The sequence below is a fragment of the Ferrimonas sp. genome (genome assembly GCF_048263965.1).
Classification (GTDB): domain Bacteria; phylum Pseudomonadota; class Gammaproteobacteria; order Enterobacterales; family Shewanellaceae; genus Ferrimonas.
The window spans coordinates 115344-280880 of record NZ_JBLXDO010000003.1; the positions used below are offsets into that span (position 1 = coordinate 115344).

Here is a 165537-nt window from a genome sequence, read left to right on the forward strand (position 1 = left end):
AGCGAATCCGCTTGCGGGCCCAGGCGGCAAAAGCCCGGGTCGCGCCGGAGACGGAGATCAGGGCAGTCATGATCCCCAGTAGCACCAGGAACCCAAGGGTATAGAGGTTCCAGGCGGCGGGCGCCCCATCGTCCCACACCAGGGTCAGGGCGCGGCCAGAAAGCTCGGACAGCGCCGCCATGGGCGAGAACTCTACCAGCATCAGGGTACCCAGCAGGATGCCCAGCCCGAGAGAGAGCAAAACCTTGCGGGTCATAATCGCCATCCCAATAGCAACCAGGGGAGGCAGAAGAGAGAGTGCCGAATCGGCGTAACTAATTAAGGCCATCGTTATCTTATCGTTGTGGATTAGCGATGGAGGCAACTGACACGACTGTGCGTCGAGGGAGGGATATGCAGAGAATTGAAACCCACCTTCCTTTCAGTAGCGCTCCATAGTAAAAAAGCATCCGAGTTCCTCTCGGAATTTACTATGGCAGTGCTGCTCCTGTTAAAAGCAGCCCCAGCGACCAGGGATGATGCCCTGCCCACTTCGGCATCGACTCCTTTCCACCGGCGTCGTCGGGTATCAACCTCGACCGGCGTACTGATAGGCGATGCGCCTCTACCTAAATCGGTACTCGCAAAAAGCGAAGGCGGCATTCTAACCGCAAGTGTCCCTCACTTGTCCGGCAGATGCCGCCATAATGTGAGTCAAGTCACATTTATAACAGTTCCGTGAGCTTAGGAACAGCCTCAAACAGGTCTGCTTCCAGGCCGTAATCGGCAATCTGGAATATAGGCGCGTCCGGGTCCTTGTTGATCGCTACGATCACCTTGGACTCCTTCATGCCCGCCAGATGCTGAATGGCGCCGGAGATCCCCACGGCAATGTAGAGATCCGGAGCAACGATCTTACCTGTCTGGCCCACCTGCAGGTCATTGGCCACAAAGCCTGCGTCCACAGCCGCCCTGGATGCACCGATGGCGGCGCCCAGTTTGTCCGCCAGCTGTTCGATCAGGGCAAAGTTCTCGCCGCTGCCCAGTCCACGGCCACCGGAGATCACCACCCGTGCCGCACCCAGTTCTGGGCGCTCGGACTCAACCAGCTCCTCACCGACAAACTGAGTCAGCTCGTTCGCCTTGACGCTGTCCAGAGCATGAATCTCGGCCGGAGCCTGCTCAGCCACCGCATCAAAGGCACTGGTGCGAATGGTCAGCAGCTTTTTCTCATCCAGGCTCTGCACCGTTGCCAGGGCATTGCCCGCATAGATAGGACGAACGAAGGTATCGTCAGATTCGATGGCAATGACATCGGAGTGCTGAGCAACATCCAGCAGGGCCGCAGCCCGAGGCAGCATATCTTTGCCCTTGGCACTGGCGGCGGCCAGAATGTGGCTGTACTCGCCAGCCAGTTCCACCACCAGGGCGGCCACAGGCTCCGCCATCTGATGGGCGTAAGCCGGGTTGTCCGCCACCAGCACCTTGGTGATGCCGGCAAGCTTGGCGCCCTGCTCCGCGGCGGCCGTTGCCTTATCGTCGGCCACCAGCAGATGAAGGTCCTGACCCAGAGCCGAGGCGGCACCCACCACCTTGGCGCAATCGGCACTCAGGCCCTGCTTGTCTACTTCTGCAATAATGAGGATCGCCATTACACCACCTTCGCTTCATTCTTCAGCTTATCCACCAGCTCTTCCACTGAGCCCACCATGATGCCACCGCTGCGCTCAGCGGGCGCAGCCACCTTCAGCGTCTTCTGATGAGACCCCAGCTGCAGCTCAAAGTCCGCCACAGTCACTGTCTCCAGAGGCTTACGCTTGGCCTTCATGATGTTGGGCAGGGAGGCATACCTGGGTTCATTGAGACGCAGGTCCGCTGATACCACCGCCGGCAGCTTCACGTTCAGGATCTGAATCCCACCATCTATCTCTCGGGCCACCTTAATCTGGTCACCCTCCACTTCCACACTGGAGGCAAAGGTCGCCTGACCCATACCGGCCAGTGCCGCGGTCATCTGAGCGGTCTGGTTGTTGTCGCCGTCAATAGACTGCTTGCCAAAGAGCACCAGAGAGGGCTGCTCCTTATCAATCACCGCCTTGAGCACCTTGGCAACAGAAAGAGGCTCCAGAGCATCATCATGCTCCACCAGAATCCCTCTGTCGGCGCCCAGCGCCATGGCGGTCCGCAGCTGCTCCTGAGCCACCTTGGGCCCAATTGACACTGCAATAATCTCATCAGCGTGGCCTTTCTCCTTCAGCCTTACCGCTTCCTCTACTGCGATCTCGCAGAAGGGGTTGATCGCCATCTTCAGATTGGCCAACTCGACATCGGTCTCGTCTGCCTTAACCCTTACTTTTACATAGGGGTCGACCACCCGCTTAATGGGAACCAGAATCTTCATAGTACGTCCTTTGTTGAGCGCCGGAATCGACTTTGCCTAACACTGCCCACCACTCTAATTACTGTTGACGTTAACGTCAACCTGAACCAAGGTCGCAGGGCACCGATGAAGCGGCGAATCCGCCTCAGGTGAGATTCCAATGACTTTTAAAAAGGAAGATGAACTTTAACAAAAGTAAAATGTCATCATTTGGGAATGCAAAACTCTATTTAAACCCTAAATTATTCGGAATATTTTGCAGACAAGTAATATTTTGCATGCTAGTCTAAACACTGATCTATTTGCACACTCATATTTAGGTTGATTCAACGATGGCTGATTTCCTCGAAATTTTGACTCACGGTCGCCGCTTGAAGGCTCAAGTTAAAGAGCTGGAGCTGGATGAACTGAAAGACGTAATTGCTAAACTTCAAAAGATTGCCGATGAGCGCGAAACTGAAGCTGAAGCTGAAGAAGCTGCTCAAGCCGAGCGTCTGGCGAAAATTGAAGCAATTCGTAAGCAACTGGCCGAAGATGGTATTAGCGTAGATGAGCTGAATGCTCTGGAAGGCGCTTCTCCTCGTCGCAAACGTGCTCCTCGCCCTGCCAAATACCAAATTGAAGTAGATGGCGAGATGATTACCTGGACCGGTCAAGGCCGTACCCCTAAGGCAATCAAGGAAAAGCTGGACCAAGGTCACTCTCTGGAAGAGTTCCTGATCGAGCAATAAACTCGAGTTTCCTGAAAAAGCGGTCGCCATAGGCGGCCGTTTTTTTATGCCTGTTGGAAATAGAGGCTACTGTATCACTTACTGATATAAACTATTCCTCCAGGGCATAAGGGATCTCACACCGCCCCGCCAGCAATATGATAAAAGCTTTTACAATCATGCACTAACACTATGTCCGCAGGCCCTTGTCCAACTATTGCCCTAGCCATATCCCTAACCCAAGTGTATAACCGCCGGTCCACTACCCCCTTGAGACATTCTCCTCACCTGCAGAAGATATGACATTTCAATTGCGCAGATTGAGGCGGGATAAAAGCGAAGCTGAATTTAAGCTGAATATACAATTGCGCCAGCCGTGATATCGAAGAATAGAAACCTTTGATAACCAGGTGTCACCACTCAGCTGGTCTTTATTGAGCTCGACAAGGTCAGAATGACCCTTTCAATTCAGCATTTTTGTGAGCCATTGTTGAGCATGACCCAACACCAGCCGAGCCGACAGAGCTCATGCCATGGGTATTTCTACACTCTTTTTAAGGCTGGGGCGATTTCGAAGTAACCAAATGTTAACTCCCGGTCTCTATAACAGGAGGTATATGCTCCGGGCCCTTTAACCTATCCAATAACTCATAGGTTAATGCTGCCGAACTCCGGCGGCCCTTCTTTGTCATCTCGTCCGAACAACTAGGACAACAATCTGGTCAAATTTACACCAGCATCGAAATCAATCTGGCCGAAGAAGAGTTATAAGTGGGTATTATATTTCGCCCCGAGGCCGCCTCTTACTTTCTCAGGCCACATATACGCTGTGTTACACTAAAGCGATAAAAGTGCCAAAGAGATCCCCCATGAGACACTCCATCATCGCCACACTCCTGTTACTTGGTGGCTGCAGTGCCAACTTCGAGTTCAACAGCAACTTGGACTCCGAGGCTACCCGAGACTATTTCAAAGCAGGTCAGGTTGCCCTGCATCTGGGCGAGACACCGCCCCCGGGTAAAGACCTCGGTTGGCTGGAAGCCACCAGCTGCCAACAGCGACAGGCGGACCCCGCCGCCAGCCCTGCGGATGCCAGAACCCAACTGCGCCGCAAAACGGCAGAGCTGGGGGGCAATGCCCTCTGGGTAAGCCGATGTGTGTCACTGCCCGCTGATGACCACTGTCTCTCCGCCATCACCTGCTACGGCCAGGCTTTGCAACAACATGAAGATTGAGATTGAACCTGTCGCCATCTGCCGCTCCCCCTATAAGCAGAAATTTGCCATTCCCCGCCAACCGCGACTGGTGCCCGCAGCCGTCGGTCGGCTGGAGCTGCAGGGGGAGTGCAACAACCCCGATCTGCTCAGAGGGCTGGAGCAGTTCGATACTCTTTGGCTGATCTTCGCCTTCCACGAGAACCTGGCTCAAGGGTGGAAGCCGACGGTTAGACCTCCCAGACTGGGCGGCAACACCCGGGTCGGGGTGTTCGCCACCCGGGCCACCTTCAGGCCCAATGGCCTGGGGTTGTCAGCGGTAAAACTGAAAGGTATCGGCCAGCACAAGGGGCAACACTACATAGAGGTAGAGGGGATTGATCTGCTGGATGGCACCCCCATCTACGACATCAAGCCCTATATTCCCTACTCCGATGCCTTGCCTGACGCATCGGGAGGCTTCGCCCAGGAGGCGCCCCCCTCCATGACCATGGAGGCCAGCCCTCAGGGCAGCGCAGCCCTGACAAGGGCCGAAGCGCTCTGTCCCGGCTTTACTGAACTGGCCTCTCAAGTGCTGGCCCAGGATCCCCGTCCCGGGTACAAGAGGGAGGAGGGGGAGCGCATCTATGGTGTCCAGTTGCATCAGTTTGATCTGCGCTGGCAGGTAAAAGGGGGTCGCAACCTGGTGGTGGATGTGGTCCCAGTGGAGAGTTCATGAGCGAGCGTTACCGGGAGCAACACAAGCGGCGCCTGAACTGGATGCCCTGGCTCTACTACCGCCTCAAGCCCAAACACCTCGAGTGGGCCCGTCCCTGGCAACAAGCCCTGCAACAGGAACTGGAATCGATGGAGAGCGTCAGCTTTGGCCAGGAGTGCTTTCTCGCTGAAGAGTGTGCCATCTTCGCCGAACCCGGCAGAGAGGTGAAGATCGGTGACCGCTGCATGCTGGCCACCGGCAGCTTCCTTCATGGTCCCATTACCCTGGGAAACGAGGTAAGCATCAACCACGGCTGCAGCCTGGATGGTGGACGGGCGGGCCTGACCATCGGCGATCAGAGCCGCCTGGCCAATAACGTCAGCATCTATGCCTTTAACCACGGCATGGAGCTGGATCGTCCCCTCTACCAGCAGGGGGTCAGCTCCAAAGGGGTCACCATAGGCAAGGATGTGTGGGTCGGCGCCAGGGCCAGCATCGTCGACGGCGTTACCATTGGCGATCACGCTGTGGTCGGTATGGGGGCGGTGGTCACCCGGGATGTCCCCCCCTATACCAAGGTGGCGGGCAACCCGGCCCGCATCATCGGCGACCGCCGGGATCCCTGACCACACTCCGGAAACCCTGCCTCGCGCAGATTAGCCCAGACTCAGGTCTCCGCGCTCCTGGTTGTGATAGGCCACCTGGTTGCGCCCCTGGCTCTTGGCCTTATACAGTGCCTTGTCCGCCAGCTCGAAGAACTGCTCCGGAGTCTGGTCCACCTCAGGCACCACGGTGGCCACCCCGATGCTGATGGTGACATAGCCACAGATGTCCGACCCCTCATGGGGAATCCCCAGGGCCTCCACCATGGCTCTGAGGCTGTCGGCAAACTTCACCGCCTTACGCCCGGTTTCAGGCAACACGGCGGCAAACTCCTCACCGCCATAGCGGGCCAGCAGGTCTCGGGGCCGATTAAGCTGACTGGAGAGCATGCGGGCGATCTTCTTCAGCACCCTGTCCCCGGCCAGGTGGCCATAACGATCGTTGTAGTTCTTGAACAGATCCACGTCGATGACAAACAGGGTTACCGGCTTGCCGGTACGGCGGGCACTCTCCCACTCCTGGCTGAGCCAGGTATCAAACTGGCGGCGATTGGCCACCTGAGTCAGACCGTCAGTGAGACTCTGTCGGGTCAGTTGCTGGTTTACCCGGTTCAGCTCTTCGGTACGAGCCCGGACCAGGGCTTCCACTTCATGGTTTCTGCGGCGCATCTGCCACAGCATGCCACCCACGGCCAGCATTGCCATGGAGCCGCCCAGCCCCACCACATAGGGCGCCAGGCTGCGTTTGGCCGCAAAGAACTCGCCGTTGGCCATGGCCACCAGCTCCCAGCGACGCCCCGCCAGCCCGTCGAACACAAAGCTCTGAGTGCGATCCCCGACCGACACCGGATGCGGTGGCGCCCCCATCAGCTGGCGACGTGTGTCGCCTGTGGTGTCCCAGATCTGAAACTCAATGTTGGCACGCTCCCCGTCCAGGACCAGATCATGCAGCAGCTCCTCCACCTGGAACACCCCCAGCAGGTAGCCCTTAAGCAGTTTGCTGCGGCTGGCATCGGTCAGAGGCAGGCTGTGATAGATGGGCACCACCGCCATCACCACCTTGCCATAGGAGACATCCATGGCCATGGGAGACAGCAGCAACTCACCGGCTCCCATCGCCTGGGTCAGCACGCCCATCAGTTGAGGATCCTGACTGAGATCCATCCCCAGGCGCGACTCGTTACCACTGAAAGGGCGAAGATAATAGACGGGGAAGTATTCATTGCGGCGCTCGGCCACCACCCGCTGGCCTAGGGAGGATTCGGTGAAGCTGAAATCGGGAAAGCGGTCGCGCATCGCCAGTTCCATCTGCTCGCGCTCCTTGTGGGCCACCCGCGGCACCCACTCCAGCGCCTTGATCTCCCGCTGCCGGGCGAGGATGCCATCGGCCACCATCTCAAACTCGTCGGCGGTGACGTTGGTGCTGCCCTGATACAGGGTAGAGAGGTAATTGAGCACCGACAGCGAGGAATCGATGCGCCACTTTATCTGTCTGGCCTGATTACTGGCGTAGTGATCGAACTCCCTCTCCAGGGTGTACTGCTCTGTCTGGTAAAGGCGAAACGCCAACCAGGTCATCGACAGTACCCCGACCAGCACCAGACTGGTGATACCCCACCGTTCACTCTTCATTGCCACTCCGTCGGGCCTGAGATCCTTTAACAATTATTCCATACGAAACAACCAATAATCATCAATATATTACATCAGCCTGATGATCCGGCTCTTTAAGTATCCCAGAGTTGCTCTCAAAGCGCAGCCCGAGTGACACCTGGGGCTCAGGACTGATAGACTATCGGCCTCTTTATTTTTACGGACATTATCGATGAGAACCAGTCGTTACCTGGTCTCCACCCTGAGAGAGACCCCCTCTGATGCTGAAGTGATCAGCCATCAGCTGATGTTGCGCGCCGGCATGATCCGCAAACTGGCTTCCGGGCTCTACACCTGGCTGCCTACTGGCCTGAAAGTGCTCAAGAAAGTTGAAAACATCGTGCGCGAAGAGATGAACCGCGCCGGTGCCGTGGAAACCCTGATGCCCATGGTTCAGCCCGCGGACCTCTGGCAGGAGACCGGCCGTTGGGACGACATGGGTCCCGAGCTGCTGCGCATCAAGGACCGCCATCAGCGCGATTTCGTCCTGGGCCCCACTCACGAAGAGGTGATCACCGATATCGTTCGCGATGCCGTGAAGTCCTACAAGCAGCTGCCTCTGAACCTCTACCAGATTCAGACCAAGTTCCGCGATGAAGTCCGTCCACGCTTCGGTGTGATGCGCTCCCGTGAGTTCCTGATGAAGGATGCCTACTCCTTCCATCTGGACCAGGAGACCATGGACGAAACCTACCAGGCGATGTATCAGGCCTACTGCCGCATTCTGGAACGCATGGGGCTGGAGTTCCGTCCAGTACTGGCGGACACAGGAGCCATCGGTGGCAGCCACAGCCACGAATTCCAGGTTCTGGCCCAGAGCGGTGAGGATGCCGTGGTCTTCTCCACCGAGAGTGACTACGCCGCCAACATCGAAAAGGCGGAAGCCCTGCCTCTGGGTGAACGTGGTGAGCCCGGCCAGGAGATGACCCTGGTGGACACCCCGGATGCCAAGACCATCGAACAGTTGGTGGAGCAGTTTGACCTGGCCATCGACAAGACCGTTAAGACCCTGATCGTGCACGCCAGCGACGAGTGCGATGCCAAACTGGTGGCACTGATGGTTCGCGGCGATCATGAGCTGAACGAAGTCAAAGCGGAGAAGCTGCCTGAAGTGGCCACCCCGCTGCAGTTTGCCACCGAAGAGGAGATCCGCGATGCCATCGGTGCCGGTCCTGGCTCCCTGGGTCCCGTGGATCTGAAGCTGCCCCTGATCATCGATCGCTCCGTGGCCACCCTGAACGACTTCGGTGCTGGCGCCAATATCGACGGCAAGCACCACTTCGGCATCAACTGGGAGCGCGATGTCGCCCTGCCCCGTATCGAGGACCTGCGTAACGTGGTAGAGGGTGATAACAGCCCCTGTGGCCAGGGCGTGCTGAAGATTGCCCGGGGCATCGAAGTGGGTCACATCTTCCAGCTGGGTACCAAGTACTCCGAGTCCATGAAAGCCACCGTGCTGGATGAGCAGGGCAAGGCCCGTCCGCTGATCATGGGCTGCTATGGCGTGGGCGTCTCCCGCATCGTCGCCGCAGCCATTGAGCAGAACCATGACGACAGAGGCATCATCTGGCCCGCGGCCATCGCCCCCTTCCAGGTGGTGATCGTGCCGATGAACATGCACAAGTCACACCGGGTTCAGGAAACCGCAGAGAAGCTGTACGAAGAGCTGACTGCGGCAGGCATCGACGTGCTGTTCGATGACCGTAAGGAGCGCCCTGGTGTGATGTTCGCCGACGCCGAGCTGATGGGCATCCCCTACTCAGTAGTGATTGGTGAGCGCGGCATCGACGCCGGCAACCTGGAACTGAAGAGCCGGGCCGACGGCAGCAAAGAAGATGTAGCCATGGGCGCCGTTCTCGAAGCGGTTCAGGCCAAGCTTCAGGGCTAACAGCCTCAAGCACAAAAAAGGGTTGGCATTGCCAACCCTTTTTTTATTTCAATCGCTCCGGAGCACTGACTGCCCGCTCCACCCCCTGAATCAGCTCGCGGAAGATCTTCTCCTTATCCAGCTCGACGGTACACTTGCGCGCACCGCACACCAGCTGCACCATGCCACCGTGCAGGGTATGGAACAGGGTAAAGGCGGCTTCGATGGACATATCCGGGTGCAAAGCCCCCTGCTCAGAGGCCATCTTCAGCGCCTGATACATATGGGAATCTTCCTGGCAGTGCATCTCGTCGAGCTTTTCCGCAAGCTCCGGCACCTGCTCCGCCTGGCGATAGAGCATCATCACCTGTTTGAGAATCGACTCGGTGTTCAGCTCCAGCCAGAACGTGTGGCTGGCCTGGAGCAGACAATTCAGGGGATCGGCCCCCTCCTCGGTCATGGAGTGCCACAACCGCTCCGCTTCGGGAGTAATAGAGCGTTCAAACAGGGCATGCAGCAGATCGGCCTTGTCTTCGAAGTGCCAATAGATCGCCCCCCGGGTCATCTCGGCGTCGGCGGCAATCTGCGCCAGGGTGGTTTTGGCCACCCCGTTTTCACAGAACAGCTTCATCGCCGAATCCAGCAGTTGCTGGCGGGTCTTCTCCGCCTCTGCCTTGGTTTTTCGCGCCATGTATCAGGCCTCCTCTGGGTCTGCAGACCCCTCATCCGGCGATACAGCTCTGACCGTCGGAAGGTAAAGAATGGCGCAAATTATACCTACACTTAAGTTTGTATCAATGCGGTTATACCGTGAACTATACTTAACTCACTGCATCATAATGTAAATCAATGATTCTCTGTGGATTATCACACTCCACCACCTTAAGGGAGGCCAAGGCTCCATGAGGCCGTCGCAACAGACACAGAACCGGGCCCTGCAACTCAGCGGAGGAGGCAGCCGGGCCGCCTATCAGGTAGGGGTGCTTAAGGCGATCGCCAGCTTCTACCCGAGAAACCACGGCCTGCCCTTCCCCATTCTCTGCGGCACCTCGGCGGGCGCCATCAATGCGGCAACCCTGGGGTGTCACGCGGGCTCTTTTCACAAGGGGGTCAGGAAGCTCGAGTGGATCTGGCGAAACTTCCGCAGTCAGCAGGTATACCACGCAGACCTCTGGCCCGCCTCCAGGCACCTGTTGCGTCAGGTGTGGCGCCGCAAAGACCCCCAGTTGCCTCCCAGCCTGTTGAACAATCAGCCCCTGCGAGTCCTGCTTGACCGGGTCCTGCCCCTTGAAAAGCTGCAACGCCACATCGATACCGGCCACCTGAAAGCCCTGACCGTGGCCGCGTCCAGCTACGCCCACCCCTGCTGCATCAACTTCTATCAGGGGCAGCAGAACCTGGCCCCCTGGCAGAGGTTCCGCCGCCGGGGTCAGGTGGCTCAACTGACTCTGGATCACCTGATGGCCTCCTCGGCCATCCCTCTGGTGTTCCCGTCGGTGGCCATCGATGGCGAGCACTTTGGCGATGGCGCCATCCACCAGCTCTCCCCCTTAAGTGCCCCCATTCACCTGGGCGCGGAGCGGATCTTCATCATCAACCTGGAGAGCCCGACGGACAAACACCCCGTGCCCCATCCCCCCAACAGCGGCCGCATCACCGGTCACCTGCTGGACGCGGTGTTTTCCGATGCCCTGAGTTCGGATCTGGAACGGGTGGCGCGGATCAACGCCTCCCTGGCGCTAATCCCCCCGGAGCGCCGGGTGATGCAGCCACTGCGCACCGTGGAGACCCTGACCATCAAGCCGTCGGAAAACCTGGATGCCATCGCCCTGAAGCACTATCGTCGCCTGCCCAGGGGCGCCCGTACCCTGCTGAAGCTGATGGGGGTGGATGAGAACCGGGAATCGAGCCTGCTGAGCTACCTGATGTTCGAGTCTGAGTACTGCCAGGAGTTGATGGAGTTGGGTTACCGGGATGCCAGCGCCCAGCAGCAGCAATTGAAGATCTTCTTTGAGCTGGAGGAGTTTAAGGCCCCTCCAGCAGCGCCCGCTCCGCCAGCTCCACCTGATGAGGCGTCCCCATCAGCAGCAGCACATCACCCCGCTGCAGGCGGGTAGTGGGGACAAACTCCAGGGCCACCCCCTCCCGCTTGAGGCCATCCAGTTGCACCCGCCAGTGATTCAGCGGTAACTCCACCACGAAGTGGCCCACCGCCCAGGCGTTGTCTGACAGGGTTACCGCATGCAGCAGCTCCCGCCCCTGCACAGGATCGGTGCCACCGAAGAATCCATGGAGCATGCGATAGCGGTCGCGCCGCTCCCGCTCGATGCGCAGCAGAATACGGGGCAGAGGCACCCCCAACTGATACAGCACCTGGGACACCAGCATCAGGCTGCCCTCCAGGCTCTCAGGGATCACCTGGTCGGCCCCCGCCAGCTCCAGGGCTTCGAGGGTGGCATCATCCCGGGTACGCACCAGGGTGCGGATATGGGGGGCCATCAGCTTGATGCAATCCAGCAGGTTGAAGATGTCGCGGCGATTGTCGAAGGTAACCACCACCAGCCTGGCCCGGTGCAGTCCCACCTCCTTGAGAATATCCTGGCGTCGGCCATCACCAAACACCACAGGCTCACCGGCGGTCCTGGACTCACGCACCCGGATCGGGTCGAGGTCCACCGCCACGAATGGCATCTTCTCCCGCTTGAGGAAGCGTGCGATGGTCTGCCCCACCCGGCCGTAGCCCAGCAGCACCACATGATCCTGGGTAGCCAGTTCAGGGGCTTCCGGCTCCTCACCAAACAGCTGCTCCCTCTGTCCCAGCACCCGCTTGGCCAGCACCAGACAGTTATCCACCATGAAAGGCGTCAGCGCCATGGAGATCACCCCGGTGGCCACCAGCAGGTTGGCCAACCCCTGTTCCATCACCTGCCATTTCATCGCCAGGGCGATCAGCACGAAGCTGAATTCGCCCACCTGAGCCAGGCAGATGCCGGTGGCCAGGGCGTCCTTGGTCTTCTCACCGGTAAGGGTGGCCAGCATCCAGATGATCATCGCCTTGGCCAGCATCACCACCGTCAGCAGGCCCAGCAACAGGGGCAACTGATCCCACAGCAGAGACAGGTCCAGCAGCATGCCCACCGACACAAAGAACAGCCCCATCAACAGGTCGCGAAAGGGGCGGATGTCCGCTTCCAATTGCTGGCGATACTGGCTTTCACCCAGCAGCATTCCCGCAAGGAAGGCCCCCAGGGTCATGGAGAGCCCCAGGGAGAGGGTGACAAAGCCTGTGGCCAGGGCCACCGCCAGGGTGGTCAACAGGAAGAGTTCATCGGAGCGGGAACGGGCGACCTCATCGAAGATCTTTGGCAGAAGGTAGCCCCCCAGCCCCAGCAGCAGTACAAAGGCGATGGTGCCCTTGAGCAGCGCCCAGGAAAGCTCCATGGCCAGGGCCACACCGCCACTGTCGGAGCCCAGGAGGGGGATGATGATCAGCAGAGGGATCACCGCCAGGTCCTGGAACAGCAACACACTGACAGAAAGCTCGCCATGACGGCGGTTGATCCAGCCTTGCTCATCTAGCTGCTTGAGCACAATGGCCGTCGAGGAGAGGGCGATGGCACCGCCACAGACAAAGGCCGCCCGCGGATCCAGCCCCATGCCCCAGGCAAGGGCGAAGGTGCACCCCAGGGTAACCGCCACCTGGGCGCTGCCCAGACCAAATACCCGGGCGCGCATGGCCCACAGGCGAGGCAGGGAGAACTCCAGCCCCAGGGAAAACATCAGGAACACTACGCCGATCTCGGCCACCAGGGCGATCTGGTCACTCTGTAACCAGTTGAACCCCTGGCTGCCCGCCAGGCCCCCGGTGATCAGCCAGGCGAGGATCACCGGCAGCTTCAGCCGCCGGGTGATCACCAGTCCGGCAATGGCCACCAGTGCCAGTAATAAGATGGGGGTCAGACCGCCGTGATCCATGGGTATCGCCTCTCCTCCTGAAAGTCTGCTTGGTGGAGAGGCGGTGAGGCCTACTCCTGACGAATGGGGACCAGTCCAGGTCCCAGGGTCTCCAGTGCCTCCTGCTCCAGCCAGTAGCCCAGGGCGGCCACCAGCTTGTCACCGAAGAACAGCATGGGGATCTGGCCTCTCAGCCAGGGGGGCACTCCTAGCTCCTGCCACACTTTCTTCAATGGTCTGGAGCCACTGCGATTGGCGGGACGAACCCGTCGTGTCCCCAGAAGATCATAGCGCACCAGTACCGACTCTCCGGCTCGAGGCAGCCTGAGCCGCTCGCCCTCGGCGCGTTCCTCCAGGCACCAGTGTTCGCCGTTGGCCATCTGCTGACGCACCCTGGGGATCATCATCTCCAGCTCCGCATCCAGCGAAGGTGCCTCTCCCACCAGATACAGGGCATCACGGAAACGACGCAACTGGCACTCACCCAGTTTCAGGGTGGGCTGAGCATCCTCCCGGGCCAGCCAGAACTGCGCCAGTTGCTGCAGCTGAACTTGGGAGGGCATCAATTGATTATGCTTTCTTAACCAGTACCTTACCAGATTATTTCTTCGGGGCGCACTGAGGGCGGCCAGACCACTGATCCCCAGGCCGCCGCTGCCAACCTGATGCTGACGCAGATCCTCCTTCGCCAGTTCATCGCACAGGCTCTGCTGCTCGCCACACAACTGAGCACTGCGATGAACCGCATGATGAAACCCCGGCCAGCGATCCTTCATCAAGGGCAGAACCTTATGACGCAGGAAGTTGCGGTCGAATCGCAAGTCGGTGTTGCTGTCATCTTCGATGTGGGCCAGTCCCAATTCTGCTGCAGCGCTCTCCACCTCGGCGCGGGAGTGCCCCAACAGAGGCCGCAACATGGTAGCTCCGGCAAAGGGTTGGGAGGCCAGCATCCCTGCCAAGCCCAGGGGGCCGCTGCCCCGCTTGAGGGCGAGCAGCAGGGTTTCCGCCTGATCATCTTTGTGCTGGGCCGTCAGCAACAGATCGCCGGGCAACAGCAACTGGTTGAGGGCCGCATAGCGGGCCTCCCGGGCGGCGGCTTCCAGGCTGACTCTCGGGCCCTGCTCCACCGACACCTTGGTCACCGTCAGGGGCAAACCATAAAGCTCGGCTCGGCGACGACAATGGGCCACCCAGCTCTCGGCATTGTCCGATAAGCCATGGTTTACGTGAATAAGCAGGAAGGGACGGGAGGGAAATTCGGGACGGAGGCGGCCAAGGATGCTGGCCAGCAGCTCCGAATCGATACCGCCGCTGTAGGCCAGGACCACGCGGCGGGCATTGTCCAGATGGGCCGCCAGGGCGGCCCGAACGCTGGACTCAAGCTGGGTTAACGACAATAACCGTACTCCATCAATCGGTCGTAACGTTGTTCCAGCAGGGTATCCAGATCCAGCTTCTTCAACAAGCCCAGATCGTTCAAAATTTGATCTTTAAGGGAGGCGGCCATCGCTTCCATGTCCCGGTGGGCACCGCCACGGGGCTCGGAGATCACCGTATCCACCAGTTTGAGCTCATTAAGGCGCTCTGCGGTGATGCCCATGGCTTCCGCCGCCTTGGGGGCTTCCGCGGCGTCCTTCCACAGGATGGAGGCACAACCTTCCGGAGAGATCACCGAGTAGGTGGAGTACTGCAGCATGTTGACTCGGTCGCCCACGCCAATGGCCAGGGCACCGCCGGAACCGCCTTCACCAATCACGGTGCAGATCACCGGCACCTTAAGGCCAGCCATCACCTTGAGGTTACGGGCAATGGCTTCACTCTGGCCACGCTCTTCCGCACCGACCCCCGGGTAAGCGCCAGGGGTGTCGATAAAGGTGATGATGGGCATCTTGAAGCGCTCAGCCATCTCCATCAGACGCAGGGCCTTACGGTAGCCCTCGGGGCGAGGCATGCCGAAGTTACGACGTACCTTCTCCTTGGTGTCACGGCCTTTCTGATGGCCAATCACCATCACAGGCACCCCATCGAGGCGTGCGGTACCGCCGATGATGGCCGGATCGTCGGCGAAGGCACGGTCGCCGCACAATTCATCGAACTCGGTAAAGATATGATCGATGTAATCCTGGGTGTAGGGACGCTGGGGATGGCGGGCCATCTGGGCCACCTGCCAAGCGCCAAGATCGTCAAACACCTTGGTGATCAGCTCTTCACGCTTCTCCTCCAGCTGCTTGATCTCATCCTGCAGATCCATATCCAGGTTGCTGTTGCGGCTGACGTTCTTCAGTTCGTCAATCTTTGCCTGCAGTTCGGCAATGGGCTGTTCAAAATCCAAAAAATCCAGGCTCATACTCTGATCACCTAAAGGTGTCTGTCGACACTCATCAATAAGTCATGGTCACTTTGCCCGGCCCGAACAACGTCTCGAGTTGCAGCAGCAACTCGTCATCGGGCCGGACCTGCCAGTTCGGGCCCAATTGCAGGGTCCCGCAGGCGTCGGGTCGGTTATATCGTATCTGTACTGGGCAACTGCCCTGTTTAAAGTCACCCAAGAGGGTTTTGACTCGGTCCAGCTTGGTGTCATCCAGGTCTTGTGAGTCCAGATCCAGGGTGACGCCCTTGGCCCACTTCTCTCTGGCCTGACTGATGTCCAGCACCTCTTTGGCAGACATTTTATTGCCGCCGCTGAAATCATCAAAGCTGACCTCTCCCTCAACGATCAAGATCTTATCCTTTACCAGCAGATCTTGGTACTTTTCCACCCCTTCTGCAAACAGCATCACCTCCAGGCGGCCGCTTTTATCGTCCAGGGTGAGGATCCCCATCTTGGAACCCCGTTTGGTGATCATCACGCGGGCGGCAATCACCAGGCCGGCAACCCGGGTAGACTTACCCCGGCCCGTGGGCACCACATCCTTAAGGCGACCGGAAGTCCAGCCTTTTATCTCCTTAAGATACTGATTGATGGGGTGACCGGTCAGATAGAGGCCCAGGGTATCCCGCTCGCCGTCCAGCCAGATCTTATCCGGGAAGGGAGGCACGCTGACGAAGGCATGGTCCGCCTGGCCCGGCTCTGGGCAGAGATCGCCGAAGAGATCGCCCATGCCCTGGGCGACGTTGCGGGCATTCTGTCCTGCGGCCTTGGCCGCCGAGTCGAGGGTGGCCATCATCGCCGCCCTGTGGGGGCCCAGGTTGTCCATGGCCCCCGCCATGATCAGCTTTTCTATGGTGCGTTTATTGACCTTCTTGAGATCCACCCGGTTGCAGAAATCAAACAGGTCGTGGAAGACACCTCCCGCCTCACGGGCTTCGAGGATCGCCTCCACCGGGCCTTCACCGACACCCTTGATGGCGCCGATGCCATAGACGATCTGCTCCTGCTCGTTCACATTGAACTTGAACAGACCCATATTGACGTCCGGCGGCAGCACAGGCAGCCCCATGCGGTTGCACTCGTCCACCAGGGTCACCACCTTGTCGGTGTTGTCCATATCCGCCGACATCACCGCAGCCATAAAGTAGGCGGGGAAGTGCTTCTTCATCCACAGGGTCTGGTAGGAAACCAGGGCGTAGGCGGCGGAGTGGGACTTGTTGAAGCCGTAACCGGCGAACTTCTCCACCAGGTCGAAGATCTTCATCGCCAGTTCGCCGTCGACACCGTTGCTCTCCGCTCCCTCACGGAAGGTGCCCCGCTGCTTGGCCATCTCCTCAGGCTTCTTCTTACCCATGGCCCGGCGCAGCATATCCGCGCCGCCAAGGGTGTAGCCCGCCAGGACCTGGGCGATCTGCATCACCTGCTCCTGGTAGAGGATGATGCCGTAGGTGGGGTCGAGAATCGGCTTCAGGCTTTCGTGCTGGTATTGGGCATCCGGGTAGGAGATATCCTCTCGACCATGCTTACGGTCGATGAAGTTGTCTACCATGCCCGATTGCAGCGGCCCCGGACGGAACAGGGCCACCAGGGCGATCATGTCTTCGAAGCAATCCGGCTTCAGCCGGCTGATCAGCTCCTTCATCCCGCGGGATTCCAACTGGAATACCGCGGTAGTCTCGGAGCGCTGCAGCATGTCGAAGCTGGGCTGATCGTCCAGGGGGATCGATTCGATGCGCACCGGCGCTTCACCCTTGGCCTCCAGGGCCGGATTCAGCATGTCCAGTGCCCACTGGATGATGGTCAGTGTCCTCAGGCCCAGGAAGTCGAACTTCACCAGACCAGCGGTCTCCACGTCGTTCTTGTCGAACTGGGTCACCGGGTTACCGCCGCTGTCGTCGCAGTAAAGCGGCGCAAAGTCGGTAATGGTGGTGGGGGCAATCACCACCCCCCCTGCGTGCTTACCGGCGTTTCGGGTCACCCCTTCGAGCTTGCGGGCGATGTCGATGAGGTTCTGCACCTCCTCGTCCCGGTCGTACAGCTCCGGCAGCGCCGGCTCCTCCTTGAACGCCTTGTCCAGGGTCATCCCCGGATCCGGCGGAATCAGCTTGGAGATTCGATCAACGAAACCATAGGGGTGCCCCAGTACCCGGCCTACGTCGCGAATTACCGCCTTGGCCGCCATGGTACCGAAGGTGATGATCTGCGACACCGCGTCCCGGCCATACATCTCGGCGGTATGGTCGATCACCTCATCCCGGCGATCCATGCAGAAATCCACATCGAAATCGGGCATGGACACCCGCTCCGGGTTGAGGAATCGCTCGAACAGCAGGTCGTACTCCAGGGGGTCCAGATCGGTAATCTTCAGGGCGTAGGCCACCAGAGAACCGGCACCCGAGCCCCGGCCTGGGCCCACAGGGATATTGTTGTCCTTGGACCACTGGATAAACTCCATCACGATGAGGAAGTATCCGGGGAAGCCCATGGAGTTGATCACCTCCAGCTCAATTTTGAGGCGATCGTCGTATTCGGGGCGCTTCTCGGCACGCTCGGCAGGATCCGGGAACAGGAACTCGAGGCGCTCCTCCAGGCCATCTTCCGAGGCCTTGACCAGGAAATCCTCAATTTTCAGATCCCCGGTGGGGAAGTCGGGCAGAAAGTACTCGCCCAGGCGAACGGTGACGTTACAGCGCTTGGCGATCTCCACGCTGTTCTGCAGCGCTTCGGGAATGTCCTGGAACAGCTCTACCATCTCCGCCTCGGTGCGGAAATACTGCTCCCTGGAGTAGAGTCTGGGGCGACGGGCGTCATCCAGGGTGTAGCCGTCATGGATACACACCCGAATCTCATGTTCATCAAAGTCTTCCGGGTTGAGGAACACCACCTCGTTGGTGGCCACCACCGGCAGGCCGGCGGCCACCGCCAAATCCACCGCCCGGTGCAGGTAGGTCTCCTCCCCTTCGCGCCCTGTGCGCAGCAGCTCCAGGTAGTAACGGTCGGGGAAGTGGGTCTGATAGAACGCCGTCAGCTGGTCCACCACCTGCTGGTTGCCCTTGGTCAGGGACTGGCCGACATCGCCATCCTTGCCGCCGGAGAGCAGGATCAACCCCTCGGCGTGCTCCGCCAGCCAGTCACGATCCAGAACCGGCCTGTGGTTGACGTGCCCTCTCAGGTAAGCCTTGGAGATAAGCAGGGTGAGATTCTTATACCCTTCGTTGTTCATGGCGATGACGGTCAGTCGACACTGCAGCTCATCCAACTCGGGGCAGATCTGCCAGAAGTCGGCCCCGATGATCGGTTTGATGCCGTTCTTATGGGCACCGCCGTAGAACTTCACCAGACCACAAAGGTTGGTCTGATCGGTCAGGCCGATGGCCGGCATCTGCTGCTCCGCCGCCCTGGCCAGGATGGGGCCCACCTTCTGCAGGCCATCCACCATGGAAAAATCGGAGTGTACCCTCAGATGGATAAACTTGGGATCGGCCATGGGTTACTCCAGGCCCAGTGCGCGGCGCACCGGTTTAAAGCTGGTTCTGTGGTGTGGGGTCGCGCCCTGGGTGGCCAGGGCCTCAAGATGGGCGGCGGTGGGGTAACCCTTGTGACCGGCAAACCCATAATCCGGATAGAGCTTGTCCAACTCTTTCATCTCCCGGTCCCGAACCACCTTGGCCAGGATGGAGGCGGCGCTGATGGCAGGCTCCTTGTCGTCCCCCTTCACCAGGGCTTCCGCCGCCAAACCGCCAAAGTCAGGACAACGGTTGCCGTCTACCCGCACCAGAGTGGGGGTCAGGGTGAGGCCGGCGACCGCGCGCTGCATCGCCAGCATGGTGGCATGGAGAATATTCAGGCGGTCGATCTCCTCGACGCTGGCCCGGCCCACATGCCAGGCCAGGGCCTTCTCCTGGATCTCAATGAAAAGCGCTTCACGGCGCTTCTCCGACAGCTTCTTGGAGTCACGCAACCCCTCAATGGGATTGGCAGGGTCCAGGATCACCGCGGCGGTCACCACATCCCCCACCAGGGGGCCACGGCCCACCTCATCCACACCGGCAATCAGCTCACTCATGATCGGCTCCAATCAGCTGTAACACCGCCTTGGCGGCCTGTTCCGAGGCATCCAGGCGCAGCTCCTGGTGCATCTGGGTGAAGGTGGCCAACAGTTCGCTGTTGTCCCCGTCGAGGTAACCACTGACCTGCTGGGCCAGGGCGTCGGCGGTGCACTCATCCTGAATCAGTTCAGGCACCAGATCCCTGCCTGCCAGCAGGTTGGGCAGGCTGTATCTGTCGATGTTCATCATCCGCTTGGCGATGCGGTAGGTCATGGGAGCCAGCTTGTAGGCCACCACCATGGGACGCTTCACCAGCATCGCTTCCAGGGTGGCGGTGCCGGACGCCAGCAGAATGACGTCCGACGCAGCCATCACGGTACGGGACTGACCGTCCACCAGCACCAGCTCGAGGTCCGGGGCCAGTTGCGCCTTTAGGGCGTAAAACTGGCTGCGGCGGGCCTGGTTGGCCAGGGGCACTACTATGGTGAGTTGTGGATGGCGCGCCTTGAGCTGGGCGGCGGTTTCCAGGAAGGTGGGGCTCAGACGCTTCATCTCACCGCCACGGCTGCCGGGCAGCAGCGCCAGCACCTGTCCCTCCTGGGGCAGATTCAGGGCCTCTCTGGCCTCCGCCTGGTCACTGACCAGGGGAATCTCGTCCGCCAGGGTGTGCCCCACGAAGGTGCAGGGCACCTGATGTTGGTCGTAAAACGCCTTTTCGAAGGGCAGCAGGGACAGCACCAGGTTAGTGGCCTTCTCGATCTTGAAAATGCGCTTGGGGCGCCAGGCCCAGACTGACGGGCTGACGTAATGCACCGTGGGGATGCCAGCGGCCTTCAGCGGCGCTTCGATGCGCAGATTAAAGTCCGGCGCATCCACACCGATGTAGAGGTCAGGACGACGATCCATCAGTGTGCTGATCAGCTGTTTTTTGATCTTCAGAAGGCGGGGCAGACTGCCAAGCACCTCCACCAGCCCCATCACCGCCAGGGCCTCCATGTCCGCCAGGTTCTCCATCCCCACTTCCTGCATGCGGGGACCGCCGATGCCAATAAACTGAGCATCGGGGTGGCGTTTGCGAAGGGCCTTCATCAGGCCGGCACCTAAAATATCGCCGGAGAGTTCCCCGGCGACGATAGCTATGGTCAACTGGCTCAAGCCAAGCTCCTCAACGAACGATACCGCGGCTGGATTGCTCGACAAAATCTGCCAGCATCCCCACCTCTGGGTGCGCGTCCGCCAACTCCCTCAACTGGGGCATCGCCTCGGCGGTGGTCAGGCTGGAGCGGTAGAGAATCTTGTACGCCTTGCGAATGGCGGTGATCGCCTCCTTGGAGAAACCGCGACGCTTGAGACCTTCGTTGTTGATCCCCCGGGGCACCGCGCTCTGGCCGGAGGCCATCACATAGGGGGGCACATCCTGCAGCACCAGGGAGCAGCCTGCGGTAAAAGCGTGAGCACCAATCTTCACAAACTGATGCACCCCGGTCATGCCGCCGAGGATGGCGTGATCGCCCACCTGCACGTGTCCGGCGATGGAGGCGTTGTTGGCCATGATCACATGGTCACCGACCATGCAGTCGTGGGCCACGTGGGTGTAGGCCATAAACAGGTTGTTGGAGCCGATCTTGGTCAGTCCCTGATCCTGAACCGTGCCGCGATGCACTGTGCAGCACTCACGGAACACGTTGTTGTCGCCAATCTCCAGGCGGGTCGGCTCGCCAGCGTACTTCTTGTCCTGACACTCCTCACCGATGGAGGCAAATTGGAAAAACTTGTTGCCCTTGCCGATGGTGGTGGGTCCCTTGATCACCACATTGGAGCTGATCCAGGTGTCATCACCTATGATGACGTCGGCACCAATGTAGCTGAACGGACCTATGGTGACGTTATCGCCAATCTTGGCATCGGGGTGGATTACCGCCTGGGAATGGATCACGGGATCAAGCCTCTCTCTTGGCACACATCAAGTCTGCGGAGCAGACAACCTTACCGTCGACCTTGGCTTCGGCCGCGTAGAAGCCGATGCCACGCTTGGCTTTCTGGAAGTAGACGTGCAGGTCCAGGGTATCGCCCGGAGTCACCTGGCGCTTGAAACGCACATTATCGATGCCGGCGAACAGGTACAGCTCGTTTTCACCCTTACCATAGGTCTTGAACGCCAGAATGGCGGACGCCTGGGCCAGGGCTTCCAGGATCAGCACACCGGGCATAATGGGTGCAGCCGGGAAGTGGCCGGGGAAGAAGGGCTCGTTGTAGGTCACGTTCTTGCGGGCGTGCAGAGACTCACCGGGAACGAAATCGAGGACCCGGTCCACCAGCATAAAGGGGTGACGGTGTGGCAGAAACTGGAGGATCTCATTGACCTCCATGGTGTTCATTTGCTCAGACAAGGTGGGCTCCAAACTTATTCACTATCTTGCTCTGGCTCAGCCAGCTGTTTCTCCAGCTGACGTAAGCGCTGATACATATCTTCCAACTGGCGCGAGCGCACCGAGTTGCGACGCCAGGACTTGTTGTCCTGAATGGGTGACCCGGACGAGTAAACACCGGGCTTGTTCAGCCCCTTGGTTACCCGGGACATCCCGGTAACATGGACACCATCGGCCAGCTCGATATGGCCGGCAATACCGCTGTTGCCGCCAATGATGCAGTGACGGCCAATCTTGGTGCTGCCCGCAACCACGGTGCAGCCCGCCAGGGCACTGTGGGCACCGATGACGTCGTTGTGGGCGATCTGACACAGGTTATCGATGATCACCCCCTCCTCGATGATGGTGTCATCGATGGCACCCCGGTCTATGGAGGTGTTGGATCCAATCTCAACCCGGTCACCGATGATCACCGTACCGACCTGGGGAATCTTGATCCATTGACCACGCTCGTTGGCGTAGCCAAAACCGTCTGAACCGATCACCGCACCTGAGTGGATGATGCACTCCTCCCCCACCACCACGCCATGGTACAGGGTCACATTGGCCCACAGGCGAGTGGCGCGGCCCACACGGGCACCTCGGCCCACCACGGTGCCGGCGCCAATCTGGGCGCCATCACCGATTACCGCTTCCGCTTCGACTACTGCGTTGGCGCCGATGCAAACCCCTTCACCCAATTGGGCACTGGGTTCCACCACCGCCGAGGGGTGGATGCTGTCGGCGGCTGCCGGAGTAGTGTCCAGGATCTGGGCGATGCGGGCGAAGCAGACGTAGGGGTTGGCGGCCACCAGGGCATTGCCCGGATAATTTTCCGCATCCTGCGCAGACAAAATCACCGCTCCAGCGGCGGTGTTGTCTAACTGTTTACGATATTTGCTGTTTGCCAGAAAACTGATCTGGTCAGGGCCAGCATTTTCAAGGGTGGCCACTCGGGCCACCACTTTACTGCCGTCCCCCTGAACTGTGGCGCCGACCAGTTCGGCCAGCTCCACCAGGGTTTTGCTTGCCATAGTGCTTAGTTGCCTTTACCTACAGCTTGAACCACTTTCTCGGAGATGTCTGCGGCGCTGTTTACGTACACTGCGGCACCGCGCTGCAGGATCACATCGAACTTCTCCTGCTCAGCCAGGCTGTTGATCGCCAGCTGTACCTGCTGCAGCAGTTTCTGCTGCTCTTCCTGCTGACGCTTCTGCATATCTTCCTGCAGGTTGCGGCCCTTGCGGTTGAAGTCGGCGTTCAGGCTCTCCATCTGACGGCTCAGCTCGGTTTTCTGAGCGTCGGTCATCAGCAGGGCATCCTTCTGCTGCTTCTCGGACAGAGCCTTCAGCTCCTCCTGCAGCTTGCGCACGGCAGCCACACGCTCGGCAAACTCAGTCTCCAGGTTCTGCATCATGGATTCGGCCTGAGGCAGCTTGCTCATCACCAGGCGCATGTCCACAACACCGATTTTCTGGGCCCAGGCGGAGGGAGCAACGGCAACCAACATCAGGGCAAGGGTCATTAACTTCTTCAAACTCAAATTCCTCTGTCTTTATTAGGCGGCGACCGAAGTCGCCGTTTCTTTAGAAAGTACGTCCAATATTGAAGGAGAACACTTCACTGTCATCCCCTTCGTACTCTTTGAGCGGCTTCGCCAGACTGAACACCATGGGGCCCATGGGGGACAGCCACTGCACTGACAAACCAGCTGAGGCTCGGATTCGGCTCGGATCGGAGTAGTCCTGAATCTTCTCAAATTCGGACTGAGGCAGCGATCGGTAGCTTTCATAATCGAACTCAGTATCCCATACGTTACCGGCATCGACAAAGAAGCTGGTCCGGACGGAGTTCTTATAGGACTCGTCCAGGAAAGGCGTCGGAATGATCAGCTCGGCACTCAGGGTTGCGATGGCGTTACCACCGATGGAGCGTCCGCTGTTCACCGCTACGGTATCAGGATCGCCAGGTAAACTACAGCCACCGAAGTTTCCGCCTGGCAGTGGGATACAGGGAGTACCGTCACCGGTCAGGTAGAAGGCTCGCGGGCCCACCGAGTTGGTCTTGAAGCCTCGCAGCACGGTGGAACCACCGGCGTAGAAGTTCTCCCAGAATGGCAGGATGTTGTCCTGATCCTGGTACTGACCATAGCCGTTACCATAACCCAGCTTACCCCGGGTCAGGAACACCCAGTCGTGGGTGCGGTTCAGCGGGAAGTAGAAGCTGGTGTCGAAGCTGACCTTGAAGTACTGAACGTCAGATCCGGGGATGGTCACCTTACCAAACAGCTTCTGGTTGTTACCGGAGGTTGGGAAGGTACCACGGTTCAGGGTACTGCGGGTCCAGTTGGCGTTCAGTTCATAGTTGTCAAACGCCAGGGTGCTGCTGGAATCCGTAGGATCGCCATAGATCTCGTAGAACTTCAGTACCTGCTGGTATGGGGACACCTCAGACAGCTCGTTGTGACGGTAGAACAGGCCCAGACCCAGGCGGTTGTACTCATTCACAGGCCAGGAGAGGTCGGCACCAATACCATAGGAGTTGTTCTTATAGGACTCCAGATAGTACTCATCGGCGTCAAACTCAGACCAGTAGACGTTAATGCCAGCACTCACCCCATCCTTGGTAAAGTAGGGATCGCGATAGGTGGCGTTAACACTCTTCTGATAGGAGTTGTTGTTCAGGTTGATGGCCACGTTGTTGCCCGTGCCCAGGAAGTTGCTCTGAGACACACCCAACTGCAGACTCAGCTTGCTCTCGGTACCATAGCCGACACCGAAGTTGAAGGAACCGGATGGCTGCTCCTTCACCTTGTAGCTGACGTCCACCAGATCCTCGCTGCCGGTAACCGGGGTGGTTTCCACCTCGACGGTCTCGAAGAAGCCCAGACGGTTCAGTCGCTCCTTGGACAGCTCCACGGAACGGCTGTTGAGCCAGGCCCCCTCGAGCTGACGCATCTCACGGCGGAGAACCTCATCTTTGGTCACTGTGTTACCCGAGAAGCCCACGGAGCGCACGTAGATCCGTTTGCCGGGGTCGACGTTGATGTTGAGGGAAACCTCTTTGGTCTCCTCGTCCACCTCAGGGTAGGTGGTCACCTTGGGATAGGCGTAGCCGTAGCGTCCGAGGAACTTACCAATAAGCTCCTCGGTAAAGGTGACTTCGCCACCGTTGTACATCTCACCAGACTCGATGGGTACCAGCGCTTGCATCAGCGCCTCTTTGCCCAGCAGTTCACCGGTGAGGTTGACCTCCTTAACGGTGTACTGTTCGCCCTCATCGACGTTCACTGTGACGTAGAGACCGGTTTTGTCCGGCGTCATCGCCACCTGGGTGGAGTCCACCTTGAACTTGAGGTAGCCGCGATCGTTGTAGTAGGAGGTCAGGGTTTCCAGATCCCCCTCAAGACGCTGCTTCTGGTAACGGCGGTCGCCAAAGAAGTCCCACCAAGCCACGTAGTCGGTCAGTTCGAACAGACCGATCAGCTCCTCATCGGGGAACACACTGTTACCCACGATGTTGATCTGGTGGATGTCGGCGGCGTCGCCTTCGGTGAACTTCAGCTTCAGCTCAACCCGGTTACGCGGCAGGGTGATCACCTGCGCCTTTACCTTGGCGTTGTATTTACCGACGCTGTAGTAGAAATCCTGCAGGCTGCCCTCAATCTCGGTGAGGATGGTACGGTCCAGGGGTTCGCCGGTCTTGATGCCGGACCCGTCCAGACTCTCCTGCAGCTGCTCATCCTTGATATCTTTGTTGCCGTCGAACACGATGTCGGCAATGGTCGGTCGTTCACGGACCAACACCACCAGGGTGTTGCCGTCACGAGCCACGGCGATATCTTCAAAGTTATCGGAAGCATAGAGGGAGCGAATCGCCCGCTGCAGAGCCAGGGTGTCCACCTGATCCCCCACCTTTACAGGCAGATTCAGCAACGCAGCACCAAGAGCAACCCGCTGTAACCCCTCAACCTTAATATCGTCAACCACAAAGGCGTCAAAGCCTGCAGCCTGCCCCTGTGCCGAAATGGCCGCACCGATGAATACCATCGATGCCATAATTTTATTCAGTCTCATAGACGAAGATTCTTATTATTTCCTTGGGCTTACAGTCGTGCTACGTCATTGACGATAGCGATAATCATCAACATCAGAACCAATGCGGATCCGATGCGATACCCCACATCCTGAATCCGTTCAGGAACCGGCTTACCGGTAACCAGCTCCACAGCAAAGTAGAGCAGGTGGCCCCCATCCAGTACCGGCAGAGGCAGTAAATTGATGATCCCCAGGTTGACGCTGATCAGCGCCAGGAACCCCAGGAAGTAGACCAGACCGAATCCTGCGGTGCTGCCTGCCCCCTGAGCGATGGAGATGGGACCACTTAGGTTACTCACCGCAAGGTCCCCAGTAAACAATTTACCTATTGTTTTTAACGTCAGTTCAACCAACTGCCAGGTGCGATCAAGCGAGGGCCCCACGGCGGACAGCAGCCCGTAGCTGAGATCCACCTGATACTCCTTGGGCCAGGGCTCCATGGTCGGGGAGATCCCCACCTTGCCCACCAGCTTGCCCTCCTCTGAGGTGACCTCATCGGGCACCACAGTCAGGGTCATGCTGTTGAAATCACGCTGTACGGTGAAGCTCATTGGCTTGCCCGGGTGGGCTTCCACCTCGGTGACCAGCAGCTCCCAGTCGTGGTAGGGCTCACCGTTCACCGCCATCAGCTTGTCACCGACCCGCATGCCAGCCTGATAGGCCGCACCCTCTTCGGTCACCAGTCCCAGGACATTGCTGACCTGAGGCCGCCAGGGCATCACACCCAGGCTGACAAACAGAGGCTCTTTGTCCGGCTGCACCTTCCAGTCTGAAATATCCAGATTGACGGTTCTGGGCCGACCATCCTCCTCCAGGGTCAGAGTCATCTGCTCGTTGCCGATGTACTCCACCATGGCCAAGTTGACCGCTTCCCAGTCCACCGTCTCCCGCTGACCGACCCTGGTGATGATCGACTGGGGCGAGATGGCCGCTTCGGCGGCAATGGTGCTGGGCGCAACCTCTCCCACCACGGGACGCACTGTGGGCACGCCCATCAGGAACATCACATAGAAGGCAAAGATGGCGAAGGCGAAGTTGGCCAGCGGCCCGGCGGCAACAATGGCGATTCGCTGCCAGACCGTTTTGGCGTCAAAGGCCTGCGCCTTCAGGTGGTCGGGAACCTCCTCGACACGGCTGTCCAGCATCTTGACGTAACCCCCCAGGGGGATGGCAGACAGGCTGTACTCAGTGCCGTCCTTGCCAATCCGACGAAGCAGCACCTTGCCGAAACCGATGGAGAAACGCTCCACCTTGACTCCGCAACGGCGGGCCACCCAAAAGTGGCCATATTCGTGGACGGCAATCAGGATTCCCAGGGCAACCAGAAAGGCGCCGAGACTCCAAAAAAACTGAAACATTAAGCTCCTCTGGCGATCCAGCTGTCGGCCAGCACTCTGGCCTCCCTGTCCAGCTCACCGAGGGCGGACAAGGTCATCAAAGGGCTCAGGTCCGCCCGTTCCAGACAGTGGGCGTTGACCCGGGCAATGTCGGTAAACCTGATCTGTCCCTTCAGAAACGCCGCCACCGCCTGTTCGTTGGCAGCATTGAGAACCGTGGTTGCCTCCTGGCCACTGTTGCAGGCGTCCATCGCCAGCTTCAGACAGGGGTAACGCTGGAAATCCGGCGCTTCGAAGGTTAATTGTCCGACCTTGAAGAAATCCAAAGGTTCCACGCCGCTGTGGATTCGAGTCGGATGGGAAAGACTGTGGGCAATAGGTGTGCGCATGTCAGGTTGGCCCATCTGAGCCAGCACTGAGCCATCCTGGTACTGCACCATGGAGTGGATGACACTTTGAGGGTGGATCACCACCTGAATCTGTTCTGGGGTAGCGTTGAACAGCCAGCGCGCTTCGATGTACTCCAGCCCCTTGTTCATCATGGAGGCGGAGTCGACCGAGATCTTCTGTCCCATGCTCCAGTTGGGGTGGGCACAGGCCTCGGCCGGCGTGATGAGATCGAAACTGTCCAGAGCTCGGGTGCGGAATGGCCCGCCAGAGCCGGTCAAAAGCAGGTGAGAGATGCCGTTGCCGGCCAGGTCGCAGTGACCCAGGGTGTCCTGCACCTGTGTGGGCAGGCTCTGGAAGATGGCGTTGTGTTCGCTGTCCACCGGCAGCAGGGTGGCGCCATGCTCGCGCACCGCGTCCATAAACAACCGGCCGGACACCACCAGGGCCTCCTTGTTGGCCAGCAGAATCCGCTTACCCCGGCGCACCGCCGCCAGGGTGGAACTGAGCCCCGCCGCGCCGACGATGGCAGCCATCACCACATCCACACTGTCCAGTTCGGCCACCTGAACCAGGGCCTGGTCACCGGCCAGCACCTGGGTGTCCACCTTACCGCTCAGCGCCCTCTCCAGGGCCAGAGCCGCATCGGCATCCACCATCACCGCATAGGCTGGGCGAAACTCCTCGCACAGAGCCACCATCGCCTGCCAATTGCCATTGGCGGTCAGTACCTCGACCTCATACTGCTCTGGGTGCCGGCGCACTACGTCCAGGGTGCTGCTACCAATGGAGCCAGTGGCCCCAAACAGCGCGAGTCTTTGCATGGTCAAATCCACCAGTAAAGGTACAGCAGAGCAAACACCGGCATCGCGGCGGTGATGCTGTCAATTCGATCAAGGATACCACCATGGCCAGGCAACAGGCGACCGCTGTCCTTGATATTGGCACTGCGCTTGAACATGCTTTCAGACAGGTCCCCCAGGGCGGAGGAGAGTGCAGTCAGCAGTACTGCCGCCAGCACAGGAATAAAACCGTTATTGGGCAGGTAGTTCCAGGCCGCTGCTGCCAGCAGGGCACACACCAGCAGGCCGCCGGCCAGACCTTCGATGGTCTTACCCGGGCTGACATGGCGGGCCAGTTTATGCTTACCGAAGGCGCGACCGAAGAAGTAGGCACCGGTATCCGCGCCCCAGACAATCAGCAACACCGCCAGCACCAGGTAGGCACCATAGTGGGGATCCTGCATCTGAGGGGCACTGTGCAGCACCAGCATGGCCACAAAGGCCGGCAGCAGCGTCAGCTGGCCAAACACCGCCTTGAGTACCATAGAGTGGTGCCAGACACGCACCGAGCGTACATAGGTCACCACCAGCCCCAGGGCGATCAGCCACCAGATGCCGCCCACCTGGAGCAGCCCCTCGGCCAGAGGATGCAGCTTGTCGCCCAGCCAGAGCAGTTCACTGGGCACCATAAAGTAGAAGGCACCCATGAGCACGGCCATGGAGAGGGTAAAACTGGCTTGTATCAGGCGGTCGCCTGGTTGAATGAAGCTGCCCCACTCTTTGGAGGCCAACAGGATCACCAGGGCGATGGCCAGGGCGAAACCGTCCGCGGACAACAGGAAGATGGCGGCCAGTGCTGCCGGCAGCAGCAGCACGGCGGTTAAAACTCGTTGCTTAAGCAAAAAAAACCTCTTTGGGTTGAATTCTTGTTATGGGGCCGAGACCTGGGCGCTGGTCTGGCCGAAGCGACGCTGTCGTCCGCAATACTCGTCGAGGCAACTCTCCAGCGCCCGCTCGTCAAAATCAGGCCACAACACCGGGCTGAACACCAGCTCGGCGTAAGCCGCCTGCCACAGGATAAAGTTGCTGATTCTGTGCTCGCCGCCGGTACGCACCAGCAGATCCACCTCGGGCAGATCCGCCATGGTCAGGTAACGGCTGATGGTGTCTTCACAGATCTGCTCCATATCCAGGTGGCCCTGCTTCACCTCTTGGGCCACACGACGGGCCGCCTGCATCATGTCCCAACGACCACCATAGTTGGCGGCCACGTTGAGCACCAGGCCCTGGCAGTCGGCGGTCATCGCCTCCGCCTTGCGGATACGTTGCTGCAAATCCTCACTGAAGGCAGAGACGTCCCCCACCACCTTCAAGCGAACATCGTTGCTCTTGAGCAACTTTACCTCACGGGACAACACCGTCATAAACAGCCGCATCAATAATGCGACCTCACGCTCCGGACGCCGCCAGTTTTCACTGGAAAACGCGAACAAGGTCAACGCCTTGATCCCGTGCTTACGGCAAACGCGAACCGCTTCGCGAACCGCCTTGACCCCGGCACGGTGACCGGCAAACCTGGGGCGCCCCTTGGACTCGGCCCAACGGCCATTGCCATCCATGATGACGGCAATGTGTCTCGGCAGAGACTCGGCAGATGCCGCTGGTGAGGAATCACGACTACTGAGCATGAAGGTGTTAATCCCGGCAAATAAAAACAGAAACGCCGCGTAGTATATCCAAACGCGGCGTCGATTCGCTAGCAAACGGGGACGTTTGCTTAGATCTCCATCAGCTCGGCTTCTTTCTCGGCCAGCACGGCGTCGACGGCCTTAACGAACTTATCGGTCAGCTTCTGAATGTCATCCTCAGCGCGACGAGCATCGTCCTCACTGATCTCCTTCTCTTTTTCCAGCTCCTTGATGTGGGAGTTAGCATCACGACGGATGTTACGGATGGCCACTTTGCCGTTCTCAGCTTCGGCGCGAACCACTTTAACCAGGTCCTTACGGCGCTCTTCGGTCAGAGGAGGCAGAGGGATGCGGATGGTGGTGCCGGCGGAGTTGGGGTTCAGACCCAGGTCAGACGCCATGATCGCCTTTTCAACCGCCTGAATCATGGAGCGGTCGAATACGGTCACAGCCAGGGTACGGCTGTCTTCGGTGGAGATGTTGGCCACCTGCTTCAGAGGGGTATCGGCGCCGTAGTAAGAGACTACGATGGTGTCCAGCAGGCTGGGGTGAGCCCGGCCGGTACGAACCTTGGCCATCTGTGTGCGGCAGGCTTCCACACTCTTATCCATGCGCGCTTCGGCGTCTTGCTTAATGTCGTTAATCACGGTGAACTTCCTTACGGTGTCGACTCGATGCGTAAATATTAGTTGGTGATCAGGGTGCCGTTGGCTTCGCCCATCACCGCCCGGCGCAAGGCGCCCGGCTCGTTCATGTTAAAGACCAGCAGAGGCAGGTCGTGATCCCTGGCCAGAGTAAAAGCAGACAAGTCCATGACTTTCAGCTCTTTCTCCAGAACCTCTTTGTAGGTGATTTTATCATACTTCACAGCGTCGGGATTGGTAACCGGATCATCTGAGTAAACTCCATCCACCTTGGTGCCCTTGAGAACCACGTCCGCTTCAATTTCGATGCCACGCAGACAGCAGGCGGAATCAGTGGTGAAGAAGGGGTTACCTGTACCGGCGGAGAAGATCACCACCCGGCCCTGCTTCAGCAGGCTGATCGCTTCAGCCCAGCTGTAGTTGTCACAGACGCCATTGAGGGGGATGGCCGACATCAGTCGGGCGTTCACATAGGCACGGTGCAGTGCGTCACGCATCGCCAGGCCGTTCATCACGGTGGCCAGCATGCCCATGTGGTCACCCACCACCCGGTTCATGCCGGCTTTTGCCAGGCCTTCACCGCGGAACAGGTTGCCACCGCCGATCACCAAACCTACCTGCACACCCAGCTCAACCAGCTCTTTGATCTCCTGAGCCATACGATCAAGAACCTTGGCGTCGATGCCGAAGCCCTCTTCGCCCTGGAGTGCTTCACCACTGAGTTTTAACAAGATGCGTCGAAATGCGGGTTTTGGATTGGTGCTCATCTTTTTCTCTATCCTGAATATTAAAAGACCGCGACAGTAGGCCGCGGTCTGCATCAACTAAGCGTTGGCCTTAGGCCTTCTTGGCAGCTTCGATTTGAGCCGCTACTTCTGCAGCGAAATCTTCTTCAGCTTTCTCGATACCTTCACCCACTTCCAGACGTACGAAGTTGGTTACATCGGCACCCTTGTCAGCCAGCAGCTTGCCACAAGAGATGGAAGGATCCTTAACGAAAGGCTGGCCGGTCAGAGAGATCTCACCGGTGAACTTCTTCATGCGGCCTTCAACCATCTTCTCGGCGATCTCCTGAGGCTTGCCGGAGTTAACGGCAATCTCAACCTGGATAGCGCGCTCTTTGGCAACTACGTCGGCATCCACGTCTTCAGGCTTCACAAACTGTGGGTTGGAAGCTGCAACGTGCATGGCGATGTCTTTGGCCAGCTCAGCGTCGCCGCCGTTCAGGGCAGCCACAACACCGATCTTACCACCGTGGATGTAAGCACCCAGGTTAGAACCTTCAACCAGCAGCACGCGGCGAACGTTCATGTTCTCACCGATCTTGGCAACCAGGTTGGCACGAGTTTCTTCAACGGTGATGCCGTCCAGCTCAGCAGCGTTCAGGGCGTCAACGGTGGCGATCTTGCCAGCCAGGGCTACTTCAGCAACCTTGTTGGCGAAAGCCAGGAAGCTTTCGTCACGGGCAACGAAGTCGGTTTCACAGTTAACTTCTACCATTGCGGCCAGACCGTCGTTGCTCTTAACGATGATCACACCTTCAGCAGCGATACGGCCAGCTTTCTTGGCAGCTTTGGCCTGACCGGACTTACGCATGTTCTCAATGGCCAGCTCGATGTCACCGTTGGTCTCAACCAGGGCTTTTTTGCAGTCCATCATGCCAGCGCCGGTGCGCTCGCGCAGCTCTTTTACCAGGGCAGCGGTAATTGCCATGTCCAATTCCTCTATGACTTGCGTCTTTTGAATACTTAAAAAAACAGGGGCCACGATGGGCCCCTGTTAACCAATAACCTTTTGGTTAATAAGGGGCGAGTAAACTCACGCCTTATTATGCTTATTCAGCTTCTACGAAACCGTCTTGCTCAGCTTGAACAGCCAGGTCCTGGTTGCGACCTTCGGTTACAGCTTCAGCAACAGCGCCGGTGTACAGCTGGATAGCACGGATTGCATCGTCGTTACCTGGGATAACGTAATCGATGCCGTCTGGGTTGGAGTTGGTATCAACTACGGCAACTACTGGGATACCCAGGTTGTTGGCTTCCTTGATGGCGATGTGCTCGTGCTCGGCGTCGATCACGAAGATAGCATCAGGCAGGCCGCCCATGTTCTTGATACCGCCCAGAGACTTCTCCAGCTTAACCATTTCACGAGTACGCATCAGCGCCTCTTTCTTGGTCAGCTTTTCGAAGGTGCCGTCTTGGCTCTGAGCTTCCAGGTCCTTCAGACGCTTGATGGACTGACGAACGGTCTTCCAGTTGGTCAGCATGCCGCCCAACCAACGGTGGTCAACGTAGAACTGGTCACATTTCAGAGCAGATTCTTTGATGCTCTGACCAGCAGCGCGCTTGGTGCCAACAAACAGGATTTTACCCTTCTTGGATGCAACGTTGCCCAGGAAAGCCAGAGCGTCGTTCATCATAGGAACGGTAGATTCCAGGTTGATGATGTGAACACGGTTACGAGCGCCGAAGATGAAAGGCTTCATCTTGGGGTTCCAGTAACGGGTTTGGTGACCGAAGTGCACACCGGCCTTCAGCATGTCGCGCATAGATACAGTTGCCATGAGATTCCTCAATAATATATGGGGTTAAGCCTCCACGTATCCCATGACCCGACCCCTGAGGGCACCCCGGACCATGTGCCGATACGTGTGTGGTTTAATAACAATTTAACGATATAATGGCGCCATTGTTCGCTTGGGAGCCCAAACCTGAAGGTCAGGGGTCCGTTCAAGACTCAACAGAACCGGCGCGCTTTATACCATACTGGGGCATAAAGCTCAACCTGGCCCGGTTTCCCAGAGCCCGAAATTCGATAGAAAGAGTAGACTAATGAGCATCGTTATCAAAACCCCAGAACAGATCGAAAAGATGCGCGTGGCCGGCCGCCTGGCTGCCGAGGTGCTGGAGATGATCGCACCCCACGTGAAGAAAGGGGTAACCACGGAAGAGTTGAATACGCTCTGTCATAACTACATCGTTGATGTACAGGAGGCGATTCCGGCGCCGCTGGATTACCACGGCTTCCCCAAGTCCACCTGCATCTCCATCAATGAAGTGGTGTGTCACGGCATCCCCTCTCACAAGAAACTGAAAGAGGGCGACATCGTCAACATCGATATTACGGTGATCAAGGACGGCTTCCACGGTGACACCTCGCGGATGTTCATTGTCGGCCAGACACCGCCTCGCAACAAGAAGCTGGTACAGGTAGCCCAGGACTCTCTCTACGCCGCCATTCGCCAGGTCCGCCCCGGCCTGTGCATGAGCGAGATCGGTGCCATCATTCAGCCCATCGCCGAGCGCGAAGGCTTCTCCGTTGTACGCGACTACTGCGGTCACGGCATCGGCGAGAAATTCCACGAAGAGCCACAGATCCTTCACTATCGCAACCGCGCCAAGCTGACCCTGCAGGCGGGCATGTGTTTCACCATTGAGCCCATGATCAATGCCGGTGACTACCGCTGCAAGCTGAACAAGAAGGATGGTTGGACAGTGACCACCAAGGATGGCCAGCCCTCTGCCCAGTGGGAACACACCCTGCTGGTGACCGAAGATGGCGTCGAAGTGCTGACATTGCGAAGCGAAGAAACCCTGGAAAGGGTGATCTCCCACGCCTGACCTCTCACCGACCCGCCGCCGGTGCGGCGGGTCCCCCCAAAAGGACCCTCGCCGGCATGAACGCCCTGACCCTGACCCCGCCCCTGCTGAAACACCAACTCGAACATCACCGCCAGCAACAACAGCAAAAGTTTGCCGAAGGGGAGGCGATCGGCATCCTGCTGGCAGAACGTGCCGCCTTCATCGATGCCATGCTGGTGCAACTCTGGCAGGAGCTGAAGCTGGGCGGCTGTCCGGTGGCCCTGGTGGCCGTCGGCGGTTATGGCCGGGGTGAGCTGCACCCCAACTCCGACATCGACCTGCTGGTGCTCACCAGCGAGTGCTGCACCACCACCATGGAGGAGGCGATCGGCACCCTGCTGACCACCCTGTGGGACGCCAAACTGGATGTGGGTCACTCGGTCCGAACCGTGGAGGAGACCTTCAGTCAGGCCCGGGGGGACATCACCATCGCCACCAACCTGCTGGAATCCAGGCTGCTCTGCGGCGACACCCGCCTGTTTCAGCAGCTGCATGCCAGGCTGGAGGATGAGGCCTTCTGGCCGGTAGACCAGTTCTACCTGGCCAAGCGTGAAGAGCAGCGCGGCCGCCACAACCGCTTCTCCGCCTTCGATCTGGAGCCCAACATCAAATCCTGTCCCGGCGGCTTGCGGGACATTCAAACCATCACCTGGGTGGCGATTCGCCACTTCAGCGCCGGCTGCCTGGCCGAGCTTGTGTCCCACGGTTTCCTGGCCAGGGAGGAGCTGGAGGAGCTGAACGCCTGCCGGGATTTCCTGTGGCGCCTTCGGTTTGCCCTGCACCTGGCCGCCGGCCGGGCCGAGGACAAACTTCTGTTTGACCACCAGCCCAAGGTGGCCGAGTTGTTGGGCTACACCCAGGGCACCCAGCTGCCGGTTGAGCAGATGATGAAGCGTTATTACCGCACCATCCGTGCGGTCCGGGAGCTGAACCAGATGCTGCTGCAGCTGTTCAAGCGGGAGGTGCTGCCCCAGCTGGCGTTCAAACAGCCCCTGCAACCCCTGGATGAAGATTTCAGCCTGATGGGGCACTACCTGACCGTACGTCACGAAGGGGTGTTTGAGGAACCACACAAGATCCTGACCCTGTTCCACCATGCCGCCATCCAGGAGGAGGTGGAAGCGGTGGCCGCTCCCACCCTGAGGCTGCTGCGCAATGCCCGTCGCCGGCTGAAGTTTCCCCTGAGTGACCTGCCCCAGTGCCGGGAGCAGTTTATGGCGATTTTGCGCCACCCCAGAGGGATCAAGGCGATCTCCCTGATGCACAGGCACGGCATCCTTTCCAGCTACATCCGCGCCTGGCAACAGATCGTCGGTCAGATGCAGTTCGACCTGTTCCATGCCTACACCGTGGATGAGCACACCCATCGATTGCTTCTGTTTATCGAACGATTCTCCGATCCTGCCCATAAGGAGATCTTCCCCCTGGGTTCACTGCTGATCGACCAGTTGCCCAAGAAGGGGCTGCTGGTGCTGGCCGCCATCTTCCACGACATCGCCAAGGGGCGGGGCGGAGACCACAGTGAACTGGGCTCTGACGATGCCCAGAGGTTCTGCCAGCTGCACAATCTCAACGACCACGACGGCCGGCTGGTGGCCTGGCTGGTGCGCAACCACCTGCTGATGTCGGTCACCGCTCAGCGCCGTGACATCAACGATCCCGAGGTGGTGCGGGAGTTCGCCGAAAGCGTCAGTGATCTGACCCGGCTGAGTTACCTCTACTGCCTGACCGTGGCCGACATCTGCGCCACCAATGACAACCTGTGGAACAGCTGGAAAGGTTCCCTGCTCAGTCAGCTGTACCACAGCACCCGCAGCATGCTGCTCGGGGGGCTGGAGAAGCCGGTGGACACCCGGGGCAAGATCCGGGAAAACCAGAACAAGGTACTGCACCAGCTAGGGAAAATGGGACTGGAGGAGGCGGATGTATCCCCCCTTTGGCAGCGCTTCAGCGCCGACTATTTCCTGCGCTTTACCCCGGCCCAGGTGTTTCACCACACCCAGGCACTGCTGGCCCGCCAGGATGACCAGCCTCTGGTAGAGATGGTGGAGCACGAAGCCAGTGGCGGCACCGAACTCTTCGTCTACTGCCGAGACAGGGCGGGCCTGTTTGCCACCCTGATGGCGGTGTTTGACGGCAAGAACATCACGGTGCATGACGCCCAGATCTTCACCTCCAGGGATGGCTTCGCCCTGGACAGCTTCATCATCCTGGAACAGGACGGCAGCGCCATCAGCCACCCATCACGAATCAACAGCCTGCGCAATGCCATCGTCCGGGCCCTGCTGGCCCCCATGCCGGCAAAAGTACGACAACGACCATTGCCAAGGCGGATGCGACAGTTTAAGGTTCGTACAGAGGTGAACTTCCTTCCGGCCAAGCGCAAGCAGGGTTCGATGGTGGAGATCATCTCCTTGGATTCTCCCGGCCTGCTGGCCCGAATCGGTCAGGTTGTGGATCAGTGTGGCCTCATTGTGCACTCCGCTAAGATCACCACCGTGGGTGAAAAAGCTGAAGATCTCTTCATGCTGGCTAACCCGGACGGTGCCGCCCTGACCCCGGAACAGCAAGGCCATTTTCGGGAATCCCTAACCCAAGCATTAACCACCGAATAGCAGAGGATTAATTCGATGACCGAACTGCAACAACGCATTGAAGCCGCTTTTGAGCGCCGCGCCGACATCACCCCAGCCAATGCCGACGCCGCCCTGATTCAGGACGTGAAACACGCCCTGGACCTGCTGGATAAAGGCCAGGCCCGCGTTGCAGAAAAACAGAACGGTCAGTGGGTGGTGAATGAGTGGCTGAAGAAAGCGGTTCTGCTCTCCTTCCGCCTGTTCGACAACCAGGTGATGGAAGGGGGCGAGACCCGCTACTTCGACAAGGTTCCCATGAAGTTTGCCGACTACGACGACGCCCGCTTCCGTCAGGAAAGCATCCGCGTGGTCCCGCCCGCCACCGTCCGTCAAGGCGCCTTTGTCGGCCGCAACACCGTACTGATGCCCTCCTACGTCAACATCGGCGCCTACGTCGATGAGGGCACCATGGTGGACACCTGGGCCACCGTAGGCTCCTGTGCTCAAATTGGTAAGAACGTGCACCTCTCAGGTGGCGTTGGCATCGGCGGCGTGCTGGAGCCCCTGCAGGCCAGCCCCACCATCATCGAAGACAACTGCTTCATCGGCGCCCGCTCCGAAGTGGTGGAAGGCGTCATCGTAGAAGAGGGCTCCGTGATCTCCATGGGCGTATACCTGGGCCAAAGCACCCGCATCTACGACCGTGAAACCGGTGAGGTGCACTACGGCCGTGTGCCTGCCGGCTCCGTGGTGGTCTCCGGCACCCTGCCCTCCTCCGACGGCTCCTGCAACCTGTACGCGGCCATCATCGTGAAGAAAGTGGACGCCAAGACCCGCTCCAAGGTTGGCATCAACGAGCTGCTGCGCAGCGCCGAATAAGTCAAAGCTGACGCCCGCCGGGCCGCTACGGCCCCGTTCCTGATAAAAAGCCCGCCATCGCGGGCTTTTTTTGTTTCAGAACAGACACACTTTTCTCTGCGTTTTCTCACCCAAATGAATCACCTCCATCTCCCCTGATCTCCAGCCCCTGTGCGGGACACACCCGTTTACCCTTTGTAACCACCTGTACATACCTGAGCCACCATGCTTAGTGGGACACAATCACCCCCTAATCATCTATGGGATATACCAAGGAGAAAGGAATGAAAGCACTGACTCTTACTGCCGCTGCCCTGGGTATGGCCCTTGCTCTGCCAGCACAGGCAGCCATGACATCCGCCATGGAGCAATCGCTGATCGCCACCTGCAAAGCCTCACTCTCCAACAGCCGCCTCACCTTCAATAACACCATGAAAGTGTACCGGGTAAACCCCTACCGGGTTCTGGACAAGCTGGTGTGCAACGGTGACGACGTGGCCACCTTTGCCGAAGTGAACGGAGCAGACAAGGTTGCCAATCTGATCAGAGACCGCTACTACGAAGGTCAGGTGACCATTCAGGACATTGCGTTCAATGGCCAGCGACTTGAGGTCTGGTTTGATTAGATTGTTCGAGCGATAGGGTAAGAAAGAAGCCGCTGCACAGCGGCTTTTTCATTGGCAACGCATTCAGGCGCGCAGCAACAGCTCCTGCATCTCACCGCGGAGCTTCTCGGCCTGGGGGCCGAACACCACCTGGACCCCATCTCCGATCACCACCACCCCCTTGGCGCCGAGTTGCTTGAGCTGAGGCTCCTTAACCCGGGCGGCCTGATGCACACTGACCCGAAGGCGGGTCAGGCAGGCATCCAGATCCCGGATGTTGTCGCCGCCCCCCAGCGCACTGAGCACCTCTTCGGCACTGATCTCCTCTTTGGCCTCGTGAGGGGTTCGTCCCGGCGTAGGCAGGTTGAAACGGGTGATCACAAAGCTGAACAGGAAGTAGTAGGCCACCCCGTAGAGGATCCCCAACACCCAGAACCAGATGTCATTGCGGGAGAGGTGATAGAACAGGCTGAAATCCAGCAGCCCCTGAGAGAACACCAGCCCATGGTGAAAGTCGACGGCGATGGCCAGCACATAGGCCAGGCCGGTCAGCAGGGCATGCACCAGATAGAGCAGAGGCGCCACAAAGAGGAAGACAAACTCCACAGGCTCGGTGACCCCGGTAATGGCACAGGTCAGTCCGGCGGAGAACATCACACCCGCCGTCTGGGTGCGCTGCTCGGCATCGGCACAGCGCCAGATCGCCAGGGCGGCCGCCGGCAAGCCCCACACCTTGACCAGATAGCCCCCCGCCAGGTGTCCCGCATTGGGATCCCCTGCCAGGAAGCGCCCCACCTCACCCTGGATCAGGTAGCCGGCAGGGGTGGAGAAGCTGCCCACCTCGTAATAGAAGGGAAGATTCCAGATATGGTGCAGCCCCAGGGGAATCAGCAGTCGCTCGACCAGGCCATAGACTCCCCAGGCCAGCATCGGCTGCTGATACACCACCCAGTGGGACACTTTATCCAGCAGCAGGGTCATCCAGGGCCAGAGACTGGCCATCAGCAGCCCCAGCAGGATCGCCGCTGGCACGTTGGCCAGGGGCACCAGCCGTCGACCGGCAAAGAAGCCCAGAAACTCAGGCAATTCCACTCGATAACATCGCCGATAGACCATGGAGGTGACCGCCCCACTGAGGACGCCCCCCAGGGCACCGGTGTTGAGTGTCGACATCCCCAGCACCGTGCTGGTTTCCCAGCCATACACCTGGGCCAGCACCGACATGGTGGCCAGCATCACCCCGTACCCGATGACCGCCGACACCGAGGCGGAGCCATCCTGGTGACAGAAGGAGAGGGCGATGGCCATGGCAAACAGCAGAGGCAACAGGCTGAAGATCACCGAGCCGGTTTGCAACAGCAGGCTCTGCACCACCTCGGGGAAGATGCCCAAGGGACTGGTGCCCAAACCCAATAGGAGACCCGCGGCCGGCAGCACCGCCACCGGCACCATCAGGGCCTTGCCGACCCTTTGCAGACTGCGGAACCAGCTTTTGGTCATAACCCCTCGACTACGCCTCGACCAGTGCCTCGCAGAGCTGTCTCTGCCAGGACTCCACCCAGGGCAGAGCCACCTGTTCGGGCTCCATGGTCTCGCAGGCATCGATCTGCAGGCGCTCACCGATGCGGACAGCGGTCAGTTCGGCAAGCAGCTCATCAAACTGGCGTCCGGCCCCACAGAAGGTGTCACCATAGCTGGAGTCACCCAGGGCAATCACGCCATAGCGCAACTTGGGCATCAGGGGAAACTGATCTTTAAGAGAAAGGAAAAGGGGGAGCAGGTTGTCCGGAAGATCGCCACTGCCCGTGGTGGAGGTCACCACCAGCCAGGCGTCGCTGCCCTCCGCCAGCAGTTGTTCCGCGCTCTGGGCGTCACTGATGGCAGCCTGATGGCCTTGTACCTGCAGAGCCTGGCACACCTGCTCCGCCGTGAACTCGGCGCCACCATACACCGACCCCACTAACACACTGATCCTGGCCATCGAGCTACATCCTGTTAATGACTTGATAAATTCCCAATTCCACCTTACTGTAAGGACCGAAAAGGCGCAACAACCGCGCCAACGGGGGCAGGATGCAGTTCCGTCAGAGAGTACGCCGTATTCATCACAGGATTCACATCAAGCGGCAGCGTATCCGCCGCCTGACCTATTTCACCCAAACCCATCAGGAAAATTTGGGCTCCCTGCCTCAGTCCGCCCCCAGCGGCTCAAGAAGACGGTAACTCTTCTGCTCGGTCGACCAACCAAACGCCTCGAACAGGCGCAGCCACTCCTCCTCCAGCCCGGTTTCCAGCTCGATACGCTCGCCGGTCACCGGATGATCAAAGCACAGAGCCTTGGCCAGCAACCATAAACGCTGCACCCCGAAGTGATCCCGGTAGAACTTGTTGTGGCGTCCATCACCATGACTGGTGTCGCCGATGATGGGGTGCCGCAGGTGCGCCATGTGACGACGAAGCTGATGCTTGCGGCCGGTCAGGGGTTTCATCGCCACCAGGGTATAACGACAGCTGTCGTAACGTCCCACGGGATAGGGCAGCTCCACCTGATGCAGGGGACGGTAACGGGTGACCGCTTCCTGGGCCTCCTTGTCCTTATCCGCCTGGGCGTCGGCGATCTTATCCAGCTCCTCCTTCAGCGGGTAGTCCAGCTCTCCCGCCTCATTGAGGTACCCGCGGACCAGCGCCAGGTACTCCTTGTGGATGCCCTGTTCGGCAAACTGGGGCTGCATGATTCGGGCAATCTCGGCGGACTTTCCGAACAACAGGATGCCCGACGTGGGCCTGTCCAGCCGGTGCAGCGGGTACACATGACAGCCCACCTGGTCCCGAACCATCTGCATGGCAAACTCGGTTTCCCGCTTGGCCAGCCAGCTGCGATGCACCAACAGGCCGCTGGGCTTGTGCACCGCCACCAGGTGCTCATCCTCAAACAGAATCTCAAGCATCTTGTGCCTCACTCATGAGAGTGTCCAGCCTGGACAATATGACGATCACCTCGCGATGACCCGCCAGGGCCTCTTCCGCCATGGGCGTCACCGCCACCTTGGTGGGCAGGGCCGCACCGGCGTCCAGCAGGGCAAACAGCCTGGGCAGGTAGATAAACTGAAGCCACTGCTCAAATCTCAAGGTGTCCACGGCAAAGGGCTGAGTACTGGCCAGCGCCAGGGCCGACACCGGCTCTGACTGCCACAAGCCATCTTGAATCAATTGCGCCTGCAACCGCTCAAGTTCGCGGCGCACCGCCATCTTCAGGGTCATCTCTCACTCCAGGGGATCAAATGGTGCGGAATCATACCATCCCATTCTGCTTGCCCCTATAATAGCGCGCTCAATTGCTTTACAGCCGTGCCAGAAACCAGAGAGCGCTCATGGAAAACATCACCACTTTGCATCAGTTCCTCCAGGCCGCAGGCGTCCAGTACCAGGTGTTTGACCTGGGGCGCCGGGTGGTTCCCCTGGATCCCATCGAGTTTGCCCAGGTGGAGGCAACCCAAAGCCCCTACCCTTACCCCCGCAGCGGTCATGCCTGGCTTGGGGTATTGTTCTGGAACCCTGCCCTGTCTCAAGACCACTATATCTGGTTCATCAAACTGCCCCTGGATGAGCGAGGCCTGCTGAACCCTGCCGCCCGCAGCCAGTTTCTGCAGACCGTGGTGGACGCCCTGGGCAAGGATCCCACCGCCCCCATGACTCAGGAGCAGCAGGAGCAGCTCAAGAGCAACCCCTTTATCTTCCAGCCCAGCCAGGACAAGCTGGCGGTGTTCCATGCCCGCATCAATGCCCAACTGGCCCGCCCCGCCTCCATCTACTACGAACACTGCCAAAGCTACCTGAAGGGCCAGTTAGGCTGGGACAACTGGCAGCAACTGGGCCTGCAGGGGCTGGCGGACAACCTGGCCCGTCTGAGCCAGGCACAGCGTGATGAGGAGTTACCCCAGGCCATTGGCCAGATGCCCCCCGAGCCCCTGGCCGCCTTTGCCTCGGTGGCGGAACACTTCCCCTGCTCGCCTCAGATGGCCGAGGCCTGGCTGACCCTGATGGGTGAAGGCGACCATGACGCCATCAATCAGATGGTCCTTCGCGGCCTGGCTGGACATCAGGCGTCCCTGGCCAAGGCGATCGAGTTGGCTCTGCCCCAGGCCAGTGCCGACACCCTGGTGGTGATCGCCGCCCGCTGCTGGAGCGCCCTAACCCACCCGCCACTGCTGAAGGCCTACCTGACCCGACTGGCAAAACTGGATAAAACCTTGTTCGTAGGTCTTTACTCTGATCTGGTTTCCATGCCAACGTTACGTCAACAGGTTTTGAGTGTCCTGAGGGACCCCGAGCGGGATCAGGCGCTGGCAGAAGCCATTGGCCACCTCATGCAAAGTGTTAAGGCGTAAGGAATGTTGAATCTCACCGATCTTATTCTGGGACTGGTGGTGTGCGGAATCGCCGCCATCTTCTGGCAGTTGAGGCAGATCTCCGAGATCGCCGAGTTTCATGCCAAGCGGGTATGTCAAAAGCGACGTCTGCAGTGGGTCAGCACCGCCAGGGTGCGCGCCCGGCTGGGGTTTATAGCCGGCCAGGGGCTGGGGTGGAATACCCGCTACCAGTGTGAGTTCTCCACCGACGGCATGAACCGATTGCACGCCACTGTGGTGATGAGCGGTAAGAAGCTTAAGGATGTGGAGATGCCCTTCTACCCCGAGCCCGAGTGGCAAGAGGTGCCTCTAAGCAAGGGGCGCATCGGTGGGTGCGGCGGCGGCAGCGCTCCCGCCTCCAGTTGCTCCAGTGGCAACTGCTCCAGCGGCTGCAAGTAAACAATAAAAAAGCCTGACACGAGTCAGGCTTTTTTATTGTGGTTTCCTTTGTCCGACCTCAACGGCACGAACCTCTGCCCCTTGGTGCTGCACTTTTTGAAACCACAAATAGAACGGGGCGCACAGAGTGCGCCCCTAGATATTACACGCTAAGCAATCCCGCTATAATTCGTGCTCCCTGCATCATCCTTGCGTACCACTCGCTTCCTGCGATCTTCCCTGTGCTGATCCTTCAGCATCCCTGTACATTGCTGTACTGTTCTCCTTAACACGATAACATCCTGTTATCGAACGCTTCTCCGTCCTGGAGGTGTCCTGTACCTTCCTTGGGATTCTGCAATCCTGGCAGAGTGGCTCCCCTTTCAAGTCTCACCATCCTAGTGATGTCTGTCCGGTTCGCCCAAACCGTCTCATTAATGGCAACTCCCTGTCACGCATCTCCAAGTCGATTTAGAAGCCTGTTCCCTTGGCACACTTCAAAGTCTACTCAGATCACAGAAACAAACAAGATGGGGGACCAAATCAATGGATGGTTAATTATTGGCCAACTTTGGGGTTCAAATCAACCTTTATTCCTTACAATCAGCCACTTGGGTTTTGGTAACGAGATTGGGCCTGCCAAAAGACCCACCATTTTCCTACAGGCTTGTAAGAGATCTCGCACAAAATCCATCAGCCCGATTGAGCCACACCATCCCGATCGACCGCATCGAAGTACATTAATTGACCGGTTACGTCGCCTAAAGTCACCTTTTCCATGGACTTGAACCCCTTTCGGGCAAACAACTGCTCGTGCTTAGGTTGGGACACAAACACCGCCAACCCCTGGGAGTCACTCTCAGACAACAGCTGCAGCAGGGAGGCCAGAACCTGACCACCGATCCCCTGGTTCTGATGCTGGGGATGAACGGCAATCAGCTGCAACAACCAGTAGTCATCACCGGGCAACATCCCCTTGAGTTCATCTTCCCGCTCCATCCAGTGACGGGTGGGGCTCCAGCCGGTGCCCAAAGCCATCTTCAGTCGCCAGTACCAGTAACGACTTTCCCCTTGCGGGTACTCCTTGTCGACGATACAGGCAACCGCCACCAGGACATCCCCCTCATAGAAACCCACCAGCTTCTGTTTATGCTGCCAAAGCTCAGCCAACTCCTCGCGCAACGCAGCCCGGAGCTTCTGACCATAGCCCTGCCGGCCGAAGGCCTGCTGAAAAAACAGGTCATCGTGATAGGCGTTGTAGAGTAACGAAGCCGCAACCCTCAGCTCTTCAGCCGTCAGGTAGCCGGCCTTGATCTCGGCGCTCTGCCCTTGGCCCATACTCTCTCTCCTGCGTTCAACTCTCTCTACACACACCTTGATAACACAAGATCTTTTTCCAGTGTACCCCGAGCATTGGTTTAGGGCCCGACCAAGGCTCAGCTTTGAGACTACACTCAAGGTGATTCTTCAATGGAAAGGATGCAGTTATGGACACCACCAAAGCCAACCTGAACAGCCTGTTCGACCAACTGGGCATGGCCAGTGATCCGGTTTCCGTCTCCCACTTTATCCAGGGCTATCACCTCGACGCCAATACCCCCATCGAAGCCGCAGGCTTCTGGACCCAGGCACAGGCTGATTTTCTCAAAGAGGGACGCAGCAGTGATGGAGAGTGGAGTGAAGTGATCGATCAGCTGGACACCCTGCTACACAAGAATTAAAGAAAAAACGCCGGCTGTGCCGGCGTTGTCTCTTCTCTGGTGCTCTGCCAATCTAGATGGAGTTGCTGTAGGCCTTGTTGCCCCAACCTACGACTTTACCCCCTTCAAACACCACCGGGGTGCACTCATCCTTGGAGGTTTTTCCGTCTCCTTTGGTACGGTGAGTTCGATAGAACAGCACCTGAACCTCCTTGCTCTCTTCACGATAGAGCTCGTTGAACTCGGCCGTACCCATCAAGGCCACCACCTGGTCCACGCTCATGCCGGGGCTTAGCTGGGACAATCTCTCCCGGTTGCGCTTCTCCACCTCCTCCCAGGAGCTGTGACTGTCGCCATCCCAGGAGTCTCCCTCCCAGCCATCACCTCCCACGGCGACAACACACCCGGACAGGCTCAGGGTCAGGACAATGGCGGCGGGCAGCATCAGTTGGTTCTTCATTCTTCGTTCTCCTTGTCAAACTCGATAACGGCTAAGGAGTAGCAAGAGGTTTGCCAAAAATTAAAGCCATTAATTTTCAATTAGTTAAATATATCTCTTGTCTCAGTTTTAGGAATTGCGCCACACTGTTGGTAAATCTCACTACTTTTTATCAACATGAACCATGACATTCTTCTCGCCTTGGCCAAACTGCACCGTCAGGGGCAGGAGGTCACCCTGGCCAAACTGAAGGCGGCCGCCACTGACCGCCACCCCATGCCAGCGCTGATCCAGGCGATCAAGGCCTATCAGGCTGATCCGGAAGGCGTGCTGGCGCAGCTTCCCGAGGCGCCGCAACCGCCGCCGATTGAGGAGGACCGCCTCAGTCAACTGGAGCGTCAGGTGCAGGAACTGACTGCCCGCCTGGCCGCTGTAGAAGCGAAGCTTGACCGAACCTCGTAGGGTCCATATCTCCTTGCTCCGAATGGCTCGGCCGTTATAATTGCCCGCCTGACGATACTGGAGCCCCCTATGTACCTGGTCGAACTTCGCTTTGAGTGCTTTGCCGACACCACCCTCTCCCAGGTGGAGTACGCCATCAACCAACTGGTGGAGGCGTGGCGGGCCAATGGCCAGATTCTGGGGAAAGAGTTCCCTGTCATGCAGCACGACGCCGAGTTCAGGCTACGAGCCCTCTGCCCGGAAGAGGAGAGCCTTCACCCCAGGTTTCACTCCGCCTGGGCCCAGAGGCGCATCGACCTGCTGGCAGAGGCCAAACTGACCCGCCCCCGGCTCAAGGTACTGGGCAGGGACATCAACAGTGAGGCCAGCTCCCCGGTGCTGCCCACCAACTGGCAACTGCTCTACACCACCTATGTGCACACCTGCTCGCCACTGAGAGACGGCGAGACCATGATGCCCGTACCCCTGTACCGGTTGCCCGCTACCTTTAACGGCGACCACAAAGCCCTGATCAAGTGGCAGAGTGAATGGCAGGCCTGTGATGAACTGCAGATGGCCGGCAGTGGCGCCGTGGAGTTCGCTGCCCTGGATGAGATCACCAAGGTCAACAGCGCCCTGTTTCGTCGGGGCTGGGATCTGCGCGGACGCATCGAGTACCTGACCAAGGTCCCCACCTACTACTACCTCTATCGGGTCGGTGGTGGCTCACTGGCGGAGGAGAAAGCCCGCCCCTGCCCTCGCTGTGGCAATCAGGAGTGGTACCTGGGCGAGACCATCCACGACCTGTTCCACTTCGTCTGTCACGACTGTCGCCTGGTGTCCAACCTCTCCTGGGATCTGATCTAGAGCCTGACTGCCCCAGGGGCCGCGTCCTAAGACTAAAGTCTATGGGCAAGACCGAATATCCCCGGCATACTCAAACATCGGCTCAACACTGAGCCGCCATCCACAGAGCTTTCGGCACCGCCGAAGCCCAAGTCGTATCAGGGCAGGTCGTCTCCGCCGTGTCGTGGCTCGCAAACCGCGAAGGAGACGCACCATGATCTACCAGAAGCCCGGCACCCCAGGCGCCCTGTTCAGCTTTAAATCCCGCTATCAGAACTTCATCGGCGGCCAGTGGGTTGAACCGGTGCAGGGAAACTACTTTCCCAACACCACTCCGGTGGACGGCTCCACCATTTGCGAAATTCCCCGCTCCAGCGCCGAGGACATCGAGCTGGCCCTGGATGCAGCCCACAAAGCCCAACCCATCTGGGGCAACACCGCCGCCGCGGAGCGGGCCAACCTGCTACTGAAAATTGCCGATCGCATCGAGGCCAACAGCGAAGCCCTGGCCCTGGTGGAGACCTGGGACAACGGTAAACCGATCCGTGAGACCCTGGCGGCAGACCTGCCCCTGTGCGTGGACCACTTCCGCTACTTCGCCGGCGCACTGCGCGCCCAGGAGGGCAGCATCGGCCAACTGGATGCCAACACCAACGCCTATCACTTCCACGAACCCATCGGTGTGGTGGGGCAGATCATCCCCTGGAACTTCCCGCTGCTGATGGCCGCCTGGAAGCTGGCTCCTGCCCTGGCCGCCGGCTGCTGCGTGGTGCTCAAACCTGCAGAGCAAACCCCGGCCAGCATCCTGGTGCTGATGGAAACCATCGGCGATCTGCTGCCTGAAGGGGTGGTCAATGTGGTGAACGGCTTTGGCGAAGAGGCGGGGCAGGCCCTGGCCAGCTCCAAGCGCATCCGCAAATTGGCCTTCACCGGATCCACCCAGGTCGGCCGCCATATCATGCATCAGGGGTCAGATAACCTGATTCCCGTGACGCTGGAGCTGGGGGGCAAATCCCCCAACATCTATTTCGAGGACGTCATGGAGCAGGATGACGCCTTTATCGACAAGTGCGTCGAGGGACTGTTGCTGGGCTTCTTCAACCAGGGTGAGGTATGCACCTGCCCATCCAGGGCACTGGTGCAGGAATCGATCTACGACCGCTTCATTGAGCGGGTGCTGGAGCGGGCCAGAGCGATAAAGCAGGGCAATCCCCTGGACACCGATACCCAGGTGGGTGCCCAGGCGTCTCAGGAGCAGTTTGATAAGATCATGAGCTACATGAAAGTGGCTCGTGAAGAGGGTGCCGAGTTTCTGCTGGGCGGGGATGCCTTTACCCCGGCCGACGGCAGCGGCGGCTTCTATGTCCAGCCCACCCTGCTCAAGGGCACCAACGATATGAGGGTGTTCCAGGAGGAGATCTTCGGCCCCACCCTGGGGATCACCACCTTCAAGGATGAGGCGGAGGCGATCGCCATCGCCAACGACACCGACTACGGACTGGGTGCAGGCGTGTGGACCATGGATCAGAACCGGGCCATGCGCCTGGGGCGGGCCATCGAGGCCGGCAGAATCTGGGTCAACTGCTATCACCTCTACCCGGCCCATGCCACCTTCGGTGGCTACAAGCAGTCCGGCATAGGACGGGAAACCCATAAGATGGCGCTGTCCAACTATCAGCAGACCAAGAACCTGCTGGTGAGCTACGACCCCAACCCACTGGGCTTCTTCTAGCCCCATAAACAAACGGCCTCAATTGAGGCCGTTTTTACTTCACCCGGAAGTGCCGGGCATCACTGCGCTTAAGGGGTTACAGTGATCGAGTCAGAGGCATATTTACCGTCGGGCAGCTCCACCTCGACGAAAAGAGTACCGCCCTCATCGCCCGAAGTTACTGCAATGCTATAACGGCCGGCACCGCAAGTGCTGCGATTATCTTCGCGAGTCACACCATCCTCATCGATATGATAGATAGGCACATTTATGCTGCCCTGGACAAAGCTACTCTGGCCCACTGTGGTCACATCACCATCAACCACAAATTTCACTGTGGTTCCATATGGCACTGGATTCCATGAGCCGTTCAACGCTTCATCCACCACACAAGCCAGTGCCATACCATCGACAGGACTATCGGCCTCCCAACGCTTGTCAGTGGCATCGTTCCAGCAATCAAACCATCTCAGTTCGTCATCGTCTTCATCGACGGCATCGTAGTGACAGAAGTACGCCAACGGATCGGCCCCGGACATCACGATAGTGCCCGATCGATTAAGATCCACCAGTTCCCGGCTGCAGTCACCGCTGGTCAACGGCGCGCCCTGGCACAGCAAGCCGTTGTACTGACCATCACCACCATCCCATTGGCCATTACCGTTTCGATCGATAAACTGCTCTCCATCATCATATTGGCCGTTGTCGTTGGCATCGATGTAAACTTCATGCTCATCGCCACCGTCCCATTCGCCCAGGTCATAGAAGCCATTACCATTGGCATCGGTAAAGGACTCCTCCCCCTCGACCCATGCAACAACTGTCGACCTGCCATCCTCGGGGCGTGGTCCCTGAGACACCCAGTTTACTGAGCAGTGACCATCGGTAGTGAGGCAGTTGGCTTCTATCAAGCCCCCTTCGGTAATGAATGAGATGGCCGTGCCATCGGGTACCGGATTATTGAAGTGGTCCCCCGCTGACGCGGTAATCCTCACCTGCACGCCGTTGTAGAACCACGCCTGGGGATTGTGCTCGGAGAAGCTGATATCAAAGCTGTTCTTATCCGGCAGGCCAGTACCCACTCTCAGTTCCTGAGAGACCGCCACAATCAGGGGATCACTGTCCACCACCTCGGCCTTCACCCGGAAGGGACCAGGCAGGTTCTTGGAGGTCACTGCCACCGACACCATTCCCTGGTTGTCACTCCTGGCCAAATCGGTGGTCATGGTGAAACGCTCCTCACCACTGGCCGGGGAGAGGGCCACATCCACTCCCTGCTTGGGCTGACCATTCTCATCCAGGACCTGGAACAGCAAGGTGGTGGTACGAACACCGCCAGTGCCCTCCAGTTGCAGGTAGTTTGGAGTCGCCGAGACAAACTGAATGCTGGCAATGGGCACCGACGCCAGGGGAATGGTCAGGCTGTCGGTGGCGGTGCTGCCGCCCAGGGCCAGGGTTGCGGTCACCTGGTCCTGCTGTTCACAGCCAGTCGAACGATAGGTGGCCACCGCCTCGCCCCCCTGGGATAGGACCTGTTCATCGATCTCCGCTTTGCCGCTCAGGGCACAGGTGGAGGAGAAACTGACCGATAACGGCTCCATGTAAGACTGACCGTTCACGGTCAACGACGCCGTTACCGCCATGGTGGAGCCGTCGGAGAGCACCTGGCCATCCGCCAGGCTGGTGGAGAGAGTCAGACCCACCTGAATGGCATTGATCTGGGCATACATCTGGCTGGTGGCATCCGCATAGCTGGCACTGATGGCCACCACCCCTTCATCGTCATCGGCCTGGATGCGAAGCAGGGCACTGCCATCTTCACCGGTCAACACCCGGCCATCTGCGGGAATCAAGCTGCCCTTATCGCTGAAAACGTTAACCAGTTCACCGGAAGAGTCCGAACCATCCCGCCGAGCGTGCACTCGCAACACGGCCGCTTTCTGAGCATCGAAACTGGTGCTCTGGGTACAGGAGTCGAGGGAATTAACAGAGGGATCGGGACAATCCCACATGCTCATCTCAAGAGTATGGGCGGCGGCTGTGCTGTCGCCACTTCCAGTCCCCCCGTCGTCGCCGCCTCCTGGGCGCCAGGTCTCAGGCCGCTGTGTGGGATCTTGCTGATCCAGGCTTCCATCACCTCCACCACAGCCCGCCATCACTCCTAAAGCGCAAAAAAGAACAAGAAATTCCCTTATTCCTGCAAGTCTCATTAGATTCACCAACCCTGTGCATTAATGGTGCTCTTTCTATAGTCCAGGGTTTAGAAATTATCAAACTCCAGTCAATTCAGTATCTTGAGCTTGACAGGCTTTTGCCTCAAATTGCGCAACCTCTAAATTAAAGTACTCATTTCTTGGGTTTGAGGAAAATGTCCAACTTAGAAGCCAAAAATTGAACATCAACCTGCTCCAGCTCCCCTCTTCCAGGCAATCAGAACTTAACTTCAAAGAGCCAGCATTGCATATCAGGGTCGCACAGTCGGCTGAGGGGGGAATAATCATCGCACTGACCCGCTTGAAAGGGCCAAACACAAAAAAGGAACGTCCCAAAAACGTTCCCCGTCATGAAGTTCCATTAAACCAGCCTACAGGGACTAACTGCGGCCGGTCAGATGCCCAAGCATGGTTTTCACCCTGGCCCAGAAACCGGGTCGCTGCGGTTCCTCCGGCATGGGTTCCGGCAGCACCACCCTGGGGGCGAGGCTGTCAAACAGCGCCTCCAAAGAATCCGCCACCCGGGTTTGTGGCTCCTTGCCGGGCAACTCCAACCAGACGGAGCCGTCGCTGTTATCCAGCACCAGCATCAGGTCCGAATCCGCCATCACACCAATGAACCAGGTGGGCGGCTGCTTCAGCTTCTGTTTCATCAGGGCATGGCCAATCAGATTCTCCTGCAAAAACTCGAAATCCTCATCATTCCAAGGCTGCAGCAGTTCGCCGGCGCCAAAGGGAGCATCGAAGCCGGGATTGCCCGCAAAGAAATGGCCGTAGAAGTCGGCCAGAGCGGGATGCAGCTCCAGCTCCAGGGCCTGGGCCAGGTTGGCAAAATCCGCCGCATCATGGGCTGCAGGCTGCCAGAGCTGACCCAGCTCATGCTCACCGGCACTGGCGGGGCCGGATTCGCTACGATCGGTCACAGGCAGATGGCCATGGGTCTGGGTCCAGGCAGAGGCATGACGGTCAAAAAACTGACCAAGAGGCGAGCTGTGGTTCATGGGGTTGGCATCTCTGGGTTAGAATAGCGGGATATTGTGCCACGTTTCGGAATCACTATGACAGATCACCACGATCCCTATCAGGGCGCCGAAGCCCTCAAGGGGCTGACTCTGGGCCATCAGACCCAGTACCAGGACCACTACGCGCCCGAACTGCTTCAGGGCGTGCCGCGCCAGCTGAACCGGGATGCCATCGGCCTGGGCGAGACGCTGCCCTTCGACGGTGCCGATGTCTGGACCGGCTTCGAACTCTCCTGGCTGAATGCCAAGGGCAAACCCATGGTGGCCATCGCCCACTTCGCCCTGCCGGTCACCTCACAGAACCTGGTGGAGTCCAAGTCCTTCAAGCTGTACCTGAACAGCTTCAACCAGACCAAATTCGACAGTGTCGAGGCGGTACAGCAGGCCCTGGCCAAGGACCTGTCCGAATGCGCCCAGGGCGAAGTGAGCGTTCGCATACTGCTGCCATCGGAGTTTGAAGCAGAGCAGGTCGCCGAGTTTGAGGGTGAGCTGATCGATGAGCTGGATATTGCCATCGATGACTACGAGTTCAATCCGGACTATCTGGAAGGCGCCGCCATCGGCGAACCGGTGGAGGAGACCCTACGCTCCAACCTGCTCAAATCCAACTGCCTGATCACCTCTCAGCCCGACTGGGGCAGCGTGCTGATCCGCTACCAGGGACGCGCCATCGACCGGGAAAAGCTGCTGCGCTACCTCATCAGCTTCCGTCGCCACAACGAGTTCCACGAACAGTGTGTGGAGCGGATCTTCATGGATCTCAAACGTTACTGCGGCTGTGAAAAGCTGACCGTCTACGCGCGCTACACCCGCCGCGGTGGCCTGGACATCAACCCCTACCGCAGCGACTTCGAGCCGGTGCCTGCCAATGTCCGCCTGGCAAGACAGTAGTAACCACACAAAATTAGCGGCTACTTTATAATCAAAATTTGCATCCGGAGGCGGCCATTTGTAGAATGCCCGCCGCCTTGAGGAGCTTTAGGAACACCATGTTTAAGCCAGAACTGCTGTCCCCAGCCGGGACTTTGAAAAATATGCGCTACGCCTTCGCCTACGGTGCCGATGCGGTCTACGCCGGTCAGCCCCGTTACAGCCTGCGTGTGCGCAACAATGACTTCAATCTGGACAACCTGGCTACGGGCATCGAAGAGGCCCACCAGCTGGGCAAGAAGCTGTATGTGGTGTCCAACATCGCTCCTCATAACTCCAAGCTGAAAACCTACCTGCGCGACATCGAGCCGGTAATCCAGATGAAGCCGGACGCCTTGATCATGTCCGATCCCGGCCTGATCATGATGGTGAAAGATGCCTTCCCTGAGCAGAGCATCCACCTGTCGGTACAGGCCAACGCCATCAACTGGGCCAGCGTCAAATTCTGGGAACGCCAGGGCATCGACCGGGTCATCCTCTCCCGGGAGCTCTCCCTGGATGAGATTGAAGAGATCCGCCAGCAGTGTCCCGACATGGAGCTGGAGGTGTTCGTTCACGGCGCCCTGTGCATGGCCTACTCCGGCCGCTGCCTGCTCTCCGGCTACATCAATAAGCGGGATCCCAACCAGGGCACCTGCACCAACGCCTGCCGTTGGAACTACAACGTCCACGAAGCCAAGGAGAACGAGTCCGGCGACGTGGTGGCGGTCAACCCTGCCGACAGCGGCGTGCAGATGGTAGAGCCCACCCTGGGCCAGGGCCCCACCAGCGATCAGGTGGTGCTACTGCAGGAAGCCAACCGTCCCGGCGAGTACATGCCCGCCTTCGAGGATGAGCATGGCACCTACATCATGAACTCCAAGGATCTGCGCGCCATCCAGCACGTGGAGCGCCTGGCCAAGATGGGGGTACACTCCCTGAAGATCGAGGGCCGGACCAAAAGCTTCTACTACGTGGCCCGCACCGCCCAGCTCTATCGCAAGGCCATCGACGATGCCGCCGCCGGCCGCCCCTTCGACCCCAACCTGATGCTCTCCCTGGAGTCCCTGGCCCACCGCGGCTACACCGAGGGCTTCCTGCGTCGTCACACCCACGATGAGTACCAGAACTACGACTATGGCTACTCAGTTTCCGAGAAGCAGCAGTTTGTGGGCGAGCTGACCGGCGAGCGCAACGCTCAGGGCCTGGCAGAGGTACTGGTGAAAAACCGCTTCGAAGCGGGCAACAGCGTTGAACTGATGACCCCAGCGGGCAACCTCAACTTCAACCTGGAGCACATCGAGAACCGCAAGGGAGAGAAGATGGAGATTGCCCCGGGCAATGGCCATACCGTCTATCTGCCCCTGCCCGAAAAGCTGGATCTGAGCCACGCCATCCTGATGCGCAATCTGGATGAAGGGCAGACCACCCGCAACCCGGTCAAGCCGGCCTAACCGGTTGTCGCACAACGAAAAGGCGCCTCAGGGCGCCTTTTTTCGCTTCTGAATCACTGCATCAAAGATCAGACAGGTCGCACTGCACCGAGGAGCCGGGCGGCATGATCATCGGGACGGGGGCTGACGCTGGATTCAGACAAACACCATGGCCTGAACTCACCGCAAAGCGGCACGCTTTTGTTGCCCGGCTAAACTTATGGTAAAGTCGCCGCCCTTAGCGATAACTGACCGACGTAGACATGGCCCTAATCATTCTCGACAGCTGCATCAACTGCGACATGTGCGAACCTGAGTGTCCCAACCAGGCGATCACCATGGGTGAGGAGATCTACGAGATCGATCCTGACCGCTGCACCGAGTGCGTCGGCCACTACGACAAACCCACCTGTGTCAGTGTCTGCCCCATCGACTGCATCGATCCGGATCCCAAGCATCCGGAAGATGACGCCACTCTGATGGCTAAATACCTGATCCTGACAGGAAAGGCATAGTCTTAAGCTTAGCCAGGGCGGCCATTAGCGGCTCAGGCACCGCAGGCAGCAGGCTCACCCGCCCCAGCAGGGCCTTAAGCTCCATCGCCAGTTCGGTATCACCGCACATCTCCAGCTCCCGCTGGAAGAACAGCCCATCGGCGTCTCCCTCACCACAGGCCAGGATGGCAAAGGCTTTCAGGCTGCCCTGAAGCTGCGCCGGTTCATCGCCCCTGGCCCACTCAACCTGCCACTGCCCCTGCTCCAATCCCAAAGCCAGAGCCCAGGGCGCACCATTGAGTGCGATGGCGATGCGCCGTCCCTCAAGGAAGGTCAGCTCTCCCTGGCGAACCAGCTCACCAAAACGATGAGTCAGCAGGGGCGTCAGGGCCAGAGCAATGGGCGTAACCGGGGGTTTAGGCAGATTCATAACGGTCTGAAATCCATTCACAGATCAAAAAACACATTGTAATCAGGGCATTCATCACAATCAGTGTTCAGGATCAAAGTCTGCCTTGTTGGTTTGGGTAGAGTGACACAACGCAACACTGGAACCTGGAACAAGGACAATGGAACTGCTTGCTCCTGTGGCCAACCTGGCCGCCTTGGACAACGCCCTGGATGCGGGCGCCGACGCCGTCTATGTCGGACTAAAGAACGACACCAATGCCCGTCGCTTTGCCGGCATCAACTTTACCCCAGAGGAGTTGCAGGAGGCGGCCCGCCGTTGTCAGAGCCGGGAAAAAGCCCTGATGGTGGCCATCAACACCTTCCCTCAGCCCGGTCAGGAGTCCCGCTGGCAGGACGCGGTCGCCGTCGCCGCCGAAGCCGGTGTGCAGGCGCTGATCATGGCCGACCCCGGCCTGCTCGCCTTCGCCCAGAAGCACTACCCGGACGTCGAGCGTCACCTGTCGGTGCAGGCCAGTGCCGCCAACCTGCCCACCCTGAAACTGTTTCATCAGGAGTTTGGCATCACCCGGGCGGTGCTGCCCAGGGTGCTGGACATCGATACCGTAGAAGCGATCTGTGCCCAGAGTCCGGTGGAGATCGAGGTGTTCGCCGGCGGCAGCCTGTGCGTCATGGCCGAGGGGCGCTGCCAGCTCTCCCACTATGTCAGCGGTCACTCCCCCAACTCAGGCGGCGCCTGCTCTCCGGGCAGCCTGGTCAGTTGGGAGGAGCACCAGGGCGAGCGCCACGTTCGGCTGGACGGTCACCTGCTGGACAAGGTGCAACCCGGGGAGGCCGGTGGCTACCCGACGGTTTGCAAGGGCCAGTACCTGGTGGAGGGCAAACCCCTCTACCCCATCTCCCGCCCCTGCTCCCTCTCCACCCTACCGCTGCTGGCGCGCTTTGGCCGAGCCGGGGTAGCCGCCCTGAAACTGGAAGGGCGACAACGCAGCCCCTACTACACCCGTCAGGTCACCCGGTTGTGGCGCGAAGCCATCGACCGCTGGCTGGCGGATCCCGAGCATTACCGAAGCGAGCCAGGATGGCACCTGCAGCTCAAACCCCTGGCGGAAGGCGGCCTGGTGACCGCCGGCGCCTATCTGAGCAGCTGGCATTAGGAGGCCCCATGAAACTGTCACTGACACTCAACTGCTGGCCCCTGACCCGCCAGCAACAAAACCAGCAGCTGGATGCCCTGACCCAGGCACCGGTGGCACGCATCGTCCTGGGGGAGACCGTCTGCGAAAAACGGGATCGTCCCTCCCTGCGTACCCTGCTTGAGGTGGCCGAGGCCGCCCAGGCCAGCGGCATTCAGGTGGTGCTGGCCAGCCTGAACCTGGTCAATGGCCCCCGGGAACTCAAGCTGGTGGAGCAGGTGTGTGGTCAACACTCCCTGATGGTGGAAGCCAATGATCTGACCGCGGCCTCCCTGCTCAAGGATCTGGACCAGCCGTTCTGGGCCGGGGCCAACCTCAACATCTACAACAGAGAGAGCCTGGGCTGGATCGCCAGGCTGGGTGCCATGGGTTATCAGCCACCCATCGACATGAGCGAGGAGAACATGGGGCTGCTGCTGGAGGCGGGCAATGAGCTGGGGCTGGAGGGGGAGATCCTCGGTTTCGGCTGGCCACAACTGGCGGTCTCCGCCCGCTGCGCCACCGCCCGCATCCATGGCCGCAATAAGGAGCACTGCGACAAGGTGTGTCAGCACCACCCGGTGCCCATGGCCAGCACCCTGGAGCAGGAACCCCTGCTGCTGCTCAACGGCCCGCAGAATCACGGCGTCAAACCGGTAGACAGGCTGGATAGCCTGGCTCACTGGCGACAGGCTGGCGCCAGCTGGCTCCGGGTCATTCCCGGTCCCTGGGCGCAGGGAGGGTGGTTACAGAGCCTGGAGGAGCTCAACCATCCAGAGGGGGCGTCTCGTCTGCGTCGCGAAATACCAATACCAGGGCATAAAACAGCCACAGGGTTACACAGAGCAGCAGCAACCAGCCTGTAAGGGCTGGCCACCACACCGTGGGGCGCACTTCGCCAAACAGGCCGTAGGGATAGCGATCCTGCAACACCATCAGGGCATCCTGACGCAGCAGCAGGGTGGTGGCCAGTGACGCCGCCGCCACTGCGGGGATCACCCCCCAGCGTGGCGGTTTGTCCATCAAGATGGAGCGGCAATACACCAGGGCACAGAGGATGGTCATCACATAGAAGGCCATCATCGCCTTGGAGTGCAGGTTGCCCACATTCACCGGAAACAGCCCACAGCCGGACAGACAGAGACTCAACAGGACGCCACACACCAGCAGTGGCGAATGAAAGCGCCTGTTAATCAGCCAGCTGGAGAAGATAAACGACAGGCTCAGCGCCAACCCACCGAAAAACAACCCGCCATTGACCATCACCGCCAGAGGCGATGTCTCGCCATAGCGACCCAGTTCGGACAGGCTGTGATTGAGAAAACTGAAGTGCTCACCAGCTTCACCTCGAAACGCCAGGGCCGCCACCAGGGAGGGCAACACCAGCAGAGCCAGGGCGGCAATGCCGATGCGATTGGTGAGACGAACCAAAGGACGATGCTGATATTTCATGGGTTTTTCCGCATAGATAACCGGGCTAGTGTAGCTACACTAACCCGGCATTTAAAGGGGTTATCCGCGGATGTGGTAATCCCCTTCGGCCAACCACTTGTAGGTGGTCAAGGCTTCCAGCCCCATGGGGCCACGGGCATGCAGCTTCTGGGTGCTCACCGCCACCTCGGCCCCCAGGCCAAACTGGCTGCCATCGGTGAAGCGGGTACTGGCGTTGATGTACACCGCCGCCGAGTTGATGCTGGCGGCAAAGTAATTGGCGTTGGCCATATCCTGGGTGAGGATCGATTCCGAGTGCTCACTGGAGTGGCTGCGGATATGCTCAATCGCCTCATCCACATCGGCCACCACCTTGATGCCCAAGGTCAGTGACAGCCACTCGCGGTCAAAATCCCCATCGGCGGCGGCATCAATGTCGATGTGTGAGCAGCTGGCATGGCACCCTTTGAGGGTCACTCCCAGGGGCGCCAAGCGGGATTTCACCTTGGGCAACAGCTCCGCCGCCACGGCCTGGTGCACCAACAGGGTGTCCAGGGCATTGCACACCGTAGGGCGCTGCACCTTGGCATTCTCGATCACGTCCAGGGCTCGCATCAGATCCGCGCTCTGGTCCACAAACAGGTGACAGATGCCGATGCCGCCGGTGATCACCGGAATGGTGGCCTGCTCCTTACACAGCTGGTGCAGGCCGGCACCACCACGGGGGATGATCATGTCCACATGGCTATCCAGCTTCAGTAGCTGTGCCACCAGGGCCCGATCCGGATCCGCAATCAGCCCAATGGCAGCCTTGGGCAGGTCGTGGGCTTTGAGGGCCCGGTGCAACACCGCCACCAGGGCCAGGTTGGAGCGCAGAGTCTCCTTACCGCCACGCAGGATGGCGGCATTGCCGGTTTTCAGTGCCAGCACCGCCACGTCGATGGTGACGTTGGGCCGCGCCTCGTAGATCACCCCCAAAACCCCCAGGGGAATGCGGCGTCGGCTCAGTCTCAGGCCGTTCTCAAGCAGCTTGGAATCAATATCCTCACCGACCGGGTCCGGCAGGCCGATTACGGTGCGAATGTCGTCACAGATGGCGGCCAGCCGCTCCGGGGTCAGCAGCAAGCGGTCCAGCATGGCGCCACCTATGCCATTGGCTTCCGCCTCCTTCACATCCTCGGCATTGGCCTCAAGAATGGTGGCCTGATGCGCCTGCAACTGCTCGATGATGGTCTGCAGCAGGGCATCTTTCTGGGCCCGGCCCAGGCCCAACAGGGCAAAGCTGGCACGGCGGGCGTCGCGGCCCATCTGTTGTAAATCTGTCGTCATAGAATCACCAAATCGTTTCGATGCACCGCCACGGTGCCATAGCTGAATCCCAGATGCTGTTCAATCTGTTCCGAATGGCAGCCGATGATGCGTGCCAGGCTGGCGTGGTCATAGCGCACTATGCCACGGCCTATGGTGCGCCCCTTGGGGTCACAGATGGAGACCGCCGCCCCACGCTCGAAGCGTCCGTCGATGGTGGTGATTCCCTTGGGCAGCAGGCTGGAGCCCTTCTCCACCAGGGCGCGGACCGCTCCCTCATCCACCGTCAGGCAGCCACTGGCCGCTGGCGCTGCCAGCAGCCACTGCTTGCGGGCATCCAGCGGCGCTTCATCGGCACAGAAGCGGGTGCCGACCGATTCGCCCCGCACCAGCCGCTCTATCACCCCTTCGCTGTGCCCCGCGGCAATGGCCACCTGGATGCCAGCCCGCTGGGCCACATCCGCCGCCTGCAGCTTGGTGGCCATGCCTCCGGTGCCCAGGTTGGTGCCACTGCCACCGGCCAGCTTGCGCAGTTCGTCGGTGATGCGGTTCACCTCGCTGATCAGCTGCGCATCAGGATTGGAACGGGGATCGGCGGTAAACAGGCCACTCTGATCGGTCAGCAGGATCAGCTTGTCCGCGTCCGCCAGCATCGCCACCAGGGCGGAGAGGTTGTCGTTGTCCCCCACCTTGATCTCGGCGGTGGCCACGGCGTCATTCTCATTCACCACGGGGATGATGCCAAAATCCAGCAAGGCGTTCAGGGTATCCCGGGCATTGAGGTAACGCTCCCGGTCATTGAGATCGGCCCGGGTCAGCAACATCTGCCCGACGTGCATATCGAACAGGTTAAACAGGTGCTCCCAGGTCTGCATAAGGTGGCTCTGGCCCACCGCCGCCAGCATCTGCTTGCTGGCCACGCTGGCGGGCAGGTCCGGTTGCCCCAGATGCTCGCGTCCGGCGGCAATGGCGCCTGAGGTCACCAGAATAATTTCACAGCCACCACGCTTGAGCCGGGCCATCTGCCGGACCAGCTCCACCATATGGGCCCGGTCCAGGCTGTTACCACCAGAGGTCAGGACGCTGGTGCCCAGCTTGACCACCACGCGTTTGTAGGGAACAGAGAGAGAAGACATCGGAATCACTGATAAAAATTCATCCCTCCTTTATAACCCAGGCCAGATCAAAGCTCATCTTAAAAAAAAGAAAAGGCGCCCCTAAAAGGGACGCCCATCACGATATGTTGCTTTTTTATACGGGCTTTTTATAGCACGGCGTATTTCACAACAAAGGCCAGCGCCAGCACCAGTACCGCAGGGTTCAGCTCTTTCACCCGGCCGGTCATCAGCTTCAGGGCCGCGTAGCTGATAAAGCCAACGGCGATGCCGTGGGAGATGGAGTAGCTGAGCAGCATCACCAGGGTGGTCAGAACCACGGGCGCCGCTTCGGTCAGGTCTTCCCAGTCCACACCCACCAGACCGGACATCATCAGGATCGCCACATACAGCAGGGCGCCGGTGGTGGCGTAGGCAGGCACCATGCCCGCGAGAGGGGAGAACAGCAGACAGGCGATAAACAGCAGGCCCACCACGACGGCGGTCAGGCCGGTACGGCCACCGGAGGCCACACCCGCAGTACTCTCAACGTAACTGGTGGTGGTGGAGGTTCCCAGCATGGCACCGGCGATGGTGGCGGTGGAGTCGGCAAACAGCGCCTTGGGCAGGCGGGGCAGACGGCCACGGTCATCCAACAGATTACCGCGCTGAGCCACGGCAATCAGGGTGCCGGAGGTGTCGAACAGGTCCACAAACAGGAAGGCAAACACCACGGAGACCATGCCCACATCCAGGGCTCCGGCCAGATCCATCTGCATCAGAGTCGGAGTGATGGAGGGTGGCGCGGACATGATGCCGGTGAACTCCTGCTTACCGGTGAGCACCGCCACGGCGCTGACCACCAGGATGCTGATCAGGACCGCCGCCTTGTTGCGGAAGTGCACCAGGGTGATCACCAGCAGGAAGCTGAACATCGCCATGATGCTTTCGAACTTGGTCACATCACCCAGAGAAACCAGGGTTGCCGGATTATCGACGATGATGCCTGCACCTTGCAGGCCGATAAAGGCAAGAAACAGACCGATGCCGGCAGCAATACCCAGTCGCAGGGACATGGGAATGGCGTTGACGATCCACTCACGCACCTTGAACAGGGAGAGCAGCAGGAAGCAGATACCGGAGAGGAACACCGCACCCAGGGCGGTCTGCCAGGAGTAGCCCATCTGACCCACCACCACGAAGGTGAAGAAGGCGTTCAGGCCCATACCGGGCGCCAGAGCAATGGGGTAGTTGGCGACAAAGCCCATGATAAAGCAACCAATGGCGGCTGCCAGACAGGTGGCGACGAACACGGCCCCTGAGTCCATGCCAGCCATTTCCAGCATGGAGGGGTTCACGAAGATAATATAAGCCATAGCCAGGAAGGTCGTCAGGCCAGCGATCACCTCTTGGCGCACACTGGTCCCATGAGCCTTCAGCTTGAAGAGCTTTTCCATCATAGGATGTCCTAATTTTTAATTTTTTAATATTTTGGGGTACAGAGTTTCTGCCTGGGGCAGATGCGGCGCAATTATGCGGATTTCGCCCCCCCTCAGCAAGGGAAGGGAGTAAAAGGAGCATGAAACTGTTGCGAAAATGCTCAGGAATGTGATCCCGGTGAGCAGATCTGAGTCGCACTCAAGGGGACGGAAACCGGTGGGATATGCAGAGAAAATGGATAAAAAAAACGCCGGTAACAAAGTTACCGGCGCAAAGGATGACAAATGTTCGGCCTTACTACGCCAGCCAAGAGGGCCGACGACACAGATGGGGTCCAATAACTGATGAAATTACACGAGGTTGATGCTTAGCGAGCGTAATAGATCGCGGTCGCATTCCAGCTGGCGCTAGCCCAGCTGCCAATCAGATTCACAGAGTAATCGAATGGGGCGTTCATAAGGCATTCTCCTAAATTCGTTGCAAACACAAACAATGTGCGGTTCCTTGGCACAACGACTCTGTTCCGTGGAGAGTATGCTGCCTCAGCGCTTTGAGGCATGGGCGGCTCCGCCGCCAGAGTGGGTCGCTTAACCGGCGTAGTAAATCGCGGTGGCGTTCCAGTCGGTAGCAGACCAGGTGCCGTACAGGCGGACTTGGTATTCAAACTGGGTATTCATAGGGTGTTCTCCTAAAGTTGCTAACACTGATTGTCAATTAGTGGTGCGGTTCCCTGGCACAGCACTCGGTTCCTTGGAGACGCTTTGCCTCATTGAGGCGGTGGCGGGCGTGCCGCCGTACGTTACTTCTTGCCAGCGTAGTAGATGCTGGTGGCGTTCCACTGACCTTGGGACCAGGAGCCGTAAAGGGTAACGTCGTAACCGAATGGGTAGTTCATAATCTTTTCTCCGATAAAGTTGCTAACACCTAGTACAAGTGGTGCGGTTCCTTGGCACAGCGGTCTCGATTCCTTGGAGAAACTCACGTCCCAATCTTTGGGACGATGAAGACCAACTCGGTCTTTACTAGGGGGAGTTGCCTCCCGACAGTTGCTATAATACCGAACTGTAATTTTATTACAAGCCATATCGTGATCTTTTTTGAAAAAAAGCCAGTTTCTGAAAGTTTATTACATGATAACCAAATAATATGGCCCTTGAAGGCAGGGGTGGGATCTCGTTTTTATCGAAATACCCGACATGGCGCACACGGCATCGCCAGCACCCCTGCGCAGATCACATTTTTCTAAGGGAATAACTCAACTCTTTAGCTGCTTGGACACAGAAACTGTAACTCCGCCCCAAAGACAACAGGACTGACGCACCAGGCTCGGCAGGAAACTGCCGGTCACCCTGAGTTCGGCACTTTGCAGTCGGGGCTGAATGCCGTAGGACGCTAGGGAGTAACGAGCCGCAGGGAGAAGTGAACGTCCACCTCTTGCTGAAGGGTCTGACCCTGTTGGCAACACCGGCCAGCCCTAAGAGCTGCTCGAGGCTCTGTTACCTTATATAGAGGAGGGGGAACAACTTCCACAGCTCACCACAACCTACCCTCAACCTGAGATTCATCAGGCCCGGCAAACAGATCGTCGGCAAGCTGGTGTTGCGCCCCCATGTCCAGGACGATCGCCCACAAAAAAGGAGGCCCGCAGGCCTCCCACTCTTGCGGAGATTACAGCTCCTCCATCATCGCCAGCAATGTGGCCACCGGCCGGGCACTGGGCTTGCCATAGAGGGGGTCTCGTTTCTCTACCGCGGTGGCGGCGATGTCCACATGCAGATAGGGAATGGGCTGGTCGCTGGCCAGCTGGTGCTTATCCAGTCCCGAGGCCTTCAGCAGGAAAGCCTGGGGAAACTGGTGGCCACGGCTGATGTTCACCGAGGCGCCATTGTTGGAGGAGAGCAGATCCTCAGACTCACTGCGGCCCGCCACCTGGGCGAAATCCTCACGACGCAGGGTGGAGATCTCCACCGGCTCCCCCCAGCGCTCACCAATCTGCTGCATCAGCTGCCCCTGCTGACCACGCCGGGCAACGCTGTTTTCCACGACTCCGGTGTAGGGACCATAGGAGCGCACCACATGACCGGTGAGTGTGGCAATGGAGAACACCTTGGGCGACACCGCACCCTGAGCATCCTGACGCAGGTGTGACAACAGATCCGCCAGCACCAGCCGTCCCTCTGCGTCGGTATTACCGATTCGCACCCGGGCCCCGGCGTGGGAGGTGATGATCTCATCGGGCACAAAGGCGTCGCTGCCCAGGGCGTTGCGCACCAGGCCCAGCTCGGCGATGATGCGGATCCCCTTGGGCCTGAGCATGGCCACCGCCTTCATAAAACCGGCCGTCGCCGCTGCACCGCCCTTGTCCCGACTCATGCCGGCCATGGCACCGCCCACCTTGAGATCGGCGCCACCGGTATCGAAGGTGACCCCTTTGCCGGCAATCAGCCAGGTCTGGTGCACCTCACCCTCCGGGTTGTACTCCACCCTCACCACCCGGGCAGCATGGCGGGCCACCGCAAAACTGGTGCGGGATACGGCGCTGAGCAGGGGGTACTCTCTGACCAGTTGCTCCTGATCGTCGATCACCGTCAGCTCCACCGGCTCCTCGGCAAACAGGCTGACACAGTAATCGGCAAACGCCGGAGGCGCCATCTGCTCCGGATCACCGCCACAGAGATCCCGGGCAGCCACCCGGCCCGCCTCCAGTGCATTGAGACGCGACACGTCCTGACCATTCATCAGGCCTACGCGCACTTGTGGTTGATCGTCCACATCCGGGTTCAGGTAGAGTCCCTGGCCGCAGCCCAGGGCGGCCACCTCAGGGGCATTCAGATAGCGGGGATCGCCGCCAGGCAGATCCAGCAGCAGCAGGATGGCGCGGGCACCGGATCGATACGCCATCTTGGCGCCCTCTTCCGCCGCCTCATAGACCCGGCGAACATCCTCGTAGTCATCGCTAATGTCGCCCGTGGGCGCCAACACCAGCCTGCCTCCCGCCAATCCCGGCGCCAGTAACAGGGTGGGCTCCTTGCCGATGCGCTGATCCACCGAGGCCGCATGGGCCACCAGCTGATTCAACTCAGGGTTGGCGTCCAGGGCAAAATCCTGGCTGACCACCAGCAGCGCATCCCAGCCACCTTCGCCAAACTGGGCGTCCTCGGCCGGAGTAAAAAATTCCACTTGTGCCATGATGTTCTCTTCCTTTTACACGGGGAAATCCTTGTCCGGCCACTATAGCACGTTGCCTTAATCAGGCTGTGGTAGACTGGCCCCACACTACTACAAGGCGAATACAGGAGTACCCGCTCGTGCAGCCAATCAGCTCCCTCAGCCCACAACCCCTGTGGCGCTGGTTTGAAACCATCTGCTCTATCCCCCACCCCTCCAAGCAGGAGATTGCCCTGCGAGACCACATCCAGGCCTGGGCCCAGTCACGGGACCTGGAGACTCAGCTGGATCAGGTGGGCAACCTGATCATCCGCAAGCCCGCCACCGCCGGCTTCGAAAAGCGCAAAGGGGTGATCCTCCAGGCCCATCTGGATATGGTGCCTCAGAAGAACTCCGACACCGACCATGACTTTGGCTCCGATCCCATCCGCGCCTACATCGACGGCGACTGGGTCACCGCTGAGGGCACCACCCTGGGTGCCGACAACGGCATCGGCATGGCCTCCGCCCTGGCAGTGCTGGAAGCGGATGATCTGGAGCATGGCCCCATCGAGGTGCTGCTGACCATCGACGAAGAAGCGGGCATGACCGGTGCCTTCGGCCTGGAAGCGGGCGTACTCACTGGCGATATCCTGATCAACACCGACTCCGAAGAAGAGGGTGAGGTCTACATGGGGTGTGCCGGCGGTGTGGATGCGGCCCTGACCCTGGCGGTGGCCCGTGACGCCCTGCCTGAGGGGATGGCAACGGTTGAGATCGCCCTGACCGGCCTCAAAGGGGGCCACTCCGGCTGTGACATTCACCTGGGTCGAGGCAACGCCAACAAGCTGCTGGCCCGCTTCCTGTTTGGCCATGGCGAGGAGCTGGGGCTGCGCCTGTCCGAGCTGCGAGGCGGCTCTCTGCGTAACGCCATCCCGCGGGAGGCCTGGATGACCGTCAGCCTGCCCCAGGCCAACCTGGCCCAGCTGGAGCAGCGCATCGGCGACTACCGCGCCATTCTGGAAAACGAGCTGGCCGCCGTCGAGCCTGGCCTGTCTCTGACCATGAGCAGCGCCCAGGCGCCAGCCCAGGTGTTCGCTGCGGCCGATCAGCAGAAGCTGGTGGCCCTGATGCACAGCGCCCCAAACGGGGTGATCCGCATGAGCGATGAGTTCGACGGCGTGGTCGAGACCTCCCTGAACATGGGTGTGGTCACCACGGAGGCCGACAAGGTGGAGGTGCTCTGCCTGATCCGGTCCACCATCGACAGCGGCCGGGAGATGGTGGAAAACATGCTGAGCGCCCTGGCTCAACTCTCCGGTGCCGAACTGGGCCTCTCCGGAGCCTACCCGGGCTGGAAACCCGACGCCGCATCCCCCGTCATGCAGGTGGTGCGGGAAACCTACCAGCAGAAGTTTGGTGCCCTGCCCAACATCATGGTGATCCACGCCGGTCTGGAGTGCGGCCTGTTCAAGAAGCCCTACCCCAACCTGGACATGGTCTCCATCGGCCCCACCATCCGCTTCCCCCACTCTCCCGATGAGAAGGTGGAGATCGCCACCGTGGAGAAGTACTGGCAGTTGCTGACCGAAGTGCTCAAAGCTGTCCCCAACCGCTAAGCGCCGCCGGGTCTCCCAAAAGAGAAGCCGTCCCAAAGGACGGCTTTTTTATGCCCATTTCGTTTTCAGGTGCCCACTAAATCAGCTTCTGCTGCTTGACCAGGGGCTTATTCAGCTCCAGCACCACCAGTTCCACCTGATCATCTGGGTTGGTGCGGCAACTGGCCTTCAAGGTCTCATGACGTTCCACCTGGCAGGCTTTAACAATGGCAGAGCCTTTGTCCTTGCCGAAACGGCGCATCAGGTAACTCATGGCATTCTCTTCTGCGTAGCTGAGCAACGCAGACACCTTCTTCTGGTCCCCTTTGTCGTCGTAGTAGTTTACGGTGCGACAAAAGGTCTTATCCCCGATATAGAGGCTGAAGTAGTCTGCGTCTCGCAGGGGTTTGTGTTGATAGAAGCCATATCCCAGGCCGTAACAGACGCCGGCAACCAGGGTCATCAGACCCGCGGCCAGGCACAGTTGTTTGGCAAAGGTTCTCATCCTTAACCTCCTTCCTTGCGCCGGCGGATTGCTGGTCACCGGCTGATGGCAGAGGCTAAATGGCCAGTGTGGCCGATAAGGAATCAGTCTCTGCCCGAAGCCAGGCTTGCGATGTCGGTGGGGTAGAAAGAGTGGACACGCCTGGCCATCCGCTTCATCAACGCCTCTGTTTTTTAGCGGGCATTTTACGGAAGCTCAATACCAGCTTAGTTCGTTGCTTTATTGACCGTTTTGACGGGGATCAAACAAGCTTGCGGTCACAAAGGCAGGGGCAGTTGCCGAAGGGCTTTTTTCTCCGCCAGCTCCACAGAGATCCCCACCAGCCGAACCTGGCGGCCATTGCCCCGGCGAAACGCGATCCCCATCAGGGCGCGGAACAGCTGTGGGTCCAATTGCTGACTCTGCTGGGTGACCGTGGTCAGCTCAAAGTCGGCAAACTTCAGCTTGACCGTCTGCCCTTTGATGCCGCGCTTGCTGGCGCTCAAACGCCGCTCCAGTTCAGGCAACAGGGTATCGAGTTGCTGCTCACAGGCAGCCAGGTCGGGCAGGTCCCGGGCAAAGGTGGTTTCCACCCCCACGGACTTACGGATGCGGCTGGGCTCCACCGGACGGTCATCGATACCACGACAGCGGCGCCACAGCACCGGGCCAAACTTGCCCATCATCGATTCCAGCTCCACCTCCGTCAGGCCAAGGACATCCTCTCCCTTGAGCAGGCCACGACGAGCGAGGCGCTCGGCGGTCTTGGGGCCCACCCCAGGTATCTTCTTGAGTGGCAGACGGGCGGCGAATTCGGCGGTGCGCTCCGGGGGAATCACCATCTGACCATTGGGCTTGTTTTCATCGGAAGCCACCTTGGCCAGAAACTTATTGGGCGCGATGCCGGCGGAGGCGGTCAGCCCCGTGGCCTCGAAGATCTCCGCCCGTATCGCCTGTGCCATCCGGGTGGCACTGCCCTGGCAGTGGGGCTTGCCGGTCACATCGAGGAAGGCTTCATCCAGAGAGAGGGGTTCCACCAGCTCGGTGTACTTGCGAAATATGGCGTGGATCTGCTGAGACACCGCCTTGTACACAGACATGCGATGGGGCACCAGCACCAGATCCGGACACAGTTGCTGGGCCCTGTGGGTGGGCATGGCGGAGCGCACCCCATAGGCACGGGCGGCATAGTTGCAGGTGGCGATCACCCCACGACCGGACGCTCGCCCGCCAACGGCGATTGGCTTGTCCCGCAACTGGGGGTTGTCCCGCATCTCCACCGCGGCAAAGAAGCAGTCCATATCGATATGAATGATCTTGCGCTGCACCCGCACACCAATACTGTATATATAAACAGTTAAATCATATCACCCCAAGGCAAAAAGCCCAAAGATCAAAAAAGGCGCCGTCTGGCGCCTTCTGTCATAGCCTAGGTTACGGGCTAAACCTGATAACGGTTCAACCCCTGGGCCAGTTGGCTGCCCCCTTCCACCAGCTCCTCAAGGCTGCGCTCCAGCTGGTCGCCCCGGGAAACCGCATCGTCGGAGAGGCTGTTCACCCGGGTCACTGTGGCGGCGATCTCTTCGGCAACACCTGCCTGCTGGGCAATGGCCTGAGTCATCTCCTGCACCTGCTGTTGAATCCCCGCCACCGCTCGACCGGCCTGATCCAGGGTATCGACAACCTGGTCGCTGCGCTGCTGACTCTGCTGCAACTGCTCACAGCTTTGAGTCATAGCCTGCTCCGCTTCGATGCTGGCCTGCTGCAGTCCGGCGATGATGGCCTGGATATTGGCCGTGGAATCCTGGGTCTTGGAGGCCAGGGAGCGTACCTCGTCCGCCACCACGGCAAAGCCCCGTCCCTGCTCTCCGGCCCGAGCCGCTTCGATGGCCGCATTCAGCGCCAGCAAGTTGGTCTGCTCGGCGATGGTGCGAATCACATTGAGCACCTCACCAATCTGATCGGCGTTCTGCCGCAACCGGGACACTAGCTCACTGGACTCCTGCATCTGGCCAGCCAACTGGGCCAGGGACTCCTTGCCTTCACCCATGACCATGCCGGCCTGTCCCATCTGTTGATGCACCTGGTCGGCATGGGACGCCACCTGTTCCGCCTGGCTGGCCATCTCGGCACTGGTCTGCGCCATCTGGCTGGTGGCCGTAGACGCCTGCTCCACCTCCCCTTTCTGGGCTGACATGGAGCTCAGGGTGTCCCCCCAGATCTCGGAGGCCAGGGCGCTGCTGTGTGACACCGACTCCGTCAGCCCCTTGCTCTGATTCACCAGCTGATGGACCCGATCGGCAAACTGATTGAACGCCCGCCCCAGCTGACCCAGCTCATCCTGACGATTCAGTTTGATCCGCTGGCTGAGATCCCCATCCCCCTGGGCGATCGCCTCCATGGCCGCCACCAGACGTCGTATCTGCGACTTAAACGGCAGCAGCAGTAACCACACCACCGCAGAGATCAGCAGAGTCAGCACCACCGACACGGTACCCGTCGCCCAGGCCTCTTCGGTCACCCGGGCCCCAACCACGTCCGTAGGCAGCAGCAACCCCAGTTTCCAATGCACCTGAGGAAACTCGCTGTCCACCGGTTGCCACACCACCAACTGATCCTGTCCCTGGAGGCTCACTTCACCCTGCCCCTCGGCCTGGGTCAGTATCTCCCTGGCCAGGGTGGCAAAGCCCTGGGTGGCGCCGAACTGGTTGTCCACCTCGCTCAACAGGGAGCCTGGCGGGAACATGTCGGAAAACAGCGGGAAGAACACCAGCTTGCCATCGCCGGTAACCAGGAACGCCTGCCCCTGCCCCTGGTAGGTCACCTGAGAAAGCAGGGTCTCGCCGATGGTGGAGATGAGGATGTCCATGCCGCCGATGCCCAGAAACCGGCCATTGGCGTCGTACACCGTCTGCTTCACCGTGGCCGATACCGAGCCATCGTTGGCGTCCACCGCCGGCTCGGTGACATAGAGGCGATTCTTGCTCAGCGCCTCGCCCCACCAGGGGCGTTTGCTGGTGTAGTAGTTGGGATCGTCAGAGTAGCGACCGTTGAGGTCGAAATACTCGTGGGTGGCTTCACTGCCAAAAAACAGGCTCTTGATGGTACCGTCTTTATCGGAAAAATGACGGAAATAATGGGTCACCTCCGGGTAGTCTTCGAAGGGGCTCAGATCGCCGCCCCTGTCATCGTACGCCGCAAAGAAGCGCTGAACCTGAGGACTGGCAAACACCGAGTGGACGATGGCCCCCTTGGCCTCAAAGAAGGCGGCGATCTTACCGGCCTTGTCAGACACCAGTTGGCTAACCTCATGGCCCACCTGCATCCGGGTCGCCTGGCGGGTTTGACTGACCTGATAGATGGTCATCAGTGTAAGAATCAGAAAGAGGGCGCCGCCGATGGATCCCACCAGCTGACGGGTTAAAGAGGCTCTGAACCAGTCCATGATGTTCCCTGAAATTATTGTTTTTCCATAGGTATTTTGCTTATCGGCCAAAATTACCCAAACTGAAGATGATACAAGCTCTCATGGAAGGCACCAGCCCTGAACCGGCAAACGCTCAGTTTCACTGGCTGCGGGCGCCCCCAGCAGCAGCAATCGCCACAACCCTGCTCAATCTTCGCCCAATCAAACCATGTTCAGCATACTGGCAGAAAAGAATCGGCAATGAAACATCTGGGAAAACCATTATAAATTTTTGTAAATAAACAAAAATTATAGAAGTCACCGGTGAAAGGAAAGCGCCGCAGCCAAAACTCTGCAGGCACCGATTGGGCTAGGGGGGAAGGGTCGGCCCCGGACAACGGCTGAGACAAAAAAAACGGGCTCCCGTTGGCGGGAGCCCGTTAAGGATCTCAGGCATCAGCGGTCAAAGAATCCTCTGCTGCTCCATCAGTTTCTGACGTCGGGCCTCGTCGGCCATCTTCTTCTTACGACGATCGCAAGGCTCGGGGCAGTCACACGCCTTGTCGACGCCGACGGAACCCAGGCCACCACAGGAGCCGCTGATGGTTTTACGCTTGATGATGTAACCAATGGCCATCAGGCCTACCAAGGACACCATCACGAAAAAAGTGGCGATAAAGGTGTTCATGACTGGGTCTCCTTGCTCTCCAGATACTGCTCGAAGGCTGGGCTGTAGTGCACCTTGAACTGGCCCTCGCTGCGCTCAATCAGCATCACTGCCAAGCCACTCTTCTGTGCCAGGGCCAGGCCCTTGTCCACACCCATCACCATCATCGCTGTGGCCAGGCCATCGGCGGTCATGCAGGTATCGGTGATCACCGTCGCCGACACCACATGGTGATTCACCGGCCGGCCGGTAGTCGGATCGATGATGTGAGAGAACTGTTCACCGTCCTCCTCGAAGAAATTGCGGTAGTCTCCGGAGGTGGCCACCGCCTTGTTGCCGGGTTCAATCACATTGAACACGTCACGACCCATGGGGTCGGGTTGCTCGATGGCGATGCGCCAGGGCTGGTCTCCGGGCTTAACCCCTTTGACTCTGAGTTCTCCCCCCACCTCCACAAGGTAGTTGTGAATGCCACGGGACTCCAGCACCTCGGCGACCACATCCACACCATAGCCTTTGGCGATGGCGGAAAGATCCACCTTGAGCTTGGACTCGGACTTAAACAACCAGCGCCCCTTCACGGAGAGCTTGTCGTCGCCCACTACCCCCTTGATGCGGGCGATCTCCGCCTCGTCGGGGGCATGCTCAATGCGGCCGTCCGGACCAAACCCCCACAGGTTGACCAGGGGACCCACGGTCACATCCAGGGCACCACCGGTCATCTCGGTCAGGCGTTTGGCTTCCACCAGCACGGTGGCAAACTCCGCGCTGATCTCCATACCGCCCACCCGGTTCATGCGGTTGAAACGACTCACTTCGGAGTTACGCTTCCAGGTGGACATGGAGCGATTGACTTGACCCAGTCGCAGGTCGATTTCCCCCTGCAGCAGCAGCGGGTCATGATGGTCGGGACCGTCCACCCAACTGACGTGGTAGGTGGTGCCCATGGTATGGCCGGACACGGACTCCACCTGGGGAGCCTGGGTGCAGCCAGAGAGAACAATGGCCAGCCCGATAAGGGCCAGCCATACAGTTTTAGGGGCTCGATACAGCATGAAGCCTCTCAGGTTAGCCGCCGAAGTCATCCAGCAGGATGTTTTCGTCTTCCACACCCAGATCTTTGAGCATGTTGATCACCGCTGCGTTCATCACCGGTGGTCCACACATGTAGAACTCGCAATCTTCAGGTGCTTCGTGGTTTTTCAGATAGTTTTCCATCAGCACGTTGTGAATGAACCCGGTGTAACCTTCCCAGTTGTCCTCAGGCTGAGGATCAGACAGAGCCACGTGCCACTCGAAGTTCTCATTCTCCGCCGCCAGGCCGTCAAAGTCCTCTACATAGAACATCTCTCGCTTGGAGCGGGCACCGTACCAGAAGCTGATCTTACGATCGGAACCCAGACGCTTCAACTGATCAAAGATGTGAGAACGCATGGGGGCCATACCTGCACCACCACCGATAAACACCATCTCGTTCTTGGTTTCTTTGGCAAAGAACTCACCGAACGGACCGGAGATGGTCACCTTGTCACCGGGCTTGAGGCTCCAGATGTAGGAGGACATCTTGCCTGGGGGCAGAGTCAGGTTGTTTGGCGGAGGCGTGGCGATACGCACGTTCAGCATGATGATGCCCTCCTCCTCCGGATAGTTGGCCATGGAGTAGGCACGGATGGTCTCTTCATCCACCTTGGACTCCAGCTTGAAGAAGCCGAAGCGCTCCCAGTCGCTACGGTACTCGTCCGGAATATCGAAGTCCGCGTACTTCACATGGTGGGCAGGGGCTTCAATCTGGATGTAACCACCGGCACGGAAAGGCACAACCTCACCGGCGGGGATCTTCAGTTTAAGTTCCTTAATGAAAGTGGCCTGGTTATCGTTGGAGATAACCTCACACTCCCACTTCTTGATGCCGAACACCTCTTCGGGGAGTTCGATGTCCATGTCGCTCTTTACCGCCACCTGGCAGGCAAGACGACAACCCTCTTTGGCTTCGCGCTTGGAGATGTGGTCCAACTCAGTAGGCAGGATCTCACCGCCGCCCTCATGCACCTTCACCCGGCACTGACCGCAGGAACCACCGCCACCGCAGGCGGAGGAGATAAAGATGCCGTTACCGGCCAGGGCGCCCAGCAGCTTGTCGCCGGCACCGGTGGAGATGCTCTTGTCGGCATCATCATTAATTTTAATCATCACGTCACCGCTGGAGACCAGCTTGGATTTGGCGAACAGAATCACCAGCACCAACACCAGTACAATCGCGGTAAACATGGTTACGCCGAGTACAATTTCCATCGACACGTCCTTTTACTTCAACTCTCGGCGCCGCTTACAGCGACACTCCGGAAAATGACATAAAGCCCAGGGCCATCAGGCCAGCGGTCACAAAGGTGATACCCAGACCACGCAATCCATCGGGCACGTCGGAGTACTTCATCTTCTCGCGGATACCCGCCAGCAGCACCAGGGCCATGGCCCAGCCCACACCGGCACCCAGGCCGAAGACCACGGATTCGATGTGGCCATAGTCGCGGTTGGCCATGAAGGACACGGCACCGAAGATGGCACAGTTCACCGTAATCAGGGGCAGGAAGATCCCCAGGGCGTTGTAGAGAGGCGGGAAGAACTTATCCAGGATCATCTCCAGGATCTGAACCAGCGCCGCAATCACGCCAATAAAGGTGATGAAGTTCAGGAAGCTCAGGTCGGAGTCGGGCATGCCGACCCAGGAGAGCGCCCCCGGCTTAAGGACGAATTGAAAGATGAGTTGGTTAAGGGGCACTGCCAGAGTCAGTACCACGATAACGGCCACACCCAGACCCATTGCGGTCTTTACCTTCTTGGACACCGCCAGGAAGGTACACATCCCCAGGAAGAAGGAGAGCGCCATGTTTTCGATGAAGATAGCCCGCACCAGCAGGCTGATGTAATGTTCCATAACCCTTCCTTACTCCTTAGGTTCTACCTGCTCCGGACGAGCGGTCCGGATGCCCCAGATAATAAAGCCAATCAAGAAGAAGGCACTTGGGGGCAGCAGCAGCAGGCCGTTTGGAACGTACCAGCCACCGTCAGTCACCTTGGTCAGGATCTCCACACCGAACAGGGTGCCGGAGCCAAACAGTTCACGTACAAAGCCGATGGCCAGCAGCACGGCGGAGTAACCCAGGCCGTTGCCGATGCCGTCGAGGAAGCTCGGGACCGGTGGGCTCTTCATGGCGAAGGCTTCGGCGCGGCCCATGACGATGCAGTTGGTGATGATAAGACCAACGAATACCGTCAGCTGCTTGGCCACGTCATAGGCGTAGGCCTTGAGCACCTGATCCACCACAATCACCAGGGAGGCGATTACGGTCATCTGCACGATGATCCGCACGCTGTTGGGGATGTGGTTGCGCATCAGGGAGATGAACAGGTTGGAGAAGGCACACACCGTGGTCAGCGCGATGGACATCACCAGGGCGGTCTCCATCTTGGAGGTGATCGCCAGGGCCGAACAGATGCCCAGAACGTTCAGGGCAATGGGGTTATTGGCAATTACCGGACCGAGGACAATGTCCTTCATGGTTTTCTCAGCCATTACAGGATTCCTCCTTTACGGGCGTTGGCGATAAAGGGACCGAAGCCCTCTTCACCCAGCCAGAAGTCCAGGGTGTATTGAACACCGTTGGCGGTCAGGGTCGCACCGGAGAGTGCGTCCACATCATGTTGCTTGTCAGTAGGCATCTTGGTGACGCGGATCTTTTGATTACCCTGGTCATCAAACAGCTTCTTGCCTACCCACAGTGCCTTCCACTTGGGGTTTTGAACCTCACCACCCAGTCCGGGGGTTTCACCGCTGTCGGAGAAGTCGTAGTAGACCATCGCCTTAACGGTGTTCATGTCCGGCTCCAGGGCCAGGAAGGCGTACATGGTGGACCACAGGCCGTAACCGTGTACCGGCAGGATCACGCTGTCCAGCTCGCCATTGTCGTTCTTCACCAGATACACCAGCGCCTGGTTGGCACGGCGTTTGATTGAGGCCACATCGTTCTTGGGCACCACGGAGGAGGCGGTGTCTCGGGCCGCCTTACGCTGGTCATAGGAGGCCGCGTCGATGCTGTCGTCAAACTGGCCGGAGGCCAGATCCACGACCTTGGCTTCGATGTACTGGTTGTACACGGAGGCCACATCGCCATTGACCTTGTCTGCCAGGCTGGCGGCTTCCAGGATGTACTTCTGAGTATCCTGGGCCTTGTTTTTCTCCTGAAGGGGCTTTAACGCCACCGCAGCGGTAGAAACCACCAGGGAACAGACCAGACACAGGCCGATGACGACGCCCAGAGTCTTGCCAAAACTGTCGTTGCTCTTAGCCATTACGTGCCAGCCTCCGCTTGATGTTGGATTGAACCACAAAGTGGTCGAACAGAGGTGCCCACAGGTTGGCAAACAAAATTGCCAGCATCATCCCTTCGGGGAAGGCGGGGTTCACCACGCGGATCAGCACCACCATCACACCGATGAGGATGCCGTAGGCCCACTTGCCACGCTCGGTAAAGGAGGCGGAAACCGGGTCGGTAGCCATAAAGAACATGCCGAAGGCGAAACCACCCAGTACCAGATGCCAGGTCCAGGGCATATTCATGATGGGGTTGGTGTCGCTGCCCACCATGTTCAGCAGAGACGTCATGGCGATCATGCCCACCATGGTGCCGGCGACGATGCGCCAGGAGGCGATGCGGGCATAGATGATGATCAGGCCGCCGATGGCCAGGGCCAGGGTGGAGGTTTCACCCATGGAGCCACCGATAAAGCCGTAGAAGGAGTCCCACCAGGCCTGGTCGCTGAAGGCATCGAACCAGCCGTAATCGGCAAAGCTCTTGGCTCCGGAGGCCGCCTGGCTCAGGTAGGTGGCGCCGGTGTAGCCGTCAACCGCACGCCAGATGGAGTCACCGGACATGTTCAGCGGATAGGCGAAGAACAGGAAGGCACGACCCGCCAGGGCAGGGTTGATGAAGTTTCGACCGGTGCCGCCAAACAGCTCCTTGGCCACAACCACACCAAAGGTGATACCCAGGGCCACCTGCCACAGCGGAATGGTCGCAGGCAGGGTCAGGGCGAACAGCACCGAGGTGACGAAGAAGCCTTCGTTGATCTCATGCTTACGCACGCTGGCAAACACCACTTCCCAGAACCCCCCGACGGCGAAGGTCACGCCGTAGACAGGCAGGAAGAAGCAGGCACCGTAGAGCATCAGGCCACCAATGCCGGTGGACGAGGTCAGCTCACCACCCAACAGTTGGAACAGGCCCACCTGCCACATGTCGGGCAGGGCAAAGCCTTCGGCCATGGCCAACTGAGCCTGCAGGCCCACGTTGTACATGCCAAAGAACATGGCTGGGAAGGTACATATCCATACGGTGATCATGATCCGCTTCAGATCGATGTTGTCGCGAACATGGGTGGCACCCTTGGTGGTTTTACCCGGGGTGTAGAGAATGGTGGCGGCCGCTTCATACAGAGCGTACCACTTCTCATACTTGCCGCCCTTTTCAAAATGCGGCTCGATTTGTTCAATAAAGTTCTTCAGACCCATCAGCCTTCCCTCTCGATGATCTCAAGACAACGACGCAGCTCTACTCCGTAGTCGTACTTGCCGGGGCACACGAAGGTGCACAACGCCAGATCCTCTTCATCCAGTTCCAGCACACCCAGTTGCTGGGCGTTATCGGTGTCATTGGAGATCAGGTCGCGCAGCAGGATGGTAGGCAGAATATCCAGGGGCATCACCCGCTCATAGTTGCCCAGAGGCACCATGGCACGGTCGGAACCGCCGGTGGAGGTGGTCATGTTAAACAGCTTGCCCGGACTCAGGTGAGCCAGGAAAGCTCGGGTGAGGGAGAACTGGTTGGCACCAGGCTTGAGCCAGCCAAACAGCTCCTTGTTGTCACCCTCTTCCAGCACGCTGACCTGGTTATGGAAACGACCCAGGAAGCCGTGGGCGCCAGCGGCGGTGTGACCGCTGAGCACTGAGCCAGAGATGATGCGGTTGTGCTGCTCGGTCAGTTCACCATCGGTAAGCTGGGTCAGACTGGCACCCAGGGTGGTGCGAATCAGTCGTGGCTTGGCCACTCGAGGACCGGCCAGGGCGATCACCCGGCTGCTGTCCAGTTCACCTGTGGTGAACAGCTTGCCGATGGCAATGATGTCCTGGTAGCCGATATGCCAAACGGTGCGTGACATGCTCGCAGGCAGAAGGTGATGAATGTGGGTACCCGCCAGACCTGCTGGGTGAGGGCCCTTGAACCGGCTCACCTGCAGGTGATCGGACTCAGGCACTTCCAGTCGGGCTTCGCCGGTATTCAGGTACACCCTGCCGTCGGTCAGTTTGGCAACCACGGCCAGGCCGTGACAGAACGCCTCATAGGCCTGCTCAATCACCACCATGGGATCGGCCGCCAGAGGGTTGGTGTCGATGGCGGTCACGAAGATGCCGGCGGGCTGGCTGTTCAGCTCAGGCGCCTTGCTGAAGGGGCGTGTGCGGAAGGCGGTCCACAGGCCGCTGCTCACCAGATTATCCTGAACCCGGTCGCGGCTGATGTTGGCCAGTTCGTCGGTGGAGTAGGAGGCGAAGCGAACGCTGTCATCGCCCTCAATGTCGATCACCACGGATTGCAGTACCCGTTTGGCACCACGATGGATGGCGCTGACGGTACCGCTGGCAGGCGCGGTGTACTTTACGCCGGGGTTTTTCTTGTCCTCGAACAGTACCTGGCCTCGCTTGACGCGTTCCCCCTCCTTGATCTGCATGGTGGGGCGCATACCGTGGTACTCTTCACCCAGGAGCGCAACCTGAGAGACCTTGGGGCCTTCACCGATTGTCTGCTCCGGTCTCCCTTCGATAGGAAGATCCAATCCTTTCTTTATTGTAATCATACTCATTTGCACTGCTGTCTGGGACTTCGCCCTCAAACTCCGATTTCCGGGGCCTGAGAGACCATTCATGTTGACGTCGATAGCAATTCACCAGCCAGACATGAACCGCCGCATAAAAATGACTATTAGTGAGATCCATGTCACGCTGTCTCGGGGCGAATCATACCCCAAACACATCGTTACTGCTACGAAAATAACCATAGAATGGATCGATTGCTGCAATTAATGGCTTTCTATTAACAAAAATTGCTTAAACAGGCGGAAAACAGGTGAAATCCCTTACTAACCATGTTCACCTCTCACATATTCCTCATGATTTCCAGTCCCCTTATTCCAAAATCAGCAGTGATATCTCTGGCGGTTATTTGTACGACAAAGTGCCCCACTTGAGTTGACGCCCCGGAATCCTGTAGAGTCGGGCCACCTTCCTTACATCCATCACACAGGGATAACAGGTGCAACAGCTGGACAAATATAAAGAGAACGACCTGAGAGAGGTCAAACAACTAGGGCTGTGGGCTTCCATCGCCGGGCTGGGATACATTTTCTGGCTGGTGGGCGGAATGGAGATCATCGAGCGTCTGGCCTATTACGGGGTAAAGGCCACCGCAGGCATCTATGCCAGCGATCCCGCATCCAAAGGCGGTCTGGGGATCACCATGACCGACTACGGCATCATCATGTTCGTCTTCGCCCTGACCCAGACCACGGTGCCCATCGTCACCGGTGGCCTGTCTGATCGTCTGGGTTATAAGGAGACCATCGCCCTCTCCACGGTCATTAAGATTGTCGCCTACCTGATCATGGCGTTCTTCCCCAGTTTCCTGGGCTTTACCCTGGGCGCCATGACCCTGGCCTTCGGCACCGGCATCTTCAAGCCGGGCATTCAGGGCACCATGGTGAAGGCGGTACCCCGTGAATCCACCACCATGGCCTGGGGCATCTTCTATCAGCTGGTGAACATTGGCGGTTTCCTCGGCCCCCTGGTGGCCGTACAGCTGCGTCAGCTCTCCTGGGACCACCTGTTTTTCGCCTGTGCCGCCATCATCTCGCTGAACTTCCTGTTTTTGCTTATGTACACCGAGCCGGACAAGCAGGAACGTCTTGAGCGCAAGGCGGCGGTGAAGGCGGGTCAGATCAAACAGCAGGCGCTGTGGAAAGACTCCCTCAACGAAATTCGCAAGCCCCTGGTGTTTGGCTACATGTTTGCCTTCTCTGGCTTCTGGTTCATGTTTAACGCCATGTTCGACGTGCTGCCGGTACACATCAAAGAGTGGGTGGACACCTCCACCATCGTCACCGACATCTTTGGTGCCGGCGGTACCCAGAACCCCTTCCTGATCGGTCTGATGGGGCTGAACCACGAAGGCACCAAGGTGATGCCCGACTTCATGATGAGCATCAACTCCATCATGATCGCCACCTGCTGCTTCCTGGTGGCCGCAGGCACCGCCCGCTTCCGCATCATGAGTTCCATGCTGGCCGGAGCCCTGTTCTGCACCGGTGCCATGCTGCTGGTGGGCTTTACCCCAGGCGCCTGGTTTATGATTGTCTCCATCGTGGTGTTCAGCCTGGGTGAGATGCTGCTCAGCCCCAAGAAGGGCGAGTTTATGGGCAACATTGCGCCCGCAGACAAGAAGGCGATGTACCTGGGCTTCGTCATGCTGCCTCAGGGGATCGGCTGGACTCTGGAGGGCTTCATCGCCCCCTGGCTGTATGACATCTTCGCCTCCAAGGAGCGCATCTCCCGGGACTACCTGGCGGAACTGGGCATGGCCAAAGACACCATTGCCGGGATTCCCCAGGGCGAGGCCTTCGACCGTCTGGTGGCCTTTGCCAACAGTACTCCGGAGCTGATGACCCAGACCCTGTATCAGGCCAACAACATCGGCCTTGCCTGGTACATCATCGCCACCGTAGGCGCCATCTCCGCCGTCGGCATCTACATCTACGCCAAGATGGTGTTCCGCATTCAGAAGGCGGCTACGGCCTAAGGTTTACGCCAAACACGTAAAAAAGGGGAGCCATTCGGCTCCCCTTTTGTTGTTCTGCAGCGCCCTACAGCTTGGCCAGTTGCTCGTCGCTCAGGGTCAGGGCCTCATTCTTATTGACGCCGATCCCCCGCTTGAGGATGTCCTCGGCGATGGCCTTGGCCTGGTCCAGGGAGTGCATCTCATAGGTGCCACACTGGTACTCATTCAGCTCCGGGATCTGCTCCTGGTTCTCTACCGCCAGCACATCCTTCATGCTCGCTTCCCAGGCCTCACCCACCTGCTGCTCGGTTGGGGTGCCAATCAGGCTCATGTAGAAACCGGTACGACAGCCCATGGGCGAGATGTCGATGATCTCCTGCTCGCCCTGGTTGAGGTGATCCCGCATAAAGCCGGCAAACAGGTGCTCCAGGGTGTGGATGCCCCGCTCGGAGAGAATCTCCACATTGGGCACACAGAACCTCAGATCGAACACCGTGATGGTGTCTCCTTTTGGGGTGACCATGGTTTTGGCCACCCGAACCGCTGGCGCCTCCATTCGGGTATGATCAACGGTAAAGCTATCGAGCAGTGGCATGGGCAAGCTTCCTTCTATACGTCTATACGTCTATACGGCTAAACCATACTCCCAGATTCTGCCGAGATCAATCCCGATGCAGGGAGCCCCTGGAGTTATCGTAGGCCTCTTCACTGACTTGGTGATAACGGCGCACCCCTTTGTAGAACTCCAAATAGCTGTCATACACCCGCTTCATCTGAGGATCGGTGGCCGCCTGCTCCGCGATCACCTCCTGGGTGGTGGATCGCAACGCCTCCAGCACTTCATCGGGAAACGCCCGAAGCTCGATGTTGTGGTCCAGCACCAAGGCATCCAGGGCTTCGATATTGCGCATGGTGTACTCGTCGAGCATATCCTGATTGACCCCTTCGGCGGCATTAATCACAATCGCCTGCAGGTCCGACGGCAGGGCGTCAAACGCCTTCTGGTTGATCAGAAACTCGAGGATGGTCCCCGGCTCCTGCCAGCCCGGATAGTAGTAATAGGATGCGGCCTTATGCAGCCCCACCGCCAGATCGTTATAGGGGCCAATCCATTCGGTGGCATCGATGGCGCCGGTCTGCAGGGCAGTAAACAGTTCACGTCCCGGCAGGGTCACAGGCACCCCACCCAGTCGCGAGAGCACTTCACCACCCAGTCCAGGCAGACGCATCTTGAGCCCTTTCAGGTCCTCCAGTGAGTTGATCTCCTTATTAAACCACCCGCCCATCTGCACGCCGGTGTTGCCGCCGCGCAGGGGTTTGATCCCGAAAGGAGCGTAGAGCTCGGTCCACAGGGTCATGCCCCCGCCATACTGCAGCCAGCTGTTGACCTCCTGGGCGTTCATGCCAAAGGGAATCGAAGTGAAAAACTGCGCCGCGGGTATCTTGCCCTTCCAGTAGTAGGAAGCACTGTGACCCATCTCGGCATTGCCCTGAGAGACCGCGTCGAACACCTCGAAGGCGGGCACCAGATCGCCGGCCCCGTAGACAATGATGGTCAGCCGTCCTCCGGACATCTGGTTGACCCGCTCGGCGAAGCGCTCCGGAGCCATGCCAAGACCGGGAAAGTTCTTGGGCCAGGAGGTCACCAATTTCCACTGGTAGAGTTGTTGCGGGGGCTGAGCCTGTACCTGCTCAGCCTGTCTCTGATAGCAGCCAGCCAAAATCAGGAGCGCGGCAGCAAGAGCAATAAAACGCATAGTTTTCCTCCCTCATAACGGCGGTAATTACCGTTAACACAGGTGTTTATATTAATTATTAACCATTTATGCGAGACGGCAACTCGTTGGCTGTGCGCAATCACTGCTAGGGGGCAAGCTGTTCAAGGCCGATGGCAACGCTTCCATTCAGGGTCCGGAAGGCATTATGGGCTCCTCCCGAGCCAAGCTGAGCGGTTTCGTTGCCAGCACTACTAAGGGTAAACCACGGAGTCCAACCCCACAGTCCGTTACATCTATCTGGGGGGCAACCACCCAGTCGGCGCTCCGCTCGCCAGGGTCTGAGGTTTATGAATAAATTTGATAGCAGATTCAAGTACAAAAAGCGAACATCTGTGGGGGAAAGGCCGGGGTCACACTGGAAAGAAAAACGTCGCCTGATGGCGACGTCTACGTTATCCGTTCAGTGAACCTGTGCACCCCGGTGTCTTCGGCGCCTGAGCGCGCTCCTGCCACTCCTGGGGGGTATAGGTATGCAGGGCCAGGGCATGGAGGCCGGCCTCAAACTCCGCCTGCAGCAGATCATTGATGCTGCGGTGGCGGGCCAACAGCCGTTTCCCCTGAAACTCTTCACTGACCACCACCACTTTGAAGTGGGTTTCGGCATCCTTGGGGGTACGGTGCATGTGGCTCTCGTTGATCACCTCCAGGTGGGTGGGTGCCAGAGCCTGGCTCACCTTGGCTTCAATGGCCTGATGAATCGACATCGCTGAACTCCTTGCTGTGTTGAGGCTCCCTTATACCCCCGGGACAGGGCGAACTCAAGCCCTGGACCAGTAGCCGGGGGTAATGCGGCGGAAAGTCAGGCTGATGCGCTCGGCCTCAATGCCGGCGCGAGGGGGCAACTGATGTTTGCAGCGGCGCTGTGCCTCAGGCAGCAGTTGCAGCAGGCTGCCATGGGGCATCACAAACTCCTGGGTCTGGCCTTCACCGCAGCGCAGTTGCAAGGGACGGGCCTGACCCAGGGAAAGGATGGCCACCTGGGGCTCTGAGCCCATCTCTGGCTCATTATCGCTGTGCCAGCCCATCTTGTCCTGGCCACTGCGATAACGGTTGGCCAGTACGGTGTTATAGCGAATGCCGCAGTGCTGGGACACCGACAGCATCAGTGCATCCAGCCAGGGGGGAAGGGGTTCGGGGTCCAGCAGGGTGCCGGAATAGCGGTACTGGCAGTCCGGCTCCCCCAGCCAGCACTGCTGTCTGGGAATCAGGTGCTCTTTACCGAACACCCGCACCTTGGGCTGCTGCCAGTTCAGTGTCAGACAACGTTCCAACAGTTGATCCGAGCGTTCAACGGAGAGAAACCGGCTCCAGTAGCGGGCCAACTCTTCCTCCCCTTTGTGCAGCCTTTGGGGAATCAGGCACTCATCCAGAGTCATCATCAGTGAGCCAGGGCGACTCGGTCCGCCCCCCGGTTGCAACCGCAGGCCCGGGCACGCTGCAACTCAGACTCTATCACCTGGCTCAAGGCACGCAGTGGCGCTTTCAGCAGGCCTCGCAATGCCGCGCCCTGACCGCCTCCGGCTCCGGTACCCGGCAGCTCCTTGACCTCAACCCCCAACTGATGATGCATCAGATCGGCGAAGTGAGACAGGTTGGCGTCCAGCTGCAACATGGTGGCTTCACAGGCGCCGCGCTGGAACCCATACAGCCGGGACGCCCCGCGTGGGCCACACAAGGGATTATGGTTGAGACAGGCTACCTCGACGGAGACCTGGGCAAGCCTGGGGTCCAGGGCAGAGGTATCAATGCTGGCCAGTCCGGCCAGACCGGCGCCACCACGATCCGCCTCTTCACCGAAGATGTTGCCCATCCGGGCACCGAGCGCCTGAGCCAGGCCCAGGCCGCCGTCATTGGCTGCACTGGCCCCCAGGCCGACGATGATTCGGGAAGCGCCGGCATCCAGGGCAGCAAGAATCAGCTCTCCGGTGCCGTAGCTGGTGGTGTCCATGGGGTGGCGTTGCTCACTGCCCAGCAGCTTAAGACCATTGGCCTGATCGCTGTCGATGACCGCAGTAATGCCGTCACCCAAGAGGCCGAATTGAGCCTGGCGTGAGCGGCCTAGGGGATCGGTTACCGTGCAGGCTTCGAAGCGGCCGCCAGTAGCATCCACAAGGGCAAGGAGCCGACCTTCTGCGGTTTCGGCCAGGGACGTGTGGCTCTGCTCGACGCACAGCGACAGGGTGGGACGTCGTTTCTCGATGGCATCCTTTACCTCCTCAGTGGGGTTCACCGTTCGGTGTGAGTCTTGGGCAGTGACAACTTTCATCGATTCGGTCCTCTTCACCAGGCTGTCGAAGATCACAGAGAGAGACAACCTCGGTTACACCTGGATCACAGTCGTTCAACAAACACACTATGACATAGGGGCGGCGCTGCTTCTTTGGACGATTGACCGAATCTGAAACGAAAAACTCTCGCCATCTTTGTGCGCCTGCACAAAAACAACGAGAGTTTGGGAGGAAAAAGGCCGGTACTGCGGGGCTAGCGACTCAACAGGGCCAGATAGAGCCGAGTGCGATCCGGTAGACGATTTAGATCTAAACCTGTCAGGCTGCTGATCTTATCCAGCCTGTATCTCAAGGTATTACGGTGGATGTGCAACGCACTGCAGGTACGGCTGAGATCGCAGTCCAGCTCAAAGTAGCTGGTCAGGGTCCGACGAAGTACACCGTTGCCGTCCTTGGCGATCAGCTGGTCCAGGGGATCAAGCAACTGCTTGCGTCGCCAGGAATCCTCCTGCAAACCGCTCACCAGCACAGGCAAAACATTATCCTGATAAAACAGAACATCCCCCAGGCTGCCGGGCGCATCCAGGGTGGCCTTGGCGGTGTCGTAGGAGTGAGCCAACCCCCGCAGTCCCGGAAAATACTCTCCCAGGGCAATGCGAATATCGAAGGCGGCCTCGCCCCGGATGCGGTTAAGCAGCTTATCCACCCGGCGCCGTTCCCGTTCCACCGACCAGCCCTCGTCAGTGAGCTGCACCGGTTTAAGCACCACCACCTCGTTGTCGGTCACCGAGGAGATGGCCACCAGGTTGTTGCGCTCAGGGTACTCCAGCAACTGAACCAGACGCTTCAGGTGCTGGTGATCCGGCGTATGTTGATCTTTGGAAAACACCTTGATGATGGCGGCAATCCTGGGCTGAGTGAGATCCAGCTCCAGCCTGTGGGCCAGTGACAACAGCTGGGATTCGTTGAGATCGCCACCGTGGATCAGGCTGAGCACCAGTTCATCCCGGTGACGCTTGCTCCACTGGATCTGATCCATCAACGCCGCCTGCTCAACCACCATCTCGGCGGTCATCTTCACCAGTTCACCGTAGTTACGAACCTGTTCAGGTTTACCGGAGATCCCCACCACACCTATGGGTTTGCCCTGAAACAAAATGGGCAGGTTGATCCCGGGCAACACCCCTTTCAGGCTGGCCGCCATGGCATCGTCAATCTCCAGCACCCGGTTGTCACCCATGGCGATGATCGACCCTTCATGCTTTTGGTTCAGGCGTTTGGGATCTCCGGAGCCAATGATCCAGCCATGCTCATCCATCACCACAACGGAGAACTGGATAATCTTCATGGAGCGCTCCACGATCTGGCGCGCGATGGATTCGGTAAGTCTCATGATTTGGCCAAGTGCATAATTCCTCGCAGCAGTGTGCCACGAGGCCCCTATGGCGGCAATGCGCCTGACCAGGATTCGAGGCATCGCCTAGCGAAAAACCAGAGAGTCCAGCACCCCCATACCGGAATGTACGCCCCCCTCTGCAACCTCGGCGGGCTTGCTTCTCACCAGGTAACCGGCATAGCCACTGTCCCCATAGGCTTGCTGGCCATCGATGTGTACCGAAAACAGCCCGATTTCGCTCACCAGCTCAGGGACCACCAGCGCCTGGCCGTTTCGGACCAGCAGAGCGGCCTGTCCCCGGGCGGCCGGCCTCAGCCGCCTCATCAACAACCAGGCGGGGTACTCCGGCGGCTTCATGATCGCCAGAGGCGCAGCCATCTCTTCACCGAAGAGGCAGTGTCCACCGCCCTCCCCCTGATTCTTCAGCACCCAGTTGTCCAGCGGTTGCTGGTCCAGCCAGGCCAGGGTCTGAGCGGATACAGGAAAGCTGGCCTTCAGCAACGGCAGGATAAGGCGAGCCTGCTCCTGAGTAAGGCCAAAGCGTGACAACTGCTGGGGCGACATCTGCCCCAGTAACAGCTGAACCCGTTTGCTGGTGGCCAACTGCTGAGCCACCGTGGCATTGATGGCCACCCGGTGCCGCTCCATAAAGATTCGCGTCTTGGCGAGGGCCTCACTGCAGGGCTCATGGCGGATATCGTTGGCCACATAATCGCGATAATGGTAACCGGCCCTCAGGTAGACAAAGTCGATGCCGCCAACGCCGCGCAGCAGCAGTCGTCGATTCGCTCCGGTGGATAGGGCACCATAGAGTTCGCGAAAGGTGCGCCGCACCGTAGTAACGCCCTGGCAAAGCAGCTCGGTTTCCAGCAGCCTCTGGTCGTAAATGTTGTCTTCCCCCTCCTGCACCACCATCAGCATCACTGGCTTGCCCGGTTGGCCGGACTCCTCGCGAACCTGCTGGGCCGCCGAGGCGATTCCCTGCCCCAGGCGTGTCAATGCCGGATTCGCTACCAACTCACCGGAGTGTGGCGGGGACCAGCGCATGAAATGACTCGGATTGCGTTGCTGCAGAAAACTGTGCAGTTCATGGATTCGCTGGCCAAAGGGGCCCATTCCCGCCGCGATGCCATTGAACTCCACCAGTTGGTAGCCCAGCTCACTGTCCTCTAAGAAGTCGCTGCGCATGATCAGCACCGGCAAGGGACGATAGGGTGTCGCGCCCGCGTGAATCCGCCGATGCATCCGCAGCAACCCGCTGAAGAAGGGGTCCCCCTTGGCCACTGGCGCAATGGCTTGCTCAAGAAAATCACTGTCCTGAGCCACCCCGTGGATCAGCCGCCCAAGCAGACTGGCTGCACGGGCGAGCCTGGCGTAATCGTCGCGATCTATGACCGAAGGTGAGAGGCTGAAGGGGACCTGTCGCATCAGGTGCGCCTCCACCTTGAAACCGACCCCGTGAGAGAGGCTCCAGTTCACCGCCGCCATAACCTCATCACGGGTCTCCCCATGTTGTACCGCTGGCTCCTGCGGGGATCGCCGAGTCAGAGTGTGTACCATTCGCTTAGACCTACAGTTCCACAATAATAGAAATATAGGCAACTCTGACTCAGGGCTCAACAGATATTTCGACAAAAGCAGAATTGTCGAGATCTTACGGGTCACTGACCCCGGTGCGTTTGGCCGTCGCAGCATCTTCTGCCACAATAGCGCCACCATAATTTCAGCCTCTATACCATGTCCGATACCCTGAACCTGGAAACCCTCACCCTGAGACTCCGCCGCTTTCCTGAGACCCAGCAAAGCGATCTCATTGCCTGGGACGCCGCCGATGAACTGTTGATGCTCAAAGCCCTGCCCGAAGTGAAGGGACAGCTGCTGATCATCAATGATCACTTCGGTGCCCTGGGCTGCGCCGCAGCCAGGCTGAACCCCATCTGGGTCAATGACTCCTATGTCGCTCATCAGGCCCTGAAGCAGAATCTGGACCTCAATGCCCTGTCCCAGCCAAGCCGCTGCCTGGCGGACCTGCAGCCGATCGATGAGTCGGTGGATCAGGTGTGGATCAAGCTGCCACGCAACCTGAGGTATCTGGAGTATCTGCTGGACTGGTTGAATGCCAACCTCGCCGAAGGCACCACTGTGGTGATCGCCGCGCGCCTCAAAGAGATGCCCACCACCCTCAAAGGGGTAACCGAGAACTACCTGGACGACATCCAGCCCTCGCGCATTCGCAAGAAAGCCAGGCTGCTCAGCGGCAAGACCTGCGGTCGCCGCGCCCGCACTCCTCTGGTGCTCGACTGGCAGGCACAGGGCACCGATTTCCGACTGGAGAACCACCCGAATACCTTTGGCGGACAGAAGCTGGATGTGGCCGCTCACCTGATGCTGCAACACATCCCCACAGGCCATCAGCGCATCATCGACCTGGGCTGTGGGAATGGCATCCTGTCGCTGGCCGCCGCCAGGGCCAATCCGGATGCCCACATTCTGGCGGTGGATGAGTCCTGGCATGGCGTGACCAGCTGCCGGGCCAACTTGGCAAAAGTGCTGCCAGAGGCGCAGTTCCAGGTTCTCTGGAACGACTGCCTCACCGATCAGGAACCGGAGAGCGCCGATCTGGTGCTGTGCAACCCTCCTTTCCACCAACAACAAGCGATCACCGACCACATCGCCTGGCAGATGTTCAGGGACGCCAAACGCACCCTGGCCTCCGGCGGACGACTGCGAGTGATTGGCAACCGCCATCTGGGCTATCACATCAAGCTCAAGCGCCTGTTTGGCAAGGTGGAAACCGTGGCAGCCAATGCCAAATTTGTTATTCTCGATGCCATCAAATAGATTCCGGCCAAGGAGAAAGGAACCAATGAGATCTCTGCTGCCCCTGCTGGGTGCCCTGCTGCTGACAGGCTGTGCCTCCGCCCCTAACACCCTGATTTTGTCACCGGATGCCCCCATAGTGCAGCCGGGCAGCCAACAGGGCGCCCTGGCACTGACCAGCGTCGACCACCGACCCGAGCAGTTTCTGGTGGAGGTGCGCAAAGATGACGGCGCCGCCGAACTGCTCAGCCCCGCCGAGCCCCCGCGGCAGCTACTGGAACAGGGGGTGCGTGATGGCCTGAGCAAACTGGGGTATCGCATCGACCCGGCAGCCAGCGTCACCATGAGCCTCTCCCTCAACAAGCTGGTGATGAAGATTGACCAGGGCACCTTCTCCCACGATGCCACCACCAATCTGGTGGCCACCGTGGAGGTCAACAACCTGGGCAGCACCCTGACCAAGGAGTACCGGGTACGCAGCAGCTTCTCCGGGCCCCTCAAGCCCGAAATGGCCCGCATCGAGCGGGAGATGAATGACCGCCTCAGCCAGCTGATGAGCGACATCGTCAACGACCCCGAACTGCACGAACACCTGAACTAGGAGCACGGATGCGCATTCTCACCGCACTGATCTTCTCTCTGCTGCTCTCCCCCGCCTGGGCGGACGAGATTCAGAGTGACAACCTCTTCCCCCAGGTGAAGATGGAAACCAGCCTGGGCACCATGATTGTCGAGCTGGACCGCACCCGGGCACCGCTGACCGTGGACAACTTCCTGCGCTACGTAGTGAAAGGGGCCTACGACAACACCAGCTTCCATCGGGTGGTGGCGGAGTTTGTGGTCCAGGGCGGCGGCTACACCGCCGGCGGCGACCCCATTGACGAAGGTGACAAGCTGTTCAATGAGTCCGGCAATGGCCTGTCCAACGAGTACGGCACCATCGCCATGGCCAGGGAGAAGGAGCCCCATACCGCCACCAACCAGTTCTTCTTCAACCTGGTGGACAACACCAGGCTGGATCCCTCCCGCCGCCGCTGGGGCTATGCCGTATTCGGCATGGTCACCGAAGGCCTCGAGGTACTCGATGCCATGGGCGAGGTGCCCGTGGAGTATGACCCGGACATGGGGGCACAGAGTAAGCCGGTGAAGCCACTGCTGCTGATCAAAGCCACCCTGATGCCGGAAAGCTAACTCTTGGTTGACCACCTGAAACAGCGATTCGGCGCATTCTCCGTCTATCTGCACCGCAGGGTGCTGCTGTTGCTGGCCCTGGGTTTCTCCTCGGGCCTGCCGCTGATGCTGGTGTTTGGCTCCCTCTCCTTCTGGCTGAGGGAAGCGGGCATCGACCGGACCACCATCGGCTTCCTCAGCTGGGTAGCCATGGCCTACAGCATCAAGTTTCTCTGGGCTCCGCTGGTGGATCGCATGCCGCTGCCGCTGCTGACCCGCGCCCTGGGACGACGACGGGGGTGGATGCTGCTGGCTCAGGTGGGACTGATCCTCGGCCTGGGGGGCATGGCCAGTTCGGATCCCACCACCAGCCTGACCGCCCTGGTGGGCTTCGCTCTGATGGTGGCCTTTTTCTCCGCCACTCAGGACATCGTGGTGGATGCCTTCCGCATCGAGACCGCCCCCGAGGAGATGCAGGGGGCCCTGGCCGCCGCCTACCAGACCGGCTACCGCCTGGGGATGATGCTGGCCACCGCCGGCGCCCTGGCCATTGCCGCCTGGGCCGGTGGTGACCAGGGTTACAATCCCATTGGCTGGCAAACCGCCTACCTGTGCATGGCCGCGGCCATGGGGGTTGGCATAGTCGCCACCCTAATGGCCAAGGAGCCACAGATCAACGGTGACAGGCTGGCTCTGGAGTCACTGCCAACCCTGGAGCGGCTACTGCATCTGCCCGCTCCCCTGCAGAAGCTGATGATGTGGGGCTACACCGCCGTGATCTGCCCCTTCCGCGACTTCTTTGACCGCTTTGGCAAGCAGGCCCTGCTGATTCTGCTGCTGATCGCCAGCTATCGCATCGCCGACGTGGTGATGGGCGTCATGGCCAATGTGTTTTACGTGGACATGGGGTTCAGCAAGGGAGAGATCGCCACCATCACCAAGGTGTACGGGGTGATCATGACCATGGTCGGCGCCGCCGCCGGTGGGGTGCTTATTGTCCGTTTCGGCACCATGAAAGTCCTGTTTGCCGGTGCCGCCTCCGTAGCCCTGACCAATCTGCTGTTTGCCCTTCAGGCCAGCGTAGGCCATGACACCACCCTGCTCACCCTGGTGATCGCCGCCGACAGCTTCAGCGCCGGTGTCGCCACCGCCGCCTTCATCACCTACCTGTCCAGCCTGACCAACGTGGCCTTCTCCGCCACCCAGTACGCCCTGATGTCCTCCATGATGCTGCTTCTGCCCAAGTTCCTTGCCGGATTCTCCGGCGCCCTGGTGGATGCGGTGGGCTATGAAACCTTCTTCTTCATCTGCTGCCTCTCCGGGCTGCCTGTGCTGCTGCTGATAGTGCTGGCCGGCCGTTGGGCCCCCGCCAAACCAGGCGAGGCCCGATGACCGCAGCCGCATCAGGTTACAAAGTGTCCTTTGCCAAAGCACTCAATCTAAAGGTAAATTGAGCTCATCTTACCCACCCCCTCCACACACATTGCTGGGGGTGGGGGACATTGCTTTTCGCAAAGGGAGTCTTAATGAATCTGCGATACCTGTGCCTGACCCTGATCACTTTGGTCCTCAGCGGCTGCTCGGTGATGGAGTACAACACCCGAGACAACACCGTTTCCAGCAGCCTGGTCTCCTACCTCTATCCCGACGAGGAGAGCCGCACCCAGCACACTCCCGAACTCCCGCTGATCACGCTGCCCGCCAAGGTCGGGCTGGCCTTTGTTCCCTCGGACAACTGGCGCACAGACGAGCTGAGTGAAGCAGAGCAGCTCTCCCTGCTGCGCAAGGTGAAACAGGCCTTCGGTCAGCATCAGTATGTGGATCGCATCGAGATCATCCCCAGCACCTACCTGAAGGGCGGCAAGGGGTTCACCACCCTGGAACAGGTCGCCCGACTCTATGATGTGGAGCTGATGGCCCTGGTCTCCTATGACCAGGTGGCCCATACCGAGGAGAATGCCGCCTCCCTGCTCTACTGGACCATAGTCGGCATGTACGTCATCAAGGGCAATGATCACCAGGTGCAGACCTTCGTGGATACCGCCGTATTCGACGTGAAAAGCCGTAAGATGCTGTTTCGGGCCCCCGGCCTGAGCAAGCTGGACAGCCGCACCACGGCCGTGGCCAAGGAGGGGGCACTGGCGGAGCAATCCATGGAAGGGTTCAACCTGGCGGTGACCGAAATGACCACCAACCTGGAGAACGAACTCAGCCGCTTCGAAACCCGGGTCAAAGAGGAGAAGATCGCCAGGATAGAGACCCGCCCAGGCTTCAGCAGTGGCTCAGTGAGTGGTCTGCCACTGTTGATTGGTGCCCTGCTGCTGGTGTGGCGACGGCGGCAGAGCGCCTAAGCTCATCGCCCCCATCCGGGACAACCAAAGGGGCCCGTCGGCTCATCCACAAAAGCCTGAGAGCCGGCCCCCTCGCCCCAGTTTCCGCTTCGACCCGCACCGAAGTGAACTATCACCCTAGCTGCTGGTGTGAACCAAGCCCCCTAAATGTCGGGTAAAGCACTAGACTCCACCCATACAGGCAGTAGACTCGTTTCCAAAGACGACATAAGGATAGGAACTCTCATGCGCATCAAGACACTCATCGCCACTCTGGCCCTGTGCCTGACCGCCACGGTGCAGGCCCACTCCTCTGGCCACGATGAATCCCTGGACTTCGGTACTCCGGTGGACGCCGGCAACATCACCAAGATCTCCACCCTGATGGCCAGCCCGGACAGCTACCTGGACAAACAGGTGACCATCGAGGGCACCATTGTCGCCGTGTGCGAAAAACGCGGCTGCTGGATGAAGGTCGCCTCGGACAAGCAATTCCAGAATCTGCGGGTCAAGGTGAAAGACGGTGAGATGGTCTTCCCTGTGAGCGCCAAGGGCAGCACCGCCATCGCCACCGGCAAGCTGCAGAAGCTGGAGTATGATCTGGAGCGGACCCGTAAGATGAAAGCCCACTGAGCCGAGGAGAAGGGGGAGAAGTTCGATCCCGCCAGCGTCACCGAGCCCATGACCATGTACCAACTGGTCCCGACCGGCGTGAGCATCCTGGAACAGTAAGATGGCAAACAGCTGATACTCACAGGGTGGCCCTCAGGGCCACCCTGCTGTTTTCGAGCCTCCCAATTCAGGGACAATCACCCAAAGACGTCTCGACTCCAAGGCCAGATCAGCCCTATATTCTTACCCATACTAAGAGCGGCAAAATCAGTAACGGAAACAAACTTCCATCGCCTTTACAATATATATCCAGAGATAACTTGCCCGCTTATAATTTCCACTCGAAGAAATGTATGTAAAGGTCAATATTCTTACCCTTTCTGTAAAAAGATGAAAATAAATTAAAGCAGTGCAAACCTGAATTCTGTTGCCAATTTGTTGTGCTAGCATCCAAGCTCTTATTCTTCATCCAGCTAGCCAAAAATGAATATAAATAAAACCTTGTTCCCCCTGGCCTTGATTCCACTTCTTGGATTGGGACTGGTCGGTTGTGACTCCGACGATTCAGACTCCAGTTCCAACAGCGGCCACATTCAGATCTACAATGGTTCAGCCAACGCCCCCAGCCTGACCCTTACTCTGACTCAGGGCGACGACGAGTACAGCCATACCGGCATTGCCTATCCTGAGTCTTCAGGCTACTTCAGCTATGACACCGGCAGTTATGACCTGGCCCTTTCCTGGGAAGACAGTGATGAAGAGACTGTCACCCTGTATGAGGAATCCATTAAGATCTCCAATGAGAAATGGGAGTTGCTCACCGTCTCCGGTGATATCACCCAAGGAGAAGTCAATCACTTCCAAATTACCGAAGTGGACCTGGACAGTGATGATGATCAGTTTGGTGTTCGCTTTATCAACCTGTCCGAGTCGGTGCCAGCCATGAATATTTACTGGGCCGAAGAGGACGAGGGATTTGACCAGGCTGAATTGCTGTTCCAGCTGGATGCCAATAATCAGTCTGAGGAGCTCTATTTCGACAGAGATGGCTATCAGATATTTGTCACCGCCTCAGACAGCGACGATCTTCTTTACCAATCTTCCACGGTTCAGTTCTACTCCACTACCCAGTACATCCTGATCTTAAGAGACGACGCCGGCAGCGCACCGCTGTCCATGGACAGAGTCTCCACCAGCACAGGGGCAGTGGAATACCCCGACAGCCAGACCAAGGCCCAGCTTTGGTTGTACAACGGCTTGAGGCAACACGAGCTGCTGCCCGAGTATACCGGCAGCATCGACGTGACCATCAACCAGCCTGAGCCGGTGGGCAACATCGGCGCCCTGACAGAAGGTCTGTTCAGCGAGGCTCAGATCCTGGAGCCCGGTGACTACACCCTGGATTTCTCTGACACCACCTCTGGCGAGCCGTTGGCAAGCAACCACCTGGTTTCTCTGACCGAAGATCAGGATCAGACCCTGTTTGTCTACCTGCAGGAGTATGACTATGACGAGGACGACGAACAGGAGGATGAGGTGAAACTGCACACCCTCAGCCTGGCCAACAGCCAGCGCAGCTCCATCTACGACCACCAGTTCAAAGTGGTCAACTTGGTGGACGACTATGGTGTGGTCACCTTCCACTTCCTGCTGCCTGGCGAAACCATTGCCGACGGCAGCTACTCGGTGACCGCCTCGTTCTCCGAATCCAGCAGCATCATCCTGCCCAATGACAGCTACCGAATTCAGGCCGTTACCGAGAGTTATGGCACTGACCTGCTGCTCTCGACCCTGGAGATGACTCTGGACGAACAGAGCAGTGAATATTTCCTGCTGCTGCAAGAGGATGCCCAGACCACTTCAGGTTTTAGCCTGACAGCGGCCCCGCAAGATCACCCCCAGTAGATCGACTGAGGCGGGCGGCCGATGGCCGCCCGCCTTACGCCCTCGCCCCCTCGCCCCGCATACCGTTAGTTCTCAAACTAAAGAGCACTGCACACTCAGCCCCGCGGTGAATCCTGGGAAACTGAATGGCCGCGCCCCAACAGGCAACACCAAGACAACCTTTTCTTGACAAGCCACATTTCGGTGCAGCCCTTGCAGGAAACGGAACACCTAGAACGCCATTGATGCACATAACTTACAGGTTTCATTGATGACGTTTCGCAGCCAAGCCGGAACGCAACACGCCAATAACAAAATTGAGTGCCCAACCTGGCCGCCACGCAAATCAGCACAACGCCGCAGTTCAAGTATTGAACAGCAAACAACATCCACCACCAGCTGGTAATTTGAACCCAAATGATTAGACCTGTAAGATCAATGGATCTCTCAAGGATGCAAAGGACGTTGTTCCCCTATGAAAAACGCCAAATCTCTGTCGGGGCTGCTGCTGTGCGCTTCGCTGTCTCACCCTGTCTTTGCCGCCGATGACTGTGGCCAAGTTTCCATCGCCGACATGAACTGGAGCTCTGCCTCCCTCATCGCCAACGTGGATCAGTTTATCCTGGAGCATGGCTACGGCTGCCGTGCCGAACTGGTGCCCGGGGATACCATGCCCACCAGCACATCGATGATCGAAAAGGGTGAGCCGGACGTGGCGCCGGAGATGTGGTTCAACGCGGTTCAAGCCCTGGTGGAGCGGGGCATGAGTGAAGGGCGTCTGGCCAAAGCGGGACACTCCCTGTCAGACGGTGGCGAAGAGGGCTTCTGGGTTCCCCAGTATATGGTGGACGAGGATCCCAGCCTAGCCACCATCTCCGGCGTGATCGCCAGCGCCAAACTCTTTGAGCACCCGGAAGACCCTGATCGCGCAGCCTTCTATGGCTGTCCCGCAGGCTGGGGGTGTCAGATCTCCTCGGAGAACCTGTTCCGAGCCCTGCAGCTGGAGAGCAAAGGGTTTGACCTGATTGATCCCGGCTCAGGGGCCGGTCTGGCCGGCGCCATTGCCCGGGCCTACGAACGGCAGAAGCCCTGGTTTGGTTACTACTGGGCCCCTACCGCGGTGCTGGGAAAGTACAAGATGGTCAAGGTCGATTTTGGTGCCAAGGCCGATGCTGACCATTTCCGTGAGTGCATCTCCAAGCCCGACTGTGAAGCCCCCAAGGTCTCCATGTATCCGGCTGCTGAGGTTGCGACCATCACCACCAGTGAGTTTGAGAAACGGGCACCGGAGGCGTTCAGCTACCTGAGCAAACGTGCCTTTACCAATCAGCAGATGAACAGTCTGCTCGCCTGGATGGAGGACAATCAGGCCGATGGCAGCATCGCTGCCGAGCACTTCCTTATCGAGTTCCCCACCATCTGGACCCAGTGGCTTCCCGCCGACATTGCCGCCAAAGTACAGTCTGCGGTGGATAGCCTCTGATCGCCTCTCCCCGGGGCCATGGTGCCCCGGGAACCCCAACTTCACCCACTATAGAATCAGAGGTAATAGACCTGATGGCTGATTTCTCCTGGCTCGGCTCATTTCCAAAGATGGACCGCTCGGACCTGCTGGAGATCCGCAAGTATCTCGACGGTGCTTACCGCGACTTCTCCCGCGAATACGGCGACTCCATCGAGGCCTTCTTCGATCCCCTGCTGGATTTTCTGATCTGGTTTGAAAAACTGCTGGTGCACTCGCCCTGGTGGGCGGTACTGATCGCCATCACCGGCCTGGTCTATCTGGCCAGCCGCTCCTGGAAGATGTCCCTGTCCGTGGTCGTCGCCTTTCTGCTGATCGGCTACCTGGGGATGTGGCAGGACACCATGCGCACCCTGAGCATCATCACCGTATGCACCCTGCTGGCCATCGTCCTCGGGGTGCCCATAGGAATCATGATGGCCCGCTCCAACCGGGCCCAGGCCGTTGTGACGCCGGTGCTGGACATCATGCAAACCATGCCAGCCTTCGTATACTTGATCCCAGTCGTCATGCTGTTGGGGATAGGTAAAATTCCCGGAGTCATTGCCGTGGTGATCTACGCCATTCCGCCGGTGATCAGACTGACTAACCTGGGCATTCGCCTGGTCGACAAAGAGGTACTGGAGGCGGCCACCGCCTACGGTGCCACCCCCATGCAGCGCCTTCTCGGCGTACAGTTGCCCCTGGCCGGACCGACCATCATGGCCGGCATCAACCAGACCATCATGATGGCCCTGGCCATGGTGGTGATCGCCTCGATGATCGGGGTCAAGGGGCTGGGGCAGCCAGTACTTAAATCCATTACAAACCAATACTTTACCTTGGGTCTGTTTAATGGCTTCGCCATTGTGGTCCTGGCGATCATCTTCGATCGGGTTTCCCAGGCTTACGCAAAACGCTCCCAGAGATTCATTCAGGGAGGTCACAATGACTGACACAAAACCCAGCACGCCCCTTATCGAGGTACGCGACCTTTACAAGGTGTTTGGGGAGTCCCCAGAGAAGGTGATGCCCAAGGTCAGAGAGGGCCTCTCCAAGGATGAGATCCTGGCCCAGACCAACCACACCGTCGGACTCAAGGCGATCAACCTGGCCATTCAGCCTGGGGAGATCTTCGTGATCATGGGGCTGTCCGGTTCCGGCAAGTCCACACTGATCCGCCACTTCAACCGGTTGATCGACCCGACAGAGGGGCAGATCCTGGTGGAAGGGGTGGATGTCATGCGGCTGTCCCAGAAGGAGCTGGAGCAGTTCCGCCGCCACAAGATGTCCATGGTGTTCCAACGCTTCGGACTGCTGCCCCACCGTACCGTGCTGGAGAACGTCAGCTATGGCCTGACCGTCCAGGGGGTGGATAAAGCCACCCGCAATCAGCGCGCCCGCCAATGGCTGGATACCGTGGACCTTACGGGCTACGAGGAGCAGTACCCCTCCCAGCTGTCCGGCGGACAGCAGCAGCGTGTCGGCCTGGCCAGGGCCCTGTGCACCAACGCCGAAATTCTGCTGATGGACGAAGCCTTCTCGGCGCTGGATCCCCTGATTCGCAGCGAGATGCAGGACCAGTTGATCGAGCTGCAACAGCAGTTGAACAAGACCATCATCTTCATCACCCACGATCTGGATGAAGCCCTGAGAATTGGCGACCGCATCGCCATCCTCAAAGACGGCAACCTGGTGCAGGTGGGGAAACCGGTGGACATCCTGCTCAATCCCGCCGACGACTACGTCGAGGCGTTCGTCAAGGACGTCAATCGTGCCCGGGCCCTGACGGTGGAAACCGTCATGAAACCCCCGGCCCACAGGTTGACGGCCACCACCATTGGTGGTGCCCTGAAGCAGATGAAGCGGATCCCTGCGGACTACGCCTACTACGTCAGTGACGAGGGGTATCAGGGGGTGGTCTGTCAGAAGGCCCTGGAGGAGGCTGCTAAGGAAGACCTGGGCATGCCCATGGAGGAGTTTGAGGTCACCGAACTGGACCCCATCTCTCCCGACGCTCCGCTGGAGAGCATCATTCCAGAGAGCATGGGCGCCGACTTCCCGCTGCCAGTGGTGGACGCCGAAGGCGACCTGGCGGGGGAGCTTTCCAGGGATCACCTGGCCGAGGTCTTGTCAGATCTTGCCGAGGAGGAGGCTCAGCCCGAAGCCGACGCCCCCACGGAGCAAGGTGGCGATGGCCCACAGGCCAAAAGCGCATAACCAAAGAAAGCAGGGGCCCAGGCCCCTGCTTTTTTAGTTCGCACGCCAGCTGCCGCTCTTAACCAAACAGCACGCTGTACATCACCCCGGCCCCGATGGCCATGGTCAGGATCACGGTGACAAAGGCGGCGATCATCTGGTTGCGGAAAATGGACTTCAGCAGAATCACTTCCGTCAGGCTGGCTCCGGCACTGCCGATGATCAGCGCCATCACCGAGCCCAGCGCCATCCCCTTGGCCACCAGGGCGGAACTCAGCGGAATCACCGCCTCGGCACGAATGTAAAGAGGAATGCCGATCACCGCCGCCACAGGTATGGCGTACCAGTTGCCCTCACCGGCGTACTGGGCAATCAGGTCCGTGGGGATGAAGCCATAGATGAAGGCCCCCAGGGAGATCCCCAGCATCAGGTAGGGGAACACCTGCTTGAAGTCCTTCCAGGTGGCCCGCCACAGACGCATCCAGCGATTCTCTTCAACCTGCTGAGCCGGCGCACAGGCGGTGGCGGTGCCACAACCGGAAGCGTCGACACTGACCTGGGGCTCGGCACTGGCGCAGCAACTGACCGCAGGCTCAGGTTTGGCGTTAGGCTGGCTGTCACAGCCACTGCTGGTGGCCGCCGGCTTGCTGTCACCACAGCAACTGCTGGTGGCACCGGCCACCTCATAGGCTTCGGGCTTGACGTAACGCTCGAAACCCAGCTTCTCCAGCAGGTAGCCTGCGCTCACCGACACCGCCATCGCCACCACGAAGTAGAAGGCCGCCACCTTGATGCCGAAGGTGATCACAAACAGACCGATGATCACCGGGTTCAGCAGAGGACTGGAGAACAGGAACACCATCATCGGGCCGAACCCTGCCCTGGCTCTGAGCAACCCCTTCAGGAAGGGGATGGTGGAGCAGGAGCAGAAGGGGGTAATCGCCCCTAAAAACGCCGCCACTATGTAGCCTTTACCCTTGCGGGAGCTGAGTATCGACTGGATCTTTTCCGGGGTCAGAAATTCCTGCAGCACTCCCACCAGGTAGCTGATCACCAGAAACAGGATGATCAGCTCGGTGGCGAGGAACAGGAACATGTCGGCCGCTTCGGCCAGTTTTGCGTAAAACTCGGGACTCATGGGAACACCTCATTTCGAACTTTGTCGAAATATTAGTTTCCACGCATATTGCCGTCAAGATTTATTTCTATTTTTTTCGAATTATTTCATTTGCCCTCGATCAACCTGGGCGAACCCAGTTCATTGCCAGGATGGTGTTCTTTGAACTGTCCGGCAGCATCCCCACTGAGAATTCAGTAGAGTGGACTTTCACCCAAGGGAGTCCTATGCGTCACTGGTTCCTCGCACTGCTGTTTCTCACCATCGCCTGGCCCTCTCTGGTCGGCCTGACTGATCTTGAGCAGGGGCTTGCCCTGTTCCTGATGGCCGTGGTGCTTTGGACCAGCCGTCTGCTGGGGGAGCTGCCGGGCATGGTGGTGATCCCTGTCCTGGCGCTGCTGCTGCAATTGATCTCCCCCAACGACCTGGCTCAGGTGTTGATGTCGCCGGTCCTGGCGATCTTCATCTTCGGCTTCAGCTTCGCCACCCTGAGCCGGGAGCAGAAGCTGGACAGACTGGCCCTGACCCTGCTCAGCAGGCTGTCCGGAGAGGATGAGCGACGCGCCTGCCGCCTGCTGTTCGCCATGACCGGCCTCATCTCCATGTGGACCAGCAATGTGGTCACCACTGCGCTGATGCTGCCTCTGGCCATGAGCATCGCCCTGACCGCCGGTGATCACCACAGGGTAGGTAAGATCCAGTTCCTTAGCATCGGCATCGCCTTCAGTGCCACCCTGGGAGGCATGGCCACACAGGTGGGCAGCTCCACCAGCCTGATCGCCAGCGAACTGGCCGGCGTCGACTTCATTGGCTGGCTGGTGACCGCCGCCCCCATCGCCCTGCTGCTGTGGCTGCTGATGGTGTGGATGCTGGAGCGCCACTTTGCCCCCAATTTCAATCAGCCCCTGACTCTGCCCCAGGCCCCCGCCATCACCCGGGCTCAGAAGGAGTCTCTGCTGATTGTGCTGCTCACCCTGATTGGCTGGGTCGGTGGCGCCCTGGCCCTGAGGGGGATGAGCAAGGCCTATGCCCTGGTGCCGCTGTTCTCCGTCGCCGTGCTGATGCTGAGGGGACTGATCACCCCGGTTGGGGTGATCAGATCGATGAAATGGCGGGTGATCACCATCTTTGTCTGCGCCATCACCCTGGGCAAGGTGTTGCACGACAGCGGCGGCGGTAACCAGTTGGTGGAGTGGCTGTCGCCCCTGCTGTTCGATCTGCCGCTGATGCTGCAGATTGGCGTATTCCTGCTGCTGATCTGCGTGTTTACCGAGTACATGAGCAACGTGGCCAGTGCCTCCCTGCTGGCGCCACTGATGCTGCTGTTACTGCAGCCCCAGGGGGCCAGCCTGACTCAGATCTCCGCCCTGGTGGGTATTGGCTGCTCCCTGGCCTTTGTCCTCCCCAGCGCCACCCCGGCCAACACCCTGGTGGTGGGCAGCGGCAACGTCACCCCACAAGGGCTGCGCGGATTTGGACTCAAATACAAGATCTCCGCCGCCCTGGTGCTGACCCTGGTAATCTGGGCCATGAGCTAAGCTAGAGAAATAACAATAATCTCTGCCAACCTGGCCACCAAAACGCTAAATACTCAGCCTCAACTCTGTCCCTTTATTTTTGCTCAGTCCGTCTCTTCAATTTAAGACGCCTCCCACTTTCTACCTTTTTCAAATTAAGTTGCACTTTTTCATAGTGAGCCCGCCCCTGGACACGCCGTACCATCTATTTCGCCAATGGATATCCGTTCGATGCATTACCCAAAACAATTTGCTTATTGCCATTAACTGCTTACTTGGCAAGGAGATACGATGAAACTAATACCCTCTGTCCTGATTTCGGCGATAGTGTCCTGCGCCCTTTGCGGCTGCAACGACGACCATCAGCCACAGGCTCCTGAAACCGAAAACCCGCCAACAGCATCGAAACCCGACTATCTGGATGTGCAGGTGACCCCGAACGCCATCAAGAATGGCACCATCAAACTGATGTTGGGTGAATATCAGGACGATATAAAAAACTGGTTATTGAGTGACGATGCCAAAGATCTGGATAATGATGGCAAAATTGGAATTATCGATGCCCACTTGGCGGGTATTCGCAACAAAGAAAAGCCCATCATCTCTATTTCACTCACTGAAATGAACAAGGTACTAACGACCAATCCCGATGGGCTGGGTGCTGGGACTGCACGACCTGATATCTTTCGTCCCGGCTACTATTCCGCCTTTGACCTGCTGAGATACTTGGCGGTGACCCGACAAGATCTTACTCTGACCAACATCGTTTCTCCTCAGGACTCCGGTTTGGGGAGCTTCACCTTCGAGGTCTCCTGGGACATCGATGGCGACGGGTTACTGTCCGAAGCAGACGGAGACATGGTCAACAGTCCCGACTGGTACTTTCGCTTCAATACCGATGGCGGCCAGTTCTCCCGGGCCCGAGGCTCCATGCAGGGCTTTTCACCCAGTGGCGAAGCCACATACGTGCGCATCGACGAGTATTGGCTTCAGGATAAGAGCCTGATAACCCTGCAACCCTTCTCCAAGGAGATGACCGCCCGACGCCAGTGGATCCAAAGGCAGGAGGTGGAGCATTTCCAGGCCAATGGCAACAAGGTTATCGTGCCCAAGGTGGTGGCCGTCGAGTACGGACGCGTGGAAAACAACGGCATCGTGGCCTTCGCCGAGAACATTCACGTCCCCCCCCAGGGGCACAGAAGTGACATCTTCCAGCCTGGGGTGATCACCGTCATGGACGCGATGATCGCCGCACGGGACGCCCTTGGAGGTGTGAGCTTCTCCTACTGGGACTCCATGTCCACCGGTGCCGAGGTGGATCACTACGCGCTCTCAGGCATTGGCGAGCTGAGAAACTCCGGATTACGCGGCTGGTTTACCCACTTCTATAACCCGTCAAAGCAGTTTCCCAATGGGGATTTTCAGAAATATGCCGTCTGCGAATGGTCTGCCGACGGCAGCCCGGATGGGCAGGAGCCCGTCAGCAAAGAGGTGTGCGACCGAGACTGGGGCGGCCCCTTTGGCGGCGAGCACATCCACCTGATGCAGGATGTCTATCCACTGACCTTTGGCTACCTGGATCTCTATTGGGCCTACGGCAACATGCACGACTATTTCGGCCCGAAAGAGCGAAATGGAGAGCAGGCCATCGAGTGGAATTTTGCCAGCGATGGCTCTCCAGACGTTGCCGTGGTTCGAACTCTGTCTGTACCAGACGACGACTCAGGACCGGCGCCCCTGTTGAACGACAACCACTTTGGTTGGGGGATCGCCGACTGCACCCAGTGTCACAATGACGATGTCAATCCCTTGGGCCACGGAGGGCACGCTTGGCCCATCAACTCAAGTGACGGCTTTGATGCTCCTCAACCCTACTACTGCGCCAGTTGCCATGGTGTCAACGGCGCCCCCGAGGCCCATGGTGAGGACGCCCGCTGCTTCTTCTGCCATGGCGGTGAACGTCAACCCAAGAACCACCACGATGCCTCGACCAAGGTGCGCTACAAAGGCGAAGATAATCTGAAAGCCAACGCCTCCTATGGCCACTTCGATCCCTTCCAGGCGGTGCCTGCCGACACCTTCGGCAATCACAAGCCTTATTCTGAGGTATGGGAGAGCAAGAACAACGATTGGTCCATGAGCAAGGTGTTTCCAGACCCTTACGCCTGCCTGACCTGTCACCGGAATCCACAATAACAACCGCGCCAGCACAGGGGGCATTTACGGCCCCCTGAGCGATCGCTACCATCAATGAGAGAACTAACGTTGGAAGGTCAGAGTAATGAAAAACCTGAGTCTTTCTAATCCCGATATTATTCGCGCCCTGAAGCAGTCTTTGACCCAGTTCGGATTTAATGGATTTTGCTTCCACCTGCCACTGGAAAACAATGACCTGCCTGACGTCGATCTGCCCAAATTAAGAGAGTATCGCCCCGAAGTACTTAAGAGAGAGCGTTTGGTCATCGCCTCAGATCAACGGGCCATCAAGGTCAGGGAGTACTATTTCCGGTTGTTCGCCGACAAACTGGACAGCGGACTCACCAAGAAAAAGAGAAGCGGCCCGAACCCCTGGGAAGGCCCCAACCTCAAAACCTCGTCAGGACAACAGTTTCAGCAGTTTTTGCAGACCAACGACGTCGAAACCGTGGTCAATTGGCTGGTGCCACTGCCCTGCCCCTGGACAGGCATGTTTAACCTGTTCACCACCCAGAAAAAGGAGGAGATAGTTCGCCACTGTCGCCAACATGAAGCCGAGTTACACCGACTTCTGAGCCTTCACGCCGGCTACATTGTTTCTGAGGCGATCAACAGGCTGAATCCCATCACCAATCATGGACTGTTCAGCAAGAAGGCCCTTCGCGTACTGGAGCTGATTGCTCAAGGGGTATCGGTGGAGGAGATCAGTGAGACGGAAAATCTGTCTGTCCGCGGAGTCTGCTACCACATAGACCGGATGAAAGGCGTATTGAAGTGCCACAACAGGAGTCACCTCATCTACCGGGCAGCCAAGCTGGGCCTAATCTGAACTCGCTCCATATGACTGTGGCAACACTGGCATTACTGGCTGTTCGCCCTCAGCAAACAATCTGTAAACCGTGTTTGCCAGCATCAACAAAAGCTCCCCTCGATAATGGGCGACTCACCCAACTGGAGCCCCGTCATCAGAGCCATCCAGTCTCAGTTGCTGACCTGGATAAACACCGTCTTCCCTCAGTCAAGCGTCAAGCCACTCAGATGCAATTAACGAACTTAGCCCGGGCGATCAGCCGCAAACCAGAGGTTAGCCGGTGCCCCTTTGTTCTTCCCACGATTCCGGGGCATCGCATCAAGGCAAAAAGCATCCAAGTTCGTTGACCTGTCTATAGCTTCATAGTTTAGTGTCAGCATCCTCACTGTTTTTGGACGCGACTCATGTACCGCATCTCCGAACTGGCCAAGCGAGCCGGACTGGCCCGCTCCACCCTGCTCTACTACGAGAAGCTGGGACTGTTGACCGGCCGTCGGGGTGACAACGGTTACCGCTACTACGACGACCGGGATCTGCAGCGACTGCGACTGATACAGCAGCTGCACGCCGGCAACCTCAGCCTGAGAGAGTGCAAGCAGATCCTGGAGTCCGGGCTGGACCGCCAGCTGCTGGCTGACCGGCTTGCCCAACTGGAAGAGGAGATTCGCGCCAAAACCCAGGCGAGAAACCTGATGCAGGCCCTGCTGGGGGACAACCCCGAGGGCTTGAGGCAGTTTCACCAACAGCTGGAGATTCTGGCCCCGGATGCCCACACCCAGTGGTTGAGAGCCGAAGGGCTGGACGAAACCAACGCACTGAGGTTGCGCTGGCTCTCCAGAGACCTCTATGGTCACGAGGAGTATATGAACGATTTTCTGGAAATCTTTAATGGCCTGGAGCGACACGGTCCAGGTACCGACCACAGCACACTCTGGGCCTTAAGTCAGGTCAGCCCGTCTCCCAGGCGGATACTGGACATCGGCTGCGGCACAGGCGCCTCGGCAATATTGCTGGCGCAGCAGAGCCAGGCTCGGGTGATAGGCCTGGACAACCTGGAGCCCAGCCTGAATCACATGCTGACACGCGCCCGCCAGCTGGGGCTGGAACAGAAGCTCACCGCCTGCAATGGCTCGATGACCGCCCTCCCCTTCGAACCGGGCAGTTTTGATCTGCTGTGGAGTGAAGCCAGTTGCTACATCATCGGCTTCGAAAACGCCCTGAAGCAGTGGCGCCCTCTGCTGGAGCCCGGTGGTTATCTGGTGATCAGCGACCTGGTGTGGCTGGACGAGTTTGCCGATGCTCAACAACTTGGCCGTGATGATCTGGAGGTTAAGGCGTTCTGGCAGGAGGGGTACCCAGACATGCAGCGCGTCTCAACACGACTGATGCAGGCGGAGAATGCGGGCTACCGACCGGTAGCGCACCGCGGGGTCGGACCGGCGGGATGGCAGGCCTACACCGCACCACTCAGGAAGCGACTGCAAAGCCTGTCTGAGAAGCTGGCCGACTCACCGGCGGTGGCCGACCTGGAGCGGGAGCTGACCATCTTGGATCGCAGCGAGGGACGCTTCGACTATCAGCTGATGGTACTCAAACGCACCGACTAGCCTCGGGGCACTTCGCAGCAGTCCAGGAAACGCTCCATTAAGGGGGTCAGATTGTCCCGCTTAAAGATGGCGTAGATGTACCTGGACTCGCTGTGACCGTCGGTGGCCACCTCCACCAGATCGCCCCGTTCCAGTTCCGCATCCACAGAGAGCAGCGGCAGAATACTCAGCCCCAGGCCGGTGCCCACCGCCCGCTTGATCGCCCCCATGGTGTTCATCACGATCTCATCCTGAACCGCCACCCCCAGCTCGCGCAAGATATGCAGGGACTCAACCCGGGTAGCGGACTCCTCTTCATCCAGGATCCAGGTGGCGGCGCTCAGATCCGCCGCCGTCGCTGGCCTGTGGGCCAGTTTATGCCCGGGAGAGACCACGATACACAGCCGATCGCTGCGCCAGCGGATGTACTCCATCTCCTTATCCGACGGCTTACGACTGATGAAGGCCAGATCCAGGGCGTTGTTGTGCACCATCTCCTCGATGGCGGAGCTTGAGAGGATCTTCAGCCTGGTGTTGACGTTGGGGTACTGGGTCTTGAACAGGGGCAGCTTCTTCGACAGCACATAGTTGCCCGAAGTCTTGTTGGCGCCGATGTTGAGAGTGCCACCCACCCCCTGGGCCTGCTCCTTGAACAGCTGCTCCAGCTGATTGACCTGGTTCAGCACCTTGTTGGCGTGGGCCAGCACCAGATTGCCGGAATCGGTCATCACCAGCCCATGAGGGGTGCGATCAAACAGCCGCGCCCCGAGAGAGGACTCCAGCTCCTTGAGGCTCATGCTCACTGCGGGCACCGACAGGTGCAACTGCCTGGCAGCCTTGGAGACCTGCTGGGTCTGACTGATGGCCTGGAACACCAACAGCTGTTTCAGGGTGATTCTCATAACACTCTCCCGTTGAAGCCCCAGTCTAGCGGTAAAGCCGGAGCGATGCCGAGGTACGCTTCACGCAGAAACCAAAACAGCGGGACCCTAAGTCCGGGCCCCGCTGACGCTGCGTGAGAAGATGAGTTGAATTACTGCTTGGTGGCGAACTCGGCAGCATGGGCACCGGCGCGACGACCGAAGACCACGGTGTCGGCGATGGCGTTACCACCCAGGCGGTTGTAGCCGTGGATACCACCGGTCACTTCACCCGCCGCGTACAGACCAGGAATGGGCCAGCTCTGCAGGTTCAGCACCTGGGACTCCTTGTTGATGGCCACGCCCCCCATGGTGTGGTGGATGCCGGGCGCCACGCGAACGGCGTAGAAGGGACCCTTGGTGATGTTCAAAGGCATCTGATCGCGACCGAAGGCGTCATCTTTACCGGACTTCTGGAAGCCGTTGTAAGCCTTAACCGTCTTGGGCAGGTCCTTCATGCCGGTCACCTTGGCCAGCTCCTCGATGGTGTTGCCCTTGGAGAGCATGCCCAGGTGGTCATAACCCCGGACCATCTTCTTCTTCTCGACCAGTTGCTGGTCGAACACCAACCAGGCGTACTGGTCCTTCTGCTTGAGGATGGCGTCAGACGCACGATCGCGGGTGGTCAGTTCATTGATGAAGCGCTGACCGTCGGTGTTGACCATGATGGCCCCGACACCGCGCACGGTCTCGGAGATCAGGATGCGGCTGTCCTTACCGATGGTGGGGTGAGCCTGTACCCAGTCGATGTCGGTCATGGACGCACCAATCTCCTTGGCCAGACGGATGCCGTCACCGGTGGCGGTCACATTGTTGGAGCTGGTCATGTCGGCAAAGGTGGGACGATAGTAGGCGATCATCTCCTTGTTCATGCCGTAACCGCCAGTGGCCAGAACCACAGATTTGGCAGCAACCATGCGGTAACCTGAGTGCTTACCGTGGACCACCACACCGGCAATGCTCTTGTCCTGGTTCAGCACCAGCTTCTCAACGCGGGAGTTAAGACGGGTTTCAACCCCTTCACGCTCGGCAGCCGCACGCAGGGTGTGGATGATGTGCGGCCCTACACTGGCGCCACCGGATGGACGGTGGGTACGCTCAACCCGAGCACCACCTGAGCGCTTCAGGTCATTCATGTTGGCACCCAGAGACTCCAGCCACTTGATGCCGTCGGCGGAGTGATCCGCCATGATCTGCACCAGCTCCTGGTCGTTTTGATAGCGGCCGCCCTTCATGGCGTCCTCAACAAACCACTCAACCTTGTCTTCGATCCCCTTCTTGGCCTGCTGAGGCGTACCCACAGCATTAAAGCCACCGGCTGCCAGCATGGAGTTACCACCGGTAAAGGGCGCTTTTTCAAACAAGATTACCTTGGCCCCCTCACGCTTGGCGGAGATGGCGGCGTTGTAACCGGCACTGCCGGCACCCACGACGATCACCTCGGTGGTCTCCACGGGACCCTTGGCGATCGCCTTCTGAATCGCCTGCTGATCCCACTCGGCGTCCCAGGCTTTCTTGTTCTTGGCGTCGGCAAACGGCATGTTGTCATGCTCGAAGGAGTGGCACTCGTTGCAGTAGAACTTGGGCGCCTCGTGACCACGGTGACAGGAGGTACAGTTGATCTCACCCAGGTGGGAGGTGTGAGGATCAAAGTGCAGCTCACTGTTGGCCAGCTCTTGGTAGCCGCCGTGACACTCAACGCATTGGGCGTTTTCGTGGGTTTCGCTGTCGCTTACCTTGATGGGTTTGGTGTGGCAGGTTTGACAACCGTCCATCTCCGCATGGAAATCAGCCAGGCCATTCCCCTTGGCTTGGGCGCCGGAGGAGAGCGCCAGCATCACCGCAGCAACGGATAAAAAACTCAGCTTAGGTTTCATCATGTATTTTCCGATTAGGTTTATTGGTGTTTTTTCAGCATATCAATCACGCCATTTCTTTTGATTTGATCCGGTTCAAATTTAAATATCTGCCCGTTTCAAGTTTTTTAAAACCAATTAAAAAACTCTGAACAACAATCTGTTCACCTGTGAGAATGTTCAAAAATCGAAATTACTTCACCTTTTAGACTGTGCTCAGTCCCAAGACCAAGGTGGCGCTACAGGCCTGAATCATCAACCGGCAGAGGCACACCAACAGCAGCGACTTAGAAGGTTGGTGGGCGCTCACAAACACAGAATTGAACGACAAGATAAGGCAGCCACCGTCCTTAGCCGGACGAGATGACGCCTCGGTCAAAAAAGAGAGATCAACAACGAAATTATTAGCTTGGCTGTTAAATAAAAATAACCAACGGAATAAATAGAAATAACTCAAGATATAAAATGCTGGAGATATGATGATGCCCAAATTAAACAAGAACTATCTTGCCATGAGTATTGCAACCGCAATGCTGTGTGCCCCCTCCATGGCCGCCAATGCCGATGACAGCGGTTACCAACTGAAAACCAAATCCCGACTGGTCTATTTTGATCGCGAATATGAAAACCCGGCCAAGGATCGAACCCAATCCGCCTTCTCCATTACCGCCGACTGGACCACCCCCCAATATGGCGGCTGGATCGGCATTGGCCTCTCCCCCTACTTCGTCGAAGATCTGGGCAGCGATGGCCTGGTGAAAGCCGACGTTCTGACCGTCAAAGATGGTGAGATGTCAGGTTTTGCCCTGTTGGGTCAGGCCTACGTCAACCTGACCCCGATTGATGGTCTCGCCATCAAGCTGGGGCGCCAGACCCACAAGTCCATGCTGCTCAGCAGCTCCGGCAGCCGCGCCGTCGCCAACACCTACCAGGGGATCAACGCCCTGTATAAACCGATGAAGGGCCTGTCTGTCTACTGCGCCGTCTACGACAAGTGGTCCGCCCGTAACGACGACGAGTTTGTCGGCTTTCGCACCGACCAGACCGACGAAGGGGCCATCGACTACATCTCGGTAATCGGCCTCAAATACAAGTTTGACGCCTTTACTGTGGAGACCGAATACCTCAACTCCAAAGACTACCTGAGCAAGTTCGGCCTGCGCGGCAGCTACCTGACTCAGTTTGATGACTCCAGCCTGAAGCTCTCTGCCGGTGTGTTCACCTCCAGTGACGATGGCCAGCTCTTTGTCACTGCCGCCGAAAGTGGCGATCTGGATGACGAGGATCGCGATGGTGCGGTTAAGGGTGAAACCCGCAGCGACAACGACGGCATGGGTGTGTACGCCGAGGCTATCTGGAAGCGCAACAACCTGCAGCTGTCCGCAGCCATCTCCAAGTTCGATGACATCTGGATTGAGGACAACTTCGCCGGCGACCATGGCCGCAACCCCTTCCCCACCCGCAGCCGTGTGGGACCGGATCTGACCAACGCCAATGAGACCGTGGCCAAGGTCTCGGTCATCTACAACTGGCAGGATCTGGTGCCCGGACTGACCACAGAGATCGCCGCCGCCCAGGGTTGGGATGCGGAGAACTCGGTGGATCCTGCCCTTGGCACCGCCGATGAAGACTGGAAGGAGCTGGTGGTCACCTACAAGGTGCCCACGGTAAAAGGCCTCAAGTTCACCGGCGTGTGGCACGACTACAACTCCGACGAAGTGGGCAACGTGGATGGGGTGAAAGAGGATGAAACCGACATCCGCCTCTACCTGGACTACAGCTACAAATTCAACTTCTAAGGGCTAAGCCCAGCCAGCGGGTAGTCCGTTCCCGCTGGCTCAGCCTCTCTTTTTACTCCCGTTTTTCAGCTCTTTCTTCCGTCAGGCTTGTGCCCAGGAACAACACCTGCAACACTGCGGCCAACACCCACCATCAAGTTGTAGACGATGAAAAAACTGACTCTTGCCGCTGCCCTGGCAGCCAGCCTGCTGATTCCGGCTCAGGCCGCCACCGAGATCGCCGGAGTGGCGGTTGACGATACCATCGAACTCCAGGGCAAACCCCTGGCCCTGAGCGGCGCGGGAATTCGCTCCAAGTTCTTTATGGACCTCTATGTGGGCAGCCTCTACAGCAGTGAGTCTGGACTGGATCAGCAGCTGGCTCTCGAGGGCAACCAGACCAGCGCCATCCGCCTGAACATCGTCTCCGGGCTGATCACCTCAGACAAGATGATCGACTCCATCGAGGAGGGCTTTCAGAGCAGCGCCGGCGACGGCTATGACCAACTGAAACCCAAGATCGACGCCTTTATCGCGGTATTCAGCGATCAGATTGTGGAGGGAGACCAATTCACCCTGCTGTCCCTGCCTGGCGTCGGTGTAGAAGCCTACAAAAATGGCCAGTTGCTGACCCTGATCGAAGGAGATGAGTTCCGTCAGGCCCTGCTGGGGATCTGGTTGGGCGATGACCCTGCCGATGACGATCTCAAGGACGCCATGCTGGGCGGCTAGGCCCAGCCCAGATGAGAAAAAGGCGCGGTGTTCCGCGCCTTTTCTATTTTACCCTGGCTGGCAATGCTACACTGCCGCCCTCATGCAGCAGCCCCGGACAGAGTGCCCAATGGATCATCAACCCAACAACCCCTTGCACGGGGTGAAACTTCAGCAGATTGTGGAGACCCTCGCCCAGTACTATGGCTGGCGGGAACTGGGCCGGCGCATCCCCATCAACTGTTTCAACTCCAACCCCTCGGTGAAATCCAGCCTCAAATTCTTACGGCGAACCCCCTGGGCCAGGGAAAAGGTGGAACAGCTCTACCTGGACTCCATCAAGGACATTGAGGAGTGGCAGCAACACTCGGGCAACCAGAATTAGAAAAGGCGCGGACCACCGCGCCTTTTCCTTTTCCTATGGCCGATAACCTTTGAGGAACATGGTCACCGTCTGCTGCACATAGGCCTCTCGCTGGGCCTCATCCATCTTCAGATCCAATCCCAGGTCCCCACGCATCTTGTCGATGGTGTGCAACATCAACAACAACTGCTGAGCGGCAATGGCCGGATCGGCCATCACCAGCACCCCGGCGTCTTTCAACCTGGTCAGGTAACTGGTGACCAGCTCCATCATCCGTTTCGGTCCCGCCTCGTAATAGAGCTGTGAGAGCTCTGGGTGACTCTCGGAACTGCGGACACAGGAGCAATAGACATGACGCACCTCTGGACTGAGGATCATATCCAGGAATCGACGGGCGAACCCCAGCAGGAACCGTTCGGGCTCGGCGTCCATCTCGAAGTTCTCTTCGGTCATCTGGGCGCTGACACAACGATCCTCGATGCAGTGCACAAAGAGATCGTTCTTGCTGCCGAAATGACTGTAAACCGTCTGCTTAGACACCCCGGCTTGCACCGCCACCTCATCCATGGAGGTGTTCTCCAGCCCCTTCTGCATAAACAGCTCGGCGGCCGCCTCCAGGATCTGAGAACGTTTCTTACTTTTCCGATCGTTAGCTACAACGGCCATAGCGCCCCACAAAATATTTACAAAAACTTCACCAACTGGACTGGACAGTCTAGTTTGATTCTACCAAACTAGACCGTCTAGTCTAATTGTAATTCGAATGTTATGACGGCGTACCAATTTCTTGGCCCACTGTGCGGCCTGCTCCTCATCGCCACCGGCTGCAGCCAGCAGGGTAAGAGTGCGCCGGTCAAGCCTCCCCTGGAGGTCCATGCCCAGCAGGTCCAGCTGCAGCACAGCTACCCTCTGACCCACAGGTTCGTGGGTAAAGTGTATCACCCCAGAACCAGTGACATCGGTTTTGAGTCTCCGGGTACCGTGGCCACCATTGAGGTGGAGATTGGCCAGGAGGTAGTGGCCGGCCAGGTGCTCGCCACCCTGGACACCCGCCTGCTGCGCAGCGAAGCCGAGCAACTCAAGGCGACCCTGGCGCAGAATCGCGCCGACCTGGACCTCAACAAAGCCACCCTTAAACGCCAGCTGACCCTGTCGGAACAGGGGTACCAGTCTGAGCAACAACTGGACGAACTGCGCAGCCGCAAAGCCCAGTTGCAGGCCCGCCAGCAACAACTGAACGCCAACCTGGAGTCGGTCAATATCCGTCTGCAGAAGAGCACCCTCAAGGCGCCCTATTCAGGCACGGTCACCAGGCGCCAACTGACCAAGGGTCAGGTCACAGGCAACGGCCAGGTGGCCTTCACCCTGGTGCCCAACGGCGCCGCCGAAGCCCGGGTGGGATTGCCGGTCCGTCTGCTGGAGCGTCTGCAAACCCGCCAGCAGTGGCAGGCCAGTGTCGACGGCCAGTCCCTGCCGGTAACCTATCTGGGGCGCAGTGCCCAGGTAGACCCGGGCACCCGCACCGTCACCCTGAGATTTGCCCTGCCCGAACAACCCACCCTGCTCAACGGTCAGTTGCTCTATCTGGAGGTGGAGGAGCGCATTGTCGCCGACACCACCCGAGTCCCTTTGACCGCGCTGACCGCCGGGGTCCGGGGCCTGTGGAACCTTTACATACTGGAGGATTTGGGGGATGGCAGCTTCCAGATCGCCCGCCGGGACGTTCGGGTGCTGCACGCCGATCAGGAGTACGCCTGGGTCTCCGGCGCCATTGACGACGGCGACCGCCTGGTCTCCACCGGACTGCAACGACTGGTGGCTGGTCAGAGAGTGGTGCTGGCCACCGATGCCAGCCTCACCGCCAGCCGCAGTGAAGAGCTATGATTCGCGCCCTGGTTCAAAACCCCAGAGTCGCCGCCCTGCTGACGGCTTTGCTGATCGTCAGCGGCCTCAGCGCCCTGACCAACCTGCCCCGCACCGAAGATCCCAACCTGACCAATAGGGTGGCGGCGGTGATCACCCCCTACCCCGGCGCCACCGCCGAACGGGTCGAGGCCCTGGTGACCGAACCCCTGGAAGCCAAACTTCGACAGCTGGATGAGATCAAGAACCTCACCTCCAACTCCAGGCCGGGGATCTCCGTGGTCACCATCGAACTGCAGGATCGCATCATGGATGCGGATCCCGTCTGGTCCAGGGCCCGGGATCTGATTGGCGATGCGGCCCCGGCCCTGCCCCAGGGAACCGGCGCCCCCACCCTGGATGACCAGCTGGCCTACGCCTTCACCCGCATCTTCTCCTTTACCTGGCAGGGAGGCGGCCAGGCGGATCCCACCGTCCTGGGACGCTATGCCGAGGAGCTGGCCAACCGGCTGAGGCTGTTGCCAGGCACCGATTTCGTCAAGGTGGTCGGCGCCCCCGAGGAGGAGATCCTGGTCTCCATCGACGACGCCGAACTCTTTGCCCTTGGCCTTTCCGTAGACGATCTGGCCAGACAGATCCGCGCCGCCGACAGCAAGACCGCCTCAGGCAGCCTCGAAGGCGAGGCGATCCGGGCCCAGCTGGAGGTCTCCGGCGAGCTGGTCTCCCTCAACCGCATCCGCCAGGTGCCTCTGCGTCCCGATAATCAGTTGCAGACCCTGAGGGTAATGGATGTGGCCAACGTCAGCCGGTCGGTGCGCTGGCCCCCGGACGACTATGTGCTCAGCCAGGGCGAGCAGGGGGTGCTGGTGGCGGTGCGCATGTTGCCTGACACCCGTATCGACCGCTGGAATGCCCAGGTGGAACAGACCCTGGAGGGGGTCAAGCCACTGATCGCCTCCAACGTGTTGCTTGAGACCCAGTTCAACCAGCAGGGGTACACCGAAGTGCGGCTGTCAGAGCTCACCGGTAACCTGGGACTGGGCTTTATGCTGGTTCTGGCGGTGCTGCTGGTGACCCTGGGCTGGCGCAGCGCCCTGCTGGTGGCCTTCGCCCTGCCGGTGACCGTGCTCTTTACCCTGTTTTGCATGCAGCTTTATGGCCTGCCCATCCATCAGATGTCGGTCACCGGACTGGTGGTGGCCCTGGGGATCATGGTGGACAATGCCATCGTGGTGGTGGACGCCATAGGCCAGAGGCGCAGCCGGGGGATGACCCCGGTAGAGGCGGTTTCCGCCACTTTGCGCCAGTTCTGGCTGCCGCTGGCCAGCTCCACCCTGACCACTGTGCTGGCCTTTGCCCCCATCTTCCTGATGCCAGGTCCCGCCGGCGAGTTTGTCGGCGGCATCGCCCTGGCGGTGAGCTTCGCCCTGATTGGCTCCTACCTGATCTCCCTGACTCTGGTGGCTGGCCTGGGAGGCCGCTTCATCAAGCCCAGGGAGGGCAATCACTGGTGGCAGCAGGGGATCACCCTGCCCTGGCTTGGGGCCGTATTGAGACGCACCCTGGCCATCGCCCTGGTGTGGCCGAAAACCACCCTGCTGCTGATCTTCCTCACCCCGGCCACCGGCTTCTGGGCCGCCGGCCAGATGACCGAGCAATTTTTCCCGGCTGCGGATCGGGACATGTTCCACATCGAGGTGTTCATGCCGCAGCAATCCAGCCTGCCAGCCACTGTAGACGGCGTGCGTCAGCTGGATGCCTGGCTGAGGGAACAGGCGGGCATCGAACAGACGGTGTGGACCTTTGGCCGCAACACCCCCTCTTTCTACTACAACCTGTTGCAGAGGCGACAGGGGGCGGCCAATTACGCCCAGGGGATGATCACCGCCAGCGATTTTGAGGTGGCCAACGAATTGATCCCCACTCTGCAGCAGCAGCTGGACCAGCGTTATCCGCAGATGCAGATCCTGGTGCGCAAGCTGGAGCAGGGCCCGCCGTTCAACGCCCCCATCGAGCTGCGGCTCTATGGCCCGCAACTGGACAGACTATCCGAACTGGGTGACCAACTCAGGTTAATGCTGGGCAATCAGGATCACATCATTCAGACCCGCAACACCCTGGCTGCCGGCGCTGCCAGAATCAAACTGGATATCGATGAGGAGGCCAGCCTGGCCGGGGGCCTGACCCTGGCCCAGGTGGCAGGGCAACTGCGCGCCTCCATGGATGGCGTGGTGGGTGGCAGCGTCCTCGAGGGGGTGGAGAACCTGCCGGTGCGGGTACGCCTCAACGCCAATGACCGCAACCAGGCGGCAGACCTTGGCTCGGTGCAACTGGTGGGCGGTCAGGAGATCCCCACCATGCTGCCCCTGTCCGCCCTGGCTCAGCTAAGCATTGAATCCGGCCGCGCCACCATCCCCAGGCGCAATGGCGAGCGCATCAACACCATCGAAGGCTACCTGGAGGCGGGGGTGCTGCCCTCCAAGGTGCTCAATGCCATGGCGTCTCAGTTGGCAGAGTTTGAAGCGAGCCTGCCCTCGGGCTACCGGCTGGAGATCGGCGGGGAGAGTGCCAAGCGGGATCAGGCGGTGGCCAAGCTGATGTCGTCGGTCACCATCATCAGCGTCCTGCTGGTGAGCGTGGTGGTGCTCAGCTTCAACTCCTTCCGCCTGACCACAGTGATCCTGGCCAGCGCCGCCCAGTCTGCCGGGCTGGGGCTGCTGTCGGTCTACCTGATGGGGTACCCCTTTGGCTTCAATGTGATCAATGCATTGATGGGATTGGCCGGTCTGGCCATCAACGCCGCCATCGTCATCCTGGCGGAGCTGGAGGAGAACCCGGAAGCGGTCGGCGGCAACATGGCCGCCATCATCGATACCGTGGTGGGCTGCGGACGCCACATCGGTTCCACCACCATCACCACTTTCGGCGGCTTCCTGCCGTTGATCCTGGCCGGTGGCGGCTTCTGGCCCCCCTTCGCGGTGGCCATCGCCGGGGGCACCCTGCTGACCACCTTCCTCTCCTTCGTGTTCGTTCCCGCCTGCTACATAATGATTCGGGCCCCCAAGGGAGCCCGATTCACAACCGAAGCGACCGCCTAGCGGTCAGAGTTGATGATGCGGTTGTAGAGCTGATCTTTCAGCTCTACCCGCCTCATCTTCAATCGGGCAAACTCCTCATCGCTGGTGGGCACGTCGTTCATCTCCAGCCCCCGTATTTGATGATCCAAACTGTGGTACTCCCTGGCCATGGTGGCAAACTCCACATCCATATGTTTCAGGCTGTGGATCTTATCCTTGTAGTCGGGAAAATCGTCGACGAGGGCATGACTCTCTCCAAGCATCGCGAGCTCCTGTGAGTTGTCAGGTGAGAGAAAGGCTGCGTTGCGCCCAGGTGGACGACAACACAACCGGATGGCATACCTAAAACCTAGTCCAGTATTGCCACCTTCTCCAGCACCGCCCCCAGAGCGATGGGCTTTCACTTCATGGCGTGCTCATCCAGGGCGCGGCGCAGGCGCTCGACCTGCTCCGCGGTCAGTTCGCCCTCCTTGATCATCCGCTCCAACATCGCGGCCCGGTCCAGGTGGAAGGCCTTCAGCTCCATCACCCCTTCCCGCTCCAGTTTGGCCACCATACGCTCGGCCTCCTCGGCCAGACGGGCACCCTCCTCGGCCATACGCTCATGGATTTCCACATAGATTTCAGGGTCATGCCCCAGGTGAACCACCTGATGCTGACCATCGGACAGCACCAGCTTCCAGTCACTGCCCACACCGGCCAGGGCTTTGGCCTTTTCCAGCCAGCGCTGCCTGACCTGGGCATCCAGATCCCCAAGCAGTGCCTCTACCGTCCCCCAGTCTGGATTGTCTTTGTCCAGGGTCAGCTCCACCCGCTCACCGCTGTCCATAAAGCTCACCTCTATGGGCTCCCCCCTGTCCTGACTGGCCTTGAAGGTGGCTGCAGTCGCCGCCAGGGTCATCAGCATCGCCGCCGCTGCCAAAATCATTCTCATGATGGTCTCCTTGTTAAACTGAGTTGCTCCCCCTCTCCACTGAAAGAAACGTGCCAGACTCGCCGCCCCCGGATTCCCTGGGGTTTCCCCATGAAACAATGGGAATTTCTCCCCAAATCCTCCCTTATCCTTCCCATATGGGGAGCACCACCCGCCGGTGGACGGCAGCGGTAGCTCGCCACTCCCCGGCGTGGTAACTTCAGCTCAACTGGCACGCTTTATGTAAGGTGATCATTCCAAGGAGGAACCGATGTCCCTGAAACGTTACCTGATGATCGCCTTTGGCTCGCTGATACTGCTGTTCACCCTGCTCCAGTGGCTACTGGTACAGCAGCTCACCGGTGATTTCCGCCGGCAACTGGCCGAAGACTCCGAAGCCGTGGCCCAGGAGGTGGCGTCGGTCACCATCGAAACTCTGTTGCCCCCGGTACCACCCAAATCCGTGGTTCGCGTTGTTCCTCAGAAAGAGGAGGCGCTCCTGTCTGAACAGGAGCGACAGCGGATGCTGGCGATGGCCGAGCGCCACGCCGAAGAGGCGCAGAGAGAGCTGGAGCGGGAGCAACAACGACTGGTCCGCTTGCAACAGCAACAGCAGGCCAAGCGACGTTCCCTGCAGATCCAGAAAGAGGCTCAGCAGCGGCGGATTCAAGCCTACGAGGAGAAGCTGGAGGAGCTGGAGCAGCGCATCGAGGACAAGGAGGACCAATGGCAGGCGGTGATTCAGCTCAATCTGGAGCATCAGGCCCTGCAGAAGGAGCTCAGCAGTGCCCTGGAGGCAGAAACCACACTGGAACTGATGGAGGTGCACGGCGACCTCATCGGCGAAGAGGAGATGGAGCGTATCCATGAAGCGGTGGAGCAGGCCCGGGAGCAACTCCAGCGTCAGGCCAGGGAGATTCGGGTGTTTATCCCCAGCGAAGAGGATCAACTGGTGATTGAGGGGCTGGGTTCCAGCCTGGCGGTGCCCCTCTCCAATGGCCCCCAGCAGACCATGATCACCCAGTTTGCCGAGCGTGTGGCCCTGGTGCTGCTGGCCGGTGCCCTGCTGAGCCTGGTGGGGGTCTACCTGATCGCCCGCAAGTTGGCCCGTCCCCTGGAAACCCTGGATGAGGGCTGCCGGCGTCTGTCCGCCGGCGAACTGGGCCTGCAATTGAGCCACAGCGGCACCCGGGAGACCCGCCGCGCCATCGACACCTTCAACCGGATGAGTTCCGATCTCAAGGAGAGTCAGGAGCAGCAGCGCCAGTTCCAGCAGCAACGTCACCTGGCGGAGCTGGGGGAGATCACCCGGGGCATCGCCCACGCCCTGCGCAACCCCATCCACACCATAGGCCTGCTGCTGGAAGGAATGAAGCCGGAACAGCACCAGCTGCAGAGTCAAATCCGCACCAAGCTGAGTCATATGGATGACAGCCTCAGCAGCCTGCTGACCCTGGCCAGCCAGGGACTCGACCGGGAGGTGCCTGTGGCCATACCTGAGCTGATTGAGGGGATTCAGATGGAACTCAGTCAGACCGCCGAGGGGGTAGACTTTGTCAGCGAGCTCCCCGGTGACCTGGCCGTTCTGGGGGCGGAGGTGGAGCTGCGTGCCATACTCCACACCCTGATGAACAACGCCCGGCAGGCCAGTGAGTCGGGACAGACGGTGCGTCTCTATCTGGAGAGAGAGCCACAACGGATTACCCTCTGGGTCGAGGATCAGGGCAGCGGCCTGAGCGACGCCATCCGCGATCGCCTGTTTGAACCCCACCAGACCACCAAACCTGAGGGCGCAGGCATGGGGCTTTACATCGCAAGACGCATCGCCCGCCTCTGGTACGGCGGCGATCTGATTATTGAAGAACAGCCCAAGGGCGTCCGGGCCGGCCTGGTGCTGCCCAAGGAGAGACAAGCATGAGTCAAAATGGATTTCAGATCCTGCTGCTGGAAGATGACCCCACCCAGCGAGAACTGCTGGCGAAGATGATGACCGAGGCGGGCCACCGGGTGGACGCGGTGGCCGACGCCGACTCGGCCCTCAAACGCCTGGACAAACACCCCTGGCAGATCCTGTTCAGTGACTGGAAGCTGGCTCACGGCGACGCCAGCGAGGTGATTCGCCGCGCCCGGGCCCAGAGCCCGACCCTGGGGATCATCGTCGCCACCGCCTACGGCTCCATCGACCACGCGGTGGAAGCGATGAAGATGGGTGCCGACGACTACCTGCCCAAGCCCTTCCAGAAGCAGACCATGCTGCTGGCCATCGACAAGGCCGCCCGCTCCCATCAGTTGAAGGAGGACAACCGGCGCCTGACCGACCGTGTGCAGCAGCAGGGCGCCCTGATCGACATGGTGGGATCCAGCCCCGCCATGCGCACCCTGTTCGATCGGGTCGAGCGGATCAGCGGCATCAATACTACGGTGCTGATTCAAGGGGAGAGCGGGACCGGCAAGGAGCTGGTGGCCCAGCGCATCCACCGCCTCTCAGGCCGGGACGGTCCGTTCATTGCCCTCAACTGCGGCGCCATCCCCGACTCCCTGGCGGAGTCCGAGCTGTTCGGCCATGAAAAAGGCGCCTTCACCGGCGCTCACAGCGCCCGGGCCGGTAAGCTGGAGGCCGCCCAGGGGGGCACCCTGTTCCTGGATGAGATTGGCGAACTGCCGCTGAATCTGCAGACCCGGCTGCTGCGGGTCCTGCAGGAGGGCAAGGTGACCCGCATCGGCAGTCACAAGGAGATCGACCTGGATATCCGGGTGGTGGCGGCCACCAACCGGGAGCTGCTGCAGGAGGTGGAGGCGGGCAACTTTCGCCAGGACCTCTACTACCGTCTCAATGTAATTCCTGTGTCCACCCCGCCCCTGAAACAGCGCAGCGAGGACATCCCGGCCCTGGCAGAGCATTTCCTGCGTCACTTCAGCCAGAAGTACCAGTTATCCCCCCCCAGGCTCGGGGTCGCCGAAATGAACGCCCTGCGCAGCCATGGCTGGCCCGGCAATGTGCGGGAGCTGTCCAACTGCATGGAGCGGTTTGTGCTGCTGCAGGAACTGGATCTTCAGCCCATCCGCTGTCAGGGCAAGATCACCCTGCCGGACGCTGGCCTGAACTGGGAGCAGGTAGAGAAGGAGTATCTGCAGGCGGCCCTGGAGCGAACCGGAGGCAATCGCACCGAAGCGGCCAAACTGCTGGGGCTCGGTTACAAGGCGTTCCTCTACCGCTCAGAGAAGCACGGGCTGTAAGGGGCTGGACTCACAACCCCTTGTGAGAAAAGAGCATCGCCTGGTCGGCGGCGAACCCCACCTTGATCTGGGTGTCGTCGCTGCCCCAGGTGCAGGTTTCGGTGCCCAGGGAACCACTGCAGCTGTCCGCCCTGCCCAGTACCCCCTCCACCTCGGCGCGGGACATCCCCAGCTCGAGTTTGTCGTAGTTCTCCTGATTCACCTTGCTGCACCCTGCCAGTAGTAGCAGCGCCGCCCACAGCAATCGCTTCATCGCTCTCTCCTCGAACCAGTTGTTACAGAAAGTAAACCAGAAGTTAAGGCGCGATTTCAAATCGGGTTCTGACTGACGAATCACCTTTTAAGCCACACTGATCGTGATGGAGTTCAACTATTTTGAAGTGAGTTTTATATAACCTGTGCCGACTAGCCGATAGAGCTTACACAAACCTAATAAAAACTCTTTACAGGGGAACGCATGGACTTCCGCAACTGGACCCTAGGCCGCCAGATAGGCGTATCCGCGCTGCTTCTTAGCATCCTGACCTACACCATCACCGGTTTCTTCGGTTACCGTGTAGCCGCCGACAGCCTCACAGAAACCCTCCAGGAGTCCGAATCGGTCATGGCCGATACCCTGGCAGACACCCTGGACCTTCAGTATCAATTGTTAATCAAGCAGGTGCGCACCAACGCCGAGCTGTTTAACAAGATGTTCTCCAGCGACTTCTCCCTGATCGAGAAACGCATCAACATCGCCGGCGCAAACGCCCCCGGACTGAAGAACGGTCGCCGCCTGCTGAACAGCGCCGTAGCCCAGGTAGACAGGTTCGCCAACATGACCGGTGGCACCGCCACAGTGTTCGTGAAGGATGGCGATGACTTCACCCGCATCTCCTCCTCCCTGCGTAAAGAGAACGGTGACCGGGCTACCGGCACCCAGCTGGGACAGAGTCACCCTGCCTACCCCATCATCATGGCGGGTCAGACCTACGAAGGATATGCCAACCTGTTTGGCAAACGCTACATCACCAGCTACCGTCCCATCAAGGACAAGCAGAACCAGGTGATTGGCATCCTCTACATCGGTCAGGATGTCAGCGAAATGATGCAGGAGATGGGCAAGGCCCTGGCCAACATCCAGCTCGGTGAAACCGGCTACGTCTCCCTGCTGCGCTATGAAGATGGGGTCTTCCTCTACCACCCACAGCTGACCGGCAGCAAAGCGAGCAGCTTCAGCGACGACGGTGGTCAGGCTATCTACCAGGACGCCCTGTCTGATCGGGTCAAACACCAATTTGAGTTCATGCAAGATGGCAAGTTGTGGGTCGCCATGACCCAACCCGTGCCCGCCGCAGGCTGGATGGTCGCCATGCAGGTACCGGAAGAGGAGCTGAGTCATGCACTCAAACCTCTGGCCCGCACCAATATCGGCCTCTCCATCCTGGGGATCCTGGTGATCACCGTTTTGCTTTGGGTGATGCTCAACCGCCGCCTCAAGCCTCTCACCGCCCTGTGCACCCAGGTGGAAGCCATTGGCCACGGCGACCTGACCGCCCAACTGACCACCTCAGGGGGCAACAGCCAGAACGAGGTGCACCGCATCACCGACAGCGTCGCCGAGATGACCCACAGCCTCAAGGAGCTGATCGCCACCCTGCAGGGATCCACCTCCCAGCTTGAACAGGCTGCAGGAGAGATGCAGACCGTCGCCCAGGTCAATGGCAGCGGCGCCGCCCAGATGATGCAGCAGACCGACCAGATCGCCGCCGCCGTCGAGGAGCTCACCACCTCGGTTCAGGAGGTGGCCCAGCACGCCACCGGTTCCGCCGAGCAGGCGGAAGCGGTGGACACCGCCGCCAAGGACGGGGATCGTCAGGTCGACGACGTGATTGACCAGATGCGTGCCCTGGGCGATGCCCTGGAGAACGGCAACCAGGCGATTCACCGGGTAGAAGAGGGCAGCCATGCCATCACCCGGGTGATCCAGGTGATCAATGAGATCGCCGAGCAGACCAACCTGCTGGCCCTCAACGCGGCCATCGAAGCCGCCCGGGCAGGAGAGCAGGGCCGCGGCTTCGCCGTGGTGGCCGACGAGGTTCGCACCCTGGCTCAGCGTACCCAGAACTCCATCAGCGAGATCACCGGCACCATTGAGCAGTTGCAGCAGCGCACCCAGGAGGCGGTCACTCAGATGCAGGAGAGCAAGAAGCTGGGCGTAGCCTCCTCCGAGCTGAGCGTTCAGGCCGGCGACGCCCTGACCGACATCTCTCACAGCGTGACCGACCTGTCCCAGAACGCCACCTCCATCGCCACGGCCACCGAGCAGCAGGGTTCTGTTGCCTCGGAGATTGCCCGCAACATCAGCGGCATCACCGAACTGGCCCGGGAATCTGAACAGACCGCGGGCCAGACAGTGGATGCCGCCGAGCAGCTGACGGCCTTGGCAGGGGACATCCGCGGCCACCTGGCCCACTTCAAGTCTTAAGGAACCAGCCAAGCAGAAAGGGCGCTATGGGCGCCCTTTTCTTATGCCTGCGCCCTGCGAACCGGCGCCTAAGTTTACCGCCCAACTGAGGGGCACCCTACTCAGTCACCACACAGCTCTCCCCTCTGACACCAACCGCCCCTCACAGGCTCTCCCTCTCCGCCCCTGAACCCCAGAGCCGGTAACCCTACCCTTTCCTCAGGGGTAAGCCGGCAGTGCCTCTCCCTGCTCGCAGGGGGCCATTGGCCCTGACCGCAGTACTCAACGGTGACCATAAAAAAAGAGGCGCTGTTGCGCCTCTTTTCTCAATGGACTTCCCAAGGGAAGCCGGAAGCAAGCTTACTTCTGCTCGCGTTCGGCCTTGGCGGCCATCTCTTCAGAGTGCTCGTACCACAGGGCATTGATGATGCCGAATGCACAGGCCAGCAGCACTCCGAGAATCCAGGTGAAATACCACATATTGTCGGCTCCTTAGTACAGAGAGTGCTTGTTGTTCTCGATGAATTCGCTGTTCAGGCGACCAAACATCTTGATGTAACTCCAGGTGGTGTAACCCAGAATCAGCGGCACAAAGATGCAGGCCACGGCAAACATGATGGTCAGGGTCATCTCAGAACTGGTGGCATCCCACATGGTCAGTGAGTGGCTCGGGTTCAGAGAAGACGGCATCACGAACGGGAACAGGGAAACCGCCGCGGTGGCAATGATCGCCACCTGGTTCAGTGAACTGGTCACGAAAGCCAGGCCATTGCGGTTTGCCATGGTCATCACTGCGGTTGCCAGGGGCATCAGCACCGCCAGCAGGGGCAGAACATAGAGCACAGGCATGGCGTTGTAGTTGTTGAACCAGGCGCCAGACGCAATCTCAACGGTCTTCAACGTTGGGTTGGAGGGACCATTGTGATCCAGGGCGGAGGTCACCACGAAACCATCGATACCTGTGTACAGCCAGGCACCGGCCACCACGAACAGGGCCGCGCACAGCACACCGACCCACTGAGTGATCTTGCGTACACGCTGGTACAGTTCGGCATCGGTCTTCATGCCCAGCCAGGTACAACCCTGCAGGATGAAGGCGGTCACACACAGCAGGCCAACCACCAGGGCGAAGGGGTTGAGCAGGCCGAAGAAGCTGCCACGGTAGAACACGCGCAGGTACTCGTCGTATTCGAAGGGCACACCCTGCAGCAGGTTTCCGAAGGCGACACCGATGATCAGCGGCGGCACCACACCACCGATGAACAGACACCAGTCCCAGGTGTTGCGCCAGCGGGGATCTTCAATCTTAGAGCGGTAGTCAAAACCGATAGGACGGAAGAACAGGGCGAACAGCACCAGCACCATGGCGATGTAGAAGCCGGAGAAGGCTGCCGCATACACCAGGGGCCAGGCGGCGAACAGGGCACCGCCGGCGGTCAGCAGCCATACCTGGTTGCCGTCCCAGTGCGGAGCGATGGAGTTGATCATCACCCGGCGTTCGTTGTCGTTCTTGCCCACGAAGGGCAGCAGGGCACCGACACCCATGTCAAAACCATCGGTGACCGCGAAACCGATCATCAGCACGACGACCAGCAGCCACCAGATAGCGCGTAGAGTTTCGTAATCAAGCATGGCTAGCAGCCTCCTTGGCTTCTTCGCGGGCCTTGCGGGCCTTGGACAGTTTCGCCAGCAGACGGGCGTCTTCGGCAGCGTTTTCAGCAGACTCGAAGTGGTAGCGGCCAGTCTTCATGCTGCTTGGACCCAGTCGGGCGAAGCGGAACATCAGGAACATCTCCACCACCAGGGCCACGGTGTAGAAACCGCAGATGGCGACAATGGAGAAGATCAGGTCGCCGGAACTCAGGCTGGAGGTGGACATGGCGGTAGGCAGAATCTCCGCGATGGTCCAGGGCTGACGGCCATACTCGGCCACAAACCAACCACACTGAATGGCGATCCAGGGGAAAGGCAGGATGAAGATCGCCGCCTTCAGCAGCCAGGGCTTGTCCATCACCTGCTGCTTGGCACTCTGAAGGAAGGAGAGACCGATCACGATCAGCATCACCATGCCCAGGCCCACCATCACGCGGAAGGTCCAGAACAGCGGGCCAACATTGGGGATGGAGTCCTCAACCGCCGCCTTAATCTGTGCCTCACTGGCCTGATCCACATCTTCCAGATAACGCTTCAGCAGGAAGCCGTAACCCAGGTCCACCTTGCGCTCCTGGAACTCGGCAACCTCGGCTTCGGTGGCAGAGCCATCACGAACCTTCTGCAGCAGGGTGTAGGCCACCATGCCGTTACGGATGCGGGCTTCATGCTCAACCTTGATGTCCTTGATGCCCATCACCTGCTCGTCCAGGGAGCGGGTGGCGATGATGCCCATGACGTAGGGGATCTTGACCGCGAAGTTGGTTTCCATGTTTTCACTGTCAGGAATACCGAAGGCGGTGAAGGAGGCGGGAGCCGGATGGGTATCCCATTCCGCTTCCACGGCGGCCAGCTTCACCTTCTGCACGTCACCCATCTCGTAGCCGGACTCGTCACCCAGGACGATAACGGACAGGATAGAGGCCATACCGAAGGCGGAGGCGATGTAGAAAGAGCGCTTGGCAAAGGCGATGTCTCGGCCCTTCAGCAGGTAGTAGGCACTGATGGCCAACACGAAGACAGAGCCGGTCACGTAGCCGGAGGCAACGGTGTGGACAAACTTAACCTGAGCAACCGGATTGAACAGGACGTCTGCGAAGCTGGCCATCTCCATACGCATGGTGACGTAGTTGAACTCGGCACCCACCGGGTGCTGCATCCAGCCGTTGGCCACCAGAATCCACAGGGCGGACATGTTGGAGCCCAGGGCCACCAGCCAGGTCACCGCCAGGTGCTGACGCTTGGACAGACGATCCCAGCCGAAGAAGAACAGGCCAATCAGAGTCGATTCAAGGAAGAAAGCCATCAGGGCTTCGATGGCCAATGGGGCCCCGAAGATGTCCCCGACGTAATGGGAGTAGTAGGCCCAGTTGGTTCCGAACTGGAACTCCATGGTGATACCAGTGGTAACACCCAGGGCGAAGTTAATGGCAAAGAGTTTACCCCAGAACTTGGTCATGTCCTTGTAAACCTGCTTATCGGTCATCACATAGAGTGACTCCATGATCGCAAGCAGGAAAGCCATGCCCAGGGTGAGGGGTACAAACAGGAAGTGATACATCGCGGTGAGTGCAAACTGCAATCGCGATAGATCGACTACTTCATCGACAATCATTGGTGTCTCCTTACGCCCGCCGTGCCGCCATTGCTGGCAACGTGATTCAGGAAAAAATTATTGGGAGCAATACAACAAATAAAGTGTTGAGTTCGGCTTACCCTGGGGACACGGCTGCCCAGGGACATTGTGGGCCTCCCGCAACAGGCGCTTACTCTCATTCGCCCCTGCTGGTTCGTCGGCCGCTCCGGCTCCGCCGGACACTCACAACATTTCGTTAACTCAACACTTTCGATTAGCGAACCTCTCTTTGTTCCCCCGCACCGGAGAACAAAGAGAGATTGCGCTGCTATTTCCGCTAATTTTATATCATTCCCCCTGCGGCACCCTCAATCCCTGCCAGAATCTCCTGATCACTTTTGAGAGGTGACTCACAAATATTAAGACTTAATAAAAAATCCTTGCAGAACAGTTAAATGTTAAGAACTTTGAGCTGATTTATATTCAGCTTTAACCTCCCTCGATTTATTGGCTAACACGGTTCGAGGGTTTGATAATATTTGTATTGCAACAACTGTAAAAGTGAAAACTTTTCAATTGTTAAAACTCATACCATTCAATGCACGGGGGGGCATTACGCCCCAAAGACAGCCTGAACAAAGCCTGAATAGTAAATTAGAAAAACTAATGTGAATAAAGAGTTTTTCTCGTTTGTCGAATATTCAAATTCCAGTCTAATATATCCACGAAAACGGCATTCCAAATATCGGAAATATGGCGTTTTAAATATGAAATTGTCCCAACTCCCAGTTTTTCGGAGGTACTCATGAGTCTGTTTCTGAAGCGCATGTCCAAGCTCTACCAACGTAGCTTCGTTGAGCTTTATCAACTTCGGGTCATGTGAACACCCTGGCCGCTGTCTCGGCGGTGGCCCAAGCGTCACCCTTCTTTGCATTAGCTTGATTGCATAGTTTGGCCGCCCTCCCAGGGCGGCCCTTTTTTTATCCGGACCCCGGCTACCCCAGAGTGACCCTCTGCTTACGCCCCCTCCTTGATCCCAGACAACAAAGCCAGGTAAGCCGATTCAGCCCATAAAAAAGCCCGGCACAAAGCCGGGCTTGGTCGCGTCAATGGCGGTTAGTCCAGGGCGACCCTGGCGTTGCGGAACATCCGCATCCAGGGGCTGTCCTCACCCCACTCGTCGGGGTGCCAGGAGTTGGCCACGGTACGGAATACCCGTTCAGGGTGAGGCATCATGATGGTGACCCGGCCGTCGGTGGTGGTCAGGCCGGTGATCCCCGCAGGAGAGCCGTTGGGATTGGCCGGATAGGCGGTGGCGATCTGCCCCTGATGATTCAGGTAGCGCAGCGCCACTGTGCCCGAGGCATCGGCGGCATGGAACGCCTGCTGGCTGGCGAACTCTGCCCGCCCCTCGCCGTGGGAGACGGCAATCGGCATACGGGAGCCTGCCATTCCCTGGAAGAACAGACTGGGGCTTTGCTGCACCTCCACCAGGGAGAAGCGGGCTTCGAAGCGTTCAGAGCGGTTGCGCACGAAGTGAGGCCAGTGTTCTGAGCCAGGGATGATGCTCTTGAGGTTGGAGAGCATCTGACAACCGTTACACACCCCCAGGGCCAGGCTGTCGCTGCGCTCGAAGAAGCGCTGGAACTGTTCCCGGGCGCGAGCGTTGAACAGGATGGATTTGGCCCAGCCTTCACCGGCACCCAACACGTCACCGTAGGAGAAGCCGCCACAGGCCACCAGCCCCTGGAACTGCTCCAGGGTCAGACGGCCCTCGAGGATGTCGCTCATGTGTACGTCCACGGCATCAAAGCCGGCACGGTCGAAGGCGGCCGCCATCTCCACGTGGGAGTTGACTCCCTGCTCCCGCAGAATGGCCATCTTCGGCGCATTGCCCTTGAGGATAAAGGGTGCAGCCACATCCTCGGCAGGATCGAAGCTCAGATCGACGGACAGGCCTGGGTCCTCGGCATTGAGTTTGGCCTGATGCTCCTCTTCGGCACACTGGGGATTGTCACGCATGGACTGCATGCGCAGGGTGGTTTCTGCCCAGACACCGCGCAACTCGGTGCGACTCTCATCCAGCAAGGTGTGCTCGCCACGACGCAGGATCAGGCGCTCGCCGTCGTTGACCGAACCGATCACCTGGCAGCAATCGGCCAGGCCATGGTCCGCCAGCACTGACTTTACCTGGGCCAGACGATCTTCTGCCACCTGAACCACGGCGCCCAGCTCTTCGTTGAACAGCACCGCCAGATCATCTCCGGCCAGGGCACTCAGATCCACATCCAGGCCCGCCTTACCGGCGAAGGCCATCTCCGCCAAGGTAACGAACAGACCGCCGTCGCCCTTGTCGTGGTAGGCGAGCAGCGCCTTATCGGCGATCAGCCCCTGGATGGCATTAAAGAACCCCTTAAGCAGTTCAGGCTGGTCCACATCCGGCGCCTGGTTGCCCAGCTGGTTGTAGACCTGCGCCAGGGCAGAACCGCCGAGACGCTGCTTGCCATTGCCCAGGTCGATATAGAGCAGCTTGCTGTCACCCTTGTCCAGGCGCAGCTGAGGGGGCAGGGTGTCACGTACATCCTCGACCCGGCCGAAGGCGGTGATCACCAGTGACAGAGGCGAGGTCACGCTCTTGTTCTCACCCTGGTCTTCCCAGGCGGTCTTCATGGACATGGAGTCCTTGCCCACCGGGATGGTCAGTCCCAGGGCCGGACACAGCTCCTCACCCACCGCCTTCACCGCCTCATAGAGACCGGCGTCTTCCCCTGGGTGACCGGCAGCGGCCATCCAGTTGGCGGACAGCTTGATGTGGGCCAGGGAACCGATATGGGCACTGGCGATGTTGGTCAGGGACTCACCCACCGCCATGCGGGCAGAAGCGCCATAGTTGATCAGCGCCAGGGGCGTACGCTCACCCATGGACATCGCTTCACCATGGTAGCTGTCCAGGGCGGCGGCAGTGACCGCACAGTTGGCCACAGGCACCTGCCAGGGGCCCACCATCTGATCCCGGGCCACCAGACCAGTCACCGAGCGGTCACCGATGGTGATCAGGAAGGTCTTCTCCGCCACGGCGGGCAGACGCAGGACCCTGCGCACCGCTTCCTTCAGTTCCATGGCGCCGGTGTCCAGATCCGGAGAGGCACACTGGGCGGAACTGACCTCTCGATGCATCTTGGGCGCCTTGCCCAGCAGCACCTCCATGGGCATGTCGATGGGCGTGTTGTCGAAATGGCTGTCTTCCAGCACCAGTTGCAGCTCTTCGGTGGCTTCACCGATCACCGCATAGGGCGCGCGCTCACGGCGACAGATGGCGTCGAACCTGTCCAGGTCCTCGGCAGCCACCGCCATCACGTAACGCTCCTGAGATTCGTTACACCAGATCTCCAGAGGCGACATGCCAGGCTCGTCGTTGGGCACGTCCCGCAGGCGGAAACGGCCGCCGCGACCACCGTCATCCACCAGCTCAGGCATGGCGTTGGAGAGACCGCCGGCGCCCACGTCGTGGATAAAGGCGATGGGGTTGTCGTCACCCAGCTGCCAACAGCGATCGATCACCTCCTGACAGCGACGCTCGATCTCCGGGTTTTCCCGCTGGACCGAGGCAAAGTCCAGGTCCTCGGAGGATTGACCGGAGGCCATGGAGGAAGCGGCGCCGCCCCCAAGGCCGATGTTCATCGCCGGACCGCCGAGGACGATAAGCTTGGCGCCGACGGGGATCTCCCCCTTCTGCACGTGATCCTCGCGGATGTTACCCAGGCCGCCCGCCAGCATGATCGGCTTGTGGTAGCCACGCACCTCGGTGCCGTTAAAGCTGGTCACCTCCTGCTCATAGGTACGGAAGTACCCCAGCAGGGCAGGACGACCAAACTCGTTGTTGAAGGCGGCGCCGCCCAGTGGCCCCTCCATCATGATCTCCAGAGGGGTCACGATGCGATCCGGCTTTCCGTAGGGCTGCTCCCAGGGCTGTTCGAAGCCGGGAATGTTCAGATTGGACACGGTAAAGCCGGTCAGGCCCGCCTTGGGCTTGGAGCCCCGGCCCGTGGCACCCTCGTCGCGGATCTCACCGCCGGAGCCTGTGGCTGCCCCGGGGTAGGGGCTGATGGCGGTTGGGTGGTTGTGGGTCTCCACCTTCATCAGAATGTGCACCGGCTCCTGGTGATAACGGTAGCTGCCGGCATCATCGGGGAAGAAACGACCCGCTTCCGAGCCCACCATCACCGCGGCATTGTCCTTATAGGCGGACAGGACGTTTTCCGGATTCTGCTCGAAGGTGTTCTTGATCATCTTGAACAGAGACTTGGGCTGAACCTCACCGTCGATGGTCCAGTCCGCATTGAAAATTTTATGGCGACAGTGCTCCGAGTTTGCCTGGGCAAACATGTAGAGCTCAATGTCGTTGGGGTTACGCCCCAAGCGGGTGAAATTCTCCACCAGGTAATCGATCTCATCCTCTGCCAGAGCCAGTCCCATATTGACGTTGGCCTGGGCCAGGGCGTCTCTGCCACCACCCAGAACGTCCACGGACTTAAGCTGTGCCGGTTCGGCGCTGACAAACAGGGCATCGGCCGCTTCAAAGCTGTCCAGCACCGCTTCCACCATGCGGTCATGGATAAGGTTAAGCAGCTGCTTTTGCTGCTCGCCATCGAGCTCTCCCTCGAGGGTCAGGTACCAGGCAACACCTCGCTCCAACCGCTTAACCCCTTCCAGGCCGCAGTTGTGGGCAATGTCGGTGGCCTTGGAGGACCAGGGAGAGATGGTGCCGGGTCTGGGTACCACCAGGAACAGCTTGCCTTCAGGCTCGTGCTGTTCCAGCCGAGGTCCATAGGTTAATATCTGTTCAAGGTGTTGAGTTTGCTCAGAATTGAGCGGCGAGGCGAGGTGGGCAAAGTGGCAGTATTCCGCATAGAGATCGGACACGGGAAGTTTCGCGTTCTGGCAAGCCGATAGCAGCTTGTGGACCCGAAACGCGGACAGCGCCGGCGCGCCGCGGAGGATCTTAATCACGGTATTTTTTACCTTATATAGTTTTGTGTAGGGCTCAATACCGGGAGCGAAATCCGAACCGGATCACAATTCCCGGCATCAAAGGTGGCGACATTATAGTGGAAAGGTCGGTCGCAAAACAGTCTACAATGAGCGGAAGATGACGAAGAATTCAGATGGATGCATAACCATGAGGGGTTTACTGGCTGTAACGCTGCTGACCCTGGCCGGATGCCTTCCGCTGGAGTATCAGCAGCCTCAGCGAACCGAGCCTGAACCAGACCGTCCCTTGAGGGTCGGTACCCTGTATGGGCCCACCACCTATGTGGTGGGGACGGCGGGTGCCCAGGGCCTGGATTACGAGCTGGCCCGGGGGTTCGCCCTGCACCTGGGCCAGGAACTGGCGATCACCCCCTACTCCTCTCTGCCGGAGATGTTTAACGACATGAGCCAGGGCAAACTGGATCTCATCGCCTCCAGCCTCACCGACACCCATCTCAACCGCAGTTTCTGGCGCTTCGGCCCCCCCATCTATCGCACCCAGGTACAACTGGTCTATCGCCGGGGTCACCCCAAGCCCGGCTCACTGGCCGAACTCACGGATCCGCTAATGGTGATGGCCGGCTCAAACCATGCAGAGATTTTGGCCGCCGAGCAGCAACGAGGCCAGACGGCGCTGCAGTGGCAGGAAACCACTGAGTATGCCGCCCACGAACTGCTCTCCATGGTGGCCTCCGGCGAACTGGCCTACACCCTGTCCGACGACAAGACCCTGGCAGCCAGCCGCCGGTTGCACCCCGAACTGGCCGCGGCCTTCAGCCTGGGTGGCGAGCAGGAGGTCGGCTGGGCCCTGCCGGAGGAGCACAGCCACAAGTTGTTGTCCGAGTTGCTGGACTACTGGGATAAACTGAAACAGGCGGGCACCCTCAAGCAACTGGAAGAGAAGTATTTCGGCCACATGGAGCGGTTCGATTATGTGGATACCCGCGCCTTCATCCGGGCGGTGGAGACCAAGTTGCCCAAGTATGAACCCTGGTTCAAGGAATACTCGGGCATCCTCGACTGGCGACAGCTGGCCGCCGTGGCCTATCAGGAGTCCCACTGGAACCCCAAGGCGCGCTCCCCCACAGGGGTTCGGGGGTTGATGATGCTGACCCAGTCCACCGCCAAACGGGTTGGGGTCCGCGACAGGCTCAACCCCGAACAGAGCATACGGGGCGGCAGTGACTATCTGCACGATCTGCTCAAACGACTGCCCGCCTCCATTCCGGACCCCGAGCGGCTGTGGTTTGCCCTAGCCGCCTACAACATCGGCCTGGGACATGTGGAGGATGCCCGGGTGATCGCCCAGCGCCATGGCCTCAACCCCAGCAGTTGGGCCGACGTCAAATCTGTCCTGCCCAAACTGACCCAGAAACGCCACTACCAGCGTACCCGCTACGGTTTTGCACAGGGTGGGGTCGCCGCTCACTATGTGGACAACATCAAGCGTTACTACGACACCCTGGTCCTGCTGGAGACCCATATGCCGCCCTCAACAGGAAACCCCTTGGACCTGGCTAACAATCGCGAGTGATCTGGCTCAGGTTTCCCCACTTTTCCCCAGAGATTTCTGTTAACGACCCAACTTTTACAGGCGTCAGGGGTTGAAATTGCCAAGAGTCGTAGCTATCTCTTATATCAAGGGACAAATCAAAGGTTTGTCCCTTGGTTTTTAGGGGCATTGATGCCGCCATCCCAGTTTTAGTTTAAACAGTGATCGAAATCGGACGCCTTTGGGAACCAAAGTCGCAACAAGAGCTCAAAACCGATGTCATCGAACTGCAAACAGATGAGGATAGGGTCCACATAGAGAAAATAGAAAGGAGGAGAGAGAAATGTTAAGAACTCCAGCACGTCGCCGTAAAGCCCTGAGCAGCCTGTCCGAGCGCAGGAGGGCATTGAGAAAGCGCGACCACATGAAAATTCTGCACCGTAGCAAGGTCTTCCTTCAGGAAGCGTCTTCAGAAGCCCTCTGAGCCAGTTTCAAGGCTTTCTTTTCCGCCCTGCGCCGCTTGAAAAAGTCACTCAGCTGTTGTGCGCAGGGCTCGGCCAACACCCCCCCGATAACCTCAACCTGATGATTGAGCGCTGGATGGCGAAGCAGGTCCATCACACTGCCTGCCGCTCCGGTTTTGGGATCGGACGCCCCAAAGACCACGGTCCCCACCCGGGCATGCACCAGGGCTCCGGCGCACATGGGACAGGGCTCCAGGGTCACATACAGGGTGGTATCCAGCTGGCGATAGTTCTCCAGCTTAGCCCCAGCCTGACGCAGGCACTGCATCTCTGCATGGGCAGAAGGGTCGTGATCGACGATACTGCGGTTGTACCCCTCGGCCACCACCTCACCCTGCTTCACCAGCACTGCACCCACAGGCACCTCGCCGAGGGCTTCCGCTTCAGCCGCCAGCTCCATCGCCCGGCGCATCCAGTGTTGATGATCGTTCACCCGTCTCTCCAACTGCCAATTAGGGGGCGCCTATTGTAATCAGCGCTCCCGGTTTGCGCCAGTCGGCCCGGACTCAGGCGGGCTGCCACAGCTCCACCTTGTTGCCCTCGGGGTCGACAAACCAGCCAAACTGGCCATAGGATTCCTTGACGATCTCCCCCACCAGGGTGGCCCCTCCCGCTTCCACCTGAGCCAGTGCCGCCGGCAGGTCATCCACCACCAGGTTGAACATAAAAGGGCGATCCGAAGGCTGAAAATACTCGGTATCCTCACCGAACGGACACCATACCGTCAGGCCGTTCTGTGGCATGCTGGCCGGCGAAAAATCGGCACCGTATTCCCCCACCTCCATGCCCAGGTGATCCCGGTACCACTGTCCCAACAGCTTGGGGTTCTGGCTCTTAAAGAAGATCCCCCCGACGCCCATTACCTTTGCCATAACCCCTCCACAGGGTTGGTTGCCATTGATTGGTGGCAGCGACACTAATTCCAGCGAAACCACCTGGCCCCGACGAATATCGCCACGGCCGATATGATGATCAGGGCCATCCAGTGAGGCAGCAGCCCGCCGACCCCGACTCCGTCAATAATAATGGCACGGCTGGCCGCATTGAGGTGAGAGAGTGGCAGCAGGTTGGCCAGGGCCTGAATCCAGGGCGCAGTGCCCTCCAGGGAAAACCACACCCCGGACAAAAACATCATCGGCCAGGCAATCAGGTTCAGCACCCCGTTGCCAAACTCCTCGGAACGGGTTCGACAGGCCACCAGCAGGCCGATGCTAACCAAAGAGAGAGCCCCCAGCAGGGCGGTAACAAACAGCAGAATCAAACTGCCATTGATGGGAATGGAGAACATCAGGGTGCAGGCAACGAACACCAGGGTGGCGGTGGCCATCATCAACAGCAACCGGCTGCAGATCTGCGACAAGATGAAGACCCAGGGCTTCATCGGCGTCGCCTGGTAGCGTTTGAGCACGCCGTTCTTTCTGTATCTGACGATGACATAGCCCACCCCATAGAGGCCGGAAAACATCATGTTCATGCCGATGACTCCGGGCATCAGCCAATCGATATAGCGCACCGCCTCCCCCTGCACCTGAGTGGCAGGCAGCTCCCCCACCTCAGCCTTGAGGATCCGCTCCGCCAGATAGCCCTTCATGGAGTCCGGGTTCACCACATACCCCTGTTCGGTCAGCAGCAGATCCAGTTGGTGGCGACCCACCTTGGTCAACGCCAGCTGCTGATCCTCATAGGGGATCAGTTGCAGATAGCGGGTCTGTTTCAAGGTATCCAGATAGGCGGGCTGCCCCACCACCCCCAGTTTGTACTCAGGTTTATCGGTGTCGGAGAAGGCGATGCCAAAGCCTACGATCAGCATCAGGGGAAACATCAGGCTCCAACCAAGGGCGGACCTGTCCCGGACAAACTCCAGGTTACGGGCATGGATCAGTGCCAGCAGACTGCGCATGGTCAGCTCCTCAATTGATGTCCGGTGAGTTTCAGGAAAAGATCTTCCAGGTTGGGACGGCGAACATTCAGGCCGGTAATGTCGACGTTGCGCTGTTGCAACTCGGTGAGTACCTGATTGACGTCATCGGTGTGGTACTCCTGTCGGCCGTTGCGCTTAAGCCAGGGCTTGGCCCAACTCTTCCCCAGTGGCAGCTCGGCGGGCAGGCTCACCAGTCGGGCACAAAACTCCTGCTCAATCAGCCTCAGGGGCGTATCCTCGCGCAGCACACGCCCATGGTCCATGATGGCGATGCGATCGCACAGCTGCTCCGCCTCATCCATGTAATGGGTGGTCAGCAGTATGGTGGTGCCGGTATCCCTGACGGCGCGGATCAACGACCAGAAGTTGTGCCTGGCCTGAGGATCCAGGCCTGTGGTGGGCTCGTCCAGAAACAGCAACCTGGGCCGATTGATCAGTGCCAGGGCCAGCAGCAATCGCTGCCGTTGCCCGCCGGACAGGGTCTGGTGGCGCTGCTCGAGCAACTCTTCGAGGCGGCAGATCCGAATCAGATCCTCCCGTTCCCAAGTGGTGTGATAGAGACTGGCAAACAGGGTCAGGCAATCACTGACCGACAGATGTTCCGGCAATGCCGTCGCCTGGAACTGGATGCCGATCTGCTGGCGATAATCCCCTTTCAGGGGTTCGCCCTCGAACAGGATGTCACCGGAGGTCGGCGTTAAAATCCCCTCCAGCATCTCCAATGTGGTGGACTTACCCGCACCATTTGGTCCCAGAAGACCGAAACACTCCCCCTCGCGCAGCACCAGACTCAGGTGGTCCACTGCGGTGAGATCCCCAAACCGTTTCACTAACTTTCGAGCTTGCAGCAAATTTGGTGGGTTTTGTGCCCTGGTTCTCTCCTGCACAAGCCACTCCTTGACTTCCATTTTCCCTAAAGCATTAAATGCAGAAAAACGGCTGGCTTGCAATGGAACCGGTTGGGGCCTTTGTGGGCATCAAAGATAATGACAGGCCGTATCGCTCCAAGATGAGCCAAACCTGTGTGCTGGCCCGTTTTTTCCGGGCTGATATAAAAAAGGCTCATCGAAATGAGCCAAACGTGTGTGCTAACTACACGTGAAGATGGATGACCGGGAATCGTTCCCCCTTTGTGTGCGGGGGAGTCGTCCCACAGAGCCAGGGATGGAGACTCTGCATCGGGAGGCGGGGGCTGTGGCCCCCGCCCCGGTGCGTCTTTTCGCACCGGCGCGTCCTGTCGAATCCGGTCAACTACCCCTTAGTCCAGCATGTATACGGTCATGGAGCAGGCGCCGTGGGCACCAATTACCAGGGCCTGTTCAATATCGGCGGTCTTGGAAGGACCGGCGATAAAGGCACCATGCTGACCAGACTCCAGCTTCACGTTCTTAACCACTTCGTGCATGTTGGCAACCAGGGTGTCCGCCTTCACCACTACCGCCAGGTTCTCGGTAATGTAGGGCAGTACCCGGTGACCGCTGGCAGTTTCGCGAACGAATACCGCGCCATTTTCAGCAACCGCAGCCTCGGCATCGACCAGGGCCAGATCCAGATCCTGCAGAGTGTGAGGCTTGGCATCCAGTTCACGGTTGCCGTTCAGGCCTTCAACACGGCAGACCACTGACTGACCGTCGGCCATCGCCTTGTCCAGGTGCGCCTGTACTTCACTGAGCTCCTTAACGCGAACCAGAGTGCCGCCTACCTTGGTCAGGTTGGCTTCGTACTGACCCATCAGGTCTTCGTTGTTGGGCTCGATGGTGATCGAAGGCATGGGTGCATCGGGCAGGTTGCACTTATCCAATGCGGCAAAAATTGCGTCACGGCTAGACATTATTTGTTCTCCCGGTTTTTCTTGAACCACGCTTCGAAGGAGCCGGTGTTAGGTGCTTTAGGCAGTTCACGGTGTTTGGTCCAATCCATGCCGAAAGGCTTCATCAGAGCATCAGGCAGGATACGCAGGGCGGTACGGGCGCTGGCCATACCCAGGTTCAGCATGGTTTCGTTGGCCATGAACTTACCAACCCAAGGCATGTAGCCAGACTTACCGTAAGGCAGTTTGCCCTGCTCGGAGTGGATGCGACGCCACTTGAAGATGATCTTGTCCAGAGGCACCTTGGTGGGGCACACCTGAGTACAGGAACCACACAGGGAACAGGCCCAGGCCAGGGAGTGAGTTTCGTCATCACCGGCGCTTACGGCAATACCGATGGGGCCAGGGATCAGCGCGTTGTAGCTGAAGCCGCTGGAACGACGGTATACCGGACAGGTGTTCAGACAGCCACCACAGCGGATACACTTGTAGGCTTCCGCCAGCAGTTCGTCCTGGAACAGTTTGGTGCGACCGTTGTCCACCAGTACCACGTGCATCTCACCGCCCTCTTTAGGGCCCTTGTAGAAAGTGGTGTAGGAGGTGATGGGCTGGCCGGTAGCGTTACGAGCCAGGGTACGGGACAGCACGCTGGCCGCATCCATGTTGGGTACGATCTTATCGATACCCATGCAGTGGATCTGAACCTTAGGCAGGTTCACACCCATGTCGGCGTTACCTTCGTTGGTGGCGATGGCAACGGCGCCTTCGCTGGCTACCGCCATGTTCACACCAGTCAAGCCGGCATCGGCTTCCAGGAACTTCTGACGCAGGTGAGCACGGGCTTGCTTGGTCAGATAGGTCGGGCAGGATGCGCCCTTCTCGGAACCGATCTTGCGGTGGAACAGCTCGCCAACCTCCTCTTTCTTCAGGTGGATGGCAGGTACCACGATGTGGCTGGGTGGCTGCTCGTTCAGCTGGATGATGCGCTCACCCAGGTCGGTATCGATGACGTCGATGCCGCGCTCGATCAGGTAAGGGTTCAGGTGACATTCCTCGGTCAGCATGGACTTGGACTTCACCAGATTCTTAACGTTGTGCTTGGCCAGGATGCCATGGACGATTTCGTTGTGCTCTTTGGCGTCTTTCGCCCAGTGCACCACGATGCCGTTCTTCTTACAGTTGGCCTCAAACTCGGTCAGGTAATGCTTGAGGTTGGCCAGAGTATGCAACTTGTACTCAGAGCCCAGCTGCTTGAGATCTTCCCACTCGGGCTGTGAATCTGCGGCCAGGTCACGCTTGTGACGCAGGTTCCACAGAGCTTTGTCGTGCCAGTTTACGCGGTCTACGTCGCGGTTAAACTTCTCAGCCGCACTGGCATGAGACTCGATTCCACCAATCAGTGCCATGATCGTCGCTCCTTACAGTGCTTGGTTGAGCAGTTCTGCGATGTGCAGAGTTTCCACGGGGTGCCCCTCACGACGGATAACGCCGTCCAGGTGCAAAAGACAGGATGGGTCGAAGCCCACCACGTAGCGGGCGCCGGTGTTGGCGTGCGCCTGTGCCTTGTCTTTACCCATTTTGCCGGACACTGCACCTTCATCCAGGGCGAAGGTACCGCCGAAGCCACAACATTCGTCCTGACGCTCAGGGTAGGCGATGTCGATGCCTTCGATGCGGGACAGCAGGGCTTCCACTTTGTTGTAACGACCGCTCCCCTTGATTTCAGAAGGCGTGGCCAGGTCCAGCATACGGATACCGTGACAGGACATCTGCAGGCTGATTTTGTGGTTGAAGGGCTTGTTGAAGCGCTCCAGACCGTGGATGTCGTGCAGGAACTCGGTCAGCTCCTTCAGCTTGCCGATCACAGCGGTAGCTTCTGGGCTGCAGTCGAACTCGTGGAAGTTCTCCTTGGCGGCGATCATGCAGGAGGCCGCTGGACATACGATGTAATCGCAGTCGATGCCTTTGAAGGCGTTCAGCAGTTTCAGCGTGGTTTTTTTCGCATCCTCGAAGCAACCGGAGTTGGTCATAGGTTGACCGCAGCAGGTTTGCCCCTCGGGGAGGATGACCTGATGCCCCAGCTTCTCAAGAAGCTCTACCGTGGCGATGCCCACATTAGGTTGCATGTGGTTCACCAGGCAAGGGATGAACAAGGCGATTTTCATTATATTCTCCGCTGTGTGTGTGTCGGCAGTTTTGGCGGAGTCTAAAGGTGGCCCCCAGGACAGACTGTGACCCAGGTATCACTTATTGCCGGGCTGAATTTGGTTAAATTTATGTAAAATCAGGTTCACAATTATGAAAGAAACCACAAAATGCAACATTTGACGATCATATAAAGCCACATTTCATCACACAAACTTAACCAGGGGAAAATTGGTTTGACCAAGAGCCCGACTGTTTTCACCTTAACCCAACCATCAAATAACATCCCCGCAACCCAGCATCGACCATTTTTCGCTCGACAGTGCGATCGCGATCACACAATAATAGCAGATGAACGACTGGATTTACCGAAGCTCATTTGACGCAGATTCTTGTCGGGTCATTTTGTCCCAAGGGCGATTCAAAGAACACTTTTTGAGCACTTTTAGAGGACAGGTCAGGGCTCGAGATTGCCCAGACATCCGCCATAGATTGCCGAAATTCCGCCCGGAAAAAGCACAAAAAGCCTCCACAAGGGAGGCTTTTTCATCAGCTAGGGAGGCCACAATTACGCGTATCCAGTGGCCACCAAAACAATCACGGCAGTCGCTGTGGTCAGGGCAGGGTCACCTGCATATCCCCGGTCACCCTGGAGGCGCAGGCCAGGAAATACCCCTCCTCCAGCTCCTGTGGCGTCAGGGGACCCACAGAGGTTCGCTCCAGCTTCTCTCCGTCGCCTTTGCACTTACAACTGCCACAGACGCCGGCACGACAAGCGGCGAAGATCGGCAGACCACCCGCCTCCAGCGCCTCCAGAACCGTCTGAGAGCCATCGATGTTAACGGCCTTGTCTGCCACAGTCAGAGTGTGTCCAGCCCCCTCTGAGGCCGGTTCAGGTCCATTATCGCCGGAAACCGGGGCAAACATCTCATGGAACACTCGCTCGGGGTCCACACCCAGAGCATCAAACCAGCCGTGCGCAGCTTCCATATAGCCCTGGGGCCCGCACATCAAAATGGTGCGCTCCCGAATGTCAGTGGTCAGAGAGAGCAGCAGACGAGCGTCCAGTTGTCCATCCAGTTGACCGCTTTCGGCTCCCTCGGAGACCACCCAGCACAGACGCAGATTAGGGTGCGCCTGGGCCAGTTGCTCCAGCTCCCGGGGGAAGATGCGATCCGCCGGAGTGCGGGCGCTGTGGACAAAGACGATGTCCGCATCCGGATCCGCCTGAAGACGGGCCCTGAGCATGGAGTAAACCGGGGTAATGCCACAGCCGGCACTGAGCATCAGCAGCTTGCCCTGTTGGGCGTACTGGTAGTGAAACTCTCCCCCTGCCGACAGGGTGGCAAAGTTATCCCCTACCCTGGCATTGTCCGCCAGATAGTTGGAGACCAGTCCGCCACTGACCCGCTTGATGGTCAGGGCGTAGCGGTTGTCACCTGGGATGGAAGCCAGGCTGTAACAGCGGCTGTGGCTGTCGCCATCGATCTCCACCTGCAGTGGCAGGAACTGGCCGGGAATAAAGTCGATGGGCTGGTCCGACTCGAACAGGTAGGTGTTCACGTCGTGGGTTTCCGCCCGGATCTCTGTGCAGGTCAGCTGCATCTATACCTCTCCTGTAGGAAGAAAAGGGGAGCCGTGCTCCCCTTTGCCTTAGATCTTGGGGGTTAGCCCAGGATGTCCGCCATGTCCTGCTCCACGGTGGTGGTCAGACGCAGGCCGGTCTGCTCATGCAGGTGGTTGATCAGGTTGGGGGTCAGGAAGCCGGGTACGGTAGGACCGACGCGGATATCCTTGATACCCAGAGCCAGCAGGGTCAGCAGGATGGCAATCGCCTTCTGCTCGAACCAGGACAGAATCAGGGACAGAGGCAGGTCGTTTACGCCGCACTCGAAGGTCTCGGCCAGAGCCAGGGCCAGCTGAATGGCGGAGTAGGCATCGTTGCACTGACCCACATCCAGCAGACGGGGGATGCCGTTGATGTCACCGAACTCCAGGTCATTGAACTTGAACTTACCGCAAGCCAGTGTCAGCAGCAGGGTGTCCTGAGGTGCCGCCTTGGTGAACTCGGTGAAGTAGTTGCGCTCCTGCTTGTCGCCGTCACAGCCGCCGACCAGGAAGAAGTGACGGATGTTGCCGGCCTTCACCTGCTCAACCACGGCCGGAGCAGCTGCCATCAGGGCGTTACGGGCAAAGCCGGTCATGGTGTAGTGAGGGATCTCGTCATACTTGAAGCCTTCACATTCCAGAGCCTTGGCAATCACCTCGGCGTAATCCTGTCCGGTGTGGTGAGTCACACCAGGCCAGCCTACGATGTTGCGGGTAAACAGACGGTCAGCGTAAGAACCTGGGTTGGGATCGATCAGACAGTTGGAGGTCATCACGATGGCACCGGGGAAGTTGGCAAACTCCTTCTGCTGGTTCTGCCAGGCGGAACCATAGTTGCCTACCAGGTGGGGGTATTTGCCACCCAGCTCTGGGTAAGCGTGGGCAGGCAACATCTCACCGTGGGTGTAGACGTTGATGCCCTTGTCTTTGGTCTGCTCCAGGATGTGCTGCAGGTCAATCAGATCGTGACCGGACACCAGGATAGCCTTGCCGGCAACGGGCTTCATGTTCACCTTGGTGGGTTCCGGGTGACCAAACGCTTCGGTTTCGCCCGCGTCCAGCATCTCCATCACCTTGAAGTTCAGGTGACCACAGGCCATGGCCAGCTCCAGCAGCTCGTTCAGATCGCTTGGGTCTTCACCCAGGCGAGCCATGATGCGGTGGAACTCACCGTATACTGCCTCATCCTGCTTCTTCAGGATTCGGGCGTGTTCCATATAGGCAGCCACACCCTTCAGGCCGTAGAGCACCAGCAGACGCAGGCCAACAATGTCCTCGCCCACGTCGTTCAGGCCACGGTTTACCGCAGTGGCAGGCGCCTGACTCAACATGGCGGCCTTCTCGGCGGAGATTTCGAACTGAGCGGCACCGGCCAGCATCTTGGGCTCAACACCCTTAACGGTACAGGCGGCTTCATAAGCCGCCTTCAGACGCGCCTTGGTGTCGATCGCCTTGGCGGTGTACTCAATCAGACGGCTCTCATCGAAGTTCACGTTGGTCAGGGTAGAGAAGAAAGCCTGGGGAATGTACGCGTCTGCATCGGCATCCACCACACCCACTTCGCGGGCGGCATGGGCGTAGGCGCTTACGCCTTGCAGCATGTAGACCAGCACGTCCTGAAGATCAGAAATCTCAGCAGTCTTACCGCACATGCCCATGGCATATTGACAGCCATTTCCCACTGGGGTCTGCATGGTTTGCTCACATTGAATACAAAACACGGTGGCGCTCCTTTAAAGTTATATCTATTATGCATGTTTTAGTGCGGCCAGCTTAAAATATCCCCTGATCTCAATAAAGGTATTTTTAATGCAACTTTGCATTGCCTTGACTCGGATCAAATTTATTCCCCTCTATGAGAATTCGAACTTCAGTTTTTTCAGCGATTTCGAAGCCTCTGACTTAGAGCGGTTGAATACCGACCACCGCCCATTAAGATGGTGCGACAAGAAAATCACCAAGGAAGACCATGAAACACCTGCTCGCCGCCGCCCTGCTGCCCATGACGACTTTCGGCCAATATCTCAACGATCCCATCCTGCCGCCCCAGCACCCCTGGCAAGGTGCCAGCGAAATGTTGCAGTTGCCTGCCTCCGATCCCCTCGCCACCCCGGGTGAGCAAAGCGGCCTGATCCAGAGCCCGGATTACCAGGAAACCTTCCAATGGCTCGATGGCCTGATTGGCCGCTCCCCCAAACTCAGTAAGGTCAGCCTCGGCACCTCGCCCCAGGGCCGCGAGATCTGGATGGTGGTTGCTGCCGGTGACGGAGCGGCCACGCCGGAAGAGCTTATGGCGAACGGCAATCCCACCCTGCTGGTGCAGGCGGGAATCCATGCCGGGGAGATCGATGGCAAGGATGCAGGCATGATGCTGCTGCGGGATATGGCGCTGGGCAAGAAAGGCAAGCTGCTCGATGGTGCCAACCTGCTGTTCGTCCCCATCTTCAATGTGGATGGCCATGAGCGGCGGGGTCCCTACAACAGGGTGAACCAGAGAGGACCCGAAGTGATGGGCTGGCGAACCACGGCCACCAATCTCAACCTCAACCGGGACTATGCCAAGGCGGACACCCCTGAGATGCAGGCGATGATCACCGCCCTCAACCTGTGGAACCCCCTCCTATATATAGATGTGCATGTGACCGACGGCATCGACTACCAGTACGACGTCACCTATGGCTACAATCTGGCGGTGGGACACAGCCCGGCCACCTACCGCTGGCTGGAAAACACCTACCGCCCCTCGGTCGACCGGGCCCTGAGCCAGGCAGGACACATTCCCGGGTCCCTGGTGTTTGCCATGGACAACACCGACATGAGCCAGGGGCTGAGTCTGTGGAACCCGTCCCCGCGTTACTCCAACGGCTATGGCGACGTTCGTCATCTGCCCACCATCCTGATTGAAAACCACAGCCTCAAACCCTTCCGTCAGCGGGTCCTGGGTACCTATGTGATGCTGGAGCACACTCTGACGCTGCTGGCAGATAGGAGTGAAGAGCTGCGCCAGGCGGTGAAACAGGACCAGGCCCGCCGGCCGGATCCGGTGATCCTCACCTGGGAGAGCGAACGTCAGCCTCAAGGCTGGGATTTCAAGGGGATTGGTTACACCACAGAGATCAGCGAGGTGAGTGGCGCCCGGGTGATTCGCTGGAGTGGCGAACCCAAACTCTATCCCAAGCTGCCGGTCACCGGACGCACCAAGGCCGGGATCCACCGAGCCCGACCTGCGGCCTACTATATACCTGCCCAATGGCAACTGGTGGTGGAGAGGTTGCAGCTGCACGGCATCCAGATGACTCAACTGTCAGAGCCGGTCACTCAGACACTGAGCTCCTACAGCCTGAAGCATCAGTTCTCAGGCAAGGATTACGAAGGGCGACAGCGCGTGTCCGTCACCGCCACCGAACACTTGGGCCGCCACAACCTACCCAAGGGGACCTGGCGGGTCACTACAGACCAGCCACTGGGGGAATTGGCCATCCAGTTACTGGAACCCGAGGCAACCGATTCCCTGCTGCAGTGGGGATTTTTCAATACCATCTTCACCCGCACCGAATATATCGAACAGTACGCCGTCGAACCCATGGCGCAAAAAATGCTGGAAAGTGATCCTGATTTGAAAAAGGCCTTTTCTCAAAAATTGGCGGCGGATCCCAATTTTGCAAATAACCCTCAGGCCAGACTCCGCTGGTTTTATGAGAATAGTTCCTATTACGACAAGGAATACCAACGCTATCCAGTATTACGAAAACTCAATCCGTAATACTTTGCGATAATCTTTTTCGAGAGCCAATGATTTATTTTAATTGGCTCTTTTTTCCAGATTTCAAAGAAATAAAAAACGTGAGTCTAAAAAAGATTGAGAAAAATCAAAAAAGGATAAAAGTCTCCAAAAACGACCCAAAGTGACAGGGTTCACAGACAAAATGTCGCACATATTGATCCGCGAAACAGCCAATTTCAGATGTGGGAAGACACATTTTGACCATGCGCCTCTAACAAACTTCTTTCACTTTCAACCCCAAAAACACGACAAAAAATATGGTTCATGGCCAAATATCCAAAAAACCATGATCTGAATCACGGCAACAGACTGTTAACAGCCAGGCCTGAGAAGATATCTCCTCAATATTGATCTCGGTCATTATGTCCAACATCGAATTCCATACACTTTGCATGGCAATCCCGTGTACCCAATGCAAGGATTAAAAAATATGGGACAGTACGACGCTTTATTCTCGCGGGGAAAAAAGCGACTTTCCGAGTTGAAGAAACTCAACGCGGTTAAGTCCACTCCGCTGATGCAACGCCTCGAGAGCCAGGGCATCTCCCGCCGGGAGTTCATGACCTGGTCCGCACAGGTAACCGCTATGCTTTCTCTGCCACTCTCCTTCAGCCCACTGGTGGCCGAAGCGGCAGAGGTCGCCGATCGTGTGCCGCTAATCTGGCTGCACATGGCCGAATGTACCGGTTGTTCCGAATCCCTGATTCGCTGTGACACCCCCTCCATCGACAGTGTCCTCTTCGACCACATCTCTCTGGAATACCATGAGACCCTGATGGCAGCCGCTGGCTGGCAGGCTGAAGAGAACCTGGAGCACGCACTGGAAGCCTATAAAGGCGGCTATGTGCTGGCTGTAGAGGGTGCAATCCCCACCGCCGACAATGGTCACTACCTGACCGTAGGCTGTAAGGGCCACACCGGTACCGAAATCATTCACCACGCAGCCGAAGGCGCCGCCGCCATCGTTTCCGTGGGTACCTGTGCCGCCTTCGGTGGTGTTCAGGCCGCCGCGCCAAACCCAACCGATGCCAAGGGCGTTGACCAGGTTGTTCACAAGCCCGTTGTGAACCTGGGTGGCTGTCCCCCAAGTGAGAAGAACATCGTGGGTACCCTGATGTACTTCGTCATGTTCGGCAAACTGCCTCCAATGGACATGTACGGTCGTCCCAAGTGGGCCTACGGCGCACGTGTTCACGACAACTGTGAGCGCCGCGGTCGTTTCGACGCCGGTGAGTTCGTCGAGAAGTTCGGTGATGAAGGTGCCAAAGAGGGTTACTGCCTGTACAAGGTAGGTTGTAAGGGTCCCTATACCTACAACAACTGCCCCACCGAGCGCTTCAACCACCACACCAGCTGGCCCGTGCTGGCCGGCCACGGCTGTATCGGTTGTTCCGAGCCCAACTTCTGGGACGCCATGGCCGATTTCGAAAAACCCCTGGGTCGCCGCGATATCCACAGCCTGGATAAGACCGCTGACTTTATCGGCACCGCCATTCTTGGCCTGTCGGTAGTAGGTCTCGGTGCCCACGCCGTCGCCGGTGTGTTTGCCAAAGATGTGGAGGATAAGTGATGAGCAAACGTGTTGTAGTCGATCCAATCACCCGGATTGAAGGTCACCTTCGTGTCGAGGTTGAGGTCGATGAAAATAATGTCATCACCAAAGCCTGGTCCGGCTCCACCCTGTGGCGCGGCATCGAAACCATCCTGAAGGGCCGCAGCCCCATGGATGCTGGCCTGCTGGTTCAGCGTATCTGTGGTGTATGTACCTACTCCCACTACCGTGCCAGTATCGAAGCGGTAGAAGACGCTCTGGATCTGAAGATTCCTGAGAACGCCAAGCTGCTGCGCAGCCTGATGCAGTCCTCCCTGTACATGCATGATCACGTGGTGCACTTCTACCACCTGCATGCCCTGGACTGGGTAGACATCGTCTCCGCTCTGAGCGCCGATCCTGCCAAGGCAGCTCAGGTTGCCATGAAGTACAGCGCCACCCCTATCGCCGCTGGCGAAGGTGAACTGCGCGCCGTACAGGAGCGAGTACAGGGTCTGGTTAACACCGGTAAACTGGGTCCATTCGCTAACGCCTACTGGGGCAACGGCACCTACAAGTTCACTCCCGAGCAGAACCTGATCGCCGTATCCCACTACCTGAAGGCCCTGGAAGTTCAGCGTAAGGCTGCCGAGATGCTGGCCATCTTCGGTGGTAAGCAGCCTCACCCACAATCCCTGGTTGTTGGTGGCGTAAGCTGTGTTCGCGACATGCTGTCCCCAGCCCGTCTGCAAGAGTGGAAGCAGAAGCACGCCGAAGTGAACGACTTCATCAACCGTGCCTACCTGCCTGACGTACTGATGGCTGCCGAAGCGTACAAAGAAGAGCCTTCCGTACTGGGTGGCGTGGGCGTGAAGAACTTCCTGGCCGCCGAAGACTTCTACCTGGGCAACGGCGAGTACCTGTTCCAGCAAGGCGTCATCATGAATGGCGACCTGGGCGATGTTCAGGACGTAGACCTGACCCTGATCGAAGAAGACGTGACTCACTCCTGGTACCAGGACGGTGCAGCCCGTCACCCCTATGATGGTGTGACCGAGCCTAACTACACCGGCCTGATCGAGCGTGACACCGTTTACGGCAAGCTGCCTACCTTCGACAACGACGGTAAGTACTCCTGGGTTAAGTCTCCTCGCTACGCTGGCGAGCCCATCGAGGTTGGCCCTCTGTCCAGCCTGCTGGTGGCCTACGCCCGTGGTAACGAGCAAGTGGTTGGCGCCGTTAACGGCCTGCTGGAAGCCACTGGCCTGCCTGTTGAAGCTCTGTTCACCACCCTGGGCCGTACCGCGTCCCGTCTGGTACAGACCATGCTGGTTGCCGAGAACAGCCTGAAGACCTTCGATGCCCTGGTGAGCAACATCCTTGTTGATGAGTCCACCTACATCGAGCCGGTTATCGATCCCAACAAAGAGTACAAGGGTGTGGGTGTGATCGAAGCACCTCGCGGCCTGCTCAGCCACTGGATCCGCATCAAGGGTGGCAAGATCGAGAACTACCAGGCTGTGGTACCCACCACCTGGAACTCCGGTCCTGTGGACGCCAACGGCAAGGTTGGTCCTTTCGAGCAATCCCTGGTTGGCATGAAGCTGGAAGATCCTACCAAGCCTCTGGAGATCATCCGCGTCATCCACTCCTTCGACCCATGTATGGCTTGTGCCGTACACGTGATGGATTACAAAGGCCAGGATCTGGGGCAGTTCCAAGTAGCACCCAACGCCTGCTAAGGAGGAGCTATGTCTAACAAGGTTCCACATTCAAGAGATTACATCTTCACACCGGTGATCCGTATCTGCCATTGGCTGCGTGCGCTCTCCATCGTGTTGCTGGTAATCTCCGGGTTCTACATCTCCTGGCCCTTTTTGGTCCAGTACGGTGGACCCGACAACCTGATGCAAGGCTGGGTGCGCTTCGGCCACCTGGTTGCAGGTTTCATCCTTGTGGCGATCACCATCATTCGCGCCTATCTTTACTTCTTCAGCAAGAGTGATATTGAGCGGCGTTCATTCCGTGATGTGATCAGTCCCAAGAAGTGGATTGAGAACCTGATGGCCTACGGTTACATGGGCAACATGCACAAGTCTGGTGTATACGGACCCCTGCAGTACATGACCTACTTCGCACTGACCATGGTTATCGTGGTGATGTGTGTGACCGGTCTTATCCTGCACGCCCATGTGTATCACGAAGGACTGGGTGGTGCCTTTATGCCCATCGCCGAAGCCCTGATTCCGATGTTCGGAACCCTGGCCTTTGTGCGAGAGCTGCACCACTTCCTGACCTGGGTATTTGTCATCTTCATGGTTATCCATGTATACATGGCTGTATTCAGTGGCATCCGCTTCAAGCACAACTCTGTGGATTCCATTGTGTCCGGTTATGACTACCACCCAATGAAGCACAAGTAATCGATATGCCAGAAAAAATCCTCATTCTGGGGATTGGCAATGTACTGTACGCCGATGAAGGCATCGGCGTACATTTTGCCAACTACTTCCAGAAAGCTTACAAATTCGAGGGGCAACCTCAGTTGGAATTCATGGACGGCGGCACTCTGGCCAACGCACTGATTCCTCTGATTGCCCCTTATGACCATCTAGTGGTGGTCGACACCATCAACTCCGCGAACGCCAACTACGGCGACGTCTTCTTCTTCGACTTTGACCGGGCCCCCGCCGAGGTGGACTGGCAAGGCAGCGCCCACGAAGTGGAGATGCTGCAAACTCTGAACATGATGGACATGGTGGGCGATCGGCCCAAGACCTACGTCCTGGGTGTGGTGCCCACCGTCCTGGAGTCCATGAGCTTCGAGCTCACCGACCAGGTCAAAGGCGCTGTGCCTACCATGGAGAAAGCCCTGGTTGGTCATCTGGAGACCCTGGGGATCCGCGCCACCAAGGTGAAGGATCTCGACATCCAGGCCCTGGCCCACCAATCCTGCGACACCTAAGGACCCCAGCCATGAAGCTGAAGTTTAACTTCCACTGCGACCGTCCGGTCCCCTACTACGCTCATCGCTGCAACCAGCTGCTGACCCACCCTCAAGTACTCACCACAGGCAACACCGACAACACCTACTTCTTCGTCGCCGAAGGCGATCAGGAGCAGTTGTCGGAGCTGGCCGAACAGGTGGGCCAGGAGTGGTCCCTCTCCTGCTGGCTGGAGCGCAGTGAGCTGCTTCCGGTTGAGGAGCTCGAGGGCGACGAACACGCCCTGGCCCATGGCCCGGTTCACAACCCCTACTGTGGCTACTGTCGTGACCACCTGCAGGCCTGTCACCATTGTGGCAGCGACGCTCAGCCCAGCCTGGACAGCGACCAGTTGCAGCAGGCAGTAGACACCTTCCTGGCAAAGGGTCAGTGCACCCTGGCCACCGGCAGTGGTCTGCGCCGCTTCCGTCGCCTCGGCGACATCCAGCCCAAGCAGCTGATGTTCTGCCGTGCCGAAGCCCTGAACACTGGCCTGCACCTCTCCAATCAGGGCGTTCGCCTGCTGAGCAGCCTGGAAAAGCCCATGCTGCAACTGCTGCCCAAGGCGGAGTTTGCCAAGGCCAACAAGCTGGCGCACATCACCTACCTGTGCCACCTGGCCGACGACAGGATCTCTCTGCGACTGGCTCAGAAACTGGCTGACGCCGGTGTGGAGCTGGTAGCCGTAGAGGAGGTCGAGCCTGCGCCTAAGTTGGTGCTCACCTTCCTCGAGGAAAAACCCCTGGCCCTGAGCCATCGCCACCAGCCGGGCGACCTGCCCTGCCCAGAAGCCCCCCTGTGGGATGACGCGGTGATCGGCGGCTATCGCGCCGAAGTGACCGACGGCAAACTGGCCCTGAGCGAAGATGGTCGTCAGAACATCAACGATCGTTGGGCTGCCGCCTGTGCCCATCACGGTGCCGTGTTGTTTGCCCCCAAGGGCACCACCACCGCCACCCTCTATCTGAGTGGCAACCGCCCCTCCGGCTTGATCCATCAAGACGACAAGGGCGAGTACCAGTGGCTGGTGAGGCTGCCGGAGCAGTGGATCGCCCCAAACCAGATCCTCAGCGCCATCGCGGAGGGCTCCGAAACCGGTGAACGCCTGGTGGCCCGCTTCCGCGAGCTGCACCCGAAACGTGCCGCCACCCTGGACGCCATGAGCGACACCCCCATCAGTGGCAACCTGTCCAGCCTGATGGCCCTGGTCGCCTGGCTGCTGCAAGTGGCTGAGCCTGGGGACGACCGTCTCACCGCTGCCCGTAAGTTCACCGCCCTGGCCCTGGGCCACGACGGCAAGAACAGCCCTCGCATCGACTTCAAGCTCAAGCGTGACGACGATGAGGTGTTGACGGTGCAGGCCCACAAGGCGCTGCAGGCTGCGCTCAGCTACGCAATGGCCGATGAGAACAGCATCCAGGCTACCTGTTACGGCCTGGTGGATTCCTTCGCTGACTTCGTCGCCAACTGGGTGGAACAGCTGGATGCGGATGTGGGCATCGATCAACTGGCTCTGGCCGGGGATGAGTTTGCCTCACCGGCGCTGATGGATCGCATCCATCGTCGCCTGGGCAACAATTTCCACCTGATGTGGCCCAAGGCGCTGGACTTTGACGGCTCCAACCTGGCGGCCGGTGGTCTGTTCCTCAAGCGCAGGAAGCGTGCATGAGTCTGAGGCGCCAGCACTACCAGATCCTTGGTACGGTACAAGGGGTCGGTTTCCGACCCTTTGTCTACCGCCACGCCACAGAAAACGCCCTGAGCGGAAATGTCCTCAATGACGCCAATGGCGTTGCCATCGAGGTACAGGGCACCACGGCCCAGCTGGCCGCATTTGAAGACGCCATGCGCAACCAACTCCCGCCTCTGGCCAAGGTTGATCACCTGTCCATTGAGGATCATCCGGTCAACCTGGATGAGGCGGAGTTCATCATTCTGGAAAGCAGCGGCAAGCAGGATGCCCAGGTGGCCCTGGCCACCGACAAGGCCAGTTGCGACGACTGTCTCAACGACATCCGCGACCCCGACAGCCGCTACTTCAATTACCCCTTTACCAACTGCACCAACTGCGGTCCCAGGTACACCATCATCCGCGACCTGCCCTACGACAGGCCCAATACGGCCATGGCTGGATTCAAGATGTGCCCCGAGTGTGCCAAGGAGTACAAGGATCCCCTCAACCGCCGCTACCACGCCCAGCCAGTAAGTTGTCCCCACTGCGGGCCGCAGCTGACCTGGCGCAAGGCCAATGGACAGCCGTTGACGGTCACCGATCCCCTGGCCCACTGCTGCAGTCAGTTGGCCAAAGGCAAGATCATCGCCATCAAGGGCCTGGGCGGCTATCACCTGATGTGTGACGCCACCAGTGACCTGGCGGTGGACACCCTGAGGCGACGCAAGCGGCGCCCCGCCAAGCCCCTGGCGGTGATGGTCAAGGACCGTACCGCCGCCGAAACCCTGGTCAAGGGCGACGCCGAGGAGTGGGACACCCTCTGCTCCCAGGAGCGTCCCATCACCCTGATGCGCACCCTCGGCAACGACAAGCTGGCCCCGTCTGTGGCGCCGGGGATCGATCGCCTGGGGCTGTTTCTGCCCTACACCCCCATCCATCAGCTGCTGCTGGAGCGACTGGACCGGCCGCTGGTGGCCACCAGTGCCAACCTCTCCGGCGAGCCGGTGATCACCGAACTCAGTCAACTGGTGGACAAGCTGGGTCATGTGGTGGACGGCATCCTGGATCACGACAGGCCCATACTCAACGCCTGCGATGACTCCGTGGTTCAGGTGGTCGGCGGTCAAACCCAGTGGTGGCGTCTGGCCCGTGGCGTTGCCCCCCAGACCGAGCGACTGGACAACGAGGCCCAGAGCACCACCCTGGCGGTGGGGGCTCAGCAGAAGAACCGCCTGGCCCTGGCCTTCGGCCAGAGAGCGATCACCAGTCCCCACATCGGCGATCTGGATAACCTGGCCACCGAAGGCTACTTCGAGCACACCCTCGCCCAGTTGCAGCGGATCTACGACCTCAAGGTGGAGCGTCTGGTGACCGACCTGCACCCTGGCTATGGCTCCAGTCAGTGGGCCCAGAACCTGGCCCAACGCCAGGAGCTGCCCCTGCTGCAGGTGCAGCACCATCACGCCCACATCCTGGCGGTGATGGCGGAGCACAAGTGCACCGACAAGGTGCTGGGATTTGCCTTCGACGGAACCGGCCTGGGCGACGACGGTCAGATGTGGGGTGGCGAGGTGATGCTGGCAGACACTCAGGGTTACACCCGACTGCACTACGTCAAACCCTTCCGCCTGATTGGCGGGGAACAGGCGATCAAGCACCCGGTGCGGGTGGCCCTCTCCCTGATGTTCCAGCACTACTCCCTGGAGGAGGTGCAGGCCAGTGGCTGGCCTCAGAAGTTCGGCATCAAGGATATGGCCCTGAAGAACCTGCATCTGATGTGGCAACGGGGGATCAACGCCCCCTACTCCAGCTCCATGGGCCGCCTGTTCGACGCCATGGCCTGTTTCCTGCAGCTGTGCCGGGAGACCGACTTTGACGGTCAGGCCGGGATGCTGCTGGAAGCCGCCGCCGAGCAGTGTCCAGACAGCGAGGTCAACCTGCTGAGCCTACCCGCCAGCATCGGCCCCATTATCGATACCGCCCCCCTGGTGCATCAGATGATGACCCTGGGGCACAGCAAGCTGGATACCGCCACCTGGGCCCGGGCCTTCATCAACGCCGTCGCCCAGATGATGGTCAGCCTGATGGAGCGCTATCCGGACTACCCCATGGTGCTCAGTGGTGGCGTGATGATGAACCGCTGCCTGCTGGAGCGCCTGCAGGCCACCGTGGGCGAGCACCGGGGCCGTTGGCTCTGGCCTGAACGTACCGCCGTCAATGACGGCAGCATCGCCCAGGGCCAGCTCTGGTATGCCTTAAACCAGGAGTAACTCCCCCGAGAGGCCGGTTTCGGCCCCTCGAGTACCCAAAACTACGACACCCACCACAGGTTAAATGCCGCTAACATGACCCAGGTCACGAAAGTCATGGGGGTGTTGTCGAATAATGTTCGAAATGTAAACAAGGGACCATTCAGACCATGTGTTTATCCATTCCCTCTCAGGTGGTAGAGCTGCACCCTGAAGACACCACCGCCACCGTCGATACCATGGGCGTGACCCGTCGGGTAAGTACCCACCTGATCAGCGAACCCCTGAACGTGGGCGACTATGTGCTGATCCACGTAGGTTTCGCCATGAACAAGATCGATGAAGAGGCGGCCAAGGAGAGCCTCGAGCTCTACAAAGAGATTGTTGAAAAGATGGAGGCGGAAGATGTCTGATCTGGCCCTGAAGGATCTCTATCAGGGATTTCGGGATCCGGAGACCATCAAGGCGCTGCTGAAGCAGATCGCCGACAAGGCCCCCGGCCTGAAAGAGCCCCTGAAGATCATGGAGGTGTGCGGCGGCCACACCCACAGCATCATGAAGTACGGCATCCACCAGGCGCTGCCGGACAACATCGAGTTTATCCACGGCCCTGGCTGCCCCGTCTGCGTCATGCCCAAGGAGCGCATCGACCAGGCGATCGCCCTGGCCCAGCAGCCAGACGTGATTCTGACTACCCTGGGTGACATGATCCGAGTGCCCGGCTCCAAGTCCAGCCTGGCTCAGGCCCGCGCCCAGGGCGCCGATGTGCGCCCCCTGTATGACCCCATGGATGCGGTGAAGCTGGCCCAGGAAAACCCGGACAAGACGGTGATCTACTTTGCCATCGGCTTCGAAACCACCACCCCGATGACTGCGGTTCTGGTGCAGATGGCAGACCAACTTCAGCTGCCCAACCTGCTGCTGCACGTCAACCATGTGCTGGTGCCACCCGCGGTGCACGCGGTGATGGCGGACGGCCAAGCCAAGGTCAATGCCTTTATCGGCCCCTCCCACGTCAGCGTGATCACTGGCGCCAAGGTGTACCAGCCCATCGTCGATGCCTACCAGACCCCGGTTGTGGTCTCCGGCTTCGAGCCTGTGGACGTGCTGGAAGCGGTACTGATGCTGGTGGAACAGAAGCTGGCGGACAAGGCGGAGCTGGAGATCCAGTACACCCGTGCCGTGACCATCGATGGCAACACCGGAGCCCAGGCCCTGGTGGACAAATACCTGGCAGTACGCCCCAAATTCCGCTGGCGCGGCCTGGGCTACATCCCAGACTCCTCCCTGGGACTGTCTCCAGACTACCCGCATCTCAATGCCGAGATCAAGTTCAAGGATATCCTGCCCAGCGAAGAGCTGGACGACCACAAGGCCTGCATGTGCGGCGACATCCTCAAGGGTCTGGCCAAGCCCACCGACTGTAAGGTGTTCGGCCGCGGCTGCACCCCACAAACCCCAATGGGCAGCTGCATGGTCAGCTCAGAGGGCGCCTGTCACGCCCACTTTAAGTACGGAGAAGTGATTCTATGACCGCCACCGACAACAAGCGCCGCATTCAACTGAGCCACGGTGGCGGTGGTGTCGAGATGAACCAGCTGATTCGTAAGCTGTTCTTCAAGTACTTCAGCAACGAGATCCTGATCCGGGACGAAGACGCCGCCCGACTGGATATCCAGGGGCCCCTGGCCTTCACCACCGACAGTTTCACCGTCAGCCCCCGCCAGTTCAAGGGGGGGGATCTGGGTAAGATCGCCGTCGCCGGCACGGTCAACGACCTGGCCATGGCCGGTGCCATCCCCCAGTATCTGAGCTGCGGCTTCATCATCGAGGAGGGCCTCACCTTCGCCGAACTGGAGACTCTGGTGAAGTCCATGGCCGAGGAGCTGGAGAAGAGCGGTGCCCGCATCGTCTGCGGCGACACCAAGGTGGTGCCCAAGGGGGCCGCCGACGGCATCTTCATCAACACCTCGGGTGTGGGCCAGTGCATCGCCAGCCCCTCTTGGAAGAAGCTGGAGGTGGGCGACGCCATCCTGGTTTCCCGCGACGTCGGCCGCCACGGCGCCTGCATCCTGGCCAGCCGTGAGGGGATGGCCCTGGAGGGCGACCTGGCCTCCGATTGCGCCACCCTGTGGGACGACGTCAAGCGCCTGCTCGATGCCGGCATCGAGGTGCGCGCCATGCGCGACGCCACCCGTGGCGGTCTGGCCGCGGTACTCAATGAGTGGGCCGCCAGCCGCGAGCTGGGGATCAGGGTCGAACAGGATCAGGTGCCCATCGCCGACGAGGTGCAGGGACTGTGTGAGCTGTTCGGCTTCGAACCCATGGAGCTGGCCAACGAGGGCACCTTTGTCCTCGGCGTCCCCGCGGATCAGGCGGAGCAGGCCCTGGCCCTGCTGAAACAGGGGCAGGAGAGCGCCGCCATCATCGGCACCGTGGTGGATCAGCACGTGGGTAAGGTGGTCCTCACCTCTCCCTGGGGCAGCCAGCGTTACCTGGAACTGCCAAAAGGGGAACTGCTGCCACGGATCTGCTAAGACCCGTTATGCAGATTTTAAGGGCGCCTCGGCGCCCTTTTTGCTGCCTGAGTCCCTGACAGAACCGCTTTTGCGCTGATATAATTCCGCCTTAACTCTCCTGAAGGACATATCTGAATGAGCATTGAAAACACTCTGATGCAGCGTGGCGACTCCAAGTGCGAGTTGTGTGGTAGTAACGATCAGCTGAGCGTGTATGACGTGCCACCGGTAGAGAAGAGCACCGAAGAGAAAGCGGTGCTGGCCTGCGTCAAATGCCAGGGCGAGCTGCCCGACGACGCCCAGCTGGATGCCAACCACTGGCGCTGTCTGAACGACGCCATGTGGAGCCAGGTGCCTGCGGTACAGGTGGTGGCTTACCGCATGCTGCACCGCCTGACCAAACAGGGCGAAACCTGGGCCCAGGATCTGTTGGACATGATCTACATGGAAGAGGATGTCAAAGCCTGGGCCGACGCCGGCCTGCCTGAGGAAGCTGATCCCGACGCCATCGTCCACAAGGACAGCAACGGTGACGTGCTGCTGGCCGGTGACACCGTCCATCTGATCAAGGATCTGGTGGTCAAGGGCGGCAACTTTACCGCCAAGCGTGGTACCCCGGTGCGCAACATCGGCCTGACCAACAACCCCGAGCACATCGAGGGCCGGGTCAACGGCCAGCGCATCGTCATCCTCACCCAGTATGTGAAAAAATCCAAGCAGGGCGAATAAGCCTGTATTGAACAGAGAAAGGCGGCCTGACGGCCGCCTTTTTTATTTATAACAATGATTTAAAACAGCTTGTCAGCAGCGACAATCTGAGAGACTCAGCGTTTCCCTACAGAGAATGGAGCTCTCATGATTCGACCCGCACTGTTGCTGCCTCTGCTGACACTCACCCTATCAAGCCACGCCTGTCCCAAGCTGCCAGACCCTGTGGTTTCGCTGCTGGACAGCCAGCACCATGACACCCTGCTGCTGGGAGAGTGGCACGGCACCAACGAAGCCCCACAGGCGGCCTTTGCCACCATCTGTCACCAGGCAAAGAAACTGAACGTTCCCCTGATCGTCGGCCTGGAGCTCAACGCCGAGGATCTGGACTTCGGCGGCGATCTTGACCAACTGACAGCCCGGATCCAAGCCTCAACAGACTGGCAGACGGTGTTTGACGGACGCAGCAGCCGCGCCCTGTATCACCTGCTGGAGCGGCTCCACCCCCTGGTGAAATCGGGCGAGATTCAGGTGGTGGGCTTTAACCACAATCACGATCCCAGGGATCTGCGCATGGCCGAAAACCTGCGCCCCTACCTCGGTCAGCCCATGCTGGTGTTTGGCGGAAGCCGTCACACCAAGACGGTGCACGGCAACAGCTGGGACCCTCAGTCGAACAACATGGGTGCCTTCCTCAAGGACTGGGGAGCAGACACCCTGAGCCTGTGGCTGTATAACAGCAATGGCACCGCCTGGTACAGCGACGATGAAGGCAATAGAACCGTGCACCCCATAACTCGCAGGGGCGAAACCCCAGCAGGTACCATAGAGCCGGCACCACAAGAGAGCGGCTATCAGCATATCTGGCACCTGGGACCGGTGACCGCCTCCCTGCCCCTGCTCAAGCCCGCAGAAGGCTACTAAAAAAGGCGCCCCAGGGGCGCCTTTTTCAGCTCGAGGAGATTACTCCCACTCGATGGTCGCCGGTGGCTTACCGGAGATGTCGTACACCACCCGGGAGATGCCGTCGATCTCGTTGATGATGCGGTTGGACACCTTGCCCAGGAAGTCGTAAGGCAGGTGGGCCCAGTGGGCGGTCATGAAGTCGATGGTCTCCACCGCCCGCAGGGACACCACCCAGTCATACTTGCGGCCATCGCCCATCACGCCGACGGAGCGAACCGGCAGGAACACGGTGAACGCCTGGGACACCTTGTTGTACAGATCCGCCTTGTGCAGCTCCTCGATGAAGATGGCATCGGCGCGCCGCAGCAGGTCACAGTACTCCTTCTTCACCTCGCCCAGCACCCGCACGCCCAGACCTGGACCGGGGAAGGGGTGACGGTAGAGCATGTTGTAGGGCAGACCCAGCTCCAGGCCAATCTTGCGCACCTCATCCTTGAACAGCTCGGTCAGCGGCTCCACCAGACCCAGCTCCATGTCCTCAGGCAGACCGCCCACGTTGTGGTGGGACTTGATCACATGGGCTTTGCCGGTGGCCGCACCGGCAGACTCGATGACGTCGGGGTAGATGGTGCCCTGGGCCAGCCATTTCACGCCCTGGATCTTGGCCGCTTCCTCGTCGAACAGCTCCACGAAGGTGTGACCGATGATCTTACGCTTGGCTTCAGGATCCGCTTCACCCTCCAAGGCGTCCAGGAAGCGCTGCTCGGCGTCGACGCGGACGATGTTCAGGCCGAAGTGATCACCGAACATCTCCATCACCTGATCGCCTTCATCCAGGCGCAGCAGGCCGTTGTCGACAAACACACAGGTCAGCTGGTCACCGATGGCACGGTGCAGCAGCATCGCCACTACCGAGGAGTCCACACCGCCGGACAGACCCAGGATCACCTTATCGCCGCCCACCTTCTCCTTGATGCGCTCGATGGCGTCATCGATGATGGCGGCAGAGGTCCACTTGGCTTCGCAACCACAGATGTTCAGCACGAAGTGCTCCAGCATCCGCTTGCCCTGCTTGGAGTGGGTCACCTCGGGGTGGAACTGCACGCCGTAGAAGTGACGGGACTCGTCGGCCATGGCCGCATAGGGGCAGGTCTCGGTCTCGGCCACCTTGGTGAAGCCTTCAGGGATGGCGGTAACCTTGTCACCGTGGCTCATCCACACATCCAGCAGCGCCTTGCCGTCGTGGTCGATGGCGTCTTCGATGTTCTCAAACAGCTGGGTAGCTTCCAGGACCTTCACCTGGGCGTAGCCAAACTCACGCTTGTCGGAGCAGGACACCTTGCCGCCCAACTGCTCGGCCATGGTCTGCATGCCGTAGCACACGCCCAGCACCGGCACACCGGCACTGAACACATACTCGGGGGCACGGGGGGAGTTGTCTGCGGCAACGGACTCGGGGCCGCCGGACAGGACGATGCCGGTAGGGGCAAATTCGCGAATCTTCTCTTCGGGAACATCCCAGCCCCACAGTTCACAGTAGACGCCGATCTCACGGATACGGCGGGCGATCAGCTGGGTGTACTGGGAACCAAAATCCAGGATAAGGATACGATGGTCGTGGATGTTGCTCATCTTATTCGGGTCTCATTATTGTGATGGTTGGGTACGAGGGCGAACTATTGCCCTGCGGCCTATGGGCCTGTCGTTGTTCTTTACCGAGCTAGAAGAAAGGGGGCAGACCTGCCCCCTTTTCAGCATTAACCCATACGGTAGTTGGGCGCTTCCTTGGTGATGGTCACGTCGTGGACGTGGCTCTCCTTGATGCCGGCACCGCTGATGCGGACAAACTCGGCCTTGGTGCGCAGCTCTTCGATGGTGCCGCAGCCGGTCAGACCCATGCAGGAGCGCAGGCCGCCCAGCTGCTGGTGAATGATCTCCTTGAGCTTGCCCTTATAGGGGATGCGACCTTCGATGCCCTCGGGCACCAGCTTGTCGGCGGCGTTGTCGCTCTGGAAGTAGCGGTCGGAAGAGCCCTTGGTCATGGCCCCCAGGGAGCCCATGCCACGGTAGGACTTGAAGGCACGCCCCTGGTACAACTCAATTTCACCCGGGGCCTCTTCGGTGCCGGCAAACAGGGAACCGGCCATGATCAGGCTGGCGCCAGCGGCGATCGCCTTGGCGATGTCACCGGAGAAGCGGATGCCACCATCGGCAATCACAGGGATGCCATACTCGTTGGCCACGGACGCGGCTTCGGCCACGGCGGTGATCTGAGGCACGCCGACGCCGGTAACGATGCGAGTGGTACAGATGGAGCCTGGGCCGATGCCCACTTTCACCGCGTCTACACCGGCTTCAATCAGGGCGCGGGCACCTTCAGCGGTGGCGACGTTGCCGCCGATGATCTGCACATCGGGGAAAGCTTCACGGGTGGCACGGATACGCTGCAGCACCCCTTCGGAGTGACCGTGGGAGGAATCGATCAGCAGTACGTCCACACCGGCTTCCACCAGGGCGGCAACCCGATCTTCGTTGCCTTCACCGGCACCGACGGCGGCGCCGACGCGCAGGCTGCCCTTCTCATCCTTACAGGCATTGGGCTTGCGCTCCGCCTTTTCGAAGTCCTTGACGGTGATCAGGCCGGTGAGGCGGAATTCCGGGGTCACCACCAGCACCTTCTCGATGCGGTGCTTCTGCATCACCTGCTGAGCCTGCTCCAGAGGGGTGCCCTCAATCACAGTCACCAGGCGGGACTTGGTGGTCATGACGTCGGCGACCTTCTTGGACAGGTCCTTGACGAAACGGACATCACGGCCGGTGATGATGCCCACCAGCTCGTTCCCCTCGGTCACCACAGGGTAGCCGGCGAAACCGTTCTCTTCGGTGATCTCTTTCAGCTGGGCGATGGTCAGTTCCGGGGTGACGGTCACGGGGTCGGCAACGATGCCGGCCTCGTACTTCTTCACCATGCGAACCTGGGCCGCCTGCTGCTCAATGCTCATATTCTTGTGGATAAAGCCGATGCCACCTTCCTGGGCCATGGCGATCGCCAGACGGCCTTCGGTCACGGTGTCCATGGCGGCAGTCACCATAGGAATATTCAGCTTGATGGTTTTGGTCAGTTGGGTGCCAAGCTCTGCGGTGTTCGGAAGAACAGTGGAGTGGGCGGGGACGAGCAATACGTCGTCAAAGGTAAGCGCTTCTTGTTTAATTCTTAGCATGGCAACATTTCACCGGTAGGGTTTATGGGTGTAGTAAAATATTGCCGGGGAATTATAGGGATCCAAGCTTGCCACTTCAATCATTTCTTGTTACTAATTTCAGATCATTTCATGAACCCCGGTTCTCCCCTTGTCAAATCAGATTCTTACCGTCTCCGCCCTCAACCGTCAGCTCAAGGCCACATTGGAGCAGCAGTGGGGACGGGTTTGGCTCACCGGCGAGATCTCCAACCTGGCCACTCCCTCCTCCGGTCACTGGTATTTCACCCTGAAAGATGAGCGCAGCCAGCTGCGTTGTGCCATGTTCCGCGGGCGCAACAACAGGGTGACCTTCCGCCCCAGAGATGGCATGCAGGTGCTGGTTCGGGCTCAGGTGACCCTCTATGAACCCAGGGGAGACATGCAGCTGTTGGTAGACAGCATGCAGCCGGCGGGGGACGGGTTGCTGAAACAGCAGTTTGAGGAGCTGAAATTGCGCCTGGCCGCCGAGGGGTTGTTTGCCTCCGGCGCCAAGCAGCCCCTGCCAGATCCTATCCAGACCCTGGGGATCATCACCAGCCCAACGGGCGCCGCCATCCACGATGTGCTGTCGGTGCTGCAGAGGCGCAACCCCGCCCTCAAGGTGATCCTCTACCCCACCCAGGTGCAGGGCCGCGAAGCGATCCCCGCCCTGTGCCGGGCCATCGAAATCGCCAATGAGCGTGACGAGGTGGACTGCCTGCTGCTGACCCGGGGCGGTGGCTCTTTGGAGGATCTCTGGTGCTTTAACGAAGAGGCGGTGGCCCGGGCGGTGTTCGCCTCACGGCTACCCATTGTCTCTGCCGTCGGTCACGAAGTGGACGTCACCATCGCCGACTTTGTGGCGGATCTTCGTGCCCCCACCCCCTCGGCGGCAGCGGAGATGCTTTCTGGGGATCAGCGCCATCAGCGTCAGGCGATCGCCAACCTTCAGCATCGTCTGAATCATGCCATAGGCCGAACCCTTCAACAGCAACGCAGCCGACTCTCCCTGCTGGATTCCCGCCTGACAGCGGCTCACCCCAGTCGACAGCTGGCCACCCTCAGTCAGCGACTGGATGAACAGCAACTCAGGCTGCATCACGCCATGAGCCAGAGATTGGCCCAGGAAAACCGGCGTCTGGATAACCTGACCACCCGGCTGCAGGCTTGGCAGCCACAGCGTCAGGTGCGTCAACGCCAGGAACAACTGACCAGCCTGTCCGACCGACTGCAGCGCAGCATGAGTTCGCTGACTGAGCGCAAAAGACAGCAGCTGGGGGCTCAGGCTCAGGCCCTCAATGCCATCAGCCCGCTGGCGGTGCTGGGGCGGGGTTACGCCATCCTGCAGGATCAGTCCGGCAAGGCGCTCACCGACGCCAGTCAGGTGCAGGCCGGCGACAACCTCAACGCCCGGCTGCACCGGGGTGAACTCAGCCTCAAGGTAGAGCGCACCACCCCGTCTACTGACTGACGGGACACTAGTTGTCGGTCACCTCCAGCCAATAGGCGGGCAGCTTCAGTCCGGGCTTTGCCCGTTTTCCCGCCTTGATGGTGGCCCCGATCCAGATCTCCTCCCCCTCCCGCCCCGGATTGTCCAGGTTGGTCACCGGAAAGCTGTTATAGGTCCGGTTTCGATAGCGCACCTTGAAGCCACGCAGATTGACCCTGGGCTCATTGCCCAGGTTGGCGATGTCTATGGTGATGGGCCGTGTGCTGTTGGACTGGATGCGATACTTGGCCTGATGGTAGTAGCTGTCCAGCAACTCCACATTGGTGGAGCCTCCCAGCCCCCCCTTCCAGGTCAATACCACCCGGCTGGCCTTGTCGTTGTTCTTGATGGCCGTGGGATAAGTCAGGCTCTGAATCTCGGTCAACCACACCTTGGCATGCACCTGAAAGGGGAGCAACACCAACAGTGGTGCCAGCAATGATTTACATAAAGGTCTCATTTTATTTCTATTATCCGACCAAATTGCTATGGAATTCGAATCTTAATTTTGTTATCAATTTGATTCAAGATGTTTCAACTTGTTAAGCATCTACCTTCCACAGGGAGGTGGGGGATAATTATAAGCTCGAGGTCGGGCCCAAAACGGAGGGGCTCAGGGGCAATACTCAAAGCACTTTGGGAAACACAATAAATGAAAAAAATTGCCATTATCTCTGTACTGGCTGCAGGCGTTTCTACCCTGGCCGTGGCCCAGGAGTTCACCGCTACCTTCAACCTGATTCAACCCGTGGACATCGCCGAAACCACTCAGCTGGACTTTGGTGACGTCAAGCTGGGCAGCAACATCACCTGTACCCTGGCCGCGGCTGACGGCGCTACCACGGGTGATGCCTGCCTGAGCAGCAACGGCACCGCCGGCGTGTTCACCATCTCAGGTGATGCTGACCGCAACGTCGGTGTGACACTCAACAACGGCAGCGGCAACGGCGTGACCTTCGCCCCACAAGCCAGCCAGAGTTTCGCCACCGCCGTCGCTCTCGATAACCAGGGCAAACTGACCTTCAACCTGGGCGGCACCCTGACCGTCACCGACACCGCCACCGCCGGTGCCGGCAGCGTCACTTACACCATCGACGTGGCTTACCAGTAAGCCTTTTCCCACACCATAACAATAACCGCCGGCGGCCTCGATGACGCACGGCAGACCTGTTGTGGGCAGAAGCCAGCCTTCTGCCCCGTTTTCGGGTCCTAGGGAGAACGCCATGAAGTTACTGGCAACACTAATTCTGGGTTTGTGCCCCCTGTTGGCCCAGGCCAACCTGCTGATATCCCCCCAACGTCTCTATTTTGAGCCAGGCCAGCGCAGCGACGCGCTGATCCTAAAGAACATCTCCGACAGCCTGCAGAAGTTTGATATTCGCTTCCAGGAGATGGTGATGAACCCCCAGGGCAAACTGGTGCCCCAGTCCAGCAACCCCCACAGCCTGGCCAGTATGGTTCGCTACTCCCCCAGACGGGTCACCCTGGAGCCCGGTGCCACCCAGACCATCAGGATGGCCCTGAGGATGAAGGGCGACCTCGAGGAGGGGGAGTACCGCAGCCATCTGGTGATCCGTCAGATCCCCACCCAGACGGAAACCCACCGCGCTCAGGGAGGCGACAACCTGGCGCTGCAGATTCGCCCCATGCTCTCCATGTCGATCCCGGTGATCGCCCGTAAGGGCGTCACCCACTCCTCTCTGGCCATCGAGCGTGCCGAGCTCCATCCCCACCACGCCCAGATCAGGGTCACCGCCTCGGGAAACCGCTCTGTGTATGGAGATCTGGAGCTGGTGCAGCAGCAATCCGGTGAGCGCACAACCCTGGGAATCCTGCGCGGTGCCGCCCTCTACCCTGAGATCGACCAACTGGAATTCAAGGTCCCTCTGAGTCAGCCCCCCAGGGGTGAGGCGCCCATCGAGGTTGTCTACCGGGAAGATCCCCGCTACGGCAGTGAACGTGAGGTACAGCTTCAGCTTCAGCCCTGATGCGCCTTGTCCTGCTGTTGACCCTGCTGGCTGTCCTGCCCAATAAAGGGGCCTGTGCGGAGCCTGAGGAGGCCACACCTCTGGTGTTGCAGCTGGTCTATCGGGGAGAGCTGCTCTCCGAAGATCTGCTGGCCTACGAGTCCGAGGGCCGCCTCCATCTGCCTCTGCAGCAACTGGCCGACCTGCTACTGATGCCGCTGCTGGTGGATGTGGAGCATGGCCGGGCCGAGGGCAGCCTCAGCAGCCCGGCAGACCGGTTTCGCCTGGAGGGACGACAGTTAATCCGCTCAGGCTACCCACAAGTCAACCTGACCAGCCTGATCAACGACGGCTGGGATCTCTTCCTGCCCGCAGACCAGCTGACCCCCCTGTGGCAACTGACCCTGGAGTTCTCACCCCAGGCCCAGACCCTGCACCTGTTAGCCGAGGATCTGCTGCCCCTAGACAAGGTCTGGCAGCGGCAGCAACGGCTGGCCCTTCTGCAACAGCAGCAGGGTCGCAGCGTCGCCGGACAACCTGTGTATACCAGTCCCTACGCCCTGATTGGCGATCCCGCCCTGCACAACCAGATAAGCCTCATTCGCAGTGACGGTGACACCCAGGCCAGCCTGCTGCTCGATGGCGTCAGCGACCTGGGCCATCATCAGGCACAGTTCAACCTGCAGCTGGATGACCAGACCCAAAGGCTGAGAGCCTCCATTGAGCGCCGCTGGGATCTGCCCTGGCTCAGCGAGTACCGGTTGGGCTCCCTCACCGGTCCCAACACCCCTCTGGTGGGCCGGGGCGAGCTGGGATGGGGCGTGGACCTGCGCCAGGGGGCGAGCCTGCAATCGGATCAATTCATTACCACGACGCTGGAGGGGCCGGCGCCGCCCGGCTGGGATGCCGAGCTCTACCGGGATGGGGATCTGATCGACGCCCAGCGCATCGGTTCAGGGGGCCGCTACCGGTTCGACAATGTGGCCCTATACCTGGGGCAGAACCGGTTTCGAATCCTGCTGTACGGTCCCAATGGTGAGGAGCATCAGTTAAGCCTCACTCACCCCCTGGGCGGCAGCCAGCTGGCCCCGGGACGCAGTGGCAGCCAGCTGACCGCCCTGGCCTGGGAGCGCGGCGGTGGCAGCGAGGCACAGTTGGAGTGGGGCTATGGCCTGTCAGACGCCCTGAGCCTGCAACTGGGCCACCACTACCTGCAGGCGCCGGAACTGGTCACGGACCACTACTCCAGTCTGGCTCTGGTGGGACAGTTGGGCGGTGTGCTTGCTCAGGTCCGGGGAATCAAACAGTGGCAGGGAGGCCAAGCCCTGGCTCTGGCCCTGCAAGGAGACACAGGGAGCTGGCAGTGGCAGCTGAGCGGCGCCCACTACCACGACTACCTCAGCGCCGCCCATCGTCAGCGACAGCTGCGCCATGAATGGTTGCTGCGGGCCAGTGGCCGCCTTCGGGAGCTCGGCTGGCGAATCGAAGTGGGCACCGACGCCCTGAGTGACGGTAACCAACACCGTGCAGCCCTGACCTTCAATGGCCAGTGGTACCAGAGCAGCTGGAGCCATGCCCTGACCTGGCGCGGAGCCGCCGATCACAGGCTGCAGCAACAGCTGGCCCTCTCCGGCCGATTGCAGCAGTGGCGCCTGCGCGGCTATGCCGATCTTCAGTGGCAGCCCGAGGCCCGTCTGCAGAGGCTGGGGGTCAACCTCAACTACCCGCTGGAACAGCGTCTCACCGGCCAGAGTGAGCTGGTGCTGCTGCCCAGGCAGCCCCAGCAGTGGCAGTTCAATCAAAACCTCAACCTCTCCCTGGATTCCCTACTCCTCAGCCTGGGCATCAGTGTCTCAGGCGATCACGAATACCAGGCGCGACTGGAACTGTCCCACGGCCTACTGTGGGACAGACAGGCAGACAGCTGGCACTGGTACGCGGACGACCCCACTCGAGAGGGTGATCTTTCCCTCAGTGTCTTCTGGGACCGCAACGGCAATGGCCACCGTGAACCGGACGAACCGCCGGTGGACGGAGTGCGGTTCCGCTGTACCGGGCGCAGCGAAGGGGGGCGCACCGACAAAGAGGGGCGGCTGCTGCTGGTGGGGCTGCCCGCAGACAGCGACCTGGTGCTGCAATTGGACGAGTCCAGCCTGGCGGATCCCTTTATGATCTCCCCCTTTACCCAAAGGCAGTTGCGCCTGCACGCTGGCCACATCGAACGGCTGACTGTCCCCATGGTGATGGGAAGCGAAGTGGAGGGGGAGGTGATGCTGAGCTCACCGGATCTGGACAGTCGCCCCGCCGCCGGGCTGCCCATCAGCCTGGAAGATGCTGACGGCATCACCGTGGCGCAGACCCGGGTGGATTACGACGGCCTGTTCCTGCTGCAGGGGATACGCCCAGGCCGGTACCGGTTGAAGATTCAGCAACGCCTCTACCCCATCAACCTGTCACCTGAAGGGGAGATTCTCAGTCTGGGTCGCCTCTACCTGCCACAGGCTTCACAGATTCAGTCAGAGTAAAAGCGCAGCAATTCAAAGAGATCTACACTGAAGTTGAGGCTATTGACCCCGGAGGTCACATGCTCAACTTTATTGTTATCACCTCACTGACCTTCTCGGCCCAGTTCAACCTGGTACCCGCCGACACTGTGCCCCAGGTGCTGGAGCAACTGTCCGCGCCCCAGTGCAACCGTGCCGATGTTCAGCTTCACTGGCAACTGCCCTCCGCGGAACGGCGGCCCCCCCATGATCAGGCCACGCCCTCGCAGGCCGAACCGGCCCCCAGGCTGGTACTGCACTTCCTCTGAAGCCCGCCATAAAAAAGGGTTCATCGCGCATTACCGGGAAAAGCGGCTCGTATCTTCAGGAAGAAGTAGTCGCTGTCCCGGTATCCGTAGGCCA

At 59.2% G+C, this 165537-nt stretch carries 143 protein-coding genes and 1 riboswitch (1 of these 144 cut by a window edge); of the genes, 64 read left to right on the forward strand and 79 right to left on the reverse strand.

The window, feature by feature from the left end; translation table 11 throughout:
- The 3 genes from ACN0RV_RS04730 to ACN0RV_RS04740 form a co-directional block, all read right to left on the reverse strand.
- Nucleotides 1-328 carry the 5' end (the start) of a Na+/H+ antiporter NhaC family protein gene (locus ACN0RV_RS04730; protein WP_417346046.1) on the reverse strand. Its footprint begins 1256 nt before the window's first position, so 328 of the gene's 1584 nt are visible here — the first part of the coding sequence; its start codon is at nt 326-328; its stop codon lies beyond the left edge, outside the window.
- 89 nt (nt 329-417) lie between these two features.
- A riboswitch (Lysine riboswitch) is annotated at nt 418-615 on the reverse strand.
- Nucleotides 616-704: 89 nt separating this feature from the next.
- Nucleotides 705-1631, reverse strand: coding sequence for an FAD-binding protein (locus tag ACN0RV_RS04735; RefSeq protein WP_417346048.1), 927 nt, complete (start codon nt 1629-1631; stop codon nt 705-707).
- Nucleotides 1631-2380, reverse strand: coding sequence for an electron transfer flavoprotein subunit beta/FixA family protein (locus ACN0RV_RS04740; RefSeq protein WP_417346050.1), 750 nt, complete (start codon nt 2378-2380; stop codon nt 1631-1633). Before ACN0RV_RS04740 ends, ACN0RV_RS04735 begins: the two co-directional genes overlap by 1 nt.
- Before the next feature lie 311 nt (nt 2381-2691).
- Here ACN0RV_RS04740 and ACN0RV_RS04745 point away from each other — a divergent pair, with 311 nt between their 5' ends.
- The 4 genes from ACN0RV_RS04745 to ACN0RV_RS04760 all read left to right on the forward strand — a co-directional run bounded on the left by ACN0RV_RS04745 (nt 2692) and on the right by ACN0RV_RS04760 (nt 5606).
- Nucleotides 2692-3090 (forward strand): H-NS family nucleoid-associated regulatory protein, encoded by a 399-nt coding sequence (locus ACN0RV_RS04745; RefSeq protein WP_417346052.1) that lies wholly within the window; start codon nt 2692-2694, stop codon nt 3088-3090.
- Nucleotides 3091-3938: 848 nt separating this feature from the next.
- The gene (gene rcsF / locus ACN0RV_RS04750) at nt 3939-4304 is read left to right on the forward strand and encodes an Rcs stress response system protein RcsF (protein ID WP_417346053.1); all 366 of its coding nucleotides are present in this window, start codon (nt 3939-3941) and stop codon (nt 4302-4304) included.
- Nucleotides 4294-5001 (forward strand): tRNA (N6-threonylcarbamoyladenosine(37)-N6)-methyltransferase TrmO, encoded by a 708-nt coding sequence (tsaA, locus tag ACN0RV_RS04755; RefSeq protein ID WP_417346055.1) that lies wholly within the window; start codon nt 4294-4296, stop codon nt 4999-5001. Before rcsF ends, tsaA begins: the two co-directional genes overlap by 11 nt.
- Entirely contained in the window at nt 4998-5606 is a 609-nt protein-coding gene (locus ACN0RV_RS04760) for an acyltransferase (protein WP_417346056.1), read from the forward strand. Before tsaA ends, ACN0RV_RS04760 begins: the two co-directional genes overlap by 4 nt.
- 30 nt (nt 5607-5636) lie before the next feature.
- Here ACN0RV_RS04760 and ACN0RV_RS04765 read toward each other — a convergent pair whose 3' ends face one another.
- Entirely contained in the window at nt 5637-7214 is a 1578-nt protein-coding gene (locus ACN0RV_RS04765; RefSeq protein WP_417346058.1) for a diguanylate cyclase, read from the reverse strand.
- A gap of 193 nt (nt 7215-7407) precedes the next feature.
- On the opposite strand from ACN0RV_RS04765, the gene ACN0RV_RS04770 reads away from it, so the two are divergent.
- Nucleotides 7408-9123 (forward strand): proline--tRNA ligase, encoded by a 1716-nt coding sequence (locus tag ACN0RV_RS04770; RefSeq protein ID WP_417346059.1) that lies wholly within the window; start codon nt 7408-7410, stop codon nt 9121-9123.
- A 43-nt stretch (nt 9124-9166) separates the two neighbouring features.
- Here the strand turns inward: ACN0RV_RS04770 and ACN0RV_RS04775 are convergent, their stop codons facing one another.
- On the reverse strand, nt 9167-9793 hold the full coding sequence (locus ACN0RV_RS04775; protein ID WP_417346060.1) for a TetR family transcriptional regulator: 627 nt from the start codon (nt 9791-9793) through the stop codon (nt 9167-9169).
- 211 nt (nt 9794-10004) lie between these two features.
- Here ACN0RV_RS04775 and ACN0RV_RS04780 point away from each other — a divergent pair, with 211 nt between their 5' ends.
- Complete coding sequence (locus ACN0RV_RS04780) at nt 10005-11219, forward strand: patatin-like phospholipase family protein (RefSeq protein WP_417346062.1); 1215 nt, start codon at nt 10005-10007, stop codon at nt 11217-11219.
- Here ACN0RV_RS04780 and ACN0RV_RS04785 read toward each other — a convergent pair.
- From ACN0RV_RS04785 to rpsB, 19 genes are all read right to left on the reverse strand, one after another.
- On the reverse strand, nt 11128-13077 hold the full coding sequence (locus ACN0RV_RS04785) for a cation:proton antiporter (RefSeq protein WP_417346064.1): 1950 nt from the start codon (nt 13075-13077) through the stop codon (nt 11128-11130). The genes ACN0RV_RS04780 and ACN0RV_RS04785 overlap by 92 nt on opposite strands.
- Nucleotides 13078-13127: 50 nt before the next feature.
- A complete protein-coding gene (gene tilS / locus ACN0RV_RS04790; protein WP_417346065.1) occupies nt 13128-14453 on the reverse strand; it encodes a tRNA lysidine(34) synthetase TilS in 1326 nt (441 codons plus the stop codon).
- Nucleotides 14444-15403 carry an acetyl-CoA carboxylase carboxyl transferase subunit alpha gene (gene accA, locus ACN0RV_RS04795; RefSeq protein ID WP_417346068.1) on the reverse strand — a complete coding sequence of 320 codons (960 nt, stop codon included), beginning with the start codon at nt 15401-15403 and terminating at the stop codon, nt 14444-14446. The genes tilS and accA overlap by 10 nt, the downstream gene beginning before the upstream one ends.
- 34 nt (nt 15404-15437) lie before the next feature.
- Nucleotides 15438-18914: a DNA polymerase III subunit alpha gene (dnaE, locus tag ACN0RV_RS04800; RefSeq protein WP_417346069.1), complete on the reverse strand. Its 3477-nt coding sequence runs from the start codon at nt 18912-18914 to the stop codon at nt 15438-15440.
- Between the two features lie 3 nt (nt 18915-18917).
- Nucleotides 18918-19493 (reverse strand): ribonuclease HII, encoded by a 576-nt coding sequence (rnhB, locus tag ACN0RV_RS04805; protein ID WP_417346071.1) that lies wholly within the window; start codon nt 19491-19493, stop codon nt 18918-18920.
- Entirely contained in the window at nt 19486-20631 is a 1146-nt protein-coding gene (gene lpxB, locus ACN0RV_RS04810) for a lipid-A-disaccharide synthase (RefSeq protein ID WP_417346073.1), read from the reverse strand. The genes rnhB and lpxB overlap by 8 nt, the downstream gene beginning before the upstream one ends.
- A 10-nt stretch (nt 20632-20641) precedes the next feature.
- Nucleotides 20642-21412: an acyl-ACP--UDP-N-acetylglucosamine O-acyltransferase gene (gene lpxA, locus ACN0RV_RS04815; RefSeq protein ID WP_417346075.1), complete on the reverse strand. Its 771-nt coding sequence runs from the start codon at nt 21410-21412 to the stop codon at nt 20642-20644.
- Between the two features lie 4 nt (nt 21413-21416).
- Nucleotides 21417-21854: a 3-hydroxyacyl-ACP dehydratase FabZ gene (fabZ, locus tag ACN0RV_RS04820; protein WP_407644142.1), complete on the reverse strand. Its 438-nt coding sequence runs from the start codon at nt 21852-21854 to the stop codon at nt 21417-21419.
- Between the two features lie 26 nt (nt 21855-21880).
- Entirely contained in the window at nt 21881-22918 is a 1038-nt protein-coding gene (gene lpxD / locus ACN0RV_RS04825) for a UDP-3-O-(3-hydroxymyristoyl)glucosamine N-acyltransferase (RefSeq protein WP_417346077.1), read from the reverse strand.
- Between the two features lie 5 nt (nt 22919-22923).
- Nucleotides 22924-23409, reverse strand: coding sequence for an OmpH family outer membrane protein (locus tag ACN0RV_RS04830; protein WP_417346286.1), 486 nt, complete (start codon nt 23407-23409; stop codon nt 22924-22926).
- 61 nt (nt 23410-23470) lie between these two features.
- Nucleotides 23471-25960 carry an outer membrane protein assembly factor BamA gene (gene bamA, locus ACN0RV_RS04835; RefSeq protein ID WP_417346078.1) on the reverse strand — a complete coding sequence of 830 codons (2490 nt, stop codon included), beginning with the start codon at nt 25958-25960 and terminating at the stop codon, nt 23471-23473.
- A 29-nt stretch (nt 25961-25989) separates the two neighbouring features.
- Nucleotides 25990-27339 (reverse strand): sigma E protease regulator RseP, encoded by a 1350-nt coding sequence (rseP, locus tag ACN0RV_RS04840; protein WP_417346080.1) that lies wholly within the window; start codon nt 27337-27339, stop codon nt 25990-25992.
- Nucleotides 27339-28529 carry a 1-deoxy-D-xylulose-5-phosphate reductoisomerase gene (ispC, locus tag ACN0RV_RS04845; RefSeq protein ID WP_417346082.1) on the reverse strand — a complete coding sequence of 397 codons (1191 nt, stop codon included), beginning with the start codon at nt 28527-28529 and terminating at the stop codon, nt 27339-27341. Before ispC ends, rseP begins: the two co-directional genes overlap by 1 nt.
- 2 nt (nt 28530-28531) lie before the next feature.
- Nucleotides 28532-29389: a phosphatidate cytidylyltransferase gene (locus ACN0RV_RS04850; protein ID WP_417346084.1), complete on the reverse strand. Its 858-nt coding sequence runs from the start codon at nt 29387-29389 to the stop codon at nt 28532-28534.
- 27 nt (nt 29390-29416) lie between these two features.
- Nucleotides 29417-30175 (reverse strand): polyprenyl diphosphate synthase, encoded by a 759-nt coding sequence (uppS, locus tag ACN0RV_RS04855; protein ID WP_417346086.1) that lies wholly within the window; start codon nt 30173-30175, stop codon nt 29417-29419.
- Between the two features lie 89 nt (nt 30176-30264).
- Nucleotides 30265-30822 carry a ribosome recycling factor gene (frr, locus tag ACN0RV_RS04860; protein ID WP_286340174.1) on the reverse strand — a complete coding sequence of 186 codons (558 nt, stop codon included), beginning with the start codon at nt 30820-30822 and terminating at the stop codon, nt 30265-30267.
- Nucleotides 30823-30860: 38 nt separating this feature from the next.
- Entirely contained in the window at nt 30861-31586 is a 726-nt protein-coding gene (gene pyrH, locus ACN0RV_RS04865; RefSeq protein ID WP_417346088.1) for a UMP kinase, read from the reverse strand.
- Between the two features lie 70 nt (nt 31587-31656).
- Nucleotides 31657-32532, reverse strand: coding sequence for a translation elongation factor Ts (gene tsf / locus ACN0RV_RS04870; RefSeq protein ID WP_417346090.1), 876 nt, complete (start codon nt 32530-32532; stop codon nt 31657-31659).
- A 121-nt stretch (nt 32533-32653) separates the two neighbouring features.
- Nucleotides 32654-33382, reverse strand: a complete 729-nt coding sequence (gene rpsB, locus ACN0RV_RS04875; protein ID WP_028110826.1) for a 30S ribosomal protein S2 — start codon at nt 33380-33382, stop codon at nt 32654-32656.
- A 268-nt stretch (nt 33383-33650) separates the two neighbouring features.
- On the opposite strand from rpsB, the gene map reads away from it, so the two are divergent.
- The 4 genes from map to ACN0RV_RS04895 all read left to right on the forward strand — a co-directional run bounded on the left by map (nt 33651) and on the right by ACN0RV_RS04895 (nt 38520).
- Nucleotides 33651-34439 carry a type I methionyl aminopeptidase gene (map, locus tag ACN0RV_RS04880; RefSeq protein ID WP_417346092.1) on the forward strand — a complete coding sequence of 263 codons (789 nt, stop codon included), beginning with the start codon at nt 33651-33653 and terminating at the stop codon, nt 34437-34439.
- A 56-nt stretch (nt 34440-34495) separates the two neighbouring features.
- Complete coding sequence (gene glnD / locus ACN0RV_RS04885; protein WP_417346094.1) at nt 34496-37075, forward strand: [protein-PII] uridylyltransferase; 2580 nt, start codon at nt 34496-34498, stop codon at nt 37073-37075.
- Between the two features lie 15 nt (nt 37076-37090).
- Nucleotides 37091-37915 carry a 2,3,4,5-tetrahydropyridine-2,6-dicarboxylate N-succinyltransferase gene (gene dapD / locus ACN0RV_RS04890; protein ID WP_417346096.1) on the forward strand — a complete coding sequence of 275 codons (825 nt, stop codon included), beginning with the start codon at nt 37091-37093 and terminating at the stop codon, nt 37913-37915.
- A gap of 263 nt (nt 37916-38178) precedes the next feature.
- Nucleotides 38179-38520, forward strand: coding sequence for a DUF3718 domain-containing protein (locus ACN0RV_RS04895; protein WP_417346098.1), 342 nt, complete (start codon nt 38179-38181; stop codon nt 38518-38520).
- Nucleotides 38521-38583: 63 nt separating this feature from the next.
- On the opposite strand, the gene ACN0RV_RS04900 is transcribed toward ACN0RV_RS04895, so the two are convergent.
- The 4 genes from ACN0RV_RS04900 to ACN0RV_RS04915 all read right to left on the reverse strand — a co-directional run bounded on the left by ACN0RV_RS04900 (nt 38584) and on the right by ACN0RV_RS04915 (nt 41760).
- On the reverse strand, nt 38584-39999 hold the full coding sequence (locus tag ACN0RV_RS04900) for a PTS transporter subunit EIIC (protein WP_417346100.1): 1416 nt from the start codon (nt 39997-39999) through the stop codon (nt 38584-38586).
- A gap of 10 nt (nt 40000-40009) precedes the next feature.
- A complete protein-coding gene (locus ACN0RV_RS04905; RefSeq protein ID WP_417346102.1) occupies nt 40010-40480 on the reverse strand; it encodes a flavodoxin in 471 nt (156 codons plus the stop codon).
- A 208-nt stretch (nt 40481-40688) separates the two neighbouring features.
- Complete coding sequence (gene truC / locus ACN0RV_RS04910; RefSeq protein WP_417346104.1) at nt 40689-41447, reverse strand: tRNA pseudouridine(65) synthase TruC; 759 nt, start codon at nt 41445-41447, stop codon at nt 40689-40691.
- Nucleotides 41440-41760, reverse strand: a complete 321-nt coding sequence (locus ACN0RV_RS04915; protein WP_417346105.1) for a YqcC family protein — start codon at nt 41758-41760, stop codon at nt 41440-41442. Before ACN0RV_RS04915 ends, truC begins: the two co-directional genes overlap by 8 nt.
- Nucleotides 41761-41870: 110 nt before the next feature.
- Here ACN0RV_RS04915 and ACN0RV_RS04920 point away from each other — a divergent pair, with 110 nt between their 5' ends.
- Together ACN0RV_RS04920 and ACN0RV_RS04925 are read left to right on the forward strand one after the other, a co-directional pair.
- On the forward strand, nt 41871-42887 hold the full coding sequence (locus ACN0RV_RS04920) for a DUF3549 family protein (protein WP_417346107.1): 1017 nt from the start codon (nt 41871-41873) through the stop codon (nt 42885-42887).
- A 3-nt stretch (nt 42888-42890) separates the two neighbouring features.
- On the forward strand, nt 42891-43307 hold the full coding sequence (locus ACN0RV_RS04925) for a DUF3301 domain-containing protein (RefSeq protein ID WP_417346109.1): 417 nt from the start codon (nt 42891-42893) through the stop codon (nt 43305-43307).
- 672 nt (nt 43308-43979) lie between these two features.
- Here the strand turns inward: ACN0RV_RS04925 and ACN0RV_RS04930 are convergent.
- Nucleotides 43980-44624, reverse strand: coding sequence for a GNAT family N-acetyltransferase (locus tag ACN0RV_RS04930; RefSeq protein ID WP_417346111.1), 645 nt, complete (start codon nt 44622-44624; stop codon nt 43980-43982).
- 149 nt (nt 44625-44773) lie between these two features.
- Here ACN0RV_RS04930 and ACN0RV_RS04935 point away from each other — a divergent pair, with 149 nt between their 5' ends.
- Complete coding sequence (locus ACN0RV_RS04935) at nt 44774-45007, forward strand: DUF2789 family protein (protein WP_417346113.1); 234 nt, start codon at nt 44774-44776, stop codon at nt 45005-45007.
- A gap of 52 nt (nt 45008-45059) precedes the next feature.
- Here ACN0RV_RS04935 and ACN0RV_RS04940 read toward each other — a convergent pair whose 3' ends face one another.
- Nucleotides 45060-45446 (reverse strand): DUF3192 domain-containing protein, encoded by a 387-nt coding sequence (locus tag ACN0RV_RS04940; RefSeq protein WP_417346115.1) that lies wholly within the window; start codon nt 45444-45446, stop codon nt 45060-45062.
- A gap of 156 nt (nt 45447-45602) precedes the next feature.
- Between ACN0RV_RS04940 and ACN0RV_RS04945 the strand changes: the two genes are divergently transcribed.
- The 3 genes from ACN0RV_RS04945 (at nt 45603) to ACN0RV_RS04955 (ending at nt 48444) form a co-directional block, all read left to right on the forward strand.
- Complete coding sequence (locus ACN0RV_RS04945) at nt 45603-45887, forward strand: hypothetical protein (RefSeq protein ID WP_417346116.1); 285 nt, start codon at nt 45603-45605, stop codon at nt 45885-45887.
- A 69-nt stretch (nt 45888-45956) separates the two neighbouring features.
- On the forward strand, nt 45957-46733 hold the full coding sequence (locus ACN0RV_RS04950; RefSeq protein WP_417346118.1) for a Zn-ribbon-containing protein: 777 nt from the start codon (nt 45957-45959) through the stop codon (nt 46731-46733).
- Between the two features lie 193 nt (nt 46734-46926).
- On the forward strand, nt 46927-48444 hold the full coding sequence (locus ACN0RV_RS04955) for an aldehyde dehydrogenase family protein (protein WP_417346120.1): 1518 nt from the start codon (nt 46927-46929) through the stop codon (nt 48442-48444).
- A 68-nt stretch (nt 48445-48512) separates the two neighbouring features.
- Here the strand turns inward: ACN0RV_RS04955 and ACN0RV_RS04960 are convergent, their stop codons facing one another.
- Together ACN0RV_RS04960 and syd are read right to left on the reverse strand one after the other, a co-directional pair.
- Entirely contained in the window at nt 48513-50435 is a 1923-nt protein-coding gene (locus ACN0RV_RS04960) for a hypothetical protein (RefSeq protein WP_417346122.1), read from the reverse strand.
- A gap of 581 nt (nt 50436-51016) precedes the next feature.
- The gene (gene syd, locus ACN0RV_RS04965) at nt 51017-51637 is read right to left on the reverse strand and encodes a SecY-interacting protein (RefSeq protein ID WP_417346124.1); all 621 of its coding nucleotides are present in this window, start codon (nt 51635-51637) and stop codon (nt 51017-51019) included.
- Between the two features lie 57 nt (nt 51638-51694).
- Here syd and queF point away from each other — a divergent pair, with 57 nt between their 5' ends.
- The 3 genes from queF to ACN0RV_RS04980 all read left to right on the forward strand — a co-directional run bounded on the left by queF (nt 51695) and on the right by ACN0RV_RS04980 (nt 54515).
- The gene (gene queF, locus ACN0RV_RS04970) at nt 51695-52549 is read left to right on the forward strand and encodes an NADPH-dependent 7-cyano-7-deazaguanine reductase QueF (RefSeq protein ID WP_417346125.1); all 855 of its coding nucleotides are present in this window, start codon (nt 51695-51697) and stop codon (nt 52547-52549) included.
- Between the two features lie 98 nt (nt 52550-52647).
- Nucleotides 52648-54021: a tRNA 5-hydroxyuridine modification protein YegQ gene (gene yegQ, locus ACN0RV_RS04975; RefSeq protein ID WP_417346127.1), complete on the forward strand. Its 1374-nt coding sequence runs from the start codon at nt 52648-52650 to the stop codon at nt 54019-54021.
- 242 nt (nt 54022-54263) lie between these two features.
- Entirely contained in the window at nt 54264-54515 is a 252-nt protein-coding gene (locus ACN0RV_RS04980) for a YfhL family 4Fe-4S dicluster ferredoxin (protein ID WP_028110846.1), read from the forward strand.
- On the opposite strand, the gene ubiT is transcribed toward ACN0RV_RS04980, so the two are convergent.
- The gene (gene ubiT / locus ACN0RV_RS04985; protein WP_417346130.1) at nt 54484-54924 is read right to left on the reverse strand and encodes a ubiquinone anaerobic biosynthesis accessory factor UbiT; all 441 of its coding nucleotides are present in this window, start codon (nt 54922-54924) and stop codon (nt 54484-54486) included. The two genes, ACN0RV_RS04980 and ubiT, sit on opposite strands and share 32 nt — an antisense overlap.
- Nucleotides 54925-55063: 139 nt before the next feature.
- Between ubiT and ubiU the strand changes: the two genes are divergently transcribed.
- Entirely contained in the window at nt 55064-56059 is a 996-nt protein-coding gene (gene ubiU, locus ACN0RV_RS04990) for a ubiquinone anaerobic biosynthesis protein UbiU (RefSeq protein ID WP_417346131.1), read from the forward strand.
- Nucleotides 56060-56067: 8 nt separating this feature from the next.
- Nucleotides 56068-56943, forward strand: coding sequence for a hypothetical protein (locus ACN0RV_RS04995; protein WP_417346133.1), 876 nt, complete (start codon nt 56068-56070; stop codon nt 56941-56943).
- Here ACN0RV_RS04995 and ACN0RV_RS05000 read toward each other — a convergent pair.
- The 5 genes from ACN0RV_RS05000 to ACN0RV_RS05020 form a co-directional block, all read right to left on the reverse strand.
- Entirely contained in the window at nt 56843-57529 is a 687-nt protein-coding gene (locus tag ACN0RV_RS05000) for a hypothetical protein (protein ID WP_417346135.1), read from the reverse strand. The two genes, ACN0RV_RS04995 and ACN0RV_RS05000, sit on opposite strands and share 101 nt — an antisense overlap.
- 60 nt (nt 57530-57589) lie before the next feature.
- Nucleotides 57590-58837, reverse strand: coding sequence for a glutamate-5-semialdehyde dehydrogenase (locus tag ACN0RV_RS05005; protein WP_417346137.1), 1248 nt, complete (start codon nt 58835-58837; stop codon nt 57590-57592).
- Nucleotides 58834-59952, reverse strand: coding sequence for a glutamate 5-kinase (proB, locus tag ACN0RV_RS05010; protein ID WP_417346138.1), 1119 nt, complete (start codon nt 59950-59952; stop codon nt 58834-58836). Before proB ends, ACN0RV_RS05005 begins: the two co-directional genes overlap by 4 nt.
- Before the next feature lie 128 nt (nt 59953-60080).
- Nucleotides 60081-61370 carry an NCS2 family permease gene (locus tag ACN0RV_RS05015; RefSeq protein ID WP_417346140.1) on the reverse strand — a complete coding sequence of 430 codons (1290 nt, stop codon included), beginning with the start codon at nt 61368-61370 and terminating at the stop codon, nt 60081-60083.
- Between the two features lie 1648 nt (nt 61371-63018).
- Complete coding sequence (locus ACN0RV_RS05020) at nt 63019-64539, reverse strand: M17 family metallopeptidase (RefSeq protein WP_417346142.1); 1521 nt, start codon at nt 64537-64539, stop codon at nt 63019-63021.
- Nucleotides 64540-64658: 119 nt separating this feature from the next.
- On the opposite strand from ACN0RV_RS05020, the gene ACN0RV_RS05025 reads away from it, so the two are divergent.
- The gene (locus ACN0RV_RS05025; protein ID WP_417346144.1) at nt 64659-66116 is read left to right on the forward strand and encodes an aminoacyl-histidine dipeptidase; all 1458 of its coding nucleotides are present in this window, start codon (nt 64659-64661) and stop codon (nt 66114-66116) included.
- A gap of 76 nt (nt 66117-66192) precedes the next feature.
- Here ACN0RV_RS05025 and ACN0RV_RS05030 read toward each other — a convergent pair whose 3' ends face one another.
- The 11 genes from ACN0RV_RS05030 to ACN0RV_RS05080 all read right to left on the reverse strand — a co-directional run bounded on the left by ACN0RV_RS05030 (nt 66193) and on the right by ACN0RV_RS05080 (nt 77561).
- Entirely contained in the window at nt 66193-66600 is a 408-nt protein-coding gene (locus tag ACN0RV_RS05030) for a hypothetical protein (protein ID WP_417346146.1), read from the reverse strand.
- Between the two features lie 257 nt (nt 66601-66857).
- Nucleotides 66858-67907, reverse strand: a complete 1050-nt coding sequence (dinB, locus tag ACN0RV_RS05035; protein WP_417346147.1) for a DNA polymerase IV — start codon at nt 67905-67907, stop codon at nt 66858-66860.
- A gap of 113 nt (nt 67908-68020) precedes the next feature.
- On the reverse strand, nt 68021-70024 hold the full coding sequence (locus tag ACN0RV_RS05040; protein ID WP_417346148.1) for a methyl-accepting chemotaxis protein: 2004 nt from the start codon (nt 70022-70024) through the stop codon (nt 68021-68023).
- 424 nt (nt 70025-70448) lie between these two features.
- A complete protein-coding gene (gene nqrM, locus ACN0RV_RS05045) occupies nt 70449-70673 on the reverse strand; it encodes a (Na+)-NQR maturation NqrM (RefSeq protein ID WP_417346150.1) in 225 nt (74 codons plus the stop codon).
- Nucleotides 70670-71707 (reverse strand): FAD:protein FMN transferase, encoded by a 1038-nt coding sequence (locus tag ACN0RV_RS05050; protein ID WP_417346152.1) that lies wholly within the window; start codon nt 71705-71707, stop codon nt 70670-70672. Before ACN0RV_RS05050 ends, nqrM begins: the two co-directional genes overlap by 4 nt.
- A 13-nt stretch (nt 71708-71720) precedes the next feature.
- A complete protein-coding gene (gene nqrF / locus ACN0RV_RS05055; RefSeq protein WP_417346154.1) occupies nt 71721-72944 on the reverse strand; it encodes an NADH:ubiquinone reductase (Na(+)-transporting) subunit F in 1224 nt (407 codons plus the stop codon).
- 34 nt (nt 72945-72978) lie between these two features.
- Nucleotides 72979-73587: an NADH:ubiquinone reductase (Na(+)-transporting) subunit E gene (gene nqrE / locus ACN0RV_RS05060; RefSeq protein WP_028110860.1), complete on the reverse strand. Its 609-nt coding sequence runs from the start codon at nt 73585-73587 to the stop codon at nt 72979-72981.
- Nucleotides 73588-73596: 9 nt separating this feature from the next.
- A complete protein-coding gene (locus tag ACN0RV_RS05065) occupies nt 73597-74226 on the reverse strand; it encodes an NADH:ubiquinone reductase (Na(+)-transporting) subunit D (RefSeq protein ID WP_286340214.1) in 630 nt (209 codons plus the stop codon).
- Nucleotides 74226-75002: a Na(+)-translocating NADH-quinone reductase subunit C gene (locus ACN0RV_RS05070; protein WP_417346156.1), complete on the reverse strand. Its 777-nt coding sequence runs from the start codon at nt 75000-75002 to the stop codon at nt 74226-74228. The genes ACN0RV_RS05065 and ACN0RV_RS05070 overlap by 1 nt, the downstream gene beginning before the upstream one ends.
- Nucleotides 74995-76221 (reverse strand): NADH:ubiquinone reductase (Na(+)-transporting) subunit B, encoded by a 1227-nt coding sequence (locus ACN0RV_RS05075; protein WP_417346158.1) that lies wholly within the window; start codon nt 76219-76221, stop codon nt 74995-74997. Before ACN0RV_RS05075 ends, ACN0RV_RS05070 begins: the two co-directional genes overlap by 8 nt.
- Nucleotides 76221-77561, reverse strand: coding sequence for a Na(+)-translocating NADH-quinone reductase subunit A (locus tag ACN0RV_RS05080; RefSeq protein WP_417346288.1), 1341 nt, complete (start codon nt 77559-77561; stop codon nt 76221-76223). Before ACN0RV_RS05080 ends, ACN0RV_RS05075 begins: the two co-directional genes overlap by 1 nt.
- A 455-nt stretch (nt 77562-78016) precedes the next feature.
- On the opposite strand from ACN0RV_RS05080, the gene ACN0RV_RS05085 reads away from it, so the two are divergent.
- The gene (locus ACN0RV_RS05085) at nt 78017-79555 is read left to right on the forward strand and encodes an MFS transporter (protein ID WP_417346159.1); all 1539 of its coding nucleotides are present in this window, start codon (nt 78017-78019) and stop codon (nt 79553-79555) included.
- A gap of 64 nt (nt 79556-79619) precedes the next feature.
- Here ACN0RV_RS05085 and luxS read toward each other — a convergent pair whose 3' ends face one another.
- From luxS to ACN0RV_RS05120, 7 genes are all read right to left on the reverse strand, one after another.
- Nucleotides 79620-80129 (reverse strand): S-ribosylhomocysteine lyase, encoded by a 510-nt coding sequence (gene luxS, locus ACN0RV_RS05090; protein WP_417346161.1) that lies wholly within the window; start codon nt 80127-80129, stop codon nt 79620-79622.
- Nucleotides 80130-80196: 67 nt separating this feature from the next.
- Complete coding sequence (locus tag ACN0RV_RS05095; protein ID WP_417346163.1) at nt 80197-81291, reverse strand: TRAP transporter substrate-binding protein; 1095 nt, start codon at nt 81289-81291, stop codon at nt 80197-80199.
- Nucleotides 81292-81704: 413 nt separating this feature from the next.
- The gene (locus tag ACN0RV_RS05100) at nt 81705-82016 is read right to left on the reverse strand and encodes a BolA family protein (protein ID WP_417346165.1); all 312 of its coding nucleotides are present in this window, start codon (nt 82014-82016) and stop codon (nt 81705-81707) included.
- A 54-nt stretch (nt 82017-82070) separates the two neighbouring features.
- Nucleotides 82071-82691, reverse strand: coding sequence for an alpha-ketoglutarate-dependent dioxygenase AlkB family protein (locus ACN0RV_RS05105; RefSeq protein WP_417346166.1), 621 nt, complete (start codon nt 82689-82691; stop codon nt 82071-82073).
- Nucleotides 82691-83578, reverse strand: coding sequence for a glycerate kinase (locus ACN0RV_RS05110; protein ID WP_417346168.1), 888 nt, complete (start codon nt 83576-83578; stop codon nt 82691-82693). Before ACN0RV_RS05110 ends, ACN0RV_RS05105 begins: the two co-directional genes overlap by 1 nt.
- 215 nt (nt 83579-83793) lie before the next feature.
- Nucleotides 83794-84933: a sugar diacid recognition domain-containing protein gene (locus tag ACN0RV_RS05115; protein ID WP_417346170.1), complete on the reverse strand. Its 1140-nt coding sequence runs from the start codon at nt 84931-84933 to the stop codon at nt 83794-83796.
- A gap of 87 nt (nt 84934-85020) precedes the next feature.
- Nucleotides 85021-86496, reverse strand: coding sequence for a glutathione synthase (locus ACN0RV_RS05120; RefSeq protein ID WP_417346172.1), 1476 nt, complete (start codon nt 86494-86496; stop codon nt 85021-85023).
- Between the two features lie 177 nt (nt 86497-86673).
- Between ACN0RV_RS05120 and ACN0RV_RS05125 the strand changes: the two genes are divergently transcribed.
- The 10 genes from ACN0RV_RS05125 (at nt 86674) to ACN0RV_RS05170 (ending at nt 97473) form a co-directional block, all read left to right on the forward strand.
- Nucleotides 86674-87777 (forward strand): methyltransferase, encoded by a 1104-nt coding sequence (locus ACN0RV_RS05125; RefSeq protein WP_417346174.1) that lies wholly within the window; start codon nt 86674-86676, stop codon nt 87775-87777.
- Nucleotides 87778-87802: 25 nt separating this feature from the next.
- Nucleotides 87803-88357, forward strand: coding sequence for a YajG family lipoprotein (locus ACN0RV_RS05130; RefSeq protein WP_417346176.1), 555 nt, complete (start codon nt 87803-87805; stop codon nt 88355-88357).
- A gap of 8 nt (nt 88358-88365) precedes the next feature.
- Complete coding sequence (locus ACN0RV_RS05135; protein WP_417346178.1) at nt 88366-88947, forward strand: peptidylprolyl isomerase; 582 nt, start codon at nt 88366-88368, stop codon at nt 88945-88947.
- A gap of 3 nt (nt 88948-88950) precedes the next feature.
- A complete protein-coding gene (locus ACN0RV_RS05140; protein ID WP_417346180.1) occupies nt 88951-90318 on the forward strand; it encodes an AmpG family muropeptide MFS transporter in 1368 nt (455 codons plus the stop codon).
- A gap of 134 nt (nt 90319-90452) precedes the next feature.
- Nucleotides 90453-91277 (forward strand): rhombotarget lipoprotein, encoded by an 825-nt coding sequence (gene rhlP, locus ACN0RV_RS05145; RefSeq protein WP_417346182.1) that lies wholly within the window; start codon nt 90453-90455, stop codon nt 91275-91277.
- A gap of 225 nt (nt 91278-91502) precedes the next feature.
- On the forward strand, nt 91503-91889 hold the full coding sequence (locus tag ACN0RV_RS05150; protein WP_417346184.1) for a DUF4920 domain-containing protein: 387 nt from the start codon (nt 91503-91505) through the stop codon (nt 91887-91889).
- A gap of 462 nt (nt 91890-92351) precedes the next feature.
- Nucleotides 92352-93773, forward strand: a complete 1422-nt coding sequence (locus tag ACN0RV_RS05155) for a DUF4397 domain-containing protein (RefSeq protein WP_417346186.1) — start codon at nt 92352-92354, stop codon at nt 93771-93773.
- A 454-nt stretch (nt 93774-94227) separates the two neighbouring features.
- Entirely contained in the window at nt 94228-95235 is a 1008-nt protein-coding gene (locus ACN0RV_RS05160; RefSeq protein ID WP_417346188.1) for an ABC transporter substrate-binding protein, read from the forward strand.
- Between the two features lie 74 nt (nt 95236-95309).
- Nucleotides 95310-96209, forward strand: coding sequence for an ABC transporter permease (locus ACN0RV_RS05165; RefSeq protein ID WP_417346190.1), 900 nt, complete (start codon nt 95310-95312; stop codon nt 96207-96209).
- The gene (locus ACN0RV_RS05170; RefSeq protein WP_417346192.1) at nt 96202-97473 is read left to right on the forward strand and encodes a quaternary amine ABC transporter ATP-binding protein; all 1272 of its coding nucleotides are present in this window, start codon (nt 96202-96204) and stop codon (nt 97471-97473) included. Before ACN0RV_RS05165 ends, ACN0RV_RS05170 begins: the two co-directional genes overlap by 8 nt.
- A gap of 58 nt (nt 97474-97531) precedes the next feature.
- Here the strand turns inward: ACN0RV_RS05170 and ACN0RV_RS05175 are convergent, their stop codons facing one another.
- Nucleotides 97532-98590, reverse strand: coding sequence for a permease (locus tag ACN0RV_RS05175; protein ID WP_417346194.1), 1059 nt, complete (start codon nt 98588-98590; stop codon nt 97532-97534).
- Nucleotides 98591-98796: 206 nt separating this feature from the next.
- Here ACN0RV_RS05175 and ACN0RV_RS05180 point away from each other — a divergent pair, with 206 nt between their 5' ends.
- From ACN0RV_RS05180 to ACN0RV_RS05195, 4 genes are all read left to right on the forward strand, one after another.
- The gene (locus tag ACN0RV_RS05180) at nt 98797-100107 is read left to right on the forward strand and encodes an SLC13 family permease (RefSeq protein ID WP_417346196.1); all 1311 of its coding nucleotides are present in this window, start codon (nt 98797-98799) and stop codon (nt 100105-100107) included.
- Between the two features lie 270 nt (nt 100108-100377).
- Nucleotides 100378-102282, forward strand: coding sequence for a hypothetical protein (locus ACN0RV_RS05185; RefSeq protein WP_417346198.1), 1905 nt, complete (start codon nt 100378-100380; stop codon nt 102280-102282).
- A gap of 85 nt (nt 102283-102367) precedes the next feature.
- Nucleotides 102368-103111, forward strand: coding sequence for a response regulator transcription factor (locus ACN0RV_RS05190; RefSeq protein ID WP_417346200.1), 744 nt, complete (start codon nt 102368-102370; stop codon nt 103109-103111).
- A 386-nt stretch (nt 103112-103497) separates the two neighbouring features.
- Nucleotides 103498-104700 carry a MerR family transcriptional regulator gene (locus ACN0RV_RS05195; RefSeq protein WP_417346202.1) on the forward strand — a complete coding sequence of 401 codons (1203 nt, stop codon included), beginning with the start codon at nt 103498-103500 and terminating at the stop codon, nt 104698-104700.
- On the opposite strand, the gene ACN0RV_RS05200 is transcribed toward ACN0RV_RS05195, so the two are convergent.
- Nucleotides 104697-105581 carry a LysR family transcriptional regulator gene (locus ACN0RV_RS05200; RefSeq protein ID WP_417346204.1) on the reverse strand — a complete coding sequence of 295 codons (885 nt, stop codon included), beginning with the start codon at nt 105579-105581 and terminating at the stop codon, nt 104697-104699. The genes ACN0RV_RS05195 and ACN0RV_RS05200 overlap by 4 nt on opposite strands.
- 131 nt (nt 105582-105712) lie before the next feature.
- A complete protein-coding gene (locus tag ACN0RV_RS05205; protein ID WP_417346206.1) occupies nt 105713-107479 on the reverse strand; it encodes a flavocytochrome c in 1767 nt (588 codons plus the stop codon).
- Between the two features lie 488 nt (nt 107480-107967).
- Between ACN0RV_RS05205 and ACN0RV_RS05210 the strand changes: the two genes are divergently transcribed.
- The 3 genes from ACN0RV_RS05210 (at nt 107968) to ACN0RV_RS05220 (ending at nt 110329) form a co-directional block, all read left to right on the forward strand.
- A complete protein-coding gene (locus tag ACN0RV_RS05210) occupies nt 107968-109254 on the forward strand; it encodes an OprD family outer membrane porin (protein WP_417346208.1) in 1287 nt (428 codons plus the stop codon).
- Nucleotides 109255-109401: 147 nt separating this feature from the next.
- Complete coding sequence (locus ACN0RV_RS05215; RefSeq protein WP_417346210.1) at nt 109402-109965, forward strand: chalcone isomerase family protein; 564 nt, start codon at nt 109402-109404, stop codon at nt 109963-109965.
- A gap of 109 nt (nt 109966-110074) precedes the next feature.
- Nucleotides 110075-110329, forward strand: a complete 255-nt coding sequence (locus tag ACN0RV_RS05220; protein ID WP_028110887.1) for a VF530 family DNA-binding protein — start codon at nt 110075-110077, stop codon at nt 110327-110329.
- Nucleotides 110330-110362: 33 nt separating this feature from the next.
- Here the strand turns inward: ACN0RV_RS05220 and ACN0RV_RS05225 are convergent, their stop codons facing one another.
- Nucleotides 110363-110974, reverse strand: a complete 612-nt coding sequence (locus tag ACN0RV_RS05225) for a TetR/AcrR family transcriptional regulator (RefSeq protein ID WP_417346212.1) — start codon at nt 110972-110974, stop codon at nt 110363-110365.
- A gap of 102 nt (nt 110975-111076) precedes the next feature.
- Between ACN0RV_RS05225 and ACN0RV_RS05230 the strand changes: the two genes are divergently transcribed.
- Both ACN0RV_RS05230 and ACN0RV_RS05235 read left to right on the forward strand, forming a co-directional pair.
- Complete coding sequence (locus ACN0RV_RS05230) at nt 111077-112192, forward strand: efflux RND transporter periplasmic adaptor subunit (protein ID WP_417346214.1); 1116 nt, start codon at nt 111077-111079, stop codon at nt 112190-112192.
- Complete coding sequence (locus ACN0RV_RS05235; protein ID WP_417346216.1) at nt 112189-115269, forward strand: efflux RND transporter permease subunit; 3081 nt, start codon at nt 112189-112191, stop codon at nt 115267-115269. Before ACN0RV_RS05230 ends, ACN0RV_RS05235 begins: the two co-directional genes overlap by 4 nt.
- Here ACN0RV_RS05235 and ACN0RV_RS05240 read toward each other — a convergent pair.
- Together ACN0RV_RS05240 and ACN0RV_RS05245 are read right to left on the reverse strand one after the other, a co-directional pair.
- Nucleotides 115266-115511 (reverse strand): YdcH family protein, encoded by a 246-nt coding sequence (locus ACN0RV_RS05240; RefSeq protein WP_417346218.1) that lies wholly within the window; start codon nt 115509-115511, stop codon nt 115266-115268. The two genes, ACN0RV_RS05235 and ACN0RV_RS05240, sit on opposite strands and share 4 nt — an antisense overlap.
- A gap of 137 nt (nt 115512-115648) precedes the next feature.
- Nucleotides 115649-116182 carry a hypothetical protein gene (locus tag ACN0RV_RS05245; protein ID WP_417346220.1) on the reverse strand — a complete coding sequence of 178 codons (534 nt, stop codon included), beginning with the start codon at nt 116180-116182 and terminating at the stop codon, nt 115649-115651.
- Between the two features lie 250 nt (nt 116183-116432).
- On the opposite strand from ACN0RV_RS05245, the gene ACN0RV_RS05250 reads away from it, so the two are divergent.
- Together ACN0RV_RS05250 and ACN0RV_RS05255 are read left to right on the forward strand one after the other, a co-directional pair.
- A complete protein-coding gene (locus ACN0RV_RS05250) occupies nt 116433-118079 on the forward strand; it encodes an ATP-binding protein (protein WP_417346222.1) in 1647 nt (548 codons plus the stop codon).
- Nucleotides 118076-119398 carry a sigma-54-dependent transcriptional regulator gene (locus tag ACN0RV_RS05255; RefSeq protein WP_417346224.1) on the forward strand — a complete coding sequence of 441 codons (1323 nt, stop codon included), beginning with the start codon at nt 118076-118078 and terminating at the stop codon, nt 119396-119398. The genes ACN0RV_RS05250 and ACN0RV_RS05255 overlap by 4 nt, the downstream gene beginning before the upstream one ends.
- 10 nt (nt 119399-119408) lie before the next feature.
- Here the strand turns inward: ACN0RV_RS05255 and ACN0RV_RS05260 are convergent, their stop codons facing one another.
- Nucleotides 119409-119651, reverse strand: a complete 243-nt coding sequence (locus ACN0RV_RS05260) for a DUF3862 domain-containing protein (RefSeq protein WP_417346226.1) — start codon at nt 119649-119651, stop codon at nt 119409-119411.
- Nucleotides 119652-119855: 204 nt separating this feature from the next.
- Here ACN0RV_RS05260 and ACN0RV_RS05265 point away from each other — a divergent pair, with 204 nt between their 5' ends.
- Nucleotides 119856-121865, forward strand: coding sequence for a methyl-accepting chemotaxis protein (locus tag ACN0RV_RS05265; RefSeq protein WP_417346228.1), 2010 nt, complete (start codon nt 119856-119858; stop codon nt 121863-121865).
- A gap of 339 nt (nt 121866-122204) precedes the next feature.
- On the opposite strand, the gene cydX is transcribed toward ACN0RV_RS05265, so the two are convergent.
- The 4 genes from cydX to purL all read right to left on the reverse strand — a co-directional run bounded on the left by cydX (nt 122205) and on the right by purL (nt 130077).
- Nucleotides 122205-122324: a cytochrome bd-I oxidase subunit CydX gene (gene cydX, locus ACN0RV_RS05270; RefSeq protein WP_028110896.1), complete on the reverse strand. Its 120-nt coding sequence runs from the start codon at nt 122322-122324 to the stop codon at nt 122205-122207.
- Between the two features lie 12 nt (nt 122325-122336).
- The gene (gene cydB / locus ACN0RV_RS05275; protein WP_417346230.1) at nt 122337-123476 is read right to left on the reverse strand and encodes a cytochrome d ubiquinol oxidase subunit II; all 1140 of its coding nucleotides are present in this window, start codon (nt 123474-123476) and stop codon (nt 122337-122339) included.
- The gene (locus ACN0RV_RS05280; protein ID WP_417346232.1) at nt 123469-125109 is read right to left on the reverse strand and encodes a cytochrome ubiquinol oxidase subunit I; all 1641 of its coding nucleotides are present in this window, start codon (nt 125107-125109) and stop codon (nt 123469-123471) included. Before ACN0RV_RS05280 ends, cydB begins: the two co-directional genes overlap by 8 nt.
- Before the next feature lie 1077 nt (nt 125110-126186).
- Nucleotides 126187-130077 carry a phosphoribosylformylglycinamidine synthase gene (gene purL / locus ACN0RV_RS05285; RefSeq protein WP_417346290.1) on the reverse strand — a complete coding sequence of 1297 codons (3891 nt, stop codon included), beginning with the start codon at nt 130075-130077 and terminating at the stop codon, nt 126187-126189.
- Nucleotides 130078-130249: 172 nt separating this feature from the next.
- Here purL and mltF point away from each other — a divergent pair, with 172 nt between their 5' ends.
- Nucleotides 130250-131635, forward strand: a complete 1386-nt coding sequence (gene mltF / locus ACN0RV_RS05290; RefSeq protein ID WP_417346234.1) for a membrane-bound lytic murein transglycosylase MltF — start codon at nt 130250-130252, stop codon at nt 131633-131635.
- A gap of 301 nt (nt 131636-131936) precedes the next feature.
- Nucleotides 131937-132077: a hypothetical protein gene (locus ACN0RV_RS05295; RefSeq protein WP_417346235.1), complete on the forward strand. Its 141-nt coding sequence runs from the start codon at nt 131937-131939 to the stop codon at nt 132075-132077.
- Here ACN0RV_RS05295 and tadA read toward each other — a convergent pair.
- From tadA to hcp, 9 genes are all read right to left on the reverse strand, one after another.
- Nucleotides 132050-132550, reverse strand: coding sequence for a tRNA adenosine(34) deaminase TadA (gene tadA / locus ACN0RV_RS05300; protein WP_417346237.1), 501 nt, complete (start codon nt 132548-132550; stop codon nt 132050-132052). The two genes, ACN0RV_RS05295 and tadA, sit on opposite strands and share 28 nt — an antisense overlap.
- A 73-nt stretch (nt 132551-132623) precedes the next feature.
- The gene (locus ACN0RV_RS05305) at nt 132624-132989 is read right to left on the reverse strand and encodes a VOC family protein (protein WP_417346239.1); all 366 of its coding nucleotides are present in this window, start codon (nt 132987-132989) and stop codon (nt 132624-132626) included.
- Between the two features lie 44 nt (nt 132990-133033).
- Complete coding sequence (locus tag ACN0RV_RS05310) at nt 133034-134017, reverse strand: ABC transporter permease (protein ID WP_417346241.1); 984 nt, start codon at nt 134015-134017, stop codon at nt 133034-133036.
- Nucleotides 134018-134019: 2 nt separating this feature from the next.
- Entirely contained in the window at nt 134020-134868 is an 849-nt protein-coding gene (locus ACN0RV_RS05315; protein WP_417346242.1) for an ABC transporter ATP-binding protein, read from the reverse strand.
- A 428-nt stretch (nt 134869-135296) separates the two neighbouring features.
- Nucleotides 135297-135869: a LutC/YkgG family protein gene (locus tag ACN0RV_RS05320; protein WP_417346244.1), complete on the reverse strand. Its 573-nt coding sequence runs from the start codon at nt 135867-135869 to the stop codon at nt 135297-135299.
- Nucleotides 135869-137254: a lactate utilization protein B gene (locus tag ACN0RV_RS05325; RefSeq protein WP_417346246.1), complete on the reverse strand. Its 1386-nt coding sequence runs from the start codon at nt 137252-137254 to the stop codon at nt 135869-135871. The genes ACN0RV_RS05320 and ACN0RV_RS05325 overlap by 1 nt, the downstream gene beginning before the upstream one ends.
- 12 nt (nt 137255-137266) lie before the next feature.
- The gene (locus ACN0RV_RS05330; protein WP_417346248.1) at nt 137267-138013 is read right to left on the reverse strand and encodes a (Fe-S)-binding protein; all 747 of its coding nucleotides are present in this window, start codon (nt 138011-138013) and stop codon (nt 137267-137269) included.
- A gap of 595 nt (nt 138014-138608) precedes the next feature.
- Nucleotides 138609-139598, reverse strand: coding sequence for a 2Fe-2S iron-sulfur cluster-binding protein (locus tag ACN0RV_RS05335; RefSeq protein WP_417346250.1), 990 nt, complete (start codon nt 139596-139598; stop codon nt 138609-138611).
- 62 nt (nt 139599-139660) lie between these two features.
- Complete coding sequence (hcp, locus tag ACN0RV_RS05340) at nt 139661-141322, reverse strand: hydroxylamine reductase (protein ID WP_417346251.1); 1662 nt, start codon at nt 141320-141322, stop codon at nt 139661-139663.
- A 248-nt stretch (nt 141323-141570) separates the two neighbouring features.
- Here hcp and ACN0RV_RS05345 point away from each other — a divergent pair, with 248 nt between their 5' ends.
- From ACN0RV_RS05345 to ACN0RV_RS05400, 12 genes are all read left to right on the forward strand, one after another.
- Complete coding sequence (locus tag ACN0RV_RS05345) at nt 141571-143364, forward strand: M14 family metallopeptidase (protein WP_417346252.1); 1794 nt, start codon at nt 141571-141573, stop codon at nt 143362-143364.
- Nucleotides 143365-143815: 451 nt separating this feature from the next.
- Nucleotides 143816-144955, forward strand: a complete 1140-nt coding sequence (locus ACN0RV_RS05350) for a hydrogenase small subunit (RefSeq protein ID WP_417346254.1) — start codon at nt 143816-143818, stop codon at nt 144953-144955.
- On the forward strand, nt 144955-146658 hold the full coding sequence (locus tag ACN0RV_RS05355) for a nickel-dependent hydrogenase large subunit (RefSeq protein WP_417346255.1): 1704 nt from the start codon (nt 144955-144957) through the stop codon (nt 146656-146658). Before ACN0RV_RS05350 ends, ACN0RV_RS05355 begins: the two co-directional genes overlap by 1 nt.
- Nucleotides 146659-146667: 9 nt before the next feature.
- Nucleotides 146668-147339: a Ni/Fe-hydrogenase, b-type cytochrome subunit gene (gene cybH / locus ACN0RV_RS05360; RefSeq protein WP_286340266.1), complete on the forward strand. Its 672-nt coding sequence runs from the start codon at nt 146668-146670 to the stop codon at nt 147337-147339.
- A gap of 5 nt (nt 147340-147344) precedes the next feature.
- On the forward strand, nt 147345-147881 hold the full coding sequence (locus ACN0RV_RS05365; RefSeq protein WP_286340267.1) for a HyaD/HybD family hydrogenase maturation endopeptidase: 537 nt from the start codon (nt 147345-147347) through the stop codon (nt 147879-147881).
- A gap of 11 nt (nt 147882-147892) precedes the next feature.
- On the forward strand, nt 147893-149569 hold the full coding sequence (locus tag ACN0RV_RS05370; RefSeq protein ID WP_417346257.1) for a hypothetical protein: 1677 nt from the start codon (nt 147893-147895) through the stop codon (nt 149567-149569).
- Nucleotides 149566-151842, forward strand: a complete 2277-nt coding sequence (gene hypF, locus ACN0RV_RS05375) for a carbamoyltransferase HypF (protein ID WP_417346259.1) — start codon at nt 149566-149568, stop codon at nt 151840-151842. Before ACN0RV_RS05370 ends, hypF begins: the two co-directional genes overlap by 4 nt.
- A gap of 149 nt (nt 151843-151991) precedes the next feature.
- Entirely contained in the window at nt 151992-152234 is a 243-nt protein-coding gene (locus ACN0RV_RS05380; protein ID WP_136851261.1) for a HypC/HybG/HupF family hydrogenase formation chaperone, read from the forward strand.
- On the forward strand, nt 152227-153354 hold the full coding sequence (gene hypD / locus ACN0RV_RS05385) for a hydrogenase formation protein HypD (RefSeq protein ID WP_417346262.1): 1128 nt from the start codon (nt 152227-152229) through the stop codon (nt 153352-153354). Before ACN0RV_RS05380 ends, hypD begins: the two co-directional genes overlap by 8 nt.
- Complete coding sequence (hypE, locus tag ACN0RV_RS05390) at nt 153351-154358, forward strand: hydrogenase expression/formation protein HypE (protein WP_417346264.1); 1008 nt, start codon at nt 153351-153353, stop codon at nt 154356-154358. The genes hypD and hypE overlap by 4 nt, the downstream gene beginning before the upstream one ends.
- 117 nt (nt 154359-154475) lie before the next feature.
- Nucleotides 154476-155069 carry a PhnA domain-containing protein gene (locus ACN0RV_RS05395; RefSeq protein WP_028110922.1) on the forward strand — a complete coding sequence of 198 codons (594 nt, stop codon included), beginning with the start codon at nt 154476-154478 and terminating at the stop codon, nt 155067-155069.
- A 126-nt stretch (nt 155070-155195) separates the two neighbouring features.
- Nucleotides 155196-155972, forward strand: a complete 777-nt coding sequence (locus ACN0RV_RS05400; protein ID WP_417346266.1) for a hypothetical protein — start codon at nt 155196-155198, stop codon at nt 155970-155972.
- Nucleotides 155973-156011: 39 nt separating this feature from the next.
- On the opposite strand, the gene guaA is transcribed toward ACN0RV_RS05400, so the two are convergent.
- Together guaA and guaB are read right to left on the reverse strand one after the other, a co-directional pair.
- A complete protein-coding gene (gene guaA / locus ACN0RV_RS05405) occupies nt 156012-157586 on the reverse strand; it encodes a glutamine-hydrolyzing GMP synthase (protein ID WP_417346268.1) in 1575 nt (524 codons plus the stop codon).
- A gap of 125 nt (nt 157587-157711) precedes the next feature.
- Entirely contained in the window at nt 157712-159175 is a 1464-nt protein-coding gene (gene guaB, locus ACN0RV_RS05410) for an IMP dehydrogenase (protein ID WP_286340274.1), read from the reverse strand.
- A gap of 130 nt (nt 159176-159305) precedes the next feature.
- Between guaB and xseA the strand changes: the two genes are divergently transcribed.
- The gene (gene xseA, locus ACN0RV_RS05415) at nt 159306-160646 is read left to right on the forward strand and encodes an exodeoxyribonuclease VII large subunit (protein ID WP_417346271.1); all 1341 of its coding nucleotides are present in this window, start codon (nt 159306-159308) and stop codon (nt 160644-160646) included.
- A 7-nt stretch (nt 160647-160653) separates the two neighbouring features.
- On the opposite strand, the gene ACN0RV_RS05420 is transcribed toward xseA, so the two are convergent.
- On the reverse strand, nt 160654-161124 hold the full coding sequence (locus ACN0RV_RS05420) for a hypothetical protein (protein WP_417346272.1): 471 nt from the start codon (nt 161122-161124) through the stop codon (nt 160654-160656).
- Nucleotides 161125-161316: 192 nt separating this feature from the next.
- Here ACN0RV_RS05420 and ACN0RV_RS05425 point away from each other — a divergent pair, with 192 nt between their 5' ends.
- The 4 genes from ACN0RV_RS05425 to ACN0RV_RS05440 all read left to right on the forward strand — a co-directional run bounded on the left by ACN0RV_RS05425 (nt 161317) and on the right by ACN0RV_RS05440 (nt 165443).
- Complete coding sequence (locus ACN0RV_RS05425) at nt 161317-161775, forward strand: DUF4402 domain-containing protein (RefSeq protein ID WP_417346274.1); 459 nt, start codon at nt 161317-161319, stop codon at nt 161773-161775.
- A 112-nt stretch (nt 161776-161887) separates the two neighbouring features.
- On the forward strand, nt 161888-162652 hold the full coding sequence (locus ACN0RV_RS05430) for a molecular chaperone (protein ID WP_417346276.1): 765 nt from the start codon (nt 161888-161890) through the stop codon (nt 162650-162652).
- Nucleotides 162652-165156 (forward strand): MSCRAMM family protein, encoded by a 2505-nt coding sequence (locus ACN0RV_RS05435; RefSeq protein WP_417346278.1) that lies wholly within the window; start codon nt 162652-162654, stop codon nt 165154-165156. Before ACN0RV_RS05430 ends, ACN0RV_RS05435 begins: the two co-directional genes overlap by 1 nt.
- Nucleotides 165157-165215: 59 nt before the next feature.
- Nucleotides 165216-165443: a hypothetical protein gene (locus ACN0RV_RS05440; RefSeq protein WP_417346280.1), complete on the forward strand. Its 228-nt coding sequence runs from the start codon at nt 165216-165218 to the stop codon at nt 165441-165443.
- Nucleotides 165444-165537 lie beyond the last annotated feature (94 nt).

Excerpts from the sequence above, each read along its gene's own strand:
- ACN0RV_RS04735 (WP_417346048.1), bottom strand. The coding sequence starts at position 1,631 with ATGGCGATCCTCATTATTGCAGAAGTAGACAAGCAGGGCCTGAGTGCC.
- ACN0RV_RS04740 (WP_417346050.1), bottom strand. The coding sequence starts at position 2,380 with ATGAAGATTCTGGTTCCCATTAAGCGGGTGGTCGACCCCTATGTAAAA.
- ACN0RV_RS04745 (WP_417346052.1), top strand. The coding sequence starts at position 2,692 with ATGGCTGATTTCCTCGAAATTTTGACTCACGGTCGCCGCTTGAAGGCT.
- rcsF (WP_417346053.1), top strand. The coding sequence starts at position 3,939 with ATGAGACACTCCATCATCGCCACACTCCTGTTACTTGGTGGCTGCAGT.
- tsaA (WP_417346055.1), top strand. The coding sequence starts at position 4,294 with ATGAAGATTGAGATTGAACCTGTCGCCATCTGCCGCTCCCCCTATAAG.
- ACN0RV_RS04760 (WP_417346056.1), top strand. The coding sequence starts at position 4,998 with ATGAGCGAGCGTTACCGGGAGCAACACAAGCGGCGCCTGAACTGGATG.
- ACN0RV_RS04765 (WP_417346058.1), bottom strand. The coding sequence starts at position 7,214 with ATGAAGAGTGAACGGTGGGGTATCACCAGTCTGGTGCTGGTCGGGGTA.
- ACN0RV_RS04770 (WP_417346059.1), top strand. The coding sequence starts at position 7,408 with ATGAGAACCAGTCGTTACCTGGTCTCCACCCTGAGAGAGACCCCCTCT.
- ACN0RV_RS04775 (WP_417346060.1), bottom strand. The coding sequence starts at position 9,793 with ATGGCGCGAAAAACCAAGGCAGAGGCGGAGAAGACCCGCCAGCAACTG.
- ACN0RV_RS04780 (WP_417346062.1), top strand. The coding sequence starts at position 10,005 with ATGAGGCCGTCGCAACAGACACAGAACCGGGCCCTGCAACTCAGCGGA.
- ACN0RV_RS04785 (WP_417346064.1), bottom strand. The coding sequence starts at position 13,077 with ATGGATCACGGCGGTCTGACCCCCATCTTATTACTGGCACTGGTGGCC.
- accA (WP_417346068.1), bottom strand. The coding sequence starts at position 15,403 with ATGAGCCTGGATTTTTTGGATTTTGAACAGCCCATTGCCGAACTGCAG.
- dnaE (WP_417346069.1), bottom strand. The coding sequence starts at position 18,914 with ATGGCCGATCCCAAGTTTATCCATCTGAGGGTACACTCCGATTTTTCC.
- rnhB (WP_417346071.1), bottom strand. The coding sequence starts at position 19,493 with ATGAGTGAGCTGATTGCCGGTGTGGATGAGGTGGGCCGTGGCCCCCTG.
- fabZ (WP_407644142.1), bottom strand. The coding sequence starts at position 21,854 with ATGAACACCATGGAGGTCAATGAGATCCTCCAGTTTCTGCCACACCGT.
- lpxD (WP_417346077.1), bottom strand. The coding sequence starts at position 22,918 with ATGGCAAGCAAAACCCTGGTGGAGCTGGCCGAACTGGTCGGCGCCACA.
- ACN0RV_RS04830 (WP_417346286.1), bottom strand. The coding sequence starts at position 23,409 with ATGACCCTTGCCCTGATGTTGGTTGCCGTTGCTCCCTCCGCCTGGGCC.
- bamA (WP_417346078.1), bottom strand. The coding sequence starts at position 25,960 with ATGAGACTGAATAAAATTATGGCATCGATGGTATTCATCGGTGCGGCC.
- rseP (WP_417346080.1), bottom strand. The coding sequence starts at position 27,339 with ATGTTTCAGTTTTTTTGGAGTCTCGGCGCCTTTCTGGTTGCCCTGGGA.
- ispC (WP_417346082.1), bottom strand. The coding sequence starts at position 28,529 with ATGCAAAGACTCGCGCTGTTTGGGGCCACTGGCTCCATTGGTAGCAGC.
- uppS (WP_417346086.1), bottom strand. The coding sequence starts at position 30,175 with ATGCTCAGTAGTCGTGATTCCTCACCAGCGGCATCTGCCGAGTCTCTG.
- pyrH (WP_417346088.1), bottom strand. The coding sequence starts at position 31,586 with ATGAGCACCAATCCAAAACCCGCATTTCGACGCATCTTGTTAAAACTC.
- tsf (WP_417346090.1), bottom strand. The coding sequence starts at position 32,532 with ATGGCAATTACCGCTGCCCTGGTAAAAGAGCTGCGCGAGCGCACCGGC.
- rpsB (WP_028110826.1), bottom strand. The coding sequence starts at position 33,382 with ATGGCAACTGTATCTATGCGCGACATGCTGAAGGCCGGTGTGCACTTC.
- map (WP_417346092.1), top strand. The coding sequence starts at position 33,651 with ATGAGCATCGTTATCAAAACCCCAGAACAGATCGAAAAGATGCGCGTG.
- glnD (WP_417346094.1), top strand. The coding sequence starts at position 34,496 with ATGAACGCCCTGACCCTGACCCCGCCCCTGCTGAAACACCAACTCGAA.
- dapD (WP_417346096.1), top strand. The coding sequence starts at position 37,091 with ATGACCGAACTGCAACAACGCATTGAAGCCGCTTTTGAGCGCCGCGCC.
- ACN0RV_RS04895 (WP_417346098.1), top strand. The coding sequence starts at position 38,179 with ATGAAAGCACTGACTCTTACTGCCGCTGCCCTGGGTATGGCCCTTGCT.
- ACN0RV_RS04900 (WP_417346100.1), bottom strand. The coding sequence starts at position 39,999 with ATGACCAAAAGCTGGTTCCGCAGTCTGCAAAGGGTCGGCAAGGCCCTG.
- ACN0RV_RS04905 (WP_417346102.1), bottom strand. The coding sequence starts at position 40,480 with ATGGCCAGGATCAGTGTGTTAGTGGGGTCGGTGTATGGTGGCGCCGAG.
- truC (WP_417346104.1), bottom strand. The coding sequence starts at position 41,447 with ATGCTTGAGATTCTGTTTGAGGATGAGCACCTGGTGGCGGTGCACAAG.
- ACN0RV_RS04915 (WP_417346105.1), bottom strand. The coding sequence starts at position 41,760 with ATGACCCTGAAGATGGCGGTGCGCCGCGAACTTGAGCGGTTGCAGGCG.
- ACN0RV_RS04920 (WP_417346107.1), top strand. The coding sequence starts at position 41,871 with ATGGAAAACATCACCACTTTGCATCAGTTCCTCCAGGCCGCAGGCGTC.
- ACN0RV_RS04925 (WP_417346109.1), top strand. The coding sequence starts at position 42,891 with ATGTTGAATCTCACCGATCTTATTCTGGGACTGGTGGTGTGCGGAATC.
- ACN0RV_RS04930 (WP_417346111.1), bottom strand. The coding sequence starts at position 44,624 with ATGGGCCAAGGGCAGAGCGCCGAGATCAAGGCCGGCTACCTGACGGCT.
- ACN0RV_RS04935 (WP_417346113.1), top strand. The coding sequence starts at position 44,774 with ATGGACACCACCAAAGCCAACCTGAACAGCCTGTTCGACCAACTGGGC.
- ACN0RV_RS04940 (WP_417346115.1), bottom strand. The coding sequence starts at position 45,446 with ATGAAGAACCAACTGATGCTGCCCGCCGCCATTGTCCTGACCCTGAGC.
- ACN0RV_RS04945 (WP_417346116.1), top strand. The coding sequence starts at position 45,603 with ATGAACCATGACATTCTTCTCGCCTTGGCCAAACTGCACCGTCAGGGG.
- ACN0RV_RS04950 (WP_417346118.1), top strand. The coding sequence starts at position 45,957 with ATGTACCTGGTCGAACTTCGCTTTGAGTGCTTTGCCGACACCACCCTC.
- ACN0RV_RS04955 (WP_417346120.1), top strand. The coding sequence starts at position 46,927 with ATGATCTACCAGAAGCCCGGCACCCCAGGCGCCCTGTTCAGCTTTAAA.
- ACN0RV_RS04960 (WP_417346122.1), bottom strand. The coding sequence starts at position 50,435 with ATGTGGGATTGTCCCGATCCCTCTGTTAATTCCCTCGACTCCTGTACC.
- syd (WP_417346124.1), bottom strand. The coding sequence starts at position 51,637 with ATGAACCACAGCTCGCCTCTTGGTCAGTTTTTTGACCGTCATGCCTCT.
- queF (WP_417346125.1), top strand. The coding sequence starts at position 51,695 with ATGACAGATCACCACGATCCCTATCAGGGCGCCGAAGCCCTCAAGGGG.
- yegQ (WP_417346127.1), top strand. The coding sequence starts at position 52,648 with ATGTTTAAGCCAGAACTGCTGTCCCCAGCCGGGACTTTGAAAAATATG.
- ACN0RV_RS04980 (WP_028110846.1), top strand. The coding sequence starts at position 54,264 with ATGGCCCTAATCATTCTCGACAGCTGCATCAACTGCGACATGTGCGAA.
- ubiT (WP_417346130.1), bottom strand. The coding sequence starts at position 54,924 with ATGAATCTGCCTAAACCCCCGGTTACGCCCATTGCTCTGGCCCTGACG.
- ubiU (WP_417346131.1), top strand. The coding sequence starts at position 55,064 with ATGGAACTGCTTGCTCCTGTGGCCAACCTGGCCGCCTTGGACAACGCC.
- ACN0RV_RS04995 (WP_417346133.1), top strand. The coding sequence starts at position 56,068 with ATGAAACTGTCACTGACACTCAACTGCTGGCCCCTGACCCGCCAGCAA.
- ACN0RV_RS05000 (WP_417346135.1), bottom strand. The coding sequence starts at position 57,529 with ATGAAATATCAGCATCGTCCTTTGGTTCGTCTCACCAATCGCATCGGC.
- ACN0RV_RS05005 (WP_417346137.1), bottom strand. The coding sequence starts at position 58,837 with ATGACGACAGATTTACAACAGATGGGCCGCGACGCCCGCCGTGCCAGC.
- proB (WP_417346138.1), bottom strand. The coding sequence starts at position 59,952 with ATGTCTTCTCTCTCTGTTCCCTACAAACGCGTGGTGGTCAAGCTGGGC.
- ACN0RV_RS05015 (WP_417346140.1), bottom strand. The coding sequence starts at position 61,370 with ATGATGGAAAAGCTCTTCAAGCTGAAGGCTCATGGGACCAGTGTGCGC.
- ACN0RV_RS05020 (WP_417346142.1), bottom strand. The coding sequence starts at position 64,539 with ATGGCACAAGTGGAATTTTTTACTCCGGCCGAGGACGCCCAGTTTGGC.
- ACN0RV_RS05030 (WP_417346146.1), bottom strand. The coding sequence starts at position 66,600 with ATGAGAACCTTTGCCAAACAACTGTGCCTGGCCGCGGGTCTGATGACC.
- ACN0RV_RS05040 (WP_417346148.1), bottom strand. The coding sequence starts at position 70,024 with ATGGACTGGTTCAGAGCCTCTTTAACCCGTCAGCTGGTGGGATCCATC.
- nqrM (WP_417346150.1), bottom strand. The coding sequence starts at position 70,673 with ATGAACACCTTTATCGCCACTTTTTTCGTGATGGTGTCCTTGGTAGGC.
- ACN0RV_RS05050 (WP_417346152.1), bottom strand. The coding sequence starts at position 71,707 with ATGCTGTATCGAGCCCCTAAAACTGTATGGCTGGCCCTTATCGGGCTG.
- nqrF (WP_417346154.1), bottom strand. The coding sequence starts at position 72,944 with ATGGAAATTGTACTCGGCGTAACCATGTTTACCGCGATTGTACTGGTG.
- nqrE (WP_028110860.1), bottom strand. The coding sequence starts at position 73,587 with ATGGAACATTACATCAGCCTGCTGGTGCGGGCTATCTTCATCGAAAAC.
- ACN0RV_RS05065 (WP_286340214.1), bottom strand. The coding sequence starts at position 74,226 with ATGGCTGAGAAAACCATGAAGGACATTGTCCTCGGTCCGGTAATTGCC.
- ACN0RV_RS05070 (WP_417346156.1), bottom strand. The coding sequence starts at position 75,002 with ATGGCTAAGAGCAACGACAGTTTTGGCAAGACTCTGGGCGTCGTCATC.
- ACN0RV_RS05075 (WP_417346158.1), bottom strand. The coding sequence starts at position 76,221 with ATGGGTCTGAAGAACTTTATTGAACAAATCGAGCCGCATTTTGAAAAG.
- ACN0RV_RS05080 (WP_417346288.1), bottom strand. The coding sequence starts at position 77,561 with ATGATTACAATAAAGAAAGGATTGGATCTTCCTATCGAAGGGAGACCG.
- luxS (WP_417346161.1), bottom strand. The coding sequence starts at position 80,129 with ATGCCACTGCTCGATAGCTTTACCGTTGATCATACCCGAATGGAGGCG.
- ACN0RV_RS05095 (WP_417346163.1), bottom strand. The coding sequence starts at position 81,291 with ATGCGTTTTATTGCTCTTGCTGCCGCGCTCCTGATTTTGGCTGGCTGC.
- ACN0RV_RS05100 (WP_417346165.1), bottom strand. The coding sequence starts at position 82,016 with ATGTCGATTCATCAGGCCATTGAAGCCAAGGTGAGCCAGGCTCTGGCA.
- ACN0RV_RS05105 (WP_417346166.1), bottom strand. The coding sequence starts at position 82,691 with ATGATGACTCTGGATGAGTGCCTGATTCCCCAAAGGCTGCACAAAGGG.
- ACN0RV_RS05110 (WP_417346168.1), bottom strand. The coding sequence starts at position 83,578 with ATGAAAGTTGTCACTGCCCAAGACTCACACCGAACGGTGAACCCCACT.
- ACN0RV_RS05115 (WP_417346170.1), bottom strand. The coding sequence starts at position 84,933 with ATGAGACTTACCGAATCCATCGCGCGCCAGATCGTGGAGCGCTCCATG.
- ACN0RV_RS05120 (WP_417346172.1), bottom strand. The coding sequence starts at position 86,496 with ATGGTACACACTCTGACTCGGCGATCCCCGCAGGAGCCAGCGGTACAA.
- ACN0RV_RS05125 (WP_417346174.1), top strand. The coding sequence starts at position 86,674 with ATGTCCGATACCCTGAACCTGGAAACCCTCACCCTGAGACTCCGCCGC.
- ACN0RV_RS05130 (WP_417346176.1), top strand. The coding sequence starts at position 87,803 with ATGAGATCTCTGCTGCCCCTGCTGGGTGCCCTGCTGCTGACAGGCTGT.
- ACN0RV_RS05135 (WP_417346178.1), top strand. The coding sequence starts at position 88,366 with ATGCGCATTCTCACCGCACTGATCTTCTCTCTGCTGCTCTCCCCCGCC.
- rhlP (WP_417346182.1), top strand. The coding sequence starts at position 90,453 with ATGAATCTGCGATACCTGTGCCTGACCCTGATCACTTTGGTCCTCAGC.
- ACN0RV_RS05150 (WP_417346184.1), top strand. The coding sequence starts at position 91,503 with ATGCGCATCAAGACACTCATCGCCACTCTGGCCCTGTGCCTGACCGCC.
- ACN0RV_RS05155 (WP_417346186.1), top strand. The coding sequence starts at position 92,352 with ATGAATATAAATAAAACCTTGTTCCCCCTGGCCTTGATTCCACTTCTT.
- ACN0RV_RS05160 (WP_417346188.1), top strand. The coding sequence starts at position 94,228 with ATGAAAAACGCCAAATCTCTGTCGGGGCTGCTGCTGTGCGCTTCGCTG.
- ACN0RV_RS05165 (WP_417346190.1), top strand. The coding sequence starts at position 95,310 with ATGGCTGATTTCTCCTGGCTCGGCTCATTTCCAAAGATGGACCGCTCG.
- ACN0RV_RS05170 (WP_417346192.1), top strand. The coding sequence starts at position 96,202 with ATGACTGACACAAAACCCAGCACGCCCCTTATCGAGGTACGCGACCTT.
- ACN0RV_RS05175 (WP_417346194.1), bottom strand. The coding sequence starts at position 98,590 with ATGAGTCCCGAGTTTTACGCAAAACTGGCCGAAGCGGCCGACATGTTC.
- ACN0RV_RS05180 (WP_417346196.1), top strand. The coding sequence starts at position 98,797 with ATGCGTCACTGGTTCCTCGCACTGCTGTTTCTCACCATCGCCTGGCCC.
- ACN0RV_RS05185 (WP_417346198.1), top strand. The coding sequence starts at position 100,378 with ATGAAACTAATACCCTCTGTCCTGATTTCGGCGATAGTGTCCTGCGCC.
- ACN0RV_RS05190 (WP_417346200.1), top strand. The coding sequence starts at position 102,368 with ATGAAAAACCTGAGTCTTTCTAATCCCGATATTATTCGCGCCCTGAAG.
- ACN0RV_RS05195 (WP_417346202.1), top strand. The coding sequence starts at position 103,498 with ATGTACCGCATCTCCGAACTGGCCAAGCGAGCCGGACTGGCCCGCTCC.
- ACN0RV_RS05200 (WP_417346204.1), bottom strand. The coding sequence starts at position 105,581 with ATGAGAATCACCCTGAAACAGCTGTTGGTGTTCCAGGCCATCAGTCAG.
- ACN0RV_RS05205 (WP_417346206.1), bottom strand. The coding sequence starts at position 107,479 with ATGATGAAACCTAAGCTGAGTTTTTTATCCGTTGCTGCGGTGATGCTG.
- ACN0RV_RS05210 (WP_417346208.1), top strand. The coding sequence starts at position 107,968 with ATGAGTATTGCAACCGCAATGCTGTGTGCCCCCTCCATGGCCGCCAAT.
- ACN0RV_RS05215 (WP_417346210.1), top strand. The coding sequence starts at position 109,402 with ATGAAAAAACTGACTCTTGCCGCTGCCCTGGCAGCCAGCCTGCTGATT.
- ACN0RV_RS05220 (WP_028110887.1), top strand. The coding sequence starts at position 110,075 with ATGGATCATCAACCCAACAACCCCTTGCACGGGGTGAAACTTCAGCAG.
- ACN0RV_RS05225 (WP_417346212.1), bottom strand. The coding sequence starts at position 110,974 with ATGGCCGTTGTAGCTAACGATCGGAAAAGTAAGAAACGTTCTCAGATC.
- ACN0RV_RS05230 (WP_417346214.1), top strand. The coding sequence starts at position 111,077 with ATGACGGCGTACCAATTTCTTGGCCCACTGTGCGGCCTGCTCCTCATC.
- ACN0RV_RS05235 (WP_417346216.1), top strand. The coding sequence starts at position 112,189 with ATGATTCGCGCCCTGGTTCAAAACCCCAGAGTCGCCGCCCTGCTGACG.
- ACN0RV_RS05240 (WP_417346218.1), bottom strand. The coding sequence starts at position 115,511 with ATGCTTGGAGAGAGTCATGCCCTCGTCGACGATTTTCCCGACTACAAG.
- ACN0RV_RS05245 (WP_417346220.1), bottom strand. The coding sequence starts at position 116,182 with ATGAGAATGATTTTGGCAGCGGCGGCGATGCTGATGACCCTGGCGGCG.
- ACN0RV_RS05250 (WP_417346222.1), top strand. The coding sequence starts at position 116,433 with ATGTCCCTGAAACGTTACCTGATGATCGCCTTTGGCTCGCTGATACTG.
- ACN0RV_RS05255 (WP_417346224.1), top strand. The coding sequence starts at position 118,076 with ATGAGTCAAAATGGATTTCAGATCCTGCTGCTGGAAGATGACCCCACC.
- ACN0RV_RS05260 (WP_417346226.1), bottom strand. The coding sequence starts at position 119,651 with ATGAAGCGATTGCTGTGGGCGGCGCTGCTACTACTGGCAGGGTGCAGC.
- ACN0RV_RS05265 (WP_417346228.1), top strand. The coding sequence starts at position 119,856 with ATGGACTTCCGCAACTGGACCCTAGGCCGCCAGATAGGCGTATCCGCG.
- cydX (WP_028110896.1), bottom strand. The coding sequence starts at position 122,324 with ATGTGGTATTTCACCTGGATTCTCGGAGTGCTGCTGGCCTGTGCATTC.
- cydB (WP_417346230.1), bottom strand. The coding sequence starts at position 123,476 with ATGCTTGATTACGAAACTCTACGCGCTATCTGGTGGCTGCTGGTCGTC.
- ACN0RV_RS05280 (WP_417346232.1), bottom strand. The coding sequence starts at position 125,109 with ATGATTGTCGATGAAGTAGTCGATCTATCGCGATTGCAGTTTGCACTC.
- mltF (WP_417346234.1), top strand. The coding sequence starts at position 130,250 with ATGAGGGGTTTACTGGCTGTAACGCTGCTGACCCTGGCCGGATGCCTT.
- ACN0RV_RS05295 (WP_417346235.1), top strand. The coding sequence starts at position 131,937 with ATGTTAAGAACTCCAGCACGTCGCCGTAAAGCCCTGAGCAGCCTGTCC.
- ACN0RV_RS05305 (WP_417346239.1), bottom strand. The coding sequence starts at position 132,989 with ATGGCAAAGGTAATGGGCGTCGGGGGGATCTTCTTTAAGAGCCAGAAC.
- ACN0RV_RS05310 (WP_417346241.1), bottom strand. The coding sequence starts at position 134,017 with ATGCGCAGTCTGCTGGCACTGATCCATGCCCGTAACCTGGAGTTTGTC.
- ACN0RV_RS05320 (WP_417346244.1), bottom strand. The coding sequence starts at position 135,869 with ATGTCTAGCCGTGACGCAATTTTTGCCGCATTGGATAAGTGCAACCTG.
- ACN0RV_RS05325 (WP_417346246.1), bottom strand. The coding sequence starts at position 137,254 with ATGGCACTGATTGGTGGAATCGAGTCTCATGCCAGTGCGGCTGAGAAG.
- ACN0RV_RS05330 (WP_417346248.1), bottom strand. The coding sequence starts at position 138,013 with ATGAAAATCGCCTTGTTCATCCCTTGCCTGGTGAACCACATGCAACCT.
- ACN0RV_RS05335 (WP_417346250.1), bottom strand. The coding sequence starts at position 139,598 with ATGCAGCTGACCTGCACAGAGATCCGGGCGGAAACCCACGACGTGAAC.
- ACN0RV_RS05345 (WP_417346252.1), top strand. The coding sequence starts at position 141,571 with ATGAAACACCTGCTCGCCGCCGCCCTGCTGCCCATGACGACTTTCGGC.
- ACN0RV_RS05350 (WP_417346254.1), top strand. The coding sequence starts at position 143,816 with ATGGGACAGTACGACGCTTTATTCTCGCGGGGAAAAAAGCGACTTTCC.
- ACN0RV_RS05355 (WP_417346255.1), top strand. The coding sequence starts at position 144,955 with ATGAGCAAACGTGTTGTAGTCGATCCAATCACCCGGATTGAAGGTCAC.
- cybH (WP_286340266.1), top strand. The coding sequence starts at position 146,668 with ATGTCTAACAAGGTTCCACATTCAAGAGATTACATCTTCACACCGGTG.
- ACN0RV_RS05365 (WP_286340267.1), top strand. The coding sequence starts at position 147,345 with ATGCCAGAAAAAATCCTCATTCTGGGGATTGGCAATGTACTGTACGCC.
- ACN0RV_RS05370 (WP_417346257.1), top strand. The coding sequence starts at position 147,893 with ATGAAGCTGAAGTTTAACTTCCACTGCGACCGTCCGGTCCCCTACTAC.
- hypF (WP_417346259.1), top strand. The coding sequence starts at position 149,566 with ATGAGTCTGAGGCGCCAGCACTACCAGATCCTTGGTACGGTACAAGGG.
- ACN0RV_RS05380 (WP_136851261.1), top strand. The coding sequence starts at position 151,992 with ATGTGTTTATCCATTCCCTCTCAGGTGGTAGAGCTGCACCCTGAAGAC.
- hypD (WP_417346262.1), top strand. The coding sequence starts at position 152,227 with ATGTCTGATCTGGCCCTGAAGGATCTCTATCAGGGATTTCGGGATCCG.
- hypE (WP_417346264.1), top strand. The coding sequence starts at position 153,351 with ATGACCGCCACCGACAACAAGCGCCGCATTCAACTGAGCCACGGTGGC.
- ACN0RV_RS05395 (WP_028110922.1), top strand. The coding sequence starts at position 154,476 with ATGAGCATTGAAAACACTCTGATGCAGCGTGGCGACTCCAAGTGCGAG.
- ACN0RV_RS05400 (WP_417346266.1), top strand. The coding sequence starts at position 155,196 with ATGATTCGACCCGCACTGTTGCTGCCTCTGCTGACACTCACCCTATCA.
- guaA (WP_417346268.1), bottom strand. The coding sequence starts at position 157,586 with ATGAGCAACATCCACGACCATCGTATCCTTATCCTGGATTTTGGTTCC.
- guaB (WP_286340274.1), bottom strand. The coding sequence starts at position 159,175 with ATGCTAAGAATTAAACAAGAAGCGCTTACCTTTGACGACGTATTGCTC.
- ACN0RV_RS05420 (WP_417346272.1), bottom strand. The coding sequence starts at position 161,124 with ATGAGACCTTTATGTAAATCATTGCTGGCACCACTGTTGGTGTTGCTC.
- ACN0RV_RS05425 (WP_417346274.1), top strand. The coding sequence starts at position 161,317 with ATGAAAAAAATTGCCATTATCTCTGTACTGGCTGCAGGCGTTTCTACC.
- ACN0RV_RS05430 (WP_417346276.1), top strand. The coding sequence starts at position 161,888 with ATGAAGTTACTGGCAACACTAATTCTGGGTTTGTGCCCCCTGTTGGCC.
- ACN0RV_RS05435 (WP_417346278.1), top strand. The coding sequence starts at position 162,652 with ATGCGCCTTGTCCTGCTGTTGACCCTGCTGGCTGTCCTGCCCAATAAA.
- ACN0RV_RS05440 (WP_417346280.1), top strand. The coding sequence starts at position 165,216 with ATGCTCAACTTTATTGTTATCACCTCACTGACCTTCTCGGCCCAGTTC.